The 226532-nt window shown below is 69.4% G+C and carries 210 protein-coding genes, 1 tRNA gene, 1 pseudogene and 1 riboswitch (2 of these 213 running past the window's edge); of the genes and pseudogenes, 93 read left to right on the top strand and 119 right to left on the bottom strand.

From position 1 onward, the window contains the following. Positions 1-46, top strand: partial view of a YihY/virulence factor BrkB family protein gene (locus tag ACP699_RS17010; protein WP_426172446.1) — the final stretch only. It extends 1163 nt beyond the left edge of the window; 46 of the gene's 1209 nt are visible here — the last part of the coding sequence; the start codon falls outside the window, past its left edge; it ends in the stop codon at positions 44-46. Positions 47-56: 10 nt separating this feature from the next. Beyond that, entirely contained in the window at positions 57-896 is an 840-nt protein-coding gene (locus ACP699_RS17005; RefSeq protein WP_426172444.1) for an exodeoxyribonuclease III, read from the top strand. Here ACP699_RS17005 and ACP699_RS17000 read toward each other — a convergent pair. The 3 genes from ACP699_RS17000 to ACP699_RS16990 are packed head-to-tail and all read right to left on the bottom strand — an operon-like array spanning position 890 to position 2879. Then, positions 890-1558 (bottom strand): DUF4166 domain-containing protein, encoded by a 669-nt coding sequence (locus tag ACP699_RS17000; protein ID WP_426172442.1) that lies wholly within the window; start codon positions 1556-1558, stop codon positions 890-892. The genes ACP699_RS17005 and ACP699_RS17000 overlap by 7 nt on opposite strands. After that, entirely contained in the window at positions 1555-2238 is a 684-nt protein-coding gene (locus ACP699_RS16995; RefSeq protein WP_055870844.1) for a DUF4166 domain-containing protein, read from the bottom strand. The genes ACP699_RS17000 and ACP699_RS16995 overlap by 4 nt, the downstream gene beginning before the upstream one ends. Then, entirely contained in the window at positions 2235-2879 is a 645-nt protein-coding gene (locus ACP699_RS16990) for a hypothetical protein (protein ID WP_082524392.1), read from the bottom strand. Before ACP699_RS16990 ends, ACP699_RS16995 begins: the two co-directional genes overlap by 4 nt. Before the next feature lie 45 nt (positions 2880-2924). Here ACP699_RS16990 and trpS point away from each other — a divergent pair, with 45 nt between their 5' ends. Next, positions 2925-3929 carry a tryptophan--tRNA ligase gene (gene trpS, locus ACP699_RS16985; protein ID WP_081603831.1) on the top strand — a complete coding sequence of 335 codons (1005 nt, stop codon included), beginning with the start codon at positions 2925-2927 and terminating at the stop codon, positions 3927-3929. A 21-nt stretch (positions 3930-3950) separates the two neighbouring features. After that, positions 3951-4706 (top strand): hypothetical protein, encoded by a 756-nt coding sequence (locus ACP699_RS16980; RefSeq protein WP_288967826.1) that lies wholly within the window; start codon positions 3951-3953, stop codon positions 4704-4706. A gap of 33 nt (positions 4707-4739) precedes the next feature. Here ACP699_RS16980 and pth read toward each other — a convergent pair whose 3' ends face one another. Both pth and ACP699_RS16970 read right to left on the bottom strand, forming a co-directional pair. Next, positions 4740-5321: an aminoacyl-tRNA hydrolase gene (gene pth, locus ACP699_RS16975; RefSeq protein WP_426172439.1), complete on the bottom strand. Its 582-nt coding sequence runs from the start codon at positions 5319-5321 to the stop codon at positions 4740-4742. A 100-nt stretch (positions 5322-5421) separates the two neighbouring features. Then, positions 5422-6033, bottom strand: coding sequence for a 50S ribosomal protein L25/general stress protein Ctc (locus tag ACP699_RS16970; protein WP_426172437.1), 612 nt, complete (start codon positions 6031-6033; stop codon positions 5422-5424). 224 nt (positions 6034-6257) lie between these two features. Here ACP699_RS16970 and ACP699_RS16965 point away from each other — a divergent pair, with 224 nt between their 5' ends. Then, positions 6258-6383: a hypothetical protein gene (locus ACP699_RS16965; protein WP_017828452.1), complete on the top strand. Its 126-nt coding sequence runs from the start codon at positions 6258-6260 to the stop codon at positions 6381-6383. A 12-nt stretch (positions 6384-6395) separates the two neighbouring features. On the opposite strand, the gene ACP699_RS16960 is transcribed toward ACP699_RS16965, so the two are convergent. From ACP699_RS16960 to ACP699_RS16930, 7 genes are all read right to left on the bottom strand, one after another. Further along, positions 6396-6890: a gluconokinase gene (locus tag ACP699_RS16960; RefSeq protein WP_055870832.1), complete on the bottom strand. Its 495-nt coding sequence runs from the start codon at positions 6888-6890 to the stop codon at positions 6396-6398. Beyond that, positions 6887-7924, bottom strand: coding sequence for a zinc-binding dehydrogenase (locus ACP699_RS16955; RefSeq protein WP_055870829.1), 1038 nt, complete (start codon positions 7922-7924; stop codon positions 6887-6889). Before ACP699_RS16955 ends, ACP699_RS16960 begins: the two co-directional genes overlap by 4 nt. A gap of 16 nt (positions 7925-7940) precedes the next feature. Continuing rightward, positions 7941-8672 (bottom strand): fumarylacetoacetate hydrolase family protein, encoded by a 732-nt coding sequence (locus ACP699_RS16950; RefSeq protein WP_055870826.1) that lies wholly within the window; start codon positions 8670-8672, stop codon positions 7941-7943. Next, positions 8672-9457, bottom strand: a complete 786-nt coding sequence (locus tag ACP699_RS16945) for an SDR family oxidoreductase (RefSeq protein ID WP_055877641.1) — start codon at positions 9455-9457, stop codon at positions 8672-8674. Before ACP699_RS16945 ends, ACP699_RS16950 begins: the two co-directional genes overlap by 1 nt. Then, a complete protein-coding gene (locus tag ACP699_RS16940; RefSeq protein WP_055870821.1) occupies positions 9454-10872 on the bottom strand; it encodes an MFS transporter in 1419 nt (472 codons plus the stop codon). The genes ACP699_RS16945 and ACP699_RS16940 overlap by 4 nt, the downstream gene beginning before the upstream one ends. A gap of 138 nt (positions 10873-11010) precedes the next feature. Beyond that, complete coding sequence (locus ACP699_RS16935; protein ID WP_055870819.1) at positions 11011-11799, bottom strand: IclR family transcriptional regulator; 789 nt, start codon at positions 11797-11799, stop codon at positions 11011-11013. A gap of 55 nt (positions 11800-11854) precedes the next feature. Continuing rightward, positions 11855-12913 (bottom strand): D-2-hydroxyacid dehydrogenase, encoded by a 1059-nt coding sequence (locus tag ACP699_RS16930; RefSeq protein ID WP_055877638.1) that lies wholly within the window; start codon positions 12911-12913, stop codon positions 11855-11857. Positions 12914-13011: 98 nt separating this feature from the next. On the opposite strand from ACP699_RS16930, the gene ACP699_RS16925 reads away from it, so the two are divergent. Together ACP699_RS16925 and gndA are read left to right on the top strand one after the other, a co-directional pair. Continuing rightward, entirely contained in the window at positions 13012-13902 is an 891-nt protein-coding gene (locus ACP699_RS16925; protein WP_426172432.1) for an NAD(P)-dependent oxidoreductase, read from the top strand. A 56-nt stretch (positions 13903-13958) separates the two neighbouring features. Further along, positions 13959-15407, top strand: coding sequence for an NADP-dependent phosphogluconate dehydrogenase (gndA, locus tag ACP699_RS16920; protein WP_017828443.1), 1449 nt, complete (start codon positions 13959-13961; stop codon positions 15405-15407). A 74-nt stretch (positions 15408-15481) separates the two neighbouring features. Here the strand turns inward: gndA and ACP699_RS16915 are convergent, their stop codons facing one another. From ACP699_RS16915 to ACP699_RS16900, 4 genes are all read right to left on the bottom strand, one after another. Then, a complete protein-coding gene (locus tag ACP699_RS16915; RefSeq protein ID WP_426172429.1) occupies positions 15482-16207 on the bottom strand; it encodes an ABC transporter ATP-binding protein in 726 nt (241 codons plus the stop codon). A 74-nt stretch (positions 16208-16281) separates the two neighbouring features. Continuing rightward, complete coding sequence (locus ACP699_RS16910; RefSeq protein WP_127482048.1) at positions 16282-17742, bottom strand: ABC transporter permease; 1461 nt, start codon at positions 17740-17742, stop codon at positions 16282-16284. Between the two features lie 87 nt (positions 17743-17829). Beyond that, on the bottom strand, positions 17830-18489 hold the full coding sequence (locus ACP699_RS16905; protein WP_426172427.1) for a bifunctional 4-hydroxy-2-oxoglutarate aldolase/2-dehydro-3-deoxy-phosphogluconate aldolase: 660 nt from the start codon (positions 18487-18489) through the stop codon (positions 17830-17832). Further along, entirely contained in the window at positions 18486-19403 is a 918-nt protein-coding gene (locus ACP699_RS16900) for an SMP-30/gluconolactonase/LRE family protein (protein WP_426172425.1), read from the bottom strand. The genes ACP699_RS16905 and ACP699_RS16900 overlap by 4 nt, the downstream gene beginning before the upstream one ends. Before the next feature lie 112 nt (positions 19404-19515). On the opposite strand from ACP699_RS16900, the gene ACP699_RS16895 reads away from it, so the two are divergent. Together ACP699_RS16895 and ACP699_RS16890 are read left to right on the top strand one after the other, a co-directional pair. Beyond that, complete coding sequence (locus tag ACP699_RS16895) at positions 19516-20433, top strand: dihydrodipicolinate synthase family protein (RefSeq protein WP_426172423.1); 918 nt, start codon at positions 19516-19518, stop codon at positions 20431-20433. Beyond that, entirely contained in the window at positions 20430-21149 is a 720-nt protein-coding gene (locus tag ACP699_RS16890) for an SDR family NAD(P)-dependent oxidoreductase (protein WP_426172421.1), read from the top strand. The genes ACP699_RS16895 and ACP699_RS16890 overlap by 4 nt, the downstream gene beginning before the upstream one ends. Positions 21150-21219: 70 nt before the next feature. On the opposite strand, the gene ACP699_RS16885 is transcribed toward ACP699_RS16890, so the two are convergent. The 3 genes from ACP699_RS16885 to ACP699_RS16875 are packed head-to-tail and all read right to left on the bottom strand — an operon-like array spanning position 21220 to position 24378. Beyond that, positions 21220-22533, bottom strand: a complete 1314-nt coding sequence (locus ACP699_RS16885) for a hypothetical protein (protein ID WP_426172419.1) — start codon at positions 22531-22533, stop codon at positions 21220-21222. 49 nt (positions 22534-22582) lie between these two features. Next, positions 22583-23440, bottom strand: coding sequence for a carbohydrate ABC transporter permease (locus ACP699_RS16880; protein ID WP_426172417.1), 858 nt, complete (start codon positions 23438-23440; stop codon positions 22583-22585). After that, positions 23440-24378, bottom strand: coding sequence for a carbohydrate ABC transporter permease (locus ACP699_RS16875; RefSeq protein WP_055870790.1), 939 nt, complete (start codon positions 24376-24378; stop codon positions 23440-23442). Before ACP699_RS16875 ends, ACP699_RS16880 begins: the two co-directional genes overlap by 1 nt. Positions 24379-24605: 227 nt before the next feature. On the opposite strand from ACP699_RS16875, the gene ACP699_RS16870 reads away from it, so the two are divergent. Both ACP699_RS16870 and ACP699_RS16865 read left to right on the top strand, forming a co-directional pair. Further along, complete coding sequence (locus ACP699_RS16870; protein WP_055870787.1) at positions 24606-25409, top strand: IclR family transcriptional regulator; 804 nt, start codon at positions 24606-24608, stop codon at positions 25407-25409. 95 nt (positions 25410-25504) lie between these two features. Continuing rightward, positions 25505-26665 carry a mandelate racemase/muconate lactonizing enzyme family protein gene (locus ACP699_RS16865; protein ID WP_426172414.1) on the top strand — a complete coding sequence of 387 codons (1161 nt, stop codon included), beginning with the start codon at positions 25505-25507 and terminating at the stop codon, positions 26663-26665. 90 nt (positions 26666-26755) lie between these two features. Here the strand turns inward: ACP699_RS16865 and ACP699_RS16860 are convergent, their stop codons facing one another. Then, positions 26756-30724 (bottom strand): hypothetical protein, encoded by a 3969-nt coding sequence (locus tag ACP699_RS16860; protein WP_426172412.1) that lies wholly within the window; start codon positions 30722-30724, stop codon positions 26756-26758. Positions 30725-30891: 167 nt separating this feature from the next. On the opposite strand from ACP699_RS16860, the gene ACP699_RS16855 reads away from it, so the two are divergent. From ACP699_RS16855 to ACP699_RS16845, 3 genes are all read left to right on the top strand, one after another. Next, the gene (locus ACP699_RS16855) at positions 30892-31857 is read left to right on the top strand and encodes an acetylxylan esterase (RefSeq protein ID WP_426172410.1); all 966 of its coding nucleotides are present in this window, start codon (positions 30892-30894) and stop codon (positions 31855-31857) included. A 76-nt stretch (positions 31858-31933) separates the two neighbouring features. After that, positions 31934-32662, top strand: a complete 729-nt coding sequence (locus tag ACP699_RS16850) for a response regulator transcription factor (RefSeq protein ID WP_017828429.1) — start codon at positions 31934-31936, stop codon at positions 32660-32662. A gap of 26 nt (positions 32663-32688) precedes the next feature. After that, entirely contained in the window at positions 32689-34188 is a 1500-nt protein-coding gene (locus tag ACP699_RS16845) for a sensor histidine kinase (protein ID WP_426172407.1), read from the top strand. Between the two features lie 234 nt (positions 34189-34422). Here the strand turns inward: ACP699_RS16845 and ACP699_RS16840 are convergent, their stop codons facing one another. From ACP699_RS16840 to ACP699_RS16810, 7 genes are all read right to left on the bottom strand, one after another. Beyond that, positions 34423-35256 carry an endonuclease domain-containing protein gene (locus tag ACP699_RS16840; protein WP_426172405.1) on the bottom strand — a complete coding sequence of 278 codons (834 nt, stop codon included), beginning with the start codon at positions 35254-35256 and terminating at the stop codon, positions 34423-34425. A gap of 250 nt (positions 35257-35506) precedes the next feature. Continuing rightward, positions 35507-37081: an FAD-dependent oxidoreductase gene (locus ACP699_RS16835; protein WP_426172403.1), complete on the bottom strand. Its 1575-nt coding sequence runs from the start codon at positions 37079-37081 to the stop codon at positions 35507-35509. After that, positions 37078-37977, bottom strand: a complete 900-nt coding sequence (locus tag ACP699_RS16830; protein ID WP_426172401.1) for an FAD:protein FMN transferase — start codon at positions 37975-37977, stop codon at positions 37078-37080. Before ACP699_RS16830 ends, ACP699_RS16835 begins: the two co-directional genes overlap by 4 nt. A 14-nt stretch (positions 37978-37991) precedes the next feature. Next, on the bottom strand, positions 37992-38465 hold the full coding sequence (locus ACP699_RS16825) for an FMN-binding protein (protein ID WP_151487149.1): 474 nt from the start codon (positions 38463-38465) through the stop codon (positions 37992-37994). 93 nt (positions 38466-38558) lie between these two features. After that, positions 38559-39593, bottom strand: a complete 1035-nt coding sequence (locus ACP699_RS16820; RefSeq protein WP_017828424.1) for a ribose-phosphate diphosphokinase — start codon at positions 39591-39593, stop codon at positions 38559-38561. 6 nt (positions 39594-39599) lie between these two features. Next, positions 39600-41030 (bottom strand): bifunctional UDP-N-acetylglucosamine diphosphorylase/glucosamine-1-phosphate N-acetyltransferase GlmU, encoded by a 1431-nt coding sequence (gene glmU / locus ACP699_RS16815; RefSeq protein WP_055870751.1) that lies wholly within the window; start codon positions 41028-41030, stop codon positions 39600-39602. A 1-nt stretch (position 41031) separates the two neighbouring features. Then, positions 41032-41103 (bottom strand) — tRNA-Gln (locus ACP699_RS16810). Between the two features lie 111 nt (positions 41104-41214). Here ACP699_RS16810 and ACP699_RS16805 point away from each other — a divergent pair. Genes ACP699_RS16805 through ACP699_RS16795 form a run of 3 tightly spaced genes read left to right on the top strand, consistent with a single transcriptional unit; the run spans position 41215 to position 43187 of the window. After that, entirely contained in the window at positions 41215-41712 is a 498-nt protein-coding gene (locus ACP699_RS16805) for a GNAT family N-acetyltransferase (RefSeq protein ID WP_426172398.1), read from the top strand. A gap of 7 nt (positions 41713-41719) precedes the next feature. Further along, positions 41720-42214, top strand: a complete 495-nt coding sequence (locus ACP699_RS16800; protein WP_055870746.1) for a MarR family winged helix-turn-helix transcriptional regulator — start codon at positions 41720-41722, stop codon at positions 42212-42214. 19 nt (positions 42215-42233) lie between these two features. Beyond that, positions 42234-43187 (top strand): pseudouridine synthase, encoded by a 954-nt coding sequence (locus ACP699_RS16795; protein WP_426172396.1) that lies wholly within the window; start codon positions 42234-42236, stop codon positions 43185-43187. On the opposite strand, the gene ACP699_RS16790 is transcribed toward ACP699_RS16795, so the two are convergent. The 3 genes from ACP699_RS16790 to ACP699_RS16780 form a co-directional block, all read right to left on the bottom strand. Further along, positions 43174-43833, bottom strand: a complete 660-nt coding sequence (locus tag ACP699_RS16790) for a methionine ABC transporter permease (protein ID WP_021198776.1) — start codon at positions 43831-43833, stop codon at positions 43174-43176. The two genes, ACP699_RS16795 and ACP699_RS16790, sit on opposite strands and share 14 nt — an antisense overlap. Continuing rightward, complete coding sequence (locus ACP699_RS16785) at positions 43833-44876, bottom strand: methionine ABC transporter ATP-binding protein (RefSeq protein WP_055877590.1); 1044 nt, start codon at positions 44874-44876, stop codon at positions 43833-43835. The genes ACP699_RS16790 and ACP699_RS16785 overlap by 1 nt, the downstream gene beginning before the upstream one ends. 100 nt (positions 44877-44976) lie before the next feature. Next, positions 44977-45888 carry a MetQ/NlpA family ABC transporter substrate-binding protein gene (locus ACP699_RS16780; protein WP_275093599.1) on the bottom strand — a complete coding sequence of 304 codons (912 nt, stop codon included), beginning with the start codon at positions 45886-45888 and terminating at the stop codon, positions 44977-44979. A 240-nt stretch (positions 45889-46128) separates the two neighbouring features. Between ACP699_RS16780 and ACP699_RS16775 the strand changes: the two genes are divergently transcribed. Then, positions 46129-46794 carry a hypothetical protein gene (locus ACP699_RS16775; protein WP_302791333.1) on the top strand — a complete coding sequence of 222 codons (666 nt, stop codon included), beginning with the start codon at positions 46129-46131 and terminating at the stop codon, positions 46792-46794. Between the two features lie 86 nt (positions 46795-46880). Here the strand turns inward: ACP699_RS16775 and ACP699_RS16770 are convergent, their stop codons facing one another. The 3 genes from ACP699_RS16770 to ACP699_RS16760 form a co-directional block, all read right to left on the bottom strand. Further along, the gene (locus ACP699_RS16770; RefSeq protein ID WP_426172392.1) at positions 46881-47858 is read right to left on the bottom strand and encodes an NADP-dependent oxidoreductase; all 978 of its coding nucleotides are present in this window, start codon (positions 47856-47858) and stop codon (positions 46881-46883) included. A 65-nt stretch (positions 47859-47923) separates the two neighbouring features. After that, on the bottom strand, positions 47924-49708 hold the full coding sequence (locus ACP699_RS16765) for a Na+/H+ antiporter (RefSeq protein WP_151487147.1): 1785 nt from the start codon (positions 49706-49708) through the stop codon (positions 47924-47926). Positions 49709-49748: 40 nt separating this feature from the next. Then, the gene (locus ACP699_RS16760) at positions 49749-51572 is read right to left on the bottom strand and encodes an ABC-F family ATP-binding cassette domain-containing protein (RefSeq protein ID WP_055870727.1); all 1824 of its coding nucleotides are present in this window, start codon (positions 51570-51572) and stop codon (positions 49749-49751) included. Positions 51573-51664: 92 nt separating this feature from the next. Between ACP699_RS16760 and ACP699_RS16755 the strand changes: the two genes are divergently transcribed. Continuing rightward, positions 51665-52591, top strand: a complete 927-nt coding sequence (locus ACP699_RS16755) for a spermidine synthase (protein WP_426172389.1) — start codon at positions 51665-51667, stop codon at positions 52589-52591. 16 nt (positions 52592-52607) lie between these two features. Here ACP699_RS16755 and ACP699_RS16750 read toward each other — a convergent pair whose 3' ends face one another. Continuing rightward, on the bottom strand, positions 52608-53723 hold the full coding sequence (locus tag ACP699_RS16750) for a DUF998 domain-containing protein (RefSeq protein ID WP_055870721.1): 1116 nt from the start codon (positions 53721-53723) through the stop codon (positions 52608-52610). A gap of 114 nt (positions 53724-53837) precedes the next feature. Between ACP699_RS16750 and ACP699_RS16745 the strand changes: the two genes are divergently transcribed. From ACP699_RS16745 to ACP699_RS16710, 8 genes are all read left to right on the top strand, one after another. Then, positions 53838-54794: a helix-turn-helix domain-containing protein gene (locus ACP699_RS16745; RefSeq protein ID WP_017828411.1), complete on the top strand. Its 957-nt coding sequence runs from the start codon at positions 53838-53840 to the stop codon at positions 54792-54794. A 179-nt stretch (positions 54795-54973) separates the two neighbouring features. Continuing rightward, positions 54974-55762 carry a MoaF C-terminal domain-containing protein gene (locus tag ACP699_RS16740; protein ID WP_426172386.1) on the top strand — a complete coding sequence of 263 codons (789 nt, stop codon included), beginning with the start codon at positions 54974-54976 and terminating at the stop codon, positions 55760-55762. Between the two features lie 24 nt (positions 55763-55786). Next, complete coding sequence (locus ACP699_RS16735) at positions 55787-56176, top strand: nuclear transport factor 2 family protein (protein WP_055870712.1); 390 nt, start codon at positions 55787-55789, stop codon at positions 56174-56176. A gap of 114 nt (positions 56177-56290) precedes the next feature. Continuing rightward, complete coding sequence (locus ACP699_RS16730; protein WP_426172384.1) at positions 56291-57463, top strand: ABC transporter substrate-binding protein; 1173 nt, start codon at positions 56291-56293, stop codon at positions 57461-57463. 82 nt (positions 57464-57545) lie between these two features. After that, positions 57546-58406 carry a branched-chain amino acid ABC transporter permease gene (locus ACP699_RS16725; protein ID WP_017828407.1) on the top strand — a complete coding sequence of 287 codons (861 nt, stop codon included), beginning with the start codon at positions 57546-57548 and terminating at the stop codon, positions 58404-58406. Continuing rightward, positions 58393-60165: an ABC transporter permease subunit gene (locus ACP699_RS16720; RefSeq protein ID WP_426172381.1), complete on the top strand. Its 1773-nt coding sequence runs from the start codon at positions 58393-58395 to the stop codon at positions 60163-60165. Before ACP699_RS16725 ends, ACP699_RS16720 begins: the two co-directional genes overlap by 14 nt. Further along, positions 60162-60854: an ABC transporter ATP-binding protein gene (locus ACP699_RS16715; protein ID WP_426172378.1), complete on the top strand. Its 693-nt coding sequence runs from the start codon at positions 60162-60164 to the stop codon at positions 60852-60854. Before ACP699_RS16720 ends, ACP699_RS16715 begins: the two co-directional genes overlap by 4 nt. Before the next feature lie 45 nt (positions 60855-60899). Beyond that, positions 60900-61550 (top strand): HAD-IA family hydrolase, encoded by a 651-nt coding sequence (locus ACP699_RS16710; RefSeq protein ID WP_426172376.1) that lies wholly within the window; start codon positions 60900-60902, stop codon positions 61548-61550. Positions 61551-61579: 29 nt separating this feature from the next. Here the strand turns inward: ACP699_RS16710 and ACP699_RS16705 are convergent, their stop codons facing one another. Beyond that, on the bottom strand, positions 61580-62395 hold the full coding sequence (locus ACP699_RS16705) for an SDR family NAD(P)-dependent oxidoreductase (RefSeq protein ID WP_055870699.1): 816 nt from the start codon (positions 62393-62395) through the stop codon (positions 61580-61582). 61 nt (positions 62396-62456) lie between these two features. Continuing rightward, a complete protein-coding gene (locus tag ACP699_RS16700) occupies positions 62457-63224 on the bottom strand; it encodes an SDR family NAD(P)-dependent oxidoreductase (protein WP_426172374.1) in 768 nt (255 codons plus the stop codon). Positions 63225-63469: 245 nt separating this feature from the next. Between ACP699_RS16700 and ACP699_RS16695 the strand changes: the two genes are divergently transcribed. The 5 genes from ACP699_RS16695 to ACP699_RS16675 are packed head-to-tail and all read left to right on the top strand — an operon-like array spanning position 63470 to position 68210. Further along, positions 63470-64924, top strand: coding sequence for an APC family permease (locus ACP699_RS16695; RefSeq protein WP_055870686.1), 1455 nt, complete (start codon positions 63470-63472; stop codon positions 64922-64924). A gap of 27 nt (positions 64925-64951) precedes the next feature. Continuing rightward, positions 64952-65791 carry a molybdenum cofactor biosynthesis F family protein gene (locus ACP699_RS16690; protein ID WP_127482029.1) on the top strand — a complete coding sequence of 280 codons (840 nt, stop codon included), beginning with the start codon at positions 64952-64954 and terminating at the stop codon, positions 65789-65791. A gap of 1 nt (position 65792) precedes the next feature. After that, positions 65793-67436 carry an amidohydrolase gene (locus ACP699_RS16685; RefSeq protein ID WP_426172372.1) on the top strand — a complete coding sequence of 548 codons (1644 nt, stop codon included), beginning with the start codon at positions 65793-65795 and terminating at the stop codon, positions 67434-67436. A 32-nt stretch (positions 67437-67468) separates the two neighbouring features. Further along, entirely contained in the window at positions 67469-67825 is a 357-nt protein-coding gene (locus tag ACP699_RS16680) for a YidH family protein (protein WP_017828398.1), read from the top strand. 13 nt (positions 67826-67838) lie between these two features. Further along, a complete protein-coding gene (locus ACP699_RS16675) occupies positions 67839-68210 on the top strand; it encodes a DUF202 domain-containing protein (protein ID WP_235562608.1) in 372 nt (123 codons plus the stop codon). Between the two features lie 162 nt (positions 68211-68372). Here the strand turns inward: ACP699_RS16675 and ACP699_RS16670 are convergent, their stop codons facing one another. From ACP699_RS16670 to ACP699_RS16660, 3 genes are all read right to left on the bottom strand, one after another. Then, a complete protein-coding gene (locus ACP699_RS16670) occupies positions 68373-69836 on the bottom strand; it encodes a GMC family oxidoreductase (RefSeq protein WP_426172371.1) in 1464 nt (487 codons plus the stop codon). A 3-nt stretch (positions 69837-69839) separates the two neighbouring features. Next, a complete protein-coding gene (locus tag ACP699_RS16665) occupies positions 69840-71279 on the bottom strand; it encodes an aldehyde dehydrogenase family protein (RefSeq protein ID WP_426172370.1) in 1440 nt (479 codons plus the stop codon). Positions 71280-71421: 142 nt separating this feature from the next. Continuing rightward, on the bottom strand, positions 71422-71859 hold the full coding sequence (locus ACP699_RS16660) for an Lrp/AsnC family transcriptional regulator (protein WP_318278909.1): 438 nt from the start codon (positions 71857-71859) through the stop codon (positions 71422-71424). 151 nt (positions 71860-72010) lie between these two features. Between ACP699_RS16660 and ACP699_RS16655 the strand changes: the two genes are divergently transcribed. The 8 genes from ACP699_RS16655 to paaZ all read left to right on the top strand — a co-directional run bounded on the left by ACP699_RS16655 (position 72011) and on the right by paaZ (position 82060). Further along, complete coding sequence (locus ACP699_RS16655; protein ID WP_426172369.1) at positions 72011-73129, top strand: thiamine pyrophosphate-dependent enzyme; 1119 nt, start codon at positions 72011-72013, stop codon at positions 73127-73129. Then, positions 73126-74151 (top strand): alpha-ketoacid dehydrogenase subunit beta, encoded by a 1026-nt coding sequence (locus ACP699_RS16650; RefSeq protein WP_426172368.1) that lies wholly within the window; start codon positions 73126-73128, stop codon positions 74149-74151. The genes ACP699_RS16655 and ACP699_RS16650 overlap by 4 nt, the downstream gene beginning before the upstream one ends. Next, positions 74148-75569, top strand: coding sequence for a dihydrolipoamide acetyltransferase family protein (locus tag ACP699_RS16645; RefSeq protein ID WP_426172367.1), 1422 nt, complete (start codon positions 74148-74150; stop codon positions 75567-75569). The genes ACP699_RS16650 and ACP699_RS16645 overlap by 4 nt, the downstream gene beginning before the upstream one ends. Positions 75570-75703: 134 nt before the next feature. After that, positions 75704-77023, top strand: coding sequence for an MFS transporter (locus ACP699_RS16640; RefSeq protein WP_055877546.1), 1320 nt, complete (start codon positions 75704-75706; stop codon positions 77021-77023). A 132-nt stretch (positions 77024-77155) separates the two neighbouring features. Next, the gene (locus tag ACP699_RS16635; protein ID WP_055870659.1) at positions 77156-78346 is read left to right on the top strand and encodes an acetyl-CoA C-acyltransferase; all 1191 of its coding nucleotides are present in this window, start codon (positions 77156-77158) and stop codon (positions 78344-78346) included. Continuing rightward, positions 78346-79101, top strand: a complete 756-nt coding sequence (locus ACP699_RS16630; RefSeq protein WP_055870657.1) for an enoyl-CoA hydratase/isomerase family protein — start codon at positions 78346-78348, stop codon at positions 79099-79101. Before ACP699_RS16635 ends, ACP699_RS16630 begins: the two co-directional genes overlap by 1 nt. Further along, positions 79098-79967: a 3-hydroxyacyl-CoA dehydrogenase family protein gene (locus ACP699_RS16625; RefSeq protein ID WP_127482022.1), complete on the top strand. Its 870-nt coding sequence runs from the start codon at positions 79098-79100 to the stop codon at positions 79965-79967. Before ACP699_RS16630 ends, ACP699_RS16625 begins: the two co-directional genes overlap by 4 nt. Positions 79968-79978: 11 nt before the next feature. Further along, positions 79979-82060, top strand: a complete 2082-nt coding sequence (paaZ, locus tag ACP699_RS16620; protein WP_426172366.1) for a phenylacetic acid degradation bifunctional protein PaaZ — start codon at positions 79979-79981, stop codon at positions 82058-82060. 20 nt (positions 82061-82080) lie between these two features. Here the strand turns inward: paaZ and ACP699_RS16615 are convergent, their stop codons facing one another. The 7 genes and pseudogenes from ACP699_RS16615 to dhaK all read right to left on the bottom strand — a co-directional run bounded on the left by ACP699_RS16615 (position 82081) and on the right by dhaK (position 88792). Further along, complete coding sequence (locus ACP699_RS16615; protein WP_055870647.1) at positions 82081-82722, bottom strand: TetR/AcrR family transcriptional regulator; 642 nt, start codon at positions 82720-82722, stop codon at positions 82081-82083. Positions 82723-82798: 76 nt separating this feature from the next. Further along, positions 82799-84118, bottom strand: coding sequence for a phenylacetate--CoA ligase PaaK (gene paaK / locus ACP699_RS16610; protein ID WP_426172365.1), 1320 nt, complete (start codon positions 84116-84118; stop codon positions 82799-82801). A gap of 22 nt (positions 84119-84140) precedes the next feature. Further along, positions 84141-84569 carry a hydroxyphenylacetyl-CoA thioesterase PaaI gene (gene paaI / locus ACP699_RS16605; RefSeq protein WP_055871214.1) on the bottom strand — a complete coding sequence of 143 codons (429 nt, stop codon included), beginning with the start codon at positions 84567-84569 and terminating at the stop codon, positions 84141-84143. 79 nt (positions 84570-84648) lie between these two features. Beyond that, the gene (ptsP, locus tag ACP699_RS16600) at positions 84649-86337 is read right to left on the bottom strand and encodes a phosphoenolpyruvate--protein phosphotransferase (RefSeq protein ID WP_426172567.1); all 1689 of its coding nucleotides are present in this window, start codon (positions 86335-86337) and stop codon (positions 84649-84651) included. Between the two features lie 120 nt (positions 86338-86457). After that, positions 86458-87159, bottom strand: a pseudogene (locus tag ACP699_RS16595) (HPr family phosphocarrier protein); the annotation flags it as partial. Beyond that, positions 87159-87800 (bottom strand): dihydroxyacetone kinase subunit DhaL, encoded by a 642-nt coding sequence (dhaL, locus tag ACP699_RS16590; RefSeq protein WP_055877937.1) that lies wholly within the window; start codon positions 87798-87800, stop codon positions 87159-87161. The pseudogene ACP699_RS16595 and the gene dhaL, both read right to left, overlap by 1 nt. After that, positions 87800-88792 (bottom strand): dihydroxyacetone kinase subunit DhaK, encoded by a 993-nt coding sequence (dhaK, locus tag ACP699_RS16585; protein ID WP_055877932.1) that lies wholly within the window; start codon positions 88790-88792, stop codon positions 87800-87802. The genes dhaL and dhaK overlap by 1 nt, the downstream gene beginning before the upstream one ends. Positions 88793-88950: 158 nt before the next feature. Between dhaK and ACP699_RS16580 the strand changes: the two genes are divergently transcribed. Next, a complete protein-coding gene (locus tag ACP699_RS16580) occupies positions 88951-89718 on the top strand; it encodes an IclR family transcriptional regulator (protein ID WP_017828379.1) in 768 nt (255 codons plus the stop codon). Between the two features lie 36 nt (positions 89719-89754). On the opposite strand, the gene ACP699_RS16575 is transcribed toward ACP699_RS16580, so the two are convergent. Further along, entirely contained in the window at positions 89755-91890 is a 2136-nt protein-coding gene (locus ACP699_RS16575) for a RecQ family ATP-dependent DNA helicase (protein WP_400644630.1), read from the bottom strand. Positions 91891-91982: 92 nt separating this feature from the next. On the opposite strand from ACP699_RS16575, the gene ACP699_RS16570 reads away from it, so the two are divergent. From ACP699_RS16570 to ACP699_RS16535, 8 genes are all read left to right on the top strand, one after another. Continuing rightward, positions 91983-92402, top strand: a complete 420-nt coding sequence (locus ACP699_RS16570; protein WP_055870639.1) for a hypothetical protein — start codon at positions 91983-91985, stop codon at positions 92400-92402. Positions 92403-92489: 87 nt separating this feature from the next. Continuing rightward, complete coding sequence (paaA, locus tag ACP699_RS16565) at positions 92490-93464, top strand: 1,2-phenylacetyl-CoA epoxidase subunit PaaA (protein ID WP_055877528.1); 975 nt, start codon at positions 92490-92492, stop codon at positions 93462-93464. After that, a complete protein-coding gene (paaB, locus tag ACP699_RS16560) occupies positions 93464-93769 on the top strand; it encodes a 1,2-phenylacetyl-CoA epoxidase subunit PaaB (protein WP_017828375.1) in 306 nt (101 codons plus the stop codon). Before paaA ends, paaB begins: the two co-directional genes overlap by 1 nt. Further along, positions 93766-94629, top strand: coding sequence for a 1,2-phenylacetyl-CoA epoxidase subunit PaaC (gene paaC / locus ACP699_RS16555; protein ID WP_055870631.1), 864 nt, complete (start codon positions 93766-93768; stop codon positions 94627-94629). Before paaB ends, paaC begins: the two co-directional genes overlap by 4 nt. Further along, positions 94623-95117, top strand: coding sequence for a 1,2-phenylacetyl-CoA epoxidase subunit PaaD (gene paaD, locus ACP699_RS16550; protein ID WP_017828373.1), 495 nt, complete (start codon positions 94623-94625; stop codon positions 95115-95117). Before paaC ends, paaD begins: the two co-directional genes overlap by 7 nt. Before the next feature lies 1 nt (position 95118). Next, positions 95119-96282 carry a 1,2-phenylacetyl-CoA epoxidase subunit PaaE gene (paaE, locus tag ACP699_RS16545; protein ID WP_426172364.1) on the top strand — a complete coding sequence of 388 codons (1164 nt, stop codon included), beginning with the start codon at positions 95119-95121 and terminating at the stop codon, positions 96280-96282. A gap of 13 nt (positions 96283-96295) precedes the next feature. Continuing rightward, entirely contained in the window at positions 96296-97066 is a 771-nt protein-coding gene (locus tag ACP699_RS16540) for an enoyl-CoA hydratase/isomerase family protein (RefSeq protein WP_426172363.1), read from the top strand. 52 nt (positions 97067-97118) lie between these two features. Next, positions 97119-98642 carry an ATP-dependent DNA ligase gene (locus ACP699_RS16535; RefSeq protein WP_426172362.1) on the top strand — a complete coding sequence of 508 codons (1524 nt, stop codon included), beginning with the start codon at positions 97119-97121 and terminating at the stop codon, positions 98640-98642. A gap of 10 nt (positions 98643-98652) precedes the next feature. On the opposite strand, the gene ACP699_RS16530 is transcribed toward ACP699_RS16535, so the two are convergent. After that, a complete protein-coding gene (locus ACP699_RS16530; RefSeq protein WP_426172361.1) occupies positions 98653-99162 on the bottom strand; it encodes a phosphoribosyltransferase in 510 nt (169 codons plus the stop codon). Positions 99163-99325: 163 nt separating this feature from the next. Between ACP699_RS16530 and ACP699_RS16525 the strand changes: the two genes are divergently transcribed. Continuing rightward, the gene (locus ACP699_RS16525; protein ID WP_055870619.1) at positions 99326-100975 is read left to right on the top strand and encodes a thiamine pyrophosphate-binding protein; all 1650 of its coding nucleotides are present in this window, start codon (positions 99326-99328) and stop codon (positions 100973-100975) included. Between the two features lie 39 nt (positions 100976-101014). Next, positions 101015-101410 carry a VOC family protein gene (locus tag ACP699_RS16520; RefSeq protein ID WP_426172360.1) on the top strand — a complete coding sequence of 132 codons (396 nt, stop codon included), beginning with the start codon at positions 101015-101017 and terminating at the stop codon, positions 101408-101410. On the opposite strand, the gene ACP699_RS16515 is transcribed toward ACP699_RS16520, so the two are convergent. From ACP699_RS16515 to ACP699_RS16490, 6 genes are all read right to left on the bottom strand, one after another. After that, the gene (locus ACP699_RS16515) at positions 101407-101781 is read right to left on the bottom strand and encodes a VOC family protein (protein WP_141386329.1); all 375 of its coding nucleotides are present in this window, start codon (positions 101779-101781) and stop codon (positions 101407-101409) included. The two genes, ACP699_RS16520 and ACP699_RS16515, sit on opposite strands and share 4 nt — an antisense overlap. 84 nt (positions 101782-101865) lie before the next feature. Further along, positions 101866-102495, bottom strand: a complete 630-nt coding sequence (locus tag ACP699_RS16510) for a response regulator (RefSeq protein WP_426172359.1) — start codon at positions 102493-102495, stop codon at positions 101866-101868. Beyond that, positions 102489-103598, bottom strand: coding sequence for a histidine kinase (locus tag ACP699_RS16505; protein WP_426172357.1), 1110 nt, complete (start codon positions 103596-103598; stop codon positions 102489-102491). The genes ACP699_RS16510 and ACP699_RS16505 overlap by 7 nt, the downstream gene beginning before the upstream one ends. A 28-nt stretch (positions 103599-103626) precedes the next feature. Then, a complete protein-coding gene (locus ACP699_RS16500) occupies positions 103627-104382 on the bottom strand; it encodes an ABC transporter permease (protein ID WP_055877508.1) in 756 nt (251 codons plus the stop codon). 1 nt (position 104383) lies between these two features. Continuing rightward, positions 104384-105358, bottom strand: a complete 975-nt coding sequence (locus ACP699_RS16495) for an ABC transporter ATP-binding protein (protein ID WP_426172355.1) — start codon at positions 105356-105358, stop codon at positions 104384-104386. An 85-nt stretch (positions 105359-105443) separates the two neighbouring features. Beyond that, entirely contained in the window at positions 105444-107315 is a 1872-nt protein-coding gene (locus ACP699_RS16490) for an FAD-dependent monooxygenase (RefSeq protein ID WP_426172353.1), read from the bottom strand. A 146-nt stretch (positions 107316-107461) separates the two neighbouring features. Between ACP699_RS16490 and ACP699_RS16485 the strand changes: the two genes are divergently transcribed. Then, positions 107462-108172, top strand: coding sequence for an IclR family transcriptional regulator (locus ACP699_RS16485; protein WP_426172351.1), 711 nt, complete (start codon positions 107462-107464; stop codon positions 108170-108172). A 71-nt stretch (positions 108173-108243) separates the two neighbouring features. Here the strand turns inward: ACP699_RS16485 and ACP699_RS16480 are convergent, their stop codons facing one another. Further along, positions 108244-109623 (bottom strand): MFS transporter, encoded by a 1380-nt coding sequence (locus ACP699_RS16480; RefSeq protein WP_055877496.1) that lies wholly within the window; start codon positions 109621-109623, stop codon positions 108244-108246. Positions 109624-109776: 153 nt separating this feature from the next. Here ACP699_RS16480 and ACP699_RS16475 point away from each other — a divergent pair, with 153 nt between their 5' ends. From ACP699_RS16475 to ACP699_RS16440, 8 genes are all read left to right on the top strand, one after another. Continuing rightward, positions 109777-111246 (top strand): fumarylacetoacetate hydrolase family protein, encoded by a 1470-nt coding sequence (locus tag ACP699_RS16475; protein ID WP_151487116.1) that lies wholly within the window; start codon positions 109777-109779, stop codon positions 111244-111246. After that, positions 111243-111926, top strand: a complete 684-nt coding sequence (locus ACP699_RS16470) for a GntR family transcriptional regulator (RefSeq protein WP_055877491.1) — start codon at positions 111243-111245, stop codon at positions 111924-111926. Before ACP699_RS16475 ends, ACP699_RS16470 begins: the two co-directional genes overlap by 4 nt. Continuing rightward, a complete protein-coding gene (gene hpaE / locus ACP699_RS16465) occupies positions 111923-113422 on the top strand; it encodes a 5-carboxymethyl-2-hydroxymuconate semialdehyde dehydrogenase (protein WP_055877488.1) in 1500 nt (499 codons plus the stop codon). Before ACP699_RS16470 ends, hpaE begins: the two co-directional genes overlap by 4 nt. Before the next feature lie 93 nt (positions 113423-113515). Continuing rightward, entirely contained in the window at positions 113516-114679 is a 1164-nt protein-coding gene (gene hpaD / locus ACP699_RS16460) for a 3,4-dihydroxyphenylacetate 2,3-dioxygenase (RefSeq protein WP_017828355.1), read from the top strand. A 9-nt stretch (positions 114680-114688) separates the two neighbouring features. Further along, positions 114689-115474, top strand: a complete 786-nt coding sequence (locus ACP699_RS16455) for a fumarylacetoacetate hydrolase family protein (protein ID WP_127482004.1) — start codon at positions 114689-114691, stop codon at positions 115472-115474. Then, entirely contained in the window at positions 115459-116259 is an 801-nt protein-coding gene (locus tag ACP699_RS16450; protein ID WP_426172346.1) for an HpcH/HpaI aldolase family protein, read from the top strand. The genes ACP699_RS16455 and ACP699_RS16450 overlap by 16 nt, the downstream gene beginning before the upstream one ends. An 82-nt stretch (positions 116260-116341) precedes the next feature. After that, the gene (locus tag ACP699_RS16445; protein WP_055870581.1) at positions 116342-117064 is read left to right on the top strand and encodes a DUF6882 domain-containing protein; all 723 of its coding nucleotides are present in this window, start codon (positions 116342-116344) and stop codon (positions 117062-117064) included. Between the two features lie 32 nt (positions 117065-117096). After that, positions 117097-117654: a phage holin family protein gene (locus ACP699_RS16440; protein ID WP_426172344.1), complete on the top strand. Its 558-nt coding sequence runs from the start codon at positions 117097-117099 to the stop codon at positions 117652-117654. Positions 117655-117774: 120 nt separating this feature from the next. Here the strand turns inward: ACP699_RS16440 and ACP699_RS16435 are convergent, their stop codons facing one another. Both ACP699_RS16435 and glyA read right to left on the bottom strand, forming a co-directional pair. Beyond that, a complete protein-coding gene (locus ACP699_RS16435) occupies positions 117775-118653 on the bottom strand; it encodes a bifunctional methylenetetrahydrofolate dehydrogenase/methenyltetrahydrofolate cyclohydrolase (RefSeq protein WP_426172342.1) in 879 nt (292 codons plus the stop codon). Further along, a complete protein-coding gene (gene glyA, locus ACP699_RS16430; RefSeq protein WP_141386341.1) occupies positions 118650-119924 on the bottom strand; it encodes a serine hydroxymethyltransferase in 1275 nt (424 codons plus the stop codon). The genes ACP699_RS16435 and glyA overlap by 4 nt, the downstream gene beginning before the upstream one ends. A 37-nt stretch (positions 119925-119961) precedes the next feature. Then, a riboswitch (ZMP/ZTP riboswitch) is annotated at positions 119962-120046 on the bottom strand. Between the two features lie 107 nt (positions 120047-120153). Here glyA and ACP699_RS16425 point away from each other — a divergent pair. The 6 genes from ACP699_RS16425 (at position 120154) to ACP699_RS16400 (ending at position 127764) form a co-directional block, all read left to right on the top strand. Then, positions 120154-121665, top strand: a complete 1512-nt coding sequence (locus ACP699_RS16425) for a family 20 glycosylhydrolase (protein WP_426172339.1) — start codon at positions 120154-120156, stop codon at positions 121663-121665. Continuing rightward, positions 121662-122834: an N-acetylglucosamine-6-phosphate deacetylase gene (gene nagA / locus ACP699_RS16420; RefSeq protein ID WP_426172337.1), complete on the top strand. Its 1173-nt coding sequence runs from the start codon at positions 121662-121664 to the stop codon at positions 122832-122834. The genes ACP699_RS16425 and nagA overlap by 4 nt, the downstream gene beginning before the upstream one ends. 717 nt (positions 122835-123551) lie before the next feature. Beyond that, positions 123552-125594 (top strand): sigma-70 family RNA polymerase sigma factor, encoded by a 2043-nt coding sequence (locus ACP699_RS16415; protein WP_426172335.1) that lies wholly within the window; start codon positions 123552-123554, stop codon positions 125592-125594. 9 nt (positions 125595-125603) lie between these two features. Continuing rightward, positions 125604-125975 (top strand): YrdB family protein, encoded by a 372-nt coding sequence (locus ACP699_RS16410; protein ID WP_055870560.1) that lies wholly within the window; start codon positions 125604-125606, stop codon positions 125973-125975. Positions 125976-125999: 24 nt separating this feature from the next. After that, entirely contained in the window at positions 126000-127364 is a 1365-nt protein-coding gene (locus ACP699_RS16405) for an FAD-binding oxidoreductase (protein ID WP_426172333.1), read from the top strand. Beyond that, on the top strand, positions 127357-127764 hold the full coding sequence (locus ACP699_RS16400; RefSeq protein WP_055870554.1) for an NUDIX hydrolase: 408 nt from the start codon (positions 127357-127359) through the stop codon (positions 127762-127764). Before ACP699_RS16405 ends, ACP699_RS16400 begins: the two co-directional genes overlap by 8 nt. Before the next feature lie 25 nt (positions 127765-127789). Here the strand turns inward: ACP699_RS16400 and nagB are convergent, their stop codons facing one another. From nagB to ACP699_RS16375, 5 genes are all read right to left on the bottom strand, one after another. Beyond that, positions 127790-128569, bottom strand: a complete 780-nt coding sequence (gene nagB / locus ACP699_RS16395; RefSeq protein WP_426172330.1) for a glucosamine-6-phosphate deaminase — start codon at positions 128567-128569, stop codon at positions 127790-127792. Continuing rightward, positions 128562-129527 (bottom strand): ROK family protein, encoded by a 966-nt coding sequence (locus ACP699_RS16390; protein ID WP_174799539.1) that lies wholly within the window; start codon positions 129525-129527, stop codon positions 128562-128564. The genes nagB and ACP699_RS16390 overlap by 8 nt, the downstream gene beginning before the upstream one ends. 43 nt (positions 129528-129570) lie before the next feature. Beyond that, positions 129571-130758 carry an ROK family transcriptional regulator gene (locus ACP699_RS16385; RefSeq protein ID WP_055870549.1) on the bottom strand — a complete coding sequence of 396 codons (1188 nt, stop codon included), beginning with the start codon at positions 130756-130758 and terminating at the stop codon, positions 129571-129573. A 79-nt stretch (positions 130759-130837) separates the two neighbouring features. Next, complete coding sequence (locus ACP699_RS16380; RefSeq protein WP_426172327.1) at positions 130838-134110, bottom strand: family 20 glycosylhydrolase; 3273 nt, start codon at positions 134108-134110, stop codon at positions 130838-130840. After that, a complete protein-coding gene (locus tag ACP699_RS16375; protein WP_426172325.1) occupies positions 134101-135318 on the bottom strand; it encodes an alanine racemase in 1218 nt (405 codons plus the stop codon). The genes ACP699_RS16380 and ACP699_RS16375 overlap by 10 nt, the downstream gene beginning before the upstream one ends. A 25-nt stretch (positions 135319-135343) precedes the next feature. On the opposite strand from ACP699_RS16375, the gene ACP699_RS16370 reads away from it, so the two are divergent. Together ACP699_RS16370 and ACP699_RS16365 are read left to right on the top strand one after the other, a co-directional pair. Then, positions 135344-135748 carry a RidA family protein gene (locus ACP699_RS16370; RefSeq protein WP_017828337.1) on the top strand — a complete coding sequence of 135 codons (405 nt, stop codon included), beginning with the start codon at positions 135344-135346 and terminating at the stop codon, positions 135746-135748. A gap of 108 nt (positions 135749-135856) precedes the next feature. Further along, a complete protein-coding gene (locus ACP699_RS16365) occupies positions 135857-137344 on the top strand; it encodes a L,D-transpeptidase family protein (protein ID WP_235562603.1) in 1488 nt (495 codons plus the stop codon). A gap of 182 nt (positions 137345-137526) precedes the next feature. Here ACP699_RS16365 and ACP699_RS16360 read toward each other — a convergent pair whose 3' ends face one another. Then, positions 137527-139746, bottom strand: a complete 2220-nt coding sequence (locus ACP699_RS16360; RefSeq protein ID WP_218682715.1) for an NADP-dependent isocitrate dehydrogenase — start codon at positions 139744-139746, stop codon at positions 137527-137529. 176 nt (positions 139747-139922) lie between these two features. Between ACP699_RS16360 and ACP699_RS16355 the strand changes: the two genes are divergently transcribed. Next, positions 139923-140381 carry a GNAT family N-acetyltransferase gene (locus tag ACP699_RS16355; RefSeq protein ID WP_055870534.1) on the top strand — a complete coding sequence of 153 codons (459 nt, stop codon included), beginning with the start codon at positions 139923-139925 and terminating at the stop codon, positions 140379-140381. 98 nt (positions 140382-140479) lie between these two features. On the opposite strand, the gene ACP699_RS16350 is transcribed toward ACP699_RS16355, so the two are convergent. The 10 genes from ACP699_RS16350 to ACP699_RS16305 form a co-directional block, all read right to left on the bottom strand. Continuing rightward, positions 140480-141298 carry a hypothetical protein gene (locus tag ACP699_RS16350; RefSeq protein WP_055870530.1) on the bottom strand — a complete coding sequence of 273 codons (819 nt, stop codon included), beginning with the start codon at positions 141296-141298 and terminating at the stop codon, positions 140480-140482. Positions 141299-141428: 130 nt separating this feature from the next. Then, entirely contained in the window at positions 141429-143243 is a 1815-nt protein-coding gene (locus ACP699_RS16345) for an ABC transporter ATP-binding protein (protein WP_055870527.1), read from the bottom strand. Beyond that, positions 143240-145171 carry an ABC transporter ATP-binding protein gene (locus ACP699_RS16340; RefSeq protein WP_426172320.1) on the bottom strand — a complete coding sequence of 644 codons (1932 nt, stop codon included), beginning with the start codon at positions 145169-145171 and terminating at the stop codon, positions 143240-143242. Before ACP699_RS16340 ends, ACP699_RS16345 begins: the two co-directional genes overlap by 4 nt. A gap of 313 nt (positions 145172-145484) precedes the next feature. Next, on the bottom strand, positions 145485-146534 hold the full coding sequence (locus ACP699_RS16335; RefSeq protein WP_426172319.1) for a dipeptidase: 1050 nt from the start codon (positions 146532-146534) through the stop codon (positions 145485-145487). A 79-nt stretch (positions 146535-146613) separates the two neighbouring features. Continuing rightward, positions 146614-147111, bottom strand: coding sequence for a methylated-DNA--[protein]-cysteine S-methyltransferase (locus ACP699_RS16330; RefSeq protein WP_055877451.1), 498 nt, complete (start codon positions 147109-147111; stop codon positions 146614-146616). Further along, a complete protein-coding gene (locus tag ACP699_RS16325) occupies positions 147108-148625 on the bottom strand; it encodes an AlkA N-terminal domain-containing protein (protein ID WP_426172316.1) in 1518 nt (505 codons plus the stop codon). The genes ACP699_RS16330 and ACP699_RS16325 overlap by 4 nt, the downstream gene beginning before the upstream one ends. A 78-nt stretch (positions 148626-148703) precedes the next feature. Then, positions 148704-149627: a class I SAM-dependent methyltransferase gene (locus tag ACP699_RS16320; protein ID WP_426172314.1), complete on the bottom strand. Its 924-nt coding sequence runs from the start codon at positions 149625-149627 to the stop codon at positions 148704-148706. 88 nt (positions 149628-149715) lie between these two features. After that, positions 149716-151323: a bifunctional phosphoribosylaminoimidazolecarboxamide formyltransferase/IMP cyclohydrolase gene (gene purH, locus ACP699_RS16315; RefSeq protein WP_055870512.1), complete on the bottom strand. Its 1608-nt coding sequence runs from the start codon at positions 151321-151323 to the stop codon at positions 149716-149718. Positions 151324-151359: 36 nt separating this feature from the next. Further along, positions 151360-151947 (bottom strand): phosphoribosylglycinamide formyltransferase, encoded by a 588-nt coding sequence (gene purN, locus ACP699_RS16310; protein WP_426172312.1) that lies wholly within the window; start codon positions 151945-151947, stop codon positions 151360-151362. 63 nt (positions 151948-152010) lie between these two features. Continuing rightward, positions 152011-153402 (bottom strand): DUF6350 family protein, encoded by a 1392-nt coding sequence (locus ACP699_RS16305; protein ID WP_426172310.1) that lies wholly within the window; start codon positions 153400-153402, stop codon positions 152011-152013. Positions 153403-153492: 90 nt separating this feature from the next. Here ACP699_RS16305 and ACP699_RS16300 point away from each other — a divergent pair, with 90 nt between their 5' ends. Next, positions 153493-154968: an NCS2 family permease gene (locus ACP699_RS16300; RefSeq protein ID WP_055870506.1), complete on the top strand. Its 1476-nt coding sequence runs from the start codon at positions 153493-153495 to the stop codon at positions 154966-154968. 177 nt (positions 154969-155145) lie between these two features. Here the strand turns inward: ACP699_RS16300 and ACP699_RS16295 are convergent, their stop codons facing one another. After that, positions 155146-155547 carry a VOC family protein gene (locus tag ACP699_RS16295; RefSeq protein ID WP_426172308.1) on the bottom strand — a complete coding sequence of 134 codons (402 nt, stop codon included), beginning with the start codon at positions 155545-155547 and terminating at the stop codon, positions 155146-155148. Between the two features lie 76 nt (positions 155548-155623). Between ACP699_RS16295 and ACP699_RS16290 the strand changes: the two genes are divergently transcribed. Beyond that, on the top strand, positions 155624-156202 hold the full coding sequence (locus ACP699_RS16290; RefSeq protein WP_426172306.1) for a TetR/AcrR family transcriptional regulator: 579 nt from the start codon (positions 155624-155626) through the stop codon (positions 156200-156202). A 106-nt stretch (positions 156203-156308) separates the two neighbouring features. On the opposite strand, the gene sucD is transcribed toward ACP699_RS16290, so the two are convergent. The 3 genes from sucD to ACP699_RS16275 form a co-directional block, all read right to left on the bottom strand. After that, on the bottom strand, positions 156309-157211 hold the full coding sequence (gene sucD / locus ACP699_RS16285; RefSeq protein ID WP_055870498.1) for a succinate--CoA ligase subunit alpha: 903 nt from the start codon (positions 157209-157211) through the stop codon (positions 156309-156311). Between the two features lie 18 nt (positions 157212-157229). After that, positions 157230-158396, bottom strand: coding sequence for an ADP-forming succinate--CoA ligase subunit beta (gene sucC / locus ACP699_RS16280; protein WP_055870494.1), 1167 nt, complete (start codon positions 158394-158396; stop codon positions 157230-157232). A 106-nt stretch (positions 158397-158502) separates the two neighbouring features. Beyond that, positions 158503-158856 carry a DUF2510 domain-containing protein gene (locus ACP699_RS16275; protein ID WP_127481988.1) on the bottom strand — a complete coding sequence of 118 codons (354 nt, stop codon included), beginning with the start codon at positions 158854-158856 and terminating at the stop codon, positions 158503-158505. 60 nt (positions 158857-158916) lie between these two features. On the opposite strand from ACP699_RS16275, the gene ACP699_RS16270 reads away from it, so the two are divergent. Beyond that, entirely contained in the window at positions 158917-159579 is a 663-nt protein-coding gene (locus ACP699_RS16270) for a TetR/AcrR family transcriptional regulator (protein WP_017828317.1), read from the top strand. 63 nt (positions 159580-159642) lie between these two features. Next, positions 159643-160878 carry an acyl-CoA dehydrogenase family protein gene (locus tag ACP699_RS16265; RefSeq protein WP_426172302.1) on the top strand — a complete coding sequence of 412 codons (1236 nt, stop codon included), beginning with the start codon at positions 159643-159645 and terminating at the stop codon, positions 160876-160878. Between the two features lie 22 nt (positions 160879-160900). On the opposite strand, the gene ACP699_RS16260 is transcribed toward ACP699_RS16265, so the two are convergent. Then, a complete protein-coding gene (locus tag ACP699_RS16260) occupies positions 160901-162175 on the bottom strand; it encodes a CynX/NimT family MFS transporter (RefSeq protein ID WP_426172300.1) in 1275 nt (424 codons plus the stop codon). A gap of 54 nt (positions 162176-162229) precedes the next feature. Here ACP699_RS16260 and ACP699_RS16255 point away from each other — a divergent pair, with 54 nt between their 5' ends. Then, on the top strand, positions 162230-163030 hold the full coding sequence (locus ACP699_RS16255; protein ID WP_302791257.1) for an AraC family transcriptional regulator: 801 nt from the start codon (positions 162230-162232) through the stop codon (positions 163028-163030). A 10-nt stretch (positions 163031-163040) separates the two neighbouring features. Here ACP699_RS16255 and ACP699_RS16250 read toward each other — a convergent pair whose 3' ends face one another. Beyond that, on the bottom strand, positions 163041-163565 hold the full coding sequence (locus tag ACP699_RS16250; RefSeq protein ID WP_426172298.1) for a GNAT family N-acetyltransferase: 525 nt from the start codon (positions 163563-163565) through the stop codon (positions 163041-163043). A gap of 2 nt (positions 163566-163567) precedes the next feature. Then, on the bottom strand, positions 163568-164056 hold the full coding sequence (locus tag ACP699_RS16245; protein WP_127481982.1) for a hypothetical protein: 489 nt from the start codon (positions 164054-164056) through the stop codon (positions 163568-163570). Positions 164057-164128: 72 nt separating this feature from the next. On the opposite strand from ACP699_RS16245, the gene ACP699_RS16240 reads away from it, so the two are divergent. Beyond that, entirely contained in the window at positions 164129-165580 is a 1452-nt protein-coding gene (locus tag ACP699_RS16240) for a phytoene desaturase family protein (protein ID WP_426172296.1), read from the top strand. A gap of 45 nt (positions 165581-165625) precedes the next feature. Beyond that, positions 165626-166669, top strand: coding sequence for an ATP-dependent DNA ligase (locus ACP699_RS16235; RefSeq protein ID WP_055870477.1), 1044 nt, complete (start codon positions 165626-165628; stop codon positions 166667-166669). A 21-nt stretch (positions 166670-166690) separates the two neighbouring features. Here ACP699_RS16235 and ligD read toward each other — a convergent pair whose 3' ends face one another. The 6 genes from ligD to ACP699_RS16205 all read right to left on the bottom strand — a co-directional run bounded on the left by ligD (position 166691) and on the right by ACP699_RS16205 (position 176979). Then, complete coding sequence (gene ligD, locus ACP699_RS16230; RefSeq protein WP_426172294.1) at positions 166691-167764, bottom strand: non-homologous end-joining DNA ligase; 1074 nt, start codon at positions 167762-167764, stop codon at positions 166691-166693. Between the two features lie 82 nt (positions 167765-167846). Then, entirely contained in the window at positions 167847-169004 is a 1158-nt protein-coding gene (locus ACP699_RS16225) for an SseB family protein (protein WP_055870470.1), read from the bottom strand. 62 nt (positions 169005-169066) lie between these two features. Continuing rightward, positions 169067-171541 carry an ATP-dependent helicase gene (locus ACP699_RS16220; protein ID WP_055877421.1) on the bottom strand — a complete coding sequence of 825 codons (2475 nt, stop codon included), beginning with the start codon at positions 171539-171541 and terminating at the stop codon, positions 169067-169069. A 105-nt stretch (positions 171542-171646) separates the two neighbouring features. After that, complete coding sequence (locus tag ACP699_RS16215) at positions 171647-174757, bottom strand: lamin tail domain-containing protein (protein WP_426172291.1); 3111 nt, start codon at positions 174755-174757, stop codon at positions 171647-171649. 246 nt (positions 174758-175003) lie between these two features. Beyond that, entirely contained in the window at positions 175004-176023 is a 1020-nt protein-coding gene (locus tag ACP699_RS16210) for an ABC transporter permease (protein ID WP_055877415.1), read from the bottom strand. Next, positions 176020-176979 (bottom strand): ABC transporter ATP-binding protein, encoded by a 960-nt coding sequence (locus tag ACP699_RS16205; RefSeq protein ID WP_426172289.1) that lies wholly within the window; start codon positions 176977-176979, stop codon positions 176020-176022. The genes ACP699_RS16210 and ACP699_RS16205 overlap by 4 nt, the downstream gene beginning before the upstream one ends. 89 nt (positions 176980-177068) lie before the next feature. Here ACP699_RS16205 and ACP699_RS16200 point away from each other — a divergent pair, with 89 nt between their 5' ends. Continuing rightward, positions 177069-177467 (top strand): YccF domain-containing protein, encoded by a 399-nt coding sequence (locus ACP699_RS16200; protein WP_046748802.1) that lies wholly within the window; start codon positions 177069-177071, stop codon positions 177465-177467. Between the two features lie 33 nt (positions 177468-177500). Here the strand turns inward: ACP699_RS16200 and ACP699_RS16195 are convergent, their stop codons facing one another. Further along, positions 177501-178487 carry a glycerophosphodiester phosphodiesterase family protein gene (locus ACP699_RS16195; protein WP_031205375.1) on the bottom strand — a complete coding sequence of 329 codons (987 nt, stop codon included), beginning with the start codon at positions 178485-178487 and terminating at the stop codon, positions 177501-177503. A gap of 90 nt (positions 178488-178577) precedes the next feature. On the opposite strand from ACP699_RS16195, the gene ACP699_RS16190 reads away from it, so the two are divergent. Both ACP699_RS16190 and ACP699_RS16185 read left to right on the top strand, forming a co-directional pair. After that, complete coding sequence (locus ACP699_RS16190; protein WP_055870460.1) at positions 178578-179504, top strand: Bax inhibitor-1/YccA family protein; 927 nt, start codon at positions 178578-178580, stop codon at positions 179502-179504. A 166-nt stretch (positions 179505-179670) separates the two neighbouring features. After that, on the top strand, positions 179671-179943 hold the full coding sequence (locus tag ACP699_RS16185) for a GlsB/YeaQ/YmgE family stress response membrane protein (RefSeq protein WP_021198885.1): 273 nt from the start codon (positions 179671-179673) through the stop codon (positions 179941-179943). Positions 179944-180022: 79 nt separating this feature from the next. Here ACP699_RS16185 and ACP699_RS16180 read toward each other — a convergent pair whose 3' ends face one another. The 8 genes from ACP699_RS16180 to ACP699_RS16145 form a co-directional block, all read right to left on the bottom strand. Then, positions 180023-181318 (bottom strand): RNA polymerase sigma factor, encoded by a 1296-nt coding sequence (locus ACP699_RS16180; protein WP_426172285.1) that lies wholly within the window; start codon positions 181316-181318, stop codon positions 180023-180025. Positions 181319-181331: 13 nt separating this feature from the next. Next, the gene (locus ACP699_RS16175) at positions 181332-181757 is read right to left on the bottom strand and encodes a YciI family protein (RefSeq protein WP_017828299.1); all 426 of its coding nucleotides are present in this window, start codon (positions 181755-181757) and stop codon (positions 181332-181334) included. Between the two features lie 159 nt (positions 181758-181916). Further along, positions 181917-183323 carry a glycosyltransferase gene (locus ACP699_RS16170; RefSeq protein ID WP_426172284.1) on the bottom strand — a complete coding sequence of 469 codons (1407 nt, stop codon included), beginning with the start codon at positions 183321-183323 and terminating at the stop codon, positions 181917-181919. Then, positions 183314-184900 carry a glutamine-hydrolyzing GMP synthase gene (gene guaA / locus ACP699_RS16165; RefSeq protein ID WP_055870451.1) on the bottom strand — a complete coding sequence of 529 codons (1587 nt, stop codon included), beginning with the start codon at positions 184898-184900 and terminating at the stop codon, positions 183314-183316. Before guaA ends, ACP699_RS16170 begins: the two co-directional genes overlap by 10 nt. After that, positions 184897-185409, bottom strand: a complete 513-nt coding sequence (locus ACP699_RS16160; RefSeq protein ID WP_055870449.1) for a DUF3817 domain-containing protein — start codon at positions 185407-185409, stop codon at positions 184897-184899. The genes guaA and ACP699_RS16160 overlap by 4 nt, the downstream gene beginning before the upstream one ends. A 141-nt stretch (positions 185410-185550) precedes the next feature. Beyond that, complete coding sequence (locus tag ACP699_RS16155; RefSeq protein WP_426172281.1) at positions 185551-190170, bottom strand: ExeM/NucH family extracellular endonuclease; 4620 nt, start codon at positions 190168-190170, stop codon at positions 185551-185553. A gap of 233 nt (positions 190171-190403) precedes the next feature. Next, positions 190404-191168 (bottom strand): SURF1 family protein, encoded by a 765-nt coding sequence (locus ACP699_RS16150; RefSeq protein ID WP_055871196.1) that lies wholly within the window; start codon positions 191166-191168, stop codon positions 190404-190406. A gap of 58 nt (positions 191169-191226) precedes the next feature. Next, the gene (locus ACP699_RS16145) at positions 191227-192342 is read right to left on the bottom strand and encodes a GuaB3 family IMP dehydrogenase-related protein (protein WP_017828287.1); all 1116 of its coding nucleotides are present in this window, start codon (positions 192340-192342) and stop codon (positions 191227-191229) included. A gap of 73 nt (positions 192343-192415) precedes the next feature. Here ACP699_RS16145 and ACP699_RS16140 point away from each other — a divergent pair, with 73 nt between their 5' ends. Beyond that, entirely contained in the window at positions 192416-193501 is a 1086-nt protein-coding gene (locus ACP699_RS16140) for an FAD-dependent oxidoreductase (RefSeq protein ID WP_288969025.1), read from the top strand. A gap of 13 nt (positions 193502-193514) precedes the next feature. On the opposite strand, the gene ACP699_RS16135 is transcribed toward ACP699_RS16140, so the two are convergent. From ACP699_RS16135 to ACP699_RS16090, 10 genes are all read right to left on the bottom strand, one after another. Next, positions 193515-195203: an ABC-F family ATP-binding cassette domain-containing protein gene (locus ACP699_RS16135; RefSeq protein ID WP_426172279.1), complete on the bottom strand. Its 1689-nt coding sequence runs from the start codon at positions 195201-195203 to the stop codon at positions 193515-193517. A gap of 78 nt (positions 195204-195281) precedes the next feature. Further along, complete coding sequence (locus ACP699_RS16130; RefSeq protein ID WP_055870430.1) at positions 195282-195833, bottom strand: OsmC family protein; 552 nt, start codon at positions 195831-195833, stop codon at positions 195282-195284. Between the two features lie 106 nt (positions 195834-195939). Continuing rightward, the gene (locus tag ACP699_RS16125) at positions 195940-197745 is read right to left on the bottom strand and encodes a sensor histidine kinase (RefSeq protein WP_288969021.1); all 1806 of its coding nucleotides are present in this window, start codon (positions 197743-197745) and stop codon (positions 195940-195942) included. Continuing rightward, entirely contained in the window at positions 197742-198089 is a 348-nt protein-coding gene (locus tag ACP699_RS16120; RefSeq protein WP_055877392.1) for a response regulator transcription factor, read from the bottom strand. The genes ACP699_RS16125 and ACP699_RS16120 overlap by 4 nt, the downstream gene beginning before the upstream one ends. Then, a complete protein-coding gene (locus ACP699_RS16115; RefSeq protein ID WP_426172275.1) occupies positions 198086-198229 on the bottom strand; it encodes a hypothetical protein in 144 nt (47 codons plus the stop codon). The genes ACP699_RS16120 and ACP699_RS16115 overlap by 4 nt, the downstream gene beginning before the upstream one ends. Further along, on the bottom strand, positions 198226-199713 hold the full coding sequence (locus ACP699_RS16110) for a glycosyltransferase family 2 protein (protein ID WP_426172274.1): 1488 nt from the start codon (positions 199711-199713) through the stop codon (positions 198226-198228). Before ACP699_RS16110 ends, ACP699_RS16115 begins: the two co-directional genes overlap by 4 nt. After that, positions 199713-200426, bottom strand: a complete 714-nt coding sequence (locus tag ACP699_RS16105; protein WP_426172272.1) for a PHP domain-containing protein — start codon at positions 200424-200426, stop codon at positions 199713-199715. The genes ACP699_RS16110 and ACP699_RS16105 overlap by 1 nt, the downstream gene beginning before the upstream one ends. Further along, positions 200423-201412 carry an ATP-grasp domain-containing protein gene (locus ACP699_RS16100; RefSeq protein WP_302791233.1) on the bottom strand — a complete coding sequence of 330 codons (990 nt, stop codon included), beginning with the start codon at positions 201410-201412 and terminating at the stop codon, positions 200423-200425. The genes ACP699_RS16105 and ACP699_RS16100 overlap by 4 nt, the downstream gene beginning before the upstream one ends. Beyond that, positions 201412-202455 (bottom strand): response regulator, encoded by a 1044-nt coding sequence (locus ACP699_RS16095; RefSeq protein ID WP_302791232.1) that lies wholly within the window; start codon positions 202453-202455, stop codon positions 201412-201414. Before ACP699_RS16095 ends, ACP699_RS16100 begins: the two co-directional genes overlap by 1 nt. A gap of 146 nt (positions 202456-202601) precedes the next feature. After that, on the bottom strand, positions 202602-202916 hold the full coding sequence (locus ACP699_RS16090; protein WP_017828276.1) for a DUF2277 domain-containing protein: 315 nt from the start codon (positions 202914-202916) through the stop codon (positions 202602-202604). Between the two features lie 169 nt (positions 202917-203085). On the opposite strand from ACP699_RS16090, the gene ACP699_RS16085 reads away from it, so the two are divergent. Then, positions 203086-203559: a DUF4190 domain-containing protein gene (locus tag ACP699_RS16085; RefSeq protein WP_127481965.1), complete on the top strand. Its 474-nt coding sequence runs from the start codon at positions 203086-203088 to the stop codon at positions 203557-203559. Positions 203560-203631: 72 nt separating this feature from the next. Here the strand turns inward: ACP699_RS16085 and guaB are convergent, their stop codons facing one another. After that, the gene (gene guaB, locus ACP699_RS16080; protein WP_017828274.1) at positions 203632-205134 is read right to left on the bottom strand and encodes an IMP dehydrogenase; all 1503 of its coding nucleotides are present in this window, start codon (positions 205132-205134) and stop codon (positions 203632-203634) included. Between the two features lie 318 nt (positions 205135-205452). On the opposite strand from guaB, the gene ACP699_RS16075 reads away from it, so the two are divergent. The 4 genes from ACP699_RS16075 (at position 205453) to ACP699_RS16060 (ending at position 209525) form a co-directional block, all read left to right on the top strand. After that, positions 205453-206736, top strand: a complete 1284-nt coding sequence (locus tag ACP699_RS16075; protein WP_036322675.1) for a branched-chain amino acid ABC transporter permease — start codon at positions 205453-205455, stop codon at positions 206734-206736. Positions 206737-206741: 5 nt separating this feature from the next. Beyond that, entirely contained in the window at positions 206742-207719 is a 978-nt protein-coding gene (locus ACP699_RS16070; protein ID WP_055870398.1) for a branched-chain amino acid ABC transporter permease, read from the top strand. Between the two features lie 67 nt (positions 207720-207786). Beyond that, positions 207787-208755, top strand: coding sequence for an ABC transporter ATP-binding protein (locus ACP699_RS16065; protein ID WP_055871190.1), 969 nt, complete (start codon positions 207787-207789; stop codon positions 208753-208755). Further along, on the top strand, positions 208752-209525 hold the full coding sequence (locus ACP699_RS16060) for an ABC transporter ATP-binding protein (RefSeq protein ID WP_055870395.1): 774 nt from the start codon (positions 208752-208754) through the stop codon (positions 209523-209525). Before ACP699_RS16065 ends, ACP699_RS16060 begins: the two co-directional genes overlap by 4 nt. A 68-nt stretch (positions 209526-209593) precedes the next feature. On the opposite strand, the gene ACP699_RS16055 is transcribed toward ACP699_RS16060, so the two are convergent. The 3 genes from ACP699_RS16055 to groES form a co-directional block, all read right to left on the bottom strand. After that, positions 209594-210850, bottom strand: coding sequence for an ABC transporter substrate-binding protein (locus ACP699_RS16055; protein WP_426172267.1), 1257 nt, complete (start codon positions 210848-210850; stop codon positions 209594-209596). 161 nt (positions 210851-211011) lie between these two features. Next, positions 211012-211941 carry an EamA family transporter RarD gene (gene rarD / locus ACP699_RS16050; RefSeq protein ID WP_055870391.1) on the bottom strand — a complete coding sequence of 310 codons (930 nt, stop codon included), beginning with the start codon at positions 211939-211941 and terminating at the stop codon, positions 211012-211014. 181 nt (positions 211942-212122) lie between these two features. Beyond that, positions 212123-212419, bottom strand: coding sequence for a co-chaperone GroES (gene groES / locus ACP699_RS16045; RefSeq protein ID WP_017203655.1), 297 nt, complete (start codon positions 212417-212419; stop codon positions 212123-212125). Between the two features lie 158 nt (positions 212420-212577). On the opposite strand from groES, the gene ACP699_RS16040 reads away from it, so the two are divergent. After that, the gene (locus tag ACP699_RS16040) at positions 212578-213783 is read left to right on the top strand and encodes a class I SAM-dependent methyltransferase (protein WP_055877372.1); all 1206 of its coding nucleotides are present in this window, start codon (positions 212578-212580) and stop codon (positions 213781-213783) included. Positions 213784-213788: 5 nt separating this feature from the next. Here ACP699_RS16040 and ACP699_RS16035 read toward each other — a convergent pair whose 3' ends face one another. The 10 genes from ACP699_RS16035 to flgN are packed head-to-tail and all read right to left on the bottom strand — an operon-like array spanning position 213789 to position 221942. Further along, the gene (locus ACP699_RS16035; RefSeq protein WP_302791216.1) at positions 213789-214961 is read right to left on the bottom strand and encodes a hypothetical protein; all 1173 of its coding nucleotides are present in this window, start codon (positions 214959-214961) and stop codon (positions 213789-213791) included. Then, positions 214921-216060 (bottom strand): hypothetical protein, encoded by a 1140-nt coding sequence (locus tag ACP699_RS16030; protein WP_426172263.1) that lies wholly within the window; start codon positions 216058-216060, stop codon positions 214921-214923. Before ACP699_RS16030 ends, ACP699_RS16035 begins: the two co-directional genes overlap by 41 nt. Positions 216061-216064: 4 nt before the next feature. Then, a complete protein-coding gene (locus tag ACP699_RS16025; protein ID WP_055870379.1) occupies positions 216065-216550 on the bottom strand; it encodes a hypothetical protein in 486 nt (161 codons plus the stop codon). Further along, entirely contained in the window at positions 216547-217614 is a 1068-nt protein-coding gene (gene tsaD / locus ACP699_RS16020) for a tRNA (adenosine(37)-N6)-threonylcarbamoyltransferase complex transferase subunit TsaD (protein WP_426172260.1), read from the bottom strand. Before tsaD ends, ACP699_RS16025 begins: the two co-directional genes overlap by 4 nt. Further along, a complete protein-coding gene (rimI, locus tag ACP699_RS16015; protein WP_426172258.1) occupies positions 217611-218099 on the bottom strand; it encodes a ribosomal protein S18-alanine N-acetyltransferase in 489 nt (162 codons plus the stop codon). The genes tsaD and rimI overlap by 4 nt, the downstream gene beginning before the upstream one ends. Continuing rightward, on the bottom strand, positions 218096-218713 hold the full coding sequence (gene tsaB / locus ACP699_RS16010) for a tRNA (adenosine(37)-N6)-threonylcarbamoyltransferase complex dimerization subunit type 1 TsaB (protein WP_426172256.1): 618 nt from the start codon (positions 218711-218713) through the stop codon (positions 218096-218098). Before tsaB ends, rimI begins: the two co-directional genes overlap by 4 nt. Before the next feature lie 60 nt (positions 218714-218773). Further along, on the bottom strand, positions 218774-219145 hold the full coding sequence (locus ACP699_RS16005; RefSeq protein ID WP_055870369.1) for a flagellar assembly protein FliW: 372 nt from the start codon (positions 219143-219145) through the stop codon (positions 218774-218776). Next, positions 219142-220023, bottom strand: coding sequence for a flagellar hook-associated protein 3 (locus ACP699_RS16000; RefSeq protein ID WP_426172254.1), 882 nt, complete (start codon positions 220021-220023; stop codon positions 219142-219144). The genes ACP699_RS16005 and ACP699_RS16000 overlap by 4 nt, the downstream gene beginning before the upstream one ends. Positions 220024-220036: 13 nt before the next feature. Then, positions 220037-221446: a flagellar hook-associated protein FlgK gene (flgK, locus tag ACP699_RS15995; RefSeq protein WP_302791210.1), complete on the bottom strand. Its 1410-nt coding sequence runs from the start codon at positions 221444-221446 to the stop codon at positions 220037-220039. Between the two features lie 13 nt (positions 221447-221459). Then, positions 221460-221942, bottom strand: coding sequence for a flagellar export chaperone FlgN (flgN, locus tag ACP699_RS15990; protein WP_055870359.1), 483 nt, complete (start codon positions 221940-221942; stop codon positions 221460-221462). Positions 221943-222138: 196 nt separating this feature from the next. On the opposite strand from flgN, the gene ACP699_RS15985 reads away from it, so the two are divergent. The 7 genes from ACP699_RS15985 to ACP699_RS15955 all read left to right on the top strand — a co-directional run. Then, positions 222139-222939, top strand: coding sequence for a sigma-70 family RNA polymerase sigma factor (locus ACP699_RS15985; protein WP_426172251.1), 801 nt, complete (start codon positions 222139-222141; stop codon positions 222937-222939). Between the two features lie 109 nt (positions 222940-223048). Further along, positions 223049-223879, top strand: coding sequence for a flagellin (locus ACP699_RS15980; protein WP_017828255.1), 831 nt, complete (start codon positions 223049-223051; stop codon positions 223877-223879). 69 nt (positions 223880-223948) lie between these two features. Further along, on the top strand, positions 223949-225337 hold the full coding sequence (gene fliD / locus ACP699_RS15975) for a flagellar filament capping protein FliD (protein WP_426172249.1): 1389 nt from the start codon (positions 223949-223951) through the stop codon (positions 225335-225337). 2 nt (positions 225338-225339) lie between these two features. Beyond that, positions 225340-225726 carry a flagellar export chaperone FliS gene (gene fliS / locus ACP699_RS15970; RefSeq protein WP_426172247.1) on the top strand — a complete coding sequence of 129 codons (387 nt, stop codon included), beginning with the start codon at positions 225340-225342 and terminating at the stop codon, positions 225724-225726. Further along, the gene (locus ACP699_RS15965) at positions 225723-226019 is read left to right on the top strand and encodes a hypothetical protein (protein WP_426172245.1); all 297 of its coding nucleotides are present in this window, start codon (positions 225723-225725) and stop codon (positions 226017-226019) included. The genes fliS and ACP699_RS15965 overlap by 4 nt, the downstream gene beginning before the upstream one ends. A 112-nt stretch (positions 226020-226131) precedes the next feature. Next, entirely contained in the window at positions 226132-226473 is a 342-nt protein-coding gene (locus ACP699_RS15960) for a flagellar basal body rod protein FlgB (protein WP_021198932.1), read from the top strand. After that, positions 226470-226532, top strand: the start of a protein-coding gene (locus ACP699_RS15955) for a flagellar basal body rod protein FlgC (RefSeq protein ID WP_017828250.1). Its footprint extends 330 nt past the window's final position; 63 of the gene's 393 nt are visible here — the first part of the coding sequence; it begins with the start codon at positions 226470-226472; its stop codon lies beyond the right edge, outside the window. Before ACP699_RS15960 ends, ACP699_RS15955 begins: the two co-directional genes overlap by 4 nt.

Raw genomic sequence — 226532 nt, 5'->3', positions numbered from 1 at the left:
CACGGAGCTGCATCGACCGGGACGGGATGTCGGCGGCGCTCGTTAGGCTTGTGACCATGCCTCATCTGCGTATCGCCACGGTCAATGTCAACGGAATCCGAGCGGCGGCTCGCAACGGGATGAGCTCCTGGTTGGACGATGCCGGCGTCGACATCCTCACGCTCCAGGAGGTCCGCGGGCAGGACGAGCACCTCGAGGCCGCACTCCCCGGCTGGACTTTCGTGCACGATGAGGCCACAGCGAAGGGGCGGGCCGGCGTCGCCATCGCCAGCCGCACTCCCGCGCTGGCCTCCCGCACCGATTTCGGCCCCGACGACTTCGACTCCAAGGGTCGCTGGATCGAAGCCGACTTCCTGATCGGCGATCGCCCGCTCACCGTCGTGAGCGCCTACGTGCACTCCGGCGAGGCCGACACCGCGAAGCAGGACGAGAAGTGGAAGTTCCTCGACGCGTTCGGGACGCGCCTGGGCGAGCTCGGCTCCGACGGCGCCCTCGCGCTCGTCACAGGCGACCTCAACGTCGGGCACCGTGAGCTCGATATCAAGAACTGGCGAGGCAACCGCAAGAAGGCCGGTTTCCTCCCCCGCGAGCGCGCCTACTTCGACCGCTTCCTCGGCGAGGCGGGCGCAGAGGTCTCGGGGGTCGACGGCACCGTGGGCACCGGCCTCGGCTGGATCGACGTCGGCCGAAAGTTCCACGGCGAGGTCGACGGCCCGTACACCTGGTGGTCGATGCGAGGACAGGCGTTCGACAACGACTCCGGGTGGCGCATCGACTATCACCTCGCGACGCCCGCACTCGCCGAACGCGTCGAGAGCTATCACGTCGCGCGCGCCGCGGCCTACGACCAGCGCTGGAGCGACCACGCGCCCGTCGTCGTCGACTACCGCTACTGATCCGCGACGGGCACGCCACCCGACGTCGTGACGTCCGGCGCTGTGAGGTCCGCATAGCGGTACCACCCGCGGTATTCCAGGACCGTCCCGAGAACGGGGCTCGTCGCGCGCATGTCGATGGTGCGTCGACGGCGGGCCTCGTCCCAGCCGTCGACGAGCTCCACCTCGATGCGCAGGATGCCGCGGAGCGGGATCCGATACCGCCCCAGCCGCAGTGCGACGGCGCGAGTGCTCATGCGCAGCGCACCCTCGTCGGTCACCGAGCAGTGCTCGAGCATCTGCACCCGCCCTCGCGCGCCCAAGGCGTTCTGGACGATGCCGGGGTGACCGGTCGCGAAGAGTCGATCCGTCACGTACTGCGTCGCGCCGGGGAAGCGGAACTCGCGGACGGTGTCGAGCATCGCCCGCCCCGAGCGCGATCGGCCTGACACGGTATCGATCCGGAACGGCACGTCACGCGCGAACCGCGTCACCAGCAGACCGGGACCGATGACAGGGGCGGCGAGACCGGCGACGCGTCCGAACCGGCTCCCGGCGACCGTGAACACGCCCTCGGCGCTGTCGCGGGGCGCCTCGACGCTCATCTGCGCGAGGATCTCGGGATGCAGCCGCTGCGCCTGCTCCCCCAGGGCTTCGAGGAAGGCCGCTCCACGCGCGGTCACTCTCGAGCCTCCTCACGGTACGGCTTCACGGTCTCCGGGGCGGGGCCGTCGACGAACTCGCACGTGAACGCGCCCCGATAGCCGAACAGGAACCCGAAGACGTCGTTGTGGATCTCGAGGTCGATCAGGTAGCACTCCTGCTCGTCGTCATAGCGCTCGACGAGCCGCGCCCGTCCGCTGAAGACCATCGGGAAGCGGAAGGCCGCACGCCCCTCGTAGAAGCGCTGTGCCCCCGAGGTGAGCAGGAGCCCGCCGTCATCGGTGACGGCGAGGTCGAGGTCGACCGCGAGGTGCTGATGGGTGCCCAGGTAGTCGACCACTCGCCGCCGGGCCTCGCTGTAGATCATGGTCGCGTCGAAGCGGCGGCGGCGACCGGGGCGCACGTCCATGGTCCGCACGAAGGTCACGGTCTCACGGCCGAAGTCGTCGACGTAGGCGTGGTTGTCGATCCGGAACGGCACGTCCTGTCCCCGCTCGGGGAAGAGGATGTTCCGGAAGGTCCCGATGAGGAGGAACGGCAGCGTCCACCACGGACCCCGGCGCACCTCGGTCATCACTCCGCGCCCGATGCAGCCGTAGCCGGCGTCGACGCCGACCCCGAACCGGCGCTGGAGCTGCGGGTGGAGCCGCGCGAAATCGGCTCCCAACGCGCGCTCGAAGATCCCGGCGCCTGTGGTCATACGAGCTCCTCCAGAGATTCCGGTGCGTCCTCCATGATCGTGCGTCCGGTGCGTCGCGGAGGCCGGGAGAGGCAGTTTCGTGCGCGAGGTCGGTGACCTCGGCGCAACGATCGCCATCCGCTGGTCTCCTCGGGCGTGATCCCCTGCTCGGCCCAGAGCCGCAGGCGATCGAAGCTCCGCGCCGTGAGCCACCAGACGAAGCGCCGCGTGATCAGCGGATCCAGCACGCGCCCGAGCCAGCCCCAGCCCGGGACGTAGTCGTAGCCGGTGAGGAATCGCACGCCGTCATCCGTCGGCACGTAGCGCCAGTACCCACGCCCGACTCCGAGCGGGGAGAGCACGTCGTCCGTGTCGAAGAGGAGCGCGGAGGTCCGCTCGCCCGTGCGGCTCTGCTTCGTGGCGAGCGAGACGCCGGTTCCGCGGATCGTGTGCACCCCCAGGTCGAGTTCGTAGCGGAAGTCCTGTGCGCCGTCCGCCCGGGTGCGCTGCGGCACGATGTCGCTGAAGCGCGCGTCCCAGCGCACGTGCGAGGACGGGTCCTGGGTCAGCGCCCACACCTCGTCCAGGGGTGCGCGGATGAGGATCTCGACGTAGAGGGCCCGATCCCCTCGCGACCGTGGGAGAGGAGAAGCGGAAGCCATGCGCCCATCGTAGGGGCACAGCACGCACCCCATAGGATTGATCCCGTGACGAGACCTCGCCTTTACTCCGGAATGCAGCCCTCCGCCGACTCCCTCCAGATCGGCAACTACATCGGCGCGCTGCTCCAGTGGCGGGAGCTGCAGAGTTCCTACGACGCCTATTTCTCCGTCGTCGATCTGCACGCGATCACCGTCGCCCAAGACCCGGCAGAGCTGCGTGAGAAGACGCGTCGTACGGCAGCGCAGTACATCGCCGCCGGTATCGAGCCCTCGCTGTCGACGCTGTACGTGCAGTCGCATGTGCGCGCTCACGCCGAGCTCGCGTGGATCCTCAGCACCATCACCGGCTTCGGCGAAGCCGGTCGGATGACGCAGTTCAAGGACAAGTCCTCGCGCTACGGTGCGGACTCGACCAGTGTCGGCCTGTTCACCTACCCGGTGCTCATGGCCGCAGACATCCTGCTCTACCAGACCGATGTGGTGCCGGTGGGGGATGACCAGAAGCAGCACGTCGAGCTCACGCGCGATCTCGCCGAGCGTTTCAACTCACGATTCGGTGAAACCTTCACGGTGCCGATGCCCGTCATCCAGAAGGAGACCGCGCGCATCTACGACCTGCAGAACCCGACGTCGAAGATGTCGAAGTCTGCCGAGAGCGACGCCGGCGTGCTGTGGATGCTCGACGATCCGGCGAAGTCGGCGAAGAAGGTCATGCGCGCGGTGACCGACAACGAGGGCTCCGTGCGGTTCGACCGCGAGAGCAAGCCCGGCGTCTCGAACCTGCTCACGATCTATGCGGCGCTCACGGGACGCCAGGTCGCCGCGATCGAGGACGAGTACGCGGGACGCGGTTACGGCGATTTCAAGAAGGGCCTGGCCGAGGTCGTCGTCAACGAATTCGAGCCGGTGCGCGCCCGCGCCCTCGAGCTGCTCGACGATCCCGCCGAGCTCGATCGCATCCTGGCCGAGAACGCCGCCCGCGCCGATGCCGTCGCCGACGCGACGCTTTCGGACGTGTACGACCGGGTGGGTCTGCTTCGGCGCGTCTGACGCTCGCCTTAGGATGGGGGCGTGACTGATCCGCAGCTGCCTCCCCCGTCCGGTGCCGTGCCCTCCGAATCGCAGGTGCCGCCCGAGACGTCGGTCCCGTCGGTGCCGGCAGCGCCTGCAGGTGCGGTCCCACCTCCTCCGGCCTTCCCCGCGCCGCCCGCGTTCTCCGTCCCGCCAGCCTATCCGGTTCCGCCGACGTACCCGGTTCCGCCGGCGTACCCGGCAGGTCAGGCCGCACCTCCTGCCCCCGGTCACCCTGCGTATGCGGCAACGCCCGGCTCTCTCCCTTCCGCTCCTGCTCCCGGATACCCTGCTGCCCCTCCCGGGGCGTACCAGGTGCCCGTCGGCGGCTACGCCGCACCTGCGGGCGCGTACGCCGTGCCGGAGACCACGCCCCGTCGGTCCGGGCTGATGGGGATGCTCGCGCTGATCTCCGCACTCGTCGCCGCGATCGTGATGCCCATCGTCGCGGGCATCAACGCCTTCGCGATCGGCCGCGTCATCCCGCCGAGCATGACGACGTACAGCGATGATCTGCGCATCTTCGCCCCGGTACGCGATCAGGTGCTCTGGACGGAGCTCTCCTTCTGGGCGGGCACGATCCTCGGCATCGCGGCGATCGTGCTCGGTATCATCGCGATCCGCAAGAAGCAGGGCCGCGGGGCCGGTATCGCGGCGCTGGTCGTGGCCGTTCTCGGCGCGGTGATCTTCTCGATCGTCCTGGTCATCGCGCTGGGCGCGGGAAGCGCCACCGGCCTCGCCGGCTACACCGCCTGATCGGTCGTCAGCGGTCGGGCGGCGCCGCCCGGCTCACCGCGGTGCGTGGTGCTTCTGCTGCGCTGCGAGAAGGCCTTCGCCCACCAGCAGCTCGACCGCATCGGCGGCATCCGCGATGAGGATCGGCAGGTTCGGCCGCTCCTCCTTGCCGAACGGGGCGAGCACCCAGTCCGCGGGATCCTGGCGCCCGACGGGACGGCCGATGCCCACCCGCACGCGCGGGAAGTCGGCAGTGCCCAGGGCACGTGCGACGTCGCGCACGCCGTTGTGTCCGCCGTGACCGCCCCCGGTCTTGAGCTTGACCGTGTCGAACGGGATGTCGAGCTCGTCGTGCACCACGATCACCTGCTCGGCAGGGACCGAGTAGAACCGGGCCAGAGCCGCGACGGGCGTGCCGGAGACGTTCATGAAGGTGTTCGGCTTGGCCAGCACCACCTTGTCCGCCCCGGGGCGCAACCACGTCTCGACGACGCGCGCTCCCCCCTTGTGCTCGCGGAACGCCTCGCTGCGTCGCGAGGCCAGCTCGTCGACCACCATCTGGCCGATGTTGTGCCGTGTGGCCTCATAACGGGGGCCGGGGTTGCCGAGCCCGACCACGAGCCAGGTCGATGCCATGTCCTCGTCCTCTCACTGCCCGGGGTGCAGAGCCTCGGTCAGGATACGACAGAGGGGACGCGATCGGATCGCGTCCCCTCTGTGATGAATCAGTCGGAGATCACTCCGCGGCGGCCTCTTCTGCTGCCTCGGTCGCCGCGGCGGTCTCGCCCTCGGCGTCATCCTCGGTGGGTGCAGCCGGGACGGAGATCGCGACGACGAGCACCTCGGGGTCGGAGAGCAGCGTGGAGCCCTTGGGGAGCTTCACGTCGGCGCCGGTGATGTGCGCGCCCTCTTCCAGGCCCTCGACCGAGACCTCGATGTTCTGGGGGATGTGGGTGGCCTCGGCCTCGATCGACAGCGTGGTCGCGTCGAGGTTGACGATGGTGCCCGCAGCGGACTCGCCCGTGACGACGATCGGGACGTCGATGGCGACCTTCTCGCCCTTCTTCACGACGAGCAGGTCGATGTGCTCGATGATCTGGTGCACCGGGTCGCGCTGGACGTCCTTGACGAGGGCGAGCTGGCTCTTGCCCTCGATGTCGAGCTCGAGAAGAGCGTTGGCGCGACGGATGATGAGCGAGACCTGGTGGCCCGGCAGCGCGACGTGCACCGGCTCGGTGCCGTGGCCGTAGATGACGGCGGGGATCTTGCCGGCGGCGCGGAGGCGGCGGGCGAAGCCCTTGCCGAAGCTCTCGCGGAGCTCGGCCTGGACCTTGGTGTCTTCAGACATGGGGTTCTCCTTCGGGGCACGCAGCGAAGGCGCCGCGCGGTGGTCTTGGAATTTTCGAACTCGCTGACGCAGGAGGAAAGCCACCGGGCTTGCTTCGCCGCGTCGATAACGGATGTTCGCGCACGCGCAGAAGCATCCCTCGCCGAGGTACAGCCTCAATGGTACCGGATGACCCGATAGGCTGAGGACACCGGTCCTTTTTCTGCAGAACACGGAGAACCCCCATGCTCGACGGCGCCTTCCTCTCGCACGCACTCCTCTGGCTGATCGGCGCCATGACCGTGTGCGCTGCCGTCACGTCGTTCATCGCGCTGTTCGCGATGGGCCGCTCGGGCTACCGCAAGGACTGACCTCCGCCGGACTCAGCGCGGCAGCCGTGCCGCCGCGGCGATGACGGCGGATGCGGTCCGCACGTCCGCCGACTCGTCCACCCTGATGCCGTGCTCATCGGCTTCGAGGGACTCGAGCGTCTGGAGCTGCGAGTCCAGGAGCGCCGCCGGCATGAAGTGATCGGCCCGCAGACGCATCCGCTCCTCGAGCACGGCCCGACCGATCGCGAGTTCCGCGAAGAAGGTCTCCGGCGCCTCGGCTCTGATGACCTCGCGATAGGCACGTCGGAGCGCCGAGCACGCGACGACGATCCGCTCCTCTGCCTGGAGCGTCTCGCCCACGAGGCGGAGCCAGGGCTGCCGATCCGCGTCGTCCAAGGGGATTCCCGCCGCCATCTTGCGGACGTTCGCTGCCGGATGCAGGTCGTCGCCGTCGATGAACCGCGCACCGAGAGCATCGGCGAGGAACGCCCCCACCGTCGACTTACCCGAACCGCTCGGGCCCATCACGACGATGCGCACACTCATGCCTCCCGGCCGAAGTCGATGAGCACCTTGCAGGAGCTCGCGGGGTCGGCGGCCCGTGCGAAGGCATCGAGCGCATCGTCCACCGGCAGCACGTGGCTGATGATACCGCGCACGTCGAGGCTGCCGTCGGCGAGGGCGGCGATGACCTCGTCGAACTCCGCCCCGAAGCGGAAGGATCCGCGCAGCGTGAGCTCACGGGTGATGGCCGTGGCCATCGGCGCCGGCACCTCTCCCCCGCGCTGGAGCCCCAGCATCACCACCGTGCCCCCGCGGGCGGCGGCGGAGACGGCGGCCGAGAGTCCGGGGACGGTGCCGCTCGATTCGATCACGACGTCGGCGTGCAGGTCGGAGATCTCGCTCTCAGCCCGTGCATCGAGCGACCGGATGCCGCGCGCTTCGGCGATGTCGCGCGGCTGCTGCTGAAGGTCGGTGACGGTCACGGAGGAGGCCCCTGCGCGCTGCGCCACTGCGGCGACGAGTTGGCCGATGGGTCCGGCACCGATCACGACGACCCGCAGACCACGCACATCACCCGCACGCTGCACACCGTGCCAGGCGACGGCTGCGGGCTCGGCGAGCGCCGCCGTCTGCAGGTCGAGACCGGCGGGAAGCGCGTGCAGCATGCGTGCGGGCAGGGCGACGCGGCGCGCGAAGGCCCCCTGGGTGTGCGGCAGGTGCATCGCCGAGCCGAGATACGTCGACGCCGGCGCGAGGTTGGGATGCGCCGCCGGCCAGGGGGTGCGTCCGTCACCGTGCGCGGTGAGCGGATGGACGGCCACGGGAGTGCCGACGGCGGGCCCCGTGCCATCGGCCGCGGCGACGCAGACGACGCCGGACACCTCGTGTCCGAGGATCATCGGCTCACGCAGCACCGAGGCACCGGCGGCTCCATGTCGCCAGTAGTGGAGGTCTGATCCGCAGATGCCGCCGTAAGCGATGTCCACGACGGCTTCATCCGGTCGGGGCGCCGGGGCGCCGATGTCTTCGATCCGCAGATCCTCGGCGGCATGCGCCACCACGGCGAGGTTGTTCACCGCGCTCCTTCCTCGGTCACACGAATGCCGTGACCAGCTCGATTCCCGCGACCCTGACGGTCACGGTCTGCCCGGGCTCCACGGGCGCCTGGGAGTGCGGAGCGCCGGTCATGACGACGTCTCCCGGTCCGAGCGGAGACCACGCGGCCACGTAGGCGAGGCATTCCCGGATCGACATGGGCAGCTGCCTACTTCCCGTCTCGGCGACCAGGCGTCCGTCCACCTCCACCTCGAGGCTCACGTCGTCGATCCCGACCTCGGTGTCGATCCAGGGGCCGAGCGGGGTGTAGCCCTCCCCCGACTTCGATTCGAAGTTGCGGGGGTCGAACGCCGCTCGATCCGGGCTCGAGAGGTCGTTCACCGCCGTGACGCCGAGCACGTACTCGTGCGCGTTGTGCACGGTCAGCCCCGGAGTCGGGCGCCCGATCACGACGGCGATCTCGCCCTCGGCGACCTGGGCACCGGCGTCGCGGCGCATCACGACCTCGGCACCGCTGCCGATCACCGTCCGCGGACTCTTGAGCCACGCCTGCACCGGCGACACGTGCTCCGGCCCGTTCTGGGCGATGCCGACGATCACCACGGGGTCCACCGGCGCGATCATCGCCCCGTCGACGGCGTCTCCTTCAGCGCTCGGCAGGCGCCCCTCGGCGAAGGCGACGAAGGGATCGGACAGCGGGATCAGCCCGTCCGCCGTCTCGCGCACCCAGCGGGGGCCGTCGGCGGTGTCGATGCGCCCGAGACGCATCAGACCACCGCCGTCATGCCGCCGTCGACGAACAGCGTCTGCCCGTTGACGAAGTCGCTCGCGCCACTGGCGAGGAACAGCAGGGCACCGACGAGGTCCTGGGTGTCTCCCCAGCGGCCGGCGGGCGTGCGTCCGCGCACCCACTGCGAGAACTGCTCGTCCGCGACGAGCGCCTTCGTGAGCTCGGTCGCGAAGTACCCGGGAGCGATCGCATTGGCCTGGATGCCGTGCGGGGCGAGATCGGCGCACAATCCCTTCGTGAACATCACGATGGCACCCTTGGTGGCCGAGTAGGCAGCGATCGAAGGACGCGCGAGCTGCGACTGCACGCTGCCGATCTGGATGATCTTGCCCGAGCCGCGTGCGATCATCCCGGCGGAGACCCGTCGCGACAGATGGAAGACGCTGGAGAGGTTGGTCTGCACGAGCGCATCCCAGTCCTCATCGGCGAACTCCGCGATCGGCGCTCGGCGCTGGACCCCGGCGTTGTTCACGAGGATGTCGGGGGTGCCGACCAGACGCTCGACCTCGGCCATGCCGGCATCCACCGCCGCGGCGTCGGTCACATCGAAGACGACGCTGTGCACGACGGCTCCCGTGGCGTGCGCGATCTCGTCGGCCGATGTCCGGGCCTTGACAGCGTCCCGTCCGTGCACGACGACGGTCGCGCCCGCTCCGGCGAGCCCCGCAGCGAGTGTCCTGCCGATCCCCTGGCTCGACCCCGTGACCAGCGCCGTGCGCCCCGTCAGATCGAAGGCGGCGAGTCCCGCCGGCAGCGCGGTCATCGGCCCACGGCCTTGATCGACACCGTGGTGGCGAACACGTCGTCGCCGGCCTCGGCCCTCGAGACCTTGATCGCGTCGTCGACGCGGGTGAGGTCGCGACGAAGGGTCTCAGGCGCGAGGAAGGTCGACGCGGTGGTGATGAGGGCGAGCACGGCCATGTAGATGGCCAGCAGCACCCAGTTGCCGTCGCTCACCGCGATCAGGTAGGCACCGAGGACACCGGCGAGACCGCCGGCGAGCACGGCCGAGATCTCGCGGGCCATCGCGACGCCCAGGTAGCGGTGACGGTTGCCGAAGAGCTCGGGGAGCATGGCGCACTGCGGTCCGAGCATGCTGTTCACGGCGACACCGATGCCGATCGCGATCACGCCGATCGCCACGGCGTAGTTTCCGAGCGACAGCAGCCACCACGCGGGGAAGGTGTAGACGAGCATGAACACCGCCCCGAAGCGGTACACCGTGCGACGACCGAAGCGGTCGGAGAGGTGGCCGGTGAACGGCACGGAGAACACGCCGATCAGCGATCCGAGGGTGACACCCCACGTGAGCAGGCTCTTGTCGGCGTTGTCGCCGATCACGGTGACGAAGAACGCGAGACCGAGTGTCTGGAACATGTAGGAGCCGCCGTTCTCGGCCATCCTCAGACCCACGCCGACGATCACACCGGGCAGCCCGTGCGTGAAGATCTCCTTGATCGGGCGGTCGGCGACCTGCTCGTGCTTCTCGAGCTCGATGAACGTCGGCGTCTCGCGCAGTCGCATCCGGATGAACAGCGCGAGCAGGATCAGCGCGAAGGAGGCGAGGAACGGCACGCGCCAGCCCCAGCTCAGCAGCTGGTCCTCGGGGAGCAGCGTGATCAGGCCGAAGACGACCGCGGCGAGCAGCGTTCCCGCCTGGATGCCGACGAACGGCAGGGCCGAGAAGAAGCCGCGACGCTTCACCGGCGCGTACTCGGCCATCAGCACGGTCGCGCCCGCCTGCTCGGCCCCGGCACCGAAGCCCTGCAGCAGACGCATCAGCACCAGCAGGATCGGCGCCCAGACACCGATCGCGGCGTAGGTGGGCAGCAGACCGATCGCGGTCGAGGCTCCGCCCATCAGCACGATCGTGGCGACCAGGACCCACTTGCGCCCGAGCTTGTCGCCGAGGACACCGAAGAACAGGCCGCCGAACGGACGAGCCAGGAACCCGACGCCGAAGGTCGCGAAGGCGGCGACCGTGGCCATGGCCGGGTCGTCCTGAGGGAAGAACAGCACGTTGAAGATCAGCGCGGTCGAGAGGCCGTAGAGCGCGAAGTCGAAGTACTCCAGCGCGCTGCCGATGCTCGACGCGAGTGTCGCGCGACGCAGGTTCGCCGCGTATTCCGGGTCATCGGACGCTGCTCGGACGGGGGTGCGGGGGTCGGTCACGGCCATCTCCTTCGATCGGCTTCGCCTGCGGCGTGACCCCGACTGTACCAGCCTGTTGGATTGCGTTCAACCCTTTGGACCGGAGTCGGGCGCACGAGAAGCATGGCCCTCCATAAGGGCTCCGCCGGTGCGCGGCGCGAGGGGTCAGCGCCGGACGGCGGCGCTGAAGGGGTTCGTCAGCGCCGCGGCGGCCTCGCGCAGTGCCTCACCCACGCGCTCGATGCGCTCGTAGTCGGCTTCGGCGGCGCGGATCGCCACACCCAGCGCGAGGGGCGGATCGGTCGGAGCCCAGCCCTCCAGCGGCACGGCCACGCCGACGATGCCACGGAAGGACTCCTCGGCGTCCAGCGCCCAGCCTCGGCGGCGGGCCGTGGCCAGCACTTCCAGAAGGCCGGACATGGTGGTCGCACTCCGCTCGGTGAGCTGAGGGAAGACGGCATCCTCGCCGAGGAGCTCGACCACCTCGGCGTCACTCATCGCCGCCAGGAGCGCGCGGCCCGTCGCCGACAGCGGGGCCGGGAGCCGCGAACCGAGCGGCGTGCCCAGCCGGAGCGACCGCGATCCCTCGTGCCTGGCGAGGTAGAGCGCATCGGTGCCGTCGAGCATCGCGACCTGGACGAGCTCGGAGGCGAGCTGCGGGGAGGCCTCGCACACGCTGTAGAACTCGCGCACCTGGTTGAACTGCGCCGCGAACGCTCCTCCGAGCTCCGCGGTGCGCACCCCGAGGCGGTAGCCCTGCGGGGTGCGGTCGACCATGCCGCCGGCCTCGAGCGCCAGACAGAGGTTCGCCGTCGACGACTTCGCCAGCCCCAGGTCTCCCGCGAGCTCGGTGAGCGTGCGCGGGCCACCGGCCTCGGCGAGGATGCCGAGCAGGCGGATGCTGCGAGTCACGGCCGGCGCGGGGTCGCGTCCTTCGCGGGTGTCGTCGTCCATGGCCGCGCCTTCCGCATTCAGGGATTCCTGCAGGCGGTCGCCGCCTGCAGGCCGATCAGTAGAACTCGACCGTATCGACCACGGCGGTCAGCGGCTCGCCATCGAGCAGGCGCGCCGCGTTCTCCGCGAAGCGGCGGGCGATGCGCTCCTCCTCCTTCGAGCTGAGGGCCGCGGTGTGCGGGCTCACGAGAACGTTCGGATGGCCCCAGAGCGGCGAGGCGGCATCGAGGGGCTCCTGCTCGAAGACATCGAGAGCCGCGAACGCGATCCGACCGTCGTCGAGCGCACCGCGCAGAGCGGTCTCGTCGACAACGGTGCCGCGGCCGACGTTGGTGATGATCGCGCCCGGCTTCACAGCCTCGAACACCTCGGCGCCGATCAGATGATGGGTCTGCGCAGTACCGGGAAGGGTGACGACGATCGCGTCGACGTGGGCCACCGCGTCGATCAGCTCGTCCAGCGGCACCAGGCGATCCACTCCGTCCACCGGCTCGCCGGACCGTGTCGTGCCCCACACCCGCGCGCCGAGCGCGTGGAAACGTCGTGCGCACTCCGCGCCGATGCCGCCGAGGCCGACGACCAGCACGGTCATCTCGTCGAGCTGACGCATCTCCCAGCGGTCTGGCCAGGTGCGGGTGCCCTGGTCGGCGAGAAGACGCGGGAGGTTCTTCGCGCCCGCCATGACCCCGAACACCGCGAACTCCGCGAGCGGTCCGCCGTGCACGCCCGCACTGGTGGTGAAGACGACGCGGTCGAGCTGCTCGCGATCGAGACCAGCGGCCTTGACCGAGGCACCGCCACCGGCAGCGGTCGTCATGACCCAGCGCAGCCGCGGATTGGCAGCCACGGTGCGCGCCAGCGCCGCCGCATCCACATCGGGGATCCCGAACAGCACGTCGGCCGAGTCGACCATCTCATCGAAGGCCTGCTGCTCGCTCGGTGTGCGCACGTGGTCCGGGTCGCCGGACCAATCGGCGGGTCCGCGCATCGGCGGCATGAGCGCGTGATCGCGGATCACCTCGACGCGAGGCTCGAGCTCCTCGATCAGCCGACACAGGTCTTCCGCCAGCGGTACCGCCACGACGGCGCGCAGCTTCTTCTCGGTCCCCGTCATGCTGGTCCCTTCCTCGGGAAGTCTGGATCCCTCACCTTAGCCCAGTTCCAGCAGGTTGGACACTGTTCTATCTGTTGGATTGTTGCTACCGTGTGCGCATGACCATCTCATCCGTCACCGTCGGCGTCGTGGGCCTCGGCGCCATGGGCCGCCCCATGGCCGACCATCTGCTCGCCGCACACGGCCGGCTCGTCATCCACGCGCGGCGCCCGCAGCCGGAACTGCTGGCCGCCGGAGCCTCCTGGGCGCAGACGCCACGCGAGCTCGCCTCCAGAGTAGACGTCCTGCTCATGATGCTGCCGGACCTCCCTCCGTTCGAGGCCATGCTCGACGGCCCTGACGGGCTGCTCGCCGAAGCCGGCGACCTGCTCATCCTCATCGGCTCCACCTCCTCGGCGCCCGCCGTCCGCGCGTTCGCGGAGCGTGTCTCGGACCAGACGGACGGCCGGGTACGTGTCGTGGACTGCCCGGTCTCCGGTGGCGAGGACGGGGCGATCGCCGGGACCCTCTCGATCATGCTCGGCGGCGCCCCCGACGACGCGGCCGTCGCGGCAGAGGTGCTCGCTCCCTGCGGCACACCCGTCCTGCTCGGCCCGCTCGGCGCCGGCGAGGTCGCCAAGGCCTGCAACCAGCTCGTGGTCTCCGCGACGATCATGGCGCTCGGCGAGGCCACCGTGCTCGCCGACCGCTCCGGCCTCGATCTCGACGCGTTGTGGTCGCTGCTCTCGGGCGGATACGCCGGATCGCGGCTGCTGGACAGCCGTCGCGAGAAGCTCATCACCGGCGACGACTCCCCCAGCGGCATCGCGCGGTACATGGTGAAGGACCTCGGCTTCGCGGCCGACATCGCCGATGCCACCGGCACCTCCCCCGTCTTGCTGCCCGCCCTGCGCGCGGCCTTCGACGAGCTGGTCGCCGCAGGTCTCGGCGACCGCGACATCGCCGTGTCACGACGCTTCATCGCCTCTCGTGACACAGGTGGCCACTGACCTGCCGTACAGCGATACGCTGAAACCACCCCTTCTTCACCATCGAGGAGCCTTCTGTGCCCGAAGCATCAGCGAACATCGGAGTCGTCGGACTCGCCGTCATGGGATCGAACCTCGCCCGCAACCTCGCCAGCCGCGAGGGGAACACGGTGGCGATCTTCAACCGCAGCTACGAGAAGACCCAGACGCTCCTCGACGAACACCCCGAGGCCGGCTTCGTCCCGGCCCGCACCTACCAGGAGTTCGCCGACTCGCTGCAGAAGCCGCGTACCGCGATCATCATGGTCAAGGCCGGCGGCCCGACCGACGCCGTGATCGACTCGCTGGTCGAGGTCTTCGAGCCCGGTGACATCATCGTCGACGGTGGCAACGCCTACTTCCCCGACACCATCCGTCGCGAGAAGGCCGTGCGCGAGACCGGCATCAACTTCGTTGGCGCCGGCATCTCCGGCGGCGAGGAGGGTGCCCTCACCGGCCCCTCGATCATGCCCGGCGGTTCCGACGAGTCCTGGATCACGCTCGGACCGATCCTGAAGTCGATCGCCGCGATCGCCGAGGGCGAGCCGTGCGTCACCCACGTCGGCCACGACGGTGCCGGTCACTTCGTCAAGATGGTGCACAACGGCATCGAGTACGCCGACATGCAGCTGATCGCCGAGGCCTACGACCTCATCCGCCGCGGCACCGGCAAGTCGCCGGCCGAGATCGCCGAGATCTTCGCCGAGTGGAACAAGGGCGAGCTCGAGTCGTACCTGATCGAGATCACCGCCGAGGTGCTGCGCCAGGTGGACGCCTCCACCGGCCAGCCGCTGGTCGACGTGATCCTCGACCAGGCAGGAGCCAAGGGCACCGGCGCCTGGACCGTGCAGACCGCGCTGTCGCTGGGCGTCCCCGTCTCGGGCATCGCCGAGGCGACCTTCGCCCGCTCGCTCTCCTCGCACCCCGAGCAGCGCGCCGTGTCGCGCGACCTCCCCGGCCCCGAGGAGGAGTTCTCCGTCGAGGACACCGAGGCGTTCATCGAAGACGTCCGCCTCGCGCTCTACGCGTCGAAGATCGTCGCCTACTCGCAGGGCTTCGACGAGATCCGCGCGGGTGCGGCCGAGTACGGCTGGAACATCGACCTCGGCGCGATCTCGAAGATCTGGCGCGGCGGCTGCATCATCCGCGCCCAGTTCCTCAACCGCATCGCGGACGCCTACGCCGAGACTCCCGACCTGCCCGTGCTGCTGACCGCTCCGTACTTCACCGAGGCGATCACCCGCGCCCAGGCGCCGTGGCGCCGCGTCGTGATCGCGGCCGCCGAGGCCGGCATCCCCGCGCCCGCGTTCTCGTCGTCGCTGTCGTACTACGACGGCATCCGCGCCGACCGCCTGCCCGCAGCGCTCGTGCAGGGTCAGCGCGACTTCTTCGGCGCGCACACCTACAAGCGCGTCGACAAGCCGGGCACCTTCCACACGCTGTGGTCGGGCGACCGCACCGAGATCGAGGCGGAAGACACGCACTGACGTCTCGCCGTCGAAGGGCCGGGTACCGTGAGGTACCCGGCCCTTCGTGCATCGCACCACGATGCCGCGCTCCCCTACTTCGTGATGTCCTGCACCACGCCCTTCGTCAGACGCAGCCGCCGTGTCGCATGACGCGCGACCGCCGAATCGTGCGTGACGACGATGATCGTGATCCCCTCGGCGCACAGCGATTCGAGCAGCGTCAGGATCTCGTCGCGCATGCTCTCGTCGAGATTGCCCGTCGGCTCGTCGGCAAGGAGAACGCGCGGCCTCTTCACGATGGCGCGTGCGATCGCGACGCGCTGCTGCTGCCCTCCGGAGAGCTCGGTGGGCAGATGGTCGCCCCTGTCGTCGAGCCCGACGTGTGCGAGCGCCTCGGCCACCCTGGTGCGGCGCTGCGCCCTGTCGAGACCGAGGGGCTCGAGCGCCATGTCCACGTTCTCCGTGGCGGTGAGCGTGGGGATCAGGTTGAACCCCTGGAACACGAACCCGATCTCCTCCGCCCTGATGCGGCCGAGCTCCTTCGCCGAAGCCGATGCGAGCTCTCTGCCGTCGAGCAGGAGCGAACCGGTCGACGGCGTGTCGAGGGCCCCGAGCAGCTGCAGCAGTGTCGACTTCCCCCCACCTGTCGGCCCTTGGATCGTGACGAACTCGCCGGGCATGATGTCGAGGTCCACTCCGGTGAGCGCCTTCACGATGCGGCCCTTCTGCGTGTACGTCCGCGTGACGCCCGCCACGCGGTAGAGCGGGTGCTCGTCCTCGGGTCGTGGCGTCGTCGGCTCGAGGTCTGCGATGGTCATGCGGTTCTCCTTCTCGTGGAACGACTGCTCGGGCAATGGCGTGCGCTGTGGGACATCTTCCGTGTGCTGAATACTCATGCGACCGACCGCAGCGCTTCCGCCGGGCTGAGTCTGGCGGCACGCCAGCCGCCGAATGCGCCTGCGACGAGGCCGCCGAGCACCGCGAGACCGACCGCCGCCACCAGCACCCACGGCGTGAAGGGCGCCTGGAGGACGACGTCGGCGGCGGGAGTCTGGAGCATCCCGCCCCCACCGCCGGTGGGACCGGGGCCCATGCCTCCGGGGCCCGCGCCCTGACCCGCGCTGCTCGCGGCGACCGTGGGCCTGAGGACGTTGATCAGCACGATCCCGGCGATGCCGAGGACGAGCCCGACGGCGCCCCCGATCAGCCCTTGCACCATCGATTCGCCTGCGACCTGCCGCACGACGCGACCGTTCGACCATCCGATCGCCTTGAGGGTGCCGAACTCCCTGGTGCGACGCCCCACGCCCGACAGCGTGAGCAGCACCGAGAGCACCACGGCGACGACGAGCACGATGATCGAGAGCCACGTACCGAGGTTCGTGATCAATGCGGTCGCGCTGGAGAGCGAGCCGGAGACGGTCGAGGCGAGCTCGGACTGCGACGTGACGGTCGCGTCGGGGAGTTCATCTGCCAGCGCCGCCTGCACGGCATCGATCGAGGCGGCAGAGTCCGCCTGCACGTAGACGGTGGAGATGACGTCGTCGACACCGGCGAGCGTCTGCGCGGTGCTCAGCGGCAGGTACACGTTCGCCGCCGTGTCCGCGCTGTCCGAGGTCGAGCCGAGGATGCCGACGATCTCGACATCGGAGCCGGCCACGTCGATGGTGCTCCCCACCGAGAGCTCGTTCGTGGCGGCATAGGTGCGGTCGACGAGCGCGACGAGCGCCTCATCGTCAGCGGCGTCGAAGCCGCGACCGTCCGTCACCTCGGCGGAGGCGAGCGGGCCCACCGTGGTCTCGGCGGGGTCGATCCCGAGCACCGAGAAGGAATCGACGCCGAAGGATGCTCCGCCGCCCTGCCCGGCGTCCGGCGGTGCCTGTCCGGCCTCGGGCGCGGCCGGCTGCTCGCCGTCCTGCTGTGCGAAACCGCCGCTGGGCATCTCTCCGGAGAAGGTGGAGTTCGTCAGACTCAGTGCCCCGGAAGCGGCAGCGACGCCGTCCGTGTCGGCGACGGTGTCGAGCACCGAGGAGTCGAGAGTGCCGCGCAGGAAGTCGGTCCGCAGCATCGACTGCGCGAGCGTGGTCGTCTCGCCGTCGCTCTCCCCGGCGCCCGCATCGAAATCGAAGCGCGGCCCCTCCCCCTGGCCCGGCTCCGTGGTCGCGCCGGTCACGGTGAGGTCGGTGCCGACACCGTAGACGGAGGCGAGGGCCTGCGCCTGTGCGTCCCGCACTCCCGCGGTGAGGGCGTTGACCACGATCACGAGAGCGATTGCGATCGCCAGTCCGATCGCGACGATCATCGTCTGCTTCTTGCGGCCGGCCAGTTCGCGCCGCAGATATGTTCCGTACATCTCTCTCCTTCCGCCGCGGCCATCGCGGGGCGAGATCGACGTTAGGAATCACGCATATGCGAGATCGAGGGACAGGTGATGAGGAACCTATGGAAGGCGCGGATCATCCATAGCGCAGGCCTGGACGAACGCGCTGGCGCGAACCGCGAGCGCCTCGAGGTCGCCGCCGGGAGCCGTGGCGTCTCCGACGAGCGGCCCGCCCACCCCGATGCCGAAAGCACCCGCCGCGAGATACTCGGCTACCGTGTCGACGCGCACGCCCCCCACCGGGATGATCCGCGCCTGCGGGAAGGGATCGCGCACGGCACGGAGGAAGCCGGAGCCGAGCGCCGACGCGGGGAACAGCTTGACCGCCGCGCTTCCGAGGTCGTGGCCCCGCTGGATCTCGGTGGGTGTGTAGACGCCCGCCAGCACACCGATGCCCTGGCTGACCGCATAGCGGACGGAGGCGCTGAGGGTGGGCGTGACCATGAACTGCGCACCGGCGGAGACCGCTCGTTCGACATCGGCCTCGTCGAGCACCGTGCCCGCACCGACCAGTGCCGTCGCCGGGGCGTCCTGCACGATCTGCGCGATCGCCTCTTCCGCGTCCTGCAGGGTGAGGGCGATCTCGAGGGTGAGCACACCCACCTGCAGCAGCGTCCGCGCCGCGGCGACCGTGGCGTCGACATCCGTCCCCCGCAGGATCGCGACGAGCCGGGTGGTGCGCAGCCGTTCCTGCAGCTCGGCGTTGTCGACGGTGCTCACGATGCGACCTCCTCCACGGAGCCGGCAGATGCCACGATCGGCGCCCCGCCGCCCCAGGGGAAGGCGGGTGCGCCGCCGACGTCGACCCGCACGCCGAGCAGGGCGCCGTCGGCATCCGTGGAGTCGGAGAGCCCGATGCTCGCCGTCGTGATCACCAGCAGCCGGTCGACGAGCGCCACCGCGGTGGGCCGCTTCGCCGGAAGGCTGATCGTCTCGACGAGCTCACCCGCGGGTGAGTAGCGGCGCACCTCGGAGGCGTCCCAGACAGCGACCCAGAGCATGCCGTCGAGATCGATGGCCATGCCGTCGGGGTTGCCGCCCTCGACCCGGCACAGGGTGCGGCGGTTCGAGAGCTCCCCGTCGGGCGCCACGTCGAAGGCCTCGATGCTGCGGTGCGGGAGCGTGTCGATGTAGTACAGCGTCGAGCCGCTGCGGTCGAAGGCGAGTCCGTTCGACACGGTAATCCCGTCGAGGCGGGCGGTCGGCTCGCCGTCGGGACCGATGCTCCACAGTGTGCAGTGGGGGTCGCGGGGCATCGACTGACTACCCACCCAGAACCGCCCGGACGGATCACCGCCGCCGTCGTTCATGTAGTCGCCCGCCCCGGCGATGTCGCCCGTGAGGGGAGAGACGACGCCGTCGTCACCGACATGCACCACGCGGCGGTCGACGCCGACGAGCCAGCCCGCCCCCGGCTGCGCGAGCGGGATCGGGGCGCCGATCTGCGCGCCGACGACGACCGCGGTCTCGGGAACCACCCGTCCGTCTTCGATGCGTCCGCGATGCAGCGAACCGGTCGCCATGTCGATCCACGCGAGGCTCCCGTCCCGACCGTCCCAGCGCGGCGATTCGGCCTGGACGTAGCGGGCATCGGAGAGGATCTCGACGCGTCGGGAGGTCTGGGTGTGCGGCATCCGGGTCATCCTTCGCTGGTAGCTCGTAACCGTTATGTGGCAGACTATCTCACAATATGCATAACACTTGCGAGAAATGTGGACACACGATGATGAAGCGGGGAAACAGCTGATGGCTCCGACACTCCACGGCTTGATGCCCATCCTGGCAACACCTTTCGACGAGTCGGGTGCCCTCGACCGCCAGGGCCTGCGCCGGCTGGTCGAGTTCCAGCTCGCGTCCGGCGTCGACGGCGTCGCCGTCTTCGGCATGGCGAGCGAGGGCTTCGCCCTCACGACCGAGGAGCGACGCACGATCCTGGACGATGTCGTCCGGGTGGTGGACGGCCGGGTCCCCGTGATCGCCGGCGTCAACGGCACCTCCACGGCGACCTCGATCGAGCAGGCGCTGCTCGCGGAAGAGGGGGGCGCTGACGCCCTCATGGTGCTTCCACCGTTCATGGTGAAGCCTCCGGCCGGGACGCTCGTCGACTTCTACGGGGACGTCGCCGACGCCACCTCGCTCTCCGTCATGGTGCAGGATGCCCCCGGTGTCACCGGTGTCGTGATGGCACCGGCGCTGATCGCCGAGATCGCCCGCCTCGACGGCGTCGACTCCGTCAAGGTGGAAGCTCCCCCGACCGCCCCCAAGGTCGGCGCGGTCGTCTCGGCCATCGACGATCCCGCCTTCGCCGTGCTCGGCGGGCAGAACGCCCAGTTCTGCCTCGAGGAATACGCCAGGGGCGCCGTCGGCACCATGCCCGCGTGTGAGTTCCCCGACCTCCTCGGCCCCGTGCTCGCCCAGTTCCTCGAGGGGCGCGTCGACGAGGCTCGCGCCGAGTTCCGTCGTATGCTCCCTCTCGTGCTCATCGGTCTGCAGGGCGGCATCGCGTGGGCGGTGCACAAGGAGGTCCTCGTCGCGCGTGGCGTGATCGACCATGCGACCGTGCGCTACCCGGCCTCGCGCCTGGACGCCGGCAGCCGCGCCTCGGTCAAGCTCGTGATCGACGAGCTCGCCCTTCCGCCGATCCCGGCCACGGTGCGGGTGTGAGCGGCCGCGGTGTTCTGCTGATCGGCGGCAGCTCCGACATCGGCCTCGCGATCGCCCGCGCCTTCGTCGACGGCGGAGACGCCGTCGTCGGAGTGGGGCTCGAGCACTCCGACGATCCCGTCTTCGCGCGGTACCTCGCCGCCGACTGCAGCAGACCCGAGGCCGCCGACCGTGCCGTCGCGGATGCGGAGCAGGCGCTGGGCCGACTCGACGTCGTCGTTCTCGCGGCCGGGCGCATGCCGATCGCCCGCGCGGAGGACACCAGCGACGAGGACTGGCGCGGCGCGTTGGGCGCCACACTCGACTCCGCGTTCTTCGTGGCGCGAGCGGCCCTTCCCCGGCTCTCCGCGGGCTCGTCGATCGTCGCGGTGACGTCGGTCAACTCGTCCCTCGCCGCACCCGCCCTGCCCGCGTACGCGGCCGCGAAGGCGGGCGTCGACGGCCTCATCCGTCAGCTCGCCCTCGACAACGGCCCCCGCGGCATCCGCGTGAACGCCGTGCAACCGGGAAGCATCTCGGCCGCCGACACGGGCGAGAGCGAGGGATACCCGCTCGGACGCATCGGCCGCCCGGAGGAGGTGGCGTCGGTGGTGGCGTTCCTCGCCTCCGACGCCGCCTCCTTCGTCACCGGCACCTCCATCGCCGTCGACGGGGGGCTGTCGATCTCTTCCCCCGCGGCCTGGCTGAAGCCGGTGCTGCGGGAACGCTGGCTCTGACCCGCGCACATCGACGAAGAAGGCCGCGTCCCCTCCCGGGACGCGGCCTTCTTCGTGAGCAACGCTCGGATCAGGCGTTGGCGTCGAGGAGCCCCTGCACTTCCTTCTTCAGCGCGTTGAGACCGGCCTGCGCCTCGACCTGACCCGCGAGGATCGTCGCGACCCCCGCGCCGATGGCCGCATCGATCTGGGCGGTCACGGCGACACGATCCCACGCGGCGCCGCGCGCGTGCTCGGAGACCTCGGTGCGGAACGCGCCCTGGAACTTGTCGGCGGCGAGAGCCGGGATCTTGTCGGCCACGCTCTTGGCGGCGGGCGCCACGGCGGAGTTCTCGTAGAGCGCGGTCGCGGCCTCGACGTTCGTCGCCGCGTAGAGGATGAAGTCGCGGCTCGTGAGCTCTCCCTCGCCCGCCGTCGCGAAGACACCGCTGCCCCAGGCACGGTTGTACGAGTCCTTGCCACCGGCGGTCGGACGCGAGATGGCGCCGATGTTGTCGATGATGTTCTGGGCGGCGCCGTTCGTCTTGACGAAGGTCGACGCGAGCGGGGCGTCGTCGTACAGGGCCGCCCGCCCGCTCGCGAACAGGATGCGGGCATCGCTGCGCGCCACGTTCGTCTGCGTGAGCCCGGCGTCCTGCAGCGACTTGTACCAGGTGACCGCCTTGACGCTCTCGGCGTCTCCCAGGGTGCACTTCAGGTCATCGGTGACGACATCGCTGCCGAAGCCCCACATCCACGGCACGGCGTCCTTCAGGTCGGGGTTCTTGGTGACAGCGGCGTACGGGATCAGCGAGGAGTCCTGCTTCTTGATCTTCTCGAGCGCCGTGGCGAACTGCTCCACGGTCATGCCCGAGGTGATGCCGACGCTCTTGGCGATCTCGCCGTTCGTGATGATGCCGATGCCGGCAGCCGTCAGCGGCAGCACGAGCAGCTTGCCGTCCATCGTGTACGAGTCGAGCACGCCCTGCGGGATGCCCAGCCCCTTCGCGAGGTCGGTGAGGTCGGCGAGCACGTTCATCGGGGTCAGCACCTGCCAGCCGCCCGACTGCCCGACGCCCATGAGGTTGCCGGAGCGTCCGGTCAGGGCCAGCTGCGTGGCGGCCTGATCGTACGGGTAGATGACCGGGGCGACCTTGACACCCTCCTGCTTCGAGAAGCCGTCGAGGATGCCCTGCCACGCCGACTTCAGGGCTTCCTCGCCGAGCGAGTTGCCGTAGAAGTTGATGGTCTTGGCCTTCGTGGCTCCGGCGGCCGTGGCCCCGGCGCCGGTGCCGGGCGCGGCGGGCGTCGCGCAGCCGGCGAGCGCGAGAGCGCCGAACGCGGCCAGGACGGTTCCGCCTCCGAGGAAGGCTCGGCGGCTCAGCTGCGAGTTCGAGAGGTTCATGAGACTGCTCCTTCGGGGTGAGGGGGACGAGCTGTTCTGCGGTGCATCGCTAGCCCTTGACCGCTCCGGCGGCGAGGCCGGACACGAAGTAGCGCTGCAGGAGGATGAAGATGAGGACGAGCGGCAGGGAGGTGATGAGGGACGCCGCCATGAGCGCCGGCCAGTCGGCGGTGCCCTCGCGGATGAACGCCTGGGTGAGACCGGCGGGCAGCGTCTGCTTGTCGGGGCCGGCGAGCGTGAGCGCGAAGAGCAGATCGCTCCACCCGCGCATGAAGGCGAACATGCCCGCGGTGATGAGGCCGGGGACCACGAGCGGGAACACGATGCGGAACATCGTTCCCGTGCGCGAGAGCCCGTCGACCTTGGCCGCCTCGAGGATGTCGTCGGGAAGGGCGTCGATGATGCCCTTCAGCAGGAACACCGCGAGCGGCAGCGTGAAGGTCGTGAACGAGATGATCAGCGCCGTGTAGGTGTACAGCAGACCGGCCGAGCTCAGCATCAGGTACAGCGAGATGAGCAGCAGTGCACCCGGGATCAGCTGGCCGATCAGGAACATGAACATGATGGCGTTGCGCCCGCGATAGCGGAACTTCGAAAGCGAGTAGGCCATCAGCCCGCCGACCAGGACCGCGAGCAGGGCGGTGCTGGTGGAGACGATGATGCTGTTGAGCAGGTTCTTCAGCAGCAGGTCGTTCTGGAAGAAGCCGATGAAGTTCTCGAACGTCGGGTCGACCGGGAAGAACGGACGGTCGAGGGAGAAGACGTCCTCCTTCTTCGTGAAGGCGGTGGCCGTGAGCCAGTACACCGGCAGCAGGCCGAACAGGGCCAGCAGGAGGAGCAGGACGCGCCCCGGGATGGACAGGTGGGGACGGATGATCGACTCCCCCACGTCGCGACTACGGCGCATCACTTCTCCAGCCGTCGGTTGAGGAACAGGTATCCGCTCGTGATGATCGCCAGCAGGACGAGCCACAGCGCGCCCATGGCGGAGGCCTTGCCGAGCTCGTAGCTGCCGAAGGCGAGGTCGTAGAGGCTGACCGCGAGCGTCGTGGTCGAGTTGCCGGGTCCGCCGCCGGTCATGACGAAGATGGTGTCGAAGTTGCCGAAGTTGTAGATGAACTCCAGCACCGCGACGAGGGTGACGGGCCCGGCGATGTGCGGCAGCGAGATGTGACGGAACCGCTGCGAGCGGGTCGCGCCGTCGATCGTGGCGGCCTCGATCTGCTCGCTCGGGAGGGTCTGCAGCACCGCGAGCGCGACGACCATGATCCACGGGAACGAGTGCCAGGTCTTGGCGATGACCACGGCGGCCATCGCTCCCGTGGGGGTGCCGAGCATGCTCACCTCAGGCAGGCCGAAGACCGAGAGCACATGGTTGACGACGCCGTAGCTGTCGTTGAAGATCCACGCCCAGAGGAAGGAGACCACGACACCCGGGAGCAGCCACGGCAGCATGAGGGCGCCGCGCAGGATGTTGCGTCCGCGCATGCGGGCGTTCAGCAGCAGTGCCAGCGCCACGCCGAGGACGAGGGGGAAGACCGTGGCGAGCGACGCGAACACGACGGTCGTGCCGAGCCGGGCGAAGAACTCCTCCCAGACGGCCGCATAGTTGTCGAAACCCACGAACGTGCGCTCGGGGCGCAGGAGCGATTGGTCGAAGAGGCTCGTGAAGATGCTCGACACGAGAGGGAAGATCGCGATCACGAGGAACAGCAGGACCGCGGGAAGTGCGATCATGAAACCGAAGGTGCGATCCTTCGCGCCCAGCGTGGAGCGTCGCCCGGAGCGTGGCTCGACGGCCTTCTGCTCGCTCTCTGCGGGCCGCTCGAGTATGGCTTGTTGCATTGCAGTCACTTTCCAGTAGAGACGACCCCGTGGGGCCCTGCGCGTCGTCGTCACAGTCGTCAACGTCGACGTGCGGCCAGTTAACCACAATGCGGATGCGAAATCCACAAGATGCATAAGACACCCACATTTGTGTTGCTTGAAGCTATTTCTCTGAATAGGATGACTGGCAGCGGCGATCGACCGCGGCGTCGCATCCGCGGCGGCAGCACTGAGGAGGAGTGACCATGGCATCGGAATCGGTGGGCGGCACCCAGACCGTCGAACGGGCGATGTCGTTGCTCGCATGCTTCACCGAGGAATCCGGTGAGCTGAGGGTCTCCGAGCTTTGCACTCTCACCGGCCTCGGCCAGTCCACCGTCTCGCGCATGATGTCGGCGCTCGATCGCATGAAGTTCGTGGTGCAGGACTCACGCACCGGGCTCTACCGCCTGGGCCCCGCGGCCGTGTCCCTGGGCACGATCGCCCTCAACGGCTCGCCCATCTTCCGCGCATCGCGGCAGATCGCACAGAACCTCGCTCGCAGGATCGAGATCGGTGTGAACGTGGCCGAGCTCAGCGGCTTCACATTCATGTACCTGTGCAACTTCGAGGGAGCACTCGCGCCCAAGTCGTTCGACATGGCGGGTCGTACGGGCCCGCTGCACGCCACCGGCATCGGCAAGGCGCTGCTCTCGGGCATGACGGACGCGCAGGTGGACGAGTACTTCGCGCAGGCGCCGCAGCGATTCACCCCGCACACCATCGTCGACCGTGACAGCATGCAGCTCGCGCTCGACGAGACGCGCAGTCGCGGCTACTCGACCGAGATCGAAGAGCTCGCCTTCGGACGTGCCTGCATCGCCGCCCCGATCCGCAACCGTGCCGGCGAAATCGTGGCCGGCATCTCGGCCAGCGGCCCCCTCTCGGTGCTCGACCTGCACGCCCCGCACCAGGAACTCGCGCTGCAGCTGATCGAGGCCGCCGACGAGATCTCCGTGGCTCTCGGCTACAGCCCGTCCCGCACCGCGTCGGCGTTCGCGGCGCTCTGACGCCCGGCCGCGAGGCGGCCCCCTGATCCGATCCTGATCCCTGACCGCGGCACCAGCCGCCGGCCGCTCGCCCCTCGATGTCTTTGGAGACCCCTGTGAGAATCACGCGCGTCCAGACCTTCCCCCTCTACCTGTCGAAAGAGGAGGCGAACAACTCCTACGCCGGCGACACCGCGGTCGACCACCGCGGCTACGTGATCCGTCCGCCTTGGCGGAGCCTGTACTCCCCCGGCTACGAGACCCTGCTCGTGAAGATCGAGACCGACGAAGGTCTGGTGGGCTGGGGCGAGGCACTGGCGCCGGTCGCCCCCGTCGTGGCGGGCGCGATCGTCGACAACCTGCTCACCCCGCTCATCATCGGCGAGGACCCGCGCTCGGTGCGCACGCTCTGGCACCGCATGACAGAGTCGATGCGCGAGCGCGGTCACCTCACCGGTCACCAGGCCGACGCCATGGCCGCCGTCGACATCGCACTGTGGGACCTCTGGGGTCACGCCACCGGCCTCTCGGTGTCCGAGCTCGCCGGCGGCCGCTTCCACGAGGTGCTGCCGACCTACGTCTCGGGGATCCGCGGCGTCGATGACGTCGAGCGCGCGGAGAAGGCGGCCGAGCTCGTCGAGGGCGGTGTACGCCGCATCAAGCTGCACCTCGGCGTCGACATCCGCACCGACCTCGCCACCTACGACGCGGTCCGCGGCGTCCACCCCGACCTCGACGTCGCGCTCGACGCGCACTGGACGTACCGGCTCGGCGAGGCGCGGGCACTCGGCCGGGAGCTCGACGACCGGAAGGCCTGGTTCTTCGAGGCACCGCTGGCTCCCGAAGACGTGGAGGGCCACCGTGACCTGGCGACCGCGCTCGCCACCCCGATCGCGGTCGGCGAGGCGATGCGCAGCCGCTTCGAATTCACTGACTGGCTCACCCGCCGCGCCGTCGGACTCACGCAGCCCGACATCGGTCGCACGGGCATCACCGAGGGCCTCGCGATCGCCGCGGTCGCCGACGCATTCCACGTGCAGGTCGCACCTCACCATTCGGCCGCCTTCGGCATCGCGATGGCTGCCGGCGTGCACGTCGCGGCGAGCGCCGCCTCGCTCCTCGCGTTCGAATACCAGCCGTTCACACTCCCGGTCGCCAACCGCCTGCTCACGACGCCGCTCGAGGTGCGCGCCGACGGTGGGTTCATCGTCCCGACGGGGCCGGGACTGGGCGTGACCGTCGACGAGGACGCGATCAAGGAGTACGTGCGGCACTGACGCGTTCCCCTCCTGCCGAAGACGAACGGGTGGGTGGAACCGGATTCCTTCCGGTCCCACCCACCCGTTCGTCGTCTGGGCGCGCGCCGGTCAGTCTCCGATGCGGACGAACTGCGCCGCACTGACCCGGTGGATGCTGGTGTTGCGCACCTCGAGCCGCACGGTCCCGGTCGCCCCCGCGCCGTAGCGGAACGAGCCCAGCGAGCGCCAGGCCGCCGCCCCCTGCGTCTGATCCACGATCACCTCGGAGCTGCCGTTCTGATGCTCGACGACGTAGGCCGCCGAGGTCGTGGTCGTGGGGTTCGTCGGGTACCAGACCGAGACGCGGTAGAGCCCCGCTTGCGGCAGATCGACGTTCCACGTCACGGTGCTGCCGACCGAGTCGGAATCGCTGTACCGCGTGCGGGTGCCGTTCCAGCCCGAGAGCCCGCTGGGGTACCAGTTTCCCGATTCCAGATAGCCCGGCCACGGCGACTGGGTATGGGCGATCACGCCCTCGTCGGCGACCCGCACGAGCACCCCTCGACGCAGCGTCTGATCCAGCCGCGCCTCGAATCGGGTCGACGATCCCGGTGCGACGCCGGCCCCTGCCGTCACCGTCCAGGTGTGGGTCAGATCGGACCTCGGCGGCACCGTGATCGTCGCGCTCTGCTGCCCGACGCTCCAGCCCGTGAGGCCGTAGAGCGCGAGGGTGCCCTGCAGCGGGGTGACCCCGGTGTTGATCACCAGAGCCGTCAGTGTGGCTACCGCGCCGGGGCCGCTGACGATCTCGACGTCCGAGGTGAGCGACACCAGCCGGCGCCGGTCGATCACCTCGATCGCGGCGGGGCGCAGCGTCACGGGCTCCTCGCCGGCGATCGTCAGCTTCGCCTTCACCTCGACCTCGCCGAGCGCTGCGGCGGCCGCGATGACGGCCGCGGATTCCACCCGCGCCGAGCCCTGCGCGGGAACGGAGATCGACGGGACCGCACCGTCGATCTGCCAGCCCGACGGCAGGGTCACCGCCACGGTGCCCGTGATCGGATCGTCGGTGGCGTTTCGCACCTCGATGATCAGCGGCACACGGTCGCCCGCGGTTCCCGTCGCCTGCGCGATGACGTCGCCCGCGAGGCCGGGGTTCGCTCCGCTGATCCGTGCGGGCAGTCGCAGCGTGACCTCGGGTGTGGTCGTGTCCCCGAAGGTGATCGTGTATCGGAACGTCTTGGTGAGGTCGTCGACGGGGATCGTCCATTCGAACGGGTATGCCTTCTGCGGCGCTTGCTGCACCGCCTGCGTGCCGATGCGGTACGACAGCGTGGCCTGCTGCTCGGTGTCGATCTGCACGTAGGCGTCGTACCCCTGCCCGTCGGGACGGACCAGGAGCATCCCGCGCGCGACCCCGTACTCGGTCGCCGGATCGGAGTCGACCTCGTGGAAGCTGTCGCGCCCGTGATCGACGATGTCGTCGAACGGCAGCCCCGGCCTCTGCACCGTGACGTTCCGCACCACCAGGGCCACCAACCCGCGAGCAGGCACCGTGACGGTGACGCGGCCGTTCTGGGCCGCCGTGGTCGAGCGGGCGCCGTTCGCGGCCACCACCTCGACCGTGGTCGACGAGTTGCGGGGTAGGCCGGTGAGATCGGTGGAGAGGTCGACGACCACCTGCTGCGCGGTGCCGGCGGAGTTCGTGAGGCTCACGTACAGGGCCTCGTTGCCGACGCCGCCGATCCAGTTGACCAGAGGGTTGTCGACCGCGATCAGCCCCTCGGGGAAGTACGGCCACACGCCGCCTTCGCCGAAGAACGTCCCCGGCGCGTGACCGTAGGCGAAGAACTTGAAATACGCGAAGTCCGCCTCGAACACGTGCGGGAACTCGATCGCGCCGGCACTGCGGTAGAAGCTCTCGCTGATCAGGTAGTCCATCGCGAGACCGAGCTGGGCGGGCGCGTGGTGGAAGTAGTACCCGGTGATCCCGACCGGCCCGCTGGTCGCGAAGTCGGGCTTCATGTGCGCGACCTGGAACTGCCGCCCGTAGTAGCCGGGATACGTCGTGAAGCGCCCGATCACCATGTTGTGCGCGATGTCGGCGATCAGCTCGTCACCGGTGTGATGCGCCAGGCGCAGCAGGGCTCCGGCCCAGCAGGGGTTGAACACGTACCCTCCGCCCGGGTTCGTCAACGTGCTGACGCCGAGCTTGAACGACGACAGCGCCTCGAACGTCAGCCCCGAGGTCGAGACGTACCAGGCGGGCACGGTCTCGCTCTGCACGCTCGTCGTCGGGTACGACGGGAGCGAGGAGCGCGACTCCCAGTCGTACTGCTGCGTGATCACGGAGCCGACCGGCACGGTGACGGTGGTGTCGGGCACCGGGCGGACCGCGGTCTGCGTGATGAAGCGCTGCACCTCGCGGTATGCCCCGTCCAGGAACTCCGTCTCCCCCGTCGCCTCGAACATCTCCAGCAGGTCGACCCAGTATTTCGAGAAGCTGTACGCGAAGCCGCCCGGCGGCTGTCCGTTGCTCCGATAGGGCGTGAGGATCTGCTCCTGCGAGTAGCGCCGCGCGATCAGCGTCGCCTCCGCGAGATAGGCCGGATCCCCCGTGACCCGGTACGTCGCCAGCGCGTTCGAGAACGGCGCCCTGCTCTGACCGACCACGCCGGCCTTGGTCGCCTGCACCGCGAGCCGCTGGATGCCCGCATTCCGGCCGTGCGTGAGCTGGTACAGCGACGCGAGGTTCACGGCATCGGTGGGGATCCGCCCGATCCGGTACTGGGTCTTGTCGTTGTAGACCGGGCTGCCGATCATCGGCGTGTGCCCGATGCCCTTGCGGGAGAGCTGATACTCCACGAGCGGCCGCGCGCGACGGTCGTACAGCGTGCTGTCGGCGGTTCCGGTCAGATAGTGCGCGGCGAGCACGACCCCGCTCGCCGCGGCGCGGACGGCATCCTCGTTCTCGACGTCGACGAAGCCTTTCGCGCGGTTCCACCAGCCCGAGTACGACGGGACGTAGTCGACCGAGTCGTCGCCGCTGGGCTCCACCGCGATCAGCGCTGTCATCGCGTGCACGGCATCCGTGAGCGATCGGTCGTAGACGTTGTGCCGATAGGCGCTCAGACCGTATTCGTTCCGGCACAGCTGCGCGTAGGTGCCGTACAGGGTGTCCGCACGAGCGGCGATGCCGAACGCGAATCCCCGCTGCTGTCCGACGGTCATGGCCGTGCGCAGGCCCGGCTGCGGCGAGTACATGGACGGCACGATGTCGAGGCTGTCGTTGCGCAGGCTCATCCCGTACGGTTGCCGGTCCGCCATGAGCTGACGTTCATGCACGAATTCGGCGACCTCAGACGGCAGGTACACCCCCGAGGTGACGGCGACGCCGCCGACGGAGTACTGCGTCAGCGCCATCGGCGCGAAGAGCTCCCAGGCACCCAGGGGCGCGGAGCCGTCGAGCACCGAGAGCGCATGCTGGTACGAACCGCACAGCACCTCGTCGAGGTCGTCGAGCGACCTCGTGTCCTGGCTCTGGTAGCCGACGATGTAGTCGCCGGCGGTCTTGGCCGTGAGCACGTGGTGAGCCTCGGGGTGAGCGCCCTCCAGCCTCCACCGCACGACCAGATCGACATCGTCGGTGCTCGTGGTCAGCTCGATGGCCTGCGGCCCGAGTACCTGGTAGGAGGTGAAACCGAGCCAGCTCGGGGCGAGCGGCCCGTACAGCTCCGGGGCGCTCCCCGTCGGCAGTGCCCCCTCCAGCACGAGCCACTGCTCATCGAACCGATGGGCGGGGTCGGTGATCGACAACCAGCCACCGTTGTGCTTGATCTCCAGGTCGCGCACGATGGTCGCCCCGCCGTCCCACGTCGCCTGGAGAAAAGTCATCCGGTGGTTCTGGCCGACCAGCTGGGCGACCTGCGAGAACGCCAGATTCGGCTTCTCCAGGCGGCGGAGCGCATCGGCATAGACCCCGCCCGGCGTGGTGAGCTCGGTGGCCGCAGCGGGTGCCGAGCCGGAGGACGAGCCGAGCACCGGAGGAAGCACACCGGCGATCACGAGCATTCGCAGCACGGAGCGTCGGCTCCACATCAGGGGATTGTCTTCGGCTCCATCGCCAGCTATTGAATCCATGATCCACATACTGCAATTCATATGCGATCATGTCAATGGAACGCGCCTCACCGATCCCCCCGCCGCCGCTTCCGCTCGACACCGGTAGCGTCGTCGAGGCAGACCACCCCGAAAGGACGCCCGCGGTGACCCAGACCCCTCGCGAGGAGATGACGGAGTACTCGCTGAGTGCGCTCCTCGCTCCCCCCGAATCACCGGCCGAACCCGAGGACTTCGACGCCTTCTGGCGGGGCACCTTCCAGGAGTTCGGTGCGGGAGTGGTGGCGTGGGAGCTCACTCGCGAGCACCCCCAGACCGCGACGCATCGCGTGATGGAGATCCGCTTCCGCTCCTCGGCCGATGAACACGCCACCGCCTTCGTGATGCGGCCCCATGCCGTCGCCGACGCGCGGCGCGGCCTCGTCGTCGGGCACGGCTACGGCGGTCGCACGGGACCCGACGTCGAGCGGGTGCCCGCCCATACCGCGGCGATCTTCCCCGTCGCCCCCGGGACACATGTCGGCACCGCCAGCCGCTTCCCCGCACCGCCAGACGAGCATGTCCTGGCCGGCATCGCCCATCGCGACACCTACTCGCATCGCTTCAGCGCAGCCGACATCTGGCGCGCAGCCACGATCCTCCTCGAGATCGCGCCCGCCGTGGCGGGATCGCTCGACTTCAGCGGCGGCAGCTTCGGCGGTGGCATCGGCGCCCTGGCCCTACCCTGGGACACCCGGTTCCGACGCGCGGTCCTCGACGTCCCGAGCTTCGGCAACCACGACGTGCGCCTCTCGCGGCGCTGCACGGGCAGCGGAGAGGCCGTTCGCCGGCACCTGCGCGACCATCCAGAGGTTCGCTCCGTCCTCGACTACTTCGACGCGGCGATCGCGGCACGGCGCCTGCGCATGCCCGTGCACGTCAGCGCGGCGGTGCTCGATCCCGCCGTCGACCCGCGCGGACAGTTCGCGGTGTATCACGCACTGCCGGGCCCGAAGCGCCTCGGCGTGCGAGCCTGCGGTCATCTCGACGGACCTATCGGCGAGCTGTCCGACCGCCTCGCCCTGCAGGACGGCTTGGACTTCCTCGCGCTCCCCGACGAGCGCGTGATCTGAACGCTCCTGCGGATCTCCCAGACAACGCATAGCGTTCTCCATAGAAATCGCATAGGAGATTCCGCAGAATAGGCACATGACCAGCGACCTGCCCGAACTGCGCCGCCCCGACGGCTCCCCCCTGCGCATCCTCGCCGTCGACGACGAGCAGATGCTGACCGACCTGCTCGCGATGGCACTGCGCATGGAGGGCTGGGAGGTGCGGACCGCTTCGTCCGGCATGGAGGCGCTCCAGGTGGCGCGCGAGTTCGAACCCGATGCGCTCGTGCTCGACATCATGATGCCCGACCTCGACGGGATGTCCGTGCTCAAGCGTCTGCGGGAGTCCGGCAACCTCGTCCCCGTGCTGTTCCTCACCGCGAAGGACGCCGTGGGCGATCGCGTCGCCGGTCTCACCGCCGGAGGCGACGACTACGTCACGAAGCCGTTCAGCCTGGAGGAGGTGATCGCACGACTGCGGGCGATCATCCGCCGCACCGGCCACGCCACCGCCGACGACGGACAGTCGATCCTGCGCGTCGCCGACCTCACCCTCAACGAGGACAGCCACGAGGTCGTGCGAGACGGCACCGAGATCGAGCTCACCGCGACCGAGTTCGAGCTGCTGCGCTACCTGATGCGCAACGAGCGCCGGGTGCTGTCGAAGGCGCAGATCCTCGACCGGGTGTGGAGCTACGACTTCGGCGGCAAGTCGTCGGTCGTCGAGCTGTACATCTCGTACCTGCGCAAGAAGATCGATGCCGGGCGCACGCCGCTGCTGCACACCGTGCGCGGCGTCGGCTACATGATCAAGGCCCCGCAGTGAGCTCAGCGACGATGATGAGAAGGCCGATGAGCCTGCAGACACGGCTGATGACCGCCGTGATCGGGTTCGTGTCGCTGATCCTCATCATCGTCGCCGTCATCACCAGCGCGACGCTGGGAAAGACGATGGAAGATCAGCTCGACCAGAAGCTGAGCGAATACGCCCACCAGCTGGTTCGCATCTCCCAGGCTGTCGCTCCATCGTCGGCGACCGCGCAGAACGTGCTCGCGAGCAGCCCCGCACCTCCGGTCGGAGTTCTCTTCGTCGTCTCCAGTCCCGTCACAGGGTTCTCCGGAGTGGTCGCGAAGAGTGAGGACGGCGACGAATTCGCCGGAACGCTCGATCCGCTGACCGGCGCCCAGCTCGCCGAGATCGCGGTGTCGCTGAAGGATACCCGGGTCGCGACCGTCACCCTCACCGACCTCGGCTCCTACCGCGTCATGGCGCTGCCGACGAGCAACGGCCTGATCGTGGTGACCGGTCTCCCCCGCGACGATATCCAGAACCAGCTCACGCAGCTGCTGACCGTGATCGCGCTCGCGACGATCGGTGGTCTGATCCTCCTGGCGCTGACCACCGCGATCACCATCAGGGTGGGTCTGCGTCCCCTCCGCGCCGTCGCGCTGACCGCGACCAGGGTCGCGAATCAGCAGCTCGACCGCGGTGAGGTGACCATCACCGAGCGCGTTCCCGCTTCCGAAGCCGATCCCCGTACCGAGACCGGACTCGTCGGAGCCTCACTGAACAAGCTCCTCGACCACGTGAACACCTCGCTCGCGTCCCGGCAGAAGAACGAGGAGCGGATGCGGCGCTTCGTCGCCGACGCCAGCCACGAGCTGCGCACCCCGCTCGCGTCCATCCGCGGGTACTCGGAGCTGTCGCTGCGCGCCCTGCGTCAGTCGGACCCGCAGGCGGAGCACCCCGAGGTCATCGAGAGCACGACGTCGTCGCTGGAGCGCATCCAGGCCCAGTCGCTGCGGATGACCCGGCTCGTCGAGGACCTGCTGCTGCTGGCCCGTCTCGACGAGGGCAGGGAACTGGTCTACGGAACCGTCGACCTGACCCAGCTGGCCCTCGAGGGCCTCTCGGACGCGCGGCCGACCGCGGTCGACCACCACTGGAACATCGACGTGCCCGACGAACCCGTGACGATCGTGGGAGATGCCGGGCGCATGCATCAGGTCGTGGCGAACCTGCTTGCGAACGCCCGCACCCACACGCCCGCCGGGACGACCATCACCCTCAGCGTCGCGCAGGAGGGCGACGAGGCGGTGCTGCGCGTGCACGACGACGGTCCAGGGATCGACCCCGCCATCCGCGACGAGCTCTTCGCCCGCTTCGCCCGCGGTGACAGCTCGCGGGCCCGGCAGACCGGCGGCACGGGCCTCGGACTCGCGATCGCGAAGGCCATCGTCGAGGGCCACCACGGCCTCATCACCGTGACCAGCGAGCCCGGCGACACGACCTTCACCGTCCGCATCCCCATGAACCCGGCGACGACCGGCGACGCCCCCGCGGAGGCGTGAGAACCCCGCACAGTCGCGCGGGGCCTCGCGCCCTCGTTCCTCGCTCCCCACACCCCCACACCCGCACACCCCGCGCTCCCCGCTCCCCGGCACACCCGCACTCCCTGCACACCTGTCGGGAGATTGCTCGTGGACCGGCGTGTGGGGGCTGTTTCCTCCCGACATCCGGACGATCTCCCGACAAGCGCACGCGTCGAGGTCGAGGGGAGGGACGGGCCGGGACCAGCGCCCACGTCAGCCGCGCTCGCGCAAACGCACGACGGCGGCGATCACGGCAGCCTCGACGGTGGGCCAGGCATGCACGATCTGTGCATAGTCGAATCGCAGCGTCTCGTACCCCAGCGCCGACGCCGCGGCATCCCTCACCAGATCCCGGTGGCGGTGCGCAGAGCCCGCGTGGTTGCCCTTGCCGTCGGCCTCGAGGATGAGCCTGTCGTCGACCACGAAGTCGACCCTCCCCACGGTCGGGATCGTCACCTGGCAATCCAGCCTGATCCCGTGCACATGCAGCCGCAGCCGCAGCAGCGACTCGAGCCCGCTGTCGGCATCCGATCTGGCCAGATCGACGAGCCAGTGCGCCCGAGCCGGCAGTCGACTCCGGATTCGTCGGCGTGCGGCCTCGGAGATCAGCCGCTGCGTGAGCGACGACTCGAGCGCGGCGAAGAACGCCTCGTCACCACCGCAACGGTAAACATGGACGAGCACCTCTTCGAGCGGTGCGAGTCCGACGCCCGCGCGACCCGCGTCGTAGTGCCCCACGCATTCGCACTCGTCGTGGTGAGCACGACCTCGCCCGCCGAGCCACACGTGAACGGGACCTTCGTCGTAGAGACACCATACGCCGTGCAGTCGCAGCGCATGTGCACAGGTGAGCGCACCGCCGTGTCGTGCGGCTTCCACGAGGTGCACATTCGCCTCCGGCACGGCGAACACCCCAGGTCTCACGCGCTGAAGCGCGCCGACACGCACCTCTTCCGCGCGCATCCGACGAGTGATCCCATACTTCTGGAGCAGGGTGCCCCGGACGACTCCGCCGTGTCGGGCGGTCACGAAAGCGGCACTGAGCATCCGTCGATCCTGCACCTCCCGTGCTCGTGGCGGGGGCCGAGCATCCGGATATACGGGCAGATTCGATTCACGCATCGACTGTGCAGGAACAGAGGTGCCGTCCACCCGTCGGGAGTCCGGGCGGATGTCGGACGAATCGCCGTCGGATCACCCGACATTCGCCCGAGCTCCCGACAGGTGGACGAGGAAGGACGCGAGAGCACGGGGGCACCGTGCACACGGGGGTGAGGGGTCGCGCCCGCGACCCGGATCAGTATCCGGCGAAGGCGTCGGTCGTGAGGTTGCGCGCCTTCTGCAGGGCGGGGGCGAGGTCGGCGATGAGCCGCGGGGGGCCGGAGATGAAGGCGTGGCGCGAGGCCAGGTCGGCGACGGTGCGCTCGAGGGTCTCCGCATCCAGACGCGCGCCCTGCGCCCACGACCAGTGCGCCGGGAGGTCGGCGGGCTCGTCACGGGTGAACACGACGGTGCGCACGCCGGTCGCTGCCAGCTCCTCGCGGAAGGCGAGCTCGGAGGCGTCGGAGGCGACGTACACGAGCACCACGTCGCGCTGCTGCCCGGTCGCCTGCAGCTGACGCAATTGCGACACGAAGGGCGTCACCCCGATGCCGGCGGCGACCATGAGCACCGGCTGCTCACCGCGGGGCAGGATGAAGTCGCCCCAGGTTCCGGTCACCGCGAAGGTCGCACCGGGCTCGGCCGCGGCGAGAGCACGCTTGTAGCTCGAGGGATGCTTCTGGTCGCCGTTCTTGTAGGCGATGCGCAGCGTCGGCAGATCGGCCGGCGCCGACACGATGCTGAACTCCCGACGGGTCCCTCGGGCATCGGGTCGGTGATGCGGAACGTCGAGCTCGAGGTACTGCCCCGGCAGGAAACGCACCCGGCCCTTGGCGCGGAACGTCAGCTCCTGGGCGGTCGGGGTCACGAACTCGCGCCGTTCGAGCACCAGCCGCACCGAACCGCGCAGGGCGAAGGCGAACGCCACCAGGTTGCCGATCAGCAGTGCGCGCTCCTGACCGAGCGTGAAGAGACCGGCCACCGAGATCGGCCACCCCGCGAGCAGCCCGACGACGGCAGCCACCACGAGCTGCTGCCGGCGGCGCGGCGGAAGGGTGAGCGGCTCCGACAGCATGAACGCTCCGAGGAACAGGAACGGCGACTGCACCAGCGCGAACTGCAGAGCCGTCGCGACGTCGAAGGCGATGTCGAACTCCACGGCTTGCACGGCCTGCCGCACGACCGATGTGGCCACGGCGACGGCGAGGAACACCAGGATCACTCGGATCTTCTCGGTGCGCCACAGCACCGCGAGGCCCAGCACGGCCACGGGAATCGTGAGCACCGGCGTGCCGACCCACCACGACGACGACGTGCCCAGCCACTCGAAGGCACCGAACGCTCCGAGGATCGAGACCACGGCGGCGCCGAACGCGGCAGGGTTGAAGATGTGACGCCCGCGCCAGGCGATCAGGTACTTCGAGACGCTCGCGACCGCACCGGCGAGCGCGAGACCGAGCAGCGCGCCGGCTTCGACGCCCGGTCGGAGCACGAACAGCAGGATGAGCGCCGTCACCAGCGACGACTCGATGCGCCAGGGCAGTCGGAGCAGGCGCTGCGCCGCGGCGTCGACGGCGGAGATGACGACCGCGAGCACGAGGAACGACGCCACGAGCTCGAGCGGGGTAGGCGAGACGATCACGCCGAACAGCGAGAGCACGAAGGCGATGACCGCGAGAGCGACGAGCGCGAACAGCACGAGGCGGTACATCGACAGCGAGCCCAGCACCGCGAGGACCCGCTGACGTGCGGCGGCGAATGAGGTGATCACGTTTCCACTCTTCCCGAGTTCTGGGCTGCCGGGGACGACTCCCCCGCGGCGAGGAACAGTTCGGCCGGGCACCCGGGCGAACGCTGCACGCGTCCGTCGGTACTCATCCGCGCCCACTCGACGCCCCAGGCGGCCGCGATCTCGTCGCCGCCGTCGAAGAAGAGCGCCGTCGCCACCGCATCGGCCGTCATCGCCTCCGGTGCCCACGCCCAGGTCGCGGCCCAGGTGCGCACCGGGAGTCCGGTACGGGCGTCGAGCACGTGATGCAGCCCGCTCCCCCACGCTCGTCGGTTGATCGCCGAGGCGCACAGCGCCTGATCCTGCACCTCGACGACCCCGATCGCCTTCGTCGGGTCGAACGGATGCTCCAGGCCGATGCGCACACCGGACCCGCGGACGCGGATGTCGCCGCCGGCGTCGACCACGAGATCTCCGGGCACGCCCGCCAAGACCGCCGTCACGAGGTCGACGAGGCGTCCTTTGCCGAGCGCGCCGACATCGAGCAGGGCCGGGGTGGATGCGGTGACCCCGGTGTCGGTCCAGGACAGACGCTGCTCCCAGGTATCGGGAGCGCGCACCGGATCTCCCGCGGTCAGAGAGTAGCCCGCGTCATATCCGAGCGCGTCGAGGCTGTCGGCGACGAGCGGGTTGACGGCTCCTCCGGTCGCGGCGGAGAGCTCGCGATATGCGTCGAGCATGGGCCCGGCATCGGAGGAAGCCAGAGCGCCGCCCTCCCGACCGAGGCGCACGACGTCCGAGTCCGTGCGGAACCGGGACCACTCGCGGTCGAAGCGCTGGATCTCCGCTGAGACCGCTGCCGTCACGGATTCCGGAAGGGCATCCGTCGTCTCGATCTCCCAGTGCGTTCCGATGGCCTCGAAGCGCCAACTCGCCATGGGAAGTCAGGCGCCTAGGAGGCGGCCTGCTCCTTGATCGACTCGACGGCCTTGTTGAACCCGCCACTGGTGAGCGACGAGCCGGCCACGCGGCTGACGTTCAGGTCGTCGAGTGCCTTGCCGTCGACCTCGTCGGCGATCCCGGCGATGAACTGCCCCTGGTACTGCTTGCTCTCGGGGGCCTGCGGGTCTCCCGTGACCTCGACGTCGGTCACGACGCCGTCGGCGAGCGTGAGGGTGACGGAGATCTCCTCGACCGTCTCCGGCGTCTGGTACGAGCCCTCGGCCGTGTAGGTGCCGTCGGCGTAGGTCGCCGTTGAATCGCCGCCGGACGACGAGGAGGAAGAACCGGCATCGGGCGTGCTGCCGGTGCTGTTCGGGGTCTCGGCGTCAGCGGTTCCGGAGCATCCGGCGAGGACGAAGAGTCCCGCGATTCCGAGGAGTGCGGTTCCCTTGCGGACAGAGGTCGGTACGGTCGTGCGGATCATTGTGGTCCTCCCGGCTCGGTGTCGGCCGACGCGCTCGTCGACCATTCGACCGTAGGCACGGCGGCTATGCGCGGGCTGTGCCGTGACGATGCGTTACGCGTCGCCGCCGAACATGCTCGTCACGGAGCCGTCCTCGAACACCTCGTGGATCGCGCGTGCGAGCAGCGGGGCGATCGGGAGGATGGTCAGGTTGTCCCAGCGACGCGATTCGGTGAGCGGGATCGTGTCGGTGATGACGACCTCGTCGATGGACGAGTCCTGCAGCCGCTCCGATGCCGGGTCGCTGAAGATCGCGTGCGTGGCGGCCACGATGACGCGGTGGGCGCCGTTCGCCTTGAGCGCCTGGGCCGCCTTGACGATCGTTCCGCCGGTGTCGATCATGTCGTCGACGAGCAGGCAGGTGCGGCCGTCGACGGCACCCACGATCTCATGCACGGAGACCTGGTTGGCGACCTTCGGGTCGCGGCGCTTGTGGATGATCGCGAGCGGAGCGCCGAGGCTGTCCGACCACGTGTCGGCGACACGCACGCGGCCCATGTCCGGCGACACGACGGTGAGGATCTCCCGGTCGGCCGGCGACAGGGTGCGCTCGAAGTAGTCCAGGAGCACGGGCTTGGCGAACAGGTGGTCGACGGGACCGTCGAAGAACCCCTGGATCTGCGCCGCGTGCAGGTCGACGCTCATGACACGGTCGGCGCCTGCGGTCTTCAGCAGATCGGCGACGAGTCGGGCACTGATCGGCTCACGGCCGCGGCCCTTCTTGTCCTGACGCGAATACGGATAGTACGGCGCGACGACGGTGATGCGCTTGGCCGAGGCGCGCTTGGCGGCGTCGATCATGATGAGCGTCTCCATGAGCCACTCGTTGACCGGTTCGCCGAACGTCTGGATGAGGAAGAGATCCACGCCACGGATCGACACCTCGAAGCGGGCGTAGATCTCACCCGATGCGAACGTGCGGTGCTCCACCGGTGCGATCTCGGTGCCGAGAGCCTCGGCGACGGCTGCGGTGAGCTCGGGGTGCGAGCGACCGCCGGCGACGACGAGCCGCTTCTTGGTCTTGGCGATGATCCCGGGGGCCACGCCGTTGTCGCGATCCAGATCGACCGTCTTCTTCTTGCGCGCCATGTCCGCCTATTCCGCCGAATTCTCGCGGGACGCAGCATCCGCCGCGCCCGTCCCTGCTCTGTTCTTCTCGACCCAGCCCTCGATGTTGCGCTGGGGCGCGACGCTCATGGCCAGAGCGCCGGCGGGGACGTCCTTGCGGACGACGGCGCCTGCACCGGTCTTCGCACCGGCTCCCAGCCTAACGGGCGCGACGAGCACCGTGTGCGACCCGGTGTGCACCTCGTCGCCGATCTCGGTGCGGTGCTTGTTCACGTCGTCGTAGTTTGCGGTGATCGTGCTCGCGCCGAGGTTCACGCCGCGCCCGATCGTGGCGTCGCCCACGTACGAGAGGTGGGGCACCTTGCTGCCTTCGCCGATCTCGGCGTTCTTGGTCTCGACGTAGGCGCCGATCTTGCCCTTGGCGCCCAGGACCGTGCCGGGGCGGAGGAACGAGAACGGGCCCACCGTGGCCTCGGCGCCGATCACCGCGAGAGTGGCGTCGGTGCGGCGGACGATCGCATCCTCGCCGACCTCGCAGTCGACCAGAGTCGTGTCCGGACCGATGACGGCGCCGGAGGCGATCGTCGTGGCCCGCAGGATCTGCGTGTTCGGGAGGATCGTGACGTCGGGCGCGAGCGTCGCGTCGTCATCGATCCAGGTGGTGGTCGGGTCGATCACGGTGACGCCCTCGAGCTGCCAGCGGCGCACGATGCGCTGGTTGAGCAGACGACCGACCTCGGCCAGCTGTGCACGGTCGTTGACACCGAAGGTGACCGAGATGTCGGAGACGACCGATGCCGCCACCCGGTCGCCGTCGCGGCGCAGCAGGCCGGGGACGTCTGTCAGGTACATCTCGCCCTGAGCGTTGTCGACGCCGACCCTGGGCAGGTAGTCCCGAAGCGTCGCGGCACGGAACACGTACATCCCGGCGTTGATCTCGCGGACGGCGGCCTCTTCGGCGTTGGCGTCCTTCTGCTCCACGATGCGATCGACGCCGCCGTCGGCATCGCGCACGACGCGTCCGTAGCCGGTCGGATCGTCGACCAGCGCCGTCATCAGCGTGGCCGGAGCGCCCGAGGCGCGGTGCTCCGCGAGGAAGGCGGAGAGGGTGTCGGCATCGGCAAGCGGGCAGTCGCCCGAGAGCACGAGCACGTCGCCGTCGAAGTCGGCGGGGAGAGCATCCACAGCCACCTGCACTGCACGTCCGGTTCCGGGGATGTCGTCCTGGTCGACGAACACCGCATCCGGGTAGTCGGCCTGGAGAGCTGCGACCACCTGGTCGCGCTCGTGTCGCACGACCACCTCGACGTGCGCGGCCTGCAGCCGCCCCGCCGTGGTGAGGACGTGACCCACCAGCGGACGACCGCTGATCGGGTGCAGCACCTTCGGCAGGCGCGACTTCATGCGGGTGCCCTGGCCTGCGGCGAGGACGATGATGGCGAGATTGTTCCCAGTCATGCTCCGCCGCCAGGACTCGAACCTAGACCTAACAGCTCCAAAGGCTGTCGTGCTGCCATTACACCACGGCGGACCGCGCCGCCCCGAGGACGCCGCGGGGACAAGTCTGCCATGCTCCGGCTCCGCATCCGCTGACACCACCGCTCGTCATCCCGCCGAAACACGGCTCTGGGATGCTGACGAGATGAGCATCGTGATCGAACGGGTGGAGACCGCGAGCCCCGCCCTCGCCGAGTTCCTGGTCGCCCATCACGCGGAGATGGAGCACACGGCACCGGCGGAGAGTCGTCACGCCCTGGTGTTCGAGCGTCTGCTCGCCCCTGGTGTGCGGCTGTTCGCCGGTCACCTCGACGGCCGCCCCGTGGCCACCGGAGCGCTGGCGGCGGTCGAGGACGCACACGAGGAGATCAAGTCGATGCGCACCGACCCCGCTCTGCGCGGGCGCGGCCTCGGACGCGCGATGCTCGGCTTCCTCCTGACGGATGCCGAGGCCCGCGGCATCCGTCGGATCTCCCTGGAGACCGGGAGTGCCGACTTCTTCGCCCCGGCACGGGCCCTGTACCACGCAGTCGGCTTCCGTGAATGCGGACCGTTCGGGGGCTACACCGCCGACCCGTACAGCACCTTCATGACACTCGATCTGCCCGCGGCGTCCGTGATCGCCGACTCGCACACGGGATAATGGGCGGATGAGCGAGGCGGATGAGGTCGACCGGATCGTGGGCGCGTGGAACACCCAGCGCCCCGACCTCGACTTCTCGCCCCTCGAGGTCCTGTCCCGGATGGATCGTCTGTCGCGACACCTCGACCGCGCCCGCCGTGACGTGTTCCGTCGCAGCGATCTGGAGCACTGGGAGTGGGATGTGCTGTCGGCGCTGCGCAGGGCCGGCGCGCCGTTCCAGCTCTCCCCCAAGCAGCTGCTGCAGCAGACACTGGTGTCCAGCGGCACCATGACCAACCGGATCGACCGTCTCGTCGGACGGCGCTTCGTGCGTCGCGAGGCAGACCCCGGTGACGGCCGCAGTGTGCTGGTGACGCTCACCGACGACGGCCGCATCCGTGTGGATGCCGCCATCACGCGTCTGGTCGACGTGGAAGCGGATCTGCTGCAGGCCCTCTCCCGCTCGGATCGGGATCGCCTCGCGGGACTGCTGCGCAAGCTGAGTCTGAGCTTCGACTCGTGACCGGCCGCATCTGATGGGCATGCCTTCTCCCCTCCCTGTGCGCGACGGCGTGGGAGCCACACGTCTGCACGTGCCGCTGACCGGGCCGTGGCCCACCGCCGCGGCCTACATGGTCGAGCGCTTCTTCCACATGGATCCCGAGCGTCTGCTCGCGCGGTTCGACCGCGGCGAGATCGTGCGGGCCGACGGCTCCCCCGTCCCTCGCGACGCCCCGCTGGGCAGCGTCGAATTCGTCTGGTACTACCGCGAACCCGCTGTCGAGACGCGGATCCCCTTCGAGATCGAGGTCCTGCACCAGGACGAGCATCTCGTGGTCGTCGACAAGCCGCATTTCCTGCCGACGACTCCCGGCGGCAAGTTCCTGCAGAACTCGGCGCTGGTGCGCTTGCGCAATCTCCTCGACAATCCCGACCTGGCGCCGATCCACCGCCTGGACCGTGCGACCGCCGGGCTGCTGATGTTCTCGACACGGCCGGCGACCCGCGGTGCCTACCAGTTGATGTTCGAGAACCGGCAGGTGCAGAAGGTCTACGAGGCGGTCTCCGCACTCCCCGAGGGCGGCGAGTTGCCCTCGTTCCCCCTCGTGTATCGCAACCACATCGAGAAGCCGCGGGCCCAGGTGCGGGTGGAGGTCGACGACACCAGGGAGCCGAACGCCGAGACGCTGATCGCGCTGATCAGCAGCGACGATCGCGTGGTGCACACCCTGCTCAGACCGCACAGCGGGAAGATGCACCAGCTGCGCGTGCACCTCGCCGCCCTCGGCATCGGCATCCTCAACGACAGGTTCTACCCCGAGCTGCTCGAGGACCTGCCCGACGATTTCGACCGCCCCCTGCAACTGCTCGCGCGGGAGCTGCGGTTCATCGATCCGCTGAGCCGCGAGGAGCGGGTGTTCACCACGCGGCGTACGCTGCAGCACGCGCCCGCCGGAGAGGATCCCGTCAGCGAAGATCCCGTCAGCGGCGCATGACCTTGCGCGCCAGGCGCGTTCCGAGCGTCTGGGCCACGTGCACGAAGACGACGATGAGCAGCACGGCAGCCCACATCACCACGGGCTCGAACTGACGACGGCCGTAGGTCAACGCGAAATTGCCGAGTCCGCCGGCGCCGATGTAACCGGCCATTGCGGTCATGTCGATGAGCGCGACGATGACGAAGGTGTATCCGAGGATGAGCGGGCCCAGTGCCTCAGGGATCACGACGGTGAAGAGCGTGCGCCAAGGGCCAGCTCCCATGGCACGGGCAGCTTCGATCACTCCGGGCGACACCCCGACGAGGTGCTGCTCGACGATACGACCGATCGCGAACATCGATGCCACGACCAGCGCGACGATCGCGGCGTTCGTGCCGATGCCGCTGCCCACGATGAAGCGTGAGAACGGGATCAGCACCGTGATCAGGATCACGAACGGGATGGGGCGGAAGAAGTTGATGAAGAGATTCAGCACCGCGGAGACAGCGCGGTTCTGCAGCATCCCTCCCGGCCGAGTGAGATACAGACCGACGCCGATCAGGCCGCCCAGCAGGCCGCCCAGCACCAGCGTGAGAGAGACCATGTAGAGAGTCTCGACAGCAGCCGTCCAGAACTCCGGCCCCAGCTCGATGAGACGATCCATCAGCGCACCTCCTCGCTGTCGATGTCGGACACGTCGACATGTTGGGCGATGCTCGCGAGCGTCCGCTCGATGACTCCGTCCTCGCCGCGGATCGCGAGAGTGAGGTGCCCGAAGGCACGCCCGCGGATGTCGTTGATTCCCCCGAACACCAGCTCGAATTCCAGTCCCGCGTCGGCGAGCTGAAGAAAGACCTGGGCCTGGGACGGACCGCCGTCACGGAACGAGAACGTCACGAGGCGTCCATCGTGGCGCTCGCGGAGCACAGCACGTTCGGACGGAGACGGTACCCCCTTCACGACCGTGCCGACGAAGCGTTGCGACGCCGCGTGTTGCGGGTTGGAGAAGACCTCGAACACGTCGCCTTGCTCGATGACGCGACCGCGGTCCATGACGGCGACCTTCGTCGCGATCGTCTGGATGACGTCCATCTCATGCGTGATGACGACGATCGTCACGCCCTGTTCCTCGTTGACCTTCTTGAGCAGCGACAGCACCTCGTGAGTGGTCTCCGGGTCGAGCGCGCTGGTCGCTTCGTCTGCGAGGAGGATCGCCGGCCTCGTGGCGAGGGCGCGGGCGATGCCGACGCGCTGCTTCTGACCGCCGGAGAGCTGCTCGGGGTACGACCGCGCCTTGTCACTCAAACCCACGAAGGAGAGCAGCTCGGTGACTCGCGCCTCGATGTCGGTCTTCGACCATCCGGCGAGCTTGAGCGGGTACGCGACGTTCGCCCGCACGCTCTTCGATGAGAAGAGATTGAACTGCTGGAAGATCATTCCGATTCCGCTGCGCACGCGGCGCAGCTCCCGCTCCGTGAGAGCGGTGATCTCCACATCGTCCACGGTGATACGCCCCTCGGAGGCAGGCTCCAACGCGTTGATGAGACGCACGAGGGTCGACTTGCCGGCCCCCGAATAGCCGATGATGCCGTAGACGTCACCCTGATCGATCTGCAGCGTGACGTCGTCGACCGCCGTGATCTGCTCGTCGGCCGCCGCCGGGGATGGGTATTTCTTCGACACATTCTCGAGGGAGACGATCGGCATGGGGTGCTCCGGTCTTGAGAGGGGAGAAGGGCGTGGTCGACCTGAAGATGCGGAATCGGGCGACGCTCATGCGTCGCCCGATTCTCTCAGGTCACGTTGATCAGCCGTTGGCGGCAACGTCCTTCTGGACATCCTTGAGCAGCGATGCAAGCTCGTCGGCTGGAGTCTGAAGCGTCACACCGGTGCCGCCCGACGACTTCGCCAGGCCTTCCTGCACGCCCTTGTCGGTCTGGAAGATCTCCACCAGCTTGAGGTAGGTCTTGTTGTCGACGTCTTCAGCGCGCGACGCGAAGATGTTCACATACTGCAGCGCGCTCGGGTCCTTGGGGTCGTCGGTGAAAAGCGCGTCATCGAACGAAAGTCCTGCGTCCTCCACGAAGTCGTTGTTGATGACGGCCGCTGCGACATCGGGCAGGGCTTCAGGGGTGAGGGCCGCTTCCAGCGCTGTGACCTTGACCTTGGACTTGCTCTCATCGACGTCAGCGAGATCCGAGAACGCGGTACCGCCGTCCTTCAGATCGACGAGCCCGGCCGCCTGCAGCACCAGCAGCGCCCTGGCCTGGTTCGAGGCGTCATCGGGCACAGCGACGGTCTCTCCTTCCGGGATGTCCTTCACGGAGTCGTACTTCGTCGAGTAGAGGCCCAGCGGGTAGATCTGCGTCGAACCGATCGCAGCAAGGTCATCGCCCGACGCCTCGTTGTACTGCGCCAGATACACGATGTGCTGGAACTGGTTGAGGTCCACCTCGCCCTCGCTCAGCGCGGGGTTCGGAAGCTCGTACGAACCGAAATCGACGAGCTCGACGGTGATGCCTTCCGCCGCAGCCGCATCCACGAACGCGGGCCACTGCGGATCGCTCTCGCCGACGACGCCGATCTTGACGACCTCGTTCTCCGACGATCCCTCGCTGCCGGATCCGGCATCGGACGACCCCGTGGCACACCCGGTGAGCGCGACGAAGAGCGGGACCGCGGCGAGTGCGGCCAGGATGGAAGTGGTGCGGCGTGACATGTGAAGGAGTTCCTCTCTTGGGGGACTCGAATACGTTAGGCAGGCCGCGCGACGCAGGCGGAATCGAATGTCACACGGCGTCACAGCGGCGGGTCGACCGTCTTCCATCCGACTCGAATCGACCGCGCGCGCCTGCGCCCTGGCCGACCGTCATCGAACGACACAGGCGGCGACGGTGAGAAACAGTCGGCGACGGCAACCGCACCGTGTGTTCTGCTCGACGCACTCGAAAGAGTGTCGGTGCCGTCCGGCACCGATCCAACGACCGGAGACGTCATGAAAACACGCAAGAAAGTCGCACTCGCCACGGCCACCGCGGTACTTCTGTCCTTCTCACTGCCTGCCACCGCTCACGCGGCGACAGAGGAGCATCTATACGCGAACTCGACAATCGTCGTCACCGATGTGAGGACCGGAGCGATCGTGTATCAGCAGTCGGAGCAGATACCCGTGGATACGAACAGCACGTCGGCCACGATCGAAGCGCGGATCCCTTCGACCGAATCATCAGCTGCTTCGACGAAGCCGGGCGCCATCGCCCCGCGGTCGTCAGTCGGCGGGAATCATGACAACGGTTCGGTCAAGTCGTCGATCACGATCCAGTACACCTTGAAGGGCGATCAGATTCGGACAGAGAAGGTCACGGGGAGCTGGACGCCCGACCCTGGGTTCGGACTCAAAGACCGGAAGGTGGAGATCTACAGCGGCGGCGGAGTGCCGTCGATCATCAAGAAGGCGCCAACGGCGAACAGCTATAGCTACAACACCGGATGGGGCTTCCAAATCAAGCCACCGCAGAACTCTCTCACCTCCCCTCGGGTGCTGGCCGAGGTGAAGTACCAGCTCTCGGGGACGGGCAGTGCGTGGCTGAAGCTGACGCACTGGGTCGACCTATCCGGCATCTGATCCCGCAGTGAGGGAAGGGTCCGAGCCGTGTTCGCACACTCGGACCCTTCCCTCACCGCACACGCGGAGTCATGCGGCACACAGCATCACAGCGGGCGCGAGGAGCGCGGTGCGCGCAACGCCAGCTTTCCCACGTAATGGCCTCGCAGCGCCCGGTGCGCCGTCACGATGTCATCAGCTTCGAACACCTGCGCCACGTGCGGGGCGATGAGACTGGACTCGATGACCTCGTTCAGACGCAGCAGCGCCTCCCGGCTGCGGTCGCCGTCGTAGAACGACACGCGTTCGACGAGGTCGGCCGACGGCGGCGGATTCACGCCGTGCGCCCACGCGATGCGCCCCGTCGATGCCACCCCGCGCAGCGCATCCTCGGCCGCCCGACCTCCGGCGGTGACGAGTGCGCCGTCGAGGCCATCCGGAGCGAAGCTCTCGATGGCCGCCAGCACGTCGTCCCGCCTACCGTCGACGGCGACATCGGCACCGAGGCCTCCGGCCAGCGATACCCCGTCCCGTCCTGAGGCCACCGCGAGGACCCGGAGCCCGCGATGCTTCGCCAGCTGCACCGCGAGGTGACCGATCCCTCCGCTCGCACCGAAGATCATCACGGTGTCTCCGGGTCTGGCATCGATCACGTCGAGTCCGCTGGCGGCGGTCAGCGCATCCCAGGCGAGAACACCCGCCTGCTCGTTCGTGAGGCGTTCGGGTACGAGTGCGACGTGTTCCTGATCGACCACGGCGTACTCGGCATAGAACCCCCCTCTCGGCACGGGCATCGACGCCGCGTAGACGCGGTCTCCCCGCGTGAAGCGCATGACCTCGGCGCCGACATCCTCGACGATTCCCGCACCTTCCCATCCGAGGATGTAGGGGAACGTCGAGGGGACGCCGAAGGACCCTTCGAAGTGGCCTTCGCGCTCGACCCGATCCCAGGACCCGACGCCGGCGACATCGACGCGGATGAGCACGTCGTGTTCCCCCACCGTCGGAGTCGGGACGGAACGCTCGCGCAGCTCGGATTCATCGCCGAACCGGTCGAGAACGATGGCTCTCATGGTCGTGGACATCCCACTCCTCGTCTTCCTCGGCGGGGTTCGCCGATCGTCGTGCCGGGGCTCGCTGCCGCCGACGTTCAGTCGTACTCCTCGATCCCCTGCAGGCGCACCTGCTCGAGGTCGAGGCGGGCTGAGATGCGGCGCACGACGATGTCATCGACGGTGCCGGAGCCGCGCAGCCCCAGCAGCACCTCGCGCTTGCGGTCGATGAGGGCGAGTTTGAGTCGCGTGTGCTCGTCGTGGCGGATCAGCGGCGAGCGCTGGGCGAGATCGACGTCCGCCGAAGTGGCGATGATCTGCAGCACCGCGCCGTCGGTGGCGTCGGCCGCCGCGATCTGCGCGGTGCCGCCGCCGGAATCCTGATCCGCCCCTGGGGCGACGGGGCGGGTCGGTCCCGCGGTTCCGGCGCCGAGCGGGTCGGGTTCGCCGAGCATCTCGTCGAGCGCATCGGCCTCCGCATCGACCAGAGCCTGCTCGCGGGCCAGGGCGCGGGCGTTCGCGACCTCGAGCATCCGATACCCCTCGGACCGCACGTGGTCGAGCACCTCCTGCCCGACGCCGTGCTCGGAGGCGAGGTCGTCGAGCGCGGCGAGCGCCGCCCCGGAGATCGCCCGCTCCGCGAGCTCGTACTCCTCGTCCTCGACATGATCGACGGGGAACCGCGCCCACCGCACGATGGCGGGCAGGAGCGGACCCTGCACGAGCAGACTCAGGAGGATGACACCGGCGGTGACGAACACAATCTCATCGCGCCCGTTGACGGCCCCGCCCTCGGTGACGGCAGCGGGGACCGACAGCGCGATCGCGAGTGACACGGCACCGCGCATGCCGGCGACCGTGGAGACGACCCTGGCCCGCGCCCGAGCGCCGGGAGCCGGACGAGGGCCGGCCGGACGCTGGACGAGCACGTTGAGCAGTTGGAACAGATAGCGCACGACCAGCAGCGTCACCCACACGGCGAGGGTGAGGAGCACGAGGCGCCCGATCGCCGCCGCCGAGATCTCGTGCACGACGTACTGCACCTCGAGGCCGATCAGCACGAACAGGGCGCCGTTGAGCAGGAAGACGCCGAACGGCCAGGCCGCATCCGCCTGCCGTCGCGACGAGGCGGTCGTGACACGAGGCGCCACGTAGGCGACGATGAGTCCGGCCACGACGACCGCGAGCACGCCGGAGGCATGCACCATCTCCGCGACGAGGAACGCCGTGAACGGGATCAGCAGCAGAGCGACGTTGATCACGATCGTCGACGATGTGCGCCGCAGCAGCAGATAGCCGAGGCCGGCGACCACGACGCCCCCGGCGATGCCGCCGACATACGACAGCAGCACGTCGAGCGTGACCGACAACGGGGTGATCTGACCGCCGAGCGCGAGCGACACCGCGATCGCGTAGAGCACCAGGGCCGTGCCGTCGTTGGTCAGGCTCTCGGCCTTGAGCTTCATGAACATGCGGCGCGGCAGCAGGCGCCCGAGGGCGGCGACGGCCGTGGCATCGGGGGGAGCCACCGCAGCCCCGAGGATGAGGGCGATCTCCCACGGCATCCCGAACAGCACCCCGATGCCGGCGACCGCGAACGCCGAGGCGACCACGAGCACGGTGCTCATCGGGAGGATGTAGCGGAAGTCCCGCCGGATCGACCGGAGCGACGTGGTGAGGCTCTCCCAGAAGAGCATCACCGGCAGGAACAGCAGCAGCACCGTCTCGGGTGGCAGCTGCACCTCGCGCAGCTGCGGCACGAAGCCCAGCAGCAGCCCGAAGATGACCAGGACGAGGGGCAGCGCGAGACGCACGCGCGGGGCGATAAGGGTTCCGACGAGAATCGTGAGTCCGAGCAGGACTGTTACTTCGAGGCCTTCCATCCCTACCTCCCAACAGCGTTGGGAGAAGGATATTCCTCCGTCAGCCGATCTCCTCGGTGAGTTCGAACCAGCGCAGCTCCAGCTCCTCGATCTCGGCCTGCTGCTCGCTGATCTTCTTCATCCGGTCGCCGAGACCCTCGTAGTCGGACTGGTCGTGGTCGGCCAGCGCGGTCTTGGCGGCGTTCACCTGCTGCGTGAGCTTCTGGATGCGACGCTCGAGAGCGGACACCTCCTTCTGCGCCGTGCGCAGGGCCGCACCGTCGAGCCCCTTGGCGGTAGCCGTCGCCGTCGCCGTCGCGGCGGCCGTCGCGGTCTGCTTCGACCCCGTGGAGGCCTGAAGGTGGCGCAGCCGCAGGTACTCGTCGACCCCGCCGGGCAAGTGGCGCAGGTGACCGTCGAGGATCGCGTACTGCTGGTCGGTGACGCGCTCCAGGAAGTACCGGTCGTGGCTGACGACGAGGAGCGTGCCGGACCAGGAGTCGAGAAGATCCTCGATCGCGGCGAGCATGTCGGTGTCGAGGTCGTTGGTCGGCTCGTCGAGGATCAGCACGTTCGGCTGGTCGAGCAGCACGAGCAGCAGCTGCAGACGGCGCTGCTGGCCACCCGAGAGGTCCTTGACCGGAGTGGAGAGCTGGGCGGAGTCGAACCCGAGCCGTTCGAGCAGCTGCCCCGGGGTGAGATCCTGCGCCTTGGAGCCGGCCCCCATCGTGTACGAGGTGCGAAGGCCCGAGATGATCACGCGCACCGGGTCGTTCCAGTGCTGGGTGAGCTCGTCGAGCCGCTGCGTGAGGGTCTGCACCTTCACGGTCGTGCCGCGCTTGACCCGGCCGACGGTCGGCTCCACGGTGCCGGAGATGAGTCCGAGCAGCGTGGATTTGCCGGCACCGTTCACGCCGAGGATGCCGGTGCGCTCGCCCGGCGCGATGCGCCACTCGATATCGCGCAGCACGACCTTCTCGCCGCCGTCCGCCGTCGGGTAGGTCACACCGACGTCGAGGAGATCGACCACGTCCTTGCCGAGGCGCGAGACGGCCAGCGACTGCAGCGAGACCTTGTCGCGGATCTCGGGCACGTCGGCGATGAGCTCGTTGGCCGCGTCGATGCGGAACTTGGGCTTCGCCGTGCGGGCGGGAGCGCCGCGGCGGAGCCATGCGAGCTCCTTCTTGGCGAGGTTCTGACGTTTCGCCTCGGTCGCGGCCGCCATGCGATCGCGCTCGACGCGCTGCAGGATGTACGCCGCGTAGCCGCCTTCGAAGGGCTCGACGATGCGATCGTGCACCTCCCAGGTCTCGGTGCTGATCTCGTCGAGGAACCACCGGTCGTGGGTCACGACCATGAGGGCCCCCGAGTTCGGCGACCAGCGCTTCTTGAGGTGCCCGGCGAGCCAGGTGATCGCCTCGACGTCGAGGTGGTTGGTGGGCTCGTCGAGCGCGATGACGTCCCAGTCGCCGGTGAGGAGCTTCGCGAGCGAGACCCGGCGCCGCTGACCACCGCTGAGGGATCCGATCTCGGCATCCCACGGCAGGTCGGTGAGCAGTCCTTCGATGACGTCGCGCACGCGCGCGTCGCCCGCCCACTCGTACTCCGGGGTGTCACCGACCACCGCGGCGCTGATCGTGAGATCGTCCGGCAGGTTGTCGGCCTGATCGAGCACGCCGATCCGCGTGCCTCCGCGCACGGTGACGCGGCCGGAGTTCGGCTCCTTGATGCCGGCCAGCATGCCGAGGAGGCTCGACTTGCCGTCGCCGTTACGGCCGACGATGCCGATGCGGTCGCCCTCCTCGATGCCGAGGGTCACGGAGTCGAAGACGACCCTGGTCGGATATTCGAGGTGGAGCGCCTCAGCGCCGAGAAGATGTGCCATGTTCCTTCCAGGGTAGCCGCGTGCGGGGATCCGGCCCGCCGTCGCCCGGCAGGGTGGCCTCCGACCGACGTCGCCCGATCTAGGATCGACGGGTGCCAAGGAATCGCCGGGTGTTCTCGCTCATGCTCGACAATCGCAAGGCGAAGCTGATGGAGTCGAAGAGGCGACCCGGTCGCTTCGAGCTCAGCGTCGATGGGATTCCGCAGTCCGTCGTCTCGATGACCGAGCCCACCTCACTCGAATACGCCTACATCCAGCACATCGCCAGAGCGATCGATGCCGCGGCCGAACCCGGTGCACCGCTGTTCACCGTGCATCTGGGGGCCGGAGCACTCACGCTCGCGCGCTACGTCGAGGCCACGCGTGCCGGATCGCCTCAGCTCGCGGTCGAGTTCGAGCCCGCTCTCTATGCCGCGGTGATCGCCGCGCTGCCCCTGCCCCCCAGCGCTGATCTGCGAGTCATCTTCGGCGATGCGCGAGCGGTCGCCGACGCGGATCTTCCGGACGGGAAGCGATCGTCGGCGCCGTCATCCCCATCCCCGGCGCTCGACGCGGCGGCAGCGGGCAGCACCGCGGTCGACACCGATTGGGTGGATGCGCGCTTCACCGTCGTCGATCTGTGGGATGCCGCGGTCATCCGGCATCGCGTGGCCAGCCAGGAGTTCTACCGCCGCGTCGCCGCGCGCTCCGCGTCAGATGGAATCGTGGCGGTGAACCTGCTCGACGGGCACCCGTTCGAGTACTCACGACGACAGGCTGCCACGCTGAGCTCCGTGTTCGACCACATCGCGGTCGTTCTCGACGCAGAACCGGAAGATGACGAAGGGCCACTCGGCAACGTCGTCATCTTCGCCAGCGATGAGCCGCTGGACGTCGTGACGAACCCCGACCTTCTCGGCTCACCGCGACCGCACATGCTCCACGACGATTCCCTGACGTCGTGGATCGCCGAAGCGCGCATCATGACCGACGCCGACGGCACGGACTCCCCCGACCCCGACGACCCGATCTGGGACTAAGGCGAGGACGATTCCTTCAGCTCGCCTCCGCTGACGCACCGTCCGTGACGGCGGGGGCTGTGACCGATCCCGCCGTGCGCAGGAAGACGATGATCCAGCTGAAGATCAGCACGGCTGCGATCAACTCGACCGCGGTGAGGTTGTAGTAGCCGACCGCGAAGAAGGCGGCGAGCAGGACGATCACCAGCACATAGATCCATCCGAAGGCCACGAACACGCGAGGGATGGTCGGCAGGAACCACGGCAGTCCGACCACGACGATCCCGAACACGACGGCCATGCCCGTCGCGACGGTGTTGTGCAGGAGGAAGAACTCGTCCACGGGGAAGATGCCGACGCACGCAAGGAAGATCCCCATCAGGATCAGACCGCCGCGCACCATGAAACGCCCACGACGGTCGTCGGCGCTCTCGGCCGGGAGCCCGGCGGTCGCGTACCGGGAGATCGTCGTGATCATGACGCCGGCGATGACGAGTGTCACGTTGAACGCGACCGATGCGCTGTTCGTGCTCATCCCCAGCGCCGAGAGGTTATCGCGCCACCAGTGCACGTCGCTGGATGCGAGCATGCTCGCGAATGCGCCGACCACGAGGAACACCGCGAGCACCAGTGACAACACCATCGGGGTGAGGGCGACGGCGCTGAGGAACGAGACATATCCGGTCAATGCGAAGGCGACCGCCACCAGGATCGCGCCGGGGAACGGGAACACCGGAGCGTCGGTGAAGCTCCGTTCGAGGAGCTCCGCGATGCCGAGCCAGCCCAGATACGCGATCGCCGCGTGGGCGAAGGCGATGGCGGTGAGGTCGTACCACCGCAGCCGATCCCCCGGCACGCTGAATCCGTCGCGTGCCTGCTGCGGGTTCGGCTGCGCCGGTCGCACCGCGACGCGTCCGAGGGCGAAGGCGATCACCGCGGTGATCGCACCACCGTATGCAGCGAAGACGCCGATCGACCCGCTGCCGCTGATCGCCAGCTCGTGACCCCAGAAGACAGGGAGTCCGATCACGAAGCCCGCCACGAAGAAGCCGGCGCCGACGATCAGCGCGGTCGCCTCGAAGACGGCCTCCGCTGTCTCCGGACCGCGCACCTGACGCAGCACCTGCATGACCCTGCTCGCGAGAGCGTTCATCGTCGTCCTTCCCGACCACATCATAGGAGCCGAGCACTTCGGCCGCAGCCGGTGGTAGCATCACGGAACGGATCGTATACAACGTCGTCGTTCCACCACCCGAGGTGATCAGTCATGAACGGTGCACCCGCTGCTCCTGCCGAATCGGTATCGACTCTCGTCGCGCGCAACATCAGTGATTTCCGCGCCGCGGTCTCCGAGTCGTTCGTCCCGCTGCAGGTCTCCACGGCAGGGCCGGACCACTTCCGCGGCGTCATCCGCGGCGCGTCGGTCGATGAGGTCCATGTGACAGAGGTGCGCGCCACCTCGCACGTCGTGGAGCGCACGCCCGAGCTGATCGCCCGCAGCGACCGCTCGTACTTCAAGCTCAGCCTGATGCTCGCCGGCACCGGTCTGCTCATCCAGGACGACCGGGAAGCCGTGCTCCAGGCCGGTGATCTCGCCGTGTACGACACCGATCGTCCCTACTCGCTCGTCTTCGACGAGGGGTTCCGCACGATGGTCGTGATGTTCCCGAAGCACCTCATCAGCCTGCCCCCCGACGTCGTCGGCCAGCTCACCGCCGTGCGCATCTCCGGCCAGGAGGGCCTGGGCGGCATGGTGGTGCCGTACCTGACGCAGCTCGCCGGCAACCTCGACCAACTCGCCGGCACCACGGGAGCCCGCCTCGCCCACAGCGCCCTCGACCTCGTCTCCACGGTCTTCACGCGCGAGCTCGGCCTCGACGGCGTCTCGGCAGACCCGCACCGCGCCCTCGTGCAGCGCATCCGCTCCTACATCGACCGCAATCTGGCGTCGACCGACCTCGGTCCCGCCACGATCGCCTCGGCCCACTTCATCTCCACCCGCCACCTGCACGGACTGTTCCAGGAGCAGGGCGTCACGGTGTCGACGTGGATCCGCACGCGTCGCCTCGAGCAGTGCCGGCGCGACCTGCTCGACCCCATGCTCGCCGACCGGCCCGTCGCCGCGATCGCCGCCCGCTGGGGCTTCGTCGACGCCGCGCACTTCAGCCGCGCATTCAAGTCGGCGTTCGGGATCTCCCCCAGCGAGTACCGCGCGGCGCACTGAGCCGCCGCTCGCCGGGAGCCACCGCTTGCCCGGTACGGCACGCCGGTTGACTCTCGGCGCGGGATGGGTGCCGTGATCTTGAGCGCCGGGCGACGCCGGACGGAGCATGAGGCAAGCGCATCGCGACGACGCGGTGCCCGGGGCGAAGAAGCCCTGCCGCGTGCGACGTCTGGACCCGCATGACCGACATCACGACCGACCCGGCACTCGACGAATGGCGCACCTACGACGAGTTCGCCGCCGGAATCGACACCTTCCGCCTGCCGAGCATTCCGCTGGCCGGAACGTCGCTGACCCTCACGCTCGACGACGGCGGCACCCTCGCGCTCCGCTTCGACGAGGACGCCGTGACGTGGGAGGGCCTGGGCACCTCCGGCCGGGACCCCTACGACGCCGTCCGCGTGCGCGACGACGTGGTGTTCGTCAACATCCCGTTCGAGAGCCGTGAACGCGAGGCGCTCACCCTCGTGATCTCCTCCACCACGAATCGCGCGACCGTCATCCGCTCCCGCATCGCGGCAGAGGCCGTCGAGGGCACACCGCAGGTCGGCCAGGACTTCTGGGCGGCGACGACGGATGCGGGGCCGGTCACCGGCGAGGTCCCCGGTCCCAGCCGCGACCTGATCGGCAAGCGCAACATCTACCGCTACAGCCCGCACCACCTGTACGAGCACGTGTACGTGTCGAGCCAGCGCTACGCGTGGCAGTGCCTGGAGGGCGTGCAGCGCGGTCACGGCGACATGGATCTGTCGACGGTGTGGAAGTTCGCCGACGGGCTGTATCTGTTCTGCTTCCGCGAGTTCCGCATCGCGGTAGCGAGCGTCTGGCTGCACGACCTCGGCTACCAGCTGATGACGACAGGGATCTTCCTCGGACTCAACGGCGACGGCGATTCCGAGCACTCGCGGGCCGGCGGCCACATCTATCCGCTCGGGTCTGTCTCCTACCCCGACGCACAGCCCGTCTGACCGACGACGAGAAGAGGACACACCATGGGCAACGCCGACATCATCCGCGAGCACTACGCGGCGAGCGACCGCGGCGACCTCGACGGGATGCTCGCGCCGTTCGCGCCCGACGTGCGGTGGACCGAGGCCGCGGGCTTCCCCTACGCGGGGACGTACATCGGTCCCGATGCCGTCGCCGCGAACGTCTTCCGACGGATCCAGGAGGACTGGGACGACTACACCGTGGCGATCGACGAGGTCATCGACGCGGGAGACGTGGTCGTGGGAATCGGCACCTACTCCGGCACGTTCCGGCGCACCGGGCGGTTCTTCGCCGCGCGGGTCGCCCATGTCTGGCGCCTGACCGACGGCGAGGTCGTCGCATTCGAGCAGTTCACCGACACCGAGCTCGTGGCTCGCGCCCTGCGCGACTGAGTCCCGCACCTCCAGCAGCACCGCCCGCACCGCATCACCCACACACAGCACCACCCGAACGCACAGCACCACCCGAACACACAGCACCACCCGAACACGAGAGGCAGGAATCACATGAACAAGCGAGCATCCGGCACCGCGGCACTCATCGCCGTGGCAGCCCTCGCCCTCGCCGGCTGCGCCGGTGGAGACGACGGATCCGGCGGAGGCGAAGGCGCCCCGATCGTGGTCGGGTCCATCAACACGATCAGTGGACCGGCGACGTTCCCCGAGGCCTCGCAGGCCGCGGCCGCCGTCTTCGACGCCTTCAACGACGCCGGCGGACTCGACGGGCGCAAGATCGACTACAAGACCCTCGACGACAAGGGTGACCCGGCGACGGCCACGGCGTCGGCCCGGGAGCTGGTGGGCAGCGACGGCGCCGTGGCCCTGGTCGGCTCCGCGAGTCTGATCGAGTGCGAGATCAACGCCAAGTACTACGAGCAGGAGAGCATCCTGTCGATGCCCGGAATCGGCGTGGACACGGGGTGCTTCGACAGCGAGAACATCTCGCCCGCCAATGTCGGCCCCTTCAACGACATGACCCTCACACTGCAGTACGGGTCGGAGGTGCTCGGGCTCGACGACATCTGCATCCTGCTCGAGATCGCCGGCTCCACCCGTCCGACCTACCAGGCCGCGATCGACAAGTGGTCCGAGATCACCGGCAAGGAGCCGAAGTACGTCGACGACACGGTCCCGTACGGTGCATCCGACTACACCCCCTACATCGTCAAGGCGCGCGAGCAGGGCTGCAAGGCCCTCGCGATCAACCCGGTCGAGCCCGACGCGATCGGACAGGTCAAGGCCGCCAACGCACAGGGCTGGGACGACGTGACCTGGCTGTACCTGACGAGCGTCTACAGCGAGAACTTCGCCGAGGCGATCGATGACGCGGGCGCCGGCATCTACGTGCCCGCCGAGTTCTACCCGTTCACCGACGACAGCGAGATCAACGCCGACTGGCGCACGCTGATGGAGGACAACGACATCCCGCTCACCTCGTTCAGCCAGGGCGGCTACCTCGCGGCGACCTACTTCATCGAGGTGCTGAAGGGCATCGACGGCGACATCACCCGCGAGAGCGTGTCGGCGGCGCTGAAGAGCATGGACCCCATCGAGAACCCGATGGTCGGCACCCCCTACGCGTTCGGCACGCAGAACACCGCGGGCTGGCCGATCATCCTCAAGTCCGGCACCCACGCCTGGGAGCAGGTCGCCGACGACTGGCTCCGCATCGGCGAGTAGTAGCCCCACAGACCGCCTGCCGCCGGGCGCATTACCGGCGGCAGGCCCTTCCCCCTCCCCCTCGGAACAGAAAGGACGCCCCATGCTGCAAGGCGCCATCGCCGGACTCGCCGCCGGCGGCCTCTACGCGGTTCTCGGCGTGTGTCTGACGCTCATGTCGCGTCTGGTGCGGGTCGTGAACTTCGCCCAGGCTGCGACCGGCATGTTCGGCGGCTTCACGGCCGTCTGGTTGGTGCGCGAGCTCGGACTGCCCATCTGGGCCGGCTCCGTGCTCGGTGTGCTCGTGGCAGGCCTCCTCGCCGCGGCGATCGGCTTCATCGCGGCGACATGGCTGTCCGAGGCATCGACGACCACCCGCTCGGCGATGACGGTCGGACCGCTCCTGCTACTGATCTCGATGTCGTTCATCCTGTTCGGCAACAAGCCGCAGCCGTTCGCTCCGATCATCGCCGGTCCCGCGTTCTCGATCGGCGGCGTCGTGGTCAGCCAGGTCACCGTCGCGACCGTCGCTATGGCGATCGTGACCGCGGTCGCCGTCCGGATCGTCCTGCGGCGCACCAGGGTGGGAACGCAGCTGCGCGCCCTCTCCGAGCGTCCGACGACGGCGGAACTGCTCGGCATCCGCTCCCGACCGCTCTCGATCGCGGTGTGGTTCGTCACGGGGGTGATCAGCGCGATCGCGATCATCATCGTGGCGCCGTCGCAGTCCAACGACGCCACCAGCCTGTCGATGCTCATCGTTCCCGCCGCGGCAGCCGCGCTGCTCGGCGGCTTCCGCCGTCTCGACCTGGCTGTCGTCGGCGGACTCGTCCTGGGGGTGCTGGGCGGACTCGTCGCCCAGATCGACGAGGTGGCGCTGGTGCGCAACTTCCTCCCGTTCCTGTTCATCGTCGTCCTCCTGTTGTGGACGCAGCGCAAGGAGGTGTGGGATGCCGCTCGCTGACCGCTCGTGGTTCCGCGTCACATGGCCGTTCGCCGTCGCCCTCGCCGGCATCGGGGTCGGCGCGATCCTCAGCTCGGCCCTGCCGGGATACTTCGTCTTCCTCGCGATCAGCGCGGTCACCGCCGCGATCGCGATCCTCGGGCTGGGCATCGTGACCGGCTCAGCGGGAATGATCGCGCTGTGCCAGCTCACCTTCGCCGCCGTCGGCGCGTGGATCGTGTCGCTGCTGAACGTGATGCAGGCGCCCGGCGGGTTCATCCTGTGGCTTGTGCTGGGCGGCATCGCCGCCGGCCTCGTCGGCATCCTCGTCGGACTTCCCGCTCTGCGCCTGCGCGGTGTGAACCTCGCAGTCGTGACCCTCGGATTCGCCGCGGCCGCCGATGTCACCCTGGTGCAGATCCAGTTCCCCGGCTCCTCCGAGGGCACGGCCATCGAGCGGCCAGCGATGTTCTCGAACGACCGGCAGTTCTTCTTCCTCTCCATCGTGGTGCTGGCGGTCTGCGCACTCGGGGTGTTCTTCCTGCAGCGGGGACGCTGGGGTTCGAGCTGGAAGGCCGTCGCGTTCTCCGAGCGCGGAACGGCCGCTGCGGGGCAGAGCGTGCAGACGGCCAAGCTGACCGCCTTCGCGGTGTCGGCGGCCCTCGGCGGCATCTCCGGCGGGCTGCTCGCCGGACAGGTGCAGCTGCCGTTCGCATCGAGCTTCACGCCTCTGCAGTCCCTCGCCCTCTACGTGCTGGCCATCATGTCGGGAGCCCACCTGATCGACATGGCGATCTTCGGCGGTCTGCTGTGGGTGCTGGTGCCCGAACTCCTCAAGCGCTGGGGCATCCCGCAGGACTGGGGCTTCGTCGTCTTCGGAGTGCTCGGCGTGCAGGCTCTCACCAGCGGCACCAACCTGGGTCAGGGCATCCGCAACCTGCTCTACCGCCGTGCGGACCGGCGAACAGCGAACGCGCAGCTCACCGCCCTGCCGCCGGATGCCGGCGCAGACGAGGCCGCCATCACCACGACCACCACGGCGACGGTCGATGAGGCTGCTCTGAGCGGCGCGCCCGTGCTCACCGTGGAAGGGCTCACGGTGCAGTTCGGCGCTCTGAAGGCACTGGACGACGTCTCGTTCCACGTGCCGGCCGCATCGATCATGGGCTTGATCGGACCCAACGGAGCCGGGAAATCGACCTTCGTCGATGCGATCAGCGGGTTCCTGCCCAAGCACGGCGGACGCGTGCTGCTGGGCGACCGCGATCTGGCGGGGCTCTCCCCCACCCGTCGCGCGCGACGGGGTCTGCGGCGCACCTTCCAGCAGGACCGGGTTCCGCCCGCTCTCACGGTCGGCGCCTACGTGCGCTTCGTGGCCCGGCGCCGCCTGGCGACCTCCGACATCGACGAGGTGCTCGCGTTCTTCGGATGCCCGTCCTCGCGCGCGCGCCTCTCCAGCGTCGATGTGGGTACGCGTCGACTGGTGGAGGTCGCCGCGAACGTGGCCGCCCGTCCCCGTCTGCTGATCCTCGACGAGCCGGCCGCCGGCCTCTCGCACGAGGAGCACCTGGCGCTCGCGGCGCGGCTGCGCGACCTGCCGGCACGCTACGGCGTCGCCCTGATCATCATCGAGCACGACCTCGATCTCGTCCGTTCCGTATGCCCCACCCTGACCGTGCTCGACTTCGGTCGGGTGCTGGCGAGCGGACCGCAGGCCGAGGTCCTCGCGAACCCCGACGTCGTGAAGGCGTACATGGGAGAGACGGAGCTTCTGACATGAGCGAACTCGTACTGGACGCCGTGACGGTGAGCCGCGGCGCCGGGCCCGTGATCTCCGACGTCTCGTTGCGGGTCGCCGGCGGAGAGGTGCTGGCGCTGGTCGGTCCCAACGGCGCGGGCAAGACGAGTCTGATCGAGTCGGTGTCGGGGGTGACTCCCCACTCCGCCGGCACGATCGCCCTGGATGGAGAGCCGATCGACAAGCTCTCCCGCGTGGCGCGGGCGCGCCGCGGCATCGTGCACATCGAGCAGGGGCGAGCGGTGTTCCCCTCGCTGACGGTGCGCGAGAACATCTCGCTCACCGCGCGCACCCCGTCGGAGTTCGACGCGGTGCTGGCGCAGTTCCCCGAGCTCGAGAAGCGCATCGACGCGCCCACCGCCCTGCTGTCGGGCGGGGAGCAGCAGATGGTCGTGCTCGCCCGCGCCTTCGCCGCGAAACCCCGCATCCTGCTCATCGACGAGATGTCGCTCGGGCTCGCCCCCGTGGTGTTCCTGCGGCTGATGCCGATCGTGCAGTCGATCGCCGAGTCCGGTGTCGGCGTGCTGCTGGTCGAGCAGTTCACCCAGCTCGCCCTCGGACTGGCCGAGGAGGCGGTGGTCGTCGCCGGAGGGCGCGTCTCCTTCCAGGGGACGGCGAAGGCGCTGCAGGCCGACCCCGAGCTGCTGCACCGCGCCTACCTCGGCGGCTGAGCGCCGCGTCCTCGCGCTGAGCGGTAGTGGGGTTAGCCTGAAGGGGTGACCGAGATCATCCACGCCCGCGCCGCCCTCCTCGACATGGACGGCACCCTCGTCGACTCGACGTCGGTCGTCGAACGGCTCTGGCTGGCGTGGGCGGAGCCGCACGGGATCGCGCCGGAGACGGTGCTGAGCGTGGTGCACGGCCGCCAGGGGCACCAGAGCATGGCGATCATGCTGCCCGAACGCGACCACGCGATCAACCTGCGCGAGAACGACGTCATGCTCGCGAACGAGGCGGAAGACGTGGACGGCGTCATCATGATCCCCGGAGCGGACGCCCTGCTGCACACCCTCGAGCCGTTCCCGCATGCCATCGTCACCTCGGCGAACGTCGCCCTCATGACGGCACGGATGCGCCAGGCCGGACTCACCGTCCCCACCCTCGCGGTCACCGCGGAGAACGTCTCCGCGTCCAAGCCCGACCCGGAAGGCTTCCTCCGGGGCGCCGAGCTGCTGGGAGTCTCCCCCGCCGACTGCGTCGTGTTCGAGGACTCCGGCGCCGGCATCCGCGCGGGGCTCGCGGCCGGGATGCGCGTGATCGGGGTCGGACCGCACGCCGCAGCGTACGAGCCCACCTTCCTCGTCGATGACCTGACGCAGGTGAAGATCGACGCCGAAGGCGACGGCTTCACGCTCACGATCGGCTGAGACCCCCGCGCCGTCAGGGGTGCCGGCGACTACATCCCCGCGTGATCGAACGCGATCGTGGGCACATCGACCACGTGAGAGCCGCCGTCCGCCACGATGACGGCGCCCGTGATGTAGGACGACTCCCCTGAGCCGAGGAAGCGCACCACCGAGGCGATCTCGGACGGGCGGGCCGGGCGCCGCAGCGGCACGTCGGCCGTCACTGCGGCGTACGCCTCCTCGCGCGATCCGAGACCCGCGTGCGAGGCGAACTCGTCCATCTCGTCATCGGCCATGGGTGTCTGCACCCAGCCGGGACAGATCGCATTGACCCGGACGCCGTGCCGACCGTAGTCGCGCGCGAGAGTGCGGGTCAGACCGATCAGGGCGTGCTTGCCCACGGTGTAGCCGGCCACCGAAGGACCGGCGAAGAGCCCGGCGAGCGAGGAGACGATCACGATCTGCCCCTTCGCCTCGATCAGGGCGGGAAGGGCCTCCCTCGCCATCGTGAACGCAGTGGTGAGGTTCGCGCGGATCGCGGCCTCCCAGCTCGCATCGTCGGTGTCGCCGACCGGTGAGAATCCGTGGCCCCCGGCGTTCGCGACCAGCACGTCGATGCGCCCGAAGCGGGCCAGCACCTCGGCGACCGCCGCCTTCGCCGAGGCGGTGTCCGCCGCATCCGCGATGACGGGCACTGCACCGACCGCCCGCTCCACCTCCTGCAGGGGCGCCGCCCTCCTGCCGACGACCACGACGTGCGCTCCCTCCGCCGCGTAGCGCTCGGCGATCGCGGCGCCGATGCCGGTGCCCCCTCCGGTGATGACGACGACGCGCCCCGAGACGCTCGATCCGACCACGAGTCCCATGTCTTCTCCTGTGTTCTCTCCGACGCGCGTGCGCGCGATGGTCTTCGCTGACGCGGTCGCGTCAGGCGGGGAATCCCGACCGGGCCGTGTACCCGAAGTCGCTGATCAGGGTCGTGCCGTTCACGGCTCTGGAATGCGGCGACAGCAGGTAGGCCACGTGCGCGGCCACCTCATCCGCCGTCTGGACGGGGAACGCCGGATCGTCGAGGGCGGCCTCGCCCAGATCGCCGCGGCTCATCGGCGTGTCGACGATCGACGGAGCGACCGAGTTCACACGGATCCCGGCGCCTGCGATATCGACCGACAGCGCGCGTCCGAACTGCACCAGCGCCGCCTTGGACGCGCAGTACGGCGCCATCCCGGGAGAGGCGACGGAGGCCGAATCGCTGGCGAGCAGGACGACGGATGCGTCGACCGCGAGGCGCAGAGCGGGGAGCGCGTGCTTGAGCACCAGGAACGGCCCCGTCACGTTGACCGCGAGCACGGCGTTCCAGGCGGCGAGGTCGGTGTCCTCGATCAGTGAACCGACCGGACCGGACACCCCCGCGCAGCACACGACGTGATCCAGCCCGCCGAGGGCCGCGACCGCGGCGGACACGGCTGCGCGCACCTGCGCCTCGTCGGTGACGTCGGCGACGACGCGAACCGTCTCCTGCGCCGGCCCGGTCGATGCCCGCACCACGTCGGCGGTGGCGTCCAGGGCGGCACTGTCCCGGTCGAGCAGCGCCACGCGGGCGCCCTCCTGCGCCAGGAGGCGGGCCGTGGCGCGGCCGATGCCGCTCCCGGCTCCCGTGATCAGGACCGTCCTGGCGTGCAGCTGCAGATCCATCTCGTCCTTCGCAGGCCGTCGCTGCACCGGCGGTGCGGCAGGAGGACGGCGGTGTCATCACGGCCATCCTGCTCCCCCGCCGGTGCGGTGTCGAAAGCACGGGAGCGGGCTGTGCACGCTGACACCATCGTCTTTCCCTCAGGGTCAAGCGCACCGCCGACAGCACGAGCAGACTCGCTCTATCGACGATTCCCCTCGTCGTCGATGCCGTGTCCGCACGGCCGTCACCGAGCAAAGGAGCCGACGTGGCAGACCCGACATCCGCGTCCACGACGCACACGCACACCTCTCTCCGGCCCGGCGCCCTCGGCGTCGCCGGGATCGTCTTCCTCGTCCTCGCCGCTGTCGCCCCGCTGACCGGCATCGTGGTCGTGGCCTCGCTCGCGATCGCGCTGGGCAACGGCGGCGGCACGCCCATGTCGTTCTTCCTGGTGGCGGCGATCCTGCTGCTGTTCGCGATCGGGTACGCCCAGATGTCGAAGCAGCTCGTTAACGCGGGAGGCTTCTACGCCTTCGTCGTGAAGGGCCTCGGCCGCACCGGCGGACTGATCGCCGGTCTGATCGCGACGCTCGGCTACAACTTCTTCGTCGTCGGCACGATCGGGACCAGCGGGTTCTTCATGCAGACGATCATCCGCGACCTCACCGGCCTCGACGTGCACTGGCTCGTGTGGGGTCTGCTCTCCATCGTCGTGTGCTTCGTGCTGGCGAGAGTCGGCGTCGACTTCAGCTCGAAGATCCTGGGGGTCTGCCTCGTGCTCGAGGTGCTGATGCTCGTGGTGTTCGACATCTCGGTCCTCGTGCAGACCGGCTACGACGTCTCGGCGTTCAGCCCCGAGGCCGTGTTCTCCGGCTCGCTGCCGATCGGCTTGCTGCTGGCGGCGACCGGATTCCTCGGCTTCGAGGCGACGGCGCTGTTCAGCGAGGAGGCCAAGCAGCCACTGCGCACGATCCCCCGGGCGACCTACACCTCGATCATCGCGATCGGCGTCATCCTGGGTGTCACCACGTGGGCGGTGGTGAGCGCGACGGGTGTGGCGCAGGCCCAGGCCACCGCACTGGAGCACCTGCCCACCGGCGACCTGATCTTCTCCATCTCGCAGCAGTACCTGGGCGGCCCGCTCACGACCGTGATGATGATCCTGCTGCTGGTGAGCCTGTTCGCCGCCATGCTCGCGTTCCACAACTCGGCGACCCGGTACCTGTACTCGCTGGGACGGGCGAAGATCCTCCCGCAGGCTCTGGCGCGCACCCGCCCGAACGGCGCCCCGCAACTTGCGGGGATCGTGCAGGCCGGGTTCGCCGCCGTCGTGGCGATCATCTTCGCTCTCGCCGGCGCGGACCCGATCCTCACGCTCGTCCCCGCCATGCTCGGTTTCGGCACCCTGAGCGTGCTCATCCTGCAGGGCCTGGCCGCGATCTCGATCGTGGTGTACTTCCGTCGGCGCCAGGATCCGCGGTGGTGGAGCACGTTCATCGCCCCCGGCATCGGCTTCCTCGGCATCGCAGCGATCTCGGTCCTCGCGGTGGTGAACTTCAACATCGTCGCCGGATCGGAGGAGCTCGCCATCCGTCTGATGCCCCTGCTCCTCATCGTCGCCCTGATCGGCGGCATCGGGTACGGCGCCTACCTGAAGCGCACCAAGCCGGCCGTCTACGAGGGCCTCGCCACCGACCTGGAGAAGTTCAGCGACCGCTGAACCGGCTCCCCCACCGAAGGAGAACCCATGACCACGCTGAACCCCGCCGACACCTCGACCTGGTTGCCGCTGGAGGGGCTCGCTCCCGGCTTCGACGCCAACAAGGCCCCCCACTCCACCGCGCTGAGCGGCACCGAGGTCACGGTCGTCGACGGGCGTGGCACCCGCATCGTGCACCGATTCGCCGAGTCCACCGTCACCTGGGACTACCACCCGGGAGCGGAGGACGACACCGAAGCCGCGTCCGACACCGACGACTACGAGGCGTTCGAGGTCGACGAGCAGCTCTACTTCGTGCAGTTTCACCACCGCTATCTGCCGAACGAGGCCGTCTCGCTCGTGCTCGACCTGCGTCAGGGACGCGCTCTGGCCGTCCTCTCCGAGATCCTGCCGGCGCCGGAGCAGGGCCGCACCCGGGTGCAGCACCACTTCGCCCCCGGCGTGATCGAGGGCATCGAAGCGCGCGGGGCCGAGGCCGCTCCCACGACCACGCTCATCGGTCGCCGCGTCGAGTGGGTCTACAGCGAGGAGCACGCCTACGAGCACGTCTACCTGTCGTCGCGGTGGTACTCGTGGCAGTGCCTCGCCGGCCCCGAGCGCGGACTCGCCGACACCGATGAGAACAGCGTGTGGCAGATCCGCCCCGGCATCTACGTGTTCGCCTGGCGCGAGAAGGTCATCCCCTGCGCATCGGTGACCATCGCCGACCACCGCGACGTGAACGCCATCCGCTCGCACGGGGTGCTGTTCGGCCTCGACGAGAGCGGAGAGGTGCCGACGCACTTCACGTTCGGCGCCCACGGACGTCTGCTCTCCACGACGCTGCATGCGCCGGAGCTGGAGCCTGCGACCTTCGGAGGCGTGTGAGATGACCGACGTCGCCGACCTCATCGTCACCGGTTCCGTGATCCGCACGGCCGACCGTGCGAACCCCGTGGTCGAGGCCTTCGCCGTGCGCGACGGCCGCATCCTCGCCGTCGGGGCGCGCTCCGACATGGAGGGGCTCCGCGGGCGCAGGACCCGACTGCTCGAGGTCGGCGACGCGGCCGTGTATCCCGGCTTCGTCGACGTGCACAACCACCACGCCCTCGCCGGGCGCACGGACCTGTTCGAGCTGTCGCTCGCTCCGTCGCTGACGCTCGACCAGGTGCTCGACCGGGTGCGGGAGAAGGCCGCCGATCTGCCGGAGGACGCCTGGATCGTCGGCGGCGCTGTCGCGACGACGTTGCTGCCGGCCCTCGCGAACACGGCCAGTCGCCGTCGTCTGGACGAGGCGAGCGGAGGGCGCCCGGTGATGCTGATGGAGGACTCGCGTCACAACCGCTGGGCGAACAGTCGCGCGCTCGAGCTCGCAGGGATCACGGTGCAGAGCATTCCCGACGCGGGTGTGACGCTGCTCGACCCCGACGACGGCACGCCCTCCGGCGTGCTGCTGGAGGCCGCGGGGATCCCTGTGCAGGAGGCGTACGACCGCACGGGTGGCCTCACGCCGCAACAGCACGCGGCGGCCTCCCGGCGCGGCGTCGAGATCCTCAACTCCTACGGCGTCACGACGTTCCAGGATGCGGGTGTCTCGGTGGACATCCTCCGCGCGCTCGCCGATCTCGACGGCGCCGACGAGCTGCATGCCTGGGTCGTGTCGTCCCTGCTGATCAACGACGAGATCTTCGGCTTCGATCCGATCGGCGCTGCTCTCCTCGACCGCGGAGAGGAGTTCCGCTCCCGGCATCATCGTCCCGACTTCGTGAAGATCTTCCTCGACGGCGTTCCGCCGGCGCACACGGCCGCATTCCTCGACCCCTATCCGGCCGACGCAGCCCACGGTGCGCACTTCCACGGCGAGACGACCATGAGCCTGGACGAGCTCACCGGGTGGCTGCGCGCCGTCGCCGAGCGGGGACTCGGTGCCAAGGTGCACTGCACAGGAGACGGCTCGGCCCGCCTGGTCCTCGATGCCGCGCAGCGGCTGCGCTCGGAGGGCTTCACCACGCCCGTGCAGATCGCGCACGGCCAGTTCCTCGCCGACTCCGACATCCCTCGTCTGGCGGCGCTGAACGTCTCCGCCGACATCTCCCCGTTCATCTGGTACCCGGGAGTGATCCCGCAGGCCCTCGCCGACGTGCTCGGCGATCGGGCCGAGCACTCTCAGCCCAACCGCGCGCTGCTCGACGCCGGAGCGCTGGTCGCCGGAGGCAGCGACTGGCCCGTGAGCGAGTCCCCGAACACCCTGGAGGGACTGCAGGGCCTGGTGACCAGGGCCGATCCTCTCGGCCGCGCTCCGGGAACGCTCTGGCCGGAACAGGCCATCACGGCCGAGGAGGCGCTGGAGGTCTTCACGATCAACGCGGCGACCGCGATGGGCCTCGGCGCCGAGACCGGCTCTCTCACCCCCGGGAAGTCCGCCGACTTCGTCGTGCTCGCGCGTGATGCGATCGCGGGACCCGCCGACGAGATCGTGCGCACCCCGGTCGTGTCGACGTGGTTCGCCGGCCGCCGCGTGCACGGAGACTGATCGGGGAAGCGGCGCGCCGATACGATGAGGCGATGCGACGCTTCCCCTCCTCCGTGTACTCCGTCGGAGAAGAGCCGGATCCGCGATTCTCGCTCGCCAACGAGCGGACGTTCCTGGCCTGGACCCGAACCGCGCTCGCACTGATCGCCGGCGGCGTGGCTCTCGAGGTGCTGGGTCTGGATCTGCATCCGGGCTTCCGCCTTGCGGCGTCGCTGCTGCTGATGGTCACCGGGACCGTTGTCGCACCCCTCGCCTGGTGGGAGTGGATGCGCGCGGAACGGGCGCTGCGGCAGTCGCGACCGCTGCCCGGAGCCCTGTCCGCGATCCTCCTCGCCGTCGTGGTCGTGACGGTCGGACTGCTGGTCCTGGCCGGCGTCCTGTGGCGCTGAGCGCGTCGGGATCATGATGCGCCGCACCGCGTCACCGCCCCGGTTGTACGATCCCGGCCTGCAGCCGGAGCGGACCGAGCTGGCGTGGCGGCGCACCGCGCTCGCGATCGCGATCGGTTCGCTGCTCTCGCTGCGGGTCTTCCCCCTCGTGATGCCTCCCGCCTTCGCCGCCTGGGGCTTCGCTCCCGGAGTCGTCGGCGTCGGCACCGCCTGTGTGCTCTGGGTCGCGGCACGAAGACGACAGCGCCGCGCGACCGCGGTGCTCACCGGAAGCGCCGCGGGCGCGCTTCCCGGCGGTGCCCTCCTGCTCCTGCTCACCGTGTTCGCGACGGGTTTCGGGGCGATCGCGGTGATCTTCGTCGCCGTCGCGCTGCCGCTGATGTGAACGAACGCGGCACGGTCGGCTCGGCAGACCGACCGGGAAGAGGTCGATCGGCGCAGACGGCAGCTCTCGGCGTGGGGGCGCAGCCGGAACAGCGGGCCCTCGTCGTCGAGCGGGGGCACCGCGTTCCGCCATGCCTCGGCGTGCCGGCGTTCTGCCGGACCTTCAGTCCTCGAGCAGGAATCGGGCGCCGCGCTCGCCGATCATCGCAGCCGGTGCGTTCGTGTTGCCGGTGGGCACGGTCGGGATGACCGAGGCGTCCATGACGTGCAGACCCTCCACCCCCTGCACGCGCAGACGGGCATCGACCACGGCTTCGGGGTCGGACCCCATCCGACAGGTACCGACCTGGTGGTGGTAGGTGATGGCCGTGCGACGCACCCAGTCCTCGACCTGATCGTCGGCGATCTCGGGACCGGGGTACGCCTCGATCGCCCCCCACTCCTCGCCCAGCGCAGGACGCGCACCGATGCGACGGCACTGACGCACGGATGCGGCCAGCGCGGCCACGTCGCGATCGTCCTGGAGCGCGGCGAGGTCGATCAGGGGCGGGTCGGCCAGACCAAGGCCGGACAGCGTCAGACGCCCCCGGCTGTGCGGCGTCACCAGGCCCGCCATCAGCGTGAACCCGTCGTCACCACGAGGGTCGAGATCGCCCCACATGGGCACGGAGAAGTGGATCGGCTGCGTGTCGGGCTCTGCCAGATCGTCGCGGCTTCGCCAGAAGAGATGCGTCTGGGTGACGGACACCCCCGGCTGCGGGGGCCCGACGGGACGACGGGTGGTGAAGATCACGGGTGAGAGGAGGTGGTCGTGGAGGTTGGCGCCGACACCGGGCGCATCGTGCACGACCGGGATCCCGAGCGCGGCGAGATCCGCCGCGGGGCCGATCCCCGAGCGCAGCAGGATCACGGGGGAACCGATCGCCCCGGCGGAGAGGATCACGTCGTCGGCGAACACCTCCTCCGCACCCTCGCCCTCCCCCAGGCGCACGCCGACCGCTCGGCCGTCGCGCACGATCACCGAGTGCACCTCGACGCCGGTGCGGATCGTCATGCGCTCGGCCACCGGCTGCGCGTAGGCGGTCCAGGTGTTGACACGTCGCCCGTCCCGCATCGTGACCTGCTCCTGCGAGACGCCGTCGAGCACTCCCCCGTTGTAGTCGGGGTTGTGCGGCAGGCCCTCCTGCACCGTGGCGTCGATGATCGACGCCTGGATCGGCGAGAGGGGGTAGTCGTCGGTCACGGGCAGCAGATCGTTCTCGATCGCCTGATACACCGGCTCCACCTCGGACCAGCCCCACCCCGTGGCCCCTGCGCGTTCCCACGCGTCGTAGTCGGAGGCGGCGCCGCGCACCCAGATCATGGCGTTGAGGGCATGCGATCCGCCCGTCACCTTCCCTCGCGGGAGGTGCAGGCGGCGCCCGCCCGCGTGCTCCTGCGGAACGGTGAAGAAGTCCCAGTCCTCGACGGAGTGCCACAGCTCCCCCGCACGGGACGGATCGTGGATGGCGGGGTTCGTGTCGTAGCCGCCGGCCTCGATGAGGGTGACATCGACCCCCGCGTCGCTCAGGCGTCGTGCGATGATCGCGCCCGAGGTCCCTGCGCCGACGACGATGACGGAGCGCATCGGTCAGGCCTTCCGGGCGGGGCCGGAGACGACCTGGGTGACGGCGACGGACTTGAGGCCCTCGACGCCGAACTCCAGGCCGTAGCCCGAGCTCTTGACACCGCCGAACGGCACCATCGGGTGCAGTCCTCCGTGGGAGTTGATCCACACCGTTCCGGACTGCATCCGCGACGCCGCATCGCGCGCCGCCTCAGGATCGCTCGCCCACACGGAGGCTCCGAGGCCCACATCGACCGCGTTCGCCCAGGCGAACGCCTCGTCCACGTCGGTGTAGCGGATCACGGGAAGCGCGGGGCCGAACTGCTCCTCCTGCACCAGCGCCGCATCGTTGTCGATGTCGGCGACGATGGTGGGCCGGTAGAAGAGCTCGCCGAGCTCGGGCGCCGCCTCTCCACCGGTGACGATGCGCGCGCCGCGGCTCTTCGCATCCTCGACCAGGCGGCTGACGATGTCGAACTGCGGACGGTTCTGCAGCGGCCCGAGCACATTGCCCTCATCGAGGCCGTTGCCCATCGGCACGGAACCGGCGATCGCCGCCAGCGCATCGACGACGTCGTCGTAGACGGAGTCGTGCACGTACAGACGCTTCATCGCCGCGCAGGTCTGACCTGTGTTGATGAACGCCCCCCAGAACAGATCCTCCGCGATGGCGGCGACGTCCGTGCCCGGCAGCACGATCCCCGCATCGTTGCCGCCGAGCTCGAGGGTGAGACGGGCCAGGTTGCCGGCGGAGCTCTCGATGATGCGGCGGCCGGTGGCGGTCGAGCCGGTGAACATGATCTTGTCGATGTCGGGGTGCGACGACAGTCGAGCACCCACCTCACGATCGCCGGAGACGCCGATCAGCACGTCGTCCGGCAGCACCTCGTTCATCACCGCGATCATCGCGAGCACGCTCAACGGCGTGTACTCGCTCGGCTTGGCCACGACCGTGTTGCCCATGCGCAGCGACGGACCGATCTGCCAGATCGTGATCATCAGCGGCCAGTTCCAGGGACCGATCGCGCCGACGACGCCTGCGGCCTTGTAGACGAGCTCGGCGTGCATGGTGTCGTCGTCGACGAGCACCTGCGACTCGAGCACCGTGGTGGCGTTGGTGCGCAGCCACGCCGAGCAGGCACCCAGCTCGAAGCGGGCGTTCGGGCCGTTGAGCGGCTTGCCCTGCTCGCGGGAGAGCAGATGGGCGAGGCCTTCGGCGTTGGCGTCGATCGCGTCGGCCGCGGCGAGGAGCAGCGCGCTGCGTTTCTCGTGCCCGAGCGCCTCCCAGCCCGGCTGCGCGGCCTTCGCCCTCGCGATCGCGTCGTCGAGGTCGTCGACCGTGGCGACGGGTGCTCTGCCGATGACCTCGCGGGTCGCGGCATCCGGGATCTCGCGGCCGGCACCCTCGGGCGCCTGGATGCGGTCGAGCAGCGCTGCGGCTGCGGAAGCTGCGGAATCGGACATCGGTGTCTCTCCTTCGAGCGTGGCGCTGGCCGGCGGCGGGGTGGACGCCGGTCGTCCTCTCATTCTCGGACGAGCACCGTCACCGCACTTGTCGCGGAGCGCGCCGCAGATGTCCGAGTGCGAAGGATGATCCGGTCGGGGCTCAGTTGCGGGGGTAGTCCTCGAAGATGAGCGTGGTCCTCGTCGAGCGGATCGACGGGATCGCCTGGATGTCCTCCAACACGATGCGACGCAGATCGCGAGCGTCATTCGCCCGCACCAGCAGGATCACGTCGAAGTCGCCCCCGACCAGCGCCATGTGCTCGATCTCGGGTATCGAGCGCAGCCGTTCGCTCACGGCCTGCCACGTCGCCTGCTCGATCGCGAGGGTCACATACGCGCTGGCGTGGTGCCCGAGGAGCACGGGATCGGTGCGCACGGAGTACCCCATGATGACGCCGGCATCGGTCAGGCGCTTGATCCGCGCATGGGCGCCGGCGCGGGAGATGTGCACCGCGTCCGCGATCGCCGTCATCGATGCCCGCGCGTCACGGCGCAGCTCCTCGAGGATCGCGCGATCCGTCTCGTCCAGAGCGACCATGCGACCCCTTTCCTCAGCGCAGTATTTCTGACACTTCGATCAAGAATGCCTCACTCCAGCCACATTCATCCAGGATTCTTCAAAAGATCTTGGATGACTGTCGCTCCGCGGGCAAGCTGTCCTCACCGAGTTCGGCAAGGAGGGCGAACGCATGCTGCACACCGACCTGCTCCCGCGAGACACCGCGGTGCAACTGATCGACCAGAGCGGAGCGCCGGTCGTGGACGACCGTTACGCGCTCCCCGACACCGACACCCTCCTGGCCGCCTACCGCGGGCTCGTCGAGGGCCGGCGCATCAACGATCAGGCCGGAGCCCTGGTGCGCCAGGGGCGCCTCGCCGTCTACCCGTCTTCGCACGGCCAGGAGGCCTGCCAGGTCGGCGCCGCGATGGTGCTCGGCTCCACCGATTGGCTGTTCCCGACCTATCGCGACTCGGTCGCCGTGATCGCTCGCGGGGTCGAGCCCGCCGACGCCATGGTCCTCCTCAAGGGCGACTGGCACTCGGGGTACGACGTGCGCGCGCATCGCGTCGCCCCGCAGGCCACGCCGCTCGCCACGCAGCTGCTGCATGCGGTCGGCTTCGCCCAGGCCGCGAAGCATCGGGGCGAGGACACCGTGGTGCTCGCCCTCTGCGGCGACGGTGCGACCAGCGAGGGCGACTTCCACGAGGCGATGAACTTCGCCGCGGTGTTCCACGTCCCCGTCGTCTTCTTCGTGCAGAACAACGAGTTCGCGATCTCGGTCCCGCTCGCGCGGCAGACGGCGGCCCCCTCCCTCGCCCACAAAGCCGTCGGCTACGGGATGCCGGGACAGCGCGTCGACGGCAACGACGTCGCTGCAGTCCTCGCCGTGCTCGGCGATGCCGTGTCTCGCGCCCGTGCCGGCGGGGGCCCGTCCCTCATCGAGGCGCACACGTATCGGATGCAGGCGCACACCAACGCCGACGACGACACCCGCTATCGCGAGCGCGACGAGGTGCAGGCCTGGGTCGCCCGCGATCCGCTGGTGCGACTGCGCGCACACCTCACCTCCACCGGCGCACTCGACGCCGAGGCCGAGGAGCGCTTCGCGGCGGGCGCGGAGGAGATCGCGACCGCGATGAGGGCCGCCCTGAACACCGATGCCGACCTCGATCCCGAAGACCTGTTCCGCTTCGTGACCGCGACCCGATCCCCGCAGCTCGATGAGCAGTGGCACCTGCTGCGTGACGAGATCGAGCGCTCCGGTCTCGTCGATGCCGGAAGCACCCTGAACGGAGGCCACCGATGACGATCGCACAGGACGACACCCGCACCGAGACCGCGTCCGGCACGACGACGATGACGATGGCTGCCGCGCTCAACAGAGCGCTGGCCGACGCCATCGAGTCCGATCCGGATGTCGTGGTCTTCGGCGAGGACGTGGGCGCGCTGGGCGGCGTCTTCCGCATCACCGACGGACTCACCGCGCGCTTCGGCGAAGAGCGCTGCTTCGACACCCCACTCGCGGAATCCGGCATCGTCGGCACCGCCGTCGGCATGGCCATGAACGGTCTGCGTCCCGTGGTGGAGATGCAGTTCGACGCGTTCGCGCTCCCCGCGTTCGAGCAGGTCGTCAGCCATGTCGCCAAGCTCGGCAACCGCACCCGCGGCGGTATGCGGATGCCTCTGGTGATCCGCATCCCGTTCGGCGGCGGCATCGGCGGTGTCGAGCATCACTGCGACTCGTCCGAGGCCTATTACGCGCACACGCCGGGCCTGACCGTCGTCAGCCCGTCCACGCCGCAGGATGCCTACTCCCTGCTGCGTGCGGCCATCGCCTCCCCCGACCCTGTGATCTTCCTCGAGCCCAAGAAGCTCTACTGGGCCAAGGGCGAGGTCGACACCTCGATCACGGCGGAGCTGGGAACAGCACGCGTCGCCCGCGACGGCACGGATGTGACGCTTCTGGCCTACGGAGCCTCCGTGGCTCTGGCGCTCGAAGCGGCCGAGGTCGCCGCCGCCGAAGGACGCAGCGTGCAGGTCGTCGACGTCCGCTCGCTCTCGCCGTTCGATGACGCCACCGTGACGGCCGCCGTGAAGTCGACCGGTCGCGCCGTCGTGATCGCCGAGGCGCCGGGCTACGTGAGTGTGGCGTCCGAGATCCAGGCCAGGGTGTTCGAGCGCTGCTTCGAGTACCTCGCCGCTCCCGTACGACGGGTGACGGGCTTCGACACCCCCTACGCGCCTCCGAAGCTCGAGCACTGGTACCTCCCCGACGTCGACCGCGTGCTCGACGCGATCGACACGCTGCACTGGGAGGACGAGGCATGAGCACTCCGCTGAAGCCGCATGCGGGCGCCCAGGTGTTCCGGCTCCCCGACCTCGGTGAGGGCCTGACCGAAGCGGGCCTCGTGCAGTGGCTCGTCGCCGTGGGCGACACCATCACGACCGATCAGCCGATCGCCGAGGTCGAGACCGCGAAGAGCATCGTCGAGCTGCCGTCGCCCTTCGCCGGGGTTGTCACCGCGCTGCACGGCACCGCCGGCGACACGATCGACGTCGGCGCCCCGGTGCTCGAAGTGGCCGATCCCCTGACATCGCCGGCGCCGTCCGCCCCGCCTCCTGGGGCGCAGCCCGAGCACGAGGCGTACCGCGAGGAGGAGCGCGCGGGTTCCGGGAACGTCCTCATCGGCTATGGAACGACCGCGCGCACCACGAAGGGACGACGCCGCCCGTCCGCCGCCTCGGTGACCGCGCCGCGAGAGCAGGTCTCGACGCCGGCGCCGACGGCGTCGCATGCCGCGCCCCGCACCTCCGAGGCTCCCGCGCCTTCGGGTCCGGCCGACCGCCGCCCGGTCGCCGTCCGCTCCCCGCTCGTGCGTCGACTCGCCAGGGACCTCGGTCTCGACGTACACGCGATCACCGCGACCGGCGCCGACGGCGCCGTCACCCGCGCCGACGTGCTGCGAGCCGCCGTGGACAGCGCCGTCGACGGCGCCGCCGCCCACCACGCCGGCACCACAGGACCTCGAACCGGCGAGACCGTGGACGGGCTCGGGGTGCGCGCCCGCGAACGGATGTCTCCCCTGCGCCGGGCCGTCAGCGCCAAGCTCACCCGCAGCAGGTCCGAGATCCCCGAGGCCACCGTCTGGGTCGACGTCGACGCCACGGCCCTGTGGGACCTGCGCGGGCAGATGGCCCCCGAGGGCGGGAAGGCGCCGTCCCTGACCGCACTCCTCGCCCGCTTCGTGCTGCTCGCGCTGGAGGACCATCCTCTGCTGGCGTCGCGGCTCAGCGAGAGCGGAGACGAGATCATCTCCTTCGACGGCGTGAACCTCGGGATCGCCGCGGATACGGAACGGGGGCTCCTGGTGCCGGTGCTCCCCCGCGCCCACGAGCTCACCGTGGCACAGCTCGACACGGCGCTGCGCGAACTCACCGTCACGGCGCGCTCCGGCACCATGCCGCCGGAGCGCCTGCGCGGGTCGACCTTCACGCTCAACAACTACGGAGGCCTGGGCGTCGACGGCTCGGCCGCGATCATCAACCACCCCGATGTGGCGATCCTCGGCATCGGTCGGATCATCGAGCGTCCGTGGGTGGTCGACGGGGCGATCGTGGCACGCCGGATCGTCCAGGTCTCGCTCGCGTTCGACCACCGCGTGTGCGACGGCGGCTACGCTGCCGGCTTCCTGCGGCGGGTTACCGAACTCATCGAGCACCCCCTGCGAGCGTTCGGGAGGGTCTGACCGAAAGCGCGGGTTCTCGATTCCGACGGCGCCTATGCGCTACGCTCGGCAATTACTGACCGACCATTCGGTCATGAATAGCCGGGGCGCCTCGTCGCCCTCCCCTCCCGGAATCGCAGAACAATGGAGTTCGCATGACGTCAGCAGTCTCCGACCGCACCTCGTCCGCACGGATGCCCGCCGAAGAACGGCGGGTGCTCGCCGGCACCCTCGTGGGCACCTCGATCGAGTGGTACGACTTCTTCATCTACGCCCAGGCCGCGGGATTGGTGCTCGCACCGCTGTTCCTGGCCCCGATCGCCCAGGAGAGCCCCGGCTTCGCCCAGGTCCTCTCGTTCGCGACCATCGGCATCTCCTTCCTCTTCCGCCCCCTCGGCGCGATCGTCGCCGGCCACCTCGGCGACAAGCTCGGGCGCAAGAAGATGCTCGTGCTCACCCTCATCATGATGGGGCTGTCCACATCGCTCATCGGCATCCTGCCGACCTACGCCGCGATCGGCGTCGCCGCGCCCATCCTGCTGATCCTGCTCCGCATCGTGCAGGGATTCTCCGCGGGCGGCGAGTGGGGCGGAGCCGCACTGATGGCGGTCGAGCATGCGCCGAGCAACCGACGAGGACTCTTCGGCGCGTTCCCGCAGATCGGTGTCCCCGTCGGCATGATCCTCGCCACCTCGACGCTGTGGGTGCTCACCAGCTCGATGTCGCCGGAGGCCTTCCTCGAGTGGGGCTGGCGCATCCCGTTCCTGCTCTCGATCGTGCTCATCGCGGTCGGCTACGTGATCCGCCGCGCCGTCGACGAGAGCCCGGTCTTCGAGGATCTGCGACGTCGCCGCAAGGAGGCATCCGCCCCGCTGAGCCGCCTGTTCCGCCAGAACACCAAGCAGGTGGTCCTGACCGCGATCATCTTCATCGCCAACAACGCGGCGGGCTACCTGCTCATCGCGTTCTTCGCGACCTACGCCGTCGCGACGCTCGGCATGGAGCGCCCTCCGGTTCTGCTGGCGACGACGCTCGCCTCGTTCGGATGGCTCATCTTCACCCTCTGGGGAGGACACCTCTCCGATCGACTCGGTCGCATCCGCACCTTCCAGATCGGGTACGTCGCACTCGCCCTGTGGGCGGTGCCGATGTGGTTCCTGATCGATACCGCGAACATCCTCTGGTACTTCGTGGCGTTGTTCGTGATGACGTTCGCGCTCGGTCTCTCCTACGGGCCCCAGGCCGCGCTCTACGCCGAGATGTTCCCCGCGAACGTGCGCTACTCGGGAGTCTCCATCGGCTACGCCCTCGGCGCGATCCTCGGCGGGGCGTTCGCGCCGATGATCGCCGAAGCCCTGATGAACCAGTTCCACGCGGCCTGGACGATCGGCGTCTACATCGCGGTCGCCGCGGTGATCTCGCTCATCGGAGTCTCCCTCGTCAAGGAGACCAAGGGCGTCGATCTGCTCACGTGAGCCTCGGGCCGAGCACCCGGGATCGCAGCGATCCCTGAGTCTGTGACATAATTACCGGACGATCGGTCAGTAATTCGGATCGATCGTCCGGACACGGGCCACCCGTCGAGACAACGCAGTCAGGAGTTCCGCATGACCGAGGCATACCTCGTGGGAGGCGTACGCACCCCGGTCGGACGCTACGGTGGCGCCCTCGCCTCCGTCCGCCCGGACGACCTCGCATCGATCGTCGTGCGCGAAGCGGCGCTGCGCGCCGGAATCGACCCGCTGCAGGTCGAGATCGACGAGGTCATCCTCGGTGCCGCCAACCAGGCGGGCGAGGACAACCGCAACGTCGCCAGGATGGCGGTGCTGCTCGCGGGGCTTCCCGACAGCGTCCCCGGAATCACGGTCAACCGGCTCTGCGCCTCGGGGATGTCCGCCGTCACGATGGCGGCGCAGGCCGTCCGCGCCGGCGACGCCGATGTGATCCTCGCCGGCGGAGTCGAGTCGATGACCCGGGCGCCCTGGGTGCAGGCCAAGCCGGAGAAGGCCTGGGCGAAGCCCGGTGCTGCGTTCGACACCTCGATCGGCTGGCGCTTCCCGAATCCGCGCCTGCTAGCGCGCGAGAAGGCGACGTTCTCGATGCCGGAGACGGCGGAGGAGGTCGCCCGCGTCGACGGCATCAGCCGCGACGAGGCGGATGCCTTCGCGCTGCGCTCGCAGGAGCGCGCCGCCGCGGCGATCGCGGGCGGGCGGTTCGAGGCGGAGATCGTCGGCGTGCCCGTCGGCTCCGGCGAGGTCACGGTCGACGAGGGTCCGCGGCCGGAGACGACGCTCGAGGGCCTCGCGCGGCTGCGCCCCGTCGTGGCCGGCGGTCAGGTCGTCACCGCGGGCAACTCCAGCGCCCTCAACGACGGTGCCTCCGCGATCGTGGTGGCGAGCGCTGCGGCAGTCGAGCGCTACGGTCTGGTGCCGCGTGCCCGCATCGTGGCCGGCACCAGTGCGGGCCTCGCGCCCGAGGTCATGGGCCTCGGTCCGGTTCCCGCGACTCAGAAGGCGCTGCGACGGGCGGGCCTCTCGATCGACGACATCGGCTCGATCGAGCTCAACGAGGCCTTCGCCACGCAATCCATCGCCTGCATCCGACGGCTCGGTCTCGACGAATCGCGCGTGAACGCCGACGGTGGAGCCATCGCCCTGGGCCACCCGCTCGGTTCGTCCGGGTCCCGACTGCTGGTCACCCTCCTCGGCCGCATGGAACGCGAGGGGTCGCGCTACGGCCTGGCCACCATGTGCGTCGGCGTCGGACAGGGCGCCGCCCTGATCGTGGAGAAGGTGTGATGTCGGAACCCTCGCCCGCCGGCGATCCCCTCCTCGTCGAGAGCCACGGGGACCGTGTGGTCGCGACGCTCCATCGTCCGCACAAGCGCAACGCGATCGACCAGGCCACCATCGATGCGCTGCACGCGCTGTGCGCCGAGCTCGAAGCCGCACCGCGCCCCTTGATCCTCACCGGCGCCGGCGGCGTGTTCGCGGCGGGGGCCGACATCGCCGAGCTGCGCGAGCGCCGCGCGGCCGACGCACTGCGCGGTATCAACGCTCACGCGTTCATCCGCCTCGCCGAACTGCCCATGCCGGTCATCGCGGCGATCGACGGATATGCGCTCGGGGGCGGAGCCGAACTCGCCTATGCCGCCGACATCCGCATCGCGACCCCGTCCATCGCCATCGGCAACCCCGAGACCGGACTGGGCATCCTCGCCGCGGCAGGAGCCGGATGGCGGCTGAAGGAGATCGTCGGAGATGCCAGGGCGATCGAGCTGCTGCTCACCGGTCGCACCGTGAAGGCCGAGGAGGCGCTGCGCATCGGACTCGTCTCGGCGATCCACGAGCCGGCGGACCTGCTGCCGGCCGCGCACGCCATCGTCGATCGCATCGTCCGGAACGACCCGGCAGCCACCATCGCGACCAAGCGCGTGTTCCGCGCGCCTCGTGACCACCACCCCGCCGTCGACCTGGAGGCACAGGCCGAGCTGTTCGAGAGCCCGGAGAAATTCCGACGGATGACCGACTTCCTGGAGCGGAGAGACCGATGACCGAGACCAGTTCCCTCGCCCCTGGGCACGTGGGCGTGCTCGGCGGCGGACGTATGGGCGCCGGCATCGCCCACGCGTTCCTGCTCGCCGGTTCCCGGGTCACCGTCGTCGAGCGCGATGCCGACGCCGCACAGGCGGCCGCCGCCCGTGTGCTCGAGTCGGTCGACTCGTCGATCGCCAGAGGCACGGCGCTCGCACCCGTCGAGGAGTATCGGGAGCGTCTCGCGACGGGCACGGATGCCGCGCTGTTCGCCCCGTGCACCCTCGTCGTCGAGGCGGTGCCCGAGGACCTCGCGCTCAAGATCGATGCGCTCCGCCGTGTCGAAGCACACGTCGCCTCCGACGCCGTGATCGCCTCGAACACCTCCTCCATCTCGATCGACGAGCTGGCCGCCGTGCTCGATCGCCCCTCGCACCTGCTCGGCATGCACTTCTTCAACCCGGTGCCCGCCTCCACGCTCGTCGAGATCGTGCGCGGAGCGAGCACCGCTCCCCCGCTCGTCGATTCCGCCCGCGGCTGGGTCGCCGCCCTCGGCAAGACGCCGATCGTCGTCGCCGATGCTCCCGGCTTCGCGTCGTCCCGGCTCGGTGTCGCGCTCGGACTCGAGGCGATCCGCATGCTCGAGGAGGGCGTCGCCTCCGCCGAAGACATCGACACGGCGATGACGCTCGGATACAAGCATCCGGTCGGACCGCTCCGACTCACCGACATCGTCGGGCTCGACGTGCGGCTCGGCATCGCCGAGTACCTCGCCGCCCATCTGGGTGAGCGCTTCGAACCTCCGGCCCTGCTGCGTCGCCTGGTCGCCGAGGGCCACCTCGGCCGCAAGAGCGGACGCGGCTTCTACGAATGGGACGCCTCATGAAGGGAACTGAGATGACCGAGATCCTCCCCAGCTACGTCGAGGGAGAGTGGTGGACGCCGGCGTCCGCGGCTCGGGCCACCGAGGTGCGTGATGCCTCGACGGGAGAGGTCGTGGCCCGCGTCTCGACCGACGGACTCGACCTGGGTGCCGCGCTCGACCACGCCCGCACGGTCGGGCAGGCCTCGCTCGGGGAGCTCACGTTCCACCAGCGCGCCGTGCGGCTCAAGCAGCTCGCCCTCGCCCTCACCGAACGCAAGGCCGAGCTGTACGCGCTCTCCAGCCGCACCGGCGCCACGACACAGGACTCGTGGGTGGACATCGACGGTGGGATCGGTGTGCTGTTCGCGTACTCCAGCAAGGGCCGTCGCGAGCTGCCCAACGCCAAGGTCTACGTCGACGGCGGCGTGGAGAACCTCTCCAAGGACGGCTCCTTCCTCGGCCGCCACATCTACACGCGACTGCGGGGCGTGGCGGTGCAGATCAACGCCTTCAACTTCCCGGTCTGGGGGGCGCTGGAGAAGTTCGCTCCCGCATTCCTCGCCGGGGTCCCCACCCTGGTGAAGCCGGCGACCCCGACCGGGTATCTCGCCGAGGCGATGGTGCGCGTGATGGTCGAGTCCGGTCTGCTCCCCGCGGGCTCGCTGCAGCTCGTCTCCGGCAGCGTGCCCGATCTCTTCGACGAGCTGCGGCTCGGCGACCTCGTGGCCTTCACCGGTTCGGCGTCGACAGCAGAGCAGCTGCGCGCGCACGAGTGCGTGCAGACAGGAGGCGTGCGCTTCACGAGCGAGACCGACTCGATCAACGCCTCGATCCTCGGGACGGATGCCGTCGCCGGCACGCCCGAGTTCGATGCCTACATCAAGCAGCTCGTCGCCGAGATGACCACGAAGGCCGGGCAGAAGTGCACGGCCATCCGTCGCGCGATCGTGCCGACGGCTGCCGTCGACGACGTCATCGCCGCGGTCCGCGAGCGGCTGTCCGCGCGGGTCGTCCTCGGCGATCCGCGCGCCGAGGGGGTCACGATGGGTCCGCTCGCCTCGACCGCGCAGCGCGAAGAGGTGCTGCGTCAGGTGGGGCGCCTGCAGGCCGGTGGCGGAGAACTCGTGATCGGTACGACCGACGCCCCGATCGTGCGTCACGTCGACGGCAGCGAAGGACCCGCCCCCGACGGCGCCTTCGTCGCACCGATGCTGCTGCGATTCCCCGATGCCCAGAGCCCGGCGGTCAACGAGATCGAGGCGTTCGGCCCGGTGTCGAGCATCATCGGCTACGGCACCCTCGACGAGGCGAGCGCCCTGGTGGCACGCGGCGGCGGCTCGCTCGTGACGAGTGTGGCCACGCATGACCCCGAGGTCGCCGTCGCGCTCGCGACGGGCATGGCCGCCTACAACGGACGCGTGCTCTTCCTCGACCGCGATGATGCCCGCAGCTCGACCGGACACGGCTCCCCGCTCCCGAACCTCGTGCACGGTGGCCCAGGCCGCGCGGGCGGAGGCGAAGAGCTCGGCGGCATCCGCGCGGTGCTGCATCACATGCAGCGCACGGCCGTGCAGGGTTCTCCGACGATGATGACCGCCCTCACCGGCGTCTGGCATCAGGGCGCGGCAGCGCGCCCCTACGAGCAGGACGGCGGCGTGCATCCGTTCCGCAAGTCTCTGGCCGAGCTCCACGTGGGCGATCAGGTCAGAAGCGGCTCGCGCACCGTGACCCTCGACGACATCGAGACGTTCGCGGCGTTCACCGGCGACACGTTCTATGCGCACATGGATGAGACCGCAGCCTCCGCGAACCCGTTCTTCCCCGGACGCGTCGCGCACGGATATCTGCTGGTGTCGTGGGCTGCGGGTCTCTTCGTCGACCCGGCGCCCGGTCCTGTGCTGGCGAACTCCGGGCTGGAGAACCTGAGGTTCGTGACGCCGGTCTCCCCCGGCGACGACATCCGTGTGGAGCTCACCGCGAAGCAGATCACCCCCCGCGAGACCGACGAGTATGGAGAGGTGCGCTGGGACGCCGTGCTGAAGAATCAGCACGATGACATCGTGGCCACCTACGACGTGCTCACGCTGGTCGCGAAGGAGCAGGCGGCGGCGTAGCAGCGGCGCCGGAGTCGGGGTCAGACGGCCGCGGCTCCGGCCTCACCGCGCGTGCGCAGCCCGTCGAGAGCGAGAGCGACCACATCGTCGGCGAGACGGTCGGCGCCCTCGCGTCCGCCGGGGCGGTACCACTCGACGATCGAGTTGATCATCCCGAACACGAGTCGCGCGACGACGCTCGCATCGATGTCGGCACGCAGCGCGCCTTCGCTCTGCGCCTCCGACACGAGCGCGGTGATCCGACGGTCGAAGGCCCGCCGGCGGATCAGCGCCTTGCGCTCCACATCGGTGTTCCCCCGCACGCGCAGCAGCAGCGTCACGGCCGGCAGCTGGTCGACGAGCACACGGACGGCGCCGCGGAGCACGTGCTCGAGCCTGTCGACAGCGCTGGGTGCAGCCGGCCCCTGGGCCGATTCGGGAAGCGGGTTCTCCACGACGGCCTCGAGGCCGCTCAGGGCCGCGTCGAGAGCGAGGTCGAGGATCTCGTCCTTCGAGCCGAAGTGATGGTAGATCGCCGACTTCGACAGACCGAGCCGCTCGGCGAGCATGCCGATCGACGTGGCGTCGTACCCGTATTCGTTGAAGGCGGCTACGGCGACACCGAGGATCCCCTGCTGGTCGTACCCGGGGCGGCCTCGTCGTGTGCTCTGCATCTCGGACATCACCCCACAGTCTCGCACCCGATGGGGCGTGCGCACCGGAGCATCGGCCGCGAGGCGACCGCGGTGTCGCTGGTCGTCACCGCAGGTCGTACACCCGCTTGTACTTCCCCTCGCTCCGAGGCAGCGTCCCCGGCTCGGCGAGCTGCACCGCGACGGTCGATCCCACGAAGATCTTGATCCGCTGCGCGAGCACCTCCGCCGCGCTCTGGCAGGTCTCCACGGACAGGTCGGGATGGCGCTCGATCCGCACCTTCAGCGTGTCCATCCGTCCTTCCTTCGACAGCTCGAGGATGAAGTGCGGGGTCAGCTGCTCGATCCCCAGGACCAGCTCCTCGATCTGCGTGGGGAACAGGTTCACACCGCGCAGGATGATCATGTCGTCGTTGCGACCGGTGATCTTCTCCATCCGTCGCATCCCCGGACGCGCGGTCCCCGGCAGCAGCCGGGTGAGATCGCGGGTGCGATAGCGGATCACGGGGAACGCCTCCTTGGTGAGGGAGGTGAAGACGAGCTCGCCGAGTTCGCCGTCCGGCAGCGCCGCCCCGCTGTCCCCGTCGATGATCTCCGGCAGGAAGTGGTCCTCCCACAGATGCGGACCGTCCTTGGTCTCGAGGCACTCATTGCCCACCCCCGGCCCCATGACCTCGCTGAGCCCGTAGATGTCGAGGGCGTCGATCCCCAGACGCTGTTCGAGTTCGTGACGCATCTCGTTCGACCACGGCTCGGCGCCCAGCACCGCGACCTTCAACGACGTGGAGCGCGGGTCGACGCCCTGCGCAGCCATCGCGTCGGCGATCGTGAGGAGGTAGCTCGGCGTGCACAGGATCGCATCCGGCTCGAAGTCGAGGATGAGCTGCACCTGGCGGGCGGTCTGGCCGCCGGACATGGGGATGGCGGTCGCTCCGAGCGCTTCGATGCCCGCGTGCGCGCCGAGACCGCCGGTGAACAGCCCGTAACCGTAGGCGTTGTGCACCTTCATCCCGCGGCGGATCCCGCTCGCACGCAGAGAGCGCGCCACCAGCGAAGCCCACCTGTCGAGGTCGCCCCGCGTGTACCCGACGACCGTGGGTCGCCCCGTGGTGCCGCTGGAGGCGTGGATGCGGGCGACGTCGGACATCGGCACCGCGAACATCCCGAACGGGTAGGTCTCGCGCAGATCCTCCTTGGTCGTGAAGGGCAGCAGCTGCACGTCGTCGAGGGTGCGGATGTCTTCCGGACGCACCCCCGCCTCATCGAGTTTGCGCGTGTAGAGAGGCACGTTCGCGTAGGCGTGGCGCACGGTCTGCTGCAGTCGGGCGAGCTGGAGCGCGGCGATCTCGTCGCAACCCATGCGCTCTTCGGCATCGAGCTCGGCGGCTGCGGGCGGGCGGACACGGGAGGATGTTGCGGTCGTCATCGACACGGGGTGCTCCAGGGGGTCAGAAGGTCTGGCTGGTGGTGCGGGAACGCCCGCGGAACTCGGCGACGGGGTCGCCCTGCTCGTCGACGACGGTCACGTCGTAGATGCCGGAGCGTCCGGTGCGCGATCGCCGGATCGCGGTCGCGGTGAGCGTCTGGCCGGAGACGGTCGGCTTGAGGAAGGAGATGTCCGCTCCGGCGGCGACCGTGACCCGATCGTCTTCGTTGCACGCGATCGCGAAGGCGGTGTCGGCCAGGGCGAAGACGAATCCGCCGTGGGTGATCTGGAAGCCGTTGGTCATGTCATCCCGCACGCGCATCGAGACGACCGCGTGCCCCGGATCGTCGCGTTCGACGACCAGGCCCAACGAGGCCGAGGCGCGGTCGCGCTCCATCATGGCGCGATTGGGTCGCACGGCGTCGGTCGCCTGCGTCGTCGCTTGTGTCATCGTCGACCTCCTCGTCGAGCGGGTCGTACGTCGCACCTGCGACATCCGACCCGCTCATACTAACCGAACGATCGGTCAGTTAGTCAACGGAGTCGGCGAGCGCCGCCGCGGCGGCGGCCCGCGCTGCGGCGGCCGTGGGGGCACCGAGCGCGGCTGCCGCCGCTCGACGGCACGCCGCCGGAGACACCGCGCTCAACCGCGCAGCGACCCGTCCCAGCGATCGCGGGGCCATCGACAGGGATGTCACTCCCAATCCGACCAGCACGGGTGCGAGCTCAGGGTCACCGCCGGCCTCGCCGCACACCCCCACCGGTTTACCGGCAGCGCTGCCCGCGTCGCCGACGATACCGATGAGTCTCAGCACCGCGGGCTGCCAGGGATCGTTCAGATCTCCCAGGTCGCTGAGCAGCCGGTCCGCCGCCATCGTGTACTGCGCGAGATCGTTGGTGCCGAGGCTGACGAAGTCGACGACCTCGAACAGCTCGGCGGCGAGGAGAGCCGCCGACGGCGTCTCGATCATGATGCCCACCCGGTCGAGCCCCGCGGCCCGGCACCGTTCGGCGAAGCCAGCGGCCTCATCGACCGTCGCGACCATCGGAGCCATCACCTCGACCTGCGCCGCCTCCTCGGCAGCCGCCCGAGCGAGCGCAGCCAGCTGGTCGTCGAGGAGCTGAGGGCGGCGGCGCGCGATCCGCAGTCCGCGCACGCCGAGGGCGGGGTTGTCCTCGCTCTCGGCGTTGGCGAACGGCAGCGGCTTGTCGCTTCCCGCATCGAGGGTGCGCACGACGACCTTGCGCTCGGGGAAGGCGGCCAGCACACCGCGGTAGGCGGCGACCTGCTCGTCGATGCTCGGAGCATCGACGCGATCGAGGAAGCAGAACTCCGTGCGGAAGAGCCCGACGCCCTCCGCGCGGGCCGAGGCGGCGCTGACCGCGTCGGCTGCTCCGCCGACGTTGGCGAGCAGCGGGATCCGTTGCCCTCCGGCGAGCACGCCGACACCGTCGAAGTCGACGGCGGTCGCCGACGCGCGCGCCAGCGCGATGACCGATTCGGCAGGCTCGACCTCGACCGTGCCCCGGTCGCCGTCGACGAGCACCATCACGCCGGCGGGGATCGCTTCGGCGTCGTCGAGACCGACCACGGCAGGCAGACCGAGCGAGCGCGCGATGATGGCGGTGTGCGAGGTCGGCCCGCCCTGAGCAGTGACGAGGGCGACGCATGCTCCCCCGGCGAGCAGCGCGGTGTCGGCGGGAGCGAGATCGGGGGCGAGCAGGACGAAGGGCTCATCGCGCTCCGGGACGCCAGGCATGTCGACCTCGAGGATCTCGGCGATGATCCGGTCGCGCACGTCGCGGATGTCGGCGATGCGCTCGGCCATCCGGCCCCCGAGCGCAGCAAGAGCCTTCTCGTGGACGACGGCCGTCTCCCAGACCGCGCGGGCAGCGCTGCATCCCTTCGACCGCACGAGCGCGGTCGCCTCGGACACCAGCTCAGGATCGGATGCCAACAGGCGGGAGGCATCGAGGATCGCCTTAGTCTCCCCCGTCGCCTGCGCGGTGCGCGAGCGCAGCTGATCGGCGACGGCGACGGCCGCCCACTCGATGGCGGAGACCTCGGAATCCCGATCCGCTTCGGCGACGACCGTGTCGGGGTCGGGTTCGGGAAGCGGGGGTGCGAGGTGGACGACGCGGGCGGCGACCTGGCCGGGGCTCACCCCGCGCCCTCGAAGCACGGAGCCGGCCGCGAACTCGCGCGTCGAACCCGTCACCTTCTCCGGCGTCGACGGCGGAGCTTCCGCGGCTCGCGTCGTCGGTACGGCGTCGTTCTCGGGTCGGCTCTCCTGACGCACGTCGTCGGTGCCCTCACCGAAGCCGTCGTCGAACAGCGCGACCAGGCGATCGAGCACCTCCGTCGCGTCATCGCCGCGTGCGGACAGTTCCAGTTCGTCGCCCTGCCGCGCGCCGAGGACGAGGAGACGCGTCAGGCTCGCCGCCGCGGCATCGGGGCCATCGGGAAGGCGACGCAGGCGCACGTCCGCTCCTGCCGCCGCCGTGGCGATCAGGGCCGCAGGACGCGCGTGGATGCCGAGCGGATTGCGCACGCGCACGCGGCGCACCTGCACATCTGCGTCCGACGCCGGGGGAACAGGGGGCCCCGATGCGTGCTCTTCCTCGACGCCGAGCGCGCCGGTCTTCGCTCCGAGCGCGGCCGACGCCTCCGAGGCGACGTCGTCGAGCGACCCGCCGGCCGCCGCAGACACCGCGGCGGCGAGGAGTCCCTCCACGAACGGGGCCGGCGCGAGCCGCACGGGCACGACGCTGGATCGCAGCTCGAGAGCGAGCTCGGCGCTGAGCACAGCGGACCCCAGGTCCATGAGGACGAGCACACCGTCGCAGTCTGCGGCGAGCTCATCGATGGCCGCTGCCACCGCGACGGCGTCGGTTCCGAGGATCGGTGCGCCATCGGCATCCACGCCCGCTCCGGCCGCGACCTTCACCCGTACACCGCCGTCATGGACCATCTGCAGGGCAAGCTCCAGTGCCGCCTCCCCGAGCCGTGCACTGTGGGAGACGGCGACGATGCCGATCATCAGGCGTCGTCCGCGACCGCCGCGGCGAGCGTGTCGAAGAGGATCGCGGTCGATGCCGCCCCCGGGTCGAGGTGCCCGGCGCTGCGCTCCCCGAGGTAGCTCGCTCTGCCCTTGCGGGCGACGAGAGGCAGAGTGGCGTCGCGTCCGGCCGCGGCCGCGTCAGACGCGGCCTTGGCCGCGTCCTGGACCGATGCCCCCGCGGCGAGCGCGGCGTCCATCGCGTCGACCGCTGGCGCCATCGCGTCGAACATGGTCTTGTCCCCCGCTTCGGCCTTGCCGCGCGCGACGATGCCGTCGAGTCCTGCCCGCAGCGCGGCCGCGAGAGCGGGGCCGTCGAGGGCGGTCACCGGCCCCGCCGCCATCCCCATCCTCAGGAAGAACGTTCCGTAGAGCGGTCCGCTGGCTCCGCCGACGGAGCTGACGAGAGTCATCCCGACGGTCTTCAGCAGCTCATCGACCGTTCCTGGCGCTCCGGCGGAGAGCTTCTCGCCGACGGCGCTCATGCCGCGAGCCATGTTGGCTCCGTGGTCGGCGTCGCCGATGGCCGAGTCGAGTTCGGTGAGCCAGTCGCGCTTCTCGGTGACGGCCGCACCGAACCGGGAGACCCAGTCGGTGAGCACGACGGTGTCGACCGCGGCCATCAGACGCCCCACCGCAGACCGGGGGTGTTCACCGGGGCATCCCACAACCGCAGCAGCTCATCATCGGCCTTGAGCAGCGTCACCGAGCATCCGGCCATGTCGAGCGAGGTGATGTAGTTGCCGACGAGGTTCCTGGCCACCTGCACGCCGGACTTCTCGAGAAGCGCTGCGACCTCGCCGTACATTAGATACAGCTCGATGAGCGGCGTCGCGCCCATGCCGTTGAGCATCACGATCGCGGGCCCTGTGGCATCGATGTCGGCGAGGATCGGCTCGACCAGCTGCCGGGCGATCTCGGACGCCGGGGCGAGGGGTTCGCGATGACGACCCGGTTCGCCGTGGATGCCGATGCCGATCTCCATCTGGTCGTCCGGGAGGTCGAAAGTGGGCTTGCCCGCAGCAGGGACCGTGCAGCTGGTGAGAGCCATGCCCATCGAGCGGCCCTGTCCGTTCACCTTCTTGGCGAGCTCGACCACGGCGGCGAGGTCGCGCCCCTCCTCCGCGGCCGCACCGACGATCTTCTCCAGCAGCACGGTGAGCCCCACCCCGCGGCGTCCGGCCGTGTAGAGCGAGTCCTGCACCGCGACATCGTCGTCGACGATGACGCTGCCGACCTCGATCCCCTCCATGGAGGCGAGCTCGGCGGCCATCTCGAAGTTCAGCACGTCACCGGTGTAGTTCTTGACGATGTGGAGCACACCGGCTCCGCGATCCACGGCTTTGGTGGCCACCTGCACGCGGTCGGGGGTGGGCGATGTGAACACCTCACCGGCCACAGCCGCATCCAGCATCCCGGTGCCGACGAAGCCGCCGTGCAGCGGCTCGTGCCCGGAGCCACCGCCGGAGACGATGGCGACCTTGCCTTGCGCCTTGGGAGTGGCGCGGGTGATGACGTGGTTGTCGAGGTCGACGGAGAGCTCGGGATGAGCGAGCGCGACGCCCTTCAGGGATTCGACGAGAACGTCTTCCGGGGCGTTGATGAGCTTCTTCATCATTCGATCTCCTTTGATCCTTCGAGGTGTCTTTCGCAAAAATCCGAAAGTAATTCGTTAATGTCGAATATGCTCGGAGCCTGCCGGGTTGTCAAGATCATTCGTGAAGCCCGGCTCCATCTGCACCGGCTCGACGACGCACCGGAAGGAGGCCTCCCGTGATCCAGGCGATCGATCGCGCGGCGAAGGTCCTCGAACTGCTCCAGGGAGCACGCCACCTCGGTATCACCGACCTCGCCGCGGCCCTCAGTCTGCCGCCGTCGACCGTGCACGGGATCGTGAAGTCGCTGCGTTCGCACGGACTCGTCGCGAAGGAGCGGGGCGGCCAGCGCTACATGCTCGGTCCGACCCTGCTGCGCCTGAGCAACGTCTATCTCGACACCCTCGACGTGCGAGCGCGGGCGATGCGATGGACGCAGGAGCTCGCGCGCCGCACCGACCTCTCGGTGCGCCTGGGCGCCCCGCACTTCACCGACGTGCTCGTGATCCACCACAATCTGCGCCCGGATGACAGTCAGCAGATGCTCGAGACCGGGGTCGCCATCCCCGCCCACGCCTCGGCGATGGGCAAGGTGCTCCTCGCCTACGATCAGGGATTCCAGCAGAGCGTCTTCGAACAGCCGCTGCGCAGCCTCACCGGCGACACGGTGACCGACCTCGCCCGCCTCACCCTGGAGCTGCCGGCCATCGCCGAACGCGGCATGGCCGGGGAGTTCGACGAAGCGGTGCTCGGCGAGTCGTCGATCGCGGCCCCCGTCGCCGATGCCTCGAACGCCATCGTCGCCGCCGTCGCCGTGGTGCTGCCGACCTCGCAGACGCCCGCCTCGGATGCGATCCTCAACGCCCTGCGCGAGACGGCCCGCAACATCTCGCGCGAGCTCGGCGCCACCACGTGGCCGCCGCGCGTCGCCCCGGCCGATGACTGAGAGCCTCTCGCCTCGACCCGGCGAGGTGGATCGAGCTCAACCGCGCAGCGCCAGGGCGAACGGCAGCACCTGGGTCGCCCCGGCCTGACGGAGCACGCGGGCAGCGACCGTCATCGTCCACCGGCTGTCGACCAGATCGTCGACGAGCAGCACAGGACCAGAGGGCACGTCGAGGTGCTGAGCGCTGAAGCGGTCCCAGAGCCCGGCGAGGCGGAAGACGCTGTTCCCGCCCGGCCCTCCGGTGGGCCCACCCGCGACAGGGTCGAGCGCGCCGAGATACGGCAGGCGGCCGACGTCGGCGAGCCCTCGGGCGAGCGCATCGACCAGCAGCGGATGCGAACGTGAGGGCATGGCGACGACGGCGACGGGGCGCTCCTCCCACCCCCATCCGGCGAGAACCCGGATGCAAGCCTGGAGCAGCTGGGGCGTCACCGCGGCGTCGGGCGCACCGGCGGCGAAGATCTCGCGCAGTGCCCCTCCCCAGCCCAGGTCGGTGAGACGCGCGAGCGCCCGCCCCTCCCCCGCCTGCTCGTCGGCAGGGATGCGTCCCTTGACCGGCACCTCGAGCCGATCGGCACCGGTCGGCCATGCGCGCCGAGGCTCGATCGGGATGCCGACGCGGTCGAGCGACTCCGCCGCCTGCGTGCTCGCGGACTCGCCGATCTCGCGCGGGAACCACCCGCCCGCGCAGTTGTCGCACCTCCCGCAGGGCGCCGCCGTGTCGTCGTCGAGCGACCGCTGCAGGAACTCCATGCGGCATCCGTCGGTCTGCTCGTACTCGATCATGTGCTGCTGCTCGGCCAGGCGCTCGGCGGCGATGCGCTCGTAGCGTTCGGCGTCGTAGGTCCACGGCTCACCGGTCGCGACCCATCCCCCCTGCACGCGCCGGACCGCACCGTCGACGTCGAGCACCTTCAGCAGCAGCTCCAGCGGCGTGCGGCGGATGTCGACCATCGCCTCGAGCGCCGGCGTCGAGATCGGCGCATCGCCGAGCGCGCCGATCACCCGCTCCGCGCGTTCCCGATCCGGCATCGAGGCCGTCGCGAAGTAGTGCCAGATGTCGCGGTCTTCGACGCCTGGCAGCAGCAGCACGTCGGCGCTCTCGCTCGCACGGCCGGCACGACCCACCTGCTGGTAGTACGCCACGGGAGACGACGGCGCTCCGAGGTGCAGCACGAATCCCAGATCGGGTTTGTCGAAGCCCATGCCCAGCGCGCTCGTGGCGACCAGAGCCTTGACCTCGTTGCGCTTGAGCATGCCCTCGGACTCGGCGCGCTCCTCGGTATCGGTCTGCCCGGTGTAGGCCCGCACGTCGTGCCCGTGATCGCGCAGCAGGCGGGCGGTGTCGACGGCAGCCGCGACGGTCAGCGTGTAGATGATGCCGGAACCGGGAAGGTCGTCGAGGTGGCTCAGCAGCCACGCGAGGCGGCTCGCCGAATCGCGCAGGCGCAGCACGCCGAGGCGCAGCGAGGTGCGCGCGAGCGGTCCGCGGATCGTGAGCACCGGCTCGGCTCCGGCATCGCCGCGCAGATCGCCACCCGCCTGGAGGCTGCCGAGCTGCTCCGCCACATCCGCCACGACCCGGCTGTTCGCCGTCGCGGTGGTCGCCAGCACCGGCACATCGGCGGGCATCTGCGCGATCAGGTCGCGCAGCCGCCGGTAGTCGGGGCGGAAATCGTGGCCCCAGTCGCTGATGCAGTGCGCCTCGTCGACGACGAGCATCCCGATGCGGCGCACGAGCGCCGGCAGCTGCTGCTCACGGAAGGCCGGGTTGTTGAGCCTCTCCGGCGAGACCAGCAGGACGTCGACCTCGTCGCGGTCGAGCTGCCCGAGCACGTCGGTCCACTCGTGCGCATTGGTGGAGTTGATCGCGACCGCACGCACCCCTGCACGCTCGGCGGCCGCGATCTGATCGCGCATGAGCGCCAGCAGCGGCGACACGAGCACGGTCGGCCCCGCACCCTGACGCCGCAGCAGCAGCGTCGCGACGAAATAGACCGCCGACTTGCCCCAGCCGGTGCGCTGCACCACCAGCGCGCGGCGGCGCCCTTCGACGAGCGCCTCGATCGCCTCGTACTGGCCGTCGTGGAAGTCGGCGTCTGAGCGGCCGACGAGCTCGCGCAGCGCCGCGCGGGCGGCCTCGCGGGTGTCGGTAGAGGCTGCGGAGGTCATGTTCCCACTCTGCCCCACCCCGCCGACACCCCGGTGGCGGCATCCCCAGGTTCGCCGGCCCCTGGGCGCGTCCGTTCGTCTAGCGTGAGGACATGATCACACGTGAGCTCGCCGTCGCCCTGCGAGACCGCGGACTCGTCTGGCACCCCGCGGAGGGCGATCGGTTCCAGCTCGACCTGCCGGACGATGTGGAACTCGAGGCGGAGGCCGAGGTCTTCACCGTCAGCGAGATGACGATCGAGGCCCGACAGACTCCGAGCGGCACCGACCTGGCGTTCAACGGGACCACCGAGTGGGCTCTCGACGCGGTCACGCTCGCGGATGCGGTGTGGCTGCCGAGGGAGGATCAGCTGCGCGACCTGCTCCGGGGCACCTTCCGCGCACTGGTGCGCCTCGACGACACCTTCCGGGTCGACATCGAGATCGGCGGAGATGCGCTCGCATTCGAGCATCCAGACCCCTCCGAGGCCTACGGGCGAGCCCTCCTGGAGCTGATCTCCCGCTCGCAGTGAGAGTCGCGCCTTGAATCCGACCGTCCTCTGTGTCAGAATTACCTAACGATCGGTCAGTAAAGTTGACCGGATGCCGAGGAGTCGACGATGACCAGTGCCGCAGACCTGTCCCTGGTGGGCGAGATCTCCGATGAGGAACGTCTCTTCGACGAGCTCATCGCCAACGAGCAGCGCATCGAGCCGCGCGACTGGATGCCGGAGGCGTATCGCAAGACGCTGGTCCGGCAGATCTCCCAGCACGCGCACTCCGAGATCATCGGCATGCAGCCGGAGGGGAACTGGATCACGCGCGCGCCGAGCCTCAAGCGCAAGGCGATCCTGATGGCGAAGGTGCAGGACGAGGCCGGCCACGGCCTCTACCTCTACTCCGCAGCGCAGACCCTGGGCACCACGCGCGACGAGATGATGGATCAGCTCATTAGCGGCAAGGCGAAGTACTCGTCGATCTTCAACTACCCCACCCCGACCTGGGCGGACATGGGCGCGATCGGCTGGCTCGTCGACGGTGCCGCGATCTGCAACCAGGTGCCGCTGTGCCGGGCGTCGTACGGCCCGTACGGGCGGGCCATGGTGCGGGTCTGCAAAGAGGAGTCGTTCCACCAGCGCCAGGGCTTCGAGATCCTGCTGACCCTCATGCAGGGCAGCGAGGAGCAGCGCGCGATGGCCCAGGATGCGGTGAACCGCTGGTACTGGCCGAGTCTCGCGATGTTCGGGCCGCCCGATGACCAGTCCCCCAACTCGGCGCAGTCGATGAAGTGGAAGATCAAGCGGTTCTCGAACGACGAGCTGCGTCAGCGGTTCGTCGGCATGCTCGTGCCCCAGGCCGAGATCCTCGGCGTGACCCTGCCCGACCCCGACCTGCGCTTCGACGAGGAGACGGGCCAGTACGTGATCGGCGAGATCGACTGGGACGAGTTCTTCGAGGTGGTGCGCGGCAACGGACCGTGCAATGCCGAGCGTCTCGAACGGCGCCGCACCGCGCACGAAGAGGGCGCCTGGGTGCGCGAGGCCGCGGCCGAGTACGCGCGCAAGCAGTCCCTCAAGACGAAGGCGGTGGCGTGATGGCGACGCCGGGAGCGGACGAGCGCGAACCCTGGCCCCTGTGGGAGGTCTTCGTGCGCGCGAACCGGGGCCTCAGCCACGTGCACGTCGGCTCACTGCACGCGCCGGACGCCGAGATGGCGATCCGCAATGCCCGCGACCTCTACACGCGCCGCGGCGAGGGCGTCTCGATCTGGGTCGCGCCGGCAGACGCGATCACCACGAGCGACCCGGATGCCAAGGGCGCGTACTTCGAGAGCCCCGCCGGCAAGAACTACCGCCACGCCGTGTACTACACGGCCTCCGAGGGAGTGCCGCACCTGTGAGCGCACCGCACCCGACCACCGCGCACGAGGGCACCGACGTCCACGGCGACATCCACGGCGACGTCTCCGTCGACGAGATCAGCCTCTCGCAGGAGCTCTCCGGCACCGGCGCGGTCGCCGCGTCGGCCGACATCGCAGAGTATGCACTGCGCCTCGGCGATGACGCGCTCATCCTGTCCCAGCAGCTGGGCGCCTGGATCTCGCGCGCCCCCGAGCTGGAGGAGGACGTGGCCCTGGGCAACATCGCGCTCGACCTGCTCGGCCACGCACGCTCCTTCCTGCACTATGCCGGCTCGTACGACGGCCGCAGCGAAGACGATCTCGCCTTCTTCCGCGACGAGCCCGAGTTCCGCTGCGCCTGGATCGTGCAGCAGCCCAATGGCGACTTCGCCCAGACCATCGCGCGGCAGTTCGTGGTGGCCACCTACATGTTCGAGCTGTACTCGGCCCTGCGCGCCAGCAGCGACGAGACCTTCGCCGCGATCGCCGAGAAGTCGCTCAAGGAGGTCGACTACCACCGCGATCACGCCGTGCAGTGGATGCTGCGACTCGCCGGCGGCACCGAGGAGTCCCGCACCCGCATCATCCGGGCGATCGGTGACGTCTGGCCGTACGTCGACGAGCTGTTCCGCGACGACGACCTGATCGACCGGCTCGGAGATGCGGCCGCGCGGCCCTCGAGCCTGCGCCCCGCGTTCGACCGCGTGGTCGACACCGTGTTCGCCGAGGCGGACGTGTCGGTTCCCGCCGTCATGTCCTCGTCGGCGGGTGGGCGCGACGGCGCGCACGCGACGCCGCTCGGGCACATCCTGGCCGAGATGCAGGTGCTCGCCCGACGGCATCCGGGGGCGACATGGTGACCCTCACCCCGACGCAGGCCGCCTGGCGGATCGCCGCCTCCGTCCCCGACCCCGAAGTGCCCGTCCTCACGATCGAGGACCTCGGCGTTCTCCGTGCGGTCGAGGTCGACGGCACCAGCGTCCACGTCGACATCACCCCGACCTACAGCGGTTGTCCCGCGATGGACACGATCCGCGACGACGTGATCCTCGCCCTCACCGCCGCCGGCTTCGACGAGGTCGAGGTGCGCCTTGTCCTCTCCCCCGCCTGGACCACGGACTGGATGACGGAGGCAGGCAAGACCAAGCTCGCGGCCTACGGCATCGCGCCGCCCTCCGGCCGGGCTGCCGTCTCGACCGGCCCCATCCGCCTCTCGCTGAGCGTGCGCTGCCCTCGTTGCGGGTCGCTCGACACCCGCGAGGTCTCCCACTTCGGCTCGACCTCGTGCAAGGCGCTGTTCGAGTGCCGCGCCTGCCTCGAGCCCTTCGATCACTTCAAGGTGCACTGACATGTCGCTCTTCACCTCCGCGCCGGCTTCCCTCCCGCGTGCGACGACGCCGCGCGCGGCCGCTCCGCGCACGCGCGCCCGCTTCCACACCCTCACCGTCGAAGACGTACGCCCACTCACCGACGACGCGGTCGAGGTGACGTTCACCGTGCCCGCCGCACTCGCCGACGAGTACGACCATCTTCCCGGCCAGTACGTCGCGCTGCGCACCACCCTCGACGGCGTCGAGGTGCGGCGCTCCTACTCGCTGTGCCGTGCGCCGGAGCACCGCGACGACGGACAGGACACCCGGTTGAGCGTCGCCGTGAAGCGCGACGAGGGCGGACTCTTCTCGACCTGGGCGCAGACCGGCCTGCACGCCGGATTCGAGATCGACGTGATGAGCCCGCAGGGCACGTTCACCTCGGCGCTCGACGACCTCGACGACCGCCACGTGGTGGGCATCGCCGCCGGCTCCGGCATCACGCCGCTGATGGCGCTCGCCCACACGGTGCTGACGCGGTCCGAGACGTCGCGGTTCACACTGCTGTACACGAACAGGGCCACGCTCGACGTGATGTTCCTCGAAGACCTCGCCGACCTCAAGGACCGCTACCCGACCCGACTCGTGCTGCACCATGTGCTCTCCCGCGAGCAGCGCGCGGCTCCGGTGCTCTCCGGGCGGATCGACGAGGAGAAGCTGCGCACGATCCTCAGCACGCTGATCCCGCCGTCGAGCGTCGACGAGTGGTTCCTGTGCGGACCGCTCGCCCTGGTCGACCTCTGCCGCGAGGTGCTGGCCGACGTCGGGGTCGAGCGTTCGCACATCCGCTTCGAACTGTTCACCACCGGCGACGAACCGGCTCGCGCGGCCCGACCCGTGCAGGTGCGCGCCGGCGAGAAGACCGTGCGCATCGAGGTCACGCTCGACGGCGTCTCCTCGACCGTGGAGAGCCCGGTCGACGCGCACGAGTCGGTGCTCAACGCGGCACTGCGCGTGCGGCCCGATGCGCCGTTCGCGTGTGCGGGCGGTGTCTGCGGCACCTGCCGTGCCCGTGTGATCGAGGGCAGCGTGACCATGACCGAGAACTACGCCCTGGAACCCGACGAGCTCGAACGCGGATTCGTGCTCACCTGCCAGTCCCATCCGACCAGCGACCGCGTGGTCGTGGACTACGACGTCTGACCCGGAGGCCCCCATGATCGACCTCGCCATCGCCGACGACGTCGCGACGATCGTCCTGAACGCGCCGTCGAAGCTGAACGCGCTCGACGAGAGGGCCCTGGCGGATCTGGATGCCGCCTACGGGGCCGCGGAGATCGCCGGTGTGCGCGCGCTCGTGCTCCGCGGCGAAGGGCGCGCGTTCTGCGCCGGGCGGGACATCTCGGGGGTCGACCCTCGGGACGACGATGTGCTCGGCTATCTCGGCGGCCTCGTCACCCCGCTGCTGCAGCGCATGGCGCGCTTCCCCGCACCGACGTTCGCCGTCGCGCACGGCGCCTGCCTCGGGGTCGGACTCGGGCTGCTCATCGCGACGGACGTCGTGTACGTCGCGGAGTCGGCCAAGATCGGGTCCCCGTTCGCCGCACTCGGCGCGACCCTCGACTCAGGTGGACACGCCCTGTTCCTCGACCGGCTGGGGGCGCACAAGACACTCGACCTGATCTACACGGGGCGCCTCATGAGCGGCGCCGAGGCCGTGGCCTCCGGCCTGTTCTCGCGCGTCTTCCCCGATGACGAGGTCGTGCAGGCGACGACCGATGCCGCAGCCACCGCTGCCCGCGGCGCGACGGCGGCGTTCCTCGCGAGCAAGGAGCTCATCGCCCGCATCCGCGACGAGCGGCTCGCGCTGTGGGACGCGGTCGGCATCGAGAACGCCGCACAGGCCGCACTGTGCAACACCGATGACTACCGCGAAGGGTTCGCGGCCTTCCAGGAGAAGCGCACGCCTGTCTTCCACGGGCGCTGAGCGCGCCGGCACCGGCGAGACGAATGTCCGACACCGGTGCGAGAATTCCCCCATGATGCTCACAGAGCTCGTCTCCGCCGCCGACCGGGTCGGGGCCACCTCGTCGAGGCTCGCGAAGATCGATGCCCTCGCCGAACTGCTCTCGCGCGCGGACCCGACCGAGATCCCCGCCGTCGTGGGCTTGCTGCTCGCGGCGCCCCGCCAGGGCAGGCTGGGGGTCGGGTGGCGTGGCATCTCCGCCCTCGACATCGCCCACGCCGACAGCCCGGCCCTGACCGTCGGCGAGGTCGACCAGGCGTTGGACGCGCTGGCGACGACATCGGGCACCGGCTCCGCGTCGGTGCGCAGCGGGATCCTCGGCGACCTCGCCTCTCACGCCACGGCCGAGGAGTGGGACTTCCTCGCCCGCGCGATGCTCGGCGAGCTGCGCACCGGGGCCCTCTCGGGCGTGCTCCTCGATGCCATCGCGCGGGCCGCCGACCGCCCTGCGGCCATCGTCCGGCGCGCGGCCATGCTCTCGGGCGACCTCGGAGAGACCGCCCGCATCGCACTCACCGGAGACGAAGGCGACCTCGAGGCGGTGGGCCTGCGGGTCGGGCGCCCGGTTCTGCCCATGCTGGCCGCGACGGCTGCGACGCCCTCTGCCGCGCTGGAGGTCACCGGCCGGGCCTCCGTCGAGTACAAGCTCGACGGCGCCCGCATCCAGGTGCATCGCCACGGCGACGAGGTCGGCGTCTACACGCGGAGCCTGGCCGACATCACGCACCGCGTGCCCGAGATCGTCGAGATCGTGCGCGCTCTCCCGGCGCACGACGTCATCCTCGACGGCGAGACGCTGTCGCTCGACGAAGACGGCGGGCCGCGCCCGTTCCAGGAGACCATGTCGCGGTTCGGTGCCGATGTGTCGCGCGAGCTCGTGCTGCGACCGTGGTTCTTCGACGTGCTGCACGTCGACGGGCGCGACCTGATCGACGAACCGCTCTCCGTCCGTCTGGCCGAGCTCGAACGCGTGGTCGGCGACTGGCGGATGCCGGGCATCGTCACCGACGATGCGGATGCCGCCGAGCAGCTGTCGCGCGATGCTCTCGCCGCCGGACACGAAGGCGTCGTGATCAAGGCCGTGGATGCGCCGTACGCCGCCGGTCGGCGCGGCAAGTCCTGGGTGAAGGTCAAACCGGTGCTGACCTTCGATCTGGTCGTGCTCGGGGCGGAGTGGGGCTCCGGCCGCCGCCGCGGCTGGCTCTCGAACCTCCACCTGGGCGCCCGTGATCCCTCGGGAGAGTTCGGCGACGCCGACGGCTACGTCATGGTCGGAAAGACCTTCAAGGGCCTCACCGACGAACTCCTGCGGTGGCAGACCGCCGAATTCCCCGAGCATGAGTCGCACCGCACGGCGTCCACCGTGTTCCTGCGCCCCGAACTCGTCGTGGAGATCGCGGTCGACGGCGTGCAGCGCTCACCGCGATATCCCGGGGGCGTCGCCCTGCGATTCGCCCGAGTGAAGGGCTACCGGCAGGACAAGTCGCCGGCCGAGGCCGACACGATCCAGACGCTGCGTTCCCTGCTGCGCGGCTGACCCGCCGGCCTCACGCTGACGGCGCGAGGCCCTGGTCCTCTTCGCGGACCGTCCCGCGGAAAGACCACGGGAAGTCGATCCACAGATCGGTGTCCTTCCACGCGAAGTCGGGCTGGATGATCGTGGAGGGCTTGGTGTAGATCGTGACCGAGCGCACGTCGGCGCCCTTGTCCTTCAGCAGCTGCACGGCGAGCGCGAGTGTGCGACCCGAGTCGGCGACATCGTCGACGAGCAGCACCCGGCGGCCGTCGAGATAGGCCATGTCGAGCTCGGGAGGCAGAACCTCTGGGGCGTCGAGCACAGTGCCGATCCCGGTGTAGAACTCGACGTTGATAGCCCCGCAGTTCTTGGCGCCGAGTCCGTACGCGATCGCTCCGGCGGGGAGCAGACCGCCACGCGCGATCGCGACGACGACCTCCGGCATGAAACCGCTGTCGAGGATGTCGCGCGCGAGATCGCGCGTCGCCGCCCCGAAGCCGTCCCAGGTGAGTGTCTCGCGCTCGATCTCTGCATCAGTCATTCCTGCATTCTCCCGCATCCTGCGCTGCTCCCCCGCCGGTAGACTGAGCGGGTCCGGCCCGGCCGGTGCCTGAAAAAGAGGCACGAAGCACTTCGCGAAGACGCGGAGGCGAGACACATACGGATCCCGCAGTTCCTCCGTCCCTGTCTCGAAAGGCTTTCGCATGCCCACCGTCTCCGCGCACGTCGCCCTCACCCTCGCTCAGCACATCGACGCCGTCTTCGGCGTGATGGGCAACGGCAACGCCTATTTCCTCGACGCGATCGAGACGCAGACGGATGCCGTGTTCACCGCTGTGCGCCACGAGCAGGGTGCCGTGGTCGCCGCCGACGCCCACTTCCGCGCGTCCGGCCGCATCGCCGCGGGCACGTCGACGTACGGCGCCGGTTTCACGAACACCCTGACCGCGCTCGCAGAGGCCGTGCAGGCGCACGTGCCGCTCGTGCTCGTGGTCGGTGACGAACCCACCTCCGGTCCCCGCCCCTGGGATGTCGACCAGATCGCTCTCGCCTCCGCCGTGGGCGCCCGCACCTATACCGTCGGGCGGGCCGATGCCGCCGCCACCACCGTCATCGCGATCGAGCACGCCCTCACCTACCGGGTACCGGTCGTCCTCGCGATCCCGTATGACGTCGCAGCTCTCGAGGCCGGCGAGGTGCCGGAGGCACCGTCGCCGCGCATCCCCGCACCTCTCGCCCCGCGCGGTGAATTCGCCGACGCGATGCTCGACGAGATCGCCGCCGCTCTGGCCGGCGCCGAGCGGCCTTTCCTGCTGGCCGGTCGCGGAGCATGGTTGTCCGGAGCGAGCTCCGCACTGGGAGAGCTGGCCGCAGCGACCGGGGCGCTCACGGCTTCCTCGGCGCTCGGCCGCGGGGTCTTCCCCGACACGCGGTACGACCTCGGCGTGACCGGCGGCTTCGGTGCCGACGGCGCGATGGAGCTCGTGCGCTCCGCCGATGTCGCCGTCGTGTTCGGCGCCGCACTGAACCAGTTCACGATGCGTTTCGGTGAGCTGTTCGCGCCGGGCACCCGCGTCTTCCAGATCGACACGGCACCGGCCGCGACGCACGCGCACGTCGGAGGCTTCGTGCGTGCCGACGCCCGGCTCGCCGCAGAGGAGCTCGTGGCCCGGATCGGTACAGCCGGGTCGGCGCACCCCTGGCGTGAGACGGTCGACGTCGCCGCCGCGCGCACGTACGACGCCGGCGACGACCTCGCTCCCGACGGACGGCTCGACCCGCGCTCGGCCGCCCGACGCATCGCCGAGCTGCTGCCGGAAGACCGCGTGGTGGTCTCCGACGGCGGCCACTTCATCGGGTGGGCGAACATGTACTGGCCGGTTGCGGCTCCCGACCGCATGATGATGGTCGGCACGGCGTTCCAGTCGATCGGACAGGGATGGCCGAGCGTCGTGGGCGCGGCCCTGGCACGGCGCGAGTCGACCGTGGTGCTCACCTCCGGTGACGGCGGCGGACTCATGGCGATCGCCGATCTGGAGTCCGCCGTGCGCGCGGCCGGCGGCCGCGGCATGGCCGTGGTCTGGAACGACGCGGCCTACGGAGCCGAGGTGAACCTCTACGGCCTCAAGGGGCTGGCGGAAGGCCCGATGCGCATCCCCGAGGTCGACTTCGCCGCGTTCGGCGCGGCCGTGGGAGCCGAGGGCGTCGTCGTGCGCACGCTCTCCGACCTCGACCGCCTCGCGAGCTGGGCCGAGGAGGACACGGCGACGCGACGCTTCCTGCTGCTCGACCTGCGCATCTCGGGCGATGTCATCGCTCCGTACCAGCAGGAGATCATCCGCGTGAATTCCTGACGCATCCGTCGCCGGCCCTTCACCTGGCAGACTCGGACGATGCCGGGTCTCCATCACGTCGAACTGTGGATCGCCGACCTCGATGAGGTGCGCGCGCAGTGGCGCTGGGTGCTGGGCCGGCTCGGCTTCACGCTCGACGGCGAGTGGCCCGGCGGGGAGTCCTGGATGGCCGGCGACGCCTACCTCACCCTCACGACGTCGCCGAACCTGTCACACGCCGCACACGATCGCCGACGCGCCGGCCTCAACCACCTCGCGTTCCACGGCGGTGCCCGCGACGCGGTCGATGCGATCATGGCCGAGGCGCCCGCCCACGGCTGGCACCCGCTCTACACGGACCGCTACCCGCACGCCGGTGGCGACCGGCACTACGCCGGCTGGCTCGAGAACGCCGCAGGCTTCAAGATCGAGGTCGTCGCGGACGTCGTCGTCTAGGCGCCGTAGTCAGGAAGCTCCTGCAGCGTCCAGGTGTTGCCGTCCGGATCATCGAAGGACACGAACCGCCCCCAGTCGAGGTCCTGCACACCCCGTGCCTCCACGCCGAGGCCCTGCAGGTGCGCCAGCGCCTCGTCGGCATCCGGCACCACGACCTGGATCGTGTTCTGCGTGCCCGGTTCGAGGTCGATGCCCAACCCCGTGCCGAATGCGATCGAGCACGCCGAGCCCGGTGGTGTCATCTGCACGAAGCGCAGCCCCTCGGTCGGCGTCTGATCCCAGTCGGCGGTGAAGCCGATCTTCTCGTAGAACTGCTTCGAGCGGTCCACATCGGTGACCGGCACGAAGATGAGCTCGATCTTCCAGTCCATCACACACTCCTCCTGTCGGGCGTCGTCGCCCGTCGGCGTCCACCGTACGCGCGGCCACCGGCGTGCCGCCACACCGAAGCGGCGTCAGATCCATCCCTTGTCCTGAGCGATCCGCACGGCCTGCGCCCGGTTCGCCGCCCCTGTCTTCCCGATCGCCGCCGAGAGGTGGTTTCTCACGGTTCCCGCCGACAGGAACACCTCGGAGGCGATCGCGGCGGCGGAGCGCCCGTCCGCGGCGAGACGCAGCACCTCCCGTTCCCGGTCGCTCAACGGGTTCGCGCCGTCGAACAGACTGTCGGCGGCGAGCACCGGATCCAGCACCCGCAGTCCCGACCGCACACGCCGCACGGCTTCGGCGAGCTCCTCGGCAGGGGTGTCCTTCACGATGAAGCCGCTCGCTCCGGCATCCAAGGCGGAGCGCAGGTAGCCGGGGCGCGCGAACGTCGTCACCACGAGCACGCGCGTCCCCGCGCTCGCCTGCCTGATGCGTCGCGTCGCCTCCACGCCGTCCATCCCCGGCATCTGGATGTCCATCAGGCACACATCAGGACGAAGCTCTCCCGCGAGTCGCACAGCCTCCGCTCCATCCGCGGCCATGCCGACCACGGTGAGGTCGGGCTCGAGTTCGAGCAGCGCCCCCAGCGCGCCGCGCACAAGCGCCTGGTCGTCGGCGATCAGCAACCGGATGGTGTCGCCGGCCGAGACGCTCACCACGTCACCTGCACGCGCGTGCCCGTGTCTTCCGTCGCGCCGAGCGCGAACGCCGCGCCCGCCGCCGCTGCGCGCTCGCGCATGCCGCGGATGCCGTTGCCTTCGGCCGCACCGATGCCCACCCCGTCGTCCTCCACCACCAGCCGCCCCGGCAGCAGCAGCACCCGCACCGTCTGCGCTCGCGCATGCCTGAGGGTGTTGGTCGTCGCCTCGCGGAGAATCCAGCTCGCGGTGATCGCCTGCACCGGCGACAGGGCGCTCGGCTCCCCCTCGACCTGCATCTCGATGTCGGCCGCGCGGAACGAGTCCCGAGAAGACGCGAGCTGTTCGACGAGCGTGGTCACCCGCGCTCCCGCCACCGTCGAGCGGACCCCGGCGATAGCCTCCGCCGTGAGCCGCTCGATGTCGGCGAGCTCGGCCTTGGCGCGCTCCGGATCGGAGTCCATCAGCCGCCGCACCAGTTGCGCCTTGAGACCGACGACCGTCAGGGAGTGACCGATCAGATCGTGCACGTCACGGGCCACGGCCTCGCGCCCCTCGCTCGTCGCCAGCTCGAGGCCGAGCCGCTCCGCTTCCGCCGAGCGCAGGATGAGCCAGGTCGACACCGTGTTGACCACTCCGAGAAGCGCCACGATCGCGAGGATCGACAGGTAGCTCATCCCCCCGGGAAGCAGGAACACGCACAGCGCCGTGACCACGACCGCCGCGATGGTCGTGATCCAATGCCACGCACGCGTCAGACCGTACGAGGCGAAGGACATCACGAACGGCAGGAAGCTGAGCGCCGATCCGCCCTCCGCCGGTACCGAGAGCAGTGCGCACAGGATGAGCGCTGCGAACGTGATCCACTGCCGTGTCGACGGCGTACGTCCGAGTCCCCCGCCACCGCGCATGCCGTGCATGAAGCCGGTGACGTACAGCACGATGAACGCGACCAGGGCGACCCAGCCCACGATCACCCAGGCCGGCGGCGCTTCGGATCGCAGGAGCGCGATCACCGGATACACCAGGAAGACGAGCCAGATCACGGCCATCAGCCATCCGAACCGCGCCCACGGGTCCTTCCCCGTGGCGCTGTTCGTCTCGCGCTTCGCGTGTGGCGTCATCCGTCCAACCTACTGTCGTCGCGCACCGCTACTGCCGCGCCCTGGAGCGCTTCATGCCCATCATGACCAGCAGGGCGAACAGCGCGAGCCAGACGACGACGTTGAGGAACAGCATCCACAGCGGGTCGGTCTGTCCTGTCGTGAGCACCCCGTCGGTGAGCGGCCAGCGACTCAGGGCGACGAAGCCGTACAGAGGCGTGAATCGGGCGATGTCGAGCATCACGCCGTCGAGCGGCATGAACACGTTGCCGAAGAACGCGAAGAACGTCATCGAGATCGAGGCGAGAGCCGCTGCCGAGTCCGAGCTGAAGAACAGCCCGACGCCGAGCCCGAACAGTCCGTACATGAGGCCGATCCCGAGGATGATGCCCGCCGTCGCGACCCAGCGCCAGCCGTCTTCCACCTGCGCACCGGTCATCATCCCGGCGGCGAACACGGCCACCAGCGCCAGCGCCGCGAAGGTCACGGCGGTGAGCAGCTTCGTCAGCGCGTATCCGGCGGTGGTCAGCGGGGTCATGGCGAGTTGGCGCCCCCAGCCCTGCTTCGCCTCGGTCGCGGCGAGCGATGTGAGCGAGCTCATCGCGACCGCCGTGCCGTACGCGGCCATCGAGGTCATCACGTAGAACGAGACGTTCCCGTGGCCGGCGGAGAGCGAGCCGTACCCCATCCCGGCGCCGAACAGCAGGTACATCGCGACCGGCATCGCCAGGGTGAACGCGAGCGTGTAGGGGTTGCGCAGCTGGCGGACGCCTTCGATACGCAGCATGGTGGGTGAGACGAGCATGTCAGTTCTCCGTCAGAGCAGTGAAGGCGGTTTCCAGGGTGGGGGCGGCGATCTCCAGGTCGTGGGCGCCGCCTTCGAGCAGGATGCGGGCGGCGGCATCGGAATCCGCGGCGCGCAGGCTGAGACGATCTCCGTCGAGTCGCACGGCGACGACGCCGTCGGTCGCGCTCAAGGTCGCGACGAGGGTCGCTGCGCCCTCGTCGACCGTCGCCGAGACGGTCCGCTCGCCGAGACTGGCCCGCAGCAGCGCCGTGGGGGCGTCCGCGACCACGGTCCCCCGGTGCATCACCACGGTTCGGCGCGCGAACTGCTCGGCCTCTTCGAGATAGTGGGTGGCGAAGATGATCGTGCGTCCGGCATCCGCATCCGCACGCATGACGTCCCAGAAATGGCGGCGTGCCGTGACATCCATGCCCGCGGTAGGCTCGTCGAGCACCAGGATGTCGGGGTCGGAGACCATCGCGAGCGCGAACTTCACGCGCTGCTGCTCCCCGCCGGAGCACTTCGACACCCGGCGGCGGGCGAGGTGCTCCAGGTCGGCTCTGGCGAGGACCTCGTCCACTCTGCCGAGAGCCTGCGCACCGTGAAGAGAGGCGATGAGGCGCACGGTCTCGCCGACGGTCAGGTCGCCCAGGAGCCCGCCGGTCTGCAGCACCGCCCCGATCGCTCCGCTCGAGGTGGCGCGCTCCGGTGCGACGCCGAGCACCCGCACGGTGCCGCTGCTGGGTTGCGTGAGCCCCAGCAGCATGTCGAGCGTGGTGGTCTTGCCCGCGCCGTTGGGTCCCAGCAGTGCGACGACCTCCCCGCGCCGGATCGACAGGTCCACCCCGTCGACGGCCTGCACGCGGCGGTCGCCGGTGCCGAAGTGTCGTTTCACGGCGCTCAGTTCGAGCACCACGGGGTCATCGATCGGGGCGGCGGATACCGGTCGAGCGGTGGCCCGCGTCGCCGACCCGTCCACGGAGGTGTTGTTCATGCCTCCAGCCTCCTCCGCCGAGGGCGAGGAGACCGGAGGGCAGTGTCATCTCCTCGACATGACACGTGTCATGTCGAGGACGGGATCAGCGTGCAGGCAGCAGGGCCCCCTCGAGGAACGCGGCCAGCTCGGCCATGTCGTCGAGCGGAAGGATCGCCGCCACGTACTGATCGGGGCGCACCACGATCACGACGCCCTCGCGGGAGAGCTCGCGCGCGGCGAAGATGTCGGTCTCGGTCCACTTGCTGGGGCCTGCGGCATAGACCTTCTCCCAGTCGGTGAGTCCGAGGGGGCCGGTCTTCGGCTGGAACAGCGCGGGCGCCGAGGTGACCTCGATCTCTTCGAACGGCTGCTGGTAGACGGCCTTCACATCGAAGACCGCATCGACATCGGCGTCCGCCGGGGTGAAGCGCGCGAACAGGGGCTCGGCCTTCTCGGCCCACGCGGCGAGCGCGTCGCCGGTGCGGTCGCCGAAGGCGTAGACGCGCCAGCGTCCGTCGGCCTTCGCGTGGTGTCCGAGGTGCACCACGTTGCCGTCGCCGACCCGCACGACCTCGGCCGACTTGAAACGCTTGCCCAGCGGATATCCCGGGGCGAGGGACTGGTGTGTGTCGGACCCGGTGATCATCGACGAGGTGTACTGCGTCATGAATCCGGACGGGAACTCGGCCGTCGCGAGGTAGTAGGTGGCCAGCTCGTTGGGGTCGGAGATCTCCTCGGGCTTTCGGGCCATCAGGCTCGACCACTCGCGGTCGAAGTCGATCAACTGCTGCGCCACGGGCCGCCGTTCGGCGCCGTACGTGGCCAGCAGGTCTTCGGACGCGCGTCCGGTGAGCACCGAGCCGAGCTTCCAGCCGAGGTTGAAGCCGTCCTGCATGGACACGTTCATGCCCTGGCCCGCCTTGGCGCTGTGCGTGTGGCAGGCGTCCCCGGTGAGGAACACGCGCGGCGTCCGCCCCGACCCGTCGATCACGTCGTCGAAGCCGTCGGTGACGCGGTGTCCGACCTCGTACACGCTGTGCCAGGCGACCTCGCGCACGTCGAGCGTGTACGGGTGCAGGATCTCGTTGGCGCGACGGATGATCTCCTCGATGGGCGTCTGCCGCACCCGGTGATCGTCGTCGTCCGCGACCTCGCCGAGGTCGATGTACATGCGCGAGAGGTAGCCACCCTCGCGCGGGATGTGCAGGATGTTGCCCGCTTCCGAGTTGATGGCGCACTTGGTGCGCCAGTCCGGGAAGTCGGTGTTGACGAGCACGTCCATGACGCCCCAGGCGTGCGCGGCCGAGGCGCCCACGTGCGTGCGCCCGATGGCCTGGCGCACACCGCTGCGGGCACCGTCGCACCCCACGACGAACTTGGCGCGGATGGTCCTCGCCTCTCCTGCCCGCTCGCCGGCGACGTAGCGGATCCCCACCTCCACGGGGTACTCCCCCGTGTCGTGGACCGTGAGACCGGTGAACTCGACCCCGTAGTCGGGCACGATGCGGCCGGGTCCGTTCGCCGCGGCCTCGGCGAAGTAGTCCAGCACTCGCGCCTGGTTGACGATCAGGTGCGGGAACTCGCAGATGTCGTAGGCGTAGTCGGACGTGCGGGAGGTGCGGACGATCTCGTCGCGTTTGTCGGGGTTCGGCCCCCAGAAGTTCATCCAGCCGATGTTGTAGGCCTCGGCGATGATCCGCTCGGCGAACCCGAACGCCTGGAACGTCTCGACACTGCGCGGCTGGATGCCATCGGCCTGGCCGAGCGGGAGGCGGCCGTCGCGCTTCTCGATGATGCGCGTGGAGATGCCGGGGTACTGCGCCATCTGGGCCGCGAGGAGCATCCCCGCCGGCCCCGATCCGACGATGAGCACGTCGATCTGGTCGGGAAGGTCGGCGGAGCGCGCGGCGCCGATACCGGCGGCGTCCTGCACGCGCGGGTCAGCGGAGACGTAGCCGTGGTGGTGGAACTGCATCGTCGTCGATTCCTTCCGGACTTCTTCGTCGGGTGTTGCCTGTCGGGTCTTGCATCCTGAACCCGCGTGTTCTATATTCGAACACAGAGTTCTACTATTGAACACAGCCTAAACCTCGCCGTCCGCGATCGCAAGGGAGCGCCCGCATGCCCGAGAACACCGCCGCCTCCCCCGCCTCGCAGACCCTCAGCCGCGGCATCCGCATCCTCGAGGTGCTGGCCGACGCACGCGGCCCCCTCACGATCGACGAGATCGCCTCGCGCCTGGGCGTTCACCGCTCGATCGCCTATCGCCTGCTGCGCACCCTCGAAGACCACGGGCTCGTCTCCCGAGACACGGCCGGCGCCGTGAGCCTCGGCGCGCGCATGGCGGCGCTCGCGGCCGGAGTCGCCCACGATCTGCAGGCCGAGGCCCTCCCCGAGCTCACCGCGATCGCCAACGAGCTGGGGATGACCTGCTTCCTCGCCGTGCTCGACGGCGAGGAGTGCATCACGCTGGCGAGCGTCGAGCCCCGCCACGCCGTCGCGAGCGTCGCCCAGCGCCCCGGCGCCCGCCACCCGGTGACGGTCGGAGCTCCCGGCAAGGCGATCCTCGCGCAACTCCCCGAGCACGAGTGGCCCGAAGCGGTGCCGTCGTCACTGCCCGCCGATGTGGAGGCGACCCGGAGCCGCGGATATGCGACGAGCCACGATGAGGTCATCCCCACCGTGCAGTCCGTCGCCGTCCCCCTCACCCTGCGCGGCCAGCGCCCCGCCGCGATCGCGGTCGTGCACGTGGCCACCGACCTGGACGACGCCGAGATCGCCGCGCGGCTGCAGCGCTCGGCATCCGTCATCCGCGAATCCCTCGACGGCTGACCGCCGCGACGACGCGTGAGCACGCCCACCCGGAGGGGGACGTGCTCACGCGTTCGGGTGACTCCGGAGAATCAGGCCTTCGCGAGTCCGTAGATCGGGCTGACGGACTGCTCCTCCTCGTGATCCGGTCCGAGCGGGATGCCCGAGCGGTCGCGCAGCAGCAGCGTGGCGATGAGACCGAGCACGGTCATGCCCGCGAGGTACCAGGTGACGGCCTGGGTCGACCCGGTGGCGCTCACGATGGCCGTGGCGATGGTCGGCGCGAAGGCCCCACCGGCGATCGCGCCGATGGCGTACGAGATCGAGACGCCGGAGAAGCGGATGCTCGCCGGGAACAGCTCGGCGTACAGCGCCGCCTGCGGTCCGTACGTGAAGCCGAGACCGATCGTGAGGATCGCGAGCCCGGCGAACAGCAGACCGATCTCGCCCGTGTTGACGAGCGGGAAGAGCGTGAAGACACCGACCAGCTGCAGCACCCAGCCGATGACGTACGTCGTGCGACGGCCGATGCGGTCGGACAGCCAGCCGGCGAGGAGCGTCGTGAGCAGCCAGGTGACCGCGGATCCGGCGACGGCCCAGAGGACCGGGCCCCGCTCCAGGCCGATCGGCCCCTCCGGGTTCGTGGCGTAGCCCTGGATGTACCCGCCGGTGGTCATGTAGCCCACGGCGTTGTTGCCGGCGAAGACGAATGCGGCGATGATCACGAGCAGCAGGTGCTTGCGGAACAGCTGCGCGATCGGCATCCGCGCCTTCTCCTTGCGGGCCGAGAGCTCGGTGAAGACGGGGCTCTCCTCGACCTTGCGGCGCACGTAGTAGCCGACGAGGATCAGCACGACGCTGAGCAGGAACGGCACACGCCAGCCCCAGGCGAGGAACTGGTCGCCGGGGGCGATCACCGTCATCAGCGCCATCACACCGGAGGCGAGCAGCAGACCGAGGGGCACGCCGATCTGCGGAGACGCCCCGAAGATGCCGCGCTTGCGGCGAGGAGCGTGCTCGACGGCCATCAGCACCGCGCCGCCCCATTCACCGCCCGCCGAGATGCCCTGGACGATGCGCAGCAGCACCAGCAGGATCGGCGCCATGATGCCGATCGTCTCGTACGTGGGCAGCAGACCGATGAGCGCGGTCGCGGCGCCCATCAGGATCAGCGTCCACATCAGCACGGTCTTGCGCCCGAGCTTGTCGCCGTAGTGCCCGGCGAGGAACGCGCCGAGGGGGCGGAACAGGAAGCTGACGCCGACCGTGGCGAAGCCGATCAGGGCGCTGTTCTCGCCGAGCGGGGCGAAGAAGAGCTGGCCGAAGACGAGCCCGACGGCCGTCGCGTAGATGAAGAAGTCGTACCACTCGACCGTGGTGCCGACGACGGTGGCGAACACGACGCGGCGTCGATCGGCCGCCGTCGCGATGGTTCCGGTGGGCGTGAACCCAGCCTGTGACTGCCCGCTCATGGGGTGTCTCCTTTGGTTGTGACCGCATTGTCACGGCGTGCAGCGGAATGGATCCGAAGTGCTTGCCGAGGGGTGAACCGATGATATATGATTTCGAATACGACGCACAAGGCGTCCCGCACGACAACGCAGACGAGCGCGAGGAGGCGCCCCGTGACGGACACAATCGACCGCCCCGGCAAGATCATCGCGATCCATCTGAGCTATGCCTCACGCGCCGATCAGCGCGGCAGACGCCCCGCCTCACCCTCGTACTTCTTCAAGCCGGCCAGTTCCGTCGGCGCCTCCGGAGGCACGGTCGAGCGACCGGCCGGCACGGAGCTGCTCGCCTTCGAAGGGGAGATCGCCCTCGTGATCGGCACGGCCGCGCGCCGCGTCTCGCTCGACGAGGCCTGGGCGCACGTGGGGTGGGTCACCGCCTCGAACGACCTCGGACTGTACGACCTGCGCGCGAACGACAAGGGCTCCAACGTCCGCTCCAAGGGCGGCGACGGCTACACGCCGCTCGGTCCCGACCTGATCGATGCCCGCACCGTCGACCCTGCGGCCCTCCGGGTGCGCGCCTGGGTGAACGGCGAGCTCCGCCAGGACGACACCACCGCCGGGCTCATCTTCCCGCTCGCGCAGCTCGTCGCCGACCTCTCCCAGCACTTCACCCTCGAACCGGGCGACGTGATCCTCACCGGAACCCCCGCGGGCTCATCGGTCATCGTCCCCGGCGACGTCGTCGAGATCGAGGTGGACGCCCCGGATGCCCCCGGCGCCCCCACGTCCGGACGCCTCGTCACCACCGTGACGCAGGGCGAGACCCCTTTCGACGGCGAGATCGGATCGCTCCCCGCCGTCGACGACCTGCAGCGCACCGAGGCCTGGGGGTCTCGCGAAGAGGCGGGCCTGCCTCCCGTCGAGAAGGCTCCTGCCCTCTCCCCCGAACTGCGCGCCCAGCTCCTCGCCGCCCCGACGGCCGGTCTCTCGGCCCAGCTCCGCAAGCGCGGACACCACTCCTGCTTCATCGACGGGGTGTCGGCGAACATCACCGGCAGCAAGATCGTCGGCACCGCCAAGACGCTGCGCTTCGTGCCCTTCCGCGAAGACCTCTTCGCCGCGCACGGCGGCGGCTACAACGCGCAGAAGCGCGCGTTCGATGCCGTGGAAGACGGCGAGATCATCGTCATCGAGGCCCGAGGCGATGCCACGACCGGCACCCTCGGCGACATCCTCGCCCTGCGCGCGAAGGTCCGCGGCGCCGCCGGGGTCGTCACCGATGGCGGCGTACGCGACTTCGACGCGGTCGCCGAGATCGGACTCCCCGTGTTCTCGCAGGGCGCGCACCCCTCCGTGCTCGGCCGCAAGCACGTGCCGTGGGACGTGGATGTCACGATCTCCTGCGGCGGTGCGACCGTGCAGCCCGGAGACATCATCGTCGGCGACAGCGACGGAGTGATCGTGATCCCGCCGGCCCTGGCCGCCGAGGTCGCCGCCAGCGCCGTCGCGCAGGAGATCGAAGACGCCTGGATCGCCGAGCAGGTCGCCGCAGGTCACCCCGTCGACGGCCTGTTCCCCCTGAACGCCGAGTGGCGCGCCCGCTACGAGGAGGCCACGGCCCACCGGAGCACGCGATGACCACGACGACGGCCAGCAAGTCCGAGGTCGCGTACGAGTGGCTCCGTTCGCGGATCACGGGGCACATGTTCAGCCCCGGCTACCGGCTGGTGCTGGGTTCCATCGCCGAGGATCTGAAGATGAGCGTCGTCCCCGTGCGCGAGGCGATCCGCCGCCTCGAAGCCGAGGGACTCGTGACGTTCGAGCGCAACGTCGGAGCGCGGGTGACCCTCGTCGACGAGAGCGAGTACGCGCACACCATGCAGACGCTCGGCCTGGTCGAGGGCTGCGCCACCGCGCTCTCGGCTCCCCTGCTCGACGAGGACGCTCTCGAGGAGGCCGCCCGCATCAACGAGCGGATGGCGCAGATGCTCGATCATCTCGACGCCCATGCCTTCACCGAGCTCAACCGCCAGTTCCACTCGGTGCTGTTCGAGCCGTGCCCCAACCCTCACCTGCTCGACCTCGTGCACCGCGGCTGGTCGCGGCTCTCCGCCATCCGCGACACGACTTTCGCGTCGATCCCCGGACGCGCCCAGCACTCGGTCGAGGAGCACACCGAGATCCTCGACCTCATCCGCGCGGGCGCCGACCCGCTCGAGATCGAACTCGCCGCCCGCAACCACCGCTGGCGCACGATGGACGCGTTCCTCGACGCACTGCACACACGTTCCGCCCAGACGACCGGAGAAATCTCATGACCGATTCGCGCATCCCCGCCGACCTCCCCGACCACATCCAGCACTACATCGACGGCGCGTTCGTCGATTCCGTCGACGGCGACACGTTCGACGTGCTGGATCCGGTCACCAACCAGACCTACACGACCGCCGCCGCCGGCAAGAAGGCCGACATCGAACTCGCCGTCGCGGCAGCCACGCGCGCGTTCAACGAGGGCCCCTGGCCGCGGATGCTCCCCCGCGAGCGCTCGCGCGTGCTGCACCGGATCGCCGACATCGTCGAGTCCCGCGACGCACGCCTGGCCGAGCTCGAGTCGTACGACTCCGGCCTGCCGATCACGCAGGCGCTGGGACAGGCCCGCCGCGCCGCCGAGAACTTCCGGTTCTTCGCCGACCTGATCGTCGCGCAGTCCGACGACGCCTTCAAGGTGCCGGGCAAGCAGATGAACTACGTCAACCGCAAGCCGATCGGTGTCGCCGGCCTCATCACGCCGTGGAACACGCCGTTCATGCTCGAGTCGTGGAAGCTCGGGCCCGCACTCGCGACCGGCAACACGGTCGTGCTCAAGCCGGCCGAGTTCACGCCGCTGTCGGCATCCCTGTGGGCCGGCATCTTCGAGGAGGCGGGGCTGCCCAAGGGCGTCTTCAACCTCGTGAACGGTCTCGGCGAAGACGCGGGCGACGCGCTCGTGAAGCACCCCGATGTGCCGCTCATCTCGTTCACGGGCGAGAGCCGCACCGGACAGATCATCTTCGGCAATGCCGCCCCGTTCCTCAAGGGCCTGTCGATGGAGCTCGGTGGCAAGTCGCCCGCTGTGGTCTTCGCCGACGCCGACCTCGAGGCCGCAGTCGACGCCACGATCTTCGGCGTCTTCTCCCTCAACGGCGAGCGCTGCACCGCCGGCTCCCGCATCCTGGTCGAGCGCTCGATCTACGAGGAGTTCGTCGAGCGCTACGCCGCGCAGGCGAAGCGGGTCAAGGTCGGCTACCCGCACGACCCGGCCACCGAGGTCGGCGCGCTCGTGCACCCCGAGCACTACGACAAGGTCATGAGCTACGTCGAGATCGGCAAGACCGAGGGCCGCCTGGTCGCCGGTGGCGGTCGCCCCGAGGGCTTCGAGGAGGGCAACTTCGTCGCACCGACCGTGTTCGCCGACGTCTCCCCCGACGCCCGTATCTTCCAGGAAGAGATCTTCGGCCCCGTCGTGGCGATCACGCCCTTCGACTCCGACGAGGAGGCGCTCTCGCTCGCGAACAACACCAAGTACGGGCTCGCCGCCTACATCTGGACGAACGACCTCAAGCGCGCGCACAACTTCGCGCAGTCGGTCGAAGCCGGCATGGTGTGGCTGAACAGCAACAACGTGCGGGACCTGCGCACGCCGTTCGGCGGCGTGAAGGCTTCGGGCCTCGGTCACGAGGGCGGCTACCGCTCGATCGACTTCTACACCGACCAGCAGAGCGTGCACATCACGCTCGCGGCCCACTCCCACAACCCGACCTTCGGCAAGAACTGACCCCACTGTCTCGTTCCGGTCGCACTTTGTGCCGCCCCGCCCGCGCGGATGCGACAGAAAGTGCGACCGGAACCCTCACGCAAGGACGCTGACATGACACACCGCGACGACATGACCCTGACCTCCTCGGGCTTCTACGTCTCCCAGGAGGCGCCGATCCGCTCGGACAACCCGATCGCGACGCCGCAGAGCTCGCCGCCGGACATCCTCCGCTGCGCGTACATGGAGCTCGTGGTCACCGACCTCGCCGCCTCCCGCCAGTTCTACGTCGACGTCCTGGGGCTCTACGTCACCGCGGAGGACGACGAGGCGATCTACCTGCGTTCGACCGAGGAGTTCATCCACCACAACCTGGTGCTGCGCAAGGGCCCGATCGCCGCCGTGGCCGCCTTCTCGTACCGGGTCCGCACGCCCGAAGACCTCGACCGCGCCGTCGAGTTCTACACGGAGCTCGGCTGCGACGTGCGCCGCAACGAGAACGGCTTCGTCAAGGGGATCGGCGACTCGGTGCGGGTGGTCGACCCGCTGGGCTTCCCGTACGAGTTCTTCTACGCCACCGAGCACGTCGAGCGGATGTCGTGGCGCTACGACCTGCACATCCCCGGCGAGCTGGTGCGCCTGGACCACTTCAACCAGGTCACCCCCGACGTACCGCGTGCCGTGGGGTTCATGCAGGACCTCGGCTTCCGCGTCACGGAGGATATCCAGGACGAGGAGGGCACCGTCTACGCCGCCTGGATGCGCCGCAAGCCCACCGTGCACGACACCGCCATGACCGGCGGCGACGGACCCCGCATGCACCACGTGTGCTTCGCCACGCATGAGAAGCACAACATCCTCGCCATCTGCGACAAGCTCGGAGCCCTGCGCCGCTCCGACTCGATCGAGCGCGGTCCCGGCCGCCACGGCGTCTCGAACGCGTTCTACCTCTACCTGCGCGACCCCGACGGGCACCGCGTCGAGGTGTACACGCAGGACTACTACACCGGCGACCCCGACAACCCGGTCATCACCTGGGATGTGCACGACAACCAGCGCCGCGACTGGTGGGGGAACCCCGTCGTCCCGTCCTGGTACACGGATGCGTCGCTGGTGCTCGACCTCGACGGCAACCCGCAGCCGGTGGTCGCCCGCACCGACTCCAGCGAGATGGCGGTGACCATCGGCGCCGACGGCTTCTCGTACACGCGAGCGGACGACGACAAGGACATGCCCGAGTACAAGCAGGGCGAGTACAAGCTGGGCCACCAGCTCTAGGAGGCACGGATGCTGTCAGCAGACACGATCACGCAGATCGCGGCGGAGCTCGCGGAGGCCGACCGCACGCACGCGGTGATCCCGCGCATCACGGCGCGGTACCCGGAGGCCACGGTCGAGGACTCCTACGCGATCCAGGGTGTCTGGAGGGACTCCCAGATCGCCGCGGGTCGCCGGCTCGTCGGCCGCAAGATCGGGCTGACGTCCAAGGCGATGCAGCAGGCCACGGGCATCACCGAGCCGGACTACGGCGTGATGTTCGACGACACCGTGTACGAGTCCGGCTCCGAGATCCCGGTCGATCACTTCTCGAACGTGCGCATCGAGGTCGAACTCGCCTTCGTGCTGAAGACCCCGCTGGAGGGCCCGGACTGCACCCTCGAGGATGCCCTGGCGGCGATCGACTACGCCGTGCCGGCGCTCGAGGTGCTGAACTCGCACATCGAGCTGGAGGGCCGCACGATCGTCGACACGATCAGCGACAACGCCGCGTACGGAGCGATGGTGCTCGGCACGGTGCACCGGCGCCCCGACGAGATCGATCTGCGCTGGGTTCCCGGCGTGCTCTCCCGCAACGGCGAGATCGAGGAGACCGGCGTCGCCGCCGGAGTGCTCGGCCACCCGGCGACCGGGGTCGCGTGGCTCGCGAACAAGTTCCATCAGCACGGCGCGCGTCTCGAGGCCGGGGAGATCATCCTGGCAGGATCGTTCACACGCCCGATGTGGGTGTCGCGCGGCGATGAAGTGCTGTGCGATTACGGACCGATGGGAACAATTGCATGCCGCTTCGTCTAGACCCCTCGTTCCGTGAGCAGCTCGCGGCCTCCGATCGAGCGTTCGTGGGCATGTGGGTCTGCTCCGGCAGCCCGCTGCTCGCCGAGGTCGCCGCGGGGTCGGGACTGGACTGGCTGCTGATCGACATGGAGCACTCGGCGAACACGCTCGATTCCGTGCTCGTGCAGCTGCAGGCTGTCGCCGCGTACCCGATCGCCCCGCTCGTGCGGGTGCCGTCGAACGACACCGTCGCGATCAAGCAGGTCCTCGACCTCGGGGCCCAGAACCTGATCGTGCCGATGGTGTCGTCGGCCGACGAGGCCCGCGCCGCGGTGTCCGCGACGCGGTACCCGCCGGAGGGCGTGCGCGGCGTGGGCAGTGCTCTGGCCCGCAGCGCGCGCTGGAACCGTGTCGATCAGTACCTGCAGGAGTCCGCGCAGCACGTCTCCCTCACGGTGCAGATCGAGACGGCAGCGGGCGTCGAGGCCGCAGCCGACATCGCCGCGGTCGACGGTGTCGACGCGGTGTTCGTCGGCCCCTCCGATCTGTCCGCGTCGATGGGCCTGCTGGGTCAGCAGACCCACCCCGATGTCACGGCCGCGGTCGAGAGGGTCTTCGCCGCGGTCAAGGCCGCTGGCAAGGCCGTGGGCGTGAACGCGTTCGACCCGGCAGCCGCCGACGCCTACCTCGCCGCGGGCGCCGACTTCGTGGCGGTCGGAGCGGATGTGGCGCTGCTCGCCCGCGCCTCCGAGGCTCTCGCCGCGCGCTTCACCTCGGCAGACGGCGGCTCCCGCGCCAGCTATTGATCCGCGGGGTCGTGCGCCTGCGGCCTGGGGCAGGCAACGCCTGAACTAGCGGATTCATAGCATCGACCGCGAGACTGTCGGCATGACCTTCGCCGCGCTCCAGCCCCTCGCCGACCGTGCCGCCCTCTTCGTCGCGCTCCGTCAGGACGCTCTCTCCGCAGCCGCCGACGCCCTCGGCGAGCACCGCTGGGACGCGGACCTGGCCGCGGGCACCCTCACCTTCACCGCCGACGCCGACCCGTCGCGGCAGCTCGTGGCGCGCGCGCACCTGATCGCGACGATCGCCCCCGGGCCCCGCTCGCTCCTGTGGGCCTGGGCGCACCCGAGCGGCGACGCACAGGGTGTCGCCGCGCAGCTGCAGGCCTACGGCAACGAGCACGGGATCGCCGAGCTGACTGCTCCCGAGGTGCCGTTCCCCGCCGAGGTCTCGGGCGACGACGACTGGATCGCACAGGCCGCGCACACGGTCGGTGCCGTCGCGGTCGAGCTCACCGGACGCTCCCCCTACTACTCCGCCCCGGTCGGCAACGGAACCCGTGCGGTGTTCGTGCTCGATGCTCCGCTGGCACCGCTCACCGTGGCGGATGCGGTCATGGCGCTGCCCCGTGTCCTCTCGGGCATCAGCCTCCCCGATGCGCGCACTTCCGTCTGGGACCTCGCCCGACTCGCGGGTTGGACCCTCGCCTGGACCGACGAGGCGTTCTCCGGCGCCGATGTCTCCGATGCCACGGGCACCGCGACCTTCCGCTTCGACGAGCAGGCACGCATCAGCGGGATCGAGAGCACGCTGCACGCGCAGGGGTGATCCTCCGCGGGAGGATGTGGGATTCTGGTCGCATGAAGAACGGAATCGTCCGGTTCGCCGCGCTCTACGTGTTCAATGTCGCCGCACTGCTGGTGATCGGCCTGCTGCTGCCGGGCGTCTCAGTCGGGTTCAACGCCCTGTGGGCATCCGTCATCCTGACCCTCGCCGCACTGTTCGTGAAGCCCCTGCTCGCCGGAGCCTTCCGCAGGTCGGCGGCGAAGTCGGCCGCCGAGCGCACCAAGACCGGCGAGAAGGTCGTGCAGTACGTGCTGGTGTATCTGGTCGAGCTGATCGTCTGGGTACTCACGATGTGGCTGAGCGGTGTGCGCGCCTCCGGCTTCTGGGCGTTCGTGCTGCCGCCGCTCGCGCTGCTGTTCGGATGGATGATCTACGACCAGATCGACGACCGGCTCCGCGCCAAGGCGGGAGAGATCTACGACTCGGTGCAGGCGCGGGTGAAGGGTGGCGAGACGAAGACGGCGTCTCCGACCGCTGCCGCGGCGGAGGCGCCAGAGACACGCGCCGCGCGCGACGAGCTCGACGACGGTCTCACGCCCGAGCAGCGGCGCATGCTCGACGAACTGGGCTGAGTGCGAAGAGCCGACCCGAACCCGGACTGAACCGGGCGCGACGCACCGGCTGCGAACGTCGAAAGGCGCCCATCCTCCGAGGAGGACGGGCGCCTTTCACATGCGGTGCGCGAGCTGGCGTCAGGCGATCCGCTCGGCCGCTTCCACGACGTTCGTCATGAGCAGCGCGACCGTCATCGGGCCGACGCCTCCCGGGTTCGGGGAGATGTACCCGGCGACGTCGGCGACGTCGGGGGCGACATCGCCGAACACCAGGCTCTTCCCGGTCTCGGGGTCGGTCTCTCGCGTCACGCCGACGTCGAGCACGGCGGCGCCGGGCTTGACGTCTTCGGCGCGGATCAGATGCTTCACCCCGGCCGCGGCGACGATCACATCGGCCTCTCGCAGGTAGCGCGGCATGTCGACGGTTCCGGTGTGCGTGAGCGTGACCGTGGCGTTCAGGTCGCGTCGCGTGAGCAGCAGCCCGATCGAGCGACCGATCGTGACGCCGCGCCCGACCACGACCACGTGCTTCCCCTTGAGGTCGTAGTCGTTGCGCAGCAGCAGCTCGATCACCCCTCGCGGTGTGCACGGCAGCGGGGTGTGGATGGGCCCGTTGACGTTGAGAACCAGACGACCGAGGTTGGTCGGGTGCAGACCGTCGGCATCCTTCGCCGGGTCGATCCGCTCCAGGATCGCATCGGTGTCGAGGTGCTTCGGCAGCGGCAGCTGCACGATGTACCCGTGGCACGCGGTGTCGGCGTTGAGTTCGTCGATCAGGGCTTCGACGTCGGCCTGCGTGGCGTCGGCGGGCAGCTCGCGTTGGATCGAGTTCATCCCGATCGCCTCGGACTGCCGGTGCTTCATACCCACGTAGAGCTGCGAGGCCGGGTCGGCGCCCACGAGCACGGTCGCGATGCCCGGCGTGATCCCTCGCGCCTTGAGTGCGGCCACGCGTTCGGTCAGCTCGGCACGGATCGCGGCGGACGCCGCCTTCCCGTCGAGGATCTTCGCGGTCACTGCTGCAGGTCGGGGTAGAGCGGGAACGCGGCGGCGAGGGCGTCGACGCGAGCGCGCAGCGACTCGACGTCAGCGCCGGGAAGCAGCGCGAGCGCGATGATGTCGGCGACCTCGGTGAACTCGGTGTCGCCGAAACCGCGGGTCGCGAGCGCCGGGGTGCCGATGCGCAGACCAGAGGTGACCATCGGCGGGCGCGGGTCGTTCGGGACGGCGTTGCGGTTCACCGTGATGTGGATGTCGTGCAGCAGGTCTTCGGCCTGCTTGCCGTCGATCTCGGCGTCGCGCAGGTCGACCAGCACCAGGTGCACGTCGGTGCCGCCGGAGCGCACCGCGATGCCTGCGTCCTTCACATCCTGCTGCGACAGGCGCTCCGCGATGAGCTTCGCGCCACGCAGCACGCGCTCCTGGCGCTCCTTGAACTCGGGGGTGGCTGCGAGCTTGAACGCCGTCGCCTTCGCGGCGATCACGTGCATGAGCGGGCCGCCCTGCTGACCGGGGAACACCGCGGTGTTGATCTTCTTGGCGAGATCGGCGTCATTGGTGAGGATGAAGCCCGAGCGCGGACCACCGATCGTCTTGTGCACGGTCGAGGAGACGACGTGGGCATGCGGCACCGGGTTCGGGTGCAGACCAGCGGCGACCAGACCGGCGAAGTGCGCCATGTCGACCCAGAGCAGCGCACCGACCTCGTCGGCGATCGCGCGGAAGGCCGCGAAGTCCATCGTGCGGGGGTAGGCCGACCATCCGGCGATGATGACCTTCGGCTTGTGCTCGATCGCGAGACGGCGCACCTCGGCCATATCGATCGTCGAGGTCTCGGGGTCGACGCCGTAGGCGACGATGTCGTACAGACGACCGGAGAAGTTGATCTTCATGCCGTGCGTCAGGTGGCCGCCCTGGTCCAGCGACAGGCCGAGCAGGGTGTCGCCGGGGCGCGCGATCGCATGCAGGACCGCCGCGTTCGCCGACGCACCGGAGTGCGGCTGCACGTTCGCGAACTCGGCGCCGAAGAGAGTCTTCGCCCGCTCGATCGCGAGGGACTCCGCGACGTCGACCTCTTCGCAGCCGCCGTAGTACCGGCGTCCGGGGTAGCCCTCGGCGTACTTGTTCGTGAGCACCGAGCCCTGCGACTGCAGGATCGAGACGGGCACGAAGTTCTCCGAGGCGATCATCTCGAGGAAGGTCTGCTGGCGCGTCAACTCGCGATCCAGGACCTCAGCGATCTCGGGGTCGACTTCGGAAAGCGGGGCGTTGAAGTAACGGTCGGTCATGACGTGCTCCTTTGACGACGGATTCGAAAGGGGTGTTCCTATCGGCCCAGGCGCGCGGTCGAATTCCGTGGTCAGTCGCTCCCCGGTGGTAGTCCACCCAGACGCCAGTCGCGACGTCTACGAGCATAGCCGATGCGACGACCCCGCACGCCAGCGTGTCCACGATCGTCGCAGAATCGATTCGACTTCCGCCATTCCCCTGAGCGATGCCGACGGGTAGGTTTTGTTCATGGTCCTTCCTCATCCTCTTCCGCTCGTGCCAGCGCCTGTGTCCGCCACCGCGCGAGAGGGACGGATGCCGATCACCGCGACGACGCGTGTGCACGGCTCCTCCCCCGCTGCCGCCCAGCTGATCGATGCGGTCGAGCGCCGCACCGGCATCCGCCTCACCACCACTGACGAGGCCTCCGGCGAGATCGAGCTGCTGATCGACCACGGCTCCTCGGCGCCGGAGGGGTACACGCTCGAGATCGGCGAGCGTGCGATCATCGTCGGCGCCGATGAGGCAGGCCTCTTCTACGGCGTGCAGACGCTGCTGCAGCTGCTGCGACAGGACGACTCCGGCTGGGCCCTGCTCGGCGCCGACATCGCGGACTCCCCGCGCTTCCCGCGACGGGGCGTCATGCTCGACGTGGCCCGGCACTTCTTCGGCGTCGACGACGTGAAGAAGTTCATCGACAGCACGAGCGCCCTCAAGTTCAACCACCTGCACCTGCACCTGAGCGACGACCAGGGGTGGCGCGTGCACATCGATGCCTGGCCGCTGCTGACGGAACGGGCCTCCGCGACATCGGTGGGCGGCGACCCCGGCGGTTTCTACACCAAGGCCGACTACCGCGAGATCGTGGCGTACGCCGCTTCGCGTCACATGATCGTGATCCCCGAGATCGACCTGCCCGGTCACACCCACGCGATCGGTGTGGCCTACCCCGAGCTCGTCGAGGCGCCGGTGCTGAACGACAACCTCATCGCGGATTCCGCGCGGCTCGGCCAGCCGCTGCCCGTCGCCGGCGAGACGTACCTGGGCTGGGGCGTCGGCCACTCCAGCGTCCGCATCCACGAGGAGCGCACCTACGACTTCGTGCGCGATGTCGTCCAAGAGCTGGCCGAGATGACCCCGGGTGCGTACATCCACATCGGCGGCGACGAATCCCTCGGCACGCCCCAGGCCGACTTCGACCTCTTCGCCGAGCGCGCGACCGCGATCGTCGTGGAAGCGGGCAAGATCCCGATGGCCTGGCATGAGATGGGATCCGCGACGAACATCGCCGAGGGAACCGTCGGACAGTACTGGGGCAAGACCACCCCCGAGGGCACGCATGCCGAGGAGGCCGCGCACTTCGTCGAGCGCGGAGGCGCCCTCATCATGTCGGCGGCGGACGTCACCTACCTCGACATGAAGTACGCGGAGGACTTCCCCCTCGGCCTCACCTGGGCGGGGATCATCGACGTCCGCTCCGCCTACGAGTGGGAGCCGACAGCCGTCCTCGACGTGCCGGACGCCGCGGTCCTCGGCGTCGAGGCCCCGCTCTGGTCCGAGACCACCCGCACGCTCGGCGAGGTCGAACAGCTGGTGTTCCCCCGTGCGGCGGCTCAGGCCGAGGTCGCCTGGTCGCCGAGAGAAGCGCCCGAACGCGGATGGGAGTCCTTCCGCGTGCGCGTCGGCGCGCTCGCTCCGCTGTGGAAAGCTGAGGGGATCGATTTCCATCCCGCAGACGAGATCCCCTGGAGCGCACGTTGATCACCCACTCCTCCGCGACCGGTTCGCTGGTCATCCACTCCGCACGGATCGTCGAGGGGGGCGACATCGTCGAGGACGGCTGGGTCCGCATCGAGGACGGCGTCGTCACCGGTCGCGGGACGGGATCGGAGTGGACCGCGGCGGATGAGGTCGTCGATGCGGTGGCCCTCGCCGGTCCCGGCGCCCTGCTCACTCCCGGATTCGTCGACATCCACGGCCACGGCGGCGCCGGCGCCGCATTCGACGACGGCGTGGAGGCGATCCGCACCGGGCGCGAGATGCATCGTGCGCACGGCACCACCCGCGCGGTCATCTCGCTCGTGACGGCGCCCCTGGAGTCCCTCGCCCGCAGCGTCGCGCTCATCGCCGATCTCACCGAGACGGATGCGGACATCCTGGGCTCGCACCTCGAGGGCCCGTTCCTCGACCCCGGGCACCACGGCGCGCACGAACCGTCGCTGCTGCGTCACCCGACGGAGGCGGATGTCGCCCTCCTGCTCGATGCCGGACGCGGCACCGTCCGCCAGATCACGATCGCGCCGGAGCTGCCCGGCGGGCTCGACGCGATCAGGCAGATCGTGGCCGCGGGCTCGGCCGCCGCCGTCGGCCACACGGATGCGGACGCCACGATGGCCGTCTCCGCCTTCGAGGCAGGGGCCTCCATCCTCACCCACGCGTTCAATGCGATGCCGGGCATCCATCACCGTGCTCCTGGACCGGTGCTGGCAGCGGCAGCCGATCACCGGGTGGTGCTCGAGGCCATCGCCGACAACGTGCACCTCGATCCGCACGTCGTCAAGCTCGTGTTCGACTCCGCACCCGCACGTGTGGCACTGATCACCGATGCGATGGCGGCTGCGGGCAGCGCCGACGGCCACTACGACCTCGGGGCCGTGAGCGTCACGGTCGAGAACGGCGTAGCGAGGGCCGATGACACCGGGTCGATCGCCGGCTCCACGCTCACGCAGGACGTGGCCCTGCAGCGTGCCGTGCAGGCGGGAGTGGCGCTTCCCGAAGCCGTTCGCGCACTCACGCAGACGCCGGCGCGTGCGATCGGACGCGATGCATCCCTCGGCAGCCTGACCACCGGAATGCTCGGCGATGCCGTGCTTCTGGATGCGGATCTGCGCGTCGCGCGCGTGTGGTCAGGACCACGGCTGCTCGTCTGAGACGGCGCCGCGCGCGACGCGCAGCTCTGCGCTCTCCGGTCATACGTGTGTGATGGGGCGGGAGGCCGCCGTTCCCCAGATCGGCGGCCTCGTTCCCCCTCGTGAGACGGGCGGCCGGGCTCTCCTCCCCCGAGGCTCCCGACCCGCCCGACCGGCGCGAATACCCCCCGCACCAGTGCCTGGATCCCGCCCCCCGGTGGGATCCTCACGGCTGTCTCTATGGGATGAGACGATGCTCATCCCGATTCATTACGCGACTTCTCGAAAATCTTTCGAGAAGTCATCCCGATCCTCGGATCGAAACGTGTGGGAGGCCGCCGTTCCCCAGATCGGCGGCCTCATTCCCCCTCGTGAGACGGGCGGCCGGGCTCTCCTCCCCCGAGGCTCCCGACCCGCCCGACCGGCGCGAATACCCCCCGCACCAGTGCCTGGATCCCGCCCCCCGGTGGGATCCTCACGGCTGTCTCTATGGGATGAGACGACGCCCCTCCCGATTCATTACGCGACTTCTCGAAAATCTTCGAAGGAGTTTCGGATACCGTCTGCAGACGCCGCCGGAGGCCCCCTCGCGCGAACCCGGGCATCGGCTTGGAGTTCGTGGAGAGGGTGGCTTCCCTGGGAGATTCGCGAGAGAATGGAGAAGTCGCGTGATGAGAGGCGCTCTCATGCGTCTCTTCCCGTAGAGGCGCACCCGCGCCCGGCGACAGATGGATGATTGTGCACGAAGAGAACACGACTCACGACGAAACGATCGGCGACGCCGACCTGATCCTCCGCACCCGTTCGGGAGACACGGAGGCGTTCGGTGAACTCTGGAGACGGCATTACCCGTCGGGGCTCTCCGTGGCGCGCTCGGTCACCTCCTCCATCGATCCCGATGACCTCGTGCAGGAGTCCTACACGCGCATCTATCAGGCGATCATCAAGGGCGGCGGCCCCAACGGCTCCTTCCGCGCCTACCTCTTCACGAGCATCCGCAACACGGCGGCGGGGTGGGGACGTGCTCGTCGCGAGACCGCGATCGACGAACTCGACACCGTCGCCGACCCCGACACCACCGACCAGGCTGCGAGCGAGGCGCTCGATCGCAGCCTCACCGCGCAGGCCTTCCGCAGTCTCCCCAGCCGCTGGCAGGAGGTGCTCTGGTACACCGAGATCGAGCAGATGAAGCCGCAGGAGGTCGGGCCCCTCCTCGGGATGAAGGCCGGCGCCGTGTCGCAGTTGGCGTTCCGTGCGCGTGAAGGCCTTCGTGAAGCCTGGATCCAGGCGCATCTGCGCAGCGCCGAAGACGGCTCCGAATGCCAGTGGACCATCGAGCACCTCGGCGCCTATTCGCGCGGCAACCTCAGCACCCGCGATCACAAGCGACTCGAGCTCCACCTCGACGAGTGCGCCCGATGCATGATCGTCGCCGCCGAGGCGAAAGACGTCTCCAAGCGTCTCGCCCTGGTGCTGCTGCCTCTCGTGCTCGGCGTCACCGGCGCCGCAGGCTACCTCGCCACGCTGCAGGGTGCGGGCACGCCCATCGTCGCTCTGGCGGCCATGCCGTCGAGCATTCCCGGTGCCGTCTTCGCCGGCGACCCCGGTGTCACGCACGCCGCGACGGGCCTCGCCGCTTCGGGCGGTTCGGGTTCCGGCGCCGGCGGCTCGGCAGGCGGCACGGCGGGCTCTTCCGCCGGCGCCGGTGCCGGCGCGGCGGGCGGGGTGTTCACCGGGATCGGTGCACTCGTCGGCGTGGGCTCGGCCGCACTGGTCGTCGCCGGCGTCGTCGCCGCCTCCACGATCATCCCGGGACTCGCCGGAGCCGATCCCGCGACGTCGCTCCCGAACGCCGGGGACGAAGACCCGTCCTCGATCTCGGCGGACGTCGGGCCCGACGAGAAGATGAGCCTCGACGAGCCCGTCATCATCGAAACGCCCGTCGTCGTGCCGGAGGAGGCGCCCGCGCCCCCGACCGACGATCAGGCGGAGCCAGGACAGGATCCGTCGTCCGCACCGGCCGTCACACCGCCACCCGTCACGACCCCGCCCACGGCCCCCGTCGAACCGACGAAGCCGGTCGAGCCCGAGAAGCCCGTCGAGCCCGTCGACCCCGGTGTTCCCACGGAAGCGCCGACCTGGACGACCGCGACGATCGTCTTCGACGAGCTGACCGTGCACTACCGCGTGCCGATCACCGGCGCACCGGGAGCGACGGTCGAAGCGCTTCTCGACGGCAGCCACGGCGGTGGTGACACGATCGTGCTCGACGACTCCGGAGCGGGTGAGATCGACCTGCGCCCCGGCCTGTTCCAGTACTACTTCGCCGCTTCGACGAAGGTCACCTTCCGGTATGTCCTCGACACGGGCGACGCGCCCTTCGCGGACACCACTCTCCTCGCGCTGCAGCCCAACCGCCCCGGCATCGAGATCCCCATCGAAGAGGGTCCGGTCGAGGAGGACCCGACGGAGAGCGACCAGACTCCCGTCGATGAGAACCCGGTCAGCTCCGCTCCTGTCGACGATGTCGTCATCACGACCGATGCTCCCGCAGAGGTCGCACCCGTCGACGAAGCTCCGGCAGAGGTCGCACCGGCAGAGGTCGCACCCGTCGAGGTCGCACCCGTCGTGGCCGCACCCGTCGTGGCCGCACCCGTCGTGGCCGAGCCGGTGATTCCCGCTCCCGTGGAGCAGGAGCCGATCACGACCAAGGTCGCCGATGTCGCCGCGCCCGTCGAGGCGGGCGCCGTCCCGACCGAGGACTCCCCCGTCGCCGAATAGACTGGATCCATGCCCTCGGATCCCGCTCCTGTTCCCGGCGTCGAGCGTCCGGTCATCACCGCTCTCGACATCGTCCGCGCCGTCGTCCTCGTCGTCGCCGTGGCCTCTCTCGCTCTGTGGGGCTTCGCGAGCTGGGATCTTCCCTGGAACATCGTCATCGGTGTCGGAGCGCCCGTCGTCGTGATCCTGGTCTGGGCGCTGTTCCTCTCGCCGCGCCCGGTGCTGCGTGTGCACCCCTTCCTGCGCGCAGCCGTCGAGCTGCTGATCTACGTCGGCGTCACGATCGCGTGGTGGTCGATGGGACAGGCACTGATCGGCACCGCATTCGCCCTCGTCGCCGTGGTCGCCGGCGTGCTCAGCGGTCGACGCGCGCTGTCGTGAGGTTCCCCTCGTGAGCGCACTGTCGTGAGCGTCCTGTCACTCCTGCAGGAGTCCCTCGGCGCGCTCGTCGACACCGATGAGGCATCGCTCGAGGAGGCCAGAGCAGATCGTTCCGGCCACGCCGCTGCGGGGCGACCTCTCGCCGTCGTCCACGCCGAGCGTGTCGAAGACGTGCAGCAGACCATGCGCATCGCGACGGCCACGCGCACACCGGTCGTGGTTCGCGGCGCCGGTACCGGACTCGCGGGAGCCGCGAACGCCGGGGCGGGCGAGATCGTGCTGTCGCTGCGGCGGATGACCGCGATCAGCGAGATCCGCCCGGACGACCTGCTCGCCGTCGTCGAACCGGGCATCCTGAACGCCGACCTCAATGCCGAACTCGCCACGCACGGTCTCTGGTGGGCTCCGGATCCCGCCAGCCGCGACATCTCCACCGTCGGCGGCAACATCGCCACGGGCGCCGGCGGTCTGCTGTGCGCCAAGTACGGAGTGGTGCGCGACGCGGTGCTCGGCGTCGACCTCGTCCTCGCCGACGGCCGGCTGCTGCACCTCGGTCACCGCAGCGTCAAAGGCGTGACCGGCCTCGACCTCACCGCCTTGATCGTCGGCTCGGAAGGCACGCTGGGCGTCGTGGTCGGAGCCACCCTCAAGCTGCGCAGACTCGTGCCAGGCGAGACCTGCACCGTCACCGCGACCTTCCCCGGAGTACGCAGCGCTGCTGCAGCCTCCGCCGCCGTGACGGCCGCGGGCGTGCAGCCGGCGATCATGGAGCTGATGGATGCCGCCAGCCTCGCGGCCGTGCACGCCCTGCTCGCCCTCCCTGTCCCGTCTGCGGGCACGGCCCAGCTGACCATCCAGACCGATGGGCCGGCTGCCGCTGAAGAGGCGGACACGATCGCCGCGATCCTGCGCGCCCACGACGGCGAGACGGTCGTCTCCCACGACCGTGTCGAGGGAGAGCGCCTCCTCGCCATCCGGCGGTCTATGCACGCGGCGATGGCCTCGCTGGGAACGACGCTGATCGAAGACGTGTCGGTGCCCCGCAGCGCCATGCCGGCGATGTTCGAGGAGATCGCGCGCATCGAACGCGAGTACGGCATCACCATCCCGACGGTCGCCCACGCCGGCGACGGCAATCTGCACCCGAACTTCATCTTCGACGGGCCGGAGACCCCGCCGCACGTCTGGGCGGCCGCCGATGATCTCTTCCGCGCCGCGATCCGCCTCGGGGGCACCCTGACGGGCGAGCACGGCATCGGCGTCCTGAAACGCCGATGGCTCGTCGATGAGCTGGGCGATGACCAATGGCAGCTTCAGCGTCAGATCGCCGCCGTGTTCGATCCCCTCGGCATCCTCAACCCCGGAAAGGTGTTCAGCCTCGATGCCTGACATCCATGTGAGCGCGGCCGTGATCGTCGACGAGGCCGGACGAGTGCTCGTGGTCCGCAAGCAGGGCACGAGCATGTTCATGCAGCCGGGCGGCAAGCCCGAGGCCGGCGAGTCCGCGGCGCAGACGCTGATCCGCGAGCTCCACGAAGAGCTGGGGCTGGAGCTCGACGAAGCTGATCTCCAGCCGCTGGGCTCTTTCGTGTCCGCGGCCGCGAACGAGCCGGGTCACCGCGTCATCGCCGAAGCGTTCGCGACGTCCGTCGATCCCCGGGCGGTCACGGTCCAAGCCGAGCTCGCCGAACTGCGCTGGATCACCCCGGACGACATCGCCACACTCCCGCTGGCGCCCCTGAGCGTCGAGCACCTGCTCCCGATCGCCTGGCCCGCGTCGGCGGGCTGAGCGCGGGCCAGGCGTCGGGCAGGTGTCAGATGCCCTGCCAGGAAGGCTTGTTCGCGAACGTGTAGCGGTAGTAGTCCGCGAGCGCGAGGCGCGAAGCTGCGGCTTCGTCGACCACGATCGTCGCGTGCGGGTGCAGCTGGATCGCGGAACCGGGCAGCAGCGCCGTAAGCGGACCCTCGACCGCGCCGGCGACGGCTGCGGCCTTCCCCTCGCCGAAGGCGAGCAGCACCAGGTGACGCGCCTTCAGGATCGTCCCGAGCCCCTGCGTGATGCAGTGCATGGGCACGTCGTCGATCGAGTCGAAGAAGCGGGCGTTGTCCTCGCGGGTCTGCTCCGTGAGCGTCTTCACGCGAGTGCGCGATGCGAACGACGATCCGGGCTCGTTGAAGCCGATGTGCCCGTCCGTGCCGATACCGAGGATCTGCAGGTCGACACCGCCTGCGGCGTCGATGGCCGCTTCGTAGTCGTCGCCGGCGTGCTGGATCGTCGCCTGCGCGCCGTTGGGGACATGGATGCGCTGCAGGTCGAGTCCGAGCGGCTCGACGACCTCACGCGTGATGACGGAGCGGTAGCTCTCCGGGTGCGCGGGGTCGATGCCGACGTACTCGTCGAGGGCGAAGCCGCGCACCTGGGAGACGTCGCGACCCGCGAGCTGGGAGCGGAGCGCCTGGTACACCGGCAGCGGGGTCGACCCGGTCGCGAGGCCGAGGACCGCGTCGGGACGACGGGCGATCAGCTCCACGATCTCGGTGGCGACCAAAGCGCCGGCGGCCTCGGCATTCTCGACGATGACGACCTCAGCCATGCGGAACGATCTCCTTCTCGGTGATGGAGGCGCCGACCAGTGCGGCGCCGAATGCGGCGGCGGGAGACCCCGCCGGGAGCAGTTCGATTCTCTCATCCAAGCGGAGCGACCGCATGAACGGTGACGCCTCGGCGCCGGCGTGCAGCGCCGCGCGGATGCCGTTCTCGAGCCGGTCACCGAGAGCCGTGAGCCCTCCCCCGATGACCACCGTCTCGACGTCGGCGGAGAGCACGAGCACGCGCACGGCGGCTGCGGCTCCGTGGTACAGGTCGTCGCGAAGCGAGAGCGCCAGCGGATCGCCGGCGTCCGCCGCGTCGAAGATGTCCCTGATCGGCAGCGCACCCGGGCGTCCCCAGGCCTTGGCCAGAGCACCGCCGCCGCAGAAGGTCTCGACGCATCCGTGCTGTCCGCAACCGCACAGGCGTCCGTGCGGGTCGACGGAGAGATGACCGACCTCGCCGGCCGTTCCCCGAGCGCCACGCCAGATGCGCCCATCGATCACGATGCCGGCGGCGACGCCCGTTCCGAGGTTCAGATACGCCATGGAGCCGGCGATCCCGCTCAGCACCGCAGCGCCGAGGGCTGCGGCCTTCACGTCGTTCTCCACCCGGAAGGGCACGCCGAGCGCGCGTTCGGCCTTCTCGGCGAGGTCCAGGGACTCCACACCGAGGTTGACCGCGTGATCCACCCGCCCGGCCTCGGCGTCGACGAGCCCCGGGATGCCGATGCCGACGGAGCCGACGTCGGCGAGGGGGAATCCGCTCTCGTCGGCGAGCGCCGTCACGGCCATCACGATGCTCTCGACGACGGCGTCATCGCCCCATCCGGTGGGTCGTCGCAGCCGTCCGCGGATGTGACCGGAGGGGTCGACGGCCACCGCGTCGATCTTGGTGCCGCCGACGTCCAGGCCCACTCGAATCTGCCGACCGGAGCGGTCGGCCGTGTCTGCACCCGTCATCGGATGTCGCTGCCCGTCGTGCCGGTGCGGGTGGAGGTGACGGTCACGACACTCCCAGCTGCCCGGAGAGCACCATGACCGCGGCTCCCCGCAGGACGATGTCCTCCTGGTGCGTCAGGCGCACCACGACGTCTTCGAAAACACCCTCGAGGGTGCGAGCGTGCAGAGTCTCGATCGCGGCATCGATCAGGATGCCGTCGAGCAGATCGGCAGGTCCGGAGAGCACGACCTCGGAGAGGTCGAGGGCCGCGACGATCGGAGCGATGGCGATCGCCATGCGCGTTCCGGCATCGCGGAGGATCTCGTCGCGCGCATCGGGTTCCGCCGCGATCGCCGCACCGAGGCGGCTGACGCTGAGCCACGCCTCGAGACAGCCGTCCTTTCCGCACGCGCAGCGGGGTCCGCCATCGGTTCCGACGACCACGTGCCCGATCTCGCCCGCCGCGAAGCGGCTGCCCAGCAGCGGCTGGCTGCCGGTGATGAGGCCGGCTCCGACGCCCTTGCCGATCTTGATGAGCATGAAGTCGGCTTTCGCATCGCCGAAGGTGTACTCGGCGAGCACCGCCGCGTTGGCGTCGTTGCGTGCGAGCACTGGCAGGTCGAGATCGACGCCGAGCTTCGCCTCGAGCGGGAAGTTCGTCCAGCCGAGGTTGGGAGAGCTGAGGACGAGGCCGTCAGGGCGCACGACACCCGGGGTGCCGATGCCCACGCCGAGCAGCGGTTGGGTGGATGCGGCGACCAGGGTCTGCGCGAGCTCCCGGAGAGCTGCGTACGCCGCCTCGCCGTCGGGCGACTGCGGACGCGGCACCGCACGTCGTTCGAGCACGTCGCCGTCGAGGCTCAGCACCGCGCCGGTGAAGGCGTCGGGTCCGGAGAGATCGAGACCGACGATTTGGTGACCGAACCGGTCGATGTCGATGAGGATGGGCGGCTTGCCCGGGCCGACGGCCTCGCGCACGCCCATCTCGATGACGATCCCATCGGCGATGAACTCGGCGACCAGGTCGGAGATGGTGACCCGGGTGAGCCCCGTCTCCCGGGAGAGGTCGGCGCGACTCATCGCCCCTGCGTGGTACAGAGTCTGCAGGACCAGGGCGCGGTTGTGACCGCGGGCGTGCTCGGGCAGCACCTTGGATCGCGAGCGCAGGTGGCGCCCTGGGCCGAAGGCGTGCGCATTCGCACCGACGTACTCTGACGGCGATGCGGAACGCTGTTCATCCGAAACGGACATGTTTGTTAGTAGACCTTACGAACAAAAATTGCGCAACCTCCGCTCGCGGACGCGCGAGGAGGGTTACCGAAACGTTACATTACTTCGGGTCGTCGGCGACGACCGTCTTCGAGCGCTCGATGAGACGCTCCACGAGCCCCGCGACGATCTGCTCCCGAGCCTCGATCGTGAGTGGCTTCCCCGGCACGCCGGGGCGGCGCTGTCCGGGCTCCGGCCCGTCAAGGGGACGATACCGCACCCCTGCCGCGGCGAGCCGGCGCAGGTGCGTCGGCAGACGCCGTCCGAAGTCGGCATACGGCGCGGCGTCCCCGCCCTCCCAGAGCCTCTCGGCGATCGCCGACAGACGCGGGAACATCGCGAAATCGACGCGATCCCTGGACGGCAGATGCTCGCTCCACACGTTCGCCTGTCCCCCGACCGCGCCGTCCTCGACGCGCAACGTGTAGGCGCGCTCGATCGACAGCGGCGGGCCGACCCTGATCGGCTCCTCCTCCGAATCCGACTGCGGGTAGTCGAGGTACACCTCGAGATCGGGGCACGCCACGACCTCGATGCCACGACGGAGCGCCTCGCGCATCGCGGCGGGACCACGCCACGCGAGGATGCGCACCCCCTCGGGGACATCCCCCTCGAGGACCTCGTCCCAGGCGAGGGCGACGCGACCGCGGGCACGGACGTGCGCGACGAAGTGCGCCGTGAACCACGGCTGCACGTCGTGCGGCGTGTCGAGCCCGAGCTGTCGCATCCGCTCGGCGGCCGCGGGGCTCTGGGCCCACTCGGTCACCGGCACCTCGTCGCCGCCGATCCCGATCCACTCCGAGTCGAACACGTCGCACAGGGCATCGATCGCCGCCCGCCCGAACGCCAGCGCGGCATCCGTCGGAGCGAGGGTGCGGGGGTTCACCCCGAAGCGCTCCCAGGCGGAGAGGATCGGCTCCCCGACGTCCACGTTGCCGAGTTCGGGGTAGGCCGCCAGGCCCGCCTGGATGTGCCCGGGAAGCTCGACCTCGGGTAGCAGGGTCACGAATCGCTCGCGCGCGTAGGCGACGAGCTCGCGCAGCTGCGCGGTCGTGTAGAAGCCCTCGTGCACGCCGACCTCGACCGTCGAGAGCGGCCCGTGCCCGAGCTGCGTCGCCTCGCGGCGCGCGCCCACCTCGGTGAGCCGAGGGAAGCCCGGCACCTCGAAGCGCCAGCCCTGATCGTCGGTGAGGTGAAGATGCAGGACGTTGAGGTGATGGTCGGCGAGCAGATCGATCAGACGGCGGACGTCGTCGACCGTGCGGAAGTGCCTGGCGACGTCGAGCATCGTCCCGCGCCAGTTATAGGCGGGCGCCCCCTCCCAGACGCCGGTGGGGATCACCGCCGTCGAAGCCTCGGGGTCCCTGAGCTGTCGCAGCGTGGTGACGCCCCGGAACACTCCGACCGGACTCGCCCCCCTGACCTCGATGCCGGCGCCGCTCACGCTCACGCGGAAGGCTTCATCGGCGATACGGCCCGCCGCTGCGGCCTCGGCACCGAGGGTCTCGTCCACGCACAGACGGATCGGCGGCAGCTCGGTGTCGCCTCCTCCCCCGCCGCCGCCCAGCCGCGCCACGGAGGCGGCGAGATCGGCAGTGGCGAGGATCGGCGTCCGGGCCGTCCACACGAAGGCGGGAAGGGCCGGATCGATCACGGCCTCGACACGAGGTACCGTCGCGCGGTGCGCAGGCGGCGGCATCCGCAGCGCACGTCCGGGGGTGAGGCCGGTCACGTCCCCGTCCGACAGCACCGGCACGCCGCCGACCAGCACCTCCACGATGCCGCTCGGGGCGGTGAGAGGCGCCTCGAACGTCGCCCCCGCCGCGACGGTCTCCGGGTCGAACAACACCAGGTCGGCGGTCGCCCCCTGTCTGACGATTCCGCGAGGAGCGTCGCCGCGATCCAGCCCCAGCCGCCTCGCCGGCGTCCCGGCCAGGTGACGGACGGCCTCCTCCCAGGTGAGGATGCCGAGCTCACGCACGTAGTGCCCGAGGTACCGCGGGAACGTGCCGCGCCCACGCGGATGCGGCCGGGCGCCGATCAGGATCCCGTCGCTGCCACCCGAGTGCTGCGGGTGGCGCATGATCGCGCGGACGTTCTCCTCGTCGCCGATGTGCATGAGGATGCCCGTGGCGCCGGCGTCCTCGAGGATCGTGTCGAGCACCACGTCGACGGCACGGCGACCGGTCGTGGTCGAGATCTCGGCGATCGTGCGTCCGACGAGAGCGGCGAGGGCGGGGTTCGCCGTGCCGGAGATCTGGATCTGCGTCCAATCGGCCTTCTCGCCGTGGAAGCCGTCGCAGCCGATCTCCTCGAGCTCCACGCGCACGGCTTCCCTGCCTGCGGCGTCGAGGGCTGCGATGGCCCCCAGCAGATCGCCGCCCGCTGCCAGCCGGCTCGGCAGCAGCGCGGAGAGCGTGGTGGCGCCGGGGAGGTAGGGATAGGTGTCCAGCGTCACGTCCACGCCGTCCGCGATCGCCTCATCGATCAGGGCCAGCAGTTCCTGCGCGCGACCCCGGTTCGGGGCGAAGTTCATGGTGGCGTGCGTGAGATGCACCGGGCAGCCGGTCCGACGTCCGATCTCGAGCGCCTCCCGGTACGCCTCGAGCGCCGCGCCCCCGTAGCTGCGCGTGTGCGGCGCCCAGTATCCGCCGCGTTCGGCGACGACGCGGCACAGGGCTTCGAGCTCCGCCGTGTCGGCGTACATCCCCGGGGTGTAGGTGAGGCCGCTCGACATGCCGAACGCTCCCGCATCCAGTGCCTCTCCCAGCAGATCGGCCATCGCGGAGATCTCGGTCGACGTCGCGGGACGGTTCTCATGACCGACGACCATCATCCGCAGATTCCCCTGCGGGACGAGGACCGCAGCGTTCGCGACGGCCGCGGCGTCGATCGCCGCGAGCAGATCGTCCATCGTCCGCCACGGTGCCTGTGCAGGCATCCCGTTCCACCCGGCGATCTGCGCCGGAATGACGGCGGCCGCGGCATCATCGAGGGGTGCGTAGCCGAGACCGTCCTGGCCGAGCACCTCTGTCGTGACGCCCTGGCGGATCTTCGCATCGTGCGCCGCACCGCTCAGCACGGCGAGTTCGCTGTGCGCGTGCATGTCGATGAAACCCGGGGCCAGCATGAGCCCGGAGGCCGCGATCTCCACGGCGCCGTCGGGGAGTTCGAGCTCGGACCCCTCCGCGCCGTCGGGGAGGATCGCGACGACTCTCGCCCCCTCCACGGCGACGTCGGCGACGTACCGCGGCGCCCCCGTGCCGTCGATGACGGTGGCTCCGCGATAGACCCGTACGAGCCCGGCCGCAGCCTTGTGCGCGCTCAGAAGCATGTCGCGACCGCTCCGATCACCCGGGGGTCGGCGGCGTCGGGGTCGTCGATCACCGCGACCACCCGCCACTTGTCGAAGGCCGTGCAGGGGTGCGAGAGTCCCAGCCGCACGACATCGCCGACGGCGACCGTCGCATCGTCCGCGACACGCAGGAACGCGTGCTGATCGTTCAGCGCGGTGACCTCGCCCGCGACGCTCTGCGGAGCAGGCAGGTCGAGGTCGAACGGCACGTCGCGTCGGCCCGCATCGAGCAGCGCGAGGCCGTCCTCCGGCTGGGACACCACTCGTGACCAGGCGTGCATCGCCGAACGGAGCGGCGCGGTCCCGGTGAGCGGGCCGAACGGGGACATCCGGGAGTAGAAGCCGTCGTCGTGGATCTGGAAGGCACCGGAGCGCAGCACGACATCGGCCTCGGCTGCCGCCTCGGAGAGCACCGCTGCGGCACGATCGGGGAAGGAGCTGCCACCGGCGCTGAGCACCGGGCGCACATCGTCGGGATAGTCCAGGCGCGTGTGCAGTTCGACGAGCGTCCGCAGGTACGCATCGACGGCGGCGACGGAGGCCTCGCTGCGGTCCGGACCGAACGGCCCTTCGTATCCCGTGACACCCGCGAGCCGCAGGCCGGGCGCGGCGGAGAGGGCCTGCGCGATCCGCACTCCCTCCTCCACGGTGCGCGCCCCGGTACGACCGTGCGCCCCGCCGAGCTCGACCAGCACATCCAGCGGCCGCGCGGCGTCGCGCATCTCCTTCGCGAGGATCGCGACACCTGCGAGCGAGTCCGCCCAGCACAGCACGCGCAGTCCTTCATCGGCGGCGAGCAGCTCTCCCAGCCGCCGCACCGCGGCCGGGTCCGTGACCGCGTTGGCGATCAGCACGGTCGAGACGCCGGCGTCGATGGCCACCTCGGCCTGCCAGGGCGTGGCGACCGAGATCCCCCAGGCACCGGCGTCGAGCAGCCGCTGCCAAAGTGCGGGGGCCATGGTGGTCTTGCCGTGCGGCGCGAGCAGCACCCCCTGCTCCCGCGCCCAGGCGAAGACGGTCTCCTCGTTGTGGGTGAGGGCGTCCTCGTGCACCGTCAACACCGGGGTGACCAGGTCGGAGAGGTGCAGATCGGCGTCGGCCACCTCCGAGAGTCGGAGGCCCGCAGCACGCGCCGGGAAGCCCTTCGTCCAGGCGCCGAGAACGGGATCCGGAATTTGTAGAGGCATCTAACAAGGCTACTAGGCTGGCGGCATGACCGCGAAGATCCGAGTTTCCACCGACGCCGCTCCCGCCCCCGCCCACACCTTCTCGCAGGGGATCCGCAAGGGCCCGTTCGTGCAGGTGTCCGGCCAGGGTCCCGTCGACCCGAAGACGAACGAGTACCTGTTCCCCGGTGACGTCGCCGCCCAGACGACCCGCACCCTGGAGAACGTGAAGGCGATCGTCGAGGCATCCGGTGCGACCTTCGACGACGTGGTGATGCTGCGCGTCTACCTGACCAAGCGCGAGGACTTCCCGATCATGAACGATGCCTACGGCGCCTTCGTGACCGCGCACACCACGAATGGGGTCCTGCCCTCGCGCACCACCGTCTTCACCGGTCTGCCGCGCGAAGAGATGCTGGTCGAGATCGACGGCATCGCCATCATCGACTGACGGGCCTGATGCGGGGAGGCACGTTATCACGGACCGTTGCCTCCCCGTTACCTCCCATCCCGTACCATTGAACGTCAGGACACGTTTGAGAGCCGGGGGGTGAAGTTCGTGACCGATCTGATTTCTGCGCCGGGCGCAGCCGAGGCGCAGAGAGATGACTCCGCGCCCACCGCAGTACTCGCACCGACGGGAGCTCCCACGGAGACCGTCCCGCCGTCCACCGGCGAACAGCCCCTCGCCTGGGCCCCCATCGAACCGTCACCCAAGAAGCGCCGCCTCGGCCTCTGGATCGGGCTGGGTCTCGGCGTCATCGCGATCGGTGCGGGCGCGGCCTCCATGATCCTCATCGCGCCCGGCACCACGGTCGCGGGCATCCCCGTCGGATGGATGACCCCGGGCGCCGCGGCCGACACCATCAACGCCCACCTCGCCGAGACCGAGGTCACCCTCACCGGCGAAGGAGAGGGCACCGTGCTGACCGGCACCGACCTCGGTGTGAACGTCGACGCGACGGCTCTCGCCGACACGGCCTTCGCCGAGCACCCGCTCTGGAACCTCGGAGCCTGGATGGGCGACCCCGTACCGGCGGAGATCGCGTTCGATTCCGAGAAGGCGACCGCGGCACTGCGCGCCGCAGTGCCGACGAGCTTCGACGACCCCGTGGACGCCGGCGTGGTCTTCGACGCCGCCAGCGGCACCTTCGTCATCACCCCGTCGGAGACCGGCACCGGGATCGACGTCGCCGGCCTCAACGCCGCCTTCACCGAGGCGGTCGGCGACGGCCGCACCACGCTCGAGTACTCGGGCGACGCCGCCACGGCCCAGCCCGCCGTCTCCGACGACGACGCCACGGCCACCGCGTCCACACTCAACACGATGCTCCCGGCCGTCGGCTTCTACGTCGGCGAGGAGCGCACCGTTCCTGTCGATCCCGCCGTCGCCGCGTCCTGGCTCTCGGTCGTCGACGACGACGGCCAGCTGCGCATCGAGGCCGACCCGCAGGCGATCCAGGCCACCGTCGATGGTCTTCCCGCTCTCGTGGACCGTGCTCCGGTCAACGCGACCAACATCGTCGATTCCGCCGGAAACGTGCTCCGCGCGGAGCAGGAGGGCGTCGCGGGCCGCGCGCTCGGCGACACGTCGGACGTCGCGGACCAGTTCGCCGACAAGCTCGCGGCCGGCGACGGCACGTTCGCCCTCACGGTCACCGAGACCCCGTTCGAGACGGTGAGCCTGTTCCGCCGCATCGACATCAACTTGAGCTCGCAGCGGGCCGTCCTCTACGAGAACAACGAGGTCGTGAACTCCTGGGCCGTCTCCACCGGCCTCCCCGGAACGCTGACCCCCACCGGCAACTTCAAGGTCTTCGCGCACACCCGCATCCAGGACATGGGCTGCTACGAAGGCGCTCCGTACTGCACGGAAGACGTTCCCTGGATCACGTGGTTCGCCCCGAACATCGGATTCCATGGCACCTACTGGCACAACAACTTCGGCCAGCGCATGAGTCACGGCTGCGTCAACCTGCCGATCGACCTCGCCAAGTACGTCTACGACTGGTCTCCCCAGGGCCTCGAGGTCTCCGTCCACTACTGACGATCGCTCCTCCCCCACCGTCCTGTGAACGGAGGGAGGAGAGCGCCGTCCAGCGGCGCTCCTGACGGCGGCACGGTTCCGAAGTCGGTGTGCCCTCCGCTGACGGCGCCAGGCCGTCTCCCGGAGCCGCCCGGGTACGAAGAAGGGGGCGGATGCCGCAGCATCCGCCCCCTTCTCTCGCGTCAGCGCAGTGCGTCGACGATGCCGTTCAGCGTCGCGGAGGGACGCATGACGGCCTCGACCAGCGCGTCGTCCGGACGGTAGTAGCCGCCGATCTCGACCGGCTTGCCCTGCACCGCGTTGAGCTCGGAGACGATGGTCTCCTCGTTCTGCGCCAGCGTGGCGGCGATCGGCGCGAAGGCGGCGGCGAGCTGGGCGTCCTTCGTCTGCTTCGCCAGCTCCTGAGCCCAGTACAGGCCCAGGTAGAAGTGGCTGCCGCGGTTGTCGATCGTGCCCAGAGCACGGCCGGGCGAACGGTCCTCCTCGAGGAAGATCCCGGTGGCGGCATCCAGCGTCTCGGCGAGCACACGGGCCTTGTCGTTGCCCGTGCGGTCGGCGAAGTGCTCGAGCGACGCGGCCAGCGCGAAGAACTCGCCGAGCGAATCCCAGCGCAGGTAGTTCTCCTCGACCAGCTGCTGCACGTGCTTGGGTGCGGAACCGCCCGCACCGGTCTCGAACAGCCCGCCGCCCGCGAGCAGCGGCACGATCGAGAGCATCTTGGCGCTCGTGCCGACTTCGAGGATCGGGAACAGGTCGGTCAGGTAGTCGCGCAGCACGTTGCCGGTGACCGAGATCGTGTCGAGCCCGTGGCGCATGCGTGCGAGCGTGTAACGCGTGGCCTCCTCGGGCGCGAGGATCGTGATCGTGAGGCCCTTGGTGTCGAGCGTCGCGAGACCCTGGTGCACCTTGGCGATGATCTGCGCATCGTGCGAGCGGTTCGCGTCGAGCCAGAACACGGCGGGGTCGCCGGTCGCCCTGGCGCGGGTCACCGCGAGCTTGACCCAGTCCATCACCGGGATGTGCTTGGTCTGCGTCGCGCGCCAGATGTCGCCCTTGCCGACCGTGTGCTCGATGAGCACGGTCCCCTCACCGTCGAGGACCTGCACGATGCCGTCTGCGGCGATCTCGAAGGTCTTGTCGTGGCTGCCGTACTCCTCGGCCGCCTGCGCCATGAGCCCCACGTTGGGGACGGTGCCGATGGTCGCCGGGTCCAACGGGCCGTTCGCGATCACGTCGTCGATCACGGCCTGGTAGACGCCCGCGTACGACGAGTCGGGGATGACGGCGAGCGTGTCCGCCTCTTCGCCCTCCTTGCCCCAGAGCTTGCCGCCGTTGCGCACCAGTGCGGGCATCGATGCGTCGACGATCACATCGCTCGGCACGTGCAGGTTCGTGGTGCCCTTGTCGGAGTTCACGTACGACAGACGCGGCCCCTCGGCGATGGCCTTGTCGAAGGCGGCGGCGATCTCCGCGCCGTCCGCCACGTTGGCCAGACCCGAGAGGATCGAGCCGAGACCGTCGTTGGCGCTGAGTCCGGCTGCGGCGAGCTTGTCACCGTACTGCGCGAACACATCGGCGAAGAACGCCTTCACGACGTGACCGAAGATGATCGGGTCGCTGACCTTCATCATGGTCGCCTTGAGGTGCACCGAGTACAGCACGTCGTCGGCCTTGGCCTGGGCGAGCGTCTCGGCGAGGAAGGCGTCGAGCTCCTTGGCCGAGAGGAACGTCGCGTCGATGATCTCGCGCGGCAGGACCTTGAGGCCTTCCTTCAGCACGGTGACCGTGCCGTCGTTCGCCGTGTGGCGGAAACTCAGCACGTCGTCGTGGGCGGCGACCCAGGAGCGCTCGTTGTGCTTGAAGTCATCGTGACCGAGTGTCGCGACGCGGGTCTTGGATCCCGCGGCGAACGGCTTGTTGCGGTGAGGGTGCTTCCTGGCGTAGTTCTTCACCGCGAGCGGGGCACGGCGGTCGCTGTTGCCCTCGCGCAGCACCGGGTTCACGGCGGAGCCCTTGATGCGGTCGTAGCGCGCGCGAACGTCCTTCTCCTCGAGGGAGGACGGCTCGTCCGGGAAGTCGGGGATGTCGTAGCCCTGCTTCTGGAGCTCGGCGATCGCCCCCTTCAGCTGCGGGATGGAGGCCGAGATGTTCGGCAGCTTGATGATGTTCGCCTCGGGGAGCGTGGCGAGACCGCCGAGCTCGGCGAGCGAGTCGCCCACCTGCTGCTCCGGGGTGAGCTTCTGCGGGAAGGCGGCGAGGATGCGGCCGGCCAGCGAGATGTCGCGGGTCTCGACCTCGATGCCGGCCTGGCCGGTGTATGCCTGGATGATCGGAAGGAACGAGGCGGTGGCGAGCGCCGGTGCCTCGTCTGTGTGCGTGTAGATGATGGCGTCGTCGGTCACCGGGAGGTTCTCCGTTCACGGGGCTATTTGTCTCGATACCAAGATACCTGAGCAGGTCTGACGCCGTGGCCCCGGCCTGCGACCGATGGCCGTTCGGATGTCGACGAACGGCCACAGCACGGCGAAATGTTCCCCTGAAACGTGTCCGGTGCGCCCGGAGGGGTTAGCCTGGGTCCATGTCCGAACTGCGCATGGTCGAACTCTCCGCTGCGACGATCGTCGCCGTGAACAACCTGTCGCTCAAGCCCGGACAGGAGCAGTTCCTCGCTCCGGTCTCGTACGGGATCGCAGCGACCGTCATCAACCCGCAGACCTCCTGGCAGCGGGTGATCCTGGATCGCAACGAGGTCGTCGGCTTCGTGAGTGCCAACTTCGACGCCGAAGCACCGGAGGAGCACTTCCGCTCCGTGCTGTGGCGCATCAACGTCGACGCCGACGACCAGGGCCGCGGTGTCGGCCGGTACGCCGTCGAGGCGCTCGTCGACGAAGCCCGCGAACGCGGCGTAGACCACGTCAACGTGATCTACGAGGCCGGCGAGGGCGGGCCGGAGACCTTCTTCCACCGCGTCGGCTTCACTCCCGTGGGCGAGACCGCCTACGGCGAGGTCATCGCCGAGATCCGCGTCACGACCTAGACCGGGCGGCGGGGTCTCGAATCCCCTCCCCCATCGAGACCTCGTCGCCCTTCACAGTGCTCGAGGGGAGCGCTCTCACGCGGTCGCGCGCCTGGGCGTCAGGGGCGATCGTCCGGCTTGCCGCCGGGCTTGCGACGGCTCGTCCACGACGACAGCGCCGCGGCGGCAGCGCCCGCCGCCCGATCGATCGCTTCGGCCGAACGGTTGAGCATGTCCTGCGCGGCGTCCTGCCACGCCGCCGCCTCCGGCGCCTCCCCTGCCTGCACCTTCGCAGCGTGCTCTGCCGCCTCGAAGGCGCGCTCCAGGTCGGCGACGGCATCGCGATAGGCGGCGAACTCCGCCGGGGTGATGCGCCCGGCTGCCGCGCGGCGCATCTCTGCCGCGTGACCTGCGGCGCGGAGGTATGCCGCCGTCTGCGGATGCTTCACATCGGTCATCGCCGGGTAGGAGATCTGCAGGGCGGGGTCGGTCTCGTACCGCATCCACCGGACGGTCACGGCCTCATGCGCGGCGTGCAGACGCTCCAGGGGGCGAGGCTCCGATGCCGAGGGCACCGCGGCTCTCGCGGCGTTGAGGCGGACCTGACGCGCGCGCACATCCGCCGAGGCGGCCTTCGCATCGCGCTCGCGCTCCTTGAGCATCCGTCGCGCTCCCGCCACCTGTTCGGCGGTCGCGCGCTGAGCGGCCCGCTCCGCGGTGACGCGAGCCAGGTCGGCACGCGCGATCTTCCACGCGGTGCGTCGCTCGGCCGCAGCCAGCTGCGCCTCCCTGAGGTCGTGACGCGCGGCGTCGACCGCGAGGCGGCGTCCGCTGACCGTGCTGTTGCGACGACGTATTCCCATCACACCCACCGTCCCCGCGGCGACCGCAGTCGGCGCGATCCACCACCACTCGGCGACGAGCAGCAACGGGTCCATACCTCGATGCTACCCACGCGCCGCGCTCGACGCTCACCCACGGGTGCTCGCCCACCCCTCGACCGCTGCGGCCAGGGCGGCCCCGCCGCACCGGCGAGGTCGGGCATGGCCGCAGTCGTCGAGGGAGTGGTCAGACGAGCGTCTCCTGCCAGGCTGCGTGCAGCTGCGCGAACTTCCCGGTGCCGCTGATGAGCGCGGCGGGGGTGTCGTCCTCGATGATGCGGCCGTGCTCCATCACCAGCACCCGGTCGGCGATCGCGACCGTCGACAGTCGGTGCGCGATGATGATCGCCGTCCGGTCCTTGAGAAGCGTCTGCAGCGCATCCTGGATCAGACGCTCCGACGGGATGTCCAACGATGCCGTGGCCTCGTCGAGGATCAGCACCGCAGGGTCGGCGAGGAACGCCCTGGCGAAGGAGATGAGCTGGCGCTGACCGGCCGAGACCCGCCCACCGCGCTTGTTCACATCGGTGCCGTAGCCGTCCGGCAGCGACGAGATGAAGCCGTCGGCCCCCACGGCGCGTGCCGCGGCCTTGATCTCGTCGAGCGTCGCCTCCGGCTTGCCGAGTGCGATGTTGTCGGCGACGGTTCCACTGAACAGGTAGGCCTCCTGCGTGACCATGACGATCGCGCGACGGAGATCCTTCGGGTGCAGCGAGCGCAGATCGACCCCGTCGAGGGTCACCCGCCCTTCGGAGGGGTCGTAGAAGCGCGAGATGAGCTTGGCGAGCGTCGACTTGCCGGCACCGGTCGTTCCCACCAGGGCGATCGTCTGCCCCGCCGGGATGTCGAGCGAGAAGTTCGGGAGGATCGTCTTCTCGCCGTTGTACCCGAAGGTCACCTCGTCGAACTCGATGTGTCCGCGCGACTCCCACAGGTCGACCGGCTTCTCGGGGTCCGGAACCGTCGGCACCTCTTCGAGCACGCCCGACACCTTCTCCAGCGCGGCCGTCGCCGACTGGTAGGAGTTCAGGAACATGGCGATCTCCTGCATCGGAGCGAAGAAGTTGCGCACGTACAGCACGGCGGACAGCAGCACACCGACCGTGAGCGCCCCCTCGGAGACGCGGATGCCGCCCCACAGCACGACGATGCCGAGCACCAGCGCGGCCACGCCCATGAGTCCGGGCTCGAACGTGCCGAACAGCAGCATCGAGCGACGGTTGACATCGCGGTACTCGCCCGCGATCTCCTGGAACGCCTTGTCGTTGCGGGGCTCCTTGCGGAACGCCTTCACGGCACGGATGCCGGTCATCGTCTCGACGAACTGCACGATCACCTTGGCACTGATCACGCGCGACTCGCGGTAGACGAGCTGCGAGCGCGAGTAGAACCACTTCATCAGGAAGAACAGCGGCACTCCGCCGATCGCGAGGATGAGTCCGGACTGCCAGTCCCACACGCACAGGGCGATGAAGGTGAACAGGCCGAAGAGCACGCCGGAGACGAGCTCGTTCAGGCCGCCGTCCAGGAGCTCCTTGATCGAGTCGAGGTCACTCGTCTGGCGCGAGATGATGCGGCCAGACGTGTACGACTCGTGGAACTCCAGGCTGAGGCGCTGGGTGTGCAGGAAGATGCGCTTGCGCAGATCGAGCAGCACCGCCTGGGTGAGTTTGGCGGCGATGATCACGTACCAGGCGATCAGGACGGCGGCCAGCGCTCCCGCCAGCAGGTAGATGCCGCCGATCATGAAGGTCGGCATCCAGTCGGCCCGTTCGATGGCCGCAGGCAGTGCGCGGTCGAGGCCGATGCTGATGAGGATGGGGCCGGCGACCTGCAGAGCGGTCGACACGACCAGCACCGCGGCGGCCAGCACGATCCGCGGTTTCAGAGGGCTGACCAGGGATCCGAGCAGTCGGAGGGACCGACGACGGATCTCCCTGCTCTCGTCACGGGTGTATTCGGAACGGTCCTCGTTCTGGGTTCCGGTGATGGCGGAGCTCATCGCTGCACCTCCTTCTCGGTGATCGGGTCTTCGTCGGCGGCTCGCATCCCGAGGCCCTCCTGGACCTCTTCGTCGATCTCGGCCTGTTCATCGCGGATCACCGGGATCGCCCCGGTCCGCGCCGCCTCCTCCGCCTCCAGGCTGGAGATGACGTGACGGTAGTGCCGGCTCGTCTTCAGCAGCTCGGAGTGCGTGCCCACCGCCGTCACGCGACCGGCTTCCAGCAGGGCCACGCGGTCGGCGAGCGCCACGGTCGATGGCCGGTGCGCGACGATCATGGCCGTGGTGTCGGCGAGCACGTGGCGAAGGGCCTCCTCGACGAGAGCCTCGGTGTCGACGTCGAGCGCCGACAGCGGGTCGTCGAGGACGAGAACCTTCGGGTTCGCCGCCACCGCGCGAGCGAGGGCGAGTCGCTGCCGCTGGCCGCCGGAGAGGCTGAGCCCCTCCTCGCCGATGACCGTCTCCACGCCGTCGGGCAGCGCATCGACGAACGACGCCTGGGCGACGTCGAGGGCTTCGCGCAGCACGCGCTCCCCCTCCTCGCCGTGCACATCGAGCTCGGCACGGCCGAGGAGCACGTTCTCCCGGACCGTCGCCGAGAACAGCGTCGCGTCCTCGAACGCCATCGCGATGTGCTGACGGAGTTCCGCGAGCGGAAGGTCGCGCACATCGACGCCGTCGAGCGTGACCCTGCCACCGGTCACGTCGTACAGACGAGTGGGCAGCGTGGTGAGCGTGGTCTTGCCGCTGCCGGTGAGTCCGACCAGCGCCATGGTCTCACCGGGGCGCAGCACCAGGTCGATGCCGTCGAGCAGATCGCGCTCGTGGGCGCCCGCATCCTGGTAGCGGAAGTGCGCGTTCTCGAACGCGAGCTCTCCGCGGGGGTTCTCGATGTGCACCGGGTTCTCCGGGTCGGTGATGGTGTTGGTCTCCGAGAAGATGTCGAACACACGGTCGGTCGCCGTGCGGGCGTCGAGCATGAACGAGAACAGGAAGCCGATCGACTCGATGGGCCAGCGCAGCACGACCGCCATCGCGAAGAACGCGAACAGCTGCGCCTCGTCGATCTGCCCCACCGAGATCAGCCAGATGCCCGACATCAGGCTCAGACCGAACGCGATCTGCGGCATGAGGTCGAGCCAGAACCAGATGGACGCGATCGCGCCGGCCTTGCTCATCTCGGTCTCGCGCAGAGTCTCGGCCTGACGGCTGAAGCGGCTGAGGGCGTGCTTGCCGCGCCCGAACGCCTTGAGCACGCGGATGCCGTGCACGCTCTCCTCGACGCTGGTGGCGAGGTCACCGGCCTGATCCTGGCTGCGACGGGTGAGGGCGCCGTAGCGCTTCTCGAACAGGTAGCCGCGGATCCACAGCGGGATCGCGGTCACCAGGAAGATCACGCCCAGCAGCCAGTGCCACCGGAACAGCAGCACGGATCCGATGATGATCGTGAGGATGTTGACCACGAGCAGCACGAGGCCGAACGCGAGCCAGCGGCGGATGAGGCCGATGTCCTGCATCATGCGGCTGAGCAGCTGACCGGAGCCCCATCTGTCGTGGAACGACACCGGGAGGGTCTGCAGGCGCGAGTAGAGCTCGGTGCGCATCTTGTACTCGACCTCGGTCGAGGGGTTGAGCACGAACTGGCGTCGCAGCCAGACCATCAGTGCCTCGCCGAGAGCGAGGGCGAAGACGGCGACGGCGCCCCAGACGATGGCGCTGAGATCACCGGAGTAGACCGGGCCGCTGATGATCTGCTCGAGAACGATCGGGATCATCAGGGCGATGACGGCGGCGATGAGCGCGCTGGCGGCACCGCCGGCGAGCCGCCAGATGACGGGCTTCACGAAGGGCTTCAGGCGCCACAGTGCGGCCGGAGTGGAAAGAGTCGATGACGGCGAGGGGTTCTGCGCGGAAGGCGAGGAAGACATGTCTCTCAGACGAGTTTCGTATGGACAGCGGGTGCGGAAGGGGACGGATGCGAGAGCGGACTCACAGAGTCCGGCATCCGACGAAGAAGGGGCGGGGTGGCTCTAGGAGAGCGGGCGCGCCGTGGTCGAGCCGAGAGCTGCGATCCGCGCGATGGCGATCGTGGTCATGGTGTCCTCCTCAGGGGCTCGGCGATGTCGTCCGGTTGGCGCGACAGCCCACCAGCCTATTGCTGTGAACCAGCTGAAAGCAAGAGTCATTCCCGATTCCTGCACCGCGATCGTCGAGGTCGCGGGAAAGGAGACCTCGTGACGCTCAGGCGCCGGCGGTGACGGCGAGCTCCGACCGGAGGAAGCGTCGCACGTTGCCGCCCAGCACGGCGAGGATGTCCGCCTCCGGCCAGCCGCGGCGCAGCAGAGCCTCGGTCACGAGCGGAAGCCCGGTCGGACCATCGAGTCCTGGGAGGTACCGGTCGGCGGGGACTCCCTCGATCGTCGTCTGCACGCAACACGGGGCCGTCGTGTCCGCGAGCACCTCGCGGACGAAGTCCGACCCCATCCCGACGTGCGCGATCCCCGCGACCGACACCACCCGCTCGAAGTGGTCGATCAGGGTGTCGATCGTGTAGGCGCTCTCGTGCAGGTAGGGCGCGAAGAAGTTGACGCACACGACTCCCCCGCTCTCCGCGACCCCGGCGATCTGCGCGTCGGTCAGGTTGCGGTGGTGGTCGAACAGCGCACGCGCCGAGGAATGCGTGGCCATGACGGGCCGTGTGGCGATCTCGAGCACGTGGTCGACTCCGCCCGCTCCGAGATGGCTGATGTCGAAGATCATGCCGACGCGCTCCATCTCCGCGAGCGCCCGGATTCCGGTGCGGGTGAGCCTGCTGCCGGCGGCGTCTTCGCCGCTGCCGTCGGCGAAGGCGCTGCGTCCGAAGTGCGCGACCGCGCCGATCCGGATCCCGAGGCGATGCACGGTCTCCAGCAGCTCGACGTCGTCGGCGATTCCGGGCATCCCCTCCAGGGCGAGTACCAGCGCGATGCGCCCTTCGCCGATCACGCGGTCGATGTCATCGCCGTCCAGGCACAGCCCGACGGCGTCGGCGTTGCCCTCCGCCAGCCGGTGGGCGGCTTCGATCATGCGCAAGGTGCGACGCAGTGCCCCCTCCGGGCGGTACACGTCGTCGATGAACACGGGCAGGACCTGAAGGTCCACACCGCCCTCCTGCAGCTGCGGGAGCCACTGCGTACGGAAGTAGTCCGACCACTCATCCGAGGGGCGGGTCGCCACCGAGCACAGCAGGTCGTTGTGCGCGTCGGCGACGACGGCACGGCGGTGGAGGACGAGTGCATCGTTGGCGGTCACGGGACGAGCCTACGGCCGCGTCGGTGCGGATGCTTCGTCGACGGGCACCATGACGACGACCCGTCGTGGTGCCCGCGGCTCAAACGCCGGCGCTCTCCCGCGCGAGCAGACTCTCCTTGACGTCGAGACCCCAGGCGAATCCGCCGAGGCTGCCGTCGGTACGCAGCACGCGATGGCAGGGCACGAACAGCGCGGGCGCGTTGCGGGCGCAGATGGACGCCGCCGCCCGCACGGCCCGAGGATTGTCGAGCTGTGTCGCGAAGCTCGTGTAGGTCAGCGGCTCGCCCGGCTCGATCGCCCGAAGCGCCGACCAGCCGGCGAGCTGGAGCGCGGTTCCGGACTGCTTCACGGCGACCGCGTCGATGGCCGAGAGTTCGCCCGCGTAGTAGGCGAGTGCGGCGGCTGCGGCATCGGTCTCTCCCTCGCGGAACTCCTCGGGACGATGCGCAGCGGACAGCCGGCCGAGGATCGCCTCGACGTCGGAGGTCCAGCCGGAGGCCAGCACCCGCTGACGGTCGTCGGCGAGGATCGTGAAAGCGCCGTCCGGGGTCTCGATGGTCTGGAGGATGGCGGTCATGAGGTCTCCTTCGTCGTGGTGTCGCCGGTGGGGGCGGGGTGGGCGGCGGATGCGCGCCGAGATGCGGCAGGGCGCACCGGGGCGGCGCGCCAGAGGTGTGCGCTGAGGTAGCTGCGCCACGGTGCGGTGCGCTCGGACCACGCCGTGAGCGCTCGGGCCTCCCCGGGCAGGCCCGCCGCCGCCGCGCCGGCGCGCAGTGCGACGTCACCCGGCAGCAGCACATCGGGATCGCCGAGCACACGCATGCGCACGTAGTCGGCGGTCCAGGGGCCGATACCCGGCATCGCGAGCAGTGCGGCACGCTGCTCGGTGCCGTCGTCGCCGACCGTCAGCCGCAGGGACCCGTCGGCGAGAGCGGCTGCGGCGCCCGTGATGGCGCGGATACGGGCGGCGGGTCCACGCAGCACCTCGGCACCGCGCTCGGCGATCGCCGTCATGGTCGGGAACAGCAGGCCGCTGTCGGTGCGCTCCCCGAGAGCCTCGGCGAGGGCGATGAGCGCCGTGCGGGCGGCGACCACGGTGATCTGCTGCCCGACCATGGCACGGACGAGCATCTCGTGCGGATCGGCGGATCCCGGCACGCGGATGCCCGGAGTGCGGGCGACGAGCGGCGCGAGCTCGGGGTGCGCGCAGAGCGCCTCTTCGATCGCGAGCGGGTCGGCATCGAGGTCGAAGATGCGCCGCACCGTCGACACCAGCGGGGCCAGGTCGCCCAGCCGCGCGACGCGGGCGCGCAGATGCAGGCGCGCCGTCTCGTCCTGGCGCACCTCGAACCAGGCGGGCCCGCCCGACATGCGCAGGTGTCGGGAGAACGACGTCGCCGTGACCTCCTCGATCCCGGGGACGGCGCGCGCGGCCATCCAGGCGAAGATGCCGCTCGCGTCGAGCGGTCCTCGGTACGGCAGCACGAGGTCGATCGCGCCGGGTGCCGCCGACGCGTGCGACCGGCGACGTGCCCTGAGCTCACCCGGTGTGAGTGCGAAGACCTCGCGGATCGTGTCGTTGCACTGGCGGATGCTGGCGAAACCGGCGGAGAAGGCGACGTCGGAGATGGGCATGTCGGTGCCCACGAGAAGCATCCGCGCGGTGTGCGCTCGATGCGCCCTCGCCAACGCGAGAGGGCCGGCGCCGAGCTCGGTGCTGAGCAGGCGCGTGAGGTGCCTGCTGGAGTATCCCAGGCGCGCGGCCAACCCCGGGACGCCCTCGCGCTCGACGACGCCGTCGGAGATCAGGCGCATCGCACGCGCGGCGGTGTCGCCGCGGATGTCCCACGCCGGAGAACCGGGCGCGGCTTCAGGCAGACACCGCTTGCATGCCCGATACCCGGCCTCGTGCGCGGCGGCGCTCGTGGGATAGAACGTCACGTTCTGCGGTTTCGGGGTGCGTGCAGGGCAGCTCGGGCGGCAATAGATCCCGGTCGATCGCACGGCCGTCACGAACTGCCCGTCGAAGCGGGTGTCGCGTGCGCTGATCGCACGGTAGCGCTCGTCGAAGCCGTTCGCGGGGAAGGTCATGCCCCCACTCTGCCACCCTCCGCCGACGTCGACTGGCGGAAATCGGACATGACTGTCGTAAGGCGGCTGACCCTGCCGTCAGCGGCCTCGTCGAACCATCCGCCCGGCTGCGCGCAACGGCTTCGTCACCTTCCAGCTCGCGCTGCGGTGCACCGCTGTGATGGCGTCGTCGCGCGCCACGATCACATCCGACAGGCGCGCCCGCTCCGTCTGCAGCATGTCCACGACGTCATGCAGGGACGCGACCTCCGCCTCCAGATGCGGGATGCGCGCGACCTGGGCGATCATCTCGCCGAGACGCTCGAAGTCAACGCGGATCCGGTCGGCGACCGACGTCTCCGCCTCGAAGAGTGCGCGCAGCGGCTCGTGCCGGATGTCCCCCACCGCGAGCACACCGAGCCCATGCCCGTGCTCGAATGCGAACACGCGCCCTGGTTCGGAGATCTCCTCCCAGAGGCGCCATACGCCGAAGTCGTCGCGTCGTTCGGCGATGTCGTGGAAGAGGATCACTCCTCCGTCGCGAACCGTGTCCCGCCACTGCTCGTAGTCCTCGCGGGCGTCCTCGTACCCGTGGCGTCCGTCGATGTGCAGGAGATCGACGGACGCCGCGGCGAAACGCGGACGTGTGTCGGAGAAGTAGCCGCGATGCAGTTCGACCGACGACGGGTAGTCGCGCGACGCGATCGAGCGCACGGACTGGTAGATGGAATCGTCGTAGAAGCCGGCGTGGTCATCGCCCTCCCAGCTGTCCAGGGCGTTGATGGTGAGCGGATGCCCGAGCCTCTTGGCGGCCTCGGCGAAAGCGAAGCACGAGAAGCCGTTGTGCGTGCCCAGTTCCACCACGTCTCGCGGGCGCAGCACGTCGATGAGCCAGGCGGCGAACGCACCGTGCGTGACCCAGGCCGAATCCACGAAGTGCGCCGGCATCCAATAGGACGTCGGTCTCAGCCACGGCACAGCCGACATGCCTTCGTTCGACGTCGCACGCGCCTGTGCTTCCATACTGTCGCCCCATCGCCCCAGTGAGCCCCCAGTATATAGGTGCCACGCGGGCGTGCGACGGGAACGCGTTCCCGATGACGGCGAGCGCTCAGTGGAAGAAGTGACGCTCCCCGGTGAAGAACATCGTCACGCCGGCCTTGCGCGCAGCGTCCACGACCTCCTCGTCGCGCACCGAGCCACCCGGCTGCACGATCGCCGTGACTCCGGCGTCGATCAGCACCTGGGCCCCATCCGCGAACGGGAAGAAGGCATCGGACGACGCGACCGATCCGGCGGCGCGCTCCCCCGCACGCTCGACCGCGAGGCGGCACGAGTCGACGCGGTTGACCTGGCCCATGCCGACACCCACCGTGGCGTTGTCCTTCGCGAGCACGATCGCGTTCGACTTGACCGCGCGGCACGCCTTCCAGGCGAAGATGAGGTTCTCCATCTCCTCGTCGCTCGGACGCTCTCCCGAGACGAGCTCCCAGTTCTTCGCGACCGAGACGATGTCGTCCGGGAAGCGGTCGGCATCCTGCAGCAGCAGTCCGCCGGAGACGAGGCGCACGTCCATGCGCTCCTGCTGCCAGTCCTCGGGCAGCTGCAGCAGACGCAGGTTCTTCTTCGCCTTGAACACCTCGAGCGCGGCCGGCTCGAACGACGGCGCGACGATGACCTCCGTGAAGATGTCCTTGAGGTTCTCTGCCATCTTGAGCGTCACCGTGCCGTTCGCCGCGATCACGCCCCCGTAGGCCGAGACCGGGTCGCACTCGTGGGCGCGCAGGTGGGCGCTGGCGATCGGGTCGAGGGCGTTCGGCGCGGTGGTCGCGATGCCGCACGGGTTGGCGTGCTTGATGATCGCGACGGCGGGCTTGATCATGTCGTACGCGGCGCGCAGGGCGGCATCCGCGTCGACGTAGTTGTTGTACGACATCTCCTTGCCCTGCAGCTGCCTGGCCTGAGCGATGCCGTGACCGCCGGCGCGCGTGTAGATCGCGCCGCGCTGGTGCGAGTTCTCGCCGTAGCGGAGAGTGGCGAGGCGCTCGGCCTGGATCGTGAGATGGGTCGGGAGGTCGCCGTCGTCCTGCAGCGTGCCCTCGGCGAACCAGGAGGCGACCGCCGTGTCGTAGGCCGCCGTGTGTGCGAAGGCACGGGCGGCGAGCTCGCGGCGCTGGGAGACCGAGGTGCCGCCCTGGGCGAGCGCTGCGATGATCCCGGGGTACGACTGCGGCGAGACGACGATCGCCACGTTGGCGTGGTTCTTGGCTGCGGCACGCACCATCGCGGGTCCGCCGATGTCGATCTGCTCGACCACGTCGTCGCCGACGGCGCCCGAGGCGACGGTCTCGACGAAGGGGTAGAGGTTGACGACGACCAGTTCGAAGGGGGTGATGTCGAGCTCGGCGAGCTGGCGCTCATGGTCCTCGAGGCGCAGGTCGGCGAGAAGGCCGCCGTGGATCTTGGGGTGCAGCGTCTTGACGCGTCCGTCGAGCATCTCGGCGACGCCCGTGACGGCGGCCACGTCTGTGACGGGGAAGCCCGCATCGCGGATGGTCGACGCCGTCGAACCGGTCGAGACGATCTCGACACCCGCATCGGCCAGAGCCGCGGCCAGGACGAGCAGGTCGGTCTTGTCGCTCACCGAGACGAGCGCGCGCCGGATCGGCACGGTGTCGCGGTCGCGGTAGAGCGTGGGGTCGTGGCGGGGGCCGGCCATGATGGCTCCTTCGTGCGGGGGCGTCGGGTGGAGGGGTCAGGAAGAAGGGCTGAGGGCGAGATCACCGTCGGCGATCGCGCGGACGACGTCGATGAGCAGACGGCGCTCGACGGGCTTGATCCGCTCGTGCAGGCTGTGCTCGGTGTCGCCGTCGAGGATCGGGACTCGTTCCTGGGCCAGGATCGGGCCGGTGTCGACACCGTCGTCGACGACGATGACGCTGGCGCCGGTCTCGTCCGCACCGGAGGCGAGCGCATCGCGGACGCCGTGCGCACCGGGGAACTCGGGCAGGAATGCGGGATGGGTGTTGATGAGGCGCGGCGAGTACTGCGCGACGAGTGACGGCGGCAGCAGACGCATGAGTCCGCTGAGGACCACGAGGTCCGGGTTCCAGACGGCGAGCTGGCGCGCGAGCTCTTCGCCCCACGCCTCGCGGCTGTCGTGCTCGTGCCACGGCACCGTGAAACTGGGGATGCCGAACTCCTCGGCGTGAGCGAGCCCGTCGGCTTCGCGGTCGGCTCCGACGACGATCACCCTGGCGGGGAAATCGGGATGACGAGCGGCCTCGAGGAGGGCGCGAAGATTCGAGCCGGTGCCCGAGATGAGAACGGCGACCGTGAGCACGCGCCCAGTCTACCGGGGTGGGACGACCTGTTCCGCCCGACGTCCGCACATACGCGGCGGGTGTCAGTCGCGGTCGACTCGAGGCGGTGTGAAGCCGCGGAGATCGTCCAGGGGTGCCGTGTCGTCGAAGGTCTGCGTGTCGGAGAAGGGGATCCCCGGCACCGCGCCGGCCGCGGGTGCACCGGCCGACGTGAGGCTCGGGTCGAGCTCCGTCATCTCGGCGATCCAGCGGTCGGTGCGCTCCTCGGCCAACTCATCGCGATGGCGCGGGGAGAGCAGCAGGATCGCCGCTCCCACGAGGATCTCCAGACCCAGCGCGAGCATGAACGCCGGTGCCGAGGGGCCGACCTCCGCCAGTCGACCCGGACCCATCGAACCGCTCGCCAGCACGGCCGCGAGACCGAAGACTCCCGCGCTCACGCCGGCGATCCCCACCGCGATCGCGGCGCGCTGCATCATGCCCAGCGGCGTGCCCTCCCAGACGAGACGGGAACGAACGGCCCAGCCTGCGAACGCCCCGGCGGCGATCGGGACGAGCACGACGATCAGCATCCACATCGAGCTGTTCTCGGGCAGCAGCCCGAACACGGGGATGCCGGGCACGACGCCCAGCTGCGTGCCCGCGGGCGACACTGCGGTTCCCGCTCCGACGGCGAAGCCGGGACCGGCGAGCCAGGATGCGGCCCACACGATGAGGGTCGGCAGGTAGACGAGCTGCGCCAGGGTCATCACGGTCGCACCGAGCGCATCGACGCGGGCGGACTGGAACAGGGCGACGACCTCGCCGCCGCGGAACAGCGTCATCACGGCGAGCGCCAGGGCTGCCGCGCCGACGACGCCGACGAGCGCGAAGGCCGTGCCGCGCATGATCGCGACGGGCACGGGCGCCCAATCCTCGCGGGCGTCGATACGGTCGTGGAGACGGTCGAGGATGCCGCCGTCGCCCTCCTCCCATGCGACGCGGACGGCACCGCAGAGCGTACCGACGAGGTAGACGGCGGCAGGGAGGACGATCGCGAGGAGGAGCGGGGTCTGCACGGCCTCCAGCCGCGCCGTCAGCGCGACGCCCGTGGAGATCGCGGCGAACACCACCGTGCCCGACAACGATCCGAGCAGCCAGGCCCCGGCCGACGCGGCCCTGGACCCCGAGCGCGCGGCGAAGAGCAGCGTGAAGAGCAGGAACGCCAGCGGGGTGATCGACACCGCGAACGAGGCCGCCTCCGACGGGATCGCGAGAGCGACGAGGAGCTCGTCCGGGATGGTGACCGCCAGAGGCACCCCATGGCCGAACTCCCAGAGCGTCCCGGTGAGCGGCCAGAGCGCGCCCCAGTCGGCTGTGATGCCGAAGGCGAGCGTCCACAGCAGCGTCAGCGGCGCGAGCAGCACGACGAGACCGACCGCCGCGGCGATGGCGGCGTCGAAAGCGGCGAGGAGCGCGACGAGGAGGCGTTGCATAGCGTTTCGAGACTACGACGAGTTGCCGACGAAGCCCCGGGGGCGCGCGTGAGGTCGGCGACACGATAGCGTTTCTCCGGAGGTTTCCCGATGACAACTGCCCCGCCCGCCCCGGCATCCACCGAGCCCAAGAACTCCCTGGACCGCTTCTTCGAGATCAGCAAGCGCGGATCCACGATCGGCACCGAGATCCGAGGGGGTCTGGTGACGTTCGTCACGATGGCCTACATCGTGATCCTCAACCCGATCATCCTCTCCGGCAAGCCCGACGTCGCCGGAGACATGCTCAGCTTCAACGCCGTGGGCGCCGCCACCGCCCTGACCGCCGGCGTGATGACGATCCTGTTCGGGCTCGTCACGCGCCTGCCGTTCGGCTTCGCCGCAGGACTCGGCATCAACGCCTTCGTCGCGTTCTCGGTCGTCGGTCAGGTGACCTGGCCCGAGGCCATGGCACTCGTCATGATCAACGGTGTCGTCATCGTGCTGCTCGCCGCCACCGGGCTGCGAAAGGCGATCTTCGACGCCGTCCCCTTCCAGCTGAAGATCGCCATCACGGTCGGCATCGGCCTGTTCATCGCCTTCATCGGCTTCGTCAACTCGGGCTTCGTCACCGCGACCGGCGCCTCGTCTCCCCCGGTCGGCCTCGGTGTGAACGGCTCGGTCGCGACCGTGCCGACCCTGCTGTTCGTGATCACGCTGCTGCTCACCGGCATCCTCGTCGCTCTCAAGATCAAGGGCGGCATGCTGATCGGCCTCATCGGCGGCACCGTGCTCGCGGTCATCGTCGAGGCGATCTGGCACATCGGCGCCCGCGGCTTCGACGACGAGGGCAACGTGGTGAACCCCGGCGGCTGGGGCCTCACGGTACCTGCGCTCAGCGGCTCTCCCGTCGGCGTTCCCGACCTCAGCCTGATCGGCGCCGTCGACTTCAGCTTCGACCTCAGCAAGGTCAGCCTCGTCGCGATCGTGATGATCGTCTTCACACTGCTGTTCACGAACTTCTTCGACGCGATGGGCACCATGACGGGCCTCGCGAAGGAGGCGAACCTCGCCGACGACAACGGGGACTTCCCGCGCATCAAGTCGGCGCTGGTGGTCGAGGGCGTCGGTGCGATCGCCGGTGGTGCGACCTCCTCGTCCTCGAGCACGGTCTTCATCGAGTCGGGTGCCGGCATCGGCGAGGGCGCCCGCACGGGTCTCGCGAACGTCGTCACCGGCGTGGTGTTCCTGATCGCGATGTTCCTGACCCCGTTGACCTCGATCGTCCCCACCGAGATCGCCGCCGCAGCGCTGATCATCGTCGGTGCGATGATGATGGCGCAGATCCGCTACATCGACTTCAGCGACTTCCGCGTGCTGCTGCCGGTGTTCCTCACCGTCTCGGTCATGCCTCTGACCTACTCGATCGCGAACGGCATCGGTGCGGGCTTCGTCAGCTGGGTGCTCATCCACGCGTTCTCCGGCAAGGCCAAGACCATCAGCCCGCTGCTGTGGGTCGTGGGCGCCGGCTTCCTGATCTTCTTCGCCCGAGGTCCGATCGAGGCCCTCTTCGGCGTCGGGATCTGACACCGATCCGAGATCACGAGAGGGGCGGGTGCTGCGGCACCCGCCCCTCTCTCGTGCCTCCATCCGCCGCGGCCGTCACATGCATGAGCATCCGCCGGATGCAGGAGCACACGCCCCGAGCAGTCATGCATCCGTCGAGAAGTCATGCATCTGACGAAGACGACCACCTCCCGAGGCTCAGGCGTAGGCGGCCGCGAACTCCGGCGACGGCTCGATCGGCTCGATCACGTCGATCAACACGCCGCCAGGCGCCTCGATGATGAAGTGTCGCTGCCCGAAGGCCTCGTCTCGAAGGGGCAGTCGCTCAAGAAGACCCTGCTCCCCCACCAGTCGCGCATGCTCGGAAGCCGCATCCGGCACCTCGACGTTCAGCAGCAGACCGCGCACGGGCTCGCGGAAGCCCTCCGGAATCGTCTCGTGCGCCCGGTCGAGGATCGCGAGCTCACCGCCGTCGATGCGCAGGCTCACGTACCAGTCGGCCTCGAACACCACCTCGAAGCCGAGCTCCTCGCGATAGAAGCGCGCGGCGGTGGCGACATCGTCCACCATCAGCACCGGGTAGAAGCTTGTGATCTGCATGACTGCCCCTCTTACGTACACTGTGTTTGTATCTGGCGGGACTAGGATACATACAACCTGCATGTAAAGGAAGACCATGGCCCGAGCATCCGCGGCCGACGCCGCCGAGACTGCACGACGCATTCTCGAGACCGCCGCGTCCCACTTCGCCGCGCAGGGATACGGGGCAGCGTCCGTCGACGAGATCGCCCGCGCATCTGCGGTGACCCGTGGAGCCGTCTATCACCACTACACGTCGAAGCCGCTGCTGTTCGCCGCCGTCGCCGCGGAGCAGCAGCGGATCGTCGCCGATGCGATCGTCACAGCCACCGCGGAAAGCACCCCGGACACCGCGCTCCGCGACGGCAGCCACGCGTTCCTCGACGCCATCACCCGGGGAGCCGCGTCGCGCGTGCTGCTCATCGACGGTCCTGCCGTTCTGGGGTGGGAGGAGTGGCGCCGACTCGACGGAGAGGGACCGGAGCAGGAGCTGCGCACCGGCCTGCGCGAGGCCGGCGTCTCCCCCGCCCTCCTGGGCCCGCTCACCGCGGCGCTGTCCGGGGCGATGAACGAACTGGCCCTCTGGCTCGTCGCCCGCCCGGACGACGACGACGCGCGAACGGATGCGCACGCGGCGCTCGATCGCCTCCTGAATGCCGTGGCGCCGCGGAGCTGAGCCGGGGCGCTGCCCGCCGTCGAGCAGCCGACCGAACGGGCACGGACGGGCATGAAAGAAGGCCCCGGAGTGGAGTCCGGGGCCTTCAGATCAAGCGTAGCTCAGATCAGAGCGCTTCGATGATCGCGCGCATCAGGTCTGCCGTCTCGGACGGCGTCTTGCCGACCTTGACGCCGGCGGCCTCGAGGGCCTCCTTCTTCGCCTGAGCGGTACCGGCGGAACCGGACACGATCGCACCGGCGTGACCCATGGTCTTGCCCTCGGGAGCGGTGAAGCCCGCGACGTAGCCGACGACCGGCTTGGTGACGTTCGCCTTGATGTAGTCGGCCGCACGCTCCTCGGCGTCGCCGCCGATCTCGCCGATCATCACGATCGCCTTGGTCTCCGGGTCGGCCTCGAACGCGGCGAGCGCGTCGATGTGCGTGGTGCCGATGACCGGGTCGCCGCCGATGCCGATGGCGGTGGAGAAGCCCAGGTCGCGCAGCTCGAACATCATCTGGTAGGTCAGGGTGCCCGACTTCGACACGAGGCCGATCGGTCCCTTGCCCGTGATGTTCGCCGGCGTGATGCCCACGAGCGCCTCGCCCGGCGTGATGATGCCGGGGCAGTTCGGGCCGATGATGCGGGTCTTGTTGCCCTTGCTCTGGGCGTAGGCCCAGGCCTCGGCCGAGTCGCCGACGGGAACGCCCTCGGTGATCACAACGAGCAGCGGGATCTCGGCATCGATGGCCTCGATCATCGCGTCCTTCGTGAAGGCGCCGGGCACGAAGGCGATCGACACGTCGGCGCCGGTCTCCTTCATGGCCTCGGCGACCGAGCCGAAGACGGGCAGCTCGACGGCGTTGCCGTCCTTGTCGGTGTGCGAGACCGTGGTGCCGGCCTTGCGGGCGTTCACGCCACCGACGACCTGGGTGCCGGCCTTGAGCATCAGTGCGGTGTGCTTGGTGCCCTCGCCGCCGGTGATGCCCTGGACGATGACCTTGGAGTCCTTGTTGAGGTAAATCGACATTCTTCTCGTCCTTCAGTCTCAGGCGTTGGCGAGCTCGGCGGCCTTGTCGGCGCCCTCGTCCATGGTGGCGGCCAGGGTCACGAGCGGGTGCGCGTACTCGGCGAGGATCGCACGACCCTCGTCGACGCGGTTGCCGTCGAGGCGCACGACGAGCGGCTTGGAGGCCGTGGCGCCCAGCGTCTCGAGGGCACCCTTGATGCCGTTGGCGACGGCGTCGCACGCCGTGATGCCGCCGAAGACGTTGACGAACACGCTCTTGACCTGCGGGTCGCCGAGGATGACGTCGAGGCCGGCGGCCATGACCTCAGCCGAAGCGCCGCCGCCGATGTCGAGGAAGTTGGCCGGCTTCACACCGTTGTGGTTCTCGCCCGCGTAGGCGACCACGTCGAGCGTGGACATGACCAGTCCTGCGCCGTTGCCGATGATGCCGACCTCGCCGTCGAGCTTCACGTAGTTGAGGCCCGACTCCTTGGCCTTGGCCTCGAGCGGGTCTGCGGCGTCCTTGTCCTCGAGCGCCTCGTGCTCGGGGTGGCGGATCTCGGAGGCGTTGTCGTCGAGCGTGACCTTGCCGTCGAGCGCGATGATATCGCCCTCTTCGGTGCGGACCAGCGGGTTGACCTCGACGAGCGTCGCGTCCTCGCCCTTGTAGACGTCGAAGAGCTTCACGAAGACGTCGGAGACCTTCTCGACGAGGTCTTCCGGGAAGTTCGCCGCGCGGGCGATCTCGACGGCCTTCGCCTTGTCGATGCCGGTGAGCGGGTTGACCTCGACGCGCGCGAGCGCCTCAGGGCGCTCGACGGCGAGCTCTTCGATCTCCATGCCACCCTCGACCGAGCAGAGGCTCAGGTAGGAGCGGTTGGCGCGGTCGAGCAGCACGGAGAAGTAGAACTCCTCGGCGATGCGCGCGCCCTGCGCGACCATGACGCGCTTGACGACATGACCCTTGATGTCGAGGCCGAGGATGGCCTTCGCTGCCTCATACGCCTCGTCGGGCGTCTTGGCGACCTTGACGCCGCCCGCCTTTCCACGGCCGCCGGTCTTGACCTGAGCCTTGACGACGACCACTCCGCCGATCTTCTCGGCAGCCGCCCTCACCTCTTCAGGGGTGTCCGCGACGATGCCGGCGAGGACCGGCACTCCGTACTTTTCGAAAACGTCTCGTGCCTGGTACTCGTACAGATCCACTGTGGTTCCTTCACTGGGCTGCTGTCTGGTAATTCTCTCGATGTCGAGACATCGACCAGTCCCCCAGCCTACTACCTCGGCCTGGGCGCTCCTGCGGCCCCGGCTCTCAGCGCCGGGCGGGCACCCCTGCTCGTCGCGCCGGAAGCGCGGCCCGACGCAGCTGCCGGGTGATCAGGAACGGCAGCACCACCAGAGCGGCGCCGGTGGCGACGATCACGGGGCGCACCACGAGCACCGGCAGGGAGCCCCACAGGGCGATGAGTATCGCCCCGACCAGCACCGCCGCGAGCACGAGCTCGCTCACGAGCAGCTGTCTGCGCACCGCCGCACTGTCCTCGGCCAGAGTCGTCCGCCGCCCGTGCACGGTGATGTGGGAGGTCCATCTCGTGCCGTCCCACCAGCGCCGCGTGCCGCGCCGCCGCGTGTCGAACCAGCCGGCCGGGATCCCGTCATCTCTCACGCTCCTCAGTATGACGTCGGCGCCTCGGCGTCTCCGCCCGGCGAGGTCTAGGCTTTCGCCATGCACGAATCCGCAGAACTGCGCACCGGCGTCGTCGCCGCGGCGCTCGAACTCTTCAGCGCTCAGGGGTTCGACCAGACGTCGGTGGAGCAGATAGCCAAGGCCGCCGGAGTCTCCCGCTCGACGTTCTTCCGCCAGTTCGGCGGCAAGGAGGACGTGGTCTTCGCCGATCACGAGGTGCTCCTGGAACAGCTCAGGGAGTTCCTCGACGAGGGACACGACGATCCGTGGGGTGCGGTGTGCGCAGCCTCCGAGTCGGTCTTCGCCCACTTCGCGCACGATCCGGAACTCGCCAGGCGCCGCTACCAGATCGTGCGTCAGGTGCCCGTGCTGCGCGAACGCGAGATCATCACGGTCTTCCGCTATGAGCGCCTGTTCGACGACTATCTGCGCGGCGCGCTCCCCGGTGTCGACCCGCTGGATGCGGTCGGCTTCGCCGCCCTCGTGACGGCGGTGCACAACCACGTGCTGCGCCAGCTGCTGCGCGGCCGCAAGAAGGTGCCGCTGGCGACACTGCAGACGGCGCTGGCCGATGTGCGTCGTCGCTACGGCGTCGCCGGAGACGATGCCGTAGCCGCCCCGGACGACATGGTCGTGGCGGTGTTCCCCCGCTCCATGCCGATCGCCGAAGTCGGTCGCCGGCTGCAGTCCCAGCTCGACTAGTCTCGCGAGGGTCGTGGAACCGAGTATCGAGGGGTACGATACTTGGTGCCACGAAGGAGCCCCATGAGCACTGCAGCCTCCCCCTTCCCCGGCGAGCGCGTCTCGTCGTACGACATCACCGGACGTCAGGACAGCGACTACTACGCGGTCTTCTCCGACATCCCCGCTGCCGACCGTGCGGCGTGGGACCGCGCCAAGGCCTACATCGACGAGGTCGCCCCGCAGATGGCGGATGCCTGGGACCGTGCGGAGTATCCGCTCGAGGCTGCCCGGCGAATGGGCGAGATGGATCTCGTCGTCGACGGCGTCCAGCACCCCGCGCTCACGAGCCTGTCCCCGCTGGCCGCGGGCCTGGTGAACATGGAGATCTCCCGCGGCGACGGATCGCTGGGCACGATCCTCGCGGTGCAGGGCGGACTCGCGCTGCGCACGCTGGCGCTGTTCGGTTCCCCCGCGCAGCAGGAGCAGTGGCTCACTCATATCGCCGACGGCTCGGTTCTCGGGTCGTTCGCGCTCACCGAGCCCGACCACGGCTCGGACTCGGTCTCGCTGGAGACCGTGGCCCGCCGCGACGGCGACGAATGGGTCATCCGCGGGACGAAGAAGTGGATCGGCAACGGCGCCTCCGGCGGCATCACGTTCGTCTGGGCGCGCGTCGACGACGAGGGCGCCGAGGAGCACGGCGCCGTGCGGTGCTTCCTCGTGGAACAGGACACCCCCGGCTACACCGGCCGCGTGATCCGCGGCAAGGCCTCGCTGCGCGCGATCCACCAGGCGCACATCGCGCTCGACGACGTGCGGGTTCCGCTCGACGCCGTGCTGCCGGGGACGAAGAGCTTCAAGGATGCCTCCATCGTGCTGTACGCGACCCGCTCGGGCGTCGCGTGGTCGGCGCTCGGACACGCGACCGCCTGCTACGAGGCGGCGCTGGCGTATGCGACCCAGCGGGTGCAGTTCGGAAAGCCGCTCGCCAAGTTCCAGATGGTCCAGGAGCGCCTCACCCACATGCTCGAGGACCTCACCGCCATGCAGCTGTACTGCCGGCGCATGGCCGACCTCGAGACGGCCGGCGAGCTGCGCCCGACCCAGGCGTCGCTGGCGAAGTTCCACAACACGCGAGCCGCGCGCCGGATCGCCTCGACCGCCCGCGACATGCTCGGCGGCAACGGCATCCTCCTCGAGAACGGCGTGATGCAGCACATGGCCGACATCGAGGCCATCCACACCTACGAGGGGACCGAGAGCGTGCAGGCGCTGCTGCTCGGGCGCGACATCACAGGGATGAGCGCGTTCGTCTGAGCCGCTGTTCGCCGGGGTCGACTCACCGGCCGCCGGCGCGCACGTGGCGCTCTCTGCTCGCCGCTGCCCCGGCGACGCTCTGCACACCGAGCAGGAGGACCAGCGCCGCGACCGGCAGCGCCCATCCGCCGACGGCGGCATGCAGGATGCCGAGTCCGATCGGGCCGAAACCGGCGAGCAGGTAGCCGATCCCCTGGGCCATGGTCGACAGGTGCGCCGTGTGCGCCGCGTCGGGAGCCCGCAGCACGATGTAGGTCAGCGACAGCGTGATGGCGGTGCCCTGGCCGAGCCCGAGCAGCGTCATCCACACCCAGGGCGCGACTCCTCCCGGCACGACGAGGAGGCCGATCAGCCCCGCTGCGCACAGCAGCGTCGAGAGCAGGACGGGCAGCCACGTCGGCCGGATACGTCGCAGCATCATCGGCGCGAGGAGCGCTGCCGCGACCCCGGGGAAACTCGAGTACGACAGCAGCAGACCGGCATCGGCCAGCGGTACTCCGGCGTCCTGCAGCATCGTCGGGATCCATGTCAGCGCGGCGTAGTAGCTCAGACTCTGCAACCCCATGAACACCGTGACCGCCCACGCGACCGGGTCGCGCAGCAGCACCGACATCCGCGGCTCGTCCCGCGGCTCCGCGATCGCGTCGCCGGGCGTTCCGGCCACGCTCGCGGACCCGCGCACCGCCCGGGGCAGCCAGACCAGCAGCGCGAGGACCGCGGGAACGGCCCAGAACGCCAGCGCGCCACGCCATGACCCGTCGAGCGCGGTCATGAGCGGCACCGTGAAGGCGGCGGCCGCGGCAGCGCCCACGAACAGCGCCGTGGAGTACAGCCCCATCATCAGACTGAGACGGTGCGCGAAGTCCTGCTTGATCACCGCGGGCATGCAGACGTTCGCGACCGCGATACCCGCGCCGACCAGCACCGTGCCGCCGAAGAGCGCCACCGGAGAGTCGAGGAGGCGGGTGCCGATGCCGACCGCCACGACGACCATCGTCAGCGCGAGCAGCCGATGCAGCCCGATCCGGCGGGTCAGCGTGGGGGTGAGGAAGGCGAAGGCACCGAAGGCGAACACGGGGATCGTCGTCAGCAGACCTGCCGCCGCGGAGGGGATGCCGAGGTCGCGCTCGATCGCCGGGAGCACCGGGCCGACCGAGGCGACACCCATGCGGAGATTCAGCGCGATCAACAGCAGCCCGACGCCCACGTAGACCCCGAACAGGACGCCGCCGTGACGAGCCGACGGCGTGGTCAGCGGGGTCGGGGCGGTGTCGAGCGGCTCGTGCATCGTGGTCATGCTTCGAGTCCAGCACCCGGGCACCGCATCAGAAAACACGTAAACTGCAACGTGATGTCGAATACACGCCAATCCGCTCGGATCGTCGATCTGAGCCTGGTCGACTTCGACGCCCTCGCCACTCTGCCGATGGAGGGCGCCTACCGCTTCGCGCACGCCGAGACCTCACCGCGCCATGCCCATCCGCTCGGGCACCTGGTGCATGCGGCTTCGGGAGTGCTCTCACTGCTCACCGACGACGGGGCCTGGATCGCGCCATCGACGCGCATGGCGTGGGTGCCCGCCGGCGCGGAGCACCGTCATCGCGCGCACGGACGCACCGACATGCGCATCGTCCACCTGACCGCGGAGCTCGCCGCGCGGCTGCCGACCACCCCCGCCGTCCTCGTCGCGACGCCGCTCGCACGAGAGGCCCTCCTGGCGATGACATCCGACCGCCCCCGCAGCGCGGGCGCGCTGGAGCACCTACGCCGGGTCATCGTCGACGAGGCGATCACCGCCCCCGAGCAGCCGCTGCATCTGCCGGAACCGCACGACCCGCGTCTGCGTCGGGCGGCCCGCATCGTCGAGGACGACCTCGCCACGCCCGTGAGCCTCGGCGAGCTCGGCATGCGCACTGGAACCACCGAGCGAACCCTGAGCCGCCTGTTCCCTCGGGAGACCGGCATGGGATACCGGCAGTGGCGTCTCCAGCTGCGCGTGCATCGTGCGCTCGTCCTGCTCGCCGACGGCACCTCGGTGACCGAGACGGCCGCGGCCTGCGGGTGGGCGACGACCAGCCAGTTCATCCAGCAGTTCACACCGCTCGTGGGGATGACCCCCGGCCGCTACCGTCTGTCTCAGCACTCGGCGTGATGCGGTCGGCTCAGACCGCGCGCACCATGCACACGAGCCGCTCGCGCTCGTCCCACGAGGGCACCCGCTCGAATCCCCGCGATTCATACAGACGCACGGGACCATCACGCCAGTCCCACACCGACAGCCGCACCTGCACGGCACCGAGAACGGCCGCATCGTCGAGGGCGGCGTCCAGCAGCGCCGAACCCACCCCGCGACCGCGCGCCGCAGGCTCCGCCCACAGGCGCTTGACCTCCGCCACCTCGTCGCGCACCGAGAGGACCACGACGCCGACGACGCGTGCGCCCAGCAGCGCCACACGCACCCGGTGCGCGGCGTACGCCGCCGCAGGGTCTTCGACCTCGCGCAGGTAGCGTTCGGGCAGCGGCGGCACCGGAGCGAGGGTGGTCCCGTGCTCCTGCAGGCTCTTCTCGAGCTCGGTCTGCTGCAGATAGGCGCGCACGGCCGCGCCGACCTCGATCGCATCAGGTCCCGTGAGGTCGGCGAGGCGGATCAGCGGTCGGTCGAGCGCTGATCCCGCAGCGGTGCTCATGTTCAGTCGCAGCCGCAGCCGCCGGACGGCGTCTTCACCATGAAGCACACGTCGCACACGCCGTAGTCGCGCTCCTCCACGGGCTTCGGGGCCTTCTCGGCGCGGGGCGCGGAGACACGAGGAGTCGTCGTGCGCTTCGCCGCACGCGGCGGCGTCAGCGGGATGAACTCGCTCGGGTGGCTGACGTAGAAGTACGGTGCGCGCCCCTCGCTCGGCTGCAGTCGCAACGGGGCGGATCCGACGACGAGACGCTCGTCTTCGGTGAAGCCGTTCGTGTAGGTGCGCCCGATGTGGAGCGGAGCGCCCTCGCCACGGCGGATCGCCTCGATGTAGCGACCGCGGTCGATGAACGAGCTGATCCCGATCTCTTCGACGATGGCGGTGATGAACGCGTGGTTGGACGGATCGATGCGATGCGCGCGCAACGCTTCCGGGAGCGAACGGTATGGACGGGAGGTGCCTGCGGGGGTCGGCCCCTGTGCTTCTTTCATCAGTTCCAGGATCGCACGCCCGGAGGGGTGCGTTCGACCGTTTTCCGCTCGTATACGTGCCAAACTGACGTCATGGCCCAGGCGACGATCATCGGCTCCGGCCCGAACGGGCTCGCCGCAGCCGTCACGCTCGCCCGCGCCGGCTACCGGGTGCGAGTGCTCGAGGGCGCCGACACGATCGGCGGCGGCGTGCGCACCAGCGAATCCACTCTTCCGGGGTTCCGGCACGACGTCTGCTCCGCCGTGCACCCGGCCGCCCTCGCCTCCCCGTTCTTCCAGGCGTTCGGCCTCGACCGGCGCATCGAGTGGATCCGCCCCGAGGCCTCGTACGCCCACCCGCTCGACGACGGACGCGCGGCGATCGCCTGGCGCGACATCGAGCGCACGGCGGCCGCGCTCGGAGTCGACGGCTCCGCCTGGACCTCGCGCCTGCGTCCGCTCAGCACGCACATCGACGGCGTCGTCGACTTCACCGGCAATCAGCTGCTTCGCCTCCCCCGCGACCCGGTGACCGCCGCCCGCTTCGCGATCCGCATGCTGGACCAGGGAACCCCCCTGGCCGCTCGCGCCTTCCGCACCGAAGAGGCTGCGGCTCTGCTCTCGGGGGTCGTCGCCCACGCGAACTCCGCCCTGCCCTCGTTGGCGGGTGCCGCCGCCGGCCTGCTGCTCGCCGCACTCGGGCACGCGGGCGGCTGGCCGTATCCGCGGGGCGGAGCGCAGCGCATCGCCGACGCGATGGTCGCCGACCTCGAGCAGCACGGCGGCACGGTCGAGGCGGGCACGCCCGTCTCCGACCTGGGGACTCTGGACTGGGGCGATCCCCGTCGCGGGGACCTGCTGCTGCTGAACACCTCACCGCGGCTCGCGCTCACGCACCCCGACGTTCCTGCGGGTTACGCCCGTGCGCTCCGTTCGTACCGGTACGGGCCGGGAGCCGCGAAGGTCGACTTCGCCCTCGACGGACCGGTCCCGTGGGCGAACCCCGACGTCGCCCACGCGCCGACCCTGCATCTGGGCGGCACGCGCGCCGAGGTCTGGGCGAGCGAGAACGCCGTCGCCGCCGGACGAGTGAGCGCACGGCCCTATGTGCTCGCCGTGCAGCCCTCGATCCTCGACGATTCCCGCGCTCCCGCAGGCAAGGCGGTGCTCTGGGCCTACATCCACGTGCCGCCGGGATCGGACCTCGACCCGACCGAGTCGATCACCGCGCAGGTCGAGCGCTTCGCACCGGGCTTCCGCGACCTCATCCTCGCGCACCACGCGGTGCCGGCATCGTCGCGCGAGGCGGTCAACCCCACGGAGATCGGTGGCGACATCTCCGGCGGAGTGTTCGACATGCGCCAGGCACTGCGGCGCCCGACCCTCTCCCCCGCCCCCTGGCGCACACCGATGCACGGTGTGTATCTGGCATCAGCCGCGACACCTCCGGGTCCGTCCGTGAACGGCATGGCCGGTTGGCACGCTGCCCGCACAGCTCTGCGGGATGCCGGTGAACCTGCAACCCTGGCCGACCTCTTCGACTGATCCCCTCCCCTTCCGCCGCGGATCGCCTGCGGCCAGGATGGGACCATGCGCTACGAGATCCCGGCTCCGATGCTCGCCAAGGCGGTGCCGGCGGTACCCGACCCGGCGAAGACCCCCGGCGGCCTGCTGTACGAGCCGAAGTGGGACGGATTCCGCGGGCTCATCGCCTGGGACGGCGAGACGGTGGAGATCGGGTCGCGCGGCGCGAAGCCCCTGACCCGCTACTTCCCCGAACTGGTCGAGGCGATCCCCGATCTGCTTCCTGGACCATGCCTGCTCGACGGCGAGATCGTGGTCGCCACCGGGGCCCACGGATCGCAGCGCCTGGATTGGGAGGCGCTGAGCCAGCGCATCCACCCCGCGGCTTCACGCATCGCGAAGCTCTCCGTCGAGACACCTGCGATGTTCGTCGCCTTCGACCTGCTCGCCTCAGGGGAAGACGATCTGCTCGCCGAGTCCTTCGAGACCAGGAGGGCACGTCTCGAGACTCTCATGGAGGGCGTCGAGCATCCGCTGCACCTCACGCGCACGACCCGTGATCGGGATGCGGCGGTGCGCTGGCTCGCCGAGTTCGAGGGCGCGGGTCTCGACGGCGTCGTCGCGAAGCCGCTCGACCAGCCCTACGCCCCGGGCAAGCGCACCCTGTTCAAGATCAAGCACGCCCGCACGGCCGACGTCGTCGCGCTCGGCTACCGCATCCACAAGTCCGGTTCAGGAGTCGGCTCGCTCCTGGTCGGGCTGTACGGCGGCGACGGAGTGCTTCGTCAGGTCGGCGGAGTGGCGGCGTGGAGCGACGCCCGCCGACAGGAGCTCGTCGAGGAGCTCGCCCCGCTGGTCGAACGTGACGAAGCAGGAGACGCCGTGACCGCGGAGGGCGAGAGGTCGCGGTTCAGCGGATCGAAGGATGTGAGCTTCGTGCGTCTGCGCCCCGAGCGGGTGCTCGAGGTGCGCTACGACCAGCTCGAAGGCGCCCGCTTCCGCCACACCGTGCAGTTCGAGCGCTGGCGCCCCGATCGCGATGCCCGCTCGTGCACCTACGAGCAGCTGGACACCGTCGCCGGCTACGACCTCGCGGATGTCCTGAGCTGAGCTGTCCTGGGCCGAGGGACGTCAGTCCTTCTCCGCCGGCGCGCCGTCGTCGTCCCAGTTCGCCGCCACCTTCTTGCTCGGCTGCACGCGTGGGGGCTCCCCCGGCATCTTGGGGAACTCCGGCGGGAAGGGAAGCTCTCCGAGCCCGTTCTCCCTGTCGCGCTCCCACCACTCCAGCAGCGTGTCGATGCGGCCCGGTGCGTCCTGCATCGCGGCCCAGGGATCGCCGACCTCCTGCAGGCGCTTCGGGATGCTGCGCACCGTGAACGCGGTCGGGTCGAGGCCGTCGAGCTCGTCCCACGCCACGGGTGTCGAGACGGTCGCGCCGGGAAGCGCGCGAGGGCTGTAGGCGCCGGCCATCGTACGGTCGCGGTTGGCTTGGTTGAAGTCGACGAAGATGCGCTCGCCGCGCTCTTCCTTCCACCAGTTCGTCGTGACCTGATCCGGCATCCGCCGCTCCAGCTCGCGGCCGGCGGCGATCACGGCATGCCGCACGTCCAGGAACTCGTGCGTCGGCTCGATCGGCGCGAACACGTGCAGGCCTCTGTTGCCGCTGGTCTTGGCGAACGCGTCCAACCCGGCCTCGCGCAGCACCTCGCGCAACGCGTGGGCGGCCCTCACGGCATCCGCGAAGTCGGTGCCGGGCTGCGGGTCGAGGTCGATGCGCAGCTCGACCGGGTTGTCGGCATCGGTGGCGAGCGACGCCCAGGGGTGGAACACGATGGTGTTCATCTGCACGGCCCACACGATCGCGCTCGCCCGGTTCAGGACGATCTGCGGATGCTGACGCCCACTGTTGTAGGTCACCATGACGGCGTCGACGAAGTCCGGGGTCCCCTTGGGCGGGTTCTTCGAGAAGAAGTCCTCGGCCCGCGCTCCGCCTGCGGGGCCGATGCCGTCGCGGAACCGCTCGAGCGACACCGGGCGGTTGCCGTTCGCAGCCAGGAACGGCACCGCCACCAGCTGCACGTACTCCGCCAGCTCCGCCTTGGTGATGCCGAGGTCGGGCCACACCACTCGATTCGGGCTGGAGAGCGCGACCTCACGCTCGCCATCGGAGTCGGCGACGATCAGGGTCACGCGTTCGGAGGCCATGCTCCGACCCTAGAGCGCCGCCCGGACAGACGGAACCCCGCGCGCCTCGACGGCGCGCGGGGTTCGCATCGGTCGCGTCGGATCAGTCGCCGAGGTCGACCGCCAGTACGAGAACCGGCGTGAGTGCATCCCGCTCGACGACGATCGAGGGGCCGGCCGAGTCGACGATCACGCCGGCGATGTCGGTGTGGCTGGTGAGCACCTTCGCCAGCTGCTCGGGCGCGAACGGGAGCGGACGGTCGCCGCGTCCCAGCGCGATGACCTCGAGCGGGTGCGAGAACAGCTGCAGGAATCGGCGGCCGTCGGTGGTCTGCGCCTCGGCGATACCGACGGGGCCACCGCCGGAGCCGTCGTTGACCGCCACCCACATCCGCTTCGTGGCGAGGGCTTCGCCGACCTTGACGACGGAATCCTGCTCGCGCGGGGCGGCGAGGATGCTCTTCACGGTCATGTCGACATCGGCCTGCTCGAGGGTCTTCTGCAGAAGCTCGGTCGGGAACACCACACGGTGCGGCGCCGAAGCGTTGTCGACGATGAGTCCGGCGAAGTCGCCGGACACGACCTGCTGCAGCACCGAGGTGACCGGCTGGGCGACGGCCGACGTCCCCGACGGGTCCGCCTCGAGCTGCACGGAATCGCGCACCGCGCCGGCCGAGCTGAACGCCAGCATGTACTGACGGTCTTCTGCGTCGCGCACGACGGCGACGGAGAGCGGCTTACCCTCGCTGATCTGTGCGCGCGCATCGCCGTTCACACGGATGTACAGGTGCCCCTGGAGCGCCTGACGCATCACGCCGAGAAGCTGGTCGTTGGTCGCGCCCGCTTCGATCTCGGTGAGGGCTTCGCGCAGCAGCACGTTGTCCTTCATCCCGGCGACGGTCTCTGTCTGCTCGGGCGGCATCGCGGAGGCGAGAGGCAGACGCCGCTCCTCTGGCGCCTGCGGCTGAGCGGTCGGAGGCGGCGTGGTCCGTGGTGCGGCGGGCGCCGCAACCGGCTGCGCGTCGGTGGTCGACGCGCCCTCTGCGCTCGGCAGCGCGACTTCGGGCCCGGCTTCCGCGCCGACGCCCCGGAAAGCCTGCACCGAGATGCCGATCGACGGTGCCGCGACGGGCTGCTCCGCCTCGACGGTGGGCGCGTCGGTCGGGCGCGTATCGTTCTGCGCGGCGTCGGTCTCGACGGCCTCGGTGGTGGGGGCGACGGCATCGTCACCGGACTTCTTGCGGCGGGAGAAGAGGGCCATATGAGCCAGCCTAACCGGCAATCCGACCGGTGCTTCGCCGAAGCGGAAACACCCGCGGCGGGCTAGATCTTCTCGATCGGTGCGACCTTGATGAGGAGCTTCTTCTGTCCTGCCGAGTCGAATCGCACGTGGGCGATGCGCTTCGCACCCTCACCCGTCACCGCGTCCACTCGCCCCTCGCCGAAGTCGACGTGACGGATGCGATCGCCGGCGGCGAGTTCGAGGTCTCCGTTGTCGCGCATCTTGGCCGTGACCCGGTTGGGGAACTTGTCCATCGCCGTCGACAGCGGCTTCAGGGAGTCGCGCCCCGGCAGCGACTTCACCGCGAACCGGTCGCCGGAACTCGAACCGCCGAAGCCGCCCTGGCGACGTGCGTTCAGTGCGCGCGACTGCATGCCGCCGCGCGAGTTCACATCGCCCGGCGACTGTCGCCAGTCGATCAGGCCCGCCGGGATCTCCTGCAGAAAGCGGCTGGGCATCGCGACAGTGACCTCGCCGAACTGCGCCCTCGTCATCGCGAGGGACAGGTGCAGACGCTTGCGGGCACGCGTGATGCCGACGTAGAAGAGTCGACGCTCCTCCTGCGGTCCACCGGGCTCGCCGGCCGAGATGCGGTGCGGGATGAGGTCTTCCTCGACGCCGGTGACGAACACGGCGTCGTACTCCAGACCCTTGGCCGTATGCATGGTCATGAGCGAGACCGAGCCCGACTCGTCGTCGAGGTCATCGGCATCGGAGACCAGGGCGACCTCGGTGAGGAAGTCGACGATCGTGCCTTCGGGGTTGTTGCGCGCGAAGTCGCGGGCGACGGCGACGAACTCGTCGAGGTTCTCGACGCGCGCCTCGTCCTGCGGATCGCGGCTCGCACGCAGTGCGTCGAGATACCCGCTCTTGCCCAGCAGCAGACTCAGGCCGTCGGCTACCGCGGTGGGCGGCGGCAGTTCGCCGCTGGCGGGTGTCAGGATGGCGGCGGCTTCGGCGAGCACCGCGTCGAGCTGACCGATCGCTGCCTGGATCTTCGGCCCGACGCCGAGCTGGCCCGGCATCGACAGCGCATCGCGGAAGCTGATGCCGTTCTCCTCGGCGAACCGGGCGATGGCCGTCTCGGTCACGTCTCCGATGCCGCGCCGTGGCTTGTTCAGGATGCGCCGCACCGACATCTCGTCGGCCGGGTTCGCGACCGCGACGAGATACGCGAGCGCATCCTTGATCTCGGCACGGTCGTAGAACTTCGTGCCGCCCATGATCTTGTACGGCACCGCGGAGCGGATGAAGATCTCCTCCAGCGCACGGGACTGCGAGTTCGTGCGGTAGAACACCGCCATCTCGGAGTAGGGCATACCGGCCCGGTGCAGCGCCTCGACCTCATCGGCCACGAACTGCGCCTCGTCGTGCTGCGAGTAGCCCGTGAAGCCGATGATGGGATCGCCGTCGCCCTTGTCGCTCCAGAGCTTCTTGTCCTTGCGGTCGAAGTTGTTGCCGATCACCGCGTTCGCCGCCGACAGGATGTTCTGCGTCGACCGGTAGTTCTGCTCGAGAAGCACCACTCGAGCACCCGGGAAGTCGCGTTCGAACTCGCTGATGTTGCGGATGTCCGCCCCGCGGAACGCGTAGATCGACTGGTCGGAGTCGCCGACCACGGTGAGCGAGGCGCCGGGCTCACCGGCATCCGCCGTGGGTGCGGGGTCGGGCTCGAAGATCATCATGCCGTTGGAGGCATATGGATCGGGGGCGGAACCTGCAGCCCCCGACACGGGGCGCGTGAGCTCGTGGATCAGCGAGTACTGGGCGTGGTTGGTGTCCTGGTACTCGTCGACCAGGATGTGGCGGAAACGGCGGCGGTAGGTGTCGGCGACCTGCGGGAACGCCCGGAACAGGTAAACGGTCTGCCCGATCAGATCGTCGAAGTCGAAGGCGTTGGCCTTCTGCAGCTGGCGCTGGTAGTCGGCGAAGACCTCGACGAAGACCCGTTCGGCTGGATCGCTCATGTTGGCCTGGCGCGCGTACGACTCGGCGTCGGACAGCTCGTTCTTGAGCTTGGAGATGCGCGACTGCACCGACGCGGGCGTGAGCCCGTAGGCGTCGGCCTCGTGCTCCTTGACCAGGCGCTTGAGGAGCGCCCGCGAGTCGCCGGAGTCGTAGATCGTGAACGACTTGGTGTAGCCGAACTGCTCGGCCTCACGGCGCAGGATGCGCACGCACGCGGAGTGGAACGTGGAGATCCACATGCCACGGGCGGCGTCGCCGATCAGTCCCTCGACACGCTCGCGCATCTCTCCGGCGGCCTTGTTGGTGAAGGTGATCGCGAGGATCTGACTCGGCCATGCCTCCCGCCCGCGCAGCAGCGAGGCGATGCGGCGGGTGAGCACGCTGGTCTTGCCCGATCCGGCCCCCGCGACGATGAGCAGCGCGGGACCGCGATAGGTGACGGCCTCGAGCTGCTGCGGGTTGAGGCCGGCGAGGAGATCGTCCTGTCCAGGGGCTCCCGACGAGCGAGGACCGGTGGTGGAGGGGACGATGAGAGGAGCTTCGGTCATGGCCTTATGAGTCTAGGCGTCGGCACCGACACCACGGCACGGGATCCCGGGGCGCAGACGGCAGGAGGAGGGGTGCGCGGTCGGCCTGCGCACCCCTCCTCCGGCTCAGGCGTCGCGTTTCCGACGGCGGACGGCCACCGCACCGGCGGTGAGGAGCATCAGTGCCAGGGCGACGGCCGCCACGGGGAGCTCGGAGCCGGTGGTCGCGAGTCCACCTGCACCGGTGCCGGTCCCGGCACCGGTGCCCGTCCCTGCGGCGATGCGGATGTCCGCCCAGCCGAGGATCCCACCGCTCGCGTCGAACACGGCGATCCGGTGCGCGCCGAGTGGTGCATCGGCGGGGATCGTCACCGCGATCGTGCCCGCGGAGGTGAGCGTCCCCGCCGCGATCCGCGACGGGTCGGAGTACATCCACACCGATACCTGCGCGCCCGCACTCTTCACACCGACGGTGACGGTGACCTTCTGCCCGGGTGTCGCGATCGAGGGGTCCACCGTCAGACCGTTGCGGTTGTCGTCGACGAGGCCGGTGCCCGGAAGCGGCGGGGTCTCACCGCCCGGGTTCTCACCGCTGGCTCCGGGGAGCGTCCCGGTGCGCAGCGCTTCGGACGCGAAGCCGTCGGCGAACCACCACACCGGACGCTGCCCGTCGACCGACAGCGAGGCCGGCGCGGTCGCGAAGCCCTCGTTGTTGATGTCGGGCATACCGGCGGGGCGGGCGTAGTGGGCGGTGCCCGGCTGCGCGGTGCCGTTCAGCGTGATCTCCGCCGAGCGGCCCTGGCAGCCGTCGTCGCACACGGCCCACAGCGTCTTGCGCACGCTGTCGTAGTCGAGCGCCATCACTCCGGTGAGACCGGGGGCGATCTCCGAGACCAGCGTCGCCGAACCGTCGGACCCGAGGGCGAAGGCGTAGACGTGGCCGTTGTCCTCGACCGCGACGAAGAACAGCCCACCGCCGTGACCGGCGTAGCTCTTCGGGTCGTACGCCGCACTCTTGCTGTCGTCGAAGAGCTTCCCGGCCAGCGCCGCGTCCGGCACCCACTGCACGGCCTCCATGCCGAGGTTCGCACCCACGGCCGGCAGCAGAGAGGTCAGATCCCATTCCTGCTGAGCGACGAGGTCGCCGTTCGAGGCGTCGGGGTCGACCTTGAGCACCACGTTCTGGTTCACACCCTTGGCGCTGTTGTCCCGTTCGGAGGCCACGTACACGAAGCCGTCGCCGTCGACCGTGATGCCCTCGGTGTCGGGGCCCGCGGCTGCCGGGTTCGCGGCATCCTTCTGGAAGCGCACGCGCTTGCCCGCATCCCATCCGTCGGCCTTCTCGACCGAGCCGTCGGCGTGCGCCTCGAGCTTCCAGATCCGACCCTCGCCGTTGTCGACCGCCCAGAGGAAGGCGCCATCGGCGGTCTCCTGCACGTCGAGTCCTGAGCTGTCTTCGAGGAACGTCGGGATGCTGTCGACCACGCGCACGTCGGCAGAGCCGGGCCACGTCGCCACCGCGATCTCTCCCGCGCAGACGTTGGCCGCGCCCTTCGTGGATTCGGCCGTGCCGGCGAAGGCACCCGTGGTGTCGGGGCAGCGGCCCCAGGTGGTCGCCGCGTGGCCGTCGCCCCAGGAGGCCTCGTCGACGAGCAGGTCGCCGTCGAACACCCGCACCGCATCGCCGGCGCCGAGGCCGAAGCCGAGCTGGGCCCGCTCGATCACGAGGTACTCCCCCGCGCCGATGCTGGTGCCGGCCGGGATCGCGTAGGCGTGGGTGTCGTCGTCGTCCTTCACCACGATGCCCGACACGTCGAGCGCGGTGCCGGTCGGGTTGACCAGCTCCACCCAGTCGTCGGGCGAGCCGCCGTCGGATTCGACCTCGTTGATGCGCACGGGGTTGCCGCAGGCGTTGCGCAGTCCCTTGGTCGAGACCGCGATGTCGATGAGATCGCCCGTGCCGTCCGCACAACGGGCGAGGACGCCGGCGGCGTGCGCGGCGTACGTGTGCTCGTCGACCGTGTTGCCGTTCGCGTCACGGACGGTGACGGTGTCGCCGTTGCCGAGTCCGAAGACGAAGTTCGCCGGCTGGTCGAAGACGAAGTAGCCGCCCGGCTGCACGATCGTGCCCGCCGGCAGCGGTGTGGTCTCGGCTGCATGGCCTGCGGGGTCGTTGTCCATCACTGTCCAGCCGGACAGGTCGACTGACGTGGTGCCGGTGTTCACGACCTCGACCCAGTCGGTGGCATCGCCGTTCGACTCGATCTCGTTGATGACGACGTCGGGCATGACACACGAGTTCGTCGCCCCCGGAGTCGGTCGGGCGAGCACGAAGGCGCCGACGCCGTCCGGGCATCGCGCGAGGGTGGCTGCAGCGAAGTCTCCGTCGATCGCGGCGTGCCCCTGCCACGGCAGAGTGTCGTCGATCATCGCGCCGGAGGCGTTGTAGAGGCGGATGCGGTCGGCGCTGCCGATGCCGATCGGCTCACGGAACGCGGCTTCGACACCGCCGGAGAGACCCACCGTCCCCTCCTCGACGACGAGGAACTGTCCCGCTCCGATCTGCGTGCCGTCGAGGAACTGCCAGCGGTGGTCATCGGAGTTGTCGCGGATCTCGTAGCCCGAGATGTCGAGCGCCTCGGTGCCGGGGTTGTGGAACTCCACCCAGTCGGCGGGCTGCGAGTCGACCTCGTTGATCACGATGGAGCCGGCGACCGGTGCGACCGAGCAGTCGTTGGGGGTGCCGGGCGTGGCCGCCGTCGCCGGCGCCCAGGCCCCCGTGCCGTCGGGGCAGCGCGCCCACACCGACAACGGTGCGGTGTTCTCGTAGGCGTAGGAGTCGACCTCGGTGCCGCTCGGGTCGAAGAGCACGACCTCGTCGCCCTTGCCGAGCCCGAAGGCGAAGTCGACATCCTTCACGAGCACCAGGAACTCCCCCGGAGCCAGCGAGGTACCCTGCGGAGCCGTGCCGAAGCTGTCGCGCTTCTCATCGGCGATGGTCCATCCGGTGAGGTCGACCGTCTCCGCTCCGGCGTTGTAGATCTCGACCTGGTCGGCGAGACCGGTCGCCGCGTCGTCATAGACGATCTCGTTCAGCACGAGACTCGGAGCGGCCGAGACCGTCTCGGAGGGGATGCCGGGATCGGCACCGATCGCGGCGGCGGGAGTGGCGAGCAGGGCGGCGGCGCTCAAGGCGCACACCGCCGCGACCGCCGCTGCACTGTGCAGGCGGGGCATGGAGGACTCCTGGGTGGCTGGGCCGGCGGTCCCCGCTGGTCGCGGGGCCGACCGGGAGGGGACTCAGTCGGGTACCAGCCCAGACCACCGATCCCGCGTGGCCGCAGAGGATCCCTCGGGTGCACGGCAGATGAACGGGAGGTGGCGATTGCCCGCATCCTCCTCGTCAGCGCACTCGGTGCCGCTCCGGTCGCACATCCTGTCGCCTGCCGCGGCTCAGCGCGACAGGAGGTGCGACCGGAGCATTCAGGCGATGCGGGTTCCCGGAGGCAGACGTCGAGCCGGCGTCCGGGTGCGCGCCCAGGCGCCGGCGAACAGCGAGCCCGCGATGACGACCTGTACGCCGAGGCCGACGAACCAGCTCGGCACCGACGAAGCGATCACCTCTTCGGCCGTAGGTGTCTGGCCATCCCCGTCGCACGGGTCCCAGCGCTGCTCGAGCGGAGACTGCTGGGCGCTGCGCAGGCCGTACTTGATCTGACCGAACATGTCGACCGGATACCCCTCCGGCGAGAACTCGGTCGGGGTCGCATCGGCGAGGACGATGAACGGGTTCGCGGCGAGCGTCCACCAGACCAGGTCGAACCGCGGCACCTCCTGCGTGCTGTTGACCTCCCAGCGATCACAGTCGGGGTTGCCGTTGGCGTCGTACGGACGCGAATAGACGGTCGCCTCGCTGCGCACCGCCATGCCGCCGAGCCCGAACGCGATGAGCGTACCGAACACGAGCGCGGCGACGACCAGATAGGTCGTCGCGACCGAGAACAGCGGACGGGCGATGAGTCCGCTCAGACCCACGCCGATCGCGGCCACGATGATGATCTCCGCCGCGAGCACGAGCAGCGAGAGGAGCAGCACGACCGGGTTCGCTCCTCCTCCCAGCAGCGACAGGGCGAGGAAAGGCAGCGCGACGACGAGGAACGCTCCGCCGGTGGCGACCGCCGCGACGAGTTTGCCGAGCATGATGTCACCGGTCGATGCGGCGGTCACCTGCACCGCGGCGAGCGTCGCCGCATCCCGATCCCCGTTGATCGCATTGCCGCTGAGCGTCGGCGACACCAGCACGACGAGCAGCAGCACGATGTTGACGACGATCGAGTACACGCCTGCGCCGATGGCATCGCCCCAGGAGTACACGGCGAACGAGAGCCCCGTGACGCCGAGCAGCACCAGGGCGAAGACGCCGAGCAGCACGTACCAGCCCACACTGCGCAGGCGCTGGGTCAGTTCGAGTCGGGCGATGATGCCGATGTTCGCGAGACTCATGCGCCCGCCTCCGTTCCGGTGGGTGCCTGATGTGGTGTCGTGTGCTGCAGGTTCAGGAACGTGTGCTCCAGCTGGCTCTGCGCCGGTGCGAACTCCACGACAGGGAGTCCTGCTTCGACGAGATGCCGCAGGGCCTGCGCCGCGGCGTCCTCCCCCTCGAACCCGACGAGCACCGCGCCGCGATCCTGGGCGAGCGACTCGGGGGCGATGCCGAGGTTCGAGGCCACCTGCCAGGCGTCGGCCTTCATCCGCTCCTCGGTCGCGCCGGCGAGGCGCACCCGCCAGGCGCGCACCATGCTCCGCGCGGGAGCGGCATCGACGACGGCACCGGCGACGAGGAACACCGCGTCGTCGACGACCTCCTCGAGCTCCGAGAGGATGTGGCTCGAGATCAGCACCGTGCGGCCCTCCGCTGCGAAACGGCGCAGCAGCACGCGCAGCTGCACACGCGCCTCCGGGTCGAGGCCGGAAGCCGGCTCGTCGAGGAGCAGCACCTTCGGGTCGTGCACGAGGGCACGGGCCAGTCCGAGCTTCTGCTTCTGCCCGCGGGACAGCACCTTCGCGGGGGAATCGGCGAGGTCGGCGAGCCCGACGAGCGCCAGCAGCTGCTCGGCACGGACCGCGGCCTCGGGCTTGTCGATGCCGTACAGGCGAGCGGTCGTGACGATGGTCTCCCGCGCCGTGAGCGACGGCCAAGCGCCGAGAGCGTCCGGCATCCACCCGAGAAGACGTCTCGCCGCCAGCGGATCGACGGATGGATCGACACCCCCGATGCTGATCGTCCCGGTGTCGGGGGCGAGGAGGGAGGCGAGCATCAGGAGCAGCGTCGTCTTGCCTGCTCCGTTCGGCCCCACGAGGCCGGTCACGCGGCCGGGCTCGGCCCGAAGAGTAGCCCCCCTCACCGCCTGCACCGTCCCGAACGCTCTACTGACGTCTTGCACCACGATTCCGGTCATGCGGTCAGTCTGGCATCGGGGAGCCGTCGCACCCCGGACCTCGGGGCGGATGCTCAGGCCCACCCGAACACAGGTGACACAATCAGCTCATGCGCACGATCCTCAACATCATCTGGGTCATCCTGGCCGGATGGGCCCTCTTCCTCGGGTACGTCCTGGCCGGCATCCTGCTGTGCATCCCGATCATCACTATCCCGTGGGCGATCGCCTCCTTCCGCATCGCCGCCTACGCGATCTGGCCGTTCGGCCGCGAGGTCATCAGCAAGCCGACCGCGGGCGTCGGGTCGTTCCTCGGCAACGTGCTGTGGGTGATCCTCGCGGGGTGGTGGCTCGCGATCGGCCACATCGTCTCGGGCATCCTGCTGTGCATCACGATCATCGGCATCCCGATGGGCATCGCCGACTTCAAGATGGTGCCGGTCTCTCTCATGCCGCTCGGCAAGGAGATCGTCTCCACCCGCAGGGGCGCCTTCGACCGCACGCTCTGAGCGGGCTCCACGCACTCTGAGCCCGCGCGCAGGTCAGCTGCGGAAGAAGGCGACGCCCAGATCCGGATGATCGACGAACACGCCGTCGATGCCCTGGCGGGCGATGACTCCCCACTCCGCCTCGTAGTCGCCGTAGTCGCCGCGTCCACCCTGGCCGCGGAACTCCGCCGCGAGGAAGGCGTTCTCCGGGCGGCACGTCCAGGTGAACACCTGGAGGCCTCGTGCGTGCGCGTCGGCGACGATCGTGTTGCCGCGGTCGAGCAGCATCTTCTTGCTCACGCTGATGCCGTCGACGCGCCCGACGAGGCCGTCGAGTCCCTGAGCCTTCACCGTCGCCTTGTATGTGAGCGCGTGCGAGCCCTCGGCCGTCAGGAGGTCGTACGGACGTCCCGATGCCTCGATCAGATAGATGTACGACGCAGAGATCCCGCGCTCGCGCAGCTGACCGAGCACCGTCGACTCGAAGCACTCGATCACCAGCGGCAGCTCGCCCTCCGCCCATCCGGCCTCGCGCAGCTCGCGGTCGATCAGCGGGGCCAGGTCGAGGCCGATGCTCGCGAAGTACGTGGCGTGCTTGACCTCGAGCACCACACCGATCTCGCGTCCGTGCTCCGCCGACCCGTCGCGCACGATGTCGAGCACGTCCCGGAGGCGCAGGATCGGCTGGGCGCCGTCGAAGCTCGCACTCGACGTCCGCACCTCCGGCAGTCGTTCGCGGATGCGCAGCGTGGACAGCTCGGCCCAGGTGAAGTCCTCGCTGAACCAGCCGGTCAGCGCCTGCCCGTCGACGCGCTTGGTCGTCTTGCGGTCGGCGAACTCGGGGTGCTCGGCCACATCGGTCGTGCCCGAGATCTCGTTCTCGTGCCGCACGATGAGCACACCGTCCTTCGTCGCCACGACGTCGGGCTCGACCGCATCGACTCCCATGGCGAGCGCGAGCTCGTAGGAGGAGCGACTGTGCTCCGGACGGTAGCCGGGCGCACCGCGGTGCCCGATGACGAGGGGTGATTTCCTGGGCACGCTCTCAGCGTAGAACACCCCGTCGACGTCCCCTCCCGAGTATCGTTGAGGCAAGAGACCTACTACCCCCCTTTGGAGTGAGGCCCACCAATGAGCAACTTCGCTTTCAACAACCCTGCTTTCCAGCAGCAGGACCCGCGCAACGTCGCGACGTACCCGGGCGGACCTCAGGCTGCCCAGGGCGCGCAGAATGCCTCGCTCCAGCACGGGGCGATGGACGCCGCCGCCAACGCGCAGCTCGAAGGCATGTACGCCGCCCCGCCGGCCGGTGCCATCGAGACCGACCGCATGTCGGTCGAGGACACGGTCTGGAAGACCGCCGGCCTGTTCGGCATCCTTCTCGTCACCGCCGCGATCGGCTGGGTGCTGACGCTCGGTGGCCTGGATGTGCCGAAGTACAACCCGTACAGCGACTTCCAGCCCAACATGCTGCCGTGGATCGTCGGCGCACTCGGCGGCTTCGTGCTCGCGATGGTCATCACGTTCACGTCGCGCAAGAAGGTCCGGCCCGCGCTGATCTTCGCCTACGCCGCGTTCGAGGGCCTCTTCATCGGTGGCATCTCGTCGTTCTTCGAGGTCATCTACCCCGGCATCGTCTTCCAGGCGACCCTCGCGACCGTCTCGGTCGTCGGTGTGACCCTGGCCCTCTTCGCGAGCGGCAAGATCCGCGCGTCGAAGAAGGCGACCAAGATCTTCATGATCGCCATGATCGGCTACCTGGTCTTCTCGCTGCTGAACGTCGTCCTCATGTGGACCGGCGTGCTGCCCGAGGGACAGGCGTTCGGAATGCTCAGCGCCAACATCATGGGCATCCCGCTCGGTGTCATCATCGGCGTTCTCGTCGTGATCATGGCGGCGTACTCGCTCGTGCTCGACTTCGACCAGATCCAGCAGGGCGTCCGCAACGGCGCTCCCCGCCAGTACGGCTGGCTCGGCGCCTTCGGCATCATGGTCACGGTGGTCTGGCTCTACATCGAGATCCTGCGCATCATCGCGATCGTCCGCGGCAACAACTGACGTCGCACGTCACGAGATCACGAAGAGGTCCGTCTCCCGAGGGAGGCGGACCTCTTTGCATACCCGGGGGCGTGCGCGCAAGGGGTTGGCACTCAGGCAGCGACATCGGCAATGTGGATGTCAGAAGCCCCGGCACCCCGGGGCTCCCGATCCACAGGAGCTGACCATGAGTTTTCTCGGCTTTCTTCTTCTCGGCCTCATCGCCGGAGCCATCGCCAAGCTGATCCTTCCCGGCAAGCAGGGTGGCGGCTGGTTCATCACGCTGCTCCTCGGCGTCGTCGGTGCGCTGCTCGGCGGCTGGCTCGGCAGTCTGATCCTCAACCGTCCGCTCACCGAGTTCTGGGACCTCGGCACCTGGCTCCTCGCCATCGCGGGTTCCATCATCGTGCTCCTGATCTACGGCCTGATCGCCGGTCGCGGCCAGAAGGCGCGCAGCTGACACACCGGGGAAGCGACGTCGTGCACGTCGATCCCACCGCTCGTCCCCCTCGGCAGCTCCGGCTTCCGAGGGGGACGAGTCATTTCTCGGCCCCGCTCGCCTTCCGCTCCAGCAGCGCCCGCTCCCGATCGTTGCCAGCGAGACCGGCGGCGACGACGAACTCGCTCCTCGCCTCCTCCTCGCGCCCGAGCCGACGCAGCAGCTCACCCCGCGTCGCCGGCAGCAGGTGGTAGCCGCGCAGTGCCCCCGAACCCGTCAGCTCATCGACGATGCGCAGCGCGGACGCGGGCCCGGTGGCCATCGCGACGGCTGCGGCACGGTTGAGCTCCACGACCGGCGACGGGGAGATGCGGCCGAGTGCCTCGTACAGGAGCACGATCCGGTCCCAGTCGGTCTCATCGACCGACCGGGCAACCGCATGACACTCGGCGATCGCGGCCTGCAGGCAGTAGGCGCCGCGTCCGCGTCCGAGCGCGTCCGCTCTCGCCAGGGACGCCCGCCCGCGCGCGATGCGGCTGCGGTCCCAGCGCCTGCGGTCCTGGTCGGCCAGCAACACGGGGTCGCCGTGGCGATCCACCCGCGCGGCGAACCGCGCCGCCGTCAGCTCCATCAGCGCCAGCAGTCCGTGCACCTCGGGCTCCTGCGGCATCAGTGCGGCGAGCACCCGGCCCAGGCGGATGGCCTCGTCACTCAGCTCCGGACGCATCCACTCGGGACCGCTGCTGGCGGCATGGGCTTCGTTGAAGATCAGGTACAGCACGCCGAGGATCGCACCGATGCGCTGGGCGCGTTCCTCACGCGGGGGAACCTCGAACGGGGCGTTCGCGGCGGCCAGCGTCTTCTTCGCACGGACGATGCGCTGTTGCACGGTGGCGGTCGGCACCAGGAAGGCGCGCGCGATCTCCTCGCTGGACAGCCCTCCCACGACACGCAGGGTCAGAGCGACCTGAGCCTCCCGGGAGAGCACAGGGTGGCAGGAGATGAAGATCAGACGCAGCACATCGTCGTCGACGGCATCCGGATCCCACAGCAGGTCTCCGCCCTTCCCCTGCTCCTGCTCGAGGTCGTGCGCGAGCAGGGCGAGACGCTCGTCGAGGCGCTCCTGCCGTCGCCATCGGTCGACGGCCCTGCGCTTGGCCACCGCCGTGAGCCAGGCACCGGCGTTGCGAGGAACCCCATCCGTCGGCCACTGCTGCAACGCATCGACGAGCGCTTCCTGGGCCAGCTCCTCCGCGAGACCGAAGTCGCCGACCATCCGGGTGAGAGCACCAACGATGCGGGCGGACTCGATGCGCCAGACGGCGGAGACGGCGCGTTGGGCAGACCCGGGGTCGGGTGCCGAACGCGCCGTCTCACCGTGAGCGGAAGCGTGCATCGCCGCTATCGCCTCACTGCTGGGCGCGCTGAGCCTGCTCCTCGCGCCAGCCGGCTTCCTTCTCGATCCACTCGTTGTCGGCGGGGAAGTCCTCGACTCCGGTCACCCTGCGCACCTCGAGGTACGACCCGCGTCCGAGAGGCGCGCGGCTGGCCCACTCCGCAGCCTCTTCGCGGGAAGAGACCTCGAGAATCCAGAAACCGTTGAACAGCTCCTTGGTCTCGCCGTAGGGGCCGTCGGTGATGAGCGGCTTCTCGGCGCTGAAGTCGACCACGAAACCCTCGGCGGCGTCGGTCAGACCCTCGCCGGCGACGAGCACTCCGGCCTTCATCATCGACTCGTTGTACTTGCCCATGGCCTCGATGACCTGCTCGAACGGCATCTCCTTGTACGCCTCGACGGCCTCGTCGGTCGCGCGCATGATGAGCATGAACTTCATGATGTTCTCCTTGTTCGAAGGGCCGTCTCTCGACCCTCTCATCAATGACGTCGAACGGGAACGGCCCGGATCGACATCATCCCGGAATTCTCTCCGAAGAAAGTTCTCGCGGGCGGTGCGGTGAGGGGTGGTCCCTCGACGACGATCGCGCGACGACGGTCAAGCGCGACGCGACGGGCGCGCGGCGGCATCGGCGATCACGGCGGTCAGCGCGTCGAGCGAACGCTGAGGGCTCCACGCTGCAGCGACCGACGGGGCCTCGGCGCTCAGCACCGCGAGTCGTTCCGGGTCGGTCAGGAGTGCGCGGATCGCCTCGGAGAGCGCGTCGACGTCGCCGCTGGGGACCAGCACGCCGCCGCCCTGTTCGAGCACGTCGCGGATGCCGTAGCGGGCGTCGTACGACACGACGGGCGCACCGTGCAGGAGCGCTTCCACGATCGACAACGGCTGCCCCTCGAAGGCGGTCGCGGTGACGATCATCGATGCCCGGTCGAGCACGGTCCCCGGTGAGTCGGTGTAGCCGGCGAGCAGCACGCGGTCGGCGGCGTCGAGCTCTTCGATGAGTGCCCGCAGTCGGTCCTCTTCGGGGCCTCCGCCCCAGATCTCCATCCGGGTGCCGGGAACGCCTGCGGCGACGAACGCGCGGATGGCATGATCGATGCGCTTTCCGGGTGCGAGGCGGCCGAGCACGACCACCAGGCCGTCTTCGCGCAGATCATCGCGGCGTTCGACCGGCGCGATGGGGTTCGGCACCAGGACGTGAGAGGCCGAGGAGCCGAACCGTGCCACCACATCGTCACGCTGCGTGGCGGTCGGCCAGATCACGGCGTCGAACCTGTCCGCCACGCGGAACCACCGCGTCCAGAGCGTGTTCATCGGCGCATCCGGGGTGTACGGCGCCTCCACGTGCATGGTGTGGATCGTGTGCAGGATGCGCACGCGCGGGTCGGACCAGTCGGCGATGAGTTCGCCCAGCTGTCGGGACTCGCAGATCACGATGATCTGCCGGTCGCCGAACGCGTCCGTCACCGTGTCGAGCCAGGCCCGGTAGAGGCCGCGGAACCCGTGCAGAGCCCCGGCCACCGCACCCGCGGCGTCGTACACGAGCACGGGCTCCTCGGTCAGGTGCCAATCCGGGTTCCCCGGGATCACCGGCAGCGCGACGAAGGGTCGCCCCTCGGGATCAGCCAGCACCCGGTACTCGACGTCGGGATCGGCGCTCACGGCGGCGTCGGCGGCGGCACGCAGCCAGTCGGCCGCTCCCCCGCCTTCCGCAACCGCTTCATCGAACAGATTGCGCAGACGCGAAGGGTCGGCGAGTGCGCCCTGCTCCGCGAAAGCCCGCCGGTGCTCGGCATGGTCGGCGGCTGTTCCCGGATCGAAGGTGAGCAGCTGCGGTCCTGTGCCGTCGGCGACACCGGCGGCGGCGAGCTGACGCGCACGTGCGAGTGTCGCGATCGTGTAGCCGCCGTCCATGCCGGGGATCAGCCGGCTGGACAGCACCACGTACGCGGCGTCGGGAAGTGCCGGCGCCGCGTCGGGGAGCGTCGCGCTCCCTACTCCCACTCGATCGTCCCCGGCGGCTTCGACGTGACGTCGAGCACGACGCGGTTGACGTCACGGACACCGTTGGTGATGCGATTGGAGATCTTCGAGAGCACGTCGTACGGCAGCCTGGTCCAGTCGGCCGTCATGGCGTCTTCGCTCGACACCGGGCGCAGCACGATCGGGTGACCGTAGGTGCGGCCGTCGCCCTGCACGCCCACCGAGCGCACATCGGCCAGCAGCACGACGGGGCACTGCCAGATCTCCTGGTCGAGACCGGCCTTCGTCAGCTCCTCGCGGGCGATGGCGTCGGCCTCACGCAGAATCTCGAGACGGTCAGCGGTGACCTCACCGATGATCCGGATACCGAGACCGGGCCCCGGAAACGGCTGACGTCCGACGATCGCCTCGGGGATGCCGAGCTCGCGACCGATCGCACGCACCTCGTCCTTGAACAGGGCGCGCAGCGGTTCGATCAGCTCGAAGTCGAGGTCGTCGGGAAGACCGCCCACGTTGTGGTGCGACTTGATGTTCGCGGTACCCGCACCGCCGCCGGACTCGACGACGTCGGGGTACAGCGTGCCCTGCACGAGGAACTTCACCGGGGCGCCGCCCGAGGCCTTGGCCTCGGCGACGAGGTCGAGCTGCACCTTCTCGAACGCGCGGATGAACTCGCGTCCGATGATCTTGCGCTTCTCCTCGGGGTCGGTCACACCCTGGAGGTGGCCGAGGAAGGTGTCGGCCGCGTCGACCGTGATCAGTCGCACACCGGTGGACTCCACGTAGTCCTTCTCGACCTGCTCGCGCTCGCCCTTGCGGAGCAGCCCGTGGTCGACGAAGACCGCCGTGAGCTGGTCGCCGATCGCCTTGTGCACGAGGGCCGTGGAGACGGCGGAGTCGACACCTCCGGAGAGGGCCGAGATCACGCGAGCGTCGCCGACCTGCTCACGGATGCGCTCGATCTGCTCGGCGATCACGTTGCCGCTGTTCCAGTCGGAGGCGAGGCCCGCACCCTTGTGCAGGAAGTTCTCGAGCACGCGCTGGCCGTGGTCGGAGTGCTTGACCTCGGGGTGCCACTGCACGCCGTAGAAGCCGCGCTCCTCGTTCGCGAACGCCGCGACCTTGGTCGCATCCGTCGTCGCGAGCACGTCGAAGCCCTCCGGGGCCTTGGCGACCTGGTCGCCGTGGCTCATCCAGACGTTCTGCTGCGCGGGCTGACCGCCCAGCAGTGTTCCGCCGTCACCCGTGATCACGGCATCCGTCGCCCCGTACTCACGCAGGCCGGTGTTCGCGACCTCTCCGCCGAGAGTCTGGGCCATGTACTGGAAGCCGTAGCAGATGCCGAGGGTCGGCACACCGAGGTCGAAGACCGCCGGGTCCAGGCGCGGAGCACCCTCTTCGTACACCGACGAAGGACCACCGGAGAGGATGATCGCGACCGGGTTCTTGGCGGCGATCTCCTCGGCCGTGGCGGTGTGCGGCACGATCTCGCTGTAGACACCCGCCTCGCGGACGCGACGGGCGATCAGCTGCGCGTACTGCGCGCCGAAGTCGACGACGAGCGCAGGGCGCTGCTGGGTCTCGGACTGTTCGGTCAACGGACACCTTCCGGGGCGGGGGCGGAAGTCTCTGCGGACTCCCTGGTGGCGAGATAGGTCTTCACTTCACGGGCGACGATCGCCTCCATGAAGAACGACAGCAGCGGGATGACACCGCCGAGCGCGAGCAGGATGAAGCGCGGGAACGGCCAGCGCATCAGGCTCCACATGCGGAAGCACGAGAACAGGTACACGACGTAGAACCAGCCGTGCGCCACGAGGATGAACAGCGACACGTTGAACCCGTCGCCGAGCGAGGTCATCTCGCACGAGTTCGTCCACGGGGCGAAGAGCGACCACCACTGGCAGTCGGGCCCGGCCAGGACGCCGGCGAACCAGAGCGGCCCCCCGGAGCCTCCGAGGAAGAGCTCGAGGTGGATCGGCGTGTACTTCAGCACCATCTCGGCGAGCAGCAGGAGCAGCATGACTCCTGTGATGATCGACGCGATCTGGTAGAACTTCAGCGCACCGCGGATCGCCGGAAAGCTGGCGACTTTCGGTTCGGGCATGCCTCCAGTCTAGCCGTCGGGAAATCGTGTCGAATCCGGTCGCCGGCGCATCGGAGAGGAGACGACGAAGGCCGCCGGGTTCGCACCCGACGGCCTTCGTCCGTGTCATCCGGTTACCGGATCAGTTCCGCTCTTCCCGGATCAGAACCACCGGGTCAGCAGTTCCCAGAGCCAGTCGAGGATCGCACCGATGATGCCTCCGGCGCGGTTGACGGTGACGGTGGCTGTGGCCGCGTCTCCGTCGGCCTGCGACGCCGCGACGGTGTACTTGCCCGACGGGGCGCTCTTGGGAACGGTGACCGAGGTGCTGAACGTGCCGTCTGCGCGCACCTGGACCGTGCCGACCTGCACCGGCTTGCCCTTCTTCGGACGCAGCTCGATGCTCACGGTCTCGCCGGGCGCGTAGCCCTCCCCGGTGACCTTGAGGTTCTTGCCCGCGGTCACCTTGGACGAGCCGAGCGCGATCGTTCCCGCGAACTCCTCTTCGCCGGCGATCGTGAACGGCACCTGCACCGTGGTTCCGGTACCGGCGACGGCGACGGTGAGCACCTGCTCACCGAACACGCCGGACGGCACCGTGAAGGTCAGGCTGGCGCGCCCGCCCTCGTCGGTGGTGTCGACCACCGACGGGTCGATCGCACCGGCCGCGAGCTGCGTGCCGCCGAGCGACAGCGACACCTCACCCGGGGCCGGCTCACCGGCGCTGAACGCCAGCGAGGAGAGCGACACGGTGACCTGGTCGCCGGCGCTGTAGCCGTCGGCGTCCGCGGGGGTGACCGCCACGCCGACCGCGCGCTGGGCGTAGTCGGGGCTCGCGGTCTTGTTCGCGTCGAACCAGTCGACCATGGACTGCAGATCGATCTTGCCGGTGTCGCGCTTGCCCGTGCCCTGCTTGAAGGTGAAGAAGTTGTCTCCACCGGCCGCGAGGAACGAGTTGGCAGCGACGGTGTAGTTCGCCGCCGGGTCGAGCGGTGTGCCGTCGAGCGTGATCGAGGTGATCCGCGAACCCTGTGCCGCGGCGGGGTCGTAGGTGTAGATCAGCCCCTCCGAGACGCCGAGCTTCAGGAACGGGCGAGCCGAACCCGCCGGCTGCCACTGCTCCTCGAGCACGCCCTTCAGCTGCGCACCCGTGAGCGTCAGCGTCACCAGCGTGTTCGCGAACGGCTGGACCGTCGCCGCCTCGCGGTACGTGACGTTGCCATCGGGATCGGATGCTCCGGCCGAAGCGTACGTGAGGTTCGCCCGGATACCACCCGGGTTCATGATCGCCACATCGGCACCCGTGGACCACTTCTGCACGTCGGCGACGAAGTTGCCGATGGTGGACTCGCCACCGCGGTTCTCGGATCCGTTCGTCTGACGCGCGCGGTTGAAGTCGGCGGTGATGTCTCCGACCTTGATCGCGCCCAGCACATCGGCCTCGGCCTTCGCCTTGGCGACGATGTCGGCCACCTCGGGGACGGCCGGATACAGTGGCTTGCCCGCAGCGGTGAGGGGCTTGATCTCGTTGGTGATCGAGATCAGGTCCTTCGTCTTCGGGTCGACCTTGATGTTCATCAGGCCCAGGTTCTCGCCGTACTGCCCCGCGGAGACGACCGGACGGCCGTCGATCACGTGGTTGTAGGCGAGGTGGGTGTGCGCCGACACGATGGCATCCACGTCGTCATCGACGCCGTAGACGATCTCGCCCAGGGGCGAGTCCGGCGTGATGCTGGACAGCTCGACGCTGGAAGCGCCCTCGTGGACGAGCAGGATGACGACATCCGCCTCGCCGTTGGACTCGTCGCCGTCGCGCAGATCGTCGGCCACCGCGTTCACGGAGTCGACGATGCTGCGGACCTCGAGGTCCTTGATGCCCTCGGGCGAGACGAGCGAGTCGAGGTCTTCGGTGACCGCACCGACGAATCCGACCCGGACCCCGTCGAGCTCCTTCACCCAGGCCGGTGCGAGCGCGGGCTCGCCGGTCTCGGTGACGAACACGTTCGAGGAGATGTACTCCCAGTCCGCGCGCTCCTGCACCCGGTCGCGAAGGTCTTCCCAGCCCTGGTCGAACTCGTGGTTGCCCGCCGCGCTGACGTCGAGGCCGGCCGCGTTGAGCGCGTCGATCGTGGGGTTGTCGTCGTTGATGAAGGAGGTGAACGTGGATGCACCGATCAGATCGCCGGCTCCGGCGAAGATCGTGTTCGGGTTCGCCTCGCGGAACTGCTTGACCGCACCGGCGAGGACCGCAGCACCCGCGGCGGCGCCGTCGGCCTCGATCCGACCGTGGAAGTCGTTGACCGTGACGACGTCGATGCTCACCGGCGGGATCTCCGAGGAGACGCCCACGATGATCGGGTCGTGGTCGCTGGAGCGGTAGGGCGTTCCCTGCTCGGTGGCACCGAACGCGTAGCCGCGGTCGCTCCACTCCGGCGAGTTGATGCCCCACACGCCCGCGCCCGTGATCGACGAGGCGAGCGACGGCGACGCGATCACGTGGTCGAGCGAGCCGAGCTCGCCGTCGAACGTGTACGTGTACTGACCGGAGGCCTTGTCGGCGACGAGGTCGCTCCACCCGTTGGAGGTGAAGACGTCGATCGGGTCTTCCTTGCCGTAGGCGTTGAAGTCGCCGATCAGCAGCATGTCGCCGCTACCGGTCGTCTGCTCGAGCTCAGCGGTGAAGGCGAGGATCGCGTTCGCCTGCTTCACGCGGTCGGCGTTGAAGAAGCCCTGGCCGTCGGCCGGCTCCGCCCCCGCGCCCTCGGGCGGCGACTTCGACTTCAGGTGGTTCGCGACGACGGTGACGACGCGGCCGTCGATGTCGAACGCCTGGGCGATCGGCTCGCGGGCGTTGCCCCACACGGTCTCGTCGGTGACGGTGGCGCTGTCGCCGACCCGCTTGACCGCATCCTTCTTGTAGATGATCGCGTTGGTGATGAAGTCGGTCGTCGCCGCGTCGTTCAACGCGGAGGGCGTCGGCACGTAACCCCACACGTCGCTGCCGGCGTCGGCGTTGAGCCCGGCGACCAAGTCTTTGAGGGCCGTGTCGATGGGCTTGCCCAGCTTGACCGAATTCTCGATCTCCATGAGCGAGACGATGTCGGCGTCGAGTCCGTTGATCGCCGCGACGATCTTGGACTTCTGGATCGCGAACTGCGCCGCGTTCGCCGCGCCCCGAGCGCTCGAGTTCTCGCTCTTCAGCGTCGTGAAGTAGTTGTAGACATTGAAGGACGCTACCTGGACGTCGCCGCCCACGGACGGTGCGCTGTCGGTGCGGGGGTTCGTCGCCTCGAAGCCGACCTTGAGGTCGGCGGACGAGGAGTCGTCGATCGGCACGACCGGCTGCAGGCGCCAGTCGTTGAAGCCCCACTGCAGCACGTAGCCGTTGTCGCCGAAGTCGACGGTGTCGCCGTTTCGGACCACCGTCTCCTTGGTGAAGTAGGGCTGCTCACCGGGGTGGCCGTTGTTCGTGACCTGGATGGACCAGCCGTCATCGAGCAGGATGCGGTTGGCGCGGTTCGCTGCCGCGATCGCTGCGGCCGCGTCGCCCGGACGCGTGGTCTCGGTGCTCTTGACGGCGAGTGCGTCGCCGGCGTTCAGCCAGAGCGTGCCGAAGTTGAACAGCTGGTGGCTGGAGGCGAGACGGTAGGTCCCCTCCGGCGCCACGTACATGTTCTCGTACTGCTCACGGTCGGCGCCCTGCGCCGCGGCGGGCAGCGGGGTGACGGCGGGAACGCCGACGCCAGCGGTCACGACGGAGACATCACCGGCCGCGGCCGGGTTGATCTGCGTCTGCCCGAAGTACTCGCTCACAGCGCCCGTCACCGAGACGAGGTCGCCGATCGCGAGAGTGGGGTTGAAGGCGTTCAGGAAGACGAACACGCCGTCCGAGGCGCCGGGAGTCGCATCCGTCGCGCCGCCGGAGCCCTGCGTCTGGATGACGATGCCCTTGTAGCCGCCGGTGCGGTAGTCGGCGGTGACGACGCCCTCGACCCGCACGGTCTGCCCGCTCAGCGGGGAGACGTCGGTCGTGCCCTGGACCTCGGCGATGGTGGCCTCGGTCGGGTCGGTGCCCGGGCCGGTCCCCGGGTCGGTGTCGCCGGAGTTCTGCGGGGTGATCGTGGCGGAGAGCGTGAAGTCCGCGCTGTTCACGTCGGTGTCGACGCCGCCCGTGCGGTTGAGCGACTTGACGTCGGTGTTGCCTGCCGGTGCGGTGGCGGCGGTGCCCTCGAAGGTGTTGGAGGTGCCGTAGCCCAGCAGGTCGACGACGCCGTCGACGCCCACGACGGAGCCGGGGGTGAGGCTCACAGCCGCAGTGCCCTCGACGAGCGCGAGCGTGCCGTTGGTGCCGCTCGGGGTCAGGGCGCTGACGGCATCGGGCGCGGGCAGCTCGGCGCCGTTCGCACCGTTGCTGTTGCCCTGCACCAGGTAGTAGCCGCCGGCCGGGATCACACCGGTGAGCGGAGCCACACCGTTGAAGGCGGCCGAGCCGGTGGCCGATCGATACTGCAGCGACATCCCGTCCAGGGTGATCGGGGCAGAGGTGGGGTTGTACAGCTCGACGAACTTGTTCTTGAACGCCGCCCCGGCGCTGCCGCCGGAGAGATACGCCTCGTTGATCACCACCCCCGTGCCCGTGGTGTCGGCTGTGGCGGGAACCGCGGCCAGCGAGCCGAGGCTCAGCGCGGCGACGCAGGTCACGGCGAGAGCGCCGATGCGCCCCCGACTTCTACGGTGCGAGACGGGAACCGCGCGGTTCTCGTCATCTGGAGCGGACATCATCGGTGCTGTCTCCTCGATCGGGTTCGACACTTCTCAGGACTGTCACGGCACACAGGGGAAACTCCCAGCATGCTCACATGGTGCGAGCATACGGAGCGGTCCCGACATCCTCAACGGAGTTTTCCGATTCGTCATCGAGCGATCACCGGATGGCCCGAGCGACCCCTGACGAAGGTCGCTAACGACCTGCCGCGCCGCACAATTGCGCACCTCGGGGCGCGCGAATGCGCGGGTTATCCGGCAGTGGCTCTGGCCTCGGCCTCGTCTTCGAACTCCTCGACCTCGCGTTCCCAGGCGTCTTTCGCGAGGCGGTACCAGAGGTAGAAGGCGAAGCCGGCGAAGATCGCCCACTCGACCGCATAGAACACGTTGAGCCAGTTGACCGGCGACATCTCATCGGGTGCCGGTGACGAGATGTCGACCAGCCCGGCGGTGGCGGTCGTGGAGGCGAGGTACGGACGATAGACGTCGAGACCTTCGGCATCGTGCCAGCGGCTGAGGAGAGCGGCGGGAGACATCCGGTCGAGCTGCTGCGGATCGGAATGCGGCGGCACCCGCGGACCCTCGTCCGAGATGATGCGTCCGGTGATGTCGACCTCGGAGCCGTCGGCGCCGGCCTCGAGATCCTTCACGGCCGCATCCGCGGTCTCACGGTCCGGCGCCCAGCCGATCGCGACGGCGATGGACACGCGCTCGTCGACCCGGAGCTGACCGGTGACCCAGTACCCCTGGACGTCGTCGTTGAACCGACTCGACACGACGATGAAGTCGCCGGGGACCCAGGCCCCCGTGGTCTCGACGCGCTGGCCCACCAGCGGCTCGGGGAGATACTGGCCGGGCTCGAGGACATCCGAGAGCTGCTGCACCTCTTCGGTGGCACCGGGCGCGGGCGGGTCGGTCTCGATCGCGCGCTCCAGCTGCCACTGACCGAGCCAGGCGAAGACTCCGGCCACGAGCAGGCAGAGCAGGAGCATCGCGATCCAACGTCCCCGGAGCATGACCTCGCGGAGCGTCGGGGGGAACAGGGCAGGAGTGGTCACGGTGAAGCGCAGGACCTCAGGCCTCGTACGGTGCGAGCACGACCTCGACCCGCTGGAACTCCTTGAGGTCGGAGTACCCGGTGGTCGCCATCGACTTGCGCAACGCACCGATGAGGTTCGCGGTGCCGTCCGCGACGGGCGCAGGACCGTAGAGGATCTCCTCGAGCGTGCCGATGCCTCCGACCTCGACACGGTGGCCGCGCGGCAGCTTGGGGTGATGGGCCTCGGGGCCCCAGTGGAACCCGCGGCCGGGCGCGTCGGTGGCGCGAGCGAGCGCGACGCCGAGCATGACCGCATCGGCGCCCATCGCGAGAGCCTTGACGATGTCGCCGGACGTGCCGACGCCGCCGTCGGCGATCACGTGCACGTAGCGTCCACCGGATTCGTCGAGGTAGTCGCGACGCGCGGCGGCGACGTCGGAGACAGCGGTCGCCATCGGCGCGTGGATGCCGAGGGTCGCGCGGGTGGTCGATGCCGCTCCCCCGCCGAAGCCGACGAGCACGCCGGCGGCTCCCGTGCGCATCAGGTGCAGGGCAGCGGTGTAGGTCGCCGCACCGCCCACGATGACGGGGACGTCGAGGTCGTAGATGAACTTCTTGAGGTTGAGGGGCTCTGCCACGCTCGACACGTGCTCGGCCGACACCGTGGTGCCGCGGATCACGAACAGGTCGACGCCGGCGGCGGCGACGGTGTCGTAGAACTCCTGGGTGCGCTGGGGGGTCAGGGACCCGGCGACGGTGACGCCGGCCTCGCGGATCTCGGCGAGGCGACGGGTGATGAGCTCGGGCCTGATCGGCTCGGAGTACAGCTCCTGCATGCGGACGGTGGCCGTCGCCGCGTCGAGGCCTGCGATCTCCGCCAGCAGCGGCTCGGGGTTCTCGTAGCGCGTCCACAAACCCTCGAGGTCGAGCACGCCCAGACCGCCGAGCTGACCGAGCATGATCGCCGTCTGCGGGCTCACCACCGAGTCCATCGGTGCTCCGAGCACCGGGATCCCGAAGCCGAAGGCGTCGATCGTCCAGGCGGTGGACACATCCTCCGGGTTGCGCGTGCGCCGGGAAGGCACCACCGCGATGTCATCGAACGTGTACGCGCGACGTGCACGCTTTCCTCGGCCGAGCTCGATCTCCATGGTCACCCCTCCAGCCTACCCGGCGGCCGCAGTCGCCCGTGCTGGGAGACTGGATCCGAGACCGGGAGGCAGCATGAGGACCGACGACGTGGACATCGTGGTCGTGGGCGCGGGCGTCATGGGCCTGGCCACGGCCTGGGAGCTGGTGCGCCGAGGCCTTCGCCCCGTGGTGCTGGAGCGATTCGCCCGCGGACACCACGAAGGCGCATCGCACGGCGCGACCCGCAACTTCAACAACGCCTACGGCGAGGAGCACTACCTCGACCTGCTCGTGCGCGCCCGTGCCGGCTGGGATGCGCTCGGAGACGTCGACGGCGAGCCGCTTCTGCGGCTGCACGGACTCGTCACGCACGGCCGTCTCGACATGGCCGCCGTGCAGGAGGGGCTCGATGCCCGCGGCATCCCGAACACGGTCCTCTCCCCCGTCGAGGCGGGCACCCGGTGGCCGGGCATGCGCTTCGACGGCGACGTGCTGTGGTCCTCGGATGCCGGGGTCGTACGGGCGACCGAGACGCTGCGGGAGTTGGAACGGCGCATCGTCGTCGGCGGCGGCGAGGTGCGCTGGAGCACTCCGGTCGCGCACATCGCCGAGACTGCGGACGGTGCGGAGATCGGCCTCTCCGACGGCACCCGGCTGCGCGCGCAGACCCTCGTCGTGACGGCCGGCGCGTGGACGCGCACGCTCCTCCCGCGCCTCGACCTGCCGGCTCTCACCGTCACCGAAGAGACGCCGGCGCACTTCCGGCCGCTGACGGAGGCCCCGTGGCCGTCGTTCAACCACTACGTCGACCCGGAGGCGTACCCCGCGGCCGTGTACGGCATGCCGACGCCCGGCGAAGGGGTCAAGGTGGGGTTCCACGGTGTCGGCGATGCCGTCGACCCGGATGCCCGTCCGCACCTGCCGACGCACCAGCGCGCGCTCTCCGACTACGTGCGGGAGTGGATGCCCGGCCTCGACCCGGCATCCGCGGTGCCGATCAGCTGCACCTACACCTCGACCGACGACGGGACCTTCGTGCTCGACCGGCGAGGCCGGATCGTCGTCGGAGCCGGATTCTCCGGCCACGGCTTCAAGTTCGCACCGGGCGTCGGTGGAGTGCTCGCCGACCTCGCCACCGACCCCGACGCGCGCGCCGCTGCGCCCTTCCGGCTGCCCTGAGCGCCCGGAGGCGTCACCGCGTGCGCGTCACCCGCTTCTCATCCCACACCGGCTCATCCGACTCGTAGACCTCGCCGTCTCCTCCGAACACCAGGAACCGGTCGAAGGACCGCGCGAACCAGCGGTCGTGCGTGACCGCGAGCACCGTGCCCGCGAAGCGCGCGAGTGCCTGTTCGAGTGCCTCGGCCGATTCCAGGTCGAGGTTGTCGGTCGGCTCGTCCAACAGCAGCAGCGTCGCACCGGAGAGCTCGAGCAGGAGCACCTGGAAACGCGCCTGCTGTCCTCCCGAGAGCGAGTCGAACGTCTGCTGGGCCTGCCGCACGAGTCCGTAGCGGTCCAGAGCCGAGCTCGCGGCGTCGCGCGGCATCCCGGCACGACGATCGTCTCCGCGATGCAGGATCTCCAGCAGCGTGCGCCCGACGAACTCCGGATGCGCGTGCGTCTGCGCGAACAGTCCAGGAACGACCCGCGCTCCGAGGGTGGCGGTGCCGGTGTGCGCCACCGGGCCGAGCTGCTCGCCCGTCGAGGTGACATGGCCGAGCGTCGAGTCGGGGTCGCTGCCGCCGCGGGCGAGCAGCCGCAGGAAGTGCGACTTGCCCGATCCGTTCGATCCGAGCACGGCCACCCGATCGCCGTACCAGACCTCGGTGTCGAACGCACGCATCAGCCCGGTCAGTTCCAGGCGCTGCGCGACCACGGCCCGCTTGCCCGTGCGGGCGCCGCGCAACCGCATGTCGAACTCCTGGGCGGGCGGGCGCTCCTCGGGCGGGCCGACCTCCTCGAACTTGCGCAGGCGGGTCTGGGCGGCCTGATAGCGCGAGGCGAAGCCGTCGTTCGCCGAGGCCTTCACCTTGAGGTTCGCCACCAGGGTGCGCAGCTTCGCGTGCTGCTCGTCCCAGCGCCGGCGCAGCTCGTCCAGCCGGTCCATCCGGTCGGTCCTCGCCTGCTGGTACGTGCCGAATCCGCCGCCGTGCACCCAGACCGTGGCGCCGGCGCCTCCGGGCTCGAGCGTGATGAGCCGATCGGCGGCGCGTGCGAGCAGCTCCCGGTCGTGCGAAACCAGCAACACGGTCTTCGAGGTCTGCCGCAACTGCTCCTCCAGCCACCTCTTGGTGGGCACGTCGAGGTAGTTGTCCGGCTCGTCGAGAAGCAGCACCTCATCCGGGCCGCGCAGCAGGGCCTCGAGCGCGAGCCGCTTCTGCTCTCCGCCGGAGAGGGTGGTGAGCTCGCGATACCTGGCGCGCTCGTACGGCACACCGAGGGCTGCGATCGTGCACTGGTCCCAGACGGTCTCGTGCTCGTAGCCGCCCGCATCCGCGTACTCGGCGATCGCCGACGCGTAGGCCATCTGCGTGTCGTGCTCGTCGCGTTCGATCAGCGCGTTCTCGGCGGACTCGAGCGCCTCGGCCGCCCCGCGGATGCGCGCAGGGGCGACGCGCACCAGAAGCTGGTGCACCGTCTCCCCGGCCTCGCCGTGGCCGACGAACTGGTCCATGACACCGAGCCCGCCGTCGATCGTGACGACGCCGTCATCGGCGGCCTGGTCACCGCGGATGATCCGCAGCATGGTGGTCTTCCCTGCGCCGTTCGGGCCGATCAGCGCGCTCGTCGAGCCGGCGCCGACACGGAAGCTCGCCTCATCGAGAAGCGGTCTGCCGTCAGGGAGCGTCAAGGAGACGCTGGATACATCGATAGAGCCCACGGTGCGTGGCCGTCCTTCCGCCCGCGCATGCCGAGCCGACCAGGCTATCAGGCGGAGCCGCGATGCTCCGAACTCCGCTCAGGCGAGAACGCTCGAGGTCGGAACGGGCGCGGCGAACAGGTCGAGCACCGGGCAGTGCGCATCGACGACGGCGCGCAGGTTCTCGTACTGTTCCGCACCGTCCGGTCCCGTGATATCGACCGACACCCGCACGTCGTGGAATCCGGCGCGCCCCGACTCATCGATGCCGAAGAGCTTGCGCACGTCGAGGTCGCCCTCGGCCGTGATCTCGATCTCGTCGATCGTGAGCCCGAGAGCCTGCGCGTAGAGCCGGTAGACGACGACCTGGCACGAGACCAGCGCGCCCAGCGCGTACTCGACCGGGCTCGCCGCCACATCGTCGCCGGCGAGCGCACCCGGTTCGTCGACGAGGAAGCGGTGCTTTCCCGCACGGATCTCGGTCGCCACGGACCCGATGCCCCGACCACTGACCCGGTAGGTGAGCTGGGCGTTCGCGTGGTCCGCCGCGATCCGCTCGTTCCACGCCGCTCCGGCGTCGGTGAGTCGCTGTGCACGCTCGGCCGCAGTGACGTCGGCGACACCCGCGAGCTGTTCCTGGAGAAGAGTCATGGCCCGACGCTAGCGAGCAGCGCCCGCGTCGCGCCTGCCGTCCGTCATCGGGCTTCACACCCGGACACACGGCGTCACGGCGATGTCCTCTCCTCTGGAGCCGCGATCAGTCGGCGCGGCTCAGACTCATCAGCACCTCGGTGCGGGGAGCTGCCGGCAGGGTGAAGCGGAACTCCGTTCCCACGCCCTCCTGGCTCGAGACCTCCATCGTCCCGCCGTGCGCCAGGACGATCGCGCGGGTGATCGTGAGACCGAGCCCCACCCCCGGCACCGCATTGCGCGTCGCGGTCGATGCGCGGAAGAAGCGGGTGAAGAGCATCCCCTGTTCGTCTTCGGGGATGCCGACCCCGGTGTCGGCGATCGAGAACTCCACGCCGCCGTCGACCGCGCGCACGCGGGCGGTGACCGTGCCCCCTCGCGGGGTGAACTTGATGGCGTTGGAGAGCAGGTTGTCGATGGCCTGCCCCACCCTGCCGGCGTCGATGAAGACGGGCACGGCACCGGGCTCGACCTCCGCCACGAGCTCGACTCCCTCTCGCTGCGCGTGCGGGCCGGCCGACGCCACCGCCGACCGGACCAGCGCGGCGACGTCGGCCTCCTCGCGCTCGAGCGGGAATCGTCCGGATTCGACCTGAGCGGTGAAGAGCAGATCGCCGACGAGGTTGAGCAGACGCTGCGCGTTGCGCTCGATGATGCCGACGAACTCCTGCTGATCGTCGGTGAGCGGCTGCGCCGGATCGTTCTGGAGGAGGTCGAGGAAACCGATGATCGCGCTGAGGGGCGTGCGCAGCTCGTGCGAGATCATCCCGACGAACTCGTCCTTCATGCGGGCGACCTCGACGGCCCTGGTCTCATCGGTGAGGACGAACAGATAGCCCTGCTGCGCACCGGCGCCGTCCTTGTGCGGGCTGACGGTCACGCGCGCCGGAACCGTGGTGCCTCCCGCCGTGACCACCTCGATGTCGCCGTCGACCGTGAGCCCCGCGTCGGCCTGGGCGAACAGAGCCCTGATGCCGGGGGCGAGCGCGCCGTCTGCCATCGACAGGCCGTCTACCGGATGCGGTGGCTCCGTGTTGTCCGAGGCCAGCATCGACAGCGCGGCGCTCGAGAAGAAGCGGTCGATGCGGACGCCGCCCAGCGCCTCGTCGACCGGCAGGCCGAGAAGCCGGACGGCCCCGGGATTCCAGGCCGTCACGATGCCGCCGCGGTCCGTGGCGATCACCGCCTGCGCCGTGATCGATGACCACAGGCTCTCGAAGGAATCCAACAGCTCTCGGTACTGACGCTCCTTGTCGCGCAGTTGCACGATCATCGCGACGTTCTCCGACAGCGACCTGGTGCGCTCGGCCACGAGTTCCTCCGCCTGCTCGACGCGCATGCGCTGCTGCCGCGAGAGCTGGTTGATGACGGCGGCCACCGCGGAGAACACGAGGGGACCCACCACCCCGCGCAGCCACTCGACCGAGGTGTCGGGTGGGTCGGTGAAGTACGGCATCAGCAGGGCGATGGAGGTCAACCCGCCGACGACGAACACCCAGCGGATGCCGGGGGCCGCGGCCAGCCAGACCACGGGCAGCAGCACGAGCGACGAGAAGAGCGAGGTGGGGCCCCCGGTGCCGGTGCGGAAGAGCCCGAGACCGGCGATGTCGACGATGGGGATGAGCAGCACGACCCAGCCCTCATGGACCCCGCGTACCGTGAGGACGGCCGCGACCACCGTGGCGACGAGGACGATGGCGACCCCTGCCACCGCCGGCGCGATGCGTGAGATCGGAAGGTCGGGGACCCACCAGGTCAGGATCGCCGCGACAACCGTCGCGATGACCGTCGGCGCCTGCTTGAGCAGCGGGCTCGGGTTGTCGAAGACCTGGTACCAGCGGTTCTCCGCACGATCCAGCGGTGTCGCCCTCATCGTCGAACCCTCTCCACGATGGCATGCAGATCGGAGCCCGTGATCGGCTTCGGCAGGACGGCATCGGCCGGCGGGTAGTCGACGGCGTCGAGCACCGAACTGATCACGAGGAAGCACTCCGGGAAGCGCTCGCGGACTGCGCGCGCGCACTCCTGACCCGAGATGCCGGGGAGGAAGAGGTCGAGCACCGCCAGGACGGGGTCGATCTCGGCGAACGCCGCGATCGCCGACTCCGCGTCGCGGGCGACGAAGACGTCGAAGCCCTCACGATCGAGGTAGCGGCGCAGCAGCGCGGCCTGATCAGGGGCGTCCTCGACGACGAGGGCCAGCGGCCTGCCGGTCATCGAAGCAACAGCTCTCGCACCACGACGACGACGACCACGACGGCGAGGGCGAGCAGCGCCTGCGGGATGAGCCGACGCTCTCGTCTGGCGTCCGAGACGATCTCGTCCTCCTCGGCATCATGCGACGGGGTTTCGGTCATGAGTCGACACGTCCGATCTTCTCGGTCTTGATCCAGGAGGCATCGGCCCGACGCCACTCCTTGATGTAGGAGTCGACGGTGATGGCGCACAGCAGGGAGCCGTACCCGCAGATGTAGAGCAGCAGGCCCGCGAAGAACCGGCCGCCGGGAAGGGGCTCCACGGCACGCGCCAGCCAGATGCCGAGCATCGAGATCGGCCCCCACAGGTAGAAGATCACGGCCCACATGAAGCGCGACTGATCCGTGAGCCCCAGCCCGATCACCCTGAGGAGCGACTCGAACGCCCAGGGGAACAGCGCGATGGCCATCAGGATCAGCGCCCCGAGCCCCGGGAACATGATCGCCTCGCGCCAGGAATGACGGCCGGTCCGCGGATCGAGCTGCACCGAGTACAGCATCGAGAAGAGGTAGATGCAGGCTGCGGAGATCCACATGAAGCGGAAGACGAACTCGGCGATGTCGCTGTGCAGGACGAGCAGTGCGAGCATCCCCGCCGCGGCCAGGAGCATGAAGGCGGGCAGCAGCAGGATCGTGAACCACGCGAGACCGAACCCGAAGCTGCCCAGGTTGTGCTCCCGGCTCGGACGGAACCAGAGCTTGCGATAGATCGAGGTGAGCTGCACGTTCCCGCGCGCCCAGCGCAGCCGCTGCTTCCACAGACTGTCGATCGTCCGCGGCTCCTCGGCCAGCACCACGGCGTGCGGCTCGAAGACCATCCGCCGCCCCTTGAGCTGCCCCTCGAAGGTCGTCATCGTGTCCTCGGCGAGCGTCCCCGTGGGGATCCTTCCGCCGATGGCCTCGAGGTTCGCCCGCGAGTGCAGCTGCGCACCGCCGGCGAGGCAGGCGATCGCGCCGCCCACGTTCTGCACGCGACGGGCGGAGAGCTGGCCGATCACGTACTCGATCGCGATGAACCGCGTGAGGTAGTTGCGGTCGCGGCTGCCCTCCGCGATGTACGCGGTGACGGCGCCGACCTTCTCATCGGCGAGGTGCCTGGTGAGTTTGCGCAGCGAGTCGCGCGCGAAGATCACATCCGCGTCCATGATCAGCACGGACTCGGTCCAGGAGTCGGCCAGGACGACGTCGAGGCCGTGATTGAGAGTGTGCGCCTTGCCCTCGCCGCCCTTCTCGCGCCGCAGATGCACGACGCGACCGGGGTGGGACTGCGCCTTGGCGCCGACGATCGCGGGGGTGTCGTCCGTGGAGGCATCATCGACGACGAAGATCCGGAGGCGCTCGGCGGGATACTCCAGCTGCAGCAGACGTTCGATCGCGGGGCCGATCACCGCCCCCTCGTTCCACGCCGGGATGATGACGGCGACGTTCGGGTGGTACGGCGCGGCCTTGCCATAGTGGTTGCGGAACGCGTGCAGTGGCAGCGCGAGGAACTGCAACCCGGTGTTGATCACGGGCAGCGTGCCGACCAGGACGCACAGCAGGAGGAGGACGACCAGCACGGTCTCAAGCACCGAGAGGTCCGTCATCAGGATGCCTCCCCCGCGTCGAGCAACGGGAGGATCCGGGAGTATCGGCCGACCTCCGACGCGTCGTGGCTGTCGGTGGAGGCGACGATCGTCGCGCCGGCACGACGCAATGCAGTCAAGGCCCCGGCCCCGGGGCAGCCCCACTTCTCGTTCACCTCGACGAGCGTGTCGGTCTCGGCCGCGGCTCGCGCCCAGGCATCCGTCCGCTCTGCGCCCACCTCGGCCTCCGACAGACCGATCTTCGGGAGGATAGAGAAGCAGTGCGCGAGCTGGTTCCCCGGGTACCGGCGCATCGTCGCGATGAGCGCCTCGACGAACTGGTCGAGCACGTCGTCGGTCGCCCAGCCTGCGGTGATCCGCTCCCGCACGGCGGAGGGGCCGAGAGGGCCGTCGACGCCGGGGAACTGGTGGTCGGCGATGAGGATCCGATCGATCCCGTCCGGAAGCGGCGGCACATCGAGTGCGCCGGCGACGTCGAGGATCTTCGCCTCCACGCCGGTGAGCACGGTGAGGCCGTCCGGAACCCTGAGGGCACGCACGGCGGCGAGGTACTCCGGAACCCAGGTGGTGCTCCGGCGCACGTGATCGACCAGCCGCAGCGTGCTCAACCCGGCCGATGCCGCCGCCTCGACGTTCTGCGCGAGCGTCGACACCGCATCGTCCGAGAACGTCGAATGCACGTGATGGTCGCCGCGAAGCAGCGCGTGGCTCACAGCTCCTCCTGATGCCCCGCATGGTCGGAGACCAGCACGTCGTCGATCTCGACGATCACATCCTCCAGGAAGCGCACCGAGGCGATCTCGCGGAACGGGATCCGCACGGGCAGCTCGCGGCCGAGGAACAGATCAGCGACGAGCGACGGGATGTCGACACCGGCCGCGATCGTCAGGGGCAGGGCACCGGGGAAGCGTGGGTTGACCTCGAGCAGCACCGCCCGGCCGCTGCGATCGCGACGCAGCTGCACGTTCGCGACGCCGACGAGCCCGATCGCGCGCGCGATCGATGCCGCCGCCTCCTCGAGCTCGGGGTCGCGCACGGTGCGTCCGGCGATCGCCACACCGGAATCGACCCTGGCGCGGGTGCGGGGCACAGCGGCGACGATGGTGCCCGCGGCGTCGGCGATGACATCGACGGAGTACTCCTCCCCCGGGAGGAAGTCCTGCACGATGAGCCCCTCGTCGCCCGGCAGCGCCTCGAGGGCTGCGCGATCGGGGACCAGCCGCACACCGCGGCTGCCCGCCCCCTGACGCGGCTTGGCGAAGACCGGGAACTCCCAGTCGACGGCCTCGGCGTCCGGTCCGGCGAGGACGGTGCGCGGGGTGAGTCCGGTCGGTGCGCAGCGCTCGGCGAGAGCGAGTTTGTCGAGCGCGGTGTGCAGAGTCTCCGCCGAGGGCGCTGCCAGGACGGCGGGGGCCAGCTCGTCGCGCCGACCCGCGAGGGCGATGAGTTCGACGTCGACGGTCGAGATCACCAGGTCGAGGTCGTCTTCCGCGACCAACCGGGCGATCGCCGGCACGAAGTCGTCATCCCTCCCCGGCGGCACCAGCCGACGCTGCGCCGGAGGCACGAGGTAGATGCCGCTCGCCCAGCCGTCCATGTCGGCGGCGAACACGGTCAGATCGGATCGACGAAGCAGCGACCGGATGACGGCGACACCCGCCGGCCCGCCCGCACCCGTCACCAGCACCCGCTTGGTCATCAGCTCTCCCGTCGCGTGAGTTCGTGGGCGCCGATGAACTCGGCTGTCTCGCGCACCACTTCCAGGGGTTCGACGGCGGTGCCCCCGCCGAACCTCGACCAGTACCGCGCCGTCGCGGTGACGAACTCGGGTTCCAGGTAGTCACGACTCGCGGTCTGGGAGCCGAAGCGTTCGAGCAGCCGGAGCTTGTCGTCGAGGAAGTTATCGATGCGAACGAATCGCGTGGGGCGGAAGTCGATCGTCGATGACGGGCTCTGGTAGCACGCCACCGTTCCCACGCGCCGCGTGGCCACGATGGTCGCCTCGCTCACGGCGCGGTGATCCTGATGGCGGTCGTGGCTCGAGTGGGTGTAGACGATCGTCGGCTGGATCTCCTGCACGACCTCTTCGATGATCCGGACGGTGGAGCCGCCTCCCGAGATCTCGGTGTCGACGAGATCCTTCAGGAAGAGACGGGCGCCCAGCATGTCGGCAGACGCCAGGGACTCGTTCTGCCGACTGTCGGCATCTCCCCCTCTGGCTCCGCGGGAGAGAGTGAGGATCGTGATCTCGTCCTGAGCCCTGGCATGCGCGGCGAGGAGTCCTCCGACGCCGATCTCGACATCATCGGGGTGCGCTCCGATCGCGAGCACCCGCTCGGGCTTGCGGGCCTCTTCTCGACGACGACGGCCCTCCTCGACGAGACGCATGACCGCCTCGACGAGCTTGCCGTTGTCGAGCGGCTTGGTCAGGAACTCATCGGCCTGCGCCCGCAATGCGGAGACCGCGTATTCGACGGAGACATGGGCGGTCATCACCACGACGGGAACCGAGGGCACCGTGCGCCGCAGCTCGGCCAGCAGCTCGAGACCGCTGAGCCCCGGCATCTCGATGTCGGTCACGACGACGTCGGGACGCACGGCGGCGACGCGCTCCACAGCCGACAGGCCATCTCCGGCGACATCGACGATGCATCCGGCGCGCCGCTCGAGCACGGTCTTCACGAGCAGGGCGACGTCTGGATCGTCATCGACGACGAGTACGCGAGGAGAATCCTCAGACATTTTCTACAGCTCTCCTTGGGGAGGTTCCCTGACCGATGGGGATCGGTCACGCGATCTCGGCGCCTTCAACACCGGGACCGCAGGGAAAGTCGAGCGGGGTATGTCGATTCTGGCATACGGCGTCGCCGTCGCCGTCGGCGCTTCCCCTACCCTCCCGCGCGAGCGGCACGCTTCTCCTGCTGGAAGACCCGGATCGCCTCGTAGCGCTCCGCGGACCTCGCCCGCCGCTTCGCCGCCTCGTCTTCGCGGTTCTTCGGTGGCGCGGTGGTCACGAGTTCGCTCAGAAGACGGCTCACGACGTGGGCGATCTCGCCGACCGCACTGTCGAAGGCGGCCTGGTTGGCTCGGGACGGCGCCGTGGTCCCGGCGATCTTGCGCACGAACTGCAGGGCGGCATCGTGGCATTCCTCATCGGTGGCTGCGGGTTCGAGATTGTTCAACGGGACGATGTTCCGACACATACCCGCACGCTACGCCCGCTCGCCGATCGACGGAAGGGCGGGAACCGGAGCCCGTCCCGGCCCACCGGCCGCGCACCGTGGGGGATGGTGCGAGCGGAGGGCCCTCGCTACGCTCGGGGCTACCGGAACCGCCGGCGCGTGACCTCTCACCCCGTCGACAGGACAGAACATGACGAATCCCCCGTTCCCCGAACCGCCTGCACCGGATTCCTCGAACCCGGTGACCCCGCCACCGACCGCGCCCCCGGCCCCTCCGGCCGCACCTCCGACTGGGCCTCCGACGTGGGACGCCGGGCCGGGCGCCGCGCCCGCCGCCGGCTACTCGGCGCCCGCCGCGCCTGCGTATCCGCAGCCCGAGCCGAGCCCGCCGGGGCGCGTGCTGTCGATCGTCGGACTCGTCCTGGCGTTCGTGGCGGCCCCGATCGGCCTCATCCTGAGCATCGTCGCCGCCGTGAAGCTCGGCAAAGCCGGACAGCCGAAGGGTCTCGCGATCGCCGGCATCGTCGTCGGCGCGGTCCTGACGATCGTCGAGATCATCGGGATCATCCTCTTCATCGCCTTCTTCGCCGCCATCTTCGGCATGTGTGCCGAACTCGGCACAGGCGTCTGGGAGGTCAACGGGGTCACCTATACCTGCGGCTGACCCGTGCGCGACGCAGCAAGCACGAGGGACCGGATGCGTTTCGCATCCGGTCCCTCGTGCGTCGGCTGACGACTACTTCTTGTAGTTCGGGGCCTCGACCACGATCTGCACGTCGTGCGGGTGCGATTCCTTGAGACCCGCCGAGGTGATGCGCACGAACTTGCCGCGCGTCTTGAGCTCTTCGATCGTGCGCGCGCCGACGTAGAACATCGACTGGCGCAGTCCGCCGACCAGCTGATAGGCGACGGCGGAGAGCGGTCCTCGGTAGGGCACCTGCCCCTCGATGCCCTCCGGGATCAGCTTGTCGTCACTGGGGACGTCGGCCTGGAAGTAGCGGTCCTTCGAGTACGAGGTCTGCTTGCCGCGGGTCTGCATCGCGCCCAGCGAACCCATGCCCCGGTACTGCTTGAACTGCTTGCCGGACTGGAACACGATCTCGCCGGGAGACTCGTCGGTTCCGGCCAGGAGCGAGCCGAGCATCACGGCGTCGGCACCGGCGACCAGCGCCTTGGCGATGTCGCCCGAATACTGCAGGCCGCCGTCTGCGATCACGGGGACGCCGGCGGGGCGAGCGGCGAGCGATGCTTCGTAGACTGCCGTGACCTGGGGCACTCCCACACCGGCGACGACGCGCGTGGTGCAGATCGACCCGGGGCCCACTCCGACCTTGACGGCGTCGACGCCGGCGTCGATCAGGGCCTGGGCGCCTTCGCGGGTCGCGACGTTGCCGCCGATGATGTCGATGTGGGCGAAGGACTCGTCGGCCTTCAACCGGCGAACGAGATCGATGACGCCCTGCGACTGCCCGTTGGCGGTGTCGACCACGAGAACGTCGACACCGGCGTCGCGCAGCGCCTCGGCACGCTCCCAGGCATCGCCGAAGAAGCCGATGGCAGCGCCGACGCGCAGACGGCCCTGGTCATCCTTGGTGGCGAGCGGGTACTTCTCGCTCTTGTCGAAGTCCTTGATGGTGATGAGGCCGGCGAGCTTGCCGTCGCCGTCGATGAGCGGCAGCTTCTCGACGCGGTGCTTCGCGAACAGGGCGATGACCTCGCCCGCGGCCACGCCGACCGGAGCCGTGACCAGGTTCTCCCTGGTCATGACGTCCTTGACGAAGGTGGTCTGACGCTCGAAGCCCGAGACGAACCGCATGTCGCGGTTCGTGATGATGCCGACGAGCTTGCCCTCGTCGTCGACGACGGGAAGACCCGAGATGCGGTACTTCGCGCAGAGGTTGTCGACCTCTTCGACCGTCGCGTCCTGCGTCGTCGTGATGGGGTCGGTGATCATGCCGGACTCGCTGCGCTTGACGCGGTCGACGTGCGCGGCCTGGTCGGCGATGGAGAGGTTGCGGTGGAGGATTCCGATGCCGCCCTCGCGCGCCATCGCGATCGCCATGCGCGACTCGGTGACCGTGTCCATCGCGCTGGAGAGCAGCGGGGTGGCGACCGAGATGCGGCGCGTGATCCGCGACGAGGTGTCGGCCTCGCTCGGGATCACATCGGTGTGCCCGGGGAGCAGCAGCACGTCGTCGTACGTCAGCCCGACGAAGCCGAAGGGATCGTGCTGTTCCATGGATTCTCCTTCTGCGCGAGTCGCGCATGTCCGAGTGCGAGGGGGTGGTCGACGTCGGCCGGTGCGGGGCCGCGGCCCGTATGAAGATTCTAAGCGAGACACGTCCGAGAACATTCCCAGAGCCCCGCCGTTATCGGACTGTTGACACGGACCGTAGGTGAATCGCCGATCGCGCATTACGCTCAAGTGCGTCGTCCATCCCTGCGGTCGAACCCGACATCGCAGAGACACAGCACTCAAAGTGGAGGTTGCGTGGGACCCACAACAATCGCCGTGCAGCGAAAGCGCCCCTGGGTGGTCGCGCTGCTCGCTGTCCTCATGGCGCTCAGCGCGTTCGTGTTCATGCCCCCCTCATCGGCCTCGGCCGAGACGACAGACGACGGGCAGGAGGTCACGGACTTCTACCTGGCCGGCGTCGTCACCTTCGATGACGAACCCGTCGAAGGCGTCGTCATGGCGATCGAAGGCAACGGTTTCAAGGGCGAGACCGAGACCGACGCCGAAGGCAAGTGGCGCCTGTACGTGCCCGAGAAGGAGAAGTACACGCTGACGGTCGACGAGTCGACCCTCCCCGACGGTGTGATCGTCGATGCGAGCCTGCTGCCACCGGGCACGCAGCCGATCGCGGGAACGACCGCCTCCTTCGAGGTCGAGTTCGGTCTCACGGGGACCAAGATCATGAATCTGTTCCTCGGCGAGGGGCAGCGGATCACCGTCTCGTTCATCGACCAGCTGCTCTCGCGACTGGTCGGCGGCCTGAACTTCGGTCTGCTGCTGGCGCTGGCCTCGATGGGTGCCGCTCTCATCTACGGCACCACGCGGCTGTCGAACTTCGCGCACGCCGAGATGGTGACCTGGGGCGGCCTCGTCGCCCTCGTCACGACCACGTTCTGGCACCTCCCATTGTGGCTCGGCGTCGCCGCGGCCGTCATCGGCGGCGGCCTGTTCGGCTGGGCGTTGGATGCCGGCATCTGGCGTCCCCTGCGACGACGCGGTCTCGGCGTCGTGCAGCTGATGATCGTCAGCATCGGACTCTCGCTGGCACTGCGCTACGCCTTCCAGTTCATGATCGGCGGCGGCACCTACCAGCTCCCCGGCGCCAGCCCCACGCCGATCCAGTTCGGGCCGATCTCGCTGTCCTACATCGACATGATCGCGATGGGGGTGAGCATCGTGGTGATCCTGGCCGTGGCCTTCTTCCTGACGCGCACCCGCATCGGCAAGGCGACACGCGCGATCTCCGACAACCCGCAGCTCGCCGCCGCCTCCGGGATCGATGTGGACAAGGTCATCCGCTACGTCTGGATCCTCTCCGGCACCTTGGCGGCCATCTCCGGCATCCTCTGGGCCTACTTCCGCCCCGGCGTGAAGTGGGACATGGGCATGCAGATGCTGCTGCTGATCTTCGCGGCGATCACGCTCGGCGGCCTCGGCACCGCGTTCGGTGCTCTGGTGGGCTCCCTCATCGTCGGGATGGCGGTCGAGGTCTCCACCCTGTGGATCCCGTCCGACCTGAAGTATGCGAGCGCCCTCGTGGTGCTCATCGTCATCCTCCTCGTGAGACCGCAGGGGCTGCTCGGACGCAGGGAAAGGTTGGGCTGATCGCCATGGACTTCGGAAGCATCTTCTCGAACACGGCCGTCTACCTGTTCAGCCCTGTCACCATCGCCTACGCCCTCGCGGCGACCGGCCTGGCCGTGCACTTCGGATACGCGGGACTGCTCAACTTCGGTATGGCCGCCTTCATGGCCATCGGCGGCTACGGCTACGCCATCTCGGTGCTGAGCTTCGGTCTGCCCTGGTGGATCGGCATGCTCATCGGTCTGCTCGGCGGCGCGCTCTTCGCCGTCCTGCTCGGCATCCCGACACTGCGACTTCGCGCCGACTACCTGGCGATCGCGACGATCGCCGCCGGTGAGATCGTGCGACTGCTGTTCACGACGCAGCTGTTCGACGAATGGACCAACAGCGCCGACGGCCTGGCCCAGTACAACGGCGGGTTCCGCGACGCGAACCCCATTCCCCCCGGGACCTACGGGTTCGGACCCTGGATGTACAGCGCCAACGACCTCTGGAACCGGGTCTTCGGCGTGATCGTGCTCGCCGCGGCCATCCTCTTGGTGTGGGCGCTGATGCGCAGCCCCTGGGGTCGCGTCCTCAAGGGCATCCGCGAAGACGAGGACGCCGTGCGCTCGCTCGGCAAGAACGTCTTCGCCTACAAGATGCAGGCGCTCGTCGTGGGTGGCGTGATCGGTGCCGCGGGCGGGATCATCTTCGTCCTCCCCTCCGCCGTCGTCCCCGGCAGCTACTCGACGTCGCTGACGTTCTTCCTGTGGACCATCCTCCTTCTGGGCGGGGCGGCCACGGTGTTCGGACCGACGCTGGGCGCCGTGCTGTTCTGGGTGGTGTTCGCCTTCATGGCCAACCTCCTGCCCTCCCTGGCGAAAGCAGGCCTGCTGCCGATGTCCGACAGCCAGGCATCGACGCTCGTTTTCGTCTTCGTCGGCATCGCTCTGATGCTGCTCGTGATCTTCCGCCCGCAGGGCATCCTCGGAGACAAGAGGGAGATGACCTTTGTCAAATGAACTGACCCCGGAACAGGTCCCCGGCTCTGCCGAGGGCACGGCGAACGCCGCGCCCGCCACAGGGAGCATCCGACGCCCGAAGACGACCGGTCTGACCAAGGGCGAGGTGAAGCCGGGGGTCGCCAAGGTCGATCCGATCCTCGTCGTCGATGCGGTCCAGCGTCGCTTCGGTGGCCTGACCGCCGTCGACGTCGACCACCTCGAAGTGCCGCGAGGAGCGATCACCGCACTGATCGGCCCGAACGGAGCAGGCAAGACCACGCTGTTCAACCTGCTCTGCGGATTCGACAAGCCCAACAGCGGCACCTGGTCCTTCGACGGAACGAGCCTCTCGGGAGTCCCGTCGTTCAAGGTGGCAAGGATGGGACAGGTCCGCACGTTCCAGCTGACCAAATCGCTCTCGCTCCTCACGGTCCTCGAGAACATGAAGCTCGGAGCTCCGCATCAGCGCGGGGAGGGCTTCTGGTCGAGTCTGTTCCCCTTCCTCTGGCGAGCGCAGGACACCGAGATCGAAGGCAAGGCACGCGAGTTGCTCACGCGCTTCAAGCTCGATGCCAAGGAGAAGGACTTCGCGGCGTCGCTCTCTGGTGGCCAGCGCAAGCTCCTCGAGATGGCCAGGGCGCTGATGAGCGACCCGACGCTGGTGATGCTCGACGAGCCCATGGCCGGCGTCAACCCCGCTCTCACGCAGTCGCTCCTCGACCACATCCTCGATCTGAAGGAGCAGGGGATGACGGTGCTCTTCGTCGAGCACGACATGCACATGGTCCGCCACATCGCGGACTGGGTGATCGTCATGGCCGAGGGCCGCGTCGTCGCGGAGGGACCTCCCGACGAGGTCATGGAGAACCCCGCGGTCGTGGATGCGTACCTCGGTGCGCACCAGGATCTCGACCTGGGCGCGGTCACCGGACGCATCCCGGTGCTCGAGGACGCCGCCGCGATCCGACTCCGCGAGAAGATCGAAGCAGAGGCGGAGGCCGAGCTCGAAGCGAGCGATCCCGCCTCCGGCACAGAGGGGAAGGGCACCGCATGAGCGCGGAATCGCCGACGAACGCACCGCAGAGCGCGCCTCAGGACGACGTCGTGGTCGAGTTGACCGACGTCCACGCCGGTTATCTCCCCGGGGTGAACATCCTCAACGGCGCGAACCTCGTCGCTCGCCAGGGCGAGCTGATCGGGATCATCGGCCCGAACGGCGCCGGCAAGTCGACCCTGCTGAAGGCGATCTTCGGGCTGGTGAACGTGCGCAGCGGCGACATCACGGTCAAGGGCGAGAGCATCGTCGGCCTGAAGGCCGACAAGCTGGTCCGACGCGGGGTCGCTTTCGTGCCGCAGACGAACAACGTCTTCCCGTCGCTGTCGATCGAGGAGAACCTGCAGATGGGGCTCTACCAGAACCCCAAGATCTACACGGAACGGCTCGAGTTCGTCACCGGCATCTTCGCCGAGCTGGGCAAGCGCCTCAAGCAGCGCGCTGGATCCCTCTCCGGCGGCGAGCGGCAGATGGTCGCCATGTCGCGCGCGCTCATGATGGATCCGTCGGTGCTGCTGCTCGACGAGCCGTCGGCCGGGCTCTCCCCCGTGCGGCAGGACGACGCGTTCATCCGGGTGTCCGACATCAACAAGGCCGGCGTCACGACGATCATGGTCGAGCAGAACGCCCGACGCTGCCTCCAGATCTGCGACCGCGGGTACGTGCTCGATCAGGGCAAGGACGCCCACGAGGGCACCGGCCGTGACCTGCTCAACGACCCGAAGGTGATCGGTCTCTACCTCGGAACGCTCGGCACCGACGCGGCCTGAGCCACAGACTCGACCCCACGACAAAGGCCCCGGATCGGATCCGGGGCCTTCGTCATGTGATCGTGTGATCAGTTGGTGCGGGTGATCATGTTGTCGGCACCGTACTTGTAGATGCCGATCGAGGCACCCTGGGGGTCGCCGGCCTCATCGAACGTGATGTCGCCGGAGTAGCCGTCGTAGTCGGCCACGCCGCCGTCGTTGATGATCTTGGCGCACTCGGCGAAGCTGGTGCACTTCTTGCCGTCGCCCGAACCGCCCGAGACCTCCTGCATCTTGGCCGCGATGTCCGCGCCCTCGGTGGAGCCGGCCGCGAGCGAGGCCAGAGCCACGAGGATGACGGCGTCGTACGCCTCTGCCGCGTAGGTGAAGTCCTTGACCTCGGGGTTGCCTTCGCCGGTCCAGTAGTCCTGGAGACGGGTGGTGAAGTCATCCGCGAGAGCAGGACCGGCCTTGGTTCCCTGCGCGCCCTCGAGCGAGACCGGGATCTCCGAGCCGTAGTCGGACAGGTTGCCGTCGACCATGTAGAACTTGTCGGCCGAGATGCCGGCGTTCACCAGCAGCGGCGCGATGGTCTTGAACTGGTCGAACGACACGATCGCGACCGCGTCGGGGTTCTGGGCCTTGATCGACTCGACCTGAGCGTCGAACTGCGCGTCGCCGACGTTGAACGAGACCGACTCGACGACCTCGCCGCCGGTGCCCTCGAACGTCGTCGTGATGGCGTCGTTCAGGCCGGTGCCGTAGGCGTCGTTCTGGTAGATGATGCCGAGGCTCTTGGCGCCGTCCTCGGCGATCAGGTTGCCCAGCACCTCGCCCTGCAGCAGGTCACTGGGTGCGGTGCGGAAGTACAGGCCGCTGTCATCCCACGTGGTGAAGTCGGGAGACGTGTTCGACGCCGAGATCTGAAGGATCCCCGCGCTCACGTTCCCGTCGAGGATGAGCTTGGAGACGCCCGATGCGGCGGCTCCGACGATGGCGGCGACGCCGGCGCCCTGCAGCTTGGTGATCGAGGTCTCGTAGGCCTTGGTGTCAGTGTCGCCCTCGTCCTCGGCCGTCAGGTCGATCGTGACACCGGCAGCGGCCTCGTTGACCTCCTGGACCGCGAGTCCGACGCCGGATTCCATGGGCGGGCCCAGGAATGCCAGCGACCCCGTCTGCGGAAGCAGCGATCCGAGCTTGAGCGTCAGATCGGCTGCGGGCTTGTCGCTGCCACCGCTCTCCGAGCTCGGAGTGCTGCTGCAGCCGGCGATGACGATGGCGGATGCACTGATCAGTGCGATCCCGGCGAAGACCTTCGCTGTGCGCGAGCCCTTCAATGCGTTCATGATGCTCCCTTGCGTAACTGAACGTGGATTGTGACTGAACGTGGATTCTGGCCACAATCGGGTGCTCTAACACTAGGCCGTGAGTCCTGCGCGCAGGGGTTGCAAGTATCTCGGTGCGTTAACGATCCGACACCGGGTTCCCCGACGGATGAGCCTCGGGATCAGGCCGCTTCGACACGCGGAATCCTGCGCCCCCGACGTGCGGCGAGCAGCAGGTCGACGACGAACACCCCGATCGCGATCCACACGATGATGAAGCCCGCCCAGCGCTCCGGAGGCATCGGCTCGTGCAGGACGACGACGCCGATGAGGAACTGCATCACGGGGGTGATGAACTGGATCATTCCGATCACGGTGAGGTGGATGCGTCGGGTTCCTGCGGCGAAGAGCAGCAGGGGCACCGCTGTGGCGACGCCGGCGAACGCCAGCAGCAGCGCGTGCGGCCACCCGTTCGCCCCCATCGTGATCCCCGTCGTCTGGGCGACGACGATCAGCTGCACCACGGCGATCGGGATGAGCCAGAAGGACTCCAGCGTCAGACCGCTGACCGCATCGACGGCGGGACCGATCTTCTTCTTGATGAGCCCGTAGACCCCGAAGGACGCCGTCAGCGACAGGGCGATCCAGGGGAAATCGCCGTAGGCGACGACGATCACGACGACCGCGATCGCCGCGATCGCGATGGCGGCCCACTGCAACCTGCGGATGCGCTCCTTCAGCACGAAGACGCCCAGCAGCACGGTCGTGATCGGATTGATGAAGTAGCCCAGGCTCGTCTCGACGACGTTCTCGCTGAGGGTTCCGATCAGGAACACCTGCCAGTTGACGTAGATCAGAAGACCGGCCAGGGCCGTCCAGGCCAGCAGCTTCGGCTGTCGGAGGATGACGCCGAATGCCGCCCAGCCGCGCGTGAACGTGAGCAGCAGGAGGCAGAACACGAACGACAGCAGCACGCGCCAGGCCACGACCTCCCACGGCCCCGTCGGAACGAGGAGCAGGAAGTAGAGCGGAAGCACTCCCCAGAGGAGGTACGCGGCACCGGCATAGGCCACTCCGGCGGTCTGCGTGGCACGAGTCGTCTCTGGGGGCACCGCACAACCCTACGCCCGCGGCGGCGGCGCGCCCTCGGCCGCCCGGCCGCTGCCGCAGAGTTCGGCAGGAAACCGATGCCCGGTGGCGGACGCAGAAGGGGCCCGGATGCGAAGCGCATCCGGGCCCCTTCCAGGACCTTGACCCTGCCCCTCACGAGGGGCGGGAATCAGATTCCGCAGATCAGCGGACGACGACCGCCAGGACGTCGCGAGCCGACAGGACGAGGAACTCGTCTGCGCCGAACTTCACCTCGGTGCCGCCGTACTTGCTGTAGAGCACACGGTCGCCGACGGCGACGTCGAGCGGAACACGGTTGCCGTTGTCGTCGATGCGGCCGGGGCCGACCGCCACGACCTCGCCCTCCTGGGGCTTCTCCTTGGCGGTGTCGGGGATGACCAGGCCACTCGCGGTGGTCTGCTCGGCCTCGACCTGCTTGATGACGATGCGGTCCTCGAGCGGCTTGATGGAAACCGACACGGTCTACCTCTTCTTTCTTGACGCTGACACGAAAGACTTGTTCGCACTCTCAACCCGAGAGTGCTAATCCAGTCTAGGCGCTCGGCTGGCACTCACGCAATGCGAGTGCCAGCGTGCGCGGCGGGCAGTCCCCCCGCACGGGCAATTAGGCTGAGCACGTGGAGATGTCCGAGCTGCGCGCCCTGCTGACCCCCGCCGGTCTCGAGCTGCTCGACGCGGTCGGGCCCATCGAATCGACCGCCGACGTGGCCCGCACCGTCTCGCGGCTGCGCGCGGCCGGCCACTCCCCCGAGCTCGTCTCCGCCGTCGTCGGACAGGCGCACCTGCGATCCAAGGCTGCGGCGAAGTTCGGGCCCTTCGCCGCACGCATGCTGTTCACCCGCGCCGGGCTCGAGCAGGCGACGAGGCTCGGGGTCGCAGCCCGTCACGCGCAGCGGATCCGGCACGCCGGATTCACCCGCGTCGCCGACCTCGGCTGCGGCATCGGCGGCGACGCGCTCGCCTTCGCCGGAGCGGGACTCGACGTGCACGCCGTCGACGCCGATGAGGTCACCTCGGCCATCGCCGCCTACAACCTGGCGCCCTTCGGCGACAGCGCCGCGGTGGGCCACCTCACGGCCGAAGACGCCCTCTCAACGGTGGAAGCGGGAAGCGCGATCTGGATGGACCCGGCTCGACGCACCTCCGGGCACAGCGAGACCCGACGAGTCTCCGCCGACGACTACTCCCCCTCGCTGGACTGGGCGTTCGATGTGGCCGCGAGCCATCCGACCGGCATCAAGCTCGGACCCGCGCACGACCGCGACGCGCTGCCCGCCGACGCCGAAGCACAGTGGGTGAGCGCCGACGGCAGCGTCGTCGAGCTCGTCGTCTGGAGCGGCGCCCTCGCCCGAGAAGGGGTGCGCCGCGCGGCGCTCGTGATCCGCGACGAGCGCTCGCACGAGCTCACCGCCCCGGCGGACGCCGCCGACGAGCCGGTGCGCGAGCTCGGCGCCTTCCTGCACGAACCCGATGGCGCCGTGATCCGTGCCCGTCTGATCGGCGAGGTCGCCCGAAGCCTCGACGCGGGGATGCTCGACGAGCACATCGCCTACCTGACCTCGGATGCCGCGCTGACGAGCCCTTTCGTGCAGTCCTTCCGCGTGCGGGAGACCCTGCCGGCGAACCCGAAGGCGATCAGCGCCGCCCTCAAGGCGCACGGCATCGGACGCCTGGAGATCAAGAAGCGCGGCGTCGACGTCGATCCCGCGGCCTTCCGCAAGAAGCTGACGCTGCGCGGCGACCAGGAGGCGACGCTGATCCTCGCCCGTATCGGCGATCAGCGCCGCGCGATCCTCGCCGACCGGGTACCCGCGGCGGGCTGATCCGCTCAGCCGTCGGAGTCGCGGCCCGGCGGCTCGACCACGATGGGGTCGCCCGGAGGCGCTTCGACCCGCACGGTGTCCTGCGGCGCTCCTGGGGAGGCGGGGGCCTCACCGATGACCAGATACGGCGTCTGCCACCTCGTGAACCGCGCCTCGAGCACCGTCGAGCCGACCTCCGCGCCACCGACGCCGTCGATCTGCGCGTCGATCCCTGACTCCCACGCGTCGCTGGGAGACTCGCACGTCGTCAGGTCACCGGCGTCGATGATGAGGCACTTCTCGACCTCGCCCCGCTCCGAGACGCGGTCGCCGACCCATACGGGTTGCGTCCGGAACGAGCCGACGATCGTGAGGGAGAAGGCGAAACCCTCGTCGGCCAGTTCCTCGGCCCGTGCGCGCTCGGCACCCGCGAACTGCGAGGACGACGTCGACGACATCGACCACCGCTGGAGAGCGACCATCGGCTCCCCCGCTGTCGACACGAGCATCGTTGCGCTCACACCCCCCAGACCCCGGGTATCGTCTTCGGGATCGTCGATCGGAACGGGGAAGGACACGCTCAGGCCACGTCCGATGTCGCCGGTGGGAAGGCAGTTCGACTGCGAACGGTCGCCGATGTCGAGGATCAGGCACACGACGCCGCCATCGTCCTTGGTCGCGTACCAGGCCAACGCATCCTCGTCCTGCGCGACCGCAAGGAGTGATCCGCTGTCGAAGTCGGCGGCGGCGAGCGCATCACGGCGCTCCTGCTGCGCGGCGGACAGGGCGATGCCGTCGGCGCGTGGCGCGAACAGCGCCCCACCGATGCCGACGCCGAGTGCCACCGTCATCACCGCGAGCGCCGACACGCCCACTCGGTACCTCCGCAGGACACGACGAACGGTGCTGAGCGAGCGCCGATCCTCGGTGACGGTCCCGGGCTCCGGAGCGTCGACGACGGCATGCCCGCCAGCGTCGTCGGGGACATCGGCAGGAGCGGGCGACGGCTGCTCGGGCGACGACTCCACACGGGTCTCGACGGCGGGGGGCGTCACCGGAGATCGTCTCGCGTCCTCCAGCTCCCGCAGCCGCCTGGTCTCGGCATCCGTGAGGATGCCGTCACGACCATAGGCCCGGCGCTGGAGCGCCCGCAGCTCGTCAGCGTCCGTCTCCGCCTGCACCGTCGGCACCCCCCTCACGTGTGATCATGAGCGAGGAGCTCCCGTCGCTCCAGGTCGGAACCTCCAGGCGGACGACCTCACCGCTCTCCTCATCGACCACGTTCAGCACCAGCGTGGCGCTCTGTTCCTGCAGAGTGAGCGCATCGGCGCAGACCCGAGGGAACAGGTCATCCGAGCCGTCGTAGATCAGACAGGTCTGAAACGACTCGAGCGCCATACCCGTCCACACCGGCACCTCACCGTCGTAGCCGATGACCCAGAGCGAGTTGATCTCGAACCCCTGCGCCGCGATCCGCTTCGCCTTCTCCGCCTCACCTGCGTTCGCATATGTCACACCGTTGGTGGTGCCGGGTCCATACTCCGCCGTGTGGGTGGATACGGCGGGTTCGCCGGACGCGGTGAACATCATCTGCACGTTGAGCTCGCGCCTGATGTCGTCCTTCGACTCCACTGTGACCGCCCCGAAGAGCCCCGAGCCCTCGACGGTCTCCGTGCGCTCGCAGGTGGGCAGTGCCGACGCGGAGGTCGCCACGAGCAGACAGGTGATCGCGCCGTCGTCCTTGGTCGCCGCTGAGATGACCGCCCCCTGCTCGACGGCGAGGGCGCGCACCGATCCCGGGTCGTAGCGCCCTCCGGCGATCAGCGCGCTCTGCCATTCCTGCTGCTGCGCGCTCAGGGCGACCGGGGTCGCAGCCGACCGGCCGAACAGCAGCCAGCCCACGCCGACCCCGACGACGAGCAAAGCCGCGACGGCGAGCACGGCGGGCCGCCAATGCGCGCGCCATAGGGATCGCGCGGACTCCCCGGTCCCCGGTGAGCCCTCTGCGACAGGCGACGGATGCCCCTCCGCCGCGTCGGGTGCCGCGGCCTCGACGCCCTGATCCCCTGCCTCAGCGCTCGCGGAACCAGCGTCGTCCGACGACTCCCCGCGGTCGGGAGGCGACACGGTATCGGCGGTCGGGGCGAAGTCGAGCCCCACGGGTTCGACACCCGGCGCGACACGGCGCTCCTCCAGCGCGCGCAGTCGCACGGCGTCGGCATCGGTGAGCGACGCCTCGCGTCCGTAGGCCCGCGCCTGCAGGGACCGCAGCTCCTCGAGCTCGTCTGCGTCCAGCATCGGCTCAGCCGAGCCTCTCGAACTGCATGCCGGCCCAGACCAGCCAGCCCAGGCTGTAGACCGTCGCGCAGAGTCCGAGCACGAGCGCCCAGCGCGCGATCGCGCGACTCTCGACAGGGCGACGCAGAGACATGATCGCCGCGACGACCGCGACCACGGCGACCGGGATGCCCCAGCCGACGAAGAACGACGCCCCGAGCGCGACGATCGCCGCCAGCAGCGCCCACGGCGCCAATCGGGTGTCGTCGACCGGCATGGATCCCGTCGACGGCTCCCACTCCGTGTCGTCGGGAGCATCGATGTCGGGACCGGTCGCGACGACCGGCTCGATGCCGACCGGACCCGTCGGCAGCCTGGTGTATCCGTCTCGGCGGGAACCGGGAAGACGGGCGGACCCTGCGGGGTGCTCGACCTCGTCGCTGGGGCCTTCGATACGCGCCGCCGGCGTCGCCGAGGACCGCGCCTCGGGAGTACCGGGGACGTCACTCATACCGACACCGCCTCCGCGATCTGGATCTCGGTCACGGGCAGCGTCGAGTCCGCGCCGAATGCGAGAGTGGAGGGGCGCCGGCCGGAGGAGATCAGCTCGGACGCGAGGGCGGCGATCATCGCGCCGTTGTCGGTGCACAGCGACAACGGCGGGATGCGCACCGTGACGCCTGCGGCCTCGGCGCGCTCCAGAGCGACCTCGCGCAGACGCCGGTTCGCGATCACTCCCCCGCCGAGCAGCAGCCGCGGCACACCGAGGTCGGCGCAGGCGGCGAGCGCCTTCGTGACCAGAACGTCGACGACCGCCTCGCGGAAGCTCGCGGCGACGTCGGCGAGGGGAACCTCGACCCCCTCGGCTTCGCAGCGCTCGACCCAGCGGGCCACGGCCGTCTTCAGCCCCGAGAACGAGAAGTCGTAGCGGTGCTTCGCCAGGTCGGAGGCACGGGACAGGCCACGGGGGAACCGGATCGCCTCCGGGTCGCCGTCGGCGGCTGTACGGTCGATCTCCGGACCACCCGGGTACGGCAAGGACAGGAGGCGGGCGACCTTGTCGAAGGCCTCTCCCGCGGCGTCGTCCATCGTCTCCCCCAGCAGCTCGACGTCGGTGGTGAGGTCGCGCACATGCAGCAGCGAGGTGTGACCGCCGGATACGAGCAGGGCGATCGTGGGGTACTCGAGCGGAGCGGAGTCGGCGGTGAGGATGTCGGCGGCGATGTGGCCGACGAGGTGGTTCACGGCGTAGAGAGGCTTGTCGATCGAGACGGCGAGGCCCTTCGCCGCACCGACGCCGACCATCAGTGCACCGGCGAGTCCTGGGCCGCTCGTCACGGCGACGGCATCGAGATCATCCAGGCCCACTCCCGCCTCGGCGAGGGCGGCATCGATCGCGGGCTGCAGTGCCTCCAGGTGCGCCCTGGCTGCGACCTCCGGCACGACCCCGCCGTACCTGGCGTGCTCGTCCATGCTCGACGCGATGGTGTTCGACAGCAGGGTGCGTCCGCGCACGATGCCGATGCCCGTCTCGTCGCAACTCGTCTCGATGCCGAGAACCAACGGTTCGCTCATGCCTTCGCCTCCTCGGTGGCGGTGACGGGCACCGTGCGACGGCGCAGATCCAGACGCATCACGATCGCGTCGACGTCGTCGGGCTGATAGTAGTGGGGACGGCGGGCGATCTCCTCGAATCCCTCGGCGAGGTAGAGTCCCTCGGCCGAAGGGTTGTCGGCTCGCACCTCGAGGAACACCTCGCGTGCACCGCGTGCTGCGGCCGCCGCGAGCAGCGCACGCAGCAGGATCCTGCCCCGCCCCTGGCCGCGGTGCTCGGCGAGCAGGGCGATGGTCTGGATGTCGGCGTCGGCGCTGCCGTGGAGGGCCCGCACTCCGCCGTATCCGATCACCGCGCCGTCGTGCTCGTCGACGAGGTAGCGGCCATGCGGGCTCGCGAGCTCGGCGGCCATGGTCTCCGCGCTCCAGGCGTCTGTCGGGAAGGACCGGCTCTCGATCGCGATGATCGCGTCGAGGTCGTCGACCGTCGCGTCGCGAAGGGTCATGTCCCCACCTTCTTCGGCGCACCGGGAAGCGTCACATCGGGGTGACGCATGTAGAGGGGCTCCTCGCCGGCGAGCATGCGACCGGCGGCGAGCGCGCGGACCCCGACCCGCGCGAGATCCGATGCGGAGAGCGTCGTCACGTCGATGCGCCGGATGCCGTCGAGGTGCGCGTCGGCGTCGGCGGCCCGCACGAGCACGGTGTCGGCGACGACGACCGGGATGCCGTCATCGTCGAGACCGTCGAACACGGTGATGGCGACTTCGCGCCGACGGGCGTCGGTGACGATCGCGAAGGGAGCGGTCTCGTTCTCCAGCACCGTCAGAGCCGCGGCGAAGTGGCTGGGGACGGGGACGACGGGCAGGCCGCGTCCGAGGGCGAAGGCACGCGCCGCGGCGATGCCGATACGCAACCCGGTGAAGGGGCCGGGCCCCATGCCGGCGACGACGTGGGTGATCTTCGCGTCACCCGCCTCGCGGAGCACATCGACGAGGAGGTCGCCGATGACCTCGGCGTGGCCGAGAGGGTCGACGGCACCGGCTTCGGCGCGTCGCTCCCCGTCGGCATCGATGAGGGCGACAGCCGTGCCCAGGGAAGTGTCGACGGCAAGGATCACGACTCCAGATTAGCCGCCGTCCCGCGAGGGAGCTCCCCGCAGGCGCCGGAGGCCCCGGGCTCAGCCGAGCGGAGCGCGCAGCGGGTAGTCCTGATCCTCGAGGATCACCTGCGAGGCGGCTCCCGTCGTCTGGTTCACGATCACGGGGGCGAGGAGGTTCACGCTCACGCCCTCGGCGGACGGATGGGCGACGACGAGGATCAGCGCGTCATCCGGCGATGCGAGCGCCAGTCCGTCTGCCTGCTCGTCGGTGAGGGTCGGCGCGTACGCGCTCAGCACCGTTCGAGGATCCACCAGATACAGACGCAGCTCGGCGTCGTCCACGGCCCGCAGCGAGAACAGCCCGTCGGCACCGTCGACGGGGGTCAAGGCGAAATCGACGTGGGGTGCGAGTCCGGGCGGCGGGGCGAGGAAGGTCAGTGCGGCGGTCATCGGAGGAAGTCCATGAGTGAGGGCTGAAGCACGCGCGCATTCACCGCGAGCGCGGAGCGGTACACGAGCTCCTGCGCCTGCAGGCGCACGAGCACCTCGATCGAATCGACGTCCTCCACCGCCGTCCTGCGGGACTCGAGGGACACGGAATTGTGCACTGCCGCCTCCTTGGCGCGTTCGATCTGCGACTGTCTGGTTCCCACCGAGCCCTGCACGCCGAGCATGGCCGTGCGGCGATTGTCGATCTCTCCCAGACGGGGGCCGACGTTGGTGCCGGAGCGGAGGTCGGCGACGATCTTGTCCACGAGCGCGAAGACCGAGTCGTCTCCGGTGCCGAAGGCCGCGGCACCGTCGGTGTCGACACGGACGGATGCCGCATCGGAGACACGGCGGGTGACCTCGGCTCCCGGCACGCCGCTGTGGCTGTAGTCCGCGGCGAAGGCCGCTGTGTCGGAAGTGCCGGCGAACACGGAGCGGCCGAGCAGCCGGGTGTTCGCCTGGGCGAGGAGCTCCTTGCCGATGCCTTCGAGCTCGACCGCCAGGGCCTCCTTGGCGGTGGCGTCGAGAGCGCCGTCGTTCGCGCCCTGGGCGGTCAGGTCGCGAATCCGCCCCAGCAAGGCCGTGCTCGCGGTGATCGCGGTGTCAGCCGCGGTGACCCAGGCCAGACCGTCGTCGATGTTGCGGGCGTACTGCTCGGTGCGGCGCTGCTCGGCATGCAGCGCGAGGGCCGCAGCGGCTGCTGCGGGGTCGTCCGACGGAGCGGCGAACGCACGCTGGGATGTCGCCTGCTCCTGCAGACGCGCCAGCTCGGAGAGGTTGGACTGCAGTTGGCGCATGGCCGTCTGCGTCATCGCGGACGAGGTCACTCGAGAGATCATGAGGCTCCTTCGCTCAGCGTCCGACGAGACCCGTGCGGTTGATGAGCACGTCGAGCGCCTCATCCACCGCGGTCATCACTCGGGCTGCAGCCTGGTAGGCGGTCTGGTAGGTGAGCAGGCTGATCGTCTCCTCGTCGCCGTCGACGGCGGCGACCGACTGCTGTGCACCGACGGCGGCGACCGCTGCGGAATCGGAGAGCTTCGCGCGCTGCACGTCGGCCGCGGTCGCGACCCCGAACCGGGTGACCTGATCGGACCAGAGCGCATCGGGAGAGCCTGCACGCCGGCCGATCTGGGAGATCAGGTCGGCATTCGTCGCATCCAGCGGTCCCGCCCCCGGTGCGGCGAGTGCGAGCTCGGCCGCCGTGGCGACGGCGACCTGGAGACCGAGCGCTGCGGACCCGGTGACCGGGACGGTGAAGAAGTCCCCACCGACCAGGCCCGTGGAGGTCACACCCGCGCGGTGCTGGGTGTTCATCGCCTCGGCGAGCGCCGTCGCCACCTTGTCGTAGGTCGCCGCGAGTCCCGCGAGCATGCCGCCGTCGGCTGCCGGTGCGAGAACCGAGAGCGAAGCGCCGAGCTCACCGCCGTCGATCGAGACGGGAAGATCGGGCGCGGATGCCCAGGAGAGGCTGAAGCGCTGACCCGAGTCGATGGACGCCGGCCCCGTGAGCACGAGATGACGGGAATCGGAACCGGAGACCAGTGCGTTGCCGCCGAGGCGGACGGTCATGGTGCCGTCGCTCTCGATCGTCGCCGCCGCGCCCGACATCCTGGCGACGTTCTGCGCGAGGACGCTGCGCTGGTCCATCAGCTCGTTCGCCGAGCGGCCGGAGGCGAGGGCGTCGCGGATCTCGTCGTTGAGCACCGCGATCTGGTCGGCTGTCGCATTCACCTGCGAGACCGTGCGGTCGGCGGAGTCACGCGCGTTGGTCCACTGCGTGGCGACGTTGCGGTATCCGCCGGCGATGTGGGAGGCGAGCTCCTTCGCCGATTCCAGGATGCTCGATGCCGCGGCCCCCGAATCCGGGGTGTTCGCGAGATCCTGCCAGCCGGACCAGAACTTCGACAGCCGGGCTGCGAGCCCGTTCGCGGTGGGCTCGGCCAGCGATGCCTCGACGGTGGTCGCCGCGACCGCCCTGGTGGACCAGTAGCCCGAGGCGCCGAGGGCGTCGCGCACCCTGGCATCGAGCAGCGCGTCGCCGAGTCGCGCGACGCCGTCGATCGAGACGCCGTGCCCGGGCAGGGCGCCGACGCTGAACCGTCCGGTCTGGGCGATCGCGGCGACCGCCGAGGTCGTCACGCGCTGCCGCGTGTACCCCTCGGTCTTCTGGTTGGCGATGTTCTGCCCGACCACGTCCATCCCGCGCCGCGCGGCGGCCAGGGCGCTGGCCGCCGTGTTCAGTCCACTGAAGGTCGACATGATCCCCTCTCGGTCACATCTCGGTGTCGATGATGCGCGCGGCGTCGTCGCGGGCGCGGTCACCCTTGGTCGTGTACTCGCCGGTGTCGTGCCCGAGTGCGGCGATCGTCTCCTGCGTGGCGCGGAGCACTCCGCTGAGCTGCTCCGCGTTGGCGTCGCGCATCTGCTCGACCTCGGCGGCGAGCTTGGTGAGCGCACGCAGATGGTCGGCGAAGACCTCCTGCCATGCCCCTTCGGGCGCGTGCTCGATCAGTTCGCGAATGGTCGAGGCCTCGGGAGCCCCCCACTCCTCCGCGACGGTTGCGACCTCGACGGTGCGGGCGAGTCCCGCGCCGCGCAGCCTGTCGAGGACCTGATCGATCTCCCGCGCGGCAAACTGGATCCATTGGGATCGGCCGGCGGCGAGAAGCAGCTGCTGCTCGTCGAGCTTGAACAGCAGCATCTCGAGCAGTTCACGCTCGCGCCACAGCTGTATCGATAGTTCGTTGGCTCCCATGATCCCCTTTTCCCCAGTGATCGCCACGCCTGGCAACGCGGCCAAAGGTCACTATCGGCCAGCGCTCGCCTAACGTTACTATGTGGAACGGCGATGGGCAGTTCTCCCCATGTACAGATCACAATAAGTGTGATATATGCATCTGTCCTTCTCCTTGGAACTTCCGGAGTGCATCCAGAGAGGTGGATCATCCCCCATGTCGTCGCGCGCTGAGCGCAATCTGCTCATCGAGAGCAACCTCCCTCTGGTCGGATACCTCGCCGCCGAGACCCACTCCCGAGCCACCCACATCCCCCGCGACGAACTCGCCGCCGTCGGAGCCCTCGCGCTCGTGACCGCCGCCGAAGCCTTCGACCCCGAACTCGGCGTGCCCTTCGGCGCCTACGCCCGTCGCCGCATCCTCGGGGCGTTCGCCGACGAGATGCGCTCGATGGACTGGGCGTCGCGCGGCATCCGCAAGCGCATCAAGGAGACCGTCGCCGTGCGCGACGCCCTGACCGCAGGCTTCGGCAGGACGGCGACGGCCGCCGAGGTCGCCACGGCGATGGGTGTGCCGAAGGACGTCGTGATCGAAGCGCTCGGCGATGCCGCCAGGACCCTGACGACGCTCGATGAGCCTTCGGCACATGATGTCGCCGCGGAGATCCCCCTCCCCGAGGAATCGGCACTGGTCGGCGAACGGCGCGATGTGCTCGAACAGGCCGTCGCCGCCCTTCCCGAACGCATGCGCCGCATCGTGCTGGCCGTCTACTTCGACGAACGCCCCGTCAAGGAGATCGCCGAGGAGCTGGGGGTGACGCACTCCGCGGTGTCGCAGCAGCGTTCGGAGGCGATCCGACTCCTGCGCGACGCCCTGGATCGATACTTCGCCGAGGGCTCGACACCGGCTGCCACGACCCGGGTCTCCGTCGCCGCCCGCGAGGCGTACTTCACCCGGATCGCCGACGGCGCCGGTTCCCGGATCGCCGGCGCCTTCCGCGAATCGGCCGCCGTCTGAACCGATTCCCCGCGCGAACGGCTAACGCGAGCGCACCCTCCGCCGATAGGTGTGACCGGGAGACCACGGATGGTCTCCCGCACAACACCATTCACGGAGGAGAACCCTTATGGGTATGCAGATCAGCACGAACGTGTCGGCACTCAACGCCTACCGCAACCTGTCCAACACGCAGAACGACGTGTCGAAGTCGCTCGAGAAGCTCTCCAGCGGCTTCCGCATCAACCGCGCGGCCGACGACGCGGCGGGCCTCGCGATCTCCGAGGGCCTGCGCTCGCAGGTCAACGGCCTGAACGTCGCGGCACGCAACGCCCAGGACGGCATCTCGGTCATCCAGACCGCGGAAGGCGCCCTGACCGAGGTCCACTCGATCCTGCAGCGCGTTCGCGACCTGACCGCTCAGGGTGCGAACGACTCGAACAACGCGAAGTCGCGCGACGCGATCCAGAAGGAGATCAACACCCTCGGTGATGAGCTCACCCGGATCGCCGGCAGCACGAACTTCAACGGCATCAAGCTGCTCTCGGGCGGCGACACGCTGACGTTCCAGGTCGGTGCGGGCTCCGTCGCCGCCGAGGACCAGATCTCGGTCGCCCTGACCGACTTCGCCACCCTCGGTGCCGACATCAAGACGCTCGCGGCGACCATGACGGACGCAGCGACGTACGGCACCGCGCTGGCCGGTATCGACACGCAGATCCAGGCGGTCTCGACCGCACGTGCCGGCTACGGTGCGCTGCAGAACCGCTTCGAGTCGACCATCAACAGCCTCAACGTGTCGGCGGAGAACCTCGCCGCCGCCGAGAGCCGGATCCGCGACACCGACATGGCGTCCGAGATGGTCAAGTTCACGTCGAAGAACATCCTGTCCCAGGCAGGTACCGCGATGCTGGCCCAGGCCAACCAGGCCAACCAGGGCGTGCTCCAGCTCCTGCGCTGAACCACGCCATAGGGTCCGGGCGCCCACCGGCGCCCGGACCCTGTCCGCCCCCGACACGGAAAGGCGATCATGTCCCTCTCGCTCGACGGACTCGTCTCCGGCCTGAAGACCACCGAGGTCATCAAGGCGCTGATGGATGTCGCGGCCATCCCCCGTTCGCTGCTCAAGGCGAAGATGGACGACAAGAACGGCGTCGTCACCCAGCTCCGGACGCTGAACACCGCGGTGCAGAACCTCGCCACGGCTGCAGAGAAGGCCGCGACGCGCGACGGGCTGGCCCGCTTCACGACCACGTCGTCGTCCCCCACCGTCACCGTCGCCACCCGCACCGGCGCCGCGGCGCTCTCCGCCGACATCGTCGTCGACAAGGTCGCCAAGAACCACACCATCGTCTCCGCCGTCTCCACCGGCTGGCCCGCAGACCCTCCCGTGATCACCCTGGAGAACGCGAAGGGCGAGCGCCGGCAGGTGACGGCCGACTCCTCCTCGATGCAGGACGTCGCACGTGCGGTGAACGAAGCCGGCTTCGGGATCGTCGCCACCGCCGTTCCCGCCGGGCGCGATGCTGCCGGGAACATGCAGCACCGCCTGCAACTGCGCGCCGCCGATTCCGGAGAAGCCGGACAGTTCCGCGCCTACAGCGCAGACATCGCCGCCGTCGCGGCGGGCACCGCCTCCGACATCTCCACCGAAGTGGGAGCAGCCGTTATCGATGTCGGCGCCGACGCCCAGGTGCGACTGTGGGCCGGCACCAGCGCCGAGCAGGTGCTGACCTCGTCGAGCAACACCTTCACCGACCTGTTCGACGGTGTCGACGTGACCGTCTCCGCAGTCTCGACCGCCCCCGTCACCATCGGCGTCGCGGTCGACACCGCTGCGCGCACCAAGGCCTCCGCCGACTTCATCGCCGCGGTCAAGGACATCCTGACCCGCATCGACAACGGCTCGAAGGCCACCGTCGCCGCCAAGCAGGGAGACAAGACCACGCTGGGCGTCTTCACCGGCGACAGCGCGGTCCGTGGGCTCCGAACGGCCCTCGCCGACGCGGTCCAGCACCCGGTGAACGGTGTCTCCCCCTCGACGATCGGCATCTCGACCGACATGTACGGCGTGCTGAGCTTCGATGAGGAGAAGTTCGCCGAGGCGCTCGCGAAGGATCCGGACGCCGTCGCCGGGTTGTTCTCCGACATCGCCTCGCGTGTGCAGGACACCTCGAAGGTCTACTCCGACAAGTACGACGGCCTGCTCACCACACGCATCACCGGGCAGGAGAGCGAGGTCAAGGGTCTCGGCGAGCAGATGGAGCGGTGGGACGTGCGTCTCGCGCAGCGCAAGTCGACCCTCGAGCGCACCTACGCACGCCTCGAGGTCATGCTGTCGCAGCTGCAGTCGCAGTCCTCGTACCTGTCGTCGCAGATCGCCGCCCTGCCGGGCTCGAGCTCGAACTCGGGGAAGTGAGCATGAACGCCGCCCTGCGTGCCCAACAGCGCTACCGCGACGACGCCGTGCTGTCCGCACCGCCCGAGCGCCTGGTGACGATGCTCTACGACCGTCTCCTGCTCGACATCGAGCGCGGGGAGAGTGCACAGCGCTCCGAGGACTGGGAGGAGGCCAACGCCCAGCTCCAGCACGCACAGGCGATCGTCTCGGAACTGTCGTCATCGCTCACCGACGAGTGGAGCGGCAGCGCCGGCCTGCGCTCGCTGTACGTGTTCCTCTCGCAGACCCTCATCGGAGCGAACATCGGTCGCGACCCCGAGCGCACGCGCGCCTGTCATGAGATCATCGCCCCGCTGCGGGAGGCGTGGCACGACGCCGCCCGCACGGTCGCCGAGGCGCGATCGTGAGCCTCGACGAGTGGACCGCGATGCTCGACCGGCTCGAACAGGACGCCGGACGGATCCTCGCCGCCGCCCCCGGCACCGCTGCCGACACCGACATCGCCCCGTGGACCCCGCCGACCACACCGCTGCCCCCAGCTCTCGCCGACCGCGCCAGGCACGTCGTCGAGCTCCAGCGTGCCGCGATGGAGCGCACACGGGCCGACCTCGACGGCCTGCGTCAGCACCTGGGCGCCGTGAGCCGGATCCCGAGCACCCGCCGCCCGGAGGAGCCCGCTTATCTCGACGTCGACGGGTGAGACCGCTCTCTAACATCGCGGAAGATCCTGCCGATAGAGCAGGGAGAGCACGGATGGCTCGCAAGACTCGGCCATGGATCGGCCACACCAGCCACACACGGGGAGCCGGTTCGTGTTCGATTCTGTGACCATCAACGCGCTGACGAGCGCGCTCGACGGCCTCGCGCAGCGCCAGCGCGCGATCTCCGACAACATCGCCAACATCAACACGCCGAACTACCACGCCAAGCGTGTGCAGTTCGAAGAGGCGCTCGCACGCTCGATCGATGCGGGCGACGGTCGGGTCGGCGCGACGGTCGGCACCTCGCTCGAGCCCACGCGCCTGAACGGCAACAACGTCAACCTCGACACCGAGACGCTTTCCAGCATCGACACGATGCTGCGCTACCAGTTCGCAACGCAGGCCGTGAACGGCTCGTTCACATCGATGCGCACCGCGATGAGGACCTCATGACCTTCGATGCGATCGGCATCGCCGGCACCGGACTGACGGTGCACCGCAAGTGGCTCGAC

Source organism: Microbacterium sp. DWRC1-3, assembly GCF_049896645.1.
Classification (GTDB): domain Bacteria; phylum Actinomycetota; class Actinomycetes; order Actinomycetales; family Microbacteriaceae; genus Microbacterium; species Microbacterium maritypicum.
The sequence above is the reverse complement of the archived record's forward strand: the minus strand, read 5'-3'. Positions and strand labels throughout refer to the sequence as shown.

What these genes read in the sequence shown, in the direction of transcription:
- ACP699_RS17005 (WP_426172444.1), top strand. Translation starts at nt 57, where the DNA reads ATGCCTCATCTGCGTATCGCCACGGTCAATGTCAACGGAATCCGAGCG.
- ACP699_RS16995 (WP_055870844.1), bottom strand. Translation starts at nt 2,238, where the DNA reads ATGACCACAGGCGCCGGGATCTTCGAGCGCGCGTTGGGAGCCGATTTC.
- ACP699_RS16990 (WP_082524392.1), bottom strand. Translation starts at nt 2,879, where the DNA reads ATGGCTTCCGCTTCTCCTCTCCCACGGTCGCGAGGGGATCGGGCCCTC.
- pth (WP_426172439.1), bottom strand. Translation starts at nt 5,321, where the DNA reads ATGGCATCGACCTGGCTCGTGGTCGGGCTCGGCAACCCCGGCCCCCGT.
- ACP699_RS16970 (WP_426172437.1), bottom strand. Translation starts at nt 6,033, where the DNA reads ATGTCTGAAGACACCAAGGTCCAGGCCGAGCTCCGCGAGAGCTTCGGC.
- ACP699_RS16965 (WP_017828452.1), top strand. Translation starts at nt 6,258, where the DNA reads ATGCTCGACGGCGCCTTCCTCTCGCACGCACTCCTCTGGCTGATCGGC.
- ACP699_RS16960 (WP_055870832.1), bottom strand. Translation starts at nt 6,890, where the DNA reads ATGAGTGTGCGCATCGTCGTGATGGGCCCGAGCGGTTCGGGTAAGTCG.
- ACP699_RS16950 (WP_055870826.1), bottom strand. Translation starts at nt 8,672, where the DNA reads ATGCGTCTCGGGCGCATCGACACCGCCGACGGCCCCCGCTGGGTGCGC.
- ACP699_RS16945 (WP_055877641.1), bottom strand. Translation starts at nt 9,457, where the DNA reads ATGACCGCGCTGCCGGCGGGACTCGCCGCCTTCGATCTGACGGGGCGC.
- ACP699_RS16940 (WP_055870821.1), bottom strand. Translation starts at nt 10,872, where the DNA reads ATGGCCGTGACCGACCCCCGCACCCCCGTCCGAGCAGCGTCCGATGAC.
- ACP699_RS16935 (WP_055870819.1), bottom strand. Translation starts at nt 11,799, where the DNA reads ATGGACGACGACACCCGCGAAGGACGCGACCCCGCGCCGGCCGTGACT.
- ACP699_RS16930 (WP_055877638.1), bottom strand. Translation starts at nt 12,913, where the DNA reads ATGACGGGGACCGAGAAGAAGCTGCGCGCCGTCGTGGCGGTACCGCTG.
- ACP699_RS16925 (WP_426172432.1), top strand. Translation starts at nt 13,012, where the DNA reads ATGACCATCTCATCCGTCACCGTCGGCGTCGTGGGCCTCGGCGCCATG.
- ACP699_RS16915 (WP_426172429.1), bottom strand. Translation starts at nt 16,207, where the DNA reads ATGACCATCGCAGACCTCGAGCCGACGACGCCACGACCCGAGGACGAG.
- ACP699_RS16910 (WP_127482048.1), bottom strand. Translation starts at nt 17,742, where the DNA reads ATGTACGGAACATATCTGCGGCGCGAACTGGCCGGCCGCAAGAAGCAG.
- ACP699_RS16900 (WP_426172425.1), bottom strand. Translation starts at nt 19,403, where the DNA reads ATGCCGCACACCCAGACCTCCCGACGCGTCGAGATCCTCTCCGATGCC.
- ACP699_RS16895 (WP_426172423.1), top strand. Translation starts at nt 19,516, where the DNA reads ATGGCTCCGACACTCCACGGCTTGATGCCCATCCTGGCAACACCTTTC.
- ACP699_RS16885 (WP_426172419.1), bottom strand. Translation starts at nt 22,533, where the DNA reads ATGAACCTCTCGAACTCGCAGCTGAGCCGCCGAGCCTTCCTCGGAGGC.
- ACP699_RS16880 (WP_426172417.1), bottom strand. Translation starts at nt 23,440, where the DNA reads ATGCGCCGTAGTCGCGACGTGGGGGAGTCGATCATCCGTCCCCACCTG.
- ACP699_RS16875 (WP_055870790.1), bottom strand. Translation starts at nt 24,378, where the DNA reads ATGCAACAAGCCATACTCGAGCGGCCCGCAGAGAGCGAGCAGAAGGCC.
- ACP699_RS16870 (WP_055870787.1), top strand. Translation starts at nt 24,606, where the DNA reads ATGGCATCGGAATCGGTGGGCGGCACCCAGACCGTCGAACGGGCGATG.
- ACP699_RS16860 (WP_426172412.1), bottom strand. Translation starts at nt 30,724, where the DNA reads ATGTGGAGCCGACGCTCCGTGCTGCGAATGCTCGTGATCGCCGGTGTG.
- ACP699_RS16850 (WP_017828429.1), top strand. Translation starts at nt 31,934, where the DNA reads ATGACCAGCGACCTGCCCGAACTGCGCCGCCCCGACGGCTCCCCCCTG.
- ACP699_RS16845 (WP_426172407.1), top strand. Translation starts at nt 32,689, where the DNA reads ATGAGCCTGCAGACACGGCTGATGACCGCCGTGATCGGGTTCGTGTCG.
- ACP699_RS16840 (WP_426172405.1), bottom strand. Translation starts at nt 35,256, where the DNA reads ATGCTCAGTGCCGCTTTCGTGACCGCCCGACACGGCGGAGTCGTCCGG.
- ACP699_RS16830 (WP_426172401.1), bottom strand. Translation starts at nt 37,977, where the DNA reads ATGGCGAGTTGGCGCTTCGAGGCCATCGGAACGCACTGGGAGATCGAG.
- ACP699_RS16825 (WP_151487149.1), bottom strand. Translation starts at nt 38,465, where the DNA reads ATGATCCGCACGACCGTACCGACCTCTGTCCGCAAGGGAACCGCACTC.
- ACP699_RS16820 (WP_017828424.1), bottom strand. Translation starts at nt 39,593, where the DNA reads ATGGCGCGCAAGAAGAAGACGGTCGATCTGGATCGCGACAACGGCGTG.
- glmU (WP_055870751.1), bottom strand. Translation starts at nt 41,030, where the DNA reads ATGACTGGGAACAATCTCGCCATCATCGTCCTCGCCGCAGGCCAGGGC.
- ACP699_RS16805 (WP_426172398.1), top strand. Translation starts at nt 41,215, where the DNA reads ATGAGCATCGTGATCGAACGGGTGGAGACCGCGAGCCCCGCCCTCGCC.
- ACP699_RS16800 (WP_055870746.1), top strand. Translation starts at nt 41,720, where the DNA reads ATGAGCGAGGCGGATGAGGTCGACCGGATCGTGGGCGCGTGGAACACC.
- ACP699_RS16795 (WP_426172396.1), top strand. Translation starts at nt 42,234, where the DNA reads ATGCCTTCTCCCCTCCCTGTGCGCGACGGCGTGGGAGCCACACGTCTG.
- ACP699_RS16790 (WP_021198776.1), bottom strand. Translation starts at nt 43,833, where the DNA reads ATGGATCGTCTCATCGAGCTGGGGCCGGAGTTCTGGACGGCTGCTGTC.
- ACP699_RS16785 (WP_055877590.1), bottom strand. Translation starts at nt 44,876, where the DNA reads ATGCCGATCGTCTCCCTCGAGAATGTGTCGAAGAAATACCCATCCCCG.
- ACP699_RS16780 (WP_275093599.1), bottom strand. Translation starts at nt 45,888, where the DNA reads ATGTCACGCCGCACCACTTCCATCCTGGCCGCACTCGCCGCGGTCCCG.
- ACP699_RS16770 (WP_426172392.1), bottom strand. Translation starts at nt 47,858, where the DNA reads ATGTCCACGACCATGAGAGCCATCGTTCTCGACCGGTTCGGCGATGAA.
- ACP699_RS16765 (WP_151487147.1), bottom strand. Translation starts at nt 49,708, where the DNA reads ATGGAAGGCCTCGAAGTAACAGTCCTGCTCGGACTCACGATTCTCGTC.
- ACP699_RS16760 (WP_055870727.1), bottom strand. Translation starts at nt 51,572, where the DNA reads ATGGCACATCTTCTCGGCGCTGAGGCGCTCCACCTCGAATATCCGACC.
- ACP699_RS16750 (WP_055870721.1), bottom strand. Translation starts at nt 53,723, where the DNA reads ATGAACGCTCTCGCGAGCAGGGTCATGCAGGTGCTGCGTCAGGTGCGC.
- ACP699_RS16745 (WP_017828411.1), top strand. Translation starts at nt 53,838, where the DNA reads ATGAACGGTGCACCCGCTGCTCCTGCCGAATCGGTATCGACTCTCGTC.
- ACP699_RS16740 (WP_426172386.1), top strand. Translation starts at nt 54,974, where the DNA reads ATGACCGACATCACGACCGACCCGGCACTCGACGAATGGCGCACCTAC.
- ACP699_RS16735 (WP_055870712.1), top strand. Translation starts at nt 55,787, where the DNA reads ATGGGCAACGCCGACATCATCCGCGAGCACTACGCGGCGAGCGACCGC.
- ACP699_RS16730 (WP_426172384.1), top strand. Translation starts at nt 56,291, where the DNA reads ATGAACAAGCGAGCATCCGGCACCGCGGCACTCATCGCCGTGGCAGCC.
- ACP699_RS16725 (WP_017828407.1), top strand. Translation starts at nt 57,546, where the DNA reads ATGCTGCAAGGCGCCATCGCCGGACTCGCCGCCGGCGGCCTCTACGCG.
- ACP699_RS16720 (WP_426172381.1), top strand. Translation starts at nt 58,393, where the DNA reads ATGCCGCTCGCTGACCGCTCGTGGTTCCGCGTCACATGGCCGTTCGCC.
- ACP699_RS16715 (WP_426172378.1), top strand. Translation starts at nt 60,162, where the DNA reads ATGAGCGAACTCGTACTGGACGCCGTGACGGTGAGCCGCGGCGCCGGG.
- ACP699_RS16705 (WP_055870699.1), bottom strand. Translation starts at nt 62,395, where the DNA reads ATGGGACTCGTGGTCGGATCGAGCGTCTCGGGGCGCGTCGTCGTCATC.
- ACP699_RS16700 (WP_426172374.1), bottom strand. Translation starts at nt 63,224, where the DNA reads ATGGATCTGCAGCTGCACGCCAGGACGGTCCTGATCACGGGAGCCGGG.
- ACP699_RS16690 (WP_127482029.1), top strand. Translation starts at nt 64,952, where the DNA reads ATGACCACGCTGAACCCCGCCGACACCTCGACCTGGTTGCCGCTGGAG.
- ACP699_RS16685 (WP_426172372.1), top strand. Translation starts at nt 65,793, where the DNA reads ATGACCGACGTCGCCGACCTCATCGTCACCGGTTCCGTGATCCGCACG.
- ACP699_RS16680 (WP_017828398.1), top strand. Translation starts at nt 67,469, where the DNA reads ATGCGACGCTTCCCCTCCTCCGTGTACTCCGTCGGAGAAGAGCCGGAT.
- ACP699_RS16675 (WP_235562608.1), top strand. Translation starts at nt 67,839, where the DNA reads ATGATGCGCCGCACCGCGTCACCGCCCCGGTTGTACGATCCCGGCCTG.
- ACP699_RS16670 (WP_426172371.1), bottom strand. Translation starts at nt 69,836, where the DNA reads ATGCGCTCCGTCATCGTCGTCGGCGCAGGGACCTCGGGCGCGATCATC.
- ACP699_RS16665 (WP_426172370.1), bottom strand. Translation starts at nt 71,279, where the DNA reads ATGTCCGATTCCGCAGCTTCCGCAGCCGCAGCGCTGCTCGACCGCATC.
- ACP699_RS16660 (WP_318278909.1), bottom strand. Translation starts at nt 71,859, where the DNA reads ATGGTCGCTCTGGACGAGACGGATCGCGCGATCCTCGAGGAGCTGCGC.
- ACP699_RS16655 (WP_426172369.1), top strand. Translation starts at nt 72,011, where the DNA reads ATGCTGCACACCGACCTGCTCCCGCGAGACACCGCGGTGCAACTGATC.
- ACP699_RS16650 (WP_426172368.1), top strand. Translation starts at nt 73,126, where the DNA reads ATGACGATCGCACAGGACGACACCCGCACCGAGACCGCGTCCGGCACG.
- ACP699_RS16645 (WP_426172367.1), top strand. Translation starts at nt 74,148, where the DNA reads ATGAGCACTCCGCTGAAGCCGCATGCGGGCGCCCAGGTGTTCCGGCTC.
- ACP699_RS16640 (WP_055877546.1), top strand. Translation starts at nt 75,704, where the DNA reads ATGACGTCAGCAGTCTCCGACCGCACCTCGTCCGCACGGATGCCCGCC.
- ACP699_RS16635 (WP_055870659.1), top strand. Translation starts at nt 77,156, where the DNA reads ATGACCGAGGCATACCTCGTGGGAGGCGTACGCACCCCGGTCGGACGC.
- ACP699_RS16630 (WP_055870657.1), top strand. Translation starts at nt 78,346, where the DNA reads ATGTCGGAACCCTCGCCCGCCGGCGATCCCCTCCTCGTCGAGAGCCAC.
- ACP699_RS16625 (WP_127482022.1), top strand. Translation starts at nt 79,098, where the DNA reads ATGACCGAGACCAGTTCCCTCGCCCCTGGGCACGTGGGCGTGCTCGGC.
- paaZ (WP_426172366.1), top strand. Translation starts at nt 79,979, where the DNA reads ATGACCGAGATCCTCCCCAGCTACGTCGAGGGAGAGTGGTGGACGCCG.
- ACP699_RS16615 (WP_055870647.1), bottom strand. Translation starts at nt 82,722, where the DNA reads ATGTCCGAGATGCAGAGCACACGACGAGGCCGCCCCGGGTACGACCAG.
- paaK (WP_426172365.1), bottom strand. Translation starts at nt 84,118, where the DNA reads ATGACGACCGCAACATCCTCCCGTGTCCGCCCGCCCGCAGCCGCCGAG.
- paaI (WP_055871214.1), bottom strand. Translation starts at nt 84,569, where the DNA reads ATGACACAAGCGACGACGCAGGCGACCGACGCCGTGCGACCCAATCGC.
- dhaL (WP_055877937.1), bottom strand. Translation starts at nt 87,800, where the DNA reads ATGGCCGCGGTCGACACCGTCGTGCTCACCGACTGGGTCTCCCGGTTC.
- dhaK (WP_055877932.1), bottom strand. Translation starts at nt 88,792, where the DNA reads ATGAAGAAGCTCATCAACGCCCCGGAAGACGTTCTCGTCGAATCCCTG.
- ACP699_RS16575 (WP_400644630.1), bottom strand. Translation starts at nt 91,890, where the DNA reads ATGACCTCCGCAGCCTCTACCGACACCCGCGAGGCCGCCCGCGCGGCG.
- ACP699_RS16570 (WP_055870639.1), top strand. Translation starts at nt 91,983, where the DNA reads ATGATCACACGTGAGCTCGCCGTCGCCCTGCGAGACCGCGGACTCGTC.
- paaA (WP_055877528.1), top strand. Translation starts at nt 92,490, where the DNA reads ATGACCAGTGCCGCAGACCTGTCCCTGGTGGGCGAGATCTCCGATGAG.
- paaB (WP_017828375.1), top strand. Translation starts at nt 93,464, where the DNA reads ATGGCGACGCCGGGAGCGGACGAGCGCGAACCCTGGCCCCTGTGGGAG.
- paaD (WP_017828373.1), top strand. Translation starts at nt 94,623, where the DNA reads ATGGTGACCCTCACCCCGACGCAGGCCGCCTGGCGGATCGCCGCCTCC.
- paaE (WP_426172364.1), top strand. Translation starts at nt 95,119, where the DNA reads ATGTCGCTCTTCACCTCCGCGCCGGCTTCCCTCCCGCGTGCGACGACG.
- ACP699_RS16540 (WP_426172363.1), top strand. Translation starts at nt 96,296, where the DNA reads ATGATCGACCTCGCCATCGCCGACGACGTCGCGACGATCGTCCTGAAC.
- ACP699_RS16535 (WP_426172362.1), top strand. Translation starts at nt 97,119, where the DNA reads ATGATGCTCACAGAGCTCGTCTCCGCCGCCGACCGGGTCGGGGCCACC.
- ACP699_RS16530 (WP_426172361.1), bottom strand. Translation starts at nt 99,162, where the DNA reads ATGACTGATGCAGAGATCGAGCGCGAGACACTCACCTGGGACGGCTTC.
- ACP699_RS16525 (WP_055870619.1), top strand. Translation starts at nt 99,326, where the DNA reads ATGCCCACCGTCTCCGCGCACGTCGCCCTCACCCTCGCTCAGCACATC.
- ACP699_RS16520 (WP_426172360.1), top strand. Translation starts at nt 101,015, where the DNA reads ATGCCGGGTCTCCATCACGTCGAACTGTGGATCGCCGACCTCGATGAG.
- ACP699_RS16515 (WP_141386329.1), bottom strand. Translation starts at nt 101,781, where the DNA reads ATGGACTGGAAGATCGAGCTCATCTTCGTGCCGGTCACCGATGTGGAC.
- ACP699_RS16505 (WP_426172357.1), bottom strand. Translation starts at nt 103,598, where the DNA reads ATGACGCCACACGCGAAGCGCGAGACGAACAGCGCCACGGGGAAGGAC.
- ACP699_RS16500 (WP_055877508.1), bottom strand. Translation starts at nt 104,382, where the DNA reads ATGCTCGTCTCACCCACCATGCTGCGTATCGAAGGCGTCCGCCAGCTG.
- ACP699_RS16495 (WP_426172355.1), bottom strand. Translation starts at nt 105,358, where the DNA reads ATGAACAACACCTCCGTGGACGGGTCGGCGACGCGGGCCACCGCTCGA.
- ACP699_RS16490 (WP_426172353.1), bottom strand. Translation starts at nt 107,315, where the DNA reads ATGCAGTTCCACCACCACGGCTACGTCTCCGCTGACCCGCGCGTGCAG.
- ACP699_RS16485 (WP_426172351.1), top strand. Translation starts at nt 107,462, where the DNA reads ATGCCCGAGAACACCGCCGCCTCCCCCGCCTCGCAGACCCTCAGCCGC.
- ACP699_RS16480 (WP_055877496.1), bottom strand. Translation starts at nt 109,623, where the DNA reads ATGAGCGGGCAGTCACAGGCTGGGTTCACGCCCACCGGAACCATCGCG.
- ACP699_RS16470 (WP_055877491.1), top strand. Translation starts at nt 111,243, where the DNA reads ATGACCACGACGACGGCCAGCAAGTCCGAGGTCGCGTACGAGTGGCTC.
- hpaE (WP_055877488.1), top strand. Translation starts at nt 111,923, where the DNA reads ATGACCGATTCGCGCATCCCCGCCGACCTCCCCGACCACATCCAGCAC.
- hpaD (WP_017828355.1), top strand. Translation starts at nt 113,516, where the DNA reads ATGACACACCGCGACGACATGACCCTGACCTCCTCGGGCTTCTACGTC.
- ACP699_RS16455 (WP_127482004.1), top strand. Translation starts at nt 114,689, where the DNA reads ATGCTGTCAGCAGACACGATCACGCAGATCGCGGCGGAGCTCGCGGAG.
- ACP699_RS16450 (WP_426172346.1), top strand. Translation starts at nt 115,459, where the DNA reads ATGCCGCTTCGTCTAGACCCCTCGTTCCGTGAGCAGCTCGCGGCCTCC.
- ACP699_RS16445 (WP_055870581.1), top strand. Translation starts at nt 116,342, where the DNA reads ATGACCTTCGCCGCGCTCCAGCCCCTCGCCGACCGTGCCGCCCTCTTC.
- ACP699_RS16440 (WP_426172344.1), top strand. Translation starts at nt 117,097, where the DNA reads ATGAAGAACGGAATCGTCCGGTTCGCCGCGCTCTACGTGTTCAATGTC.
- glyA (WP_141386341.1), bottom strand. Translation starts at nt 119,924, where the DNA reads ATGACCGACCGTTACTTCAACGCCCCGCTTTCCGAAGTCGACCCCGAG.
- ACP699_RS16425 (WP_426172339.1), top strand. Translation starts at nt 120,154, where the DNA reads ATGGTCCTTCCTCATCCTCTTCCGCTCGTGCCAGCGCCTGTGTCCGCC.
- ACP699_RS16410 (WP_055870560.1), top strand. Translation starts at nt 125,604, where the DNA reads ATGCCCTCGGATCCCGCTCCTGTTCCCGGCGTCGAGCGTCCGGTCATC.
- ACP699_RS16400 (WP_055870554.1), top strand. Translation starts at nt 127,357, where the DNA reads ATGCCTGACATCCATGTGAGCGCGGCCGTGATCGTCGACGAGGCCGGA.
- nagB (WP_426172330.1), bottom strand. Translation starts at nt 128,569, where the DNA reads ATGGCTGAGGTCGTCATCGTCGAGAATGCCGAGGCCGCCGGCGCTTTG.
- ACP699_RS16390 (WP_174799539.1), bottom strand. Translation starts at nt 129,527, where the DNA reads ATGACGGGTGCAGACACGGCCGACCGCTCCGGTCGGCAGATTCGAGTG.
- ACP699_RS16385 (WP_055870549.1), bottom strand. Translation starts at nt 130,758, where the DNA reads ATGTCCGTTTCGGATGAACAGCGTTCCGCATCGCCGTCAGAGTACGTC.
- ACP699_RS16380 (WP_426172327.1), bottom strand. Translation starts at nt 134,110, where the DNA reads ATGCTTCTGAGCGCGCACAAGGCTGCGGCCGGGCTCGTACGGGTCTAT.
- ACP699_RS16375 (WP_426172325.1), bottom strand. Translation starts at nt 135,318, where the DNA reads ATGCCTCTACAAATTCCGGATCCCGTTCTCGGCGCCTGGACGAAGGGC.
- ACP699_RS16370 (WP_017828337.1), top strand. Translation starts at nt 135,344, where the DNA reads ATGACCGCGAAGATCCGAGTTTCCACCGACGCCGCTCCCGCCCCCGCC.
- ACP699_RS16355 (WP_055870534.1), top strand. Translation starts at nt 139,923, where the DNA reads ATGTCCGAACTGCGCATGGTCGAACTCTCCGCTGCGACGATCGTCGCC.
- ACP699_RS16350 (WP_055870530.1), bottom strand. Translation starts at nt 141,298, where the DNA reads ATGGACCCGTTGCTGCTCGTCGCCGAGTGGTGGTGGATCGCGCCGACT.
- ACP699_RS16345 (WP_055870527.1), bottom strand. Translation starts at nt 143,243, where the DNA reads ATGAGCTCCGCCATCACCGGAACCCAGAACGAGGACCGTTCCGAATAC.
- ACP699_RS16340 (WP_426172320.1), bottom strand. Translation starts at nt 145,171, where the DNA reads ATGTCTTCCTCGCCTTCCGCGCAGAACCCCTCGCCGTCATCGACTCTT.
- ACP699_RS16330 (WP_055877451.1), bottom strand. Translation starts at nt 147,111, where the DNA reads ATGACCGCCATCCTCCAGACCATCGAGACCCCGGACGGCGCTTTCACG.
- ACP699_RS16325 (WP_426172316.1), bottom strand. Translation starts at nt 148,625, where the DNA reads ATGACCTTCCCCGCGAACGGCTTCGACGAGCGCTACCGTGCGATCAGC.
- ACP699_RS16320 (WP_426172314.1), bottom strand. Translation starts at nt 149,627, where the DNA reads ATGGAAGCACAGGCGCGTGCGACGTCGAACGAAGGCATGTCGGCTGTG.
- purH (WP_055870512.1), bottom strand. Translation starts at nt 151,323, where the DNA reads ATGGCCGGCCCCCGCCACGACCCCACGCTCTACCGCGACCGCGACACC.
- ACP699_RS16305 (WP_426172310.1), bottom strand. Translation starts at nt 153,402, where the DNA reads ATGCAACGCCTCCTCGTCGCGCTCCTCGCCGCTTTCGACGCCGCCATC.
- ACP699_RS16300 (WP_055870506.1), top strand. Translation starts at nt 153,493, where the DNA reads ATGACAACTGCCCCGCCCGCCCCGGCATCCACCGAGCCCAAGAACTCC.
- ACP699_RS16295 (WP_426172308.1), bottom strand. Translation starts at nt 155,547, where the DNA reads ATGCAGATCACAAGCTTCTACCCGGTGCTGATGGTGGACGATGTCGCC.
- ACP699_RS16290 (WP_426172306.1), top strand. Translation starts at nt 155,624, where the DNA reads ATGGCCCGAGCATCCGCGGCCGACGCCGCCGAGACTGCACGACGCATT.
- sucD (WP_055870498.1), bottom strand. Translation starts at nt 157,211, where the DNA reads ATGTCGATTTACCTCAACAAGGACTCCAAGGTCATCGTCCAGGGCATC.
- ACP699_RS16270 (WP_017828317.1), top strand. Translation starts at nt 158,917, where the DNA reads ATGCACGAATCCGCAGAACTGCGCACCGGCGTCGTCGCCGCGGCGCTC.
- ACP699_RS16265 (WP_426172302.1), top strand. Translation starts at nt 159,643, where the DNA reads ATGAGCACTGCAGCCTCCCCCTTCCCCGGCGAGCGCGTCTCGTCGTAC.
- ACP699_RS16260 (WP_426172300.1), bottom strand. Translation starts at nt 162,175, where the DNA reads ATGACCACGATGCACGAGCCGCTCGACACCGCCCCGACCCCGCTGACC.
- ACP699_RS16255 (WP_302791257.1), top strand. Translation starts at nt 162,230, where the DNA reads ATGTCGAATACACGCCAATCCGCTCGGATCGTCGATCTGAGCCTGGTC.
- ACP699_RS16250 (WP_426172298.1), bottom strand. Translation starts at nt 163,565, where the DNA reads ATGAGCACCGCTGCGGGATCAGCGCTCGACCGACCGCTGATCCGCCTC.
- ACP699_RS16245 (WP_127481982.1), bottom strand. Translation starts at nt 164,056, where the DNA reads ATGAAAGAAGCACAGGGGCCGACCCCCGCAGGCACCTCCCGTCCATAC.
- ACP699_RS16240 (WP_426172296.1), top strand. Translation starts at nt 164,129, where the DNA reads ATGGCCCAGGCGACGATCATCGGCTCCGGCCCGAACGGGCTCGCCGCA.
- ACP699_RS16235 (WP_055870477.1), top strand. Translation starts at nt 165,626, where the DNA reads ATGCGCTACGAGATCCCGGCTCCGATGCTCGCCAAGGCGGTGCCGGCG.
- ligD (WP_426172294.1), bottom strand. Translation starts at nt 167,764, where the DNA reads ATGGCCTCCGAACGCGTGACCCTGATCGTCGCCGACTCCGATGGCGAG.
- ACP699_RS16225 (WP_055870470.1), bottom strand. Translation starts at nt 169,004, where the DNA reads ATGGCCCTCTTCTCCCGCCGCAAGAAGTCCGGTGACGATGCCGTCGCC.
- ACP699_RS16220 (WP_055877421.1), bottom strand. Translation starts at nt 171,541, where the DNA reads ATGACCGAAGCTCCTCTCATCGTCCCCTCCACCACCGGTCCTCGCTCG.
- ACP699_RS16215 (WP_426172291.1), bottom strand. Translation starts at nt 174,757, where the DNA reads ATGCCCCGCCTGCACAGTGCAGCGGCGGTCGCGGCGGTGTGCGCCTTG.
- ACP699_RS16210 (WP_055877415.1), bottom strand. Translation starts at nt 176,023, where the DNA reads ATGAGTCTCGCGAACATCGGCATCATCGCCCGACTCGAACTGACCCAG.
- ACP699_RS16205 (WP_426172289.1), bottom strand. Translation starts at nt 176,979, where the DNA reads ATGACCGGAATCGTGGTGCAAGACGTCAGTAGAGCGTTCGGGACGGTG.
- ACP699_RS16200 (WP_046748802.1), top strand. Translation starts at nt 177,069, where the DNA reads ATGCGCACGATCCTCAACATCATCTGGGTCATCCTGGCCGGATGGGCC.
- ACP699_RS16190 (WP_055870460.1), top strand. Translation starts at nt 178,578, where the DNA reads ATGAGCAACTTCGCTTTCAACAACCCTGCTTTCCAGCAGCAGGACCCG.
- ACP699_RS16185 (WP_021198885.1), top strand. Translation starts at nt 179,671, where the DNA reads ATGAGTTTTCTCGGCTTTCTTCTTCTCGGCCTCATCGCCGGAGCCATC.
- ACP699_RS16180 (WP_426172285.1), bottom strand. Translation starts at nt 181,318, where the DNA reads ATGCACGCTTCCGCTCACGGTGAGACGGCGCGTTCGGCACCCGACCCC.
- ACP699_RS16175 (WP_017828299.1), bottom strand. Translation starts at nt 181,757, where the DNA reads ATGAAGTTCATGCTCATCATGCGCGCGACCGACGAGGCCGTCGAGGCG.
- ACP699_RS16160 (WP_055870449.1), bottom strand. Translation starts at nt 185,409, where the DNA reads ATGCCCGAACCGAAAGTCGCCAGCTTTCCGGCGATCCGCGGTGCGCTG.
- ACP699_RS16155 (WP_426172281.1), bottom strand. Translation starts at nt 190,170, where the DNA reads ATGATGTCCGCTCCAGATGACGAGAACCGCGCGGTTCCCGTCTCGCAC.
- ACP699_RS16150 (WP_055871196.1), bottom strand. Translation starts at nt 191,168, where the DNA reads ATGCTCCGGGGACGTTGGATCGCGATGCTCCTGCTCTGCCTGCTCGTG.
- ACP699_RS16145 (WP_017828287.1), bottom strand. Translation starts at nt 192,342, where the DNA reads ATGGAGATCGAGCTCGGCCGAGGAAAGCGTGCACGTCGCGCGTACACG.
- ACP699_RS16140 (WP_288969025.1), top strand. Translation starts at nt 192,416, where the DNA reads ATGAGGACCGACGACGTGGACATCGTGGTCGTGGGCGCGGGCGTCATG.
- ACP699_RS16130 (WP_055870430.1), bottom strand. Translation starts at nt 195,833, where the DNA reads ATGACTCTTCTCCAGGAACAGCTCGCGGGTGTCGCCGACGTCACTGCG.
- ACP699_RS16125 (WP_288969021.1), bottom strand. Translation starts at nt 197,745, where the DNA reads ATGAGGGCGACACCGCTGGATCGTGCGGAGAACCGCTGGTACCAGGTC.
- ACP699_RS16120 (WP_055877392.1), bottom strand. Translation starts at nt 198,089, where the DNA reads ATGACCGGCAGGCCGCTGGCCCTCGTCGTCGAGGACGCCCCTGATCAG.
- ACP699_RS16115 (WP_426172275.1), bottom strand. Translation starts at nt 198,229, where the DNA reads ATGACCGAAACCCCGTCGCATGATGCCGAGGAGGACGAGATCGTCTCG.
- ACP699_RS16110 (WP_426172274.1), bottom strand. Translation starts at nt 199,713, where the DNA reads ATGACGGACCTCTCGGTGCTTGAGACCGTGCTGGTCGTCCTCCTCCTG.
- ACP699_RS16100 (WP_302791233.1), bottom strand. Translation starts at nt 201,412, where the DNA reads ATGACCAAGCGGGTGCTGGTGACGGGTGCGGGCGGGCCGGCGGGTGTC.
- ACP699_RS16095 (WP_302791232.1), bottom strand. Translation starts at nt 202,455, where the DNA reads ATGTCTGAGGATTCTCCTCGCGTACTCGTCGTCGATGACGATCCAGAC.
- ACP699_RS16090 (WP_017828276.1), bottom strand. Translation starts at nt 202,916, where the DNA reads ATGTGTCGGAACATCGTCCCGTTGAACAATCTCGAACCCGCAGCCACC.
- ACP699_RS16085 (WP_127481965.1), top strand. Translation starts at nt 203,086, where the DNA reads ATGACGAATCCCCCGTTCCCCGAACCGCCTGCACCGGATTCCTCGAAC.
- guaB (WP_017828274.1), bottom strand. Translation starts at nt 205,134, where the DNA reads ATGGAACAGCACGATCCCTTCGGCTTCGTCGGGCTGACGTACGACGAC.
- ACP699_RS16075 (WP_036322675.1), top strand. Translation starts at nt 205,453, where the DNA reads ATGGCGCTCAGCGCGTTCGTGTTCATGCCCCCCTCATCGGCCTCGGCC.
- ACP699_RS16070 (WP_055870398.1), top strand. Translation starts at nt 206,742, where the DNA reads ATGGACTTCGGAAGCATCTTCTCGAACACGGCCGTCTACCTGTTCAGC.
- ACP699_RS16060 (WP_055870395.1), top strand. Translation starts at nt 208,752, where the DNA reads ATGAGCGCGGAATCGCCGACGAACGCACCGCAGAGCGCGCCTCAGGAC.
- ACP699_RS16055 (WP_426172267.1), bottom strand. Translation starts at nt 210,850, where the DNA reads ATGAACGCATTGAAGGGCTCGCGCACAGCGAAGGTCTTCGCCGGGATC.
- ACP699_RS16030 (WP_426172263.1), bottom strand. Translation starts at nt 216,060, where the DNA reads ATGCTGGACGCAGACGAGCTCGAGGAGCTGCGGTCCCTGCAGGCGCGG.
- ACP699_RS16025 (WP_055870379.1), bottom strand. Translation starts at nt 216,550, where the DNA reads ATGAGTGACGTCCCCGGTACTCCCGAGGCGCGGTCCTCGGCGACGCCG.
- tsaD (WP_426172260.1), bottom strand. Translation starts at nt 217,614, where the DNA reads ATGAGCGAACCGTTGGTTCTCGGCATCGAGACGAGTTGCGACGAGACG.
- rimI (WP_426172258.1), bottom strand. Translation starts at nt 218,099, where the DNA reads ATGACCCTTCGCGACGCGACGGTCGACGACCTCGACGCGATCATCGCG.
- ACP699_RS16005 (WP_055870369.1), bottom strand. Translation starts at nt 219,145, where the DNA reads ATGACCGCCGCACTGACCTTCCTCGCCCCGCCGCCCGGACTCGCACCC.
- ACP699_RS16000 (WP_426172254.1), bottom strand. Translation starts at nt 220,023, where the DNA reads ATGATCTCTCGAGTGACCTCGTCCGCGATGACGCAGACGGCCATGCGC.
- flgK (WP_302791210.1), bottom strand. Translation starts at nt 221,446, where the DNA reads ATGTCGACCTTCAGTGGACTGAACACGGCGGCCAGCGCCCTGGCCGCC.
- flgN (WP_055870359.1), bottom strand. Translation starts at nt 221,942, where the DNA reads ATGGGAGCCAACGAACTATCGATACAGCTGTGGCGCGAGCGTGAACTG.
- ACP699_RS15985 (WP_426172251.1), top strand. Translation starts at nt 222,139, where the DNA reads ATGTCGTCGCGCGCTGAGCGCAATCTGCTCATCGAGAGCAACCTCCCT.
- ACP699_RS15980 (WP_017828255.1), top strand. Translation starts at nt 223,049, where the DNA reads ATGGGTATGCAGATCAGCACGAACGTGTCGGCACTCAACGCCTACCGC.
- fliD (WP_426172249.1), top strand. Translation starts at nt 223,949, where the DNA reads ATGTCCCTCTCGCTCGACGGACTCGTCTCCGGCCTGAAGACCACCGAG.
- fliS (WP_426172247.1), top strand. Translation starts at nt 225,340, where the DNA reads ATGAACGCCGCCCTGCGTGCCCAACAGCGCTACCGCGACGACGCCGTG.